A 230,686-nucleotide genomic window follows, 5' to 3' on the forward strand; every position below is an offset into this window, starting at 1 on the left:
CGGTAGTTCAGTTGGTTAGAATGCCTGCCTGTCACGCAGGAGGTCGCGGGTTCGAGTCCCGTCCGGACCGCCATTTTACTTTACTTTATAGTATAGAAAAGAAACATCTGGCTCGGTAGCTCAGTTGGTAGAGCAACGGACTGAAAATCCGTGTGTCGGCGGTTCGATTCCGTCCCGAGCCACTTACCCAAACGCATCTGCAATAGTAGGTGCGTTTTTTCTTTTGTTATAAAAAAGGGAGAGCCGGCTTTTCAGCCGGCCCAGAAGAAGACGTCAAACACTAGACGGCGTTTTTTTTCGTGAGGTTTCAAAAAAATATTATTTTTTAAAAGAAAATAAAAAACATGACAAAAGGATGGCAGTTCAATACGTTTTTGCGCTGTTCTCTTTAATTTTTTTATCTTTTGACCTGAAACCGTTATAATAGACGGGGAACGTTTTTCACGATCCGAATTGTGATCATCATGAAACATCAATAGATGAAATGAAGTCATTCTGGCAGGAGGAAAATCAAGATGATGGATAAGAAAATCCTTGTAGTCGATGATGAAAAACCGATTGCAGATATATTAGAGTTTAATTTAAGAAAAGAAGGCTATGACGTGCATTGTGCGTACGACGGAAACGAAGCCGTGGAAATGGTGGAGGAGCTTCAGCCTGATTTAATTCTTTTAGATATTATGCTTCCGAATAAAGACGGAGTTGAAGTGTGCCGGGAAGTCCGGAAAAAATATGATATGCCGATTATTATGCTGACGGCAAAAGACTCGGAGATTGACAAGGTCATCGGGCTTGAAATCGGAGCGGATGACTATGTCACGAAGCCTTTCAGCACGCGTGAGCTTCTGGCCCGCGTCAAAGCGAACCTGCGCCGCCAGCTTACGGTTGCGCCGGCTGAGGAGGAATCAGCTTCTAATGACATTCATATCGGTTCTCTCGTCATCTTCCCTGACGCTTATGTCGTATCAAAAAGAGAAGAAACGATCGAGCTGACTCATCGTGAGTTTGAATTGCTTCATTACTTAGCCAAACATATCGGACAGGTTATGACGCGTGAGCATCTGCTGCAGACTGTGTGGGGCTATGACTATTTCGGTGATGTGAGAACGGTGGATGTAACAGTGCGCCGTCTCCGTGAGAAAATCGAGGATAATCCGAGCCATCCGAACTGGATCGTCACAAGACGGGGTGTCGGTTATTACTTGAGAAACCCTGAACAGGACTAACCGGCGATGAATAAGGTTGGTTTTTTTCGGTCGATTCAGTTTAAGATCACGCTGATCTATGTGCTTCTCATTATCATCGCCATGCAGATTATCGGCGTGTACTTTGTGAAACAGGTGGAGAATTCTCTTCTCAAGTCCTATGAATTATCGTTAAATCAGCGGATTGACAATCTTTCCTATTATATTGAGCAGGAATATAAAGGAGATAATGACAGCACCGTCATTAAAGATGACGTCAAACGGATTTTGAATGATTTTACGAAGAATAATGAAATACGGGAGATTACATTTGTTGATAAAAGCTATGAGGTCGTCGGTTCCTCGAGGCCTTATGGTGAGGAAATAGCGGGGAAACAGACGACTGACCCGATTTTTAAACGGATTTTCTCAACAAAACAGGCCTATTCAAAAAAATATTATGATCCTAAAAGCAAAAACAGAGTGCTGATTTCAGCAAAACCTGTCGTCACAGAGAATCAGGAAGTTGTCGGCGCGATATATGTCGTGGCCAGTATGGAAGATACCTTTAATCAGATGAAAACCGTCAACTCGATTCTTGCTTCAGGAACAGGCTTAGCCCTTGTTCTGACGGCTCTTCTCGGTATATTTCTCGCCCGCACCATTACCCATCCGCTGTCGGATATGCGTAAGCAGGCGATGGAACTGGCAAAAGGGAATTTCTCCAGAAAGGTGCGGAAATACGGGCATGATGAAATCGGTCAGCTCGCAACGACGTTCAACCATCTGACGAGAGAGCTTGAAGATGCCCAAGCCATGACGGAAGGGGAGAGAAGAAAGCTTTCTTCCGTTATCGCGTATATGACGGACGGTGTCATCGCTACGAATCGCAATGGAGCTATTATTCTTTTAAACAGCCCTGCGCTTGAGCTGCTGAATGTTTCACGTGAAACGGCTTTAGAGATGCCGATTACGTCTTTATTAGGCATAAAAGAGAACTTTACATTTGAGGATTTAGTAGAACAGCAGGATTCCATGCTGCTGGAGATCGAACGTGACGATGAAACGACTGTACTGCGGGTGAATTTTTCCGTTATTCAGAGAGAGCACGGAAAAATCGACGGTTTAATCGCGGTTCTTTATGATGTCACCGAACAGGAAAAACTCGATCGGGAACGCAGAGAGTTCGTTGCCAACGTGTCTCATGAGCTGCGGACACCGCTGACGACCATGCGAAGCTATTTAGAGGCGCTTGCAGAAGGCGCGTGGGAAAACAAAGATATCGCTCCGCGTTTCTTAATGGTGACCCAAAATGAGACTGAGCGCATGATCAGATTGGTGAACGACCTGCTTCAGCTTTCTAAATTCGACAGCAAAGATTATCAGTTTAATCGAGAGTGGATTCATATGATCCGCTTTATGTCACTGATTATCGATCGTTTTGAAATGACAAAAGAACAGCATGTCGAATTTATCCGCGAGCTTCCGGACAGAAATCTGTACGTGGAGATTGATCAGGATAAAGTGACGCAGGTTCTCGATAATATCATTTCTAACGCACTGAAATACTCACCGGAAGGCGGACATGTCACTTTCTCAGTCGATGTGAATGAGAAAGAAGAGCTGCTCTATATCAGCGTAAAAGATGAAGGCATCGGCATTCCGAAAAAAGATGTGGAAAAAGTCTTTGACCGTTTCTACAGAGTGGATAAAGCGCGCACGAGAAAACTCGGCGGCACCGGACTCGGCCTTGCGATTGCAAAAGAGATGGTTCAGGCGCACGGCGGAGACATTTGGGCCGACAGTGTAGAAGGCAAAGGAACGAAGATTACATTTACTCTTCCATATAAAGAAGAGCAAGAGGATGATTGGGATGAGGCGTGAAAATATAAAAACAGTCATACTGTCAGTGCTGGTCGTCATTAGTCTTGTTTTAACATGGGGAATTTGGACATTCCAGCCCAATTTTTCAGAAGGCACGGCCTCAACCAAATCGACTGTCCGGGAAAAGCATAAAATTGATAAAACGAGCCAAAAAGTAGCGCAAACGGTAAAACCCCGGGATATGTTTATTCATACAAACGGCTCTCATTATAAAGTGGATGATGAGACGCTCTTTAATGACCTGTGGGCGGATTTGCCGCAATGGGAAGTAAAAGGGATGAAGGATATTTCCGATCAATACGACAAGCTCGGTTTTAAAAATTGGCTTTACGGCAGAAACGGCAATTCGGCAAAGCTCGATCTGCAATTCAATGACACCATTCCGATTGATTTCTTCCAAACAATGTTTAAATGGTCGAATCCGTCAATGGAATACAGCTCATTTGACCATATTGTCATTCCGTTTAATGAGAATAAGACAAATAAAAAGATTTACATGGTCTCATACAGCAAGCAGCTGATTTTGGAAGTGACTGTGGAATCGGCGAATTACCGCAATCTGATGAATGAGCTGTACAGCAAAAAGTCGAGTATGCCGTTATACCACCTCTATTCGGTCGGAAAAAGCAAAGAATTTCTCATGCCGAATGCGCGATTTAATATGAAGGAAAAAGAATTTATCACTGAAACCATTAAGACGAACCTGTTTAAGCAGACGCTTTTTAATGATCCGAGCACGGTCAGAGAAGACCCGAATTACAATCGGAATGTGCTGACTGACGGAATCAGCCGTCTGGAAATCAATTCGACACAGCGGCAGATTCAATTCCAGCATCGGAACCTGGCACAAAGCGCTTCTTATCAAACAGGGGAGCTGATTAAGAAAAGCTATAAATATTTAGAGGATACGGGAAGCTGGACGGATCATTATCAATTTTTCAATGTGAGTGATAACCAACAGCTGAGTTTCTACATGTTTAAAGACCAAATGCCTGTAATTAACAGCACGTCTAAGCCTTTCGGATCCGGACCCGTTTTGACCCTGCAATGGGCCAATGACGAGGTTCTCAGCTACAAGCGGCCGAACTATGTTCTCGGACCGAATCCGATTAAAACAAAAGACGTAAAAATGATGAACGGCAATGAGGTTGTGGCTCTGCTGGAGCAGCAGGATAAATACGACGTGAATAAAATCGACCAGATCTTCCTGGCCTATCAAATGGTCTCTTCATCAACGAATGATCTCGTTGAACTGGAACCCGTCTGGAGTATGAAAATCAACGGGAAGATCGTTCCGATTACGAAAGATCTGCTGGGGAAGGAGGAGGACGATAATGGAGTGGAATAAGACAAAAACGATCTTCATCATTGCCTTCCTCATCCTTGATATTTTTCTCGGCTATCAGTTTTTTGAAAAACGCTCGAGCAGTGAATACGAAGTGATTAAAAATTCAAATGTGGAAAAAGACATGGAGATGGATCATATCACTTTCGGCAACCTGTCTTCTGATTCCGCGACGGGCTACCGGCTGACGGCGGGCCAAAAGGTATTTACCGCTGAAGATATTGATGCTTTGAAAGATCAAAAGCCTTTAATGGAGATGCCGGAGGATGATCACAAGGTTACCACACTGAAAATGAAATTTACCGATCCGGTTGGTTTATCGAAGCAAAAACCGCAGGAGGATGCGGAATCGCTCGTCAGCTCTAAAATAACCGGCGGTGAAAAATATAAACTGTGGAAAGTCGACAAGGATAAAAAACAGATCATTTTTTACCAGATGTATGACGGCCAGTTGATTTATCAGGATTTTGACTCGTCCACGGATGCGATCGGACAGGTGATTCTGCATTTGAACGATAAAAACGAGGTCGTATCTTACGAGCAGACCATGCTGGAGTCATTCAAGCGAATCCAGACGGAGAGCCTGATTCCTGAGCTTGATGCGGTCGAATTATTGTATTCTCAAAATTACTTAAAAGCGAATTGCGCCGTTAAAAGCGTTAAGTTCGGCTATATTGCCCAATATCCGCTGACAAGTACGCAGGTGCTGGCGCCGGTATGGAGAATTACAATTGAAGATAAGTCAAAAGGGACGAAGAAAAAGACACAGCAAACGTACACTGTGAATGCATTGGAAAGCACAGTCATTGATAACAATCAAAATAAATAATGGAGTGAGACACAATGGGCTTGCAATTTAGCGTGCTTGCGAGCGGGAGTACCGGAAACGCGTTTTATCTGGAGACAGAGGAGCACTCTTTTCTGGTGGATGCCGGCCTGAGCGGTAAAGCGATGGACGGGCTGATGGAGAAAATCGGCCGCAAGATAGACGACGTCGACGGCATCTTTGTCACTCACGAGCACAGCGACCATATTAAAGGGCTCGGCGTCATTGCGAGAAAGTACGGTCTTCCCGTCTACGCCAATGAAAAGACGTGGAAAGCGATGGAGAATCAGATCGGCAAGCTGGATACCGGACAAAAGTTTTTGTTCCCGATGGAAAGCGTAAAATCCTTCGGCGGGCTTGATGTTGAGTCATTCGGCGTCTCTCATGACGCGGCCGAGCCGATGTTTTATGTTTTCCACTACCAAGGCAGAAAGCTCGCACTGATGACGGACACCGGGTATGTGAGCGACAGAATGAAAGGCATTATCCGTTCGGCCAATGTGTTTGTGTTTGAAAGCAACCATGATGTCGGCATGCTGCAAATGGGGAGATACCCATGGAGCATTAAGCGGCGGATTTTAAGCGATGTCGGCCACGTCTCCAATGAAGACGCGGCGCTCGCCATGACTGATGTCATCGGCGACGGCACATCGCGCATCTATTTGGCGCATCTGAGCCAAGACAACAATATGAAGGAACTGGCGAGAATGTCCGTGCAGCAGACATTGGCTGCGAAAGGATTTGTCGCCGGGGAAACGTTTCAGTTATTTGATACCGATCCAAAAATCCCGACGCCGCTGTGCGCCGTGTAATTTTTCCAAATGAATCATGATTATTAATCCGCGATCTGACCCACACTATAAGCAAATCGAGTACTCTTGAAAGGATTTGAGATAGGGTGGATTATAATCGCGATGATGAACAGTACGCCTCCGAACAGCCCCGCCGCAGCAAGAGAGGGTACTTTCTATCAAGTCTGATCGGCGTCATCGTCGGGGCCGCGCTCATGGCTTTCCTGCTGCCGTACTGGACAGGCGGAGACCATGGAGAAAGCAGCAAAAGCACCAGCCAGCGTCTCGGCAGCGAACAGGTGAAAACAGTCAACGTAAATGTCAATGACGCTGTCACGAATATGGTGAGCCGTGTATCAGATTCGGTAGTCGGTGTTCTCAATATCCAAAAGACCGATATTTGGGGAGAGGGCGGCGAAGCGGGAAGCGGGTCGGGTGTCATTTACAAAAAGAACGGAAACACTTCTTATATCGTAACCAATCACCATGTCATTGAAGGTGCGACTGAGATTGAGATCAGCCTGAAGGATGGCTCACGCGTGCCTGCTGAGCTGATCGGGAGCGACCGTCTGATGGATCTCGCCGTGCTGAAGGTGAAGTCTGATAAAATCAAATCGGCCGCCCAGTTCGGCAATTCTGATCAGGTCAAAGTCGGAGAACCGGTCATTGCGATCGGAAATCCGCTCGGGCTTGAATTTGCGGGATCAGTGACACAGGGGATCATTTCAGGCACGGAAAGGGCGGTGCCCGTTGACTCAAACGGCGACGGACAGCCGGATTGGAATGCGGAAGTGCTGCAGACCGATGCCGCGATTAACCCCGGCAACAGCGGCGGCGCTTTGATGGATATATCGGGCAAGGTGGTCGGCATCAACTCAATGAAGATCGCTGAATCCGCCGTTGAAGGCATCGGCCTGTCCATCCCGTCAAAGCTTGTCATTCCCGTTATTCAGGATTTAGAAAAATACGGAGAAGTCAGACGGCCTTTCCTCGGTATTGAGATGAAATCCTTAACGGATATTGCGAGCTACCATTGGAGCCAGACGCTGAAACTTCCGAAAGGCATTAAAACCGGGGCGGTCATTATGGGTGTCGACGCGTTTTCACCGGCCGGAAAAGCGGGTTTGAAAAAGCTCGACGTGATTACCGGGTTCGACGGACATAAGGTCAATGACGTTGTTGATCTCCGTGAGCGCCTGTATCGCAAAAAGATCGGCGACCGTGTGAACATCACGTTCTACCGTTCGGGAAAGAAAAAAACAGCGGAAGTCAAACTGACAGAAGCGGATCGATTACAGAAATAAAAAAACAGCCCGGACATCCGGGCTGTTTTTTATTGATTTATTTGTTAATATTATACTATTATGAAAACGGGAGGTGAAACACATGAAAACGGCTGATGTGATCATCGTATTGAATGAAATTGAAGGTGAATGTGAAGGAAGAATTATTTTAGAATGCAGAATTTAAGAACATGAAACATGTTATATTAAACGTCCTTTTTCAGGGCGCTTTTTTTATGCCGTTTTTCAGAAGCCATAAAAAAGAACTGAACGCGGGTCACAACACGTTCAGTTAAAAAATGGGTATATTTAGAAAAAGGCAGACGTGAACTTAGAACTGGTGCTGCTGAATTGAAGCGGCAGATAATGATTTTATTTGCAGATGGCTCCGTTTTCAGCGTTTACTTTCATCAATTCAGCTTAGATTCCATTTTGTTTCAGATAAAAGCGAATAATAGAAGGGGAAGCGAAAAAAATAAACACAGGCTGATACATCTAAGGAGAGACTGCATCATGGAAAAGTTGAAAGGCATCAAGCTGAGTGCAGACGGCGAGTCTGCACTCATTGATTCTTTAACGATGGGGCTTCATTACGGAACGGTCCTCGGGGAAGACAATATCGTCGAGGTGTACACCCGTTCTTTGCGCGAAAAGCTGAAGGACAAAGAACACAAGGTGATTCGCACGGTTCGGGGCGCCGGGTACAGGGTGGATCTGGCATGAAACGGCTGTACAGAACCCTGCGATTCCAGCTCCTGTTCAGGTCACTGGCGATTTTGGCTTTGCTGTTATGTTTCATCGGCGGCACTCAGTACATGTTTATGACACGGACGATGTATGAAAATCAGGCGATCAGCATTCAGAGTTATATCAATTCAATGGATCAAAGCGTATGGAGGTCCATCAAAACCCTTGCCCGTTCCGAAACACCGGCTCATCCGAATTTGATTTACCCCGGGGTGACGGTTGCTTTTATCAATCAATCATACAAGATGTCTGTTTTATCAGAAGACCCGCACGCGGGGGCCGCTCCTTCTTTCCCGAAAAAAGTGTACCGGGATGCGCTGACAGATACCATGGCGCTTCACTATCAGGTGGCTCACAATAAGGCGGGTGAGGAAATCATCGTCGTGTTTCAGGCGATTTCCGTTGACGGAAGGCAGGCGGGAGTTGTGCAGATGAGCACGCTGACCCAGCCTCTGAATGATTCGCTTTTCCGCCAGATCAGCATTTTCGCGGTGCTTTCCTTTGCGGCTTTGGTCATCGGCCTGTTTGTTTTCTTGCCGGTGATCCGGCTCACACTCAAGCCGCTGTCCCGCATTGTGCGTATGATGGGTGACATTCATGCCGGCAGTCTCGATAAACGGCTGCCGATTGATAAAAGGCAGGCAGAAATTGAGTCGCTGGGCACCTCCATCAATCAGATGCTGGAACGGATTGAAACCTCTTTTCAGGCGGAAAAAGAAGCGAAGGAGCGCATCCGGCAGTTTGTATCAGACGCATCACATGAGCTGAGAACGCCGCTTACCTCCATTCACGGCTGTATCGAAATGTTAATGTGCGGAGCGGCGGAAAAGCCGGAGCAGAAAGAAAAAGCGCTTCAAAGCATGTACGCGGAATCCGCCAAGGCGAATAAGCTGATAGAGGATCTTCTGTTTCTCGCGAAGATTGACCGGGTGCCGAGCTTTGAAATGAAAAAAGGCGCATTGGGAGACGTCATTTTGGAAATGGAGGCTCAGCTGAAGCTGCTCGCGAGAAACCGGAAGCTCGAGTTCTTTGTCGATCAAAAGATAGAAGCCGTTTTTGACAAAGACAAAATGAAGCAGGTCATTCTCAACCTCTTTTACAATGCGGTGCAGCATACGGATGAAGACACGGGTGTCATCACCGTCTCCCTGCAGAAAGACGGAGGAATCATGCTTATGATTGCAGATAACGGAACGGGAATCGCTCCGGAGCATGTGCCTCATTTGTTTGACCGTTTTTACAGGGCGGAAACCTCCCGATCCCGTCAATCCGGCGGCGCGGGGCTGGGTCTTGCCATTACAAAAACCATTATCGACAGCCATAACGGAACAATTGAAGTGAAAAGTGAGCAGGGAAAAGGCTCCGTGTTCATCATCCGGTTGCCGGGATAAACCGGGAAGCAGGAAGAAAAATCACAATTTATATATAAATTCTAAATTTTCAAAAAATAACTTGTCCTTTTCCAATATTGGTGATAATATCTAGTTATTGGTAAAGGGGGTGTGTACTGATGAAGATTGAAGAACTTGATCTTGATACAGAAACAGCAAGCTTGGTGCATCGTTGCTAGTAAAGCCGTGACTCCCCTCATTGGGGAGTTATTATCTTTCAGGGGGTATGTCATGATGTCAACGGACTGTAAGCGCTGGAAGTTTAAAGACAGCGTGCAGGTGCTGACCTACACGGCGCATATTATCATTCAATATCGAAAGGCGATTAAGCTTGCGCATACGAGTGAGATCAAAGAGGCGGTTGAACGGCTGACCATCGGCTGTGAAAAACAAGAGCTTTCTGATCTTCTGGGAGAAGAAGCGGGAAACCAGTTTTTCGATGCGTTAATGAAATTGGATGCTTTAATAGAGCCATGGCAAAACGGCCGTGAAGGCCGCATCACTGAAAAGCAGCTGTACCATTTTGAGAAATTCAACCAAAACCCCAATCTGATCCAAAACAGATTAGACGGCAGCAGGGCAGCGATCGTGGGTCTGGGAGGCGTCGGAACGATCATTCTTCAAAACCTTTTGGCGGCGGGCATGCAGCATTTTATTCTCATTGATTTCGATGCCGTATCAGTACATAACCTGAACAGACAATTCGTCTATAATCAATCTTCTGTAGGCAAATTAAAGATCTCAGAATGCAGAGATTATATTGCGGGTATCAATCCCCATGCGGACGCAGCACTTTACCATCAGGAAATGACACAGCCGCAGGACCTGCGTGTGTTAGATCCGTACGAAATTGATATCGTCATAAATGCCGCTGACAAACCCCATAACATTTCTGAATGGGTTTACCGGTATTGTAAGGAGCGGAATATCGCGTTTATGACCGGGGGGGTCGGCAGCTTCAGCGGCCAATGGGGGCCTCTGCTCACGCCTGAATCCTATCAATCCGGCGTCACCTATGAAAAAAACATGCCGGCCGGACTTCTGAACTGTTACCCCGATGAACCGATCAAAGGTTCCTTAGGAGCGACAAACGGTATTATATCCTCGTTTATGTCTCATGACATTATCACATACCTTGCAGGCGGAAGCCCGAAATCCCTGAATACCCGCATCGGCCTGGACTTTGACGGCCTTCATATTACAGAAACGAAGCTTTCTCAAAAGGAAAGCGCTTTATGAAGACGATGCATCGTACGGCGAGAAAACCGGGCGACCCTCTAAAAATAGAAATCGACACAAGCCCGATACGCTTGAACCCATTAGATACGCAGGATTACACAAGCAAGATAATGTGCAGCATTATGTATGAAAGCCTGCAGGACGGTTATAACTGCCGGATCATCCGCAAAGATCCCCGCACCTGTCAGGTGGACATTCACCCGGACTATTTAGGCGACGCCGAGGGTGTGGTTCAAACGATCATCTATCATCTGACGAAAGAAAATCAAAGCCCCCATCTCGGCAGTTTCCTGAACATAAAACAGGCCGTTCCGTATGTAAAAGGCCTCGTCTCATCCGATCAGCTCGGGGTGAACGTAACAGGCGAAAAACGCTTTGAAGTCACCTTGGACGAGCCGTCTGATGAAATAGAAGCCGTTTTGCAGAGCAGCTTTCTGATTCCGGGGACCGCCGGGGGCGATGTGCCGGAAAACGGCCCGTACCGATTCAAGCGTACGTTTGAGAAGGGGCTGGAATTTGAGCGGAATCCGCAATATAAAATGACGCCCGCGGATCACCGCACGGTTCAGACCATCCAATTTATTTTGAATGATGATCTGGAAAAAAGTATCGGGCTGTACGAAGCGAATCAAACGGACGTGACCTGCCACACCCAATTTCATCATTCAAACATGAGGTATCGGCAGTATGCTGATTTTAAAGAAAATCATTTGCCGATGTTATTTACCTTCAAGGTAAAGGACGACATGCTGAGAACTTTCATTCAGCATTATTTTGATAAACAAAAACTGGCCGGGGATTTGGGGCATATCATCACACCGACTGATTCACTGATCGGTATATGGGAAAGCGGGAGGACACCGCAGAAAGATCCGCCCCTTTTGACAAAAGAAGAACCGATCCGAATCGTTTATGCCGATTATTATCCCAACGGAGAGATCATTGAAAGGCTGGCTGGTCTGTTTCGGCGGGCCGGAGCGGACGTGTCCGTCTCCCGCGTCAGTCATTTCAATGATTATTACCATATGGATAAAAGCGGGTTTGATATTGAGCTCCATTTGTTCCTGCCGGCTTACATGCATGAGCTGAGCTATATCAAATATTTCATCCGCGACATCAGCGATCCAAAGAAGAAAAAAACGATCATTGATGCCATAGGATCTGAAAAAAAGAAGGAACTTTTTGGGTTATTCGAGAATACAACTCATTATTGCCCAATTTGTTTTGGGAAAAGTCTGTATCTGCAAGATCCATGTATAGAGGGTTTTAGTGTAAAGACTGACGGGCTCCTTTCTGTTCATGATGTTAAATGCAGATAGCTGGAAAGGGGTATTCATTTGCGGAATCGAAATTTGCTTTACTTCTCCGGTTTTTTCGGAAACTTCTTTTTCGAACGGGGAATTTGGATTTTATATTTAACAAGTATGAATTATTCATTGTTTCTAGTGGGCATCCTGCAATCGGTCCTGAATTTGGCGATGTTTCTGGCGGAAGTGCCGAGCGGCGTCATCTCGGACAGAATCGGGAGAAAAAAATCGCTCTTGCTCGGCCATTTTATGGTCATTGTCTATTTGGTGATGTTCCTGAGCTTCCATAACTTCATCGCCCTCTTCATCGCCCATATTATATACGGTATCGGGCTGACGTTTATATCAGGAACGGATCATGCCTTTTTGTTTGATTCACTGAAAGAACAAGGGAAAGAAAAGTGGTACGGCAAATCCATCGGAAATTATAACGGACTTGTCATACTCGGTCTTGCGATCGCCATGGGCATCGGCGGCTACTTGCAGGAAATATCATGGTCGTATGTGTTTATCGCCGGGATTGTGACTCAGCTGATTGCAATGGCGGTCATTACACAGCTGACGGAAATCAAATTTGAAAACAGTGAACACGAAACGCAGACGGTCGGTGACATCTTAAAAGAAGTCAAAGATTTCTTCAGGCTGAACAAAGCCTTTAAATATCTGGTGCTGTCACTCTCCGTTTTCTTTGCGATTACATCGGTTTTTTATATGTACGGACAAGATTTGTTAAGTCAGGAAGGGCTGTCCGTGCGCAATATATCCATTATTTTTGCGGGACTGTCCATCTTGCAGGCGCTGTGCTCCATCTTTTCTTCCAAGCCGGCGGAAAAATTCACGCCGAGGCGCGTGCTTCTGCTGACATTCTGTATCATCGGGGCGGCCTATCTGTTTATACCATCGGGCAGTCTGTACGTGACGATTGCAGCTTTTGTCGTCATTAACGCGCTCTATGATGTGATAGAACCCGTATCCAGTCAGGTGGTGAATAATGAGATTCCGTCCAGAACGAGAGCCACGCTGCTGTCCATTATCAGTTTGATGACCTCGCTCTTCATGTTCATTGCCTTTCCGTTTATCGGATTCTTAACGGACTATTTTGATTCAGCTTTGCTGCTGACCGCAATCGGGGTATTATCCATCTTATTGTCGCTGTTTATGATGCTCAGCTTTTACAAACTGAAAGCGAGCGTCGCCATCCAGAATAAAGTCGAGCTTTGAACCAGAATGACAAAGGGATGATGTGAGTTGCTGAATATTCATAATCTTACGGTGAATTTAGCGGGAGATACCATTTTCAAACAAGTTTCTTTTTTCATCAATGAAGGCGAAAAAGTGCTTGTGGCCGGGCCGAACGGTTCCGGCAAAAGCACGCTGTTCAGGGTGCTTTCCGGAGAGCTTGAGGCAGATGAAGGAACGATTGCGATCAACAAAGGGGCGAAGGTCGGTTTGCTGAAGCAGATCGCTGATCCCCATGAGGATCTGACGTTGTATCAATATCTGGAAAAATCGTTTGAAGCTCTCGCGGTGATCCAGAAGGAAATGAAAGCCATTGAGCTGAAGCTTTCGGAACCGATGAGTGATGACGAGCTGACTGCTTTATTGGAAAAGTACAGTCAATACACGGAAACATTTGAGCGGAACAACGGCTACCAGATGCATGCGATGATTGACGAGGTATGCAACGGGCTCAGCCTCAGCGAATTAAAGGATCAGCCGTTTTCAAAGCTGAGCGGCGGCGAAAAAACAAAAGCCGGCCTTGCCGAAATTTTAATCCGCAACGACGACGTTATACTGCTGGACGAGCCGACCAACCATTTGGATGTCCATGCGATTGAGTGGCTTGAAGGGTTTATTAAAAAATCGAACAAAACCATTCTGTTTACGACCCACGATAAAACGTTTGCCGATCAAACGGCGATGAAGGTGCTCGAGATTGACGATACCGAGGTGAAGATTTGGCCTTACGGATTCAGCGAATACCTGAAAAAACGGGAAGAATTCATCATCGCCCAGTTTGAGAAATATGAAGAACAGCAGAGAAAAATACAGAAGATGAAGGAATCCATCGCCCAGCTGAGAGATTGGGCCAACCGCTCAAATCCGCCGTCTGTCGGCCTGCACAGACGCGCGAATAATATGGAAAAGGCGCTGAAAAGGATCGAGCTGATCAATAAGCCGGTCCGGACGGAGCAAAAATTAAAAAACGCATTTCAGGAAGCGGGCGCCGGTTCAAAAGATATTGTGTTCATTGAAAACGGAAAGGTGACCAACGGATCTTCCCTTTTATATCAAAATGTGAATCTGCGCATAAAGCATAAAGACAGAATCGGCATCGTCGGCAGAAACGGCGTCGGCAAAACAACGCTGATCCGCTGTATCATTGGGGAAAGAGAACTGTCGGACGGCACCATTAAAGTGGGAGAAAATCTTAAAATAGGCTACATTGATCAAAAGAGCCATGTAGGAGATTCGAGTCAGACGATTCTGCAATTCTTTAAAGAAAATCTGCTGACTGAAGAGGGCATGGCCCGGAATATGCTGGCCAAGTACGGATTTTACGGGTCGTCTGTCTTTAAAAAACTTTCCGTCCTGTCGGGCGGTGAGAGAATCAGGCTGAAGCTGTCCATCTTAATGGAAAAAAAGCTGAATGTCCTGATCCTGGATGAGCCGACCAACCACTTGGATATTGAATCTCAGGAAATTCTCGAAAACAGCCTGATGCAGTTTCAAGGCACCATCATCTGCGTTTCTCATGACAGAAACCTGCTGGAGAAGTTCAACAAGATTTTCTGGCTTGAGAATCAAAACGTCACCATCTTTTCAGGTCCATACAGTTACGCCAAACAAAAAAAACGGCAGATTGCCGAATAAAAGGGGAATGGATATGACCATTGACAGACTGACAATCAATGAGTTATCGTACGATCTTTTTGTAAGCGAGTATGCTGATAAGAAACCTTTTATTTTGACGGGGGCAATGGATCACTGGGAATGCAGGCCGTGGACGCTTGAATACATTGACGAACACTATGGGGACAGAATGGTCACCATCCGGAAATCAGATATCGAAGGGGTCAAAACCTTTAAACAAGTAAAGCTTTCCAACTATATCGAGTACATTGATCAGAATGATGACAAATGGTACTGTGACTGGAATTTTACGCAGCTGAACCAAAATGACTTAGACCTTGTCTATTCCGCACCCGAGTATTTTACAAAAGACACATTGAGAGCGGATGAAGAAACGGGACGGGATTGGAAGTGGTTCTTTCTCGGTTCTAAGCAGACAGGCACACCGCTGCATCAGGATTTTAACAATACGCACGCGTGGAACGGCGTCATTTTCGGGGAGAAGGAATGGATCTTCTATCATCCGGACGACTCTCCGTATTTGTACGAAGGAAATATCAATGTCTTTGATGAAAAAGACATTGAGCAAAAACCGCTGGTGAAAAAGGCGTCTCCGATCCGCTTCAGACAAAAGGCGGGAGAAATCATTTACGCGCCGCGCCATTGGTGGCATCAAGTCGAGAATACGGAACATACATTGGCAGTGAGTGAGAACTTTTGGTTTACCGGAGAGCGGCTTGCCAATCAGATATAAACGAAAGGCTGAGGAGCATCTCAGCCTTTTTTTGTATGGATTCATTTCATCCGGTCCAGACCGAATTTTTTCAGGCGGTATTGCAGGCTCTGTCTGCTGATTCCGAGCTCATTTGCCGTTTTGGATATGTTATTGCCGTGTTTTCTCAGGATCTTTTCGATCATGTATTTTTCGAAGTTTTCCATTTTGTCTTTTAAATCGGTGCCGGGCTGGGTGCTTGCGGCGGCTTTGGTTTCCGTGTCAGCCGGTTTGATTTTCATCCGGTATTGATAAGGCAGGTGGGCCGCCGTAATCGTCGTTTCATCCGTCATAAAATTCATGGCGCCTTCAATCATATGTTCAAGCTCGCGAATGTTGCCCGGCCAGTCATATTCCAGGAAGAATCGCTGCACATCGTCACTGATCGAATCGACATGCATATGGAACAGGTGATTGTTTTTCTGGATAAAGACTTCGGCCAGAGGCAGAATGTCCTCCTTGCGCTCCCGGAGCGGCGGAATGATCAGCGTGACAACGCTTAAGCGGTAGTATAAATCTTTGCGCAGCCGCTCTTCTGAAATGGCGGTGATCGGGTCTTCATTCATTGTGGCGATGATGCGGACGTCAATCGGTTTGTCCTGCGCTGATCCGATACGCCTGATTTTCTTTTCCTGAAGGGCGCGGAGCAGTTTTGCCTGCAGGCTGAGATTGAGCGAGTTGATCTCATCAAGGAGCAGGGTGCCTCCCTGCGCCTGCTCAAATAAGCCGGGCTGGTCGATGGCTCCGGTAAAGGCGCCTTTTTTCGTGCCGAATAAAATACTTTCGACCAGGCTATCCGGCAGGGCGGCGCAGTTTTGTGAGATGAACGGGGCGCCTGAGCGCTGGCTGCCGTTGTGAATGCTTTGGGCGAACAGTTCCTTGCCCGTTCCCGTCTCGCCGGCCAAAAGCACCGATGATGATGTGCGGGTTGCCCGTTTCGCGTTTTCGATGACTTCCCGAATGACCGGGCTGTTGCCGAGAATACTGTCAAACGTGTAGCTGTTCTGTTCTTTCCTGTGCATGTTCTCCCTGATCAGCCGTTCTAGCTTGGTGACGTCCTTGGCGATTTCCACGGCTCCCTTGATCTCGCCGTTTTGCACAATCGGGAAGGTGTGGTTGATCGTCGTGATTTCCTGGCCTTTGTTATTGAAATAGCTTTGCTTCACGTTTTTAATCGTTTTGCCTTCTTGAAGGGCCTGAACGAGCGTGCTGTCCTGCTGATTGGAAAACATAAATACATCAGTCAGGTTTTTATGCAGGACGTCCCGTTCATCCATATCTTCAATCTGCATCATTTTCTTATTGTAAATGACGGTGCTGCCCTTCTCGTCCACCACATGCAGCCCGACATCAATCTCTTCCAGAATGCTTTGTAACACGAGTGTGTAAAATTCGCTGGTTGTGTGCAGGTCAATTCCCCCTCTCAATCGTCTTAACATTCATTATTTTAAAATAAATCGAACGGGAAACGCAAAAAAATTTTGCGCTTGGACGATGTTTAAAAATAAATGGAAATTGAGGTAATAAAACCATTGACTTTTTTAGGAAAATGGTTGATATTTAGATATATACTTAAATATCTAAATTATGTATGTATGAGAGGGGGAAAGTTTTTGAATAAAGCTTTTAAAGCACTGGCCGATCCTACAAGGAGAAGAATTTTGGATTTATTAAAGAAACAAGACATGACGGCTGGAGAAATTGCGGAACACTTCGACATGTCAAAACCCAGTATTTCTCATCACCTTACCATATTGAAAAATACTGATTTGGTTCACGATGAGAGGAAAGGCCAATTTATTATGTATTCATTAAATACCACTGTATTACAGGATCTTATAGGCTGGTTCTTTTCTCTGACTGATTCAGAACATGATAATAAGAAAGGCGGGGAATCATGAAAAAATATCTCTTTTCAGCAGGAATCATAGTTTTAACTGTTTTCACATGGGTTTGCACATATTCATCTTTACCGGACAATTTGGCGACACACTGGGGATTAAACGGAAGTGCAAATGATTACCAAACGAAAGCTAATGCGATGATGATGCTTATTGGCATCATGATTATTCTATATATTTTAATGGTTATCATCCCTAAGATTGATCCTAAAAATAACTACAAAACATTTATCCGGCCATATATGGCTATATTTAATACAATGTTTGCGGTTCTGTTTGTCATTAATCTGATTACCATCTTGACCGGTCTGGGATATGATCTCCCTATTACTCATTTAGTAACCCTTGCAGTGGGAGCATTATTTATGGTGCTTGGAAACTTCATTCAAATCGTTAAGCCTAATTTCTTTTTAGGGATAAGAACACCTTGGACGCTGAGCAGTGAAAGAGTTTGGAAGGATACACACAGGGTTAGTTCGAAACTTTTTGTCTTAGCGGGCATGCTCATGATGCTTGCAGCTTTTTTGCCGCCGGTGTATAGAGTGTCAGTCATTTTCATGGCTGCAATCGGCTGTATCATATTATCTTTACTATATTCTTACATTGTATATCAGAGACAATTGAATAAATAACTGTTGAGTAGGAGCAATCTAATTGGATTGCTCCTATTTTGTCAGCGGGAAACGCAAAAAAATTTTGCGCTTGGCTGAAGTTTGCACGCAAACTGCCGGAAAATTTTGCGGGAAAAGAAAGAATGCTGGCGAAACATCCCGTTTTTTCGAATTGGCACGGAACTTGCTTTATAAAAAGGGAAAGCAAGATCTAATGTTGAATGATTACAAAACAAGGGGGAATCAGATTATGTCAGCTTTCACAAAATCTCAAGAAATTATCAGCCAAACTTCACATTACGGCGCGAACAACTATCATCCTCTGCCGATTGTTATTTCCGAAGCGCAGGGTGTTTGGGTAAAAGACCCTGAAGGTAATCAATATATGGATATGCTGAGTGCTTATTCTGCGGTGAACCAGGGGCACAGACATCCGAAGATCATTCAGGCGCTGAAGGATCAGGCGGATAAAATCACTCTGACGTCACGCGCGTTCCATAATGATCAGCTCGGTCCGTTTTATGAGAAAACAGCCAAGCTGACCGGAAAAGATATGATTCTGCCGATGAATACGGGGGCGGAAGCCGTTGAATCCGCTGTCAAAGCGGCGAGACGCTGGGCATATGAGGTCAAAGGAGTAGCGGATAATCAGGCGGAAATCATTGCGTGTATCGGCAACTTCCACGGCAGAACGATGCTTGCGGTATCCCTTTCTTCAGAAGATGAGTATAAACGCGGTTTCGGACCTATGCTTCCGGGTATAAAATTAATTCCATACGGAGACGCAGAAGCGCTGCGCCGGGCGATCACGCCGAACACAGCCGCTTTCTTATTCGAACCGATTCAGGGAGAAGCGGGCATCGTCATTCCGCCGGAAGGATTTTTACAAGAAGCGGCCGCCATTTGTAAGGAAGAAAATGTGCTTCTGATCGCTGATGAAATTCAGACGGGACTCGGCCGCACAGGGAAAACATTCGCGGTTGACTGGGAAAATATCGTACCGGATATGTTCATCTTAGGCAAAGCGCTCGGCGGGGGCGTCTTCCCGATTTCGTGCATCGCGGCGAACCGTGACATTCTCGGTGTGTTTAACCCGGGTTCCCACGGCTCGACATTCGGCGGAAACCCGCTCGCTTGCGCGGTATCGCTCGCATCTCTTGAAGTCCTTGAGGAAGAAGGGCTGGCAGAGCGTTCCCTTCAGCTTGGCCGTTATTTTAAAGAAGAGCTTGAGAAAATCGATAACCCGATCATAAAAGACGTGCGCGGACGCGGCCTGTTTATCGGCGTTGAACTGACAGAAGCGGCCCGCCCGTACTGTGAAAAGCTGAAAGGCGAAGGGCTTTTATGCAAAGAAACACATGATACCGTGATCCGTTTTGCACCGCCGTTAATGATTTCCAAGGAAGACTTGGACTGGGCGATCCAAAAGATCACAAACGTGCTTCAAAACGCGTAAAACCTTGATGTGGCAATGCTTTCCCTCGGCTTGTATGGAATTTACAAATAAAAAATTCAGCACACTCTATTTGCGCGGCGACAGTATTTTAGTATAATGTATCTTTATGTACGAAAATGAATTTCATATAACATTCATATACAAATAGAGGCTCTTTGGACAGCAAATCGGTTTCAAAGCACCGGCTTGGTTCCAATACAAGTTGCTGAAGGGGTGCAGAATAGTGAATACAAATCAAAAAGAGAATCAGCTTCAGCGCACAATGAAATCACGCCATTTGTTTATGATTTCTTTGGGCGGAGTGATCGGCACCGGGTTTTTCCTGAGTACCGGATTTACAATTAACCAGGCGGGACCGCTGGGCGCGGTTCTGTCTTATCTGGTCGGCGGTTTTATTATGTTTTTGACAATGCTCTGCTTAGGCGAGCTTGCGGTTGCCCTTCCCGTATCAGGGTCGTTTCAGACGTACGCAACCAAATTCATCAGCCCCGCTTTCGGTTTCGCATTCGGCTGGCTGTACTGGCTCGGCTGGGCGGTGACATGCGCCATTGAGTTTTTATCTGCGGGACAATTGATGCTCCGCTGGTTTCCGCATGTTCCCGTATGGGTGTGGTGCCTCGTGTTTGTCGGACTGATGTTTCTTTTGAACGCCATTACCACAAAAGCGTTCGCTGAGTCGGAATTTTGGTTTTCCGGTATTAAAATTTTAGTCATTCTGCTGTTTATTATTTTGGGCGGCGCCGCCATGTTCGGCCTGATTGACATGAAACACGGCGAGCAGGCTCCTTTCTTCTCTCATTTTTATGAGGATGGATTGTTTCCGAACGGCATTAAGGCTATGCTTATTACGATGATTACCGTAAACTTCGCGTTCCAGGGAACGGAGCTGATCGGGGTTGCCGCGGGAGAAAGTGAAAATCCCGAGAAAACGATTCCGCGCTCTATCCGGCAGACGGTATGGAGAACGCTTGTCTTTTTCGTTCTCTCCATCATCGTCATTGCCGGGATGATTCCGTGGAGGCAGGCGGGAGTGGTCGAAAGCCCGTTTGTCGTGGTGTTTGAACAAATCGGTATTCCATATGCCGCCGATATTATGAACTTTGTTATCTTAATTGCGCTGCTCTCAGTGGCCAACTCAGGCCTGTTTGCATCGACGCGTATCTTATATGCCATGGCGAACGAAGGACAAGCCTTTAAATCGCTCGGCAAAATAAATAAACGCGGCGTGCCGATGAACGCTCTGATCGTGACGCTGGCCGTCGCCTGCCTGTCACTGCTGTCTAAAGTGGCAGCGCCGGAAACCGTTTATATGTTTCTCTTATCATTAGCCGGACTAAGCGCGCAGGTCGGCTGGATTACGATTTCCCTGTCACAGCTGATGTTCAGACGGAAATACATCCGCGAAGGCGGCAAAGTGGAAGACCTGAAGTTTAAAACACCGCTGTACCCGGTGCTGCCTATTATCGGGCTGACGTTAAACACGGTTGTTCTGATCAGCCTCGCATTTGATTCAGAACAGCGGCTCGCCCTTTATTGCGGCATCCCGTTCATGGCGGTGTGCGTTATCGTCTATCATCTGTATGTAAAAAAGCATAAGCAGTCAGAAAAACAGATAGAGCTTTAAATCTTTTCGTGTCCAAGTCATCTTTGAGAAACCCGCACAGGACAACATACAACATGTTGAGGTGGAAAAACGGATGAACAAGAATATCTCAGTTATTGGAATGCCGATGGATTTAGGACAAGCACGACGCGGAGTGGACATGGGCCCGAGCGCCATCCGCTACGCGCATCTCATTGAACGGTTATCTGACATGGGGTATGCGGTGGAAGACTTAGGCGACATCCCCGTCAATCGTGAAAAACTCAAAAATGATGAAGAGCTGAAAAATCTGAACTCTGTGCTCTCGGGGAACGAGCAGCTCGCCCAAAAGGTGGACAGCGTCATTGAGAATGAGCGGTTCCCTCTCGTCTTGGGCGGCGATCACAGCATCGCGATCGGAACGCTGACAGGAACGGCAAAGCACTATAAACAGCTCGGCGTCATCTGGTACGACGCGCACGGCGACTTAAACACGCTGGAAACATCGCCGTCAGGCAATATTCACGGAATGCCGCTGGCCGTCAGCCTCGGCGTCGGGCACGACACGCTGGTGAACCTGGGCGGGTATGCCCCGAAAATCAAGCCGGAGAACGTGGTCATCATCGGCGCGAGATCGCTTGATGAAGGCGAGCGTGAATACATTAAGGAAACAGGCATGAAGGTCTATACGATGCATGAGATTGACCGCCTCGGCATGACAAAGGTCATTGAAGAAACGATTGACTACTTGTCAGACTGTGACGGCGTTCACCTCAGCCTTGACCTCGACGGCCTTGATCCGAGCGACGCACCCGGCGTAGGCACGCCTGTCGTCGGCGGCATCAGCTACCGTGAAAGCCACTTGGCAATGGAGATGCTGTACGATGCCGACATCATCACTTCAGCTGAATTTGTCGAAGTCAACCCGATCCTCGATCACAAAAATAAAACCGGCAAAACAGCGGTCGAGCTGGTGGAATCTCTGTTAGGAAAAAAACTGTTATAAAATAAGCGCCTCCGCACCTGCGGAGGTTTTTTTGTTGCCACGAGGAAACTAGCGGGCTGCCACCCTCTTTTTGAACCTGTAAATATGATATATTTATTACACAAAATGGGAAAGGGAGGTGTCCTGACAGATGGCTGAGGTGATGGCCCACGAAACAGTTGCGAAAAAAATCAGTGACTGGTATGAGGAAATCAAAAAGCACAACACTGAATCGGCTGAGGCGTTAAGAGAACAACTGCTTACGGATCTGCAAAATATGACACAAAATCAAACGGTGCTCCTTTATTTTAATTTAATTGATTCCCGCTATAAGCTTTTGATGGAAGAGTATGAGAAAACAGACGGCATTTTAAAAACGATCCAGCTGAACGCCGATAAAGAAAAAACAGACCAGATGATTCAATACTATTATTATTTCTTTTCCGGAATGCACGAGTTTTACCGTAAACGGTTTATGAACGCCATTAATTTTTACCGGATTGCTGAAAGCAGGCTCCGGCACATACCGAATGAGATTGAAAGAGCCGAGTTTAATTATCAAGTGGCGATTGCCTACTATGAAATCCGCCAAAACTACTTTGCGATGAACCACGCGGAAAAAGCGTTGGAGATCTACAAAGCCAATGAAATGTACGCGGTCAGAGAAGCACAGTGTTTAATGGTGATCGGCTGTAACAGAATGGATTTGTTTCACTATCAGAAAGCCGAAGAGCTCCTGCAGACGGCGGTTCATCAAGCCGCCAAAGCGGGCGATCCGCATATTGAGGCGCTCGCCCACTTTAACGCAGGCATTTGCTATGAAAGACAGGAAAAGCTTGAGGAGGCGCGGGTCGAGTTTGAAACGGCTCTCGATCAAAAGGAGCATTTGCAATCAGCGTATTCGGTGCGGAGTCTGTACATGCTGGCCAGAGTGTTATTGAAACAGGAACAGGCGGATGAGGGCCGGTTTTGGCTGCATAAAGCGCTGAATGCCGCTGAAGAAAAAAACGAGCCCGTATACACCCAAAAGCTGCGCATCTTACAGCATGTCTTTATTGACCGCAATGAAGAAGCGCTTGAATCAGCTTTCGCCGAGTTAAGAAGGAAAGAGCTGTGGAGTGACGTTTCCGACTTGTCGTATCAGGCCGCTGCGCATTTTAAAAAACAGGAGAATTACAAACTGGCGGCGAAGTATTTTCAAGAATCAATTGATGCCAATGACCAAATTTTGAGATTAACGGAGGGGATTCGTAATGAAAACATGTAAATTCATTGTACTCTCAGCAGCCTTGGCAAGTCTCATTTCGATTGGATTATTTGCGCAAACTGGTTCAACGGCACAAGCCGAACAAATCATAAAACCGGCGGAAAACGGAGCCTTCGGATAATACTTCATGATACCGCTCTCAATCCGTGTTTTGTAAGGAGTGATTCAATGGCTATCACGCTGCGGCCGATGACAGGACAAGAATTTCAGTCCTATCTCGCTCATTCAACCAAGCATTACGCTGAAGAAAAGGTAAAAGCGGGAACGTGGCTGCCTGACGAAGCGCCGGAATTAGCGGAGCTGGCGTTTAATGACCTGCTTCCTGACGGCTTGGAGACGGCCGATCACTATTTATGGACGCTGACATTGGACGGAAAGGGAAATGCCGGCTGGCTGTGGCTGCACGCCGATCTGGACCACCCGCAGCAGGACGCGTTTATTTATGATTTCGGCCTTCATCCGCCTTTCCGCGGCAAAGGCTATGCAAAAGAGGCGCTCGCAAGGCTGGAGGACAAAGCCAAAGACCTGGGTGTCCGCAAGATTTCTCTCCATGTGTTCGCTCATAACGAAACGGCGCGGAAGCTGTATGAGAAGACCGGATTTCTGGAGACGGATGTCATCATGAGCAAAAAGCTGTCATGAAAAGAGGCCCGCACGATGGGCCTCTTTTGTTATTCATCTAACAATGTCATCATGTGTTCCGGATAACGCTCGCCGGCCGCCGTGCCGATCGGAAACATCTCATCCAACCGCGCCTTCACATCCTCGGGAAGCACAATGTCGAGAGCGGCGAGGTTCTCTTCCAAGTAGTGTTTCTTTTTTGTGCCCGGGATCGGAATGAGATCATCGCCATTTGCGAGAACCCATGCGAGCGCAAGCTGAGGAGCAGTGATATTCATTTCCCGGGCAATGGCGGTAAGTTTTTGGACGAGCCCTATATTCACCGCCAAATTGTCTCCCTGGAATCTCGGCGTTCTTCTTCTGTAATCATCGGCATCCAGCTGATCGGTCGACGTCATCTTTCCGGAAAGAAAACCTCTGCCGAGCGGACTGTAAGGCACAAATGAAATGCCGAGCTCACGGCAGGCGGGCAGCACATGCTCCTCTGCTTCCCTGCTCCATAAAGAATATTCTGATTGAAGCGCGGCAATCGGGTGAATACGGACGGCGCGTCTGATCGTTTCTGCGGAAGCCTCTGACAATCCGATATATCTCACCTTTCCTTCGTCTATCAGCTCCTTCATGGCGCCGACGGTTTCTTCAATCGGCACCCGCGGATCAACCCGGTGCAGATAGTAAAGGTCGATATAATCCGTCCCAAGGCGTTTCAGACTGGCGTCACACGCTTTTTTTACATAATTGGGCCGTCCGTTAATTTCGATAAACTCACCCTTTTCGCTTCGGACATAACCGAATTTCGTCGCGAGGTAAAGCTCCTTTCTGAATGGGGCGAGTGCTCTGCCGACAAGTTCTTCATTCGCACCCAATCCATATTGATCAGCCGTATCAAACAAATTCACGCCGAGATGAACGGCATGATGCAGTGTGGAAATCGACTCTTCCTCACTCTGGCTGCCATAGTATTCCGACATGCCCATGCACCCTAACCCCATTGCGGAAACCCGCATCGAACCGATCGTTCTGTCCTTCATATGTCCTCCCCCTTTCTTGTATGATAACTGGATTTCCTGATATTTGAAAATGATTTATGCATATGATTTACATATTGTTATAAAATTTTTAAAAATCTGTAAATTATCTATTTTTTTATCGCAATTCCGTCATATAATACAAATGTGGAAAAATTATACTCAAAGAAAAGAGGCGAAGTAATATGTGTAAAAAGCTGTTCAAAGCCATCCTTCCGTTTGCCCTGTCATTCACCATGGTTCTGTCATTCTCCGGTATGAATGTAAAAGCGAAAGAAACAGAAACAGCCCGCTACGCAAAAGAAATCGCAGAGCTTCAGCAGGGCACGACTCCTCAAGACGTTCTCCAATCCGCCAAAGAGCTTGCCAAACAGAAGCACGTTTCAACAGAAGCAATTCTCAAGCAGTTTCATCAAGAAATCACGGCAGACAAGGTGCAGGGAAATGTAATCGCTTCCAAAGAAGGGCTCTCTGCGATGGGCGGATCGTCAGGAACCAAAAAACTTCCGAAAAGCACAAAAGGCAATATTTATTACACGAACTCATACACCGCTTATTACAACCACGGGCATGTCGGCATGTATTCATCCGCTGATAAAATTGTTGAATCCGTGCCGGGAGACGGCGTCCGCCAGATTGCTTATAACGGCAGAGAAGTCGAAGACAATTCAATCGTCCAGACCGTGAAAGTCACCGACGCCCAAAAACAAGCCGCCGCTGACTGGGCTGTATCAAGAGTCGGTGATGAGTACTCCTTCAACTTCGTCAATAACAGAAATACGGGCCATGAAGGCGCCAAAAACTGCTCAAAACTGCTGTGGTCGGCATTCCTCTTAAAAGCCGGGATTGATATCGACTCTAATGGCGGCTTAGGCGTATACCCGCGCGACATCACAAGCTCGTCCTACACAACCACGATTCTGACCATTCACTAAGGAGAACAACGTGAAAAAAATCATCTGGATACCCTTAGTGATCATCGCCGCCGCAGCGGTTTTATGCTTCTTCTATTTCCGCACGGAAGATCCTGCGGAGGTTGCGAGAGACACATTAAATGACCCTGATTTTCTGAAAGATAAAGAGGCGCTGCTGTATTTCTCCACGGCGGCTGATCAAGACACGTTCGGCGGCGGAAAAAGCTACGCCCTCTTCGCCGATGAAAAAGGACGGCTTTCTTCTTATCACATGAAGGGGCTTGAGCTCGGATCGGCCAAAGTGCATGACGAAAGCGTCCTGCTGGAGGACAAAAAAGGAATCTACACCGTTCAAAATGGCCTTCACACATATAAAAGAGCGTACCAGCATACGGGAGACAGCGCGGGATATATCGAACGGGCGAAAGGCTTTTACACGCTGTATAATTCGGGCTACGACAAGAGCGGCGGCAGCTATCGCTCAGAGCTGTACCGCCAGATTGACGGCAGGTGGAAGCAAGACGTCATCCCGCACTACATCCGCGCTTCAGGCTTTTTTAAAGATCATCTTTTCGCACTCACGCCGACAGATGACGAAAAAGGCTATCACGTTCAAGACATTCAGGCTGATAAAGAGAAGCTCCATACAACATCAATCGCGACATGGACGTATAAAGAAGGCACGTCTGTCGAATCCCAGCTCGCCGCCGACGACAGCGCCGTCTGCTTTGTCACCAGAGGGGAAAAAGCAGATCACATCTATCAAATGGTGAAAGTCATGAAAAACAGCGGCGCCATCAAAACGTATGACATCGCCGCTTATAAAAATGACGAACAGACGATCTATGACTCCATGCCGTTCAGCTTCAAAAAAAGCTTTTTCATGGAGCAGCGCAGCTTCTATTTCGTTGACGGCTTCGGAAACGTGTACCGTATCAACCCTGAGACCGGAAAAAGCAAAAAAGCCTTCAAGCTCCCCGCATCACGAATGAAAGCCGACTTTAAAGAGCTGACCCATCAAAACGGAAAGCTGTATCTGTTTACGTACAGCTACAAAAAGCCCGCCAAAATCGAATCCTTCGACCTGAAAACGGGCAAAAAGCTGAACGACCGAACCATCCCAAACTTAAAAAACATCATCACGCCGAAAAGCCATTTCAAGCTGTATGATGTGCAGGTGATGGGTGGGTTTTGAAGAGTATAAACATTTCGGAAGAGCTTGCCGCTTTTGGTAAGCTTTTTATAATGAAACGTTACTGCAAGAAAGAAGGTGGTCATTTGAAATCATTCAGTATCTTCTTATTGTTGTCCGTCATTTGTATAACCATTGTTTTTGTCATAATGAATATGTTGATTGGATACCCTGATGTGAGTAACGGGGCATTGATGATGATTGTATATATCGTTGTGACCCTCATGATAAGACTATATAGCAAGAAAAAAGCCGACCGAACATAGAGATAGAGGAATTTAGGAGGGAGCCGATGAAGAAAAAGCTTGCCGCGGTGACCGTAACCATTCTCCTGGTTTCCGTAATAACCAACTCTTTTTTAAACGGCGGAAAGCCGGACTGGATCGATGTATGCTGTACGCTGCTGGCGTGTCTATTAGGAATTCTGTTCGTCCTTCGCTTAGAAAAAAGAGAAAACACGTAAAGAGCCGGATGCTGCAAACGCCGGCTCTTTTTGCGCGTGATTTGCCGAATTGTGGATAAAACTCAGCCCGAAGCACTACTAACATGTGTATAAATAGGTTATATTGAAAAGAGAACAATTGCTGCGTGCAAAAGAAAATCGGAGGATGTAACAATGAAAACCGCTTATTATTCTTGTGAAGAACATATCGAAACCGTGCTGGACATGTACATAGATGATCATGAGCTTCCGCCCGAAATCAGAAAAATCGAACATACTAACAGTTTATCCACAGCCTGTGAATTATGTGGGGACACTGCAACATATCTAGTAGGGAACGAATGATCCTACACAAAATACAGAAAAGATATCCACAATTGTGGACAATATATATGAATAACTTGTTTCTAAAGTGGGGATGACCTGTGAATATCAATATTGTGACCATCGGAAAACTAAAAGAAAAATACCTCAAGCAAGGCATTGAAGAATACAAAAAACGACTCTCAGCCTACGCAAAAATCGACATCATCGAACTCCCGGACGAAAAAGCCCCGGAAAACCTGAGCGACCAAGACATGAAAATCGTCAAAGACAAAGAAGGCGAACGCATCCTGGCCAAAATCAGCCCGGACACCCACGTCATCGCCCTCGCCATCGAAGGAAAAATGAAAACATCCGAAGAACTGGCCGATACAATAGATAAGCTGGCGACTTATGGAAAAAGCAAAATCACCTTCGTCATCGGCGGCTCACTCGGCCTAAGCAACGCCGTCATGAAACGGGCAGATGACAAGCTGTCATTCTCGAAGATGACGTTTCCTCATCAGTTGATGCGGTTGATTTTAGTGGAGCAGATTTATCGGGCGTTCCGGATTAATCGTGGGGAGCCTTATCATAAGTGAGTGTGTTTCCCCAAAATATCCCGAATGGGATTTAAAGGAGTTATGAAATGAAAATAAGAAAGTTAATGATACGCAATTATAATGCCATTAGGTACATAGAAATGAATGAAATACCTGATTTTGTAGTAATAGCGGGTCCGAATGGGGTTGGTAAATCAACTATTTTTAAAGCAATTAAACAATTTCAAAGGATAACAAAACGAATTTATATAAATGATTTAAAATATGGTTTGCAAAGAAGAATCGACTTTAACAGCCAGCCTCCATTTATAGATGAATTAGAAAAGGGAGAAATAGAAATTACATTTGAGTTATCTGAAAAAGAAAAAGTCTTTATCAAAACAGATAAAGACCTAATTACTGGAAAGATTGATTTTACTGATATTAATAATTGTAGATTCGACAATGAATTAGGAGAATTACTACTCAAAGGAAATAAATTTTCTCAGATTAATCATATTCATGCAAATCGAACCTTAACAGCAAAATCAAATAAGGAAATAAATCTAAGTTCTTTGGCTCGTTTCTACGACGATGAAGATAAAAATAGATTTAGAAGAAGAAATGAGAATGACGCGCTTTTTGAAAGGGTTAAAGATTATTTAGCAGCTATTTACTTCGATGATTTAATTAAGGTTGTTGAAACTGGAGAAATTGGTAATGAACTTAAGGAGTTAGTTCATATAATTAATTCGTATATAAAACCCAAAAAATTCTTAGGAGTCAAAAGAGACACTAGCGGATTAGTCTTCCCAGTTAAATATGAAGAATTAATACATGATATTGACGAACTAAGTTCTGGTGAAAAAGAAATAGTAATGTTATTTGTTAATTTAAAATGGATACAGGCTGAAAGTTATATATTTTTATATGACGAACCGGAATTACACCTTAATGCAAATCTTGAAAAATTATTATCATCACATTTAAAGCAATTACAAGGTAATAACCAAATTTGGTTAGCAACGCATTCTTATGAAATATTAGATTCTGCTAATTATAAAGATGTCTTTCAAATAGTCCATTATACTGGTAAAAATCAAATTTATAGACTTATCAGTGATGAAGACAAGTTTGAAACATTTAAATCTTTAGGAGCGAATGTGGGTTTACAGTTAATATCACAAAAAGTTATTTTTGTTGAGGGAAAAACAGATAAAGAATTTTTTCAACTATTATTTGAGGACTATAAAGATCAATTAAGTTTTGTTCAATCTACTGGTATTAACAACCTAATGAGGGTAAGTAATGCAGTAGTTGACTTGCTAACAGAAGCAAGCAAAGCATCGGATTTTTATTTAGTCAGAGATAAGGATTTTCTAGTAACATCTCAAATCGATGAGCTTAGAGTGAAACTTAACCAGAAAATTCATGTTTTAAGCAAATATCACATTGAAAATTATTTTATAAATGGTGATGCAATTTTCTCAGCAATGGCGACATTAGGTCTTCAGGTTTTTACTAATTCGACTGAGATAGAATACAGATTAAAAGAGATTGCAGATAATCAAAAAGAAGATGTTATTGCTCAATGGATTGCATTTGAATTACATGAGGAAATGAGGAAATTCGACTTTAATGTAGGTGGTAGAAACTTAGAAGGAAGACTTAAGGAGAGAGTTTGTGCGCAACGTGAACGTATAAATGAAATTCTTGATAATGACCGTATAGTCACTATATTAAAAGAAAAAAATGATTACATAAAAGAAAATTGGGATTCTATATGGAAAGATCTCCCGCCGGGGAGGGATATCTTAAAGCAATTTGTTAATGACTTTGTAGAGGGTATAAAATATGAAAGATTTATTCAATTATTAGTTAGAGAAAGTATAAGATTGAATATAGATGAAGTAAACAGCCTGAAGAAAGCAATATTGAGTGAGATTGGTTTTGATTAAAAGTTAATTTATTCAATATATATTCTCTTTAACAACATGTATAAGATGTTTGCGAAGAGCCTTATAATAAAGGTGAAAAATTAAAATAAAAGAACTAATCTAGAAGGAGATGAAAAAATACCCATCTCCTTCTAGATTAACTGAAAAATTCCAATGAAGGAGTTAAACAGAATTTCAGACTATTAGTTTCCTGTAAGCCGAAACGATGGTTAATCATTAAATCAACTAATAGGTTTCCATCTATGAGAATAATCCCACGCTCTTTGCTTTTTATTTTTGCTTTATTGGTATAATTAGATGTAGTGACAAAATAAGCACCATTGCTATGTTTCTGACTCCATGCTCCAATAAAATCTCGTATATCTTGTTCGCCTACTAGATTATTTTCAGAATATCTTTTTATCTGAACTGGTATTTCTCCTTGTTTAAGTAAAGTTCTATATAGTAAACCATCAATACCCCCGTCCCCACTTTTTTTAGTAACTTCACCTAAAGGTGCTTCTTTTGTTGTTACTAAAACGTCAATTACCAATTGTTCAAATTTATAAGGGCTCATACTCAAAAGTAAAGATTTGAGATATTTTCTTAGATTAGTAGAATACTCATCATAAACTTTTATTAACGAATTCAGTGTCTCGAAATGTTTGCTTGCAAATGGGGTTTCTTGTATCTGTAATTTCTCAAAAGCTTCTTTGTAGTTTTGGTTACACCAAAAATCACTAATGTTGGTATCAGTATTAATCACAAATTCTCTTCCGTATTCTGTTAGAAGAAGCAGTCCTCCGTTCAATTCTTTTATAATATTGAGTTCAAAAGTTTTTTCAAGAATTGGATTTACATCATAATCCTCAATATCTTCATCTAAGTCATTTTTGATATTTTTGATAAGTTTTTCCTTGGTACATGATGTCTCACTTACATTCTTTAATATTGTTTTTAAAACTTCAACAACAAAATCATTCATTGTTAACATTTTCTCTTTCCTCAATACTCTGTCTAACTTGATCCATTGTCAATAAACAATAGTTCCAGTGTTCGTTGCTTTTTGCTATTTTATCAACATTTTCATTTCTAGCTTTTGTCACAAGATAACTAACAAGAGGTTCTACCATCTCTTCAAGTTCCTTATGATTATCAGGGTCAAAACCATCTACCCATTTGTAATATCCATTGTCATTCTTTGTAACTAGCATTCGAAATGAACCCACGATAGGGTGCACTAAACCAGCGGGGACATCGAATTTCATTCCGTTTAAGCCGGTTTTTTTACCATCAGAATAGGTGGTAATATTACGAAAATTTTTATAAACTTCTTTTTTGTCTGATTTAGAAAAAGCAATAAGTGCATAATTACCAGAACTGTTTGAGTCTGTAGCACCAACTCTGTTGTATATATCAGGTATATTTTTCTCCAAGAATGTATAGATATCAAAAATTCCCGGAATTATTCCTGCCATTTTTACATATTCAGAATCACGTTCTTCTTCAGCAGCATTCTCTATTTCTTGAGTATATGCCTTTATAATTGGATCAGCACCTGATGCCCATTTTAGTGATGGAACTGAAGGTTTACGACTATATTTAGACTTTGTTGAATATTTTGGGGTTTTTTCTAGGTTAAACAAATCCATTAAACGAATAACATTTTCAACGGGCAACATTTTGGGACCATCTTCTTTTTTCTCAAACTGTTTATACATTATTCTGTTAGCGAAAGGTAGATTTGATAAAAGGTCTTTAAGTATGTCAAATCCACCTTGTAAATTTACAATTGACCGTGTTAGAACTTGTGCAGAGGTATTTCTGGCTTCGGCTAAACGAGGAACATCTGTGAAGTTAACTGTAATTTCAAACCTGACAAAAGCATCAAGTAGCTCTTCGTTCATTTTATAATCCATTACTGTATTTTTAATTATTTTATAAGTATGCCCACCATCGATATTTCCTTCATTTTCTTTATTCATAACAATTTCCAGAATTTCAGGATTGACATCGGTTTCATTTTCAAAAACTATATTACAGAGAATCGTAACTTTGTGAGCAACTAGCACTATTCCTCTATTTAATAGGTAGAAAGCTTGATTGTGAGGACGCCCATCTTTTGCTATTTCTGTATTTTTCAAACTCTGGGCAATTCTTCTTGATGGAGTGGTTTTTATATTTTGTTCTCTTGGATTCTTTTTCATAGGAATGCTTATCTCATTTCCTAATCCAAGATCCATCACATGAACGTATGCAGAATATATAAGAGTGTGTTCCCAATCATTCGATTTAGGCATATGGCCATTATTAGAAAGATATCTTCTTAAATCATGTGGATTGTACATGATTGTTATTTGATCGCTACGAACTCTTAAAATGAAGTTTTTTTCATCTTCCTCAAAGCGTTTTAGAATAATAGGCATATAATTTCTCCCCTAATAATTAATTGTTTAAAATATATTAATTTAGTATATTATACCATACCTTATTAACAAATATCTAATTGATAACTTTGATAGTGGGCAAAGTTAAAATTATTAACACTCAAAAAAGCCCAAGATATTCTTAAGCATTATCAAAAAGGTAATAAGTAACTTTTTGATAATGCTTCGATAACAACCCAACCAGTCAAATAAATACTCCAATCCCTCACCAATAATGCCTCAGATTCTATGTGAAGAGTGCTGGATTTTAATGATCCACTACCTTAGTGGCGGATGTGACAGTATCACGCATTTAACGGTAGACGTAGTACAATTGTATGGAAATGTTCGTATTCAATGTCTAGCCACTAAAGTGATTTGGCGAATTACTCCATTGTTTGTCATTATCAAAGTCTGCGAATTTTCACAACGATAAACTGTTAGACTGTACAATATACTGCGATCGCCTTATAATTATAAAAGATTTTCGAGTAATCAAACGGTGCTCATTATTCACGTACAGTTTAGCTTTCAAAGATCCAAATATTCCTCTTCCTCCCAATGCTTCCCCAACCCCAAAAAGAAGCTGTCATTCAAGAATTCCCCCTTGAATCACAGCTTCTTCCGCTTTTTCCACACGACAGTATAAATCCCTTTGCGTCACGGAAACCTAGTGGAAAAGGTTTCTGAAAGGAGGGGGCGTATGATGAAAAGTGGAAAAATTCAAAACAAAACATCTTTGGTTTGGAAGATGGCGATTGCATCTGCTGTTTCGTGGGAAGCGGCAAAACTGGTCGGCTCTGATCACCCGTATTTAGCGCCTCTGTCTGTTATCTTATGTTTGCAGCCAACGATAGATCAGTCGATTCGCTTTTCTTTTCATCGTATTGCGGGAACTGCGATTGGGATCATGCTAACATCCTATCTTGTCAGTCACTTGCCAATGAATGGCTGGATGCTGGGGCTGTTCCTATTAGGCGGAACTTACATTGCGAAGTGGTTACGAATAGATGTAACGGTTTTACATCAGGTAGCGCTCACCATTTTATTGGTCTTTACGTTTGAACGAAACTCTAAAGATTATGCATTCGACCGAATCATCGATACGGTGATCGGCGTCATCATTGCCATTCTGGTTCACATGTTCCTTTTCCCGCCGGACTACACAAAAAAGGCAGCGGACTCTTTTCAAACATTGGCTCGTCAGCTTTCCGGCACACTTTCAGACCTTTCCAAATGGGTGCAATCAGAGTGGGGACAAGGAAAAGGGAACCTTATGGCGTATAGAATGAACAATCTTCTGCAGGAGCTGCATACGGCAAAAGAGATGTTGCAAACAGCCTCTGACAGCTTAAAATTCAACCCCGTCAGAAAAAAACATAAAAATATCATTTCAAGCTATCAAATTGAGATGCAAAAGTTGAACGCCGGATTTGAGTATTTATCAAATATAGTGAAAACGTTAAAAGAATGGGAAAAAGAGGGGGAGTTATCTTCAAGTGACAAAATAGAGCTGGGGAATGATTTACAAGTGTTAAGTGAATACTTTGCGGGTTTTAAAGGCATACAGCAGGGTGAAACAGACAATTGGAAACAGAAGGAACAGGACATGTTATTGGAATCTCTCCGTTCCGACATGCTGTCGCACCCGCCGCCCGGTCATAAGGTCTATAAAGACTCTTTTTTTTTAGAAACGAAGAAATTGCTGAAGCGTTTGTAATGTTTTCCGGAATTAAAGAATACGGATATACAGATGCAGATATGATCAGGTAAAACGGGGGACATGAAATGGATGATATACACCGGATTTTGGATGTCATCGCCACTTCTAAAAAAGCTAAGGTACTGGCTACCATCATTCAAACTGAGGGGTCCGCTTATAAGAAAGAAGGCGCCTCCATGCTGATTTTAGGGGACAAAACAAGAGTCGGAATGTTATCCGCCGGTTGTCTGGAAGAAGATCTCGTTGAACGGTCAGAACAGGTCTGGACTGCAGGAGAGCCGGTGATTGTCCGCTTTGATATGAGCGCGGAAGACGATTTATCCTGGGGACAGGGCGTTGGCTGTAATGGTGTTTTGACGGTTTTTCTTGAGCCTGTAAAAGGAGAATTGGAAAGACATCTGATGACAGTCAAGACATGCTTAGATGAAAAAAAGTCTGTGACCCGAATGAAACGATTCACTAAAACGTTAGAGCCGAAGGAAGATCTGTACATAGTGGAAGACGGCAGCGTGTTTGGAACCGGGGATGTTATGGAACAAGGCTGCATTCAAAAACTGAGACAGACGGAAAAGGGAATCAAGAGGGATGAACATACCTCTGATTTATTTTTTATTCATCAGATGGTGCCAAAACCTTGTTTATATGTCTTCGGAGCAGGGGAAGATGCGAAGCCGTTAGTTTCTTTGGCAGCTGGCACTGGCTTTCATGTGACGGTGATTGACTGGCGTCCCGCTTTATGTCATCACGGCCATTTTCCTGAAGCCGGCCATTTGATAACAGGAGCACCGGAAGAAGTCATGGAAGGCCTGTGCATGACCCAAAGAGATTTTGTTGTCATTATGACGCACAGCTTTCAAAAAGATCAGATCATTTTACATACATTAAAAAACGAGAATGTGTTTTATAAAGGTGTATTAGGCCCCAGAAGGCGCACCGAGCGGCTATTAGGCGGAGCGGAGATTCCGGAGGATATTCATTCCCCTATTGGGCTTCCCATCGGGGCACAAGGGCCTGAGGAGATTGCTGTAAGCATTGTCGGCGAGATGATTAAAGAAATGCGAAAGCAAAGGTCTGCTTTATGAAAACAGCAGCCATTTACCTGGCAGCCGGTACAAGCAGACGCATGGGGACGGATAAGCGAAGTTTAGTTCTCAATGGAGTTTCCCTTGGAAGTATGGCTCTTAAAAATGCCTTGTTATCTAAATTAGATCATATTTTCGTTATTACGGGAAAGGGAGATCCACTGCATTGGCTTTCGGATTTTTTCTTTTTAGATCCCATATCAAATAAGTGGAGTCAGTCAGAATGTGAGCAAGCGGATAAGGGCCAAGGCCATTCTATACAATGCGGTTTACAAAAAGCGGCAGAGTACGAGGCTGACGCTGTTATCATTCTCCTGGCAGATCAGCCGTTTGTCACCTCAGATATCATCAATACGTTAATTGATTCCTATCAAAAGGAGCCCTGTTATTCATTTATCTCCGCTGAAAATCAACATCTTCCTATGCCCCCCATTTTATTCTCAAATCAATGTTTTCCGGTATTGCATCAGTTAAAGGGAGATCAGGGCGCCCGGCATGTCATCCGTGAAAGTATGATCAATACGGGAAAAATGATCAGCTTTCAAGACCCTTTGCTTTTTTATGACGTCGATACAGTTGAAGATTATACGCTGCTGCTGAATAAATTCGGGGAGTGAATGAGTTGGAGTATATCGGGAAGAGTGTCATTCGGAAAGACGCCCTTGAAAAAGTGACGGGTAAAGCGAAATATACGGATGATTTTCAAGAAACAGGCACATTACACGCAAAAATGCTGGTCAGTCCATATGCTCATGCCGATATTGTGTCTATGGACTTTTCAGAAGCTTGGAAGATTCCCGGCGTGAGAGCGATATTGGGTGATGAACCTTTTCCGCTTGCAGGTGAGGAAATTAAAGACAGATCGCCGATTGCTTATAAAAGGGTCAGATACCATGGTGAGCCGGTTGCTGTTGTTGTTGCGGAAAATCCGATTACAGCTAAAAAGGCAGCGGATGCCATCAAAGTTTCCTATAAACCTCTTCCCGTCGTCAATTCCCCCCGTGAGGCCTTTCAAAAGGATGCGCCGCTCGTCCATGAACATGCGGACCGCTATGAGAAGACAAAAGGTGTATTCCCGGTTCCGAAGACCAATATCGCAAACCTGGATAAGGTTAGAAAAGGAAATACTGAAGACGGGTTTAGGGAAAGTGATGTGACAGCAGAATTCGAGATTTCCTTTAACCCTTCTGATCACGCTGCGATGGAGACAAGATGCTCGATTGTTGAAATTCGGGCGGATGAGGAGATTATCATTACCACATCCTCTCAAGCTCCTTTTGCCATTAAAAAATTAATGCATTGGTATTTTGGAATCGAACCCGGAAAGGTGATCGTCAAAACGCCTTTAGTAGGAGGAGCGTACGGGGGAAAAGCAGCCGTTCAGTTAGAGGTGATTGCCTATTTGGCATCAAAAGCGGTTGGAGGCCGGCCCGTCAAATTGTTTAATACGAGAGAAGAGGATCTGATCACATCTCCCGTTCATATCGGGTTGGATGCCATTGTCAAATTAGGGGCTACAAAGGATGGAATCTTAAAGGCGGCAGACATTCAGCTTTTATTTGATGGCGGAGCGTATTCTGATAAGGAGTGGACATCAGCCGGGCTGCGGTGGTTGATTGTACGGGTCCGTACGCGATCGATCATATACGGTGTGATTCATATTGTATGTATACGAATCATCCATATCCAAGTGCATTCAGGGGCTACAGCCATGCTGAAGTGTTATTTGCCTTTGAGCGGACGATGGATGTATTGGCGGAAAAGCTGAACATGGACCCGTTAGAACTCCGCTATAAAAATGCCATTCGCCCCGGCGACACCACACCGACTCAAGTTCTTCTCAATTCAAGCACGGTCGGAAATGTGCCGAAGTGCATTGAAAGATTAAAGGAATTAATGAATTGGGACGAGGGACAGCGAATTGAAATCGATGGCCGGAAGATACGGGCGAAGGGAATCAGCTGCATTTGGAAAACCTCAACATTTGATACAAATGCAACGTCCGGGGTGATTCTAACCTTTAATCCCGATGGAAGCATTAATTTGATGTCAGGGGTAGTGGAAATTGGAACAGGGACAAAAACAGTGCTAGCCCAAATCCTGGCGGAACGAATGAAAATGGATATAAGCAAAATTCATGTAAAAATGCTTATAGATACACAAACAACACCCGAGCATTGGAAAACCGTGGGGAGCAGAGGGACGTTAATGGCCGGAAATGCCGTACTGAATGCAGCGGAGGAAGCCATTCGAAAGCTGAAGGACGTGGCATCATGTGTGTTGCGGGTTCCTGTCGAGGAATTGGAAGTGGCCGACGGAAAGGTTTATTTTATAGATCATCCTTCTGTACATGTTGAAATAAAAGACATTGCTTACGGATATACGTTTCCGAATGGAAATACCATTGGCGGCCAAATCATTGCGAGCGGCAATTACACATTAACCCGGATGACGAATTTAGACCGGGAAACGGGAAGAGGGAAGCCAGGACCCGAGTGGGCTGTCGGTGCTCAGGGAATTGAAGTTGAGTTGGATAAACGGGATTATACGTATCGAATTACAAAAGCCTATTCTGTTGTGGATATAGGAACTGTACTGAATGAAAAAGCTGCTAGGGGTCAAGTGATGGGGGGGATGAGTATGGGAATCGCATTTGGAGGAAGAGAAACCTTTGTATTTGATTCATATGGCAGAGTATTAAATCCTCAGCTTAGAACATACCGCCCCCTTCACTATGGAGAGCAGCCTGAATATATCATTGAATTTGTTGAAACCCCGCATGTGATTGCCCCTTATGGAGCGCGCGGAGGCGGGGAACACGGACTGTTGGGGATGCCGGCAGCATTGGGAAATTGCCTTTCCGCCGCTTTAGGTGTCCAATTGAATCAACTTCCTCTCATTCCCGAACGATTATGGAGGACGCAAGAGGGGTGGAAAGATGATACCGTTTGATTTTGATTATTTTAAACCGAAGACCATTCAAGAAACAATCAATCTATTTCACTCGCTTGCGGCCGAAAAGAAAACACCAATGTATTATTCCGGCGGCACGGAAATTATCACGTTAGGAAGGCTGAATATCATCTATACGGATGCGGCGATAGATATGAACGCGCTTCCGGAATTTCAAACCATCCGCTTTTATGAAAATGATCTGGTGATCGGAGCGGGCGTGTCATTAACGAAACTGGAGGAAGAAAATCCATTTCCGCTATTAAGTAAAACAGTCAGTGAAATAGCCGATCGGACGACTCGAAATAAGATCAGCCTGGGCGGAAACATTTGCGGGGGCATCTATTACCGTGAGGCCGTGCTGCCGTTGCTGATTTCTGATAGTTTGATAGGGATTGCAGGGAGAGCGGGGATTCATTACCGTCCCATAAATAAAGTATTTAACAAGGAAATACAGTTGCAAAAAGGTGATTTTTTATTTCATGTCGTTGTCGATCGAGCGTACGTTGACCTGCCATTTGTCAGTATCAAAAGAAGACAGCAGTGGAATGTCGGGTATCCATTGGTGACAGTCTGTGCGCTGAAAAAAGATGATGAGATCAGAATGGCCTTCAGCGGCGTATGTCCATTTCCGTTTCGTTCTGCTGAAATGGAGGCTGTGCTTAACGATAAAAGCCGATCAGCAGAAGAAAGAGTGCGCAGGTCTTTACAGTATGTACCCAAACCCGTTCTTGATGATGCAGAAGGCTCAAGTGAATACCGAATATTTGTCTTGCAAAATACAATTTTAGATGCCCTACGGGAATTAGAAGGAGGTCCAAATGTCTGATCCTATTACGTTGAAAGTAAATGGCGAGGAAAGACAGGTTACGGTCAGGCCGACTGATACTTTGTTATTTGCTCTTCGTCTTCGTCTCGGATTAACTGGTGCAAAACCGGGCTGCTTAAATGGGGATTGCGGCGCCTGTACGGTATTAACGGACGGGGTGCCGATGAAATCTTGCTTAATGCTTGCGGCAGAAGGGGAAGGAAAGGACATTACGACAATTGAAGGACTGATCAATACGCCGATTCAAAAGGCTTTTATTGAAAAATTCGCGTTTCAATGCGGTTATTGCACACCGGGTTTTCTCATGAATTGTCATGCTTTAGTGAATACTGAGCCGAATGCAAGTGATGACACGATAAAAAATTGGCTGGAGTCCAATATTTGCAGATGTACGGGTTATAGGGAGATTGAAGAAGCGGTTAAATCCGTTTTACATACAGGGAAACCGTAAAAAAAGAGCCCAGAGAATCATCCCTGAACTCCATATTCTTCACTTCATATACCGATACTCCCGCAGCTTCTCCAAAATCGCCACTTCTTTCATCAGTTCTTCACCGACGTTTGTTTCTTTCACTTTCTTACGCTCCAGCTCTTTGTCGACTAATCGTTTCACTGTTAAGACGTCGGTTCCGGTGCTCAGCACTTCGGCCTTGGAGTTAAAGTGTTTATGGGCGACGAGCTGCATGCCGTAGGAGTTGTATAAGAGCGTGTAGCCGGCGATGCCTGTTGTGGATTGGTAGGCTTTGGAGAAGCCGCCGTCGATGACGATCATTTTTCCGTTTGCCTTGATCGGATCTTCGCCTTCGATTTCTTTTACCGGTGTATGGCCGTTGATGATATGGCCATGATCCGGGTTGAGGCCGAATTCCTTCAGGATGTTTCGGCAGGCTGCTTCGTCTTCACGCAAATAGTAATACGGGTTTTTCTTTTCTTTATGCGTTTCCTTCTCTTTAATGAAATACCGCTCAAAGGTTGTCATGGCGCGTTTTCCGAAGAGGGAAGAGTATTCGCCTGTCCATAAGTACCAAGTCATATCTGTCGCCAGATCATCGGTTTCTTCCGGATGGGCAAACGCTTCCCGTAAGAACCGTTCAAAAACATCTAGCAGCTCTCGGCCCGCATAAGCTTTATCCTCTATCATCATCGTTTCCATGCTGCCGTTTTCATCGACGGGAATACAGCCGTGAATCAGCAGGTTGCCGTTATATTTTAAATAAAGGCTGCCTTTTTTCATCATAAAATTCATATGGCGGCCCAGCTTTTCGGAGTTCTGAACAGAGAACAGCAGCTTGTCCATGACTTCTGCTTCTTCTTCTAACAGCTCATCAGGCTGTTTGGGATTCACCGTCGCAAAGCAGGTGTTTTCCAGTTGATATGTTTTTCCGTTCAGCGTGATTTCATTGCGGTCATAATCGATCTTTTCCAGTAACAGCCGTTCCTCCATATTAAAGTTCGGCCGTCTCTTAATAATCGGGCTCTCAAGCTTGAATTGGATCATCGCGATCGCCTGATGAATTTTTGTGATTTGTTTAATCTCATCTTCCGGTCTGTTTTCGTCCGCTTTCGGGCGGAAAGACGGGTTATCATCGTAATATTTTTCGGCAAGGTTCAATAGCGGTCTCAGATTGATGCCGTAAACGTCTTCAATAATATCCAGATTGTCATAGCGGGCGCAGATGCGGATAATGTTTGCCAGGCATACTTTTGAGCCGGAATAAGCGCCTATCCAGAGAACATCATGATTCCCCCATTGAATATCCACTGAATGATAGTTGATCAGTTCTTCCATGATCTTATCCGGCTGCGGTCCGCGGTCATAAATATCGCCGACAACATGCAGATGGTCGACCACCAAACGCTGCGTGCTGTAGGCAAGGCCGGTGATCAGCTTATCGGCCTGGCCGAGCGCAATGATCTGTTCTATGATTTCGGAGTAGTATTGTTCTTTGTTGGCGGCTTGTTCTGTTTTGTACAGCAGCTCTTCAGAAATATAAGCAAATTGGGCGGGCAGTGCTTTGCGCAATTTGGAGCGGGTGTACTTGGAAGAACAATAAGAAACGAGCTTAATCATCCGGTGAATCGTTTCTTTATACCACTCGTTTAATGCCTCTTTCGTATCAAAGTCATGTTTGATCAGCTTCAGTTTGTCTTCCGGATAATAGACCAAAGCCGCCAGTTCATCAATTTCTCTATCGTAAATGACGCCGCTGAAAATATCGCGGATCTTCTCTTTTACCCTTCCTGAACCGTTCCGCAGCACGTGCTGGAATGCCTGATACTCCCCGTGCAGATCACTGACGAAATGCTCGGTTCCTTTCGGCAGGTTCAGTATCGCTTTCAGATTAATGATTTCCGTGACTACTTTTTCTTCACAATCGTATTTTTGTGCGAGCAGATCTAAATATTTCGTTTCCAATCTCGTCCATCCCCTTTTTATTTACGAGCAATTGTATGATAAAGTGAATTTAAAGTATGACATAATGTTTAAATGATTAGACCTTATATGATAGTACCGCATAACGCCTTTTTGAGACAATGAAAACGGAAAATACGGCGCTTCAGGCATCAAAAATTGGACCGGGATAACGCCGTGCAGCTCATCCCTCTATTGACAATGCATTCAAGTTCCATTAAAATAAAAAGTTAGCTGATAGGTATTTCTATCAGAAACTCAATACGTAGCAGGCTATGATTGCTGTGGGTCGAACTACAGCAGGAGCGGCTTCTGGAGAGACCGCGGGTTTTCCGCGGCGCCGAAGGGTTCACAATCTCAGGCAAAAGGACAGAAGAGTACCGAATATGTATTTGTCATGCTGTTGATTGTCAGCGGCGCAGATATAATTTGATATTCTTATGACCATGAGATTGGAGGGCATCCAATCTCTTTTTTTATTGGCTTTTTTTGCTCGTCGTTCACTAGAGAGGTAAGGAGGAGTCAGATGTGGAGCAGCGAGAGCTAAAGAGGGACTTATCGAATCGGCACGTGCAGCTGATCGCCATTGGCGGCACGATCGGCACCGGATTGTTTTTAGGGTCCGGTAAGGCGATTCAGCTGGCGGGTCCTTCTATCATCTTTGCGTATTTTATTGTAGGTATTGCGCTTTTTTTCGTCATGCGGGCGCTGGGAGAACTGCTGTTATCTAAAGCGGGCTACCAATCATTAACGGATATTGCCGAGGCGTATTTAGGGCCGCGTGCAGCGTTTGTCACCGGCTGGACCTACTGGTTTTGCTGGATTATGACGGCTATGGCGGATGTGATCGCCGTCGGTGTGTATGTGAAATATTGGTTTGATATTCCGCAGTGGATTCCGGCACTTATCTGTTTGCTCATTTTATTAGGGCTTAATCTGTTAACGGTTAAGATTTTTGGAGAATTGGAGTTTTGGTTCGCCTTAATTAAGGTAGTCACGATTCTCGCGTTAATTGTCATCGGGGTGGTTCTGCTGGTGATTGGGTTCAAAACGCATACCGGAACGGTTTCAGCGGCGAATTTGTGGGAGCACGGCGGCTTGTTTCCGAACGGATTTTCAGGCTTTTTGCTTTCGTTCCAGATGGTGATCTTCGCCTATGTCGGTGTGGAATTAGTGGGTGTGTCGGCGGCGGAAACGTCAAATCCGAAAAAAAATATTCCGTCCGCTATCAATAAAATTCCATTGCGGATTTTATTTTTCTACGTCGGAGCATTGCTCATTCTTTTATGTATTAATCCGTGGATGCAGCTGAATGCGGCGGAAAGTCCTTTTGTAAAGACCTTCAGTCTGGTCGGCATCCCGTTAGCCGCGGGAATCATTAATTTTGTCGTATTAACGTCTGCCGCTTCTGCTTGTAACAGCGGGATGTTTTCAACAAGCCGGATTTTGTATAACTTAAGCAAAACGAAACAAGCGCCTGCAAGTTTTTCGAAGCTGAATAAAAATCATGTGCCGAGCCGCGCATTATGGATATCGGTTATTGTGCTGTCAGCTGGCGCTCTTTTAAGCAAATTGATACCGGAAGCAGCCTTTGGCATCGTGACCACCATCAGCGCGATTTGTTTCATTTGGGTGTGGGGCGCGATTCTTGTCTGTCATATCAGATACAGGAAAACCCGTCCGGACTTACATGCAAGCTCGTCTTTCAAGGCGCCGTTTGCGCCGTTTATCAATTACGCCGTGCTGGCGCTGTTTGCCGTCATTCTGGTGATTATGCTGTTTGCGGATGCAACGCGCCCGGCTTTGCTGCTGACGCCGCTGTGGTTTATTGGATTATTTCTTATCTATCGGGCGAGAGGGAGAAAGACAGATTGAATTGCTTCAGACGGTGTACTGCCATGCAGTACGCCGTTTTTTGTTTTGATTGGAAAGCGAGAATATTTGTTAGAAATCAGGCTATAATGATTGTATAATTTAAAAAAAGTGTATAATTTTAAATTAAGCGAGGTGATAATATGAAGTATGAGAAGTTATCTAAGCTTTTTTATAAAATGGATGCTGATTCATATGAAAAAGAATTTAAAAAGAGAACAAGCAGCTATGGCAGTTATTCAACATCATTAAACATACGGGGGTTCCGAAAAGGCCGACCCACGGACGATTCATTTGAGCTATTTTATGTGAATACACATAAACTCATGAAGCTGAATAATGAAGTGTTGTTAAACAGTTCCAAAATTTCATCCCTTATCAGTCAGCTCCCTGAATTTGCTGTCAAACCTTATTTTGATAAATTAATTATTAATGAAGCACAGAGTAATAATGAAATTGAAGGAATCCGCAGTACAAAAAAAGAATTGAAAGAGGCTCTTAAAGCGTTAGAACAATCCGAGCCCTCACATAAGCGGTTTGTCGGATTGATGAAAACATATCAATTTATAGACCGAATTCCGTCGTTTACAAGCATTCATGACTTTAGGGAATTATATGACGAGCTGGTCGCAGATGAAATCGGAACAGAAGATGCGCCGGATGGTGAGCTATTCAGAAAAGGCTATGTTGAAGTGAACGATGGGAACATGACCACCCATATCGGCGTTAATTCTGAACAGAAGATAACAGAAGCGCTTGAGGCTTTAATTGCTTATCTTCACGATGAAACACATCCCCAGCTGTATCGTTACATGACAGCTCATTACTACTATGAATACATTCATCCTTTTTATGACGGCAATGGAAGAACAGGACGCCTTATCGTTGGGAGTTATTTGTCCCGATACTTAGAAAAATATTCAGCCATCACTTTTTCTTACGCAGTTAATAAGAACAAAGATAAGTATTATAAGGCATTAGAGGAAATTCCCGCACCTTTAAACCGGGGAGAGCTGACTTTTTATTTAATGGATATGCTGGAGTTGCTTCTGTCAGGACAAAAAGGAATTATTGAGGATCTTGAATTTAATTTAATGAAACTGAAACGAATTAGGAACTATATTGATAGCGATCAATGGGCTGATTATAAAGATGAACGTGATATTTTTAATATCATTATCACGATTAATGTATTTGTAAATGATCAGGTTACGCTGTCGGTGCAAGATTTAATGGAGCTCTCAAATAAATCGAGACATAAAATTAACAGAGTAATGGATTATTTAGAACAGCAAGGATTTGTTGAGCTGGTAAGCAGAAGGCCAAAATCTTATAAAATCAGCGAGGATTGTTTAGAGGAAATACTGCCTTCTTAATTAGTATATGTAAAAAAGCCGCCATTCATATGGCGGCTTTCACATTAATTCCGGATCAAATAATCAAATGCGCCTAAAGCGGCAGTTGCACCTGACCCCATGGAGATAATGATTTGGTTGTACGGGCCGTCTGTGCAGTCCCCTGCGGCAAATAGGCCGGGAACGCTTGTCGCGCCGCTCTTATCGACGATGATTTCGCCGATGCGGTTGCGTTCGACCGTTTCGTCTAACCATTCTGTATTAGGCACGAGGCCGATTTGGACGAATACACCTTGAAGTTCAACGTGTTTTTCTTCGCCTGTTTCACGGTCAACGAACGTAATGCCGTTTACGTTTTGGTCGCCTGTGATTTCTTTCGTTTGTGCATTTTTGTGCACAGTGACGTTTGGCAGGCTGTAAAGACGTTTTTGCAGGACTTCGTCTGCTTTCAGTTCAGGCGCGAATTCCAGCACAGTCACGTGATTGACGATACCTGCAAGGTCAATCGCCGCTTCGATTCCGGAGTTTCCGCCGCCGATAACCGCTACGTCTTTGCCTTCAAACAATGGTCCGTCACAGTGCGGGCAGTAAGCGACACCTTTGTTTTTGAACTCTTGCTCACCAGGTACGTTGACATTGCGCCAGCGGGCACCTGTTGAAAGGATCACTGTTTTACTTTTCAGTACAGCGCCGTTTTCAAGTTCAAGTTCGAAGAGGTCTTTTTTCTCAAGGCGTTTCGCGCGCTGAAGGTTCATGACGTCAATATCATAATCTTTCACGTGCTCTTCAAGGCTTGCAGCGAGCTTCGGTCCTTCAGTCGCTTTGACGCTGATGAAGTTTTCGATGCTCATGGTGTCGAGTACCTGGCCGCCGAAGCGTTCAGCGACGACACCGGTGCGGATGCCTTTACGCGCCGTGTAGATCGCCGCGCTTGCGCCGGCAGGTCCGCCGCCGACAACAAGAACGTCAAACGGCTCTTTGTCGGCAAACTCAGACGCATCTGCGCCGCTGCCCATTTTTGCGAGAATCTCTTCGATGGTCATACGGCCGCTTCCGAAAGATTCACCGTTTAAGAATACAGTCGGAACAGCCATGATGTTTTTGCTTTCCACTTCTTCTTTGAATGCCGCGCCGTCAATCATTGTATGAGTGATATTCGGGTTGAGCACGCTCATCATGTTTAATGCTTGGACGACATCAGGGCAGTTGTGGCACGTCAGGCTGATATAAGATTCAAAGCGGTATTCTCCGCTGATGTTCTTAATCTGGTCAATGACCTTTTGATCAGCCTTAGGCGCTCTGCCGCTGACTTGAAGCAATGCCAGCACTAATGATGTAAATTCGTGGCCGAGAGGAACACCGGCGAATGTAACGCCTGTGTCTTCTCCGGTACGATTAACGCTGAAGCTCGGTGTTCTGTTTAATTCAGTTTTTTCAACTGAAATTTTAGATGACATGGAAGCCAGCTCGTCAACGAGAGCCAGCATGTCCTTAGAAGTGTCATCGTCACCGGCGCTTATTTTGAGAACAATGTCGTTCTCAATTAGCTGCATGTATTGATTTAATTGTGCTTTGATATTTGCATCAAGTACCAATGGAATGCACTCCTTAGATTTTACCTACCAAATCAAGGCTAGGTGTAAGTGTTTCGCCGCCTTCTTCCCATTTAGCCGGGCAGACTTCACCTGGGTTTTGACGAACGTATTGAGCTGCTTTTACTTTGTTTACAAGGTTGCTTGCGTCACGGCCGATACCGCCTGCATTGATTTCAACTGTTTGGATAACGCCATCAGGATCGATGATGAATGTTCCGCGGTCAGCAAGACCAGTTTCTTCGTCAAGAACGTCGAAGTTGCGGGAGATCGTTTGAGATGGGTCACCGATCATTGCGTAAGTGATTTTGCCGATTTTTTCAGAGCTGTCATGCCAGCCTTTGTGTACGAAGTGAGTATCTGTAGAAACAGAGTATACTTCAACACCTAATTCTTTCAGTGCAGCGTATTGTCCTTGAAGATCTTCAAGTTCAGTCGGGCAAACGAAAGAGAAATCCGCTGGATAGAAGCAGAAAACGCTCCATTGACCTTTCAAATCTTCGTTTGTTACATCGATGAATTCACCGTTTTTGAAAGCTTTTGCTTCGAATGGCAGTACTTCTTTTCCGATTAAAGACATAATATCTTCCTCCTGAAATGTGATTTGAAATATATTAAAAAGACAAAGCATTCACTTTATCTTTCAATAATAATTCTAATTATATATAGATTATTAAATAACATTTATTTTTTGTCAAGCTATATGGGGTATTATTTTCTGTTTTTTTTTGCTTTAGATGTTTAAAAACGCCTGGTATAAGCGGTTTGGTGCTGTTTGTCATGTTTAGTGCTGGGCGAAAGGGGGATTCTCAATTGGTGAATCGAAACAGTAGGAATCACCCCCTCTATATGGCAGTATAAACCAAAGGGGGTATGATCATGCAAATAAATAACATTACTTTGTACAGTTGTGCGTTGGAGGAGACGAAACACTTCTATGAACGGGTGTTAGGTTTTTCTTTAATTGATGAGTCCGGTGATTCGTTTACCATCAAGGCGGGAGAAAGTGAGTTGGAATTCAGGCGCGCCGATTCTCACTCTCATCCGACGTATCATTTCGCGTTTAACATTCCGAATAATCGTTTTGATGAGGCGAAGGCGTGGATAAAGGATAAAGTCGTTTTTCAAACGGAAGATGGGGAGGATGAGGTGTATTTCTCTCATATTCAGGCGCGTTCCTTTTATTTCAAAGATCCGTCCAACAATCTGGCGGAATTCATCGTGAGAGAAACATCGCCGCCAAGCGCGGTACATTTTTCGATTGAGTCCGTTCTGAATATCGGCGAGGTGAATCTGACGGCTGCCGAAGTCGTATCAACCGGGAGGGAGCTGCAGCGTTTCGGCATTCCGGTGAGAAAGCATGCGCCTCTTAGGGAAAATGGGTTTCATTTTATGGGTGATTACAATGATGGGGCGTTTTTGCTTTTAGGGCCGAGCGGCCGCCGCTGGATTTTTTCTGATCAGCATGCGGAGTTCCATCCGCTGTCTGTCATTGTGAACGGGACGATCCGCATTGAGGCTGACGGAAAGGGCGGCATTGACATCAGGCGGGCACAGCCGTCATAAAAAAGCCCGGGCTCAAAAGGCCCGGACTTGAGGTCATTATTTATAGACAACACGGGTGCTGCACATGATATCGTGCAGCGTTTTTTTCTCTCCGAAGGCGCCCATGATGAATCCGATATAAAGAATGAGCTTAGATATGATATATGCGAAAGCGCGTCCGAAGGCCTGGCCGATGGATATCCGTCCGCCATCCTCATTGACGATCTTAAGGCCGAGCAATGCTTTTCCCAGTGTCCCCTGCATCTTTGAGGCCGTGAGCAGGCTGAAATATAAGATACTGATCACAAAAGAGCTCGCAAGAATCGGGATGACGCCGAACACCAGAAAAGAGATGTTAAACTGATTTTCGGTCATGAAGGGGTCAGCCGCCGCAACGCCTGCCGCAAATAAAAAAGAGACCATAAATTGAATGATAAAAATCGGAATTCCTATGATGATTTGATCAATGACGTAAGCCAGAAACCGAATCCAAAATCCTGCCGGTCTTTCCATGTATCTTTTTCTCTCCCTTGCTTTAATCTGGAATATTATACGTAATCATTCCGGATTTTGCAACGGAGCTTAAGCTTCTGCGAGCAGCCTCTTTCCCCATGCCAAGCGTCCCATGATCAGCCCGAAAGCCAGAAGGGCAAACATGATGCCGCACCACATCAGCTGATGGATTCCCAAATGTGAAATAAACCAGCCGCCCGCCGCCGTTCCGATGGTGATGCCGAGGTTGGAAAAAGAGACAAACAGGCTGTTGCCGAATTCGGGCGCCTCCTTTGCTTCCGCAGTAAGCCATGTCTGGCTGACAATGAGACCGCCGGAATGAACGGCGCCCCATACGAAGACGAGAACGGCCATCGGCGCGAAAGACGTCCCAAACCCGTATATGAGCAAGTAGGCGGCTGTATAAAGAAGCGGAAACAGGATGACGGTCTTTTTCATATTTTTATATAACAAAGCGCCGAAGACGAAATTCCCGGCTATCATAATCACTCCGAAGCTCATCAGCATGAAGCTGACCCATGTGCCGTTCATATGGGACACTCGTCCGAGGTACTCCGCAAAATAGCTGTAGACAGAAAACATGGCCGCAAAGAGACAGGTGACGGCAGCGATATTGAGCCACAAAACCGGTTTGCGAAGGATGCCGAGCTGGCTTCTGAAAGACATTTTTTCTGTGACCGGCATGGATGGCAAAAAGAGAAGAATGCCCGTGAATGCGATGAGACTGATGATAGCGCCGAATAAGAAGGCGGCTTCAAGGGAGAGACGCTCCGCCAGATAAGACGTGAAAGGCACGCCGAACGCAAAGCCGGCGGTGATGCCTGAAAAGACTTTCGTTACGGCTTTTCCGGATTGGCCGGCGGGGACAAGCCGGGCCGCGGCCGCAAGCGCTACAGAAAAGAACACCGGGTGGCATAAAGCCGGAATGATCCGAAACGCCAGCATGACACTGAAATGCGCCGTATACGCGTAGACCGCATTTGAAACGGCAAACATCAGCACCGCCAAAAGCAGAATGACTTTCCGGTTTATGCCTGAAGCAAGCAAGGTCAAAAACGGTCCCGACACAGCGACGATGAACGCGAAAATACTGACAAGCCACCCCGCTTTTGAAGCAGAAATATGAAATCTGTCCGCCACCTGCGGAAGAACGCCGATAATGCCCATTTCGGTCGTGATAATTCCGAAAACCCCTAATGCCAAAAACAGAATGAAGATGGAACTGCTTTTTTTCATTGTTATGTATGCCTCCTTTTATAACTACATATACAGAAAAATAGATATATTAGAACAAAAAAAGCCCTCCTTTCATGGTTATAGCTGGTGCTGAACATAGTCAGCAAAGGCTTTAATTTGTTTTTCATTCCTTCTGTAATAGGTCCACTTTCCGATTCGTTCAGATTCCAGCAGGCCGGCTTTTTGCATCGTCAGCAGGTAGCTGGAGATGACGGACTGCGCAAGCCCCGACTTTGCCTGAATATCACCGACGCAAATTCCGGTGCGGAAACTGAGTCCCTGATCAAGATAAGGTCTTTCATCAAAATGGTCTACCGGGTGTTTAAGCCACGTCATAATATCACTTCGTGTTTTGTTAGATAGCGCTTTATGAATCAATATCGGTTCCATAACGTTTATTATATCTATTTTTCTGGATTTGTAAATTCGTTTTTGACAAAACATTCTCAAATTAAGTGAAAATCGTGCTAAAATATAACATATTATCAGATTACCGGTAAAAAAGCCGGGTTATTGTCAGGAGGATATTCACATGAATCAAAAGAAAAAAGGTGCGGTTGCGGTGACCTTGCTTTCCGCTCTGCTGTTTTGTTTATTGCCGGTCCTCGTCTCGCTTTCTCCGCTTGCGGAAACGGGGCCGAACGCGAATCGTTTTAATTCCGCGGGCATGTGGGCCGCCGTCGGCCAGATCTTTGTTATATATGCGGTCCCGCTCATTTTGTATATTCTCGGTATTCGTGTCATGAAAATCATCATGGCCGTTTTTTGCGGAATCGGGCTTATCATTTGCGCGGCTGTCTTGTTGGTGGCGTTATTGACCGCAATTTCCTTAGGGCAGGAGCTGTCTCTTTATTACGGCCTTTTCGTTTGGTCAGGCGCGGCTTTCATCGTCAATGTGGTGTGGTATATTGCCGCGTTTCGATCATCCCCGAAGCATCAGCAGGCTATGTGACATTTGTTCTATAAATCTACCGAAAATACAAATATTTCATAGGTTAATTATGGTATGATCGAAGTGATATAGCAGCTTTTAATAGAAACGGGAGGAACTGACATTGAAAAAAAAGACAGCTTCATTGCGAATGAAAACATTGGCGGCCGGCGCTGCGGTTGCTGCGGCTTTATCTGTGGGAGCGGTTTCTGATCTGCCGGGGGCAAAATGGCTGCATCCGGCGGCTGCTCAAGCTGCGGAAACGGTATTTAAACAAAATCATGCGGCATCCGGTTTCTTGGCGGGACGGTATGACGCGCAGGCGATGTCTCCGACGATGTTCAACTGGTCAAGAGAAAGCCGGTTTACAAGCACTGCCGATGGCGCGTTAAAATGGGAAAAGAATGTCCCGGCCACCCCTCAAAACGGTGCGGGAGCCGCGGTTGACGGGGAAGGCACCGTATTTATTCAATCAAAAGACGGGAAGCTGACGGCGTATCATCCGGACGGTACTGTGAAATGGGTGACGGAAAACCTCGGGACGACCTATACGCTGACTCCGGTACTCGGAACAAACGGTGTCATTTATCTTCCATCTCACGATAAAAAACTGTATTTCATCGACAAAGAAACCGGAACCATTTTAACATCGGTTCCGCTGAGCGGAGCGCCGAGTTCCGATGCGGCTATCGGCTCTGACGGCACGCTGTATGTGTCGACGCTGGATAACTATATCTATGCGATTAAACCGACGTCGCCTTCGACATGGACGCAAAAGTGGAAGTTTAAAACAAACGGCGTGGTCGGCTCCGCTCCCGTGTTAGCGTCAAACGGCACGCTGTATACGGCAACGTACAATAATATCTTTTACGCGATCAATTCCGGAACGGGCCAAGTGAAATGGTCAAAAACGACGTCCAACGGGTTTAAAGGTTATCCGGTTATTGATAGAGACGGCACTGTTTACGCCGGAAACCAGGACGGCAACTTATACGCCTATACATCAACGGGTGCTGTAAAGTGGACGTTCCCGTTAAACGGTTTCTCCAGCTCTTCATTAGCGATCGACCATAACGGCAATGTGTATATCGGTTCCGGAAGCGGCGAGCTGTTTTCCATCAGCAAAACCGGCAATATGAACTGGTCTTTCTATACGGACGGGCCTGTGAGAACGGCGCCGCTGATTGATGCGGACGGCAATGTGTACTTCGGTTCTGACGATAAAAATGTCTATGCGGTTGACGCTGACGGTAATGAAAAATGGCGCTATCAAACAGACAGCAATGTCATTTCCTCCCCGGTTCTGGCTGAAGACGGCACGCTCTATGTCGGCACTTATACGAAACTGCTCGCATTCGGGGCAAAAAAATAATAAAAAAGAATCCGCGTCATCTGCGCGGATTCTTTTTTTATTTAGAGGCTTGAATAAATACGCCTTTTTCATGAGAAAATTCTTTAAAGCCGTACACACCGTGATATGAACCGATCCCGCTCGTATTGACACCGCCGAACGGAAGGTTGACGTCAGTGAAATGAACGACGACATCATTGACAGAAGCATTGCCGGATGTCGTATGCTGCAGCACATAATCGATCAGCTCCTGATTATGGCTGAATACATACAAGGCAAGCGGCTTGTCCCGTTCAGTGATGTAATCAACGGCTTCACTGATATCTTCGTAATTCATAATCGGCAGAATCGGTGCGAAGATTTCTTCCTGCATGATCTTCATATCAGGCGTGACGTTTGTCAGCACGGTCGGAGAAATCGTGCGGTCATGCGCATCGAATACGCCGCCGAAGGCCGTTTTCGCCCCTTTTTCAATGGCATCATCATATAGAGCTTTGACACGGTTAAAGTTGCGCTCATTGACAATCTGCGTGAATTTATTGCGGTCAACCGTATGATCATCCTCCATAAAACCTGCATTGACAATGGTTTGCAGGAGATCTGTAAAGGTGTCCTGTACATCTTCCTTCATAAGGAGATAGTCAGGAGCGATACATGTTTGTCCCGCATTGACAAATTTGCCGACGGCGATTTTTTTCGCCGCGTCCATCAAATCATAGTCGCTGTCGATGATCGTCGGGCTTTTTCCGCCAAGCTCAAGCGTGACGGACGACAAGTGCTTCGCTGCTGCCGTCATGACGATTTTACCGACATTCGTGCTTCCGGTGAAGAAAATGTGGTCAAACGGCTGGTCGAGCAGTTCTGTGGCGACATCGACCTCACCTTCAAAAATGGCGACTTCTTCTTCGTGAAATGCCTCGCGAATAACTGTCGCGGCGATATGGCTCGTCTCCATTGTAAAATCGGACAGCTTCACAATCGCGCTGTTGCCGGCCGCAATGGCAGCTGCAAGCGGAGCCATCGTCAGCATAAACGGATAATTCCACGGGCCGAGAATTAAGGTAAGGCCTTTTGGCTCGTACATTAATACGCCGTCAGCGTCGGGACTGACGGATGAGCCGACGCGTTTCGGCGCCATCCAGGTGTCGAGATTGTTCATATTATCTTTTATCGCCTTGATCGTTCCCTGCGTTTCCGCTCTTTTCACCTCATGATAAGGCTTGCGGACGTCCCGTCTGATTGCCTCGATGATTTCTTCTTCATGTGCGGTGACGGCATCTAAAAAGCGCTGAAGCTTTTCTCTGCGCTGCCCGGCTGTTGAAGCACGCAGCGTTTTTTGATTTTTTTTCTGAAGCTCAAAGACGCGTTTGATGTCTGCTTTTATATGCTGATCCATCGGTCTTCCTCCTCTGGTTGCTTTTTTGTTTCTTCAGGGCCTATTATAATGTGATGTGTTTTTGCGGCAAAGACAGCGTAAACACATCTATACGTTACCGTACAAATTGCGGTGATCTGTCTAATGAAAGGAGTGTCTCTTATGCCGGATTCTGTGACAACTGACATCAAACAAGCGCTTTTGGCCATGCTTGGAGAGCGGGATATCCGCCGTGTGACCATGAAGGACATCGCCGAACGGGCGCATGTGAGCCGGGGGACACTGTACCTTTATTACGAAGATAAATATGCGATTTTAGAGGATATAGAGGAAGAAATGAAAGACGGGCTGAGCGAAGCGCTGTATGATTCACTGAAGAATAAAGATGTGCTTCATTTACATGGCGGATGGCAAAAAGTGCATCCGACCCTGTCTTTTGTTGATCGGCATCGGGTGTTTTTTCAAACGATGATGGACCGCAATAAAATGCCCTATTTTCACTTTCATGCTTTTTTAAAAGATGTGTTCCGGCATGATGTGCTGCTGTCACCGGTCAATGCGGATTTCTCACCGACTGAACAGGATATGTACATTCATTACCGCGCTTTATACACGTATGCCATTGTGTTGTACTGGCTGAATGAGGAGCCCGGGGCATCCCCGGAAGCGATCAGCGGACAGGTGTGGGATTTGATTTCTCAAAAACGGTTTTACTGGCTGTTTGGCCGCCGGGTGCCGGAACAAGAAGAAAAAAAGCCCGCCGACCGCCGGGTGACAAGGACGAGGCAGGCCTTGCAAGAAGCCATGATCGGCTTAATGGCAGAAAAAAAAGAGTACGCGGCGATTACGATTTCCGATATTGCCCGTCAAAGCAACCTCCGCCGTGCCACTTTTTATGACCATTACGCCAACAAAGAAGCATTGCTGAAAACGATCATCCATCAATCATGCCGGGATCTGATCGGATTATTGACGGTAAAAGGAGAGCCTGCCGATTGCTCCATGGAAGAAGCGGAAGCCGCGCTCGTCCGTCTCTTTTCGGCACTGTCGGAAGGCCTGCCGCTCGTCCATTTTCTGAGAGAGGGCTCCGGAGTGCCTGACGTCATTCCGGAAATGTTCAGAGCGCTGCAATCGTTTTATCTTCATCAGCCCCTGCACATTCAGGCGGGCAAAAAACTCTATGCATATTATGTCGCGTCCATGCTCGTCGGTCTGATTCAATATCGTCTTCATGAAGGAAAAGACCACGCGCCGGACATGCTGGCCCGGGAGTTTCTGCAGTTTTTGGATGTAAAGAAGTATCGGGTGATTTTGCTGTGAGGATGATGAAAAAGAACTCAGCCGAAAACAGGCCGGGTTCTTTTTTGCTGTTTTCTTCGAGAAGTGCCGATATGAATTGTCCGGCTTTATCCCTTAAAAAAGATACCTTCCATATGACGCCTGATCAGCATTCTGCCGCCAAACATGACAAATGTCATATTCGGGGCATGATGGCTGCTACTACAAAAGCGTCTGGCGCCCCGTTATACTTGGGATCATAATGAAAAAGAAGGGACATGACATTCATGATCAATCACGCCGCAACTCAAAAACAAGCGTCTTTAAAAAAGCAGGTTGCCGCATTTTCCGGCGCCGATACAAAGCATAGTGTCATTCAGCTTTTCAACACGTTTGTGCCGTTTTTTGCCCTTTGGTTTCTTGCTTACTTCAGCCTCAATGTCTCCTATCTTCTGACCCTCGCCTTTACTGTTATAGCAGCGGGATTTTTGACAAGAATCTTTATTATTTTCCACGACTGCTGCCATCAATCCTTTTTCAAACAAAAGAAGCTGAACCGGCTGTTCGGGTTTATTTCAGGTGTGCTGACACTGTTTCCGTTCCTTCAATGGCAGCGCAGCCACTCCATTCATCATGCGACGAGCAGCAACCTAGATAAACGGGGCACCGGCGATATTTGGATGATGACCGTCAAGGAATACAACGAAGCCTCAGCCTGGACAAAAGTACGCTACAGACTTTATCGCAATCCGTTTATTATGTTTATTCTCGGCCCGATTTACGTATTTCTGATTAAAAACCGTTTCAATGTAAAAGGCGCCCGCCGCAAGGAGCGCTGGAACACCTATTTCACGAACGCGGCGATTGTCTTATTGGCTGCTGCGACGTGCCTGCTTGTCGGCTGGGAAAACTTTTTGCTTGTTCAGGGTCCGATTTTCCTTATTTCGGGGTCAATCGGCGTCTGGCTCTTTTATGTTCAGCACACGTTTGAGGATTCTTATTTTGAAGCCGATGAGCATTGGGACTATGTGCAGGCCGCGGTAGAAGGAAGCTCCTTTTACAAGCTTCCGAAGCTTTTGCAATGGCTGACAGGCAATATCGGCTACCATCATGTCCACCACTTAAGCCCGAAAGTGCCGAACTACAAGCTGGAAGCCGCTCATGAGGGGCACGAGCCTTTAAAAAACGTACCGACCATTACGCTTAAAACAAGTCTTGAATCCATGAAATTCCGTCTGTGGGATGAGGACGAAAAGCAATTTGTCACCTTTCGGGAGGCGCGGAAAAAACCGGCGCCCCATCCGGTGCCGAAAGAACCTTTAAAGAAAAATGCCTGATATGGCGCGCGGCTCTTTCTCTTATCAGAAAGGGCCTTCTCTTCATGCGTGAGGATGCAATGAAGGCGGTGTTTTGATAAAGTGATGGTAGACACAAGCAGCAGAAGGTGGAACAAAGATGAAGAAGTATTTTAAATTTCAAAAACTGAACGGGATTTCTCCTTATATATGGACGATTTTTTTCATCTTGCCTTTTTATTTTATTTTTAAAAGCTCTTCTACCTTTGTTATCGTGGCCGGCATCATTTTCACACTTGTTTTCTTTGGCGCATACCGCTTCGCATTTGTTGCAAAAGGCTGGCCGCTTTACTTATGGGCGCTTCTTCTGATCGGCATTTCGACCGGCTCAGTTATGCTGTTCAGCTATATTTACTTCGCCTTCTTTATCGCCTACTTCATCGGCCATATCCGAGACAAAGTTCCTTTTTACATCTTATATTACATTCATATCATCAGTGCGGCGGTTGCCGTCAACTTCAGCCTTGTTCTGAAAAAAGGGTGGTTTTTGACACAAATTCCGTTTATCGTCATTACACTGATCAGTGCCATCCTGCTCCCGCTCAGCATTCGAAGCAGAAAGGCACGGGAGCGCCTTGAGGAGAAATTAGAATATGCAAATGAGCGAATCGCCGATCTTGTGAAGCTGGAAGAAAGGCAGCGCATCGCCCGGGACCTTCACGATACACTTGGACAAAAGCTCTCCTTAATCGGACTGAAAAGCGACCTCGCCCGAAAGCTGATTTACAAGGACCCTGAACAGGCCCGCACTGAGCTGAAAAGCGTGCAGCAGACGGCCCGCACCTCCTTAAATGAGGTCAGAAAAATCGTCTCATCAATGAAAGGCATCCGCTTGAAGGATGAGCTCGGCAATGTTCGGCAAATTCTTGAAGCGGCAGGAATTGAATTTGTGTATGAAGAAAAAGAAGCGCCTAAACATATCTCTTTGCTGAACGAAAACATCGTCAGCATGTGCATTAAAGAAGCCGTCACCAATGTCGTGAAACACAGCGGCGCCAAAGTATGCCGCATCACCATTCAGCAGCTTTGGAAAGAGGTTGTCATTACGGTAGAAGATGACGGCAGCTTTCAATGCAAAGAAGACCGCTTTTTTTCAAAGGGGCACGGCCTGCTTGGAATGAGGGAACGTCTTGAATTCGCAAACGGCAGTTTAGCCATCGATACAGCCGCCGGAACAAAGCTGACCATGAGAATCCCGAATGATTCAAAATCAAAAGAAAAGGATGGTAGCAGATGATCAACATCTTCATTGCCGAGGATCAGCAAATGCTGCTCGGTGCACTCGGTTCGCTGTTGAATTTAGAAGAGGATATGACGGTTGTCGGTAAAGGCACAAGCGGCCAGGATGCCATCGATTTCGTGGAAAAACATGCGCCCGACATCTGTCTGATGGATATCGAAATGCCCGGGAAATCAGGTCTTGAAGCGGCAGAAGAACTCAAGGACAGCGGTGTGAAAATCATCATTTTGACGACCTTTGCCCGCTCCGGCTATTTTCAGCGGGCGCTAAAAGCAGGCGTCAGCGGGTACATGCTCAAGGACAGCCCGAGCGATGAGCTCGTCAGCGCCATCCGCAGCGTCATGAAAGGGAGACGCGTCTATGCACCTGAATTAATGGAGGACATCTATAGTGAAGAAAACCCGCTGACCGAACGGGAAAAAGAGGTGCTCGAGCTTGTCGCGGACGGAAAAAACACGAAAGAAATCGCAAACGCCCTCAGCATCAAAAGCGGCACAGTCCGCAATTACGTTTCGATGATCCTGGATAAATTAGAAGTGAAAAATCGAATTGAAGCCATTACCCGATCAAAGGAAAAGGGCTGGTTTAAGTAACCCGCCCTCAGCTTGTTCAGCCAGTGTTTTTTTTACACTGGCTTTTTTTATTATCTATCGTCACTCCGTCTCTTCCTTCCATTTCTTATCAATCAGCATTTTCCCCGGCCAAGTGTATGCCATGATGCCGCCGTCTGCGGTGATGTCTTCTCCCGTGACGTAAGAGCTGTCGTCTGAAGCGAGGAAGAGTGCGACGGCTGCCATTTCTTCCGGTTTTCCGAGCCGGCCGAGCGGCGTGATCCATTTGTTGGCTTCACGGAACGCCTCGCCCATTTCGTCTTCTGTCGTGCCTGCCAATTTATCAATGAGCGGCGTTTCAATCGTCCCCGGCGATAAGGAATTGACGCGGATTCCGCTTCTGGCGTAATCAATGGCCATCGCTCTCGTCAGGTTCGTGATTCCGCCTTTTGCGGCGTTATAGCCTGAGCGGTCAAGGTCTGCGGCCCGGCCGGACATGGAGGAGGTGTTGATGATGGAGCCTCCTTTTTCGAGCATGAGCGGAATCAGGTATTTGCTGCAAAGAAATGTGCCGCGCAGATCGACGGCGATGATCCGGTCAAACAGGTCGACCGGGTATTCATGGACTTTTCCGCCCTCTTGGTCAACACCGGCATTGTTGAACAGAATGTCAATTGTTTCGTACTTTTGCTGAATGCCGTCCGCAAAAGACTTTACGTTTTCTTCGTCTGATACATCAAGGTGAAAGGCTTCTGCTTCTCCGCCGTTTTTTCTGATGGCGCTGACGGTTTCATTCAGTTCGCTTTCATTGATATCACCGCAGATCACGCGGGCGCCTTCATCGGCGAAAACCCGTGCCGTCGCTTGTCCGATGCCTGTCGCGGCCCCTGTGATGATTGCGGTTTTGTCTGTTAATCTTCCCATATTGCGATTCCTCCTTTTTTATATCTGTTCCCGCTGAATAGGGGGATAAACATACGGAGGTCTGTTTCTAAATACCTATTAAATATGTTAATATTATGTATATACATCATTGGGAGGTTTACATATTTTGAAGATACAGCATAAGAAGGAGATAGCGTTTTATTGTTATGCCATTGTTCCTATGGGATTTGTGATTTACACCGTTATCTCTATTCTATTTCAGGACATCATATTTCCTCTCACTGTAAGAAATGTTCTGCATGAGTCTTTGCGAAACTTGGGATCTCTTATCTTATTTAGTTTGTTTTTCTACCCGTCATACATATGGATGAAGAAGGAATTCGGCCGCCGGAAAGAAGCAGAGAGGAGAGGATGATCAACATTCTCTCTTTTTTATTGATAAAATGGGTGAAATCAATCCATTAACATGTTAAATTTACAATATATGCATCTGCTAATCCTAGTTGACAATTGTCACTGTATATGATAAATAGATGCTGAAAAGATTTTACATAACATCAAAGCATAATTAAAGGAGAGATCTGAAGTGCGGAAAAAAAAGTTTAAAGCAGAATCCAAGCGATTGCTGGACATGATGATTAACTCCATTTACACGCAGAAGGAAATTTTTCTCCGCGAGTTAATTTCCAACGCGAGCGATGCGATTGACAAAATCTATTACAAGGCGTTAACCGATGATTCATTAACGTTTGATCAAGACAATTACTACATAAAAGTGACGGCGGACAAAGAAGCGAGAACGCTCACCGTCACAGACACCGGTATCGGGATGACAAAAGACGAGCTTGAACAGCATCTCGGCACGATTGCGAAAAGCGGTTCACTCGCTTTCAAGCAAGAAAATGACTCGAAAGACGGCCATGACATTATCGGCCAGTTCGGCGTCGGGTTTTATGCGGCATTTATGGTGGCTGATAAAGTCACGGTGAAAAGTAAGGCGCTCGGCAGTGACGAAGCGCATGTATGGGAGTCGGAAGGGGCTGCCGGCTACACGATCGCGCCGTGTGACAAGGAAACCGTCGGTACGGAAATCACCCTGCAAATAAAAGAAAACACAGAAGATGAAAGCTATGATGAGTTTTTAGAAAACTACCGCATCAAAGCGATCGTGAAAAAGTACTCTGATTTTATCCGCTACCCGATCAAAATGGAAGAGACGGTCAACAAGCCGAAAGAGGGCAGCGAGAACGAATTTGAAGAAGTTCAGGAAGAACAGACGGTCAACAGCATGGTGCCGATCTGGAGAAAAAACAAAAGCGAGCTGACGGATGAGGATTACGAGGCTTTTTACGCCGAGAAGCATTACGGTTTTGATAAACCGCTGACCCATGTGCATATCAGCGTCGATGGAGCGGTGCGCTACAATTCGATTTTGTTTATTCCGGAAAACATGCCGTTTGACTATTATACGAAGGAATTCGAAAAAGGATTGGAGCTGTATTCCAACGGCGTGCTGATCATGAACAAATGTGCCGACCTGCTTCCGGACCATTTCAGCTTTGTAAAAGGCATGGTGGATTCTGAGGATCTGTCGCTGAACATTTCCAGAGAGATGCTGCAGCACGACCGCCAGCTGAAGCTGATTGCGAAAAACATCAATAAAAAAATCAAAGCCGAGCTCAAGAGCCTGCTGAAGAACAAAAGAGAAAAATACGAATCTTTCTATGAATCTTTCGGCAGACAGCTGAAATTCGGCGTCTATAATGATTTCGGCGCGAATAAAGACGTATTAAAAGATCTGCTTCTCTTCTATTCATCTAAGGAGAAAAAGCTCGTCACTCTGGACGAATATGTGTCCAGAATGCCTGAGGATCAAAAGTATATCTATTACGCGTCCGGCGATTCATATGAGCGGATTGAAAAGCTGCCGCAAACTGAAATGGTGGCGGACAAAGGCTACGAAATTTTATATTTCACGGAAGATATCGATGAATTCGCGATCAAAATGCTGACAAGCTATGAGGAAAAAGAGTTCAAATCCGTATCCAGCGCCGACTTAGGCATCGACAGTGATGAGGATGAAAAGCAGACTGAAGCCGAAGAAAACGAATATAAAGACCTGTTTGAAAGCATGAAAGAGATTCTTGCGGATAAAGTAAAGAACGTCAGAGCGTCGAAACGTTTAAAATCTCATCCGGTCTGTTTTGCGACAGACGGCGAAGTGACGATCGAAATGGAAAAAGTATTAAACGCCATGCCTGACAGCCAGCAGGTCAAAGCGGAAAAAGTGCTGGAAATCAACCCGAATCACGAAGTGTTTGAGACGTTAAAGAACGCGCACGGACAAGATCGGGAAAAGCTTGCATTATACACAAATCTTCTCTACAATCAGGCGCTTCTGATTGAAGGGCTGCCGATCCATGATCCGGTCGAATTTACGAATGACATTTGCAAAGTTATGGTATGACGCCAAAAAGGAATCGCCCAGCGGGGGCGATTCCTTTTTTTATTACAGTGTGCGCTGTTTAAGAATTTGATTTTGTTTGCTGCGCTTCTTTAAGGAGAACCGTTTTTTCAAGTGCGTTTCGATTTCTTCTAAACTTCTGCCCTTCGTTTCAGGAACGATGTAAGCGGCGAAGAAGAAGGATGAGAGGCAAATGACTGAGAATATTCCGAATACCCAGCCGATGCCCATAGCGCTCAGCATAAGCGGAAATACCAGTGAAACGATCAGGTTGGTTGCCGACAGGATCAATGTCGTAAATCCGGTTGCGGCTCCGCGTGCGTTTGACGGGAACAGCTCCGGCATCAGAACCCATACGACGGGACCCCATGTCGCCTGGTAGAAGACGATATAGATGCCGAGAAACAGCACGGTCAGCCATGCTGTTGAAGCTGACAGGCCGGCCAGAAGGAGAATGGCTGATAGTGACGCCAGGCTCAAGGTAATGCCGACACTTCCCCACATCAGCAGTTTTTTCCGGCCGATCCGGTCAATTAAGATCATGGCGGTGATACACATGATGACGTTTAAGACACCGATGCCCATCGTGCCGAGAACGGACGCCGAAGTGCCGAGTCCGGCCTTTGTAAAGATGGTCGGCGCATAGTAAATCACCGTGTTGATACCGACCGCCTGCTGGAAGATGGCGAGGCCGATCCCGATCAGCAGCATAGGGCGGATCCATTTGGCTTTCAGCAAGCCGAGCGTAGATTCTTTTTTCTCGGCTTCTCCTTGTTTCATTTCCGCCAATTCAACGGCGATATCCTCTTTGTCGTGGGTCATTTCCATGACTTGTCTGGCTTCCTGCTCACGGCCGCGTTTGACGAGCCATCTCGGAGATTCCGGCATAAACGCGATTCCGATTAATAAAAGCGCCGCCGGTACTGCGGCGAGACCGACCATCCAGCGCCAAGCTTCAAACGGGGTGAATATGTAATTCACGATATATGCGAGTAAAATTCCGGTTACAATCATTAAGTTATTCAATGTGCCGAGCGTTCCGCGTATTTTTGTCGGCGCCATCTCAGATAGATAAACGGGAACCAGCGCCGTTGAGCCCCCGACGGCTAACCCGAGAATGACACGGGAGATAATCAGCATAGTGACGGTTTGCGAAGCCGCACAGGCAAGCGCGCCGATAATAAAAATGAGTGAAAGGACGAAAACCACTTTTCTCCGGCCCCATCGGTCAGAGCATGTCCCGCTTAATGCGGACCCGAAAATCGCACCGAGCAGCAGCATGCTGACGACCAATCCCTCGGTCAGCGTGTTTAAAGGAATATCATTGTTAATAAATAACAAAGCCCCTGAAATCACACCGGTATCATAGCCGTAAAGCAGCCCGCCTAATGCTCCGAAAAAGTAAATCAGGTATTTTTTGGTGTTTTTCTTCACAGATGATCCTCCTCATCTTTTGGAACGCATAATAGTTTATTTAGATAACTATTTCATTCCCCGAAGAGAAAAATATAAACATAAAAAAACACGCCCCTTTTAAAAGGCGTGTTTTTTTCTTAGGAAAACAGCTTGTCGATAAACGCGATTTCTTCAGCAGATAGCGTAATGGAGGCTGCTTTCATGTTGTCTTTTAATTGATCCGCGCGTTTGGCGCCTGGAATCAGGATATCGATTTCAGGTCTCGCCAAGTACCAGGCAAGCACGATATGCGCCGTATCGGCATTGTGCTTTTCGGCAATCGGTTTGAGCTGGTTGACTTTTTTGATGTTTTCTTTAAACTGCTCCCCTTGGAAATGCGCCTGATCATTGCGCAGGTCGCCTTCAGGGAAGGTTGTGTTCTCGTCGTATTTGCCGGCCAGCAGTCCGGATACGAGCGGGAAGTACGGAATGAATGAGATGCCGTGTTCTGTCGTATAAGGGAAGAAAGTCTTTTCCGCCTCACGGTTCAGCAGGTTGTATTCTCCTTGAATCACGTCGACTAAGCCGTCTTTATTGGCTTCTTTCAGCTGTTCCAAAGAGAAATTGGATACGCCGATGGAACGGATTTTTCCTTCTTTTTTCAGCTCATTCAACGCTTGAACGGCTTCGTCCTTCGGCGTGTGCTCATCCGGGAAATGGATGTAGAATAAATCGATGTAATCAGTCTGCAGGCGTTTCAGGCTGTCTTCGACCGATTGTTTCAAAAAGGCCGGTGAATTGTCGAAAACAAAGTCATCGCCTTCTTTTCTGTGAGCGGCTTTTGTGGCGATGAAGACATCCTCGCGGTTGCATTCTTTCAGCACCTCGCCGATTAATTCTTCAGAACGGCCCACACCGTAAATATAGGCGGTATCTAACATGGTAACGCCGCTTTTAATCGCTTCCCGGACCAATTCTTTTCCCGTTTCTTCATTCAGATTCGGATAGAGATTGTGTCCGCCGACCGCATTTGTTCCCAAACCGATCGGAAATACTTTTAGGTCAGTTTTGCCGATTGTTACTTTGCTCATGTTTTCGCCCCCTGAAAAAATTGGATATCATAGCGACTGCCGGAAAAATACGGCAGCGTTCTCTATTAACTATAACGCTATGCCAAGTGAATGTCGATTTGATGCTCTTGGCAATACTTCGTATATTCCTCATCCAGCTGCTGAGAAGTGACGATGCTGTGAAGCCGGTCGAAAGGCGCGTATGTCAAAAGCGTGGATTTGCCGAATTTGGAATGATCCGCGAGCAGATACACTTCGTTCGCCTTTTCGGAAATTCTCTTTTTCACCTCGTATTCCAGTAAGTCGGAATTCGTCAGGCCGTGGGTGATCGTTGTCCCGGTAGCGGACATGAACGCCTTGTTAATGTTGTATTTATTGAGTGTGCTCGGATCATCAATGCCGACAAACGACCTTGTCTTCCGTTTGTAGTTATTGCCGATGATGATCAGGTCGATATTTTTCATGGATGAAGCCGCGTTAATAATATCAAGGCTGTTCGTCAAAACCGTTACATTCTTATCGGGATCAAGCGTCTCCAGCATCGATTTGGTCGTCGTGCCGGAATCAATAAACACAAGATCGTGATCCTCGATAAACCGTGACGCATAGCGGGCGATTTTGATTTTTTCATCCTGATGTTGAATGGTGCGGTTCTCAAAAGGGACGAGCACAGATTTTTCGGCTGATGTCACGCCGCCGTACACCTTTTTGATAACCCCTTTTTCCGCAAGCTTATTAATATCGCGTCTGACCGTGTTTTTAGAGACGTTGAATACCTCGCACAACTCATCCAGCGAAGTGGCTCCGTGTTTGAGAATGTATTCTTCCATCTCCTGAATCCGCATCAGTTTCATAAAAAAACTCCTTCTAGAATTCTTAAAGTAATTAAAATATATAATAAACACCAGAAGTTAATCAATAGTTACTTAACAAATGATAAAAAAGAGGGATCATCCCCTCCAATTCGACACGGTTCTCCAAGTTCCTGTTTTCCCGATCAAAAAAAGTATGATAAAAATAATGAAAAAATTTTGATTTTTTAGATTGACTTGAAGATGTGTTGGGCTTACAATGTAACCAAGAAATGACCAAAATATAACCTGTAAAATCAAAAGTGAAAGATGTAACCGTTTGCTTTTTCCGGTACATGACCAACTTTTACATGGGAAGATTGGGAGTCACCATCATTTTAGCATTTGTAAGCGTTTAATTCATGTCTTTTATATGTAAAAGATGAATATATTCATCCGTTATTACCCAGCTGAACAGGATGTTTACTATTTAAGGAGGCAATGAGAATGGCAGAGATCAGAAAACTGAAAAACTACATCAATGGTGAATGGGTTGAAAGTAAGACAGATCAATATGAAGACGTTGTCAATCCGGCTACAAAAGAAGTGATGTGCCAGGTTCCGATTTCTACGCGGGAGGATGTGGAATACGCCGTCCGCTCAGCGTCAGAGGCGTTTCAAACATGGTCAAAGACGGCAGTGCCGCGCCGTGCGAGAATTCTATTTAACTATCAGCAGCTTCTCCAGCAGAACAAAGAAGAGCTTGCCCGTCTGATTACTTTGGAAAACGGTAAAAACACGACGGAGGCACTCGGTGAAGTGGGACGCGGAATTGAAAACGTCGAATTCGCAGCGGGCGCGCCGTCACTCATGATGGGCGATTCACTTGCCTCCATCGCGACGGATGTAGAGGCGGCGAACTACCGCTATCCGATCGGGGTGGTCGGCGGTATCGCACCGTTCAACTTCCCGATGATGGTCCCGTGCTGGATGTTCCCGATGGCAATTTCGTTAGGAAACACGTTCATTCTGAAGCCGTCTGAGCGCACGCCGCTGTTAACGGAAAAACTGGCAGAGCTGTTTGAACAGGCCGGTCTGCCGAAGGGCGTCTTCAATGTCGTGCACGGCGCGCATGACGTCGTAAACGGCGTTCTTGAACATCCGGATATTAAAGCCATCTCATTCGTCGGTTCAAAACCTGTCGGCGAGTATGTTTTCAAAAAAGGCAGCGAACATTTGAAACGCGTGCAGGCGTTAACGGGCGCGAAAAACCATACGATCGTGTTAAATGACGCCCACCTTGAAGATACGGTGACAAACATTATCGGCGCGGCATTCGGTTCGGCAGGAGAGCGCTGCATGGCATGCGCGGTTGTGACGGTTGAAGAGGGAATCGCCGATGAGTTTATGGCGAAATTACAGGAAAAAGCAGCGGACATCAAGATTGGAAACGGACTGGATGACGGCGTGTTCTTAGGCCCGGTCATCCGCGAGGACAACAAAAAACGCACGCACAGCTATATTGAAAAAGGCATCGAAGAAGGAGCGAGACTTCTTTGTGACGGACGTGAAAACGCAACGGAAGACGGCTATTTCGTCGGACCGACGATTTTTGACAACGTGACGACGGATATGACGATCTGGAAAGATGAAATCTTTGCGCCCGTTCTGTCGGTCATCCGCGTGAAAAACTTAAAAGAAGCGGTGGACATCGCCAACCAGTCTGAATTTGCGAACGGCGCGTGTCTGTTCACTTCAAATGCGAACGCGATCCGCTACTTCCGTGAAAATATTGACGCGGGGATGCTCGGCATCAACCTTGGCGTGCCGGCGCCGATGGCATTCTTCCCGTTCTCTGGCTGGAAGTCTTCTTTCTTCGGCACATTGCACGCAAACGGAAAGGACAGCGTCGACTTCTATACACGTAAAAAAGTCGTGACGGCACGATACCCGTCTCCTGACTTCAATTGATCTGACAGCCGGCCCGGACGGCTTTGTGATTCCGTCCGGGTTTTCTTTTACCATCAATTAAGGAGGAATAAACATGAGTCATTTGCTGCGCAAACCGCAGGCCGATGAGATTTCTCAAGGCGTGAACATCATACATGACGTCACTTCAGCCAATTCAGACCTCAAATACGTCGGATTTAAAGTCGTTGACCTCACTCCCGGTTCCGCATATACAGAAGATTTGAAAAAGAAGGAGTGCTGCATCGTTGCGGTAACGGGAAAAATCACCGTCACTGATTATGATCAGACATTTGAAAGCATCGGCACCCGTGAAAGCGTATTTGAAAGAAAACCGACGGACAGCGTTTATGTGTCCAATGACCGCTCTTTTGAAATCACAGCGGTCAGCGGGGCGAGGGTCGCGCTGTGCTATTCTCCGTCCGAACACCAGCTTCCGACAAAGCTGATTAAAGCGGAAGACAACGGTGTGGAACATCGCGGCAAGCTGGCAAACAAACGAACCGTTCATAATATTCTCCCCGATTCAGATCCATCGGCAAACAGCCTTCTCGTTGTTGAAGTTTACACGGACAGCGGCAACTGGTCGAGCTATCCGCCTCATAAACATGACCAAGACAATCTGCCGGCTGAATCCTTTTTAGAAGAAACCTATTACCATGAAACGGACCCGCCGCAGGGTTTTGTCTTCCAGCGTGTGTACACGGACGACCGCTCGATTGACGAGACGATGACCGCAGAAAATGAAAACGTTGTCATCGTGCCGGCGGGCTATCATCCGGTTGGTGTTCCGGACGGGTATACCTCTTACTACCTGAATGTAATGGCGGGACCGACACGAAAATGGAAGTTTCATAATGATCCGGCCCATGAATGGATCCTGGAACGCTAACAAGTGAGGAGTGGCAGATAACGATGAAATATACATTTAATGAAGAAAAAGAGTTTGATATTGTCGCGATCGGACGCGCGTGTATTGATTTGAACGCTGCGGAATACAACCGGCCGATGGAAGAAACGATGACGTTTTCTAAATATGTCGGCGGCTCCCCGGCAAATATTGCGATCGGCAGCGCCAAGCTCGGATTAAAAGCCGGTTTTATCGGCAAAATCCCGGACGATCAGCACGGCAGATTCATCGTTTCTTATATGCAGGGAAAGGGCGTTGATACGTCACAAATGACCGTTGACAGAGAAGGGCGCAAAGCCGGGCTCGCTTTTACGGAAATTCTCAGTCCTGAAGAGTGCAGCATTCTGATGTACCGGGATGACGTGGCGGATTTGTATCTTGAGCCGTCCGAAGTCAATGAAGGCTACATCGCAAACGCGAAAATGCTGCTCGTATCAGGTACGGCGCTTGCGAAAAGCCCGTCGCGCGAAGCCGTCTTAAAAGCGGTGCATATCGCAAAAAAACATGACGTAAAAGTCGTGTTTGAGCTCGACTACCGTCCGTATACATGGCAATCGGCAGAAGAAACAGCCGTGTACTACACGCTGGTGGCGGAACAATCCGATATCGTCATCGGTACGCGTGACGAATTTGACGTAATGGAAAACCGCAGCGGCGGAGATAACGATGAAACCGTCCGCCATTTGTTTGCGCACTCCGCTGACCTTGTCGTCATTAAGCACGGCGTTGACGGATCATACGCATACAGCAGATCGGGAGAAGTTTTCCGGGCGCATGCCTATAAAACAAAGGTGCTGAAGACCTTCGGAGCGGGTGATTCCTATGCGTCAGCCTTCATCTACGGACTTGTCAGCGGCCGGGATATTGAAACGGCTTTAAAATACGGGAGCGCTTCCGCTTCCATCGTCGTCAGCAAACACAGCTCCTCAGAAGCAATGCCGGCTGCCGGTGAAATCATCGAACTGATTGAAGCGCAGCACAGTCTTAACGGTAAATAGAACGTATAAAAGGTGGGATCGTTTGTGGGTAAGACAATTCGCTTAACGACAGCACAAGCGCTGATTCAATTCTTGAACCGGCAGTACATTCATGTTGACGGAAAAGAAGAGCCGTTCGTTGAGGGCATCTTCACGATTTTCGGCCACGGAAATGTGTTGGGGATCGGGCAGGCGCTTGAGCAGGACGCCGGGCACCTGAAAGTCTATCAAGGCAAAAACGAACAAGGCATGGCGCATGCCGCGATGGCATACAGCAAGCAGATGCTGAGAAGAAAAATTTACGCGGTATCGACATCGGTCGGTCCGGGTGCCGCTAACTTGACGGCTGCCGCGGGTACAGCGCTGGCCAATAATATCCCGGTGCTGCTGCTTCCGGCCGATACCTTTGCGACGAGGCAGCCTGACCCGGTGCTTCAGCAGGTGGAGCAGGAATACAGTGCCGCCGTCACAACAAACGATGCGTTAAAGCCCGTGTCCCGCTATTGGGATCGCATCACCCGCCCCGAGCAGCTGATGAGCAGCTTAATCCGGGCGTTTGAAGTGATGACAGATCCGGCAAAAGCGGGCCCGGCGACCATCTGCATTTCTCAGGATGTAGAGGGAGAAGCATTTGATTTTGATGAAAGCTTCTTTAAAAAACGCGTTCATTACATTGACCGGATGCAGCCGAGCGAGCGTGAACTGAAAGGCGCCGCGGAAAGAATTAAGGAGAGCAGCCGTCCCGTCATTTTAGTGGGCGGCGGCGCGAAGTACTCCGGCGCGCGTGAGGAATTAATCGCGCTTTCTGAAACATACGGCATTCCGCTTGTCGAAACGCAGGCCGGCAAGTCAACGGTTGAAGCCGATTTCGCCAACAATCTGGGCGGCATGGGCATCACGGGCACCCTCGCCGCAAACAAAGCCGCCCGCCAGGCTGATCTGATCATCGGTGTCGGCACACGGTACACGGACTTTGCGACATCCTCGAAAACGGCGTTTGATTTTGACAAAGCAAAATTTTTGAATATCAACGTCAGCCGCATGCAGGCTTACAAGCTTGACGCGTTTCAGGTCGTAGCCGATGCGAAAGTGACGCTCGGCAGGCTGCACGGCTTATTAGACGGATATAAAAGTGCATTCGGCACGGCGATTAAAGACTGGAAAGATGAATGGCTGGCTGAACGGGACCGGCTCGGAAAGGTCACTTTTACACGTGACGCGTTCAAACCGGAAATAAAAAACCATTTCTCACAGGACGTGTTAAACGAGTATGCCGACGCGCTCGAGACTGAGCTGCCGCAGACAACGGCGCTGTTGACCATCAATGACACGATTCCTGAAGACAGCGTCGTCATCAGTTCGGCGGGATCTCTTCCGGGGGATCTGCAGCGGCTGTGGCATTCCAATGTCCCGAATACGTACCACCTCGAGTACGGCTATTCCTGCATGGGGTATGAAGTATCAGGCACGCTCGGCCTCAAGCTGGCCCATCCCGACAAAGAAGTCTATTCACTCGTCGGCGACGGAAGCTTTCTGATGCTGCACTCAGAGCTGATTACCGCGCTTCAATATAACAAAAAAATCAATGTCCTGCTTTTTGACAACTCGGGATTCGGCTGTATCAACAACCTGCAGATGGATCACGGGAGCGGCAGTTATTTTTGCGAGTTCCGCACAGTGGACAATCAGATTTTAAACGTTGATTACGCGAAGGTGGCAGAGGGCTACGGCGCTAAAACATACAGAGCCAATACGGTTGAAGAACTGAAAGCGGCGCTTGAAGATGCGAAAACGCAAGACGTATCCACTTTAATTGAAATGAAGGTTCTGCCGAAAACGATGACGGACGGCTATGACAGCTGGTGGCATGTCGGCGTGGCGGAAGTGTCGGAGCAGAAAAGCGTTCAGCGGGCATACGAAGCGAAAGAGACGAAGCTGAAGTCTGCAAAGCAGTACTAGAGGGGAGGCATCACGATGGGCAAACAAGATATTCTGTGGGGCATCGCTCCCATTGGGTGGCGCAATGACGATATGCCGGAAATCGGAGCCGGGAATACGCTGCAGCATTTGTTAAGCGATATTGTTGTCGCCGGCTTTCAAGGTACGGAAGTGGGAGGGTTTTTCCCTAAACCCTCCGTCCTGAATAAGGAGCTGGCTCTCCGGAACTTGCGGATTGCGGGGAAATGGTTCAGCAGCTTTATCATACATGACGGTATTGAAAAAACGGCTGAACAATTTACAGAACACTGTGATTATTTGCAGAAAGTCGGAGCGGATGTCGCCATCGTTTCTGAACAGACGTACAGCGTTCAGGGCTTGGACATTGATGTGTTTAAGGAAAAACCGCACTTCTCAGATGAAGAATGGGATACGCTGTGCCAAGGCTTGAACCGTCTCGGGAAAATCGCTGGCGAATACGGGCTGGACCTCACGTTTCATCATCATCTCGGCACAGGCGTCCAGACGGCGGAAGAAGTTGACCGGCTGATGGATGGAACGGACCCGCGGTATGTCCATTTACTATATGATACCGGCCATGCCTATATCTCGGACGGAGACTATATGACGATTCTCAACAAGCATATGGATCGGATCAGACACGTTCATTTCAAGGACGCGCGGTTTGACATTATGGAGCGGTGCAGACAGGAAGGCAAGTCATTCAGGCAGTCGTTTTTACAGGGCATTTTTACGGTTCCCGGAGACGGATGCATCGATTTTACCGAAGTATACCGAACGCTCGTCCGTCATGATTATTCAGGCTGGATCGTCATCGAAGCCGAACAAGACCCGGCAGTCGCCAATCCGCTTGAGTACGCGCTGATTGCAAGAAAGTACATCGACAGTGAACTGCTTGATCCTGCAAATTAGAGGGGGACTTATATGAATAGTGCCAAGGCGGAATCAGCTTTCAGCAAAAGGACCATCGCCGCAGCATTAGCAAATTACATTGATGCAGGTTCCATCGTGGCAGGATCAGCGGGTTTATCTATGTGGGTCAGCTACTTGAAGCTGTCCGACAGCCAGATCGGATTGCTCGGCGCCTTCAGCGCAAACGCGATATCAGCGGCCATCGGAGCGCTGCTCGGCGGGTATTTGGCTGATAAGGTCGGCCGAAAAGCTGTATACACAAACAGTATGCTCGTCTACGCCTTAGGAATTTGTTTGGTTTTGTTTGGATTCAACTTTCCCATGCTGTTATGCGGATACATGATTATCGGGATTTCTGTAGGCGCGGATATTACAGCTTCATGGACCATTATCGCGGAAAACGCCCCCGAGAAAAACCGGGCGAGGCATTGCGGAGTGGCGCAGGTGGCGTGGGCCGCAGGAGCCGTTGTGGTTCTGCTGTTATCCGTTTTGGTCGGTGACCTCGGGCTTTTAGGAAATAAAATTGTCTTTGCGCATCTATTGGTGATCGCCCTGATCACATATGTGATAAGAAAGCGTTTACCTGAGTCGGATGCCTGGAAAAACAGTGAAGATCGGCCTGCCGCCGTGAAAAAAACATCTTATTTTGACCTGCTTCAGCCGAAATTTTTCAAGAACATTTTGTTTTTAATGGGTGTGTTTCTCGTATGGAATCTCGCCGCGGGCGTCATGGGATTCTTCATGCCGTACATCTACCAGCAGGTCGGCGGCGTATCCGCAAATACGGCCAACATTCTGCAGATGGCCCTGTTTATCTTCACCGGGCTCGGCGTCGCCTGTATCTTCATGCCTTTCGCAGATAAATATCGGAAAACGGTGTTCGGAATCTGCGCATGTATGGCCGTTGTCGGCTGGTCGCTGTTTTTACTGCCGTTTCAGGGACTCCCGATGCTGCTTTTGTTTGTTTTAGCGATCGGCATCAATAACGGAGCCGGCCAGCAGGCGAACTACCAACTGTGGGCAAGCGAGCTGTTCCCGACAGAACACAGAGCGTCAGCACAAGGGCTCATGTTCTTTCTCGTCCGTATTTCAATCGGAATTTGGAGTTTATTTGTGCCGGTCATCATGTCACAATTCGGCATCGGTTTTATGGCCGGTATTCTGCTCATATGTGTGACGGCCAGTATGATCATCGGGCTTGTCTTCGCTCCGAATACGTCCGGCAAGTCGCTTGAACAGATACAGGAGGAACTGTACGGTGCTCCTCAGGACGGCAGCGAGAAAAGAAAGACGAGAACCATTATTTGATTATCAGAAGGAGTGGCGATCAATGAATTTACGTATAGGTGTTATCGGAACCGGTGCTATCGGAAAAGAGCACATCAACCGCATCACAAATAAGCTGTCCGGAGCGGAAATTACCGCTGTCACAGATGTGAATCAGGAGGCCGCGCAGCAGACCGTTCAGGATTTCAATTTGAACGCCTCCGTTTATCCTGATGACGACAGCCTCCTCGCTGCTGAAAACGTGGATGCCGTCTTAGTGACAAGCTGGGGACCGGCTCACGAGTCCAGCGTTTTGAAAGCGATTCAGCACGGCAAGCACGTGTTTTGTGAAAAGCCGCTTGCGACAACGGCAGAAGGCTGTATGCGCATTGTCGAGGAAGAAATGAAGACGGGAAAACGATTGGTGCAGGTAGGTTTCATGCGCAGGTATGACAGCGGTTACGTTCAGCTGAAAGAAGCGATTGACAACCGCGTGGTCGGCGAGCCGCTGATGATTCACTGTGCGCACCGCAACCCGACAGTCGCATCCAATTATTCAACGGACATGGCCGTCGTCGATACGCTCGTTCATGAAATTGATGTCCTCCACTGGCTCGTCAATGACGACTATGAATCCGTACAGGTGATCTATCCGAAGAAATCAAAAAATGCGCTGCCGCATCTGAAAGATCCGCAGATGGTCATCATCGAAACAAAAGGCGGCATCGTCATCAATGCCGAAATCTACGTGAACTGTAAATACGGCTATGACATTCAATGTGAGATCGTCGGGGAAGACGGCGTTATCAAGCTCCCGGAACCATCAAGCATCAGCTTGAGAAAAGAAGGGAAATTCAGCACCGATATCCTGATGGACTGGCAGCGCCGATTTGTGGCTGCGTATGATGTGGAAATTCAAGACTTCATTGATTCGATCCGTAATAAAGGCGAAGTCAGCGGTCCGACGGCATGGGACGGTTATATTGCCGCGGTGACAACTGATGCGTGCGTAAAAGCTCAGGAATCCGGGCAGAAAGAGCCTGTGGCGCTGCAAGAGAAACCGGCATTCTACCAATCATTTACGACTGTGAACAAATAATAGATCGGGAGTGAAAGAAATGAAACTGGCCTTAGATCCATCCATGTACCGCGATGATTTAACGTTAGAAGAAATGGTCTATAAAACGGCGGAGCTCGGATACGAATATATCGAACTGTCCCCGCGCGAGGATTTTTGTCCTTTCTACAAATATCCGAAAGTCGATTCAGCAAAAATCAAACAATTGAAGCGCCTTTTAAAGGATACAGGTGTGAAGCTGTCCTCTCTTCTTCCGCTTTACCACTGGGCGGGTCCTGATGAAGACCGCCGACAGGCCGCCGTGCGCAACTGGAAACGGGCGATCGAAATTGCGGTTGAACTTGAAGTGGATTTGATGAACAGTGAATTCAGCGGTTCAAAATATGATCCTTTGACAAGTGAAGAAAAATTCATCAAATCCATGGATGAACTGCTGCCCGTCTTTGAAAAAGAAGGCGTTAAACTCAATCTGCAGGCTCATCCATACGATTTTATCGAAACGCACAAAGGTGCGATGGATATGATCCGCGCGCTTGACAAGGATTGGATCAATCTTGTCTACTCGACTGCGCATACGTTCTTCTATGATGACGGAAAAGGCGATATTGCGACCATGTTTGATGAAGCCGGCGACCGCCTCACACATGTTTTATTTGCAGATACTTTTAATCATAAAGCGGCGCATGGCCTGCGCTACATCGTCAACCCGCCTGACGCGAAAGTAACGGTTCACCAGCATTTGGACATCGGGCAAGGCGAGGTTGATTTTGAGACGATTTTCAGAAAGATGAGAGAGATGAAATTCGACGGAATTGCGACGAACGCTGTTTTTGCTTGGGTCGGTGAAAGAGCGGATGAATCAAGCCGAACCACGCTTAAGAAATTAAAGGAAGAATTAGGTATGGCATAAGCTGAGTATGGAGTTCGGCGGAGCGGGGCAAACAAGCCCTCCTGCCGGACTCCCTTCATATCGAAAACGCGGATGGGAGAGGCTGACATGAAACTTTGCTTTAATGAAGCGACTACGCTGGAGAATTCAAACCTGAAACAGGATTTAGAACTGTGCGAAAAGCACGGCTATGATTATATTGAAATCCGCACAATGGATAAGCTGCCGGAATACTTAAAAGACCATTCACTGGCCGATCTGGCGGAATATTTTCGAACCCATCACATTAAACCGCTTGCCCTGAACGCACTGGTTTTCTTCAACAACCGTGATGAGAAGGGCTATAGGGAGATCATTTCGGAATTCAAAAGCATGATGGAAACCTGCAGGACGCTCGGCGTGAAATATGTAGTGGCCGTGCCGCTTGTGACAGAGCGGAAAATCTTGAAAGAAGAGATCAAAAAGAGCAGCATAGAGGTGCTGACTGAGCTTTCGGACATCGCGGAGCCGTACGGCGTAAACATTGCCCTTGAATTTGTCGGCCACCCGCAATGCACGGTCAATACATTTGAACAGGCGTATGACATCGTGAACGCTGTCGGCCGCGATAATGTCGGACTGGTGTTTGACAGCTTCCATTTCCACGCGATGGGCTCCAATATTGAGAGCTTGAAGCAGGCGGACGGAAAGAAAATTTTCATCTATCATATCGACGATACAGAAGACTTTCCGATCGGCTTTTTAACAGATGAAGACCGCGTCTGGCCTGGACAGGGTGCGATTGACTTAGACGCCCATCTGTCAGCGTTAAAAGAAATCGGATTCAATGATGTTGTCTCCGTAGAGCTGTTCAGACCTGAATATTATAAGCTGACTGCGGAGGAAACGATCAAAACGGCAAAGGAAACAACGGAAGCCGTCGTATCAAAATACTTCATGAAGGAGGCGTGAACATGGCTTTTGTCACCATGAAACATCTTCTTGCAGAAGCGAAACGGGAGCATTATGCAGTCGGCCAATTTAATATCAACGGCCTCCAATGGACGAAGGCGATTCTGCAAGCGGCGCAAAAGGAGCAATCGCCGGTCATCGCCGCGGCTTCCGATCGTCTGGTCGACTATTTAGGCGGATTTAAAACGATTTCCGCCATGGTCGGCGCGTTAATGGAAGAAATGGCGATTACCGTTCCCGTCGTGCTCCATCTTGATCACGGAAGCAGTGCGGAACGCTGCAGACAGGCCATTGACGCCGGATTCAGCTCAGTGATGATTGACGGCTCCCATCATCCGATTGATGAGAACATCGCGATGACAAAAGAAGTCGCCGATTATGCCGCTAAGCACGGCGTCTCAGTAGAAGCAGAAGTCGGCACGGTCGGCGGCATGGAAGACGGGCTGGTCGGCGGGGTCCGCTATGCCGATGTCGCTGAATGTGAGCGGATCGTCAAAGAAACCAATATCGACGCGCTGGCCGCCGCCCTCGGCTCCGTCCACGGCAAATATCAAGGTGAACCGAATCTCGGATTTAAAGAAATGGAGGCTATCTCCCGCATGACTGATATTCCTCTCGTTCTTCACGGAGCATCCGGGATTCCGCAGGAACAGATCAAAAAAGCCATCACGCTCGGCCACGCGAAAATCAATATCAACACGGAATGTATGGTCGCCTGGACAGAAGAAACACGCCGCATGTTTCAGGAAAACGGAGATCTGTACGAACCGCGCGGCTACATGACACCCGGCATTGAAGCCGTGGAAGAGACAGTGCGAAGCAAAATGAGAGAGTTCGGATCAGCCGGTAAAGCTGTAAAACAGCAGGTCGGCTGATGAAAAGCACTCACAACATCGTGAGTGCTTTCGTCTTTCCGTTTATGTCCTTCTCGCGTTTCACCAAAGTATCACAATCAAATCAACCTGTTCATCTTTACAGGCTCTTTCAATCCAAGCGATTTGTTACAGCTTGCCCCCCTCGTTTACTATAGTTATGAAAACTAGAATTCGTTATTATCCTTTTCTTTATCGATGACGTCGGTAACTTTCTTTTTTTTTTTTTTTTGTTAAAATAATCCATAAGTCATGTATCTTTGTCTTTCGCAGTGATTTCATTATTACCTTGTCTCGAATTCTCATAAGTACCGCATATACCCTACGTAAGGTCTCGTTTAGTAAAATTTCTTATTCCGTAAACCAGGAGACCGAGACATGTTATTGCCATAATTGAGTAAAATAGGAAGTTTGATTGAATCGGTGATTCATCTTCGGGTGACATTGCTAACATAGGCTGTGTCCATGGATATACTTGACCTAATGGTGTACTGGCAATAATAATGGCCGGTAATGTAAAAACAATGCTAACAGCGAGTGGTATGCCAAATGTTTTAGACCTAATTGAAACAATAAGCTGCAATAAAATTAATGGTAAACAAGCTAAGATCCCTCTAATTCCATAACCTAGAATTGAAAGTAAAGGAAGACTCCCGCTTATGCCTAACATATAACCGAATCCAATAAATAAGAGGATTAAAATGAACATACTAATGAATATCATGCGGACCACTGTTAGAAACTTTCCCAGAAAGATATCTGAGTGTTTGACTGGTAAGGCTAGAAGTTGTTTCCAACCGCCTCCTACATGTTCGCCCCTGCAAACAAGGGCGGCGAAAATTCCCACTACGATAGGCAATACAAAAGGGCCCATAAATAAGGCAACTTGTGTCCAAGCCTCTACCCAGGGATTGTCTCCAGGATTCATAAAAAGGTTATAGTTTTTAATAAAGTTCGTGTATGCCAGGGATACACCTAACAAAGGCCCTAATAAATAGATGATCCATAACTTTGATCGCTTAAGCTTTAAACGTTCTACAAATAAAATGTTTTTCAAGTATTTCGCCTCCTTTTTACAAAGCATCCCGTTTAGCAAAATGAATAGAGCCTAGAAATAATATAATTATCCCTAAGAAAAGGCTAATGCAAAGGTAAGATGAAAGATCTGGGTTATATCCTATACCTTCATACTGCAGAATGACTGTCGAAGATTGACTAGGATAAGCCAGCGGAAACCATCTCGTTGATTGAGCAGCTGCCAAAAACAAACCCATTATAGATGATATTGATCCTACAAGAATTGAGAATGCTTGGTTGCTAAACACCATAGATAACCATATCTGGAATGCCATTATAGGCAGTACTGTAACTAACATGCTGTAACTATCTCCAAACAAAAGTCCCCAAGGTACACTACCTTCGAATCCTACCAGTTTGCCTAGCAGTACCATGCCGAGCAAGAAGATTGTTGACGAAATAAATAAACTGACTACTAAGCAAATAAATTTACTTACATAAATTCGCATTCTAGATACGGGAAAAGAAAGGGTTTGCTTCCATCCGTTTGCTTGATGTTCTATATTTGCTATTATTGACGCAGAAAGTGTTGCGGCTAATGGAAAACCCAGACCAAATAACAAACTGTTATCATACAGTAAATACATCCACATTGATCCAGCATGGAACATTTCAGCTTGTTTTTCCACGTATTCAGATCGATAAGTAAGATTTACCAACTCATATGCTATAATGAGTAAGGGAACCAATAAGACTACAATCAATAACGACGAACGTTTCAGTTTTAATTGATCTGCCCATAATAACTTTTTCATAGACTTCCCTCTGTACCAGTTAATTCTAAAAAAATATCCTCAAGCGATCGTGTCTTTTCTTCAAGTCGAAATACAGACAGCCCTGAATGAATAAGTATGGAATTGATTTCTGAAACAAATTCCGGTTCTGTTTGAGATAGCCACAAATCATTTTTTTGTAAATCAACCTTTAATCCTTTCCTGTTTAGTATTGTTTTTGCTTCGATTACGTCACTAACACCGACTTTTAATAGTGGTTTTCGTTTTTGATGTAAACTTGCAATCGAGTCCTGGAAAATCATCCTTCCATTGTTGATAATCCCCACTTGAGTAGCCATTTGATCTATTTCACTCAATAAGTGGCTGGATACAATAACACTCATTCCCGATTTAGGCAATTCTTTAATTAGCTCTCTTATTTCTTGGATACCGGATGGATCTAAACCGTTTGTCGGTTCATCCAGAATTAATAAATCAGGACTGCTTAACAGGGCAACTGCAATTCCCAAACGCTGTTTCATTCCAAGGGAATACTCCTTAGTCAGTCGATTTGCTACTTTAGATAACCTTACAGTTTCCAATACTTCATTGACCCGTTGTTCCGGAAGTCCTCGTAACCTCCTAACAGCTTCTAAGTTTTCGTAACCTGTTAAATTACCATAATAAGTTGGAGATTCTACCAGTGACCCGATTCTTTGCAATATCTGCAAACGATTCTTGTTTAGGTTTTGGCCAAAGATTTCGATGTTTCCTTTTGTTGGTTTAACTAAACCTAATAACATTCGGATGGTTGTTGTTTTACCAGCACCATTCGGTCCAAGAAAACCATAAATTTCGCCGCGCCTAATCCTTAAGTTTAATCCATCAACTGAAGTATGCTTTTTATACTTTTTAGTTAGATCGTGTGTTACCACTATTTGATCATTCATTTGTCTCTCACCTCACTTTTATCATAAGCGATGTTCTTTAAACACAAACGAAACTCTTCCTAAACATTCACTTAACGACATCCCTGGTTTATTGACTGCATATAGTAAAATTGATTATTTGATAAGAATATTCTGAAATCTAAATAAAAGCTAAATTCTTTCCTTTTCTAACTCTTATGTATTCGATTTCATTTAAAATGAGAAAAAAAGGAGGGTAACTTATGACGTTAGAAGAGAACAAAATCCTCATGGTGGATGATGACGAACATATCTTAAACTTATTAATAACTTGCTTTGAAAAGGAAGGTTTCAGCAATATTTCCACAGCTATGACAGGGAGCGAAACCCTTCTGAAAATCGATCAGGAACTTCCAAATATTATTTTATTAGATGTCATGCTTCCGGACACTGATGGCTTCACCTTATGCAGCAAAATACGCTCGCATACAAATGTGCCGATACTCTTCTTAACGGCAAAAACAACAGATTTAGATAAATTGCAAGGGTTTAGTTTTGGGGGAGATGACTATATTACTAAACCATTTAATCCACTAGAAATTGTAGCTCGTGTAAAAGCCCAATTAAAGAGAATGACTCAACTCTCTTCTTCTTACCCTCTAAAACAGGTATACGATTATGAATATTTTAAAATAGATCCCAATACCGGCAGACTTGTTGTTAACGGGACAAGAATCGATTGCCCTGCTCAGGAAATGAAACTTCTGATTTATTTCTGTGAACATCCCAATCAAATTTTAAGTAAACACCAAATTTATAAAGATGTGTGGGGGGAGTTTTATGGCGGAGATAGTACTGTAATGGTACATGTAAGACGATTACGTGAAAAATTAGAAGAAGACCCGAGCAGACCAAGATGGATTAAAACGGTTCGAGGACAGGGCTATATATTTGAAGCAGAGCCTATAGATGAGGATTTATTTTGAAGCTGAGAAATAGGATAGCATTTTACTTCGTATCGAGACTTTTTTTACTCATGTTTATTTGGGGTCTGCTCATTGTGGGCAGTATCATATTTTTCAGCCTCGTCTTAGGTCAGAATAAAATGGAAACGTCGCACTTATCCTTAAAAAAAATTGTTGACCAAACAGTTGTTGCAGATAAACAATTTTCAATAAATACGAAAGCAAAAGAAGATTTATTAGAGAACCGAATGTGGATTCAAATTTTAGATGAACAAGGAGATGAGGTTTTTTCTTTTAATAAACCTAAAAATATACCTAAGCATTATATTCTTGGAGAGTTAATATCAGATTACATGTATCCTGCCAAAAAAGGTTATCAGTTATCTACGTGGTATGAAACGAAAAACAATCAGGATTTAACATGGGTATGGGGAAAACCGATGGAAAAAAATAACCCTTTTTTCTATTGGGTGAATAACTTGTGGATAGTTTCTATTATGATGGCAGGGATTGTAATTGCAATATTTTACGGAAAAAAACTAGGTGCTCCCCTGCTGTTTATTGTATCTTGGATTGAGAATTTGTCTAAAGAAAAATATGAAGAACCTTATGATTGGAAGTTTCATTCAAGCAAATATAGACATAATAAATCTGGATATAAGACCTATCAAGAATTAATGCAAGCTCTGTCTGAACTTACCTCAACGCTTCAAAGGAATAAGGCTGAGAGAGAGTTGTTGGAAAAAACAAGAGAAGAGTGGATGGCCGGTGTCTCACATGATTTAAAAAACCCTCTTTCGGTTATTAAGGGATATACGGTTCTTTTATCTTCAAATGAATATGAGTGGGAAAATCAGCAAGTGCGTGATTTTTCCTTAATAATGGAAGAACGTGTCGAATATATGGAAAAGCTGATTGAAGATTTCAACTTAACTTTTCAATTGAAAAATGAGTCGCTTCCAATCCATCTTGAAGAAAAAAACGTAGTGAAAGTAATTCATGACACTTTAGAAAAAATGAAGTTGCTACCGGAGTCAGAAAATAAGAGATTCGCTATAGAATCCAGTCACAATAAGATACTTTTTAATATGGATGAAAGGTACCTAAAGCGCGCAGTTGAAAACTTGATTGCTAATTGTATTAAACATAATCCTCCGGGCACTAAAATAAAGGTCATATTATATCATGACGTGTTACATGACAATCAAATACAAATTATAATAGAAGACGATGGGATAGGAATGGACGAAGAGACGGTTGAATGTTTATTTGATCGGTATTTCAGAGGGACAAGCGCTTCGTCAAATAACTCAGGGACTGGATTAGGAATGGCTATTGCTCAACAAATTATCAAGGCACATGGGGGAAATATTGATATATATAGTCAGCCGGGAATTGGCACAAGATTTAAAATTACCTTTCCGAGTCCGCCATCTAAGTATAACAATGTCAATTAGAAATAATCGATCTTACATTGAGAAAGGGAGAAGCGGGTCTTTTACAAAGGCCCGCTTTCTCATGTTGCAGAGAACCGATGAAAGCATTATGATGGGGGCATCAAATAATGAGGGCTCCAAAAAGCCGTATCCTTTTGGAGGATGGTTGCATGAATAAAATCATGATTGTGGAAGACAGTGAAGACATTCGCGGACTATTGCAGAATTACCTTGAAAAATACGGATATCAAACCGTGGCTGCTGCGGATTTCACGGCTGTTCTTGATGTTTTTTTGCGGGAAAAGCCTGATGTGGTGCTGCTTGATATCAATCTGCCGTCTTATGACGGCTATTATTGGTGCCGCCAGATCCGCCAGCATTCTACAAGCCCGATCATTTTCATCTCAGCCAGAAGCGGGGAAATGGATCAGGTAATGGCGATTGAAAACGGCGGAGATGATTATATCGAAAAACCGTTTTCCTACGATATTGTGCTGGCGAAAATCAAAAGCCAGATCCGGAGGGCGTACGGAGAGTACGCCGCCAAGCAGGGAGAGAAAGTGGTTGAATATGCCGGTGTGCAGCTCTTTGTGGAACGGTTTGAACTGCGCTTTCAGGAAGAAAAAAGCGAGCTTTCTAAAAAAGAAAGCAAGCTTTTGGAAGTGCTGCTGGAGCGGGGAGAAAAGGTGACGGGAAGAGACCGGCTCATGGAAAAAACGTGGGACACCGATATTTTCGTCGATGATAATACGCTTAACGTGTATATCACGCGGCTCAGAAAAAAACTGCGGGAGCTCAATGCGCCTGTTTCCATTGAATCGGTGCGGGGCGAAGGCTACCAGCTGAGGGCGCTGTCATGAAGCTGTTTCTCCGGTCTCATGCCGTGCTGATTCTGCTTTTTCTCCTTCAAGGGCTGTTTGTCTTCTTTTATTACTGGTTTGCGGGTCTTCATTCTTTTTCCCACCTGTTTTACATATTGGGCGTGCAGCTTCTTATTTTGGCGGGATATCTTGCCTATCGCTGGTACAAAGACCGCGGTGTGTATCATTGGCTCAGCTCGGAGCAGGAAGGGACGGACATCCCGTATCTCGGTTCTTCAGTGTTTTGTTCAGAGCTGTATGAAAAGCAGATGGAGCTGACCCGGATGCAGCACCAGAAGCTCCATGAGACCGAAGCCAAGCTTGACGCGCGGGTGACGTATATGAACCAATGGGTGCACCAAGTAAAAACGCCGCTGTCAGTCATTAATTTAATCATTCAGGAAGAGGATGAGCCCGTCTTTGAACAAATCAAAAAAGAGGTCCGGCAGATTGAATTCGGGCTGGAGACGCTTCTTTATTCTTCAAGGCTCGACCTGTTTGAGCGGGATTTTAAAGTTGAAGCGGTTTCCTTATCAGAGCTTCTCCAATCGGTCATTCAAAGCTATAAACGATTTTTTATTCAATACCGCGTCTATCCGAAAATGGATATTCGCGATGATCATCAGATTTACACCGATGCGAAATGGCTCAAATTTGCGATCGGCCAAGTGGTCACAAATGCGGTCAAGTATTCGGCAGGCAAGAGTGACAGACTTGAGCTGAATGTCTTCCGCGATGAAGACAGGACGGTGCTTGAAGTCAAAGATTACGGTGTCGGCATTCCCTCGCAAGATATCAAGCGGGTGTTTGACCCTTATTACACCGGCGAAAACGGACGGCGTTTCCAAGAATCTACGGGAATCGGCCTTCATCTCGTCAAAGAAATTACGGGCAAGCTCAATCATACGGTGGACATCAGCTCGTCCCCCGGTGAAGGGACATCGGTCCGATTTTCATTTCTTACAAAAATGTAAGACTGCGTTAAGAAAACAACATAGCTCGTTTTGTTTCCCCTTGATAACATGGATTTATGTCAAGGGGATTTTTATGTTAAATGCCCCGGCACTACATGAAAGCAGCCCAGACCAACAAGAATAAAACCATAAGGAGGATTTTCATGGCGAATATGCTTGAAGTCAAACATATAAATAAAACCTATAAAGGACAAGTGTCCTATCAAGCTTTAAAACAAATTTCGTTTTCAATAGAAGAAGGCGGGTTCACGGCGGTGATGGGACCGTCCGGCTCCGGAAAAACAACGCTTTTGAATATCATTTCAACGATCGACCGGCCGGATTCAGGCGATATCCTGATTCACGGAGAAAACCCGCACCGGCTGAAGCGGACAAAGCTCGCTCATTTCCGCCGCAAGCAGCTCGGATTTGTGTTTCAGGATTTCAACCTTCTGGACACACTGACGATCGGTGAAAATATCATGCTGCCGTTAACGCTTGAAAAAGAAGCGCCGTCTGTCATGGAAGAAAAACTGCACGGCATCGCGGCAAAGCTCGGAATCGAAGACCTGCTCAACAAACGGACGTTTGAAGTATCCGGCGGACAGCGCCAGCGGGCCGCCATCGCAAGAGCGGTCATTCATAAGCCGTCACTCATTCTGGCCGATGAACCGACGGGAAACCTTGATTCCAAAGCGTCAAAAGACGTCATGGAAACGATGCAGAGCCTGAACCAGGATGATCATGTCACGGCTTTGATGGTGACCCATGATCCGGTTGCGGCAAGCTACTGCCGCCGCGTCATCTTTATAAAAGACGGCGAACTGTTTAATGAGATTTACCGCGGGGAAAACCGCCAAGTCTTTTATGAGCAGATTCTTGATGTGCTGTCTATGCTGGGGGGAAACGCAAATGACCTTTCTTCAGTTCGCTTATAAAAACGTCACGAGAAACAAAAGGGCCTATCTTGCTTTCTTTTTAAGCAGCGCTTTTTCCGTTTTGATTTTCTTTACCTTTGCGATGTTCCTGTTTCATCCGGCACTAAAGGAAGGCTACCTGAATAACATCGCCAGAAAAGGCTTAACCGCCGCGGAATGGATGATCTTTGTTTTTTCTTTCTTATTTGTTCTGTATTCGGTTAACGCATTTTTGAAATCGAGAAATAAAGAATTCGGCATCCTGCTGATGCAGGGCATTACGCCGGTGCAGCTGAGAAAGCTCATTACGGCGGAAAACATGATCATCGGCGTCATGTCGATCGCAGCGGGGATTATCGGAGGCTTCATTTTTTCGAAAACGTTCTTTACGGTCGGCGCTTATATTTTAGAAATGGACGCGCTGCCTCTGTACATGCCTTGGAAAGCGCTCGGCATTACGGCCGGGGGATTTCTGCTCTTATTTTTCCTTTTATCGCAGTTCACGATCCTTTTTGTCAGATCAAATACGGTGATCAAATTAATAAAGGGCACTGACAAGATCAAGCCGGAGCCGAAGCCGTCCGTGCTTCTGTCTATATTCGGCATCGCCTGCCTGTGCGGCGGGTACGGCATGGTTTTAAAAGGCAATGTCCATGGGACTCAACCGTTTATCATTTTACTGCTTACCGTCATCGGCACGTATTTCTTTTTCAGCCAAAGCAGCATCTGGATTCTGCGCGCGCTGAAGAAGTGGAAAACCTTTTATCTGCGCGGGAAAAATGTCATTTGGGTTTCTGACCTTGTCTATCGATTAAAAGACAACGCCCGCCTGTTCTTTATCGTCAGCATTATTTCCGCGGTAGCGTTTACGGCGACGGGCGTGCTCGCGATGTACAAATCGACTGTCGGGGCGGAAGAGTCCGCTTATGAGATGGAGTATTTATCTTACAGCGGCAACCCAAAAGAACAGACTCATTTGAAAAAAATTGACCATGAACTGAAAACACACGGCTTTACGTATAAGAAAGACAAAATAAATGTTTCCTATGTCCGCTATCAGGAAGGAGAAACTGTTCCCCCTGTTTACATGATCAGCAAATCGGATGTGTCAACATACTTCCATGTCAAGCTGAACGGCCTGAAACATGATGAGGCTGTCTATTTCCCGGGCACGTATGACCGCAATTTCAAAAACGAAGCGCCGGATCAGCTGAAGCTGCTGAACCAAAAAGGCAAGCCGTCTGACCAAAAACTGACGGTAAAAGAAGTCGAAAAACCGCTGATTTCATTAAATGCCGTCATTGCGGTGAACGATCAAACCTTTGATCAGCTTAAATCACTCGGTGAAAAAGCGTCATTATACGGCTACAGCTATGATCATTGGAAAGACAGTCTTGGGATCAGCCAATCCTTGAAAAATGAGATTTACGGCAACTATATCGACGTGCATTCTGATTTTATGGCAAAAGCCGGGACGTACTATGATACGGTGCAGCTGCAGAGCCTGAGTTTATTTATCGGCCTGTTTATCGCAATTGTATTCTTTGTCGCGGCAGCAAGTTTCTTATATTTCAGGCTGTTCACTGATTTAGATGAGGACCGGGAGCGCTACCGTTCACTGGCTAAAATCGGCCTGAGTGAGCGTGAAATGGCACAAAGCGTGACGATACAATTGGCGATTCTCTTTTTCTTTCCTTTCGTCATTGCCGTCATGCATACGCTGTTTGCCTTGAGAACATTGGCCGTGGAAGGCTATTCCGATGTAGCGGGGCCGCTCAGTCTGACCATCGGAGGGTTTTTCATTTTTCAGCTTCTGTTCTTCCTCACAGTGCGGTCAAGCTATATGAAAAAAATGAACAAGTAAGGGGAGTGCACAGATGAAAAAAGCATTGGCAATCCTGGCCGTCTTGGCGGCCGCTGCCGTCATATTCGGACTTCTCTTTTTTCATAACGATGTTACAGACAGATTTAATCCGTTTATTCACCAGCAAGATGTCTATGTGCAGATTGATCGAGATGGCAAACATCTTAGCCCGGGCGGTACTGAGTATACATTAGACGGATACAACGCATCCGGGAAAAAAGAAGAAGTGACCTTTTACGCCGCGAAAGACCTTCGGAAGAACGCGTATTTGAAGGTGAAGGCGAAAGGAAAGTATGTCGAGACCTGGGAAGAAGTCAGGTTTGAAGATATGCCGGGCTCCGTACAGTCAAAATTAAAGTGAACAGGAAAAACGGCACAGTGTCATGACTGTGCCGTTTTTTTTATTTTTTATTTTCTTCAGCCCGTTTGATCAGCATGTCGGTGATGATATCCATCTGTTTGCTGACGGCAATCGGGTCATACGGATAGAAGGTGTTGAAATCGTTGATAAAGACACGATTGTTTTTTACGGCATCGAGATTTTTCCAAACGGATGAATCTTTCAGACGCTCAAATGTTTTGCTTTCTCCATTCGGATTGTAATCGGTAATGAACATATAATCAGCCGCATATTGAGGGATGACCTCTTGGGAAACCTGTTTCATGGCGCCCGTTTTCATGATGTCTGTTTCAATTTTGGCCGGCGCTTTCAATCCGAGCGCGTTATAAACGGCTTGGCCGCCACGGCCGGAATTGTCATTGAAAATCCAGATTTCGCCTTTATCCGTCGTTTCATAAAGGCCGACTGTCTCGTCTTTGCCGATCACGTTTTTGAGGCGCTTTTGATTCGCTTCGGCTTTTTTGTTGAAGTCTGCCATAAAGCTTTTGGCTTTATCCTTCGCCCCGGCAATGTCGCCGAATAGGCTGACCGTATCTTTCGTATTCTTTGCGGTGTTAAAAGGAATGACAATCGTCGGTGCGATTTTCGATAGTTTCTCGTATTGGTCATCCTTCATCAGCACAATTAAATCAGGCTTCAGCTGCATCACTTTCTCCACATTGACGGGATTGCCGATGTCTGTGATGTTTTTTAGCTGTTTTTTGATAAACGGATTTTTGAAAGCCCATGAGCCCGCCCCCACGACATTTGCGTCAACGGACAGCAGCTCACCTGCATAAAAGTCAGTGACGATCCGTTTCGGATGTGCGGGTATGTCAATATTTCCTTTTGTTGATTCATATGTACGCATGTCTGTCTTTCCTTTGCCTGATGCCGATCCGTTGTTTTCCTTCGCGCCGCTGCAAGCGCTTAATGCGAAAACAAGCAGAAGTGCCAGGCCGATCAGCCATGATTGTTTCTTCATAATGATCCCCCTATTTCGGTGATAATGATTATCATTATTAATATAGCAGGAAGACGTCATTCCGTCTATGTTTTTTATAGAAAACCTTCCTTGATTATCCATGTTATAGTAGTAAAGGAGGAATGAATGTTGATTACGAAAAGAGGGACTTGGTGGGAAGTGCTGCACAGCTGGTGGCTGCTGCTGACTTTTGCTCCGTTTGCGCTGACCGCTTTCTTGGCCTTTTTCTATATCGGCTACCGGGCTAAGAACAAAAAATGGCTGAAATACGGACTTATCTATTTTATTATTTTAGCAATTGCTTTTGTGCTGCCGAGCACGCCGGGCGTGTATATCGTGCTGCCTTTATGGGTCATCTCCATCATCCACGGGCTGAAAGTGCGGGCGGCTTATTTGATACAGCTTGATGTGTTTAAACAAAACGTCGAAGCAAGAGCGTTTGAAGCGGTAAGGCATGAGGCGGAAGCAAAATTCGGCGGAAAACCCGCTCATCGCATTGATCTGACAAAACAGAGATAAAAACAAATGACAAAGCCGGTATCTCGCGCTTTGTCATTTGCATGACCGGCCTATTGCTGGTATGAATGCTGCTGAAACGGTGTGTGATGCTGTGTTTGCGGGAATGAAGAAACATTAGCGTTTGCCATCGGTGCAGGCATGTGTCCGCTTACTTCCTGCTGAAGCTGATTGCACACATTCACGATTTGCTGGCATTTTTGAATGGCCGCTTCATGCCCCTGCAGCGCTTGCTGAATGGTATGAACGGCATGCTGTTCATGGTTAAGCATCTGCTGAAGCATTTGAATGTTTTGCTGTTCCTGCTGGAGCATTTGCTTGTACTGCTGACTGCTTTGCTGTGTCTGCTGAATAAGCTGCTGTGCTGTTTGGCGGCATTGCTGCAGCTGATTTCCGCTGTATTGGTTTTGATACATCATGAAAACCTCCTAGAGTGATTGATTTTACACATTTATCATGTGAAAGAATAGGAGAGGCATTCATGCAAGAAAAGGATTCAAATATTTACCTGTTATGTACAGAGCGGAATACAAGGCTCGGGATGGCCTGTCGAGCTTTGTATTCCGGCCCTTTTTCTCAGAAGCCGCCTTCTGTAGCGTGAAAAGGAATATTGAGTCTGTTTTCGACTGCGCGCAGGCGCTGATTCAAACGGTTTAAGCGGCGGGTATGGATTTCAATGGACTGGCTCAGCCGTCTGATCTGCTCATTCATACGCGTGATTTCCCGGTTTTGGCGCTGGTCTTCTTGTGAGAGGCGGGTGAGCTCTCTCGTTTGCTCGGCGTTTTGTCTTTCAAGCTGGGCGACTCTCCGTTCTAAACCTGTCGGCTGCCGCTCTTCGGACTGAGGGGGCGCATAATAATAGCTTTCCTGCTGCTGATACGGCTCATACTCAACGCGGTTCACTTCGTATTCCTGCTGCTGAGGGAAATAGGCAGGCGGGGTGTAGTACTGATATGGGTTCATTCATCATTCTCCTTATCTAGTGAAGTCTTTATACACTATGTAGTCAATTGCACAGTGCCACGGCATCCGCCTAAGTTACAGGCGTAAAAAAGCTTCAAAGGAAGGTGATCATGTTGCGGAACATACGGATTTTCATCATGACGGTTCTTGTTTTCGGATGCGTCATGATAACAGGCTGCTCGCAAAAGAAAGCAGACGATACCCCTTTTTATTACGGGACATGGGATGCAGGGCTGAAGCCGGGCCCGATGGACGGGGTCAGATCTGAAACCGTCACGTTTACGAAAGACAGCGTGCTGACAAAGCAGGTCATTCAAGGCCGCGGTGAGGTTGCCATGCCCTCAGATGTGTACAAGGTGATCTCTCAGAACACGGACGGGACGATCGAGATTGAATACCTCGGACATCCGCACCCCGTCAAAAGCACGTTGAAAAGAGGAAAAAACGATACGCTCATTTGGAAGATATACGGAGAAACAAAAACAATGACAAGAATAAAAACCGGCGGGGAGGATGCACATGAGAAATAAGGCTGCCGACAGACTCGTTTTGACGGGTGTCATCGTACATATCATTCAATGGTTTTCACTGTTATGGTTATTTTTTATGCTTTTTGATCAGTTCGGGCGTTTTACCATTTACAATCCCAATGTCGTAAACGGAAGCATGCAGTCTTTTTCATTCTTTGATATGATGCGCGCTCTTCTGTTTTCCGGCACGCTGCGGAATACGCTCCTGCTGTTTCTGTTTGCGGCGCTGCTCATTTACTTGTGGGTGAACGCTCTGTTTATCCTGCTGGAAATCGTTTCTTATATCATGATCAGGCGGAACAGCCGTTCATTATGGGCATACTTTCCCGCAGCGATGGGAATAAAGCTTGCCCTTCTGGACATAGCGGCCATCCCTTTCTTTGCGGCGGGGCTGATGCTCTTGAAGCAGAAAACAGATGACGGCGGCGAACAAGCTGACAAGGGGAAAAGACGGCCCCGCATCCGGAGGCAGGCCCGGTTTACGAAGAGAAGGCGGAGAAACTTGTCCGTTTGATTTTTCATTGAAACGAAAAAACGATATGATGAAAGCATAAGAAGAAAAGGATACAAAGGAGATGCAGGATGTACAAGTTAATCGCAATAGATATGGACGGAACACTACTAAACGATCATCATGAAGTGACGGCTGAAGTCCGCGGGGCGCTTGATGCCGCCAAAGCGGAAGGGGTCAATATCGTCCTGTGCACGGGCCGGCCGATCGGCGGCGTGCGTCGGTATTTGGAAGAGCTGAACTTACAGGAAGAAGGCGACTTTGTGATTGCCTATAACGGCGCACTCGTCCAAAATACGTATACAAACGGTGTCGTGGCCGAGCAGTCATTAGGTTATGAGGATTTGAAGTCGCTTTACGAGCTGAGCTTACAGCTGGATACTCCGATGCATTACTTTGACACAGCCAATCTGTACACGCCGAACCGGGATATCAGTGAATACACGGTATACGAATCATACATTACGAAAGTGCCGCTTCATTTCCGCACGATCGATGAAGTGCCGAAGGATATTCTGATTCCGAAAGTCATGTTCATTGACGATCCGGACAAGCTGGAGAAAGCGATCGCTTCCATTCCGGAATCATTCAAGGAAACATACACAATGGTCAAAAGCGCGCCATTCTTCCATGAGATTCTTCACCCGAAAGTCAGTAAAGGAAACGCAGTCAAGCTGCTGGCCGAAAAACTCGGCATTGAACAGAAAGACGTCATGGCAATCGGCGATAACGGCAACGACATGTCCATGATTCAGTGGGCCGGCTGCGGTGTGGCAATGGCCAATGCCATCCCGGAGGTAAGGGAGATTGCTGATTTTGAAACGAAATCAAATAACGAACACGGCGTGGCACATGCGATTCAGGAGCTTGTGCTGAAAAAATAGGCACCCCATCAGAGGGTGCTTTTTTACCGCGTGTTTTGGTGATATGATAAGCGGAGAGGGGAGGCGCGACATGGATCGTGAAAAACAGCAGCTCAGCATAGAAGCGGCAAAACTATATTATCAATCAGATTACAGCCAGCAGCAGATCGCCGAACGGCTTGATCTGTCACGCCCCACCGTTTCAAGGCTGCTTCAGTACGCAAAGGAAAAAGGGTATGTTCAAATTCGCGTCATGGACCCGTTTGAGGACCTGGACGAACTCGGCGCGAAGCTGGAAGAAAAATACGGGCTGCTTGAGGCGCACGTCGTCTTTTCTCCAAGCGACGATTACCAGGCCATTACACATTACTTAAGCCGCTATGGCGCAGACTATATGCATAAAACCGTAAAGGACGGCGATATACTCGGCGTAAGCTGGGGGACGACGATGTACCAGATCGCAAGCCGCATGGAGCCGAAGCAGGTAAAGAGCGTTGAAGTCGTGCAGCTGAAAGGCGGCATCAGTCATTCCAATGTCAATACGTACTCGTCAGAAACGATTCAGCTGTTCGCCGAAGCATTTCAGACCATGCCGAGGTATTTGCCGCTGCCGGTTATATTTGACAGCGCCGATGTGAAACAGATGGTCGAGCGGGACAGACATATTAAGCGGATCATTGAAATGGGCAGACAAGCCAATATCGCCCTGTTTACGGTCGGAACCGTCCGGGATGAGGCGCTGCTTTTCAGACTCGGCTATTTCCGGGAAGAAGAGAAACAATTGCTGAAAGCACGCGGAGTCGGCGATATTTGTTCGCGCTTTTTTGACGAGGAAGGCAGGATTTGCAGCAGCAGCATTAACGGCAGGACGATCGGAGTCGAGCTCAGCGACTTGAAAATGAAAGAACGTTCGATTCTGGTGGCGGGCGGCAGCAGAAAATGCAAGGCCATTCACGGTGCCCTGAAAGGAAAGTACGCCAACGTTTTGATTACCGATCAGCATACGGCCAAAAAACTCATTCAAGAATTGTGACAATTCATGAACATAATTTCAATTACCAATTTACATATGTTCAAAATTCGGTTATTCTAAACGTATCCTAGGAAAAAGGAAGTGCATACAATGTCAATTGCAAGTCAAATAGACCATACTGCTTTGAAACCGCATACACAAAAAGCGGATATTTTACAACTGATAAAAGAAGCAAAAGAATATAAATTCGCTTCCGTTTGTGTAAACCCGACTTGGGTCAAACTCGCAGCGGAGGAACTGAAAGGCACTGGAGTTGACGTTTGCACCGTTATCGGATTTCCTCTCGGCGCAACGACATCGGAAACAAAAGCATTTGAAACGAAGGATGCCATCTCAAAAGGGGCAACTGAGGTTGACATGGTCATCAATATCGGCGCATTAAAAGACGGCGATGATGAAGCGGTTGAAGCTGATATCCGCGCGGTAGTTGAAGCAGCTGATAAAAAAGCGCTCGTCAAAGTGATCATCGAAACATGCCTTTTAACAGATGAAGAAAAAGAGCGCGCGTGCCGCTTGGCGGTATCCGCAGGCGCAGATTTCGTCAAAACGTCTACCGGTTTTTCTACAGGCGGGGCAACGGCTGAAGATATCGCTCTCATGAGAAAAACAGTCGGACCGGACATCGGGGTCAAAGCATCAGGCGGCATCAGAACAAAAGCTGATGTTGACAGCATGATCGCTGCGGGCGCGAGCCGGATCGGCGCAAGTGCGGGCGTCTCTATCGTGAGCGGCGGGGACAGCGGCAGCAGCGACTATTAATCAGCAGTGCGGAAGCTGAAAGCTTCCGCCATCCTCTTTCTTTGTTGATGCATAAAAAATTGTAAGCGAATACAAATAAAAGGAGAACACATATGAAGTATCTCATCGGAATTATCGGAATCATTGTGTTTTTAGGTCTTGCCTGGCTTGCCAGCAACGGCAAAAAAAGAATCAGAATCCGGCCGATCGCCGTCATGCTCGTGCTGCAGCTGATTCTCGGTTATATTCTCCTCAACACCGGTATCGGGAATTTTCTTGTCGGCGGTTTTGCAAAAGGATTTAACTACTTGCTGGAATATGCATCAGAAGGGATTAACTTTGTATTCGGCGGGCTTGTGAATGCGAAACAGACGACGTTCTTCATGAGCGTGCTTCTGCCGATCGTCTTTATATCCGCTTTAATCGGAATTCTGCAGCATTGGAAGGTCCTTCCCTTCATCACGAAGTATATCGGTCTTGCGTTAAGCAAGGTGAACGAAATGGGGAAAATCGAATCTTACAACGCTGTTGCATCCGCGATTTTAGGGCAATCAGAAGTCTTTATCAGTTTGAAAAAACAGCTCGGTTATCTTACTGAACAGCGCTTATATACGCTTTGCGCGTCCGCAATGTCGACGGTCTCAATGTCGATCGTCGGTTCTTACATGATGATGCTGAAGCCTGAATACGTCGTGACGGCGCTTGTGCTGAACTTATTCGGCGGATTTATCATCGCTTCTATCATTAACCCGTACACCGTCAGCAAAGAAGAGGATTTGATCGTCGTTCCTGAAGAAGAAAAGCAATCCTTTTTTGAAGTGCTCGGTGAGTATATAATGGATGGATTCAGAGTCGCCGTCGTCGTAGCGGCGATGCTGATCGGATTTGTCGCACTCATTGCCCTGGTCAACGGCGTTTTTAACGCGGTCTTCGGCATTACATTTCAGGCGCTGCTCGGATATGTATTCGCGCCGTTTGCGTTTTTAACCGGTATTCCGTGGAATGAAGCGGTGAGCGCCGGAAGCATTATGGCGACGAAAATGGTATCGAATGAATTTGTGGCGATGCAGACACTCTCATCCGGCGATTTCCATTTCAGTGCGCATACACAGGCAGTGGTATCTGTATTCCTTGTCTCATTCGCGAATTTCTCCTCTATCGGAATCATTACCGGTGCGGTGAAAGGGCTGCATGAAAAACAAGGAAACGTCGTCGCGCGGTTCGGGCTGAAGCTGCTGTACGGCGCAACACTCGTCAGCTTCTTGACAGCGGCGATCGTCGGATTGATTCACTGAACATAAATGAAGGACAGGTGATAGATCATGAGAATGGTAGATCTTATTGTAAAAAAACAAAATGGAAAAGAACTGACAACAGAAGAAATTGAATTTTTCGTAAAAGGATACACGGACGGAAGCATCCCTGATTATCAGGCAAGCGCACTGGCTATGGCGATTTACTTTCAGGATATGACAGATCAGGAGCGCGCAGATCTGACAATGGCGATGGTGAATTCAGGGGAAACGATTGATCTCTCCGCCATTGAAGGCATTAAGGTCGACAAGCACTCTACGGGCGGGGTCGGCGACACGACAACTCTCGTACTCGCACCGCTTGTCGCGGCGCTCGGCGTTCCCGTCGCTAAAATGTCCGGCCGCGGTCTTGGCCATACGGGGGGAACCATTGATAAGCTGGAAGCGATCGAAGGCTTCCACGTGGAATTATCAAAAGATGAATTCATCAAGCTTGTGAATCGCGACAAGGTAGCCGTCATCGGACAAAGCGGCAATTTGACGCCTGCCGATAAAAAGCTGTATGCGCTGCGTGATGTAACGGGTACGGTGAACTCCATCCCGCTGATCGCAAGCTCAATTATGAGTAAAAAAATCGCCGCCGGAGCAGATGCCATCGTGCTTGACGTCAAAACGGGAGCCGGTGCGTTTATGAAAACGGATGAAGACGCCGTGAACCTCGCCAAAGCAATGGTCCGCATCGGAAACAACGTCGGCCGCCAGACGATGGCCGTGATTTCTGACATGTCGCAGCCGCTCGGTTTTGCGATCGGGAATGCCCTGGAAGTACAAGAAGCCATTGATACGTTAAGAGGGGAAGGGCCTGAAGACTTAAACGAACTCGTCCTCACGCTCGGCAGCCAAATGGTCGTATTGGCGAAAAAAGCTGAGACATTGGAAGAAGCGAGAACGAAGCTTCAGGAAGTCATGAAAAACGGCAAAGCGCTTGAAAAGTTCAAAGAGTTCCTGAGCAATCAGGGAGGAGACGCTTCTGTTGTTGACGATCCGTCCAAACTTCCGCAGGCGGCGTACAAAATTGACGTTCCGGCGAAAGAAGCGGGTGTCGTTTCAGAAATCGTCGCCGACGAAATCGGCGTCGCAGCGATGCTGTTGGGCGCGGGACGTGCGACAAAAGAGGACGAAATCGACCTTGCTGTCGGCATTATGCTCCGCAAAAAAGTCGGTGACAACGTCGAAAAAGGCGAGCCGCTCGTCACCCTTTACGCCAACCGCGAAAATGTTGAAGACGTGACCGCCAAAGTCTATGACAACATCCGCATCTCAGAAAAAGCGGAAGCGCCGAAACTGATTCATACGCTGATTACGGAATAAGAGAAGAAAGGCACATACCTCATCAGTATGTGCCTTTTTTTATGGCATGGTTTTATCCAAATGAATGTCACGGACGGATTGTTTCGGCTGTTTCTTTCTCAAAAAACGAATGAGATAGCACAGGATCATACAAGGAATTCCGCAGAAGAGGGCGATTCTTTGATTGGGATCAAATGCAAGGCCTACGCATGAAGCGAAACATAAGATCACAGCGGCGATCGGAACGAGAGGGTATAACGGTGTGCGGAAGGTCAGATCCGAGACGCGTCCGCCGTTTTTCACATAATGTTTTCGAAATAACAGCTGAGACAGGGCGATGCTCATCCATACCACGACGCCGGCAAATCCGGCTATTGCCACAAGCACCACGTAGACCGTGCCCGGGGCGGCGATGCTTGAGATCAAGGATATGCAGGAAACGGCCATGCTGGCGAGCAGGGCATTCAGCGGAATGCCTTTCGGCGTGACTTTTTTGAACCGGGCGCTGATCATGTTTTCATTCGCAAGGGACCACAGCATCCGGGTGGAAGCATACAGTCCGGAGTTGGCGACCGAAAGCAAAGCCGTTAAAATCACGAAGTTCATGATATCTGCGGCGTATGGGATACCGATTTGGGAAAAGACCGCGACAAACGGACTTTCAATCACACCGGCTTCCTTCCAGGAGATCAGTCCGGACAGCACAAAAATGGCGCCGATAAAAAAGATGACCGTTCTCCAGGCGACATTTCGGATCGAACGTGGAATATCTTTTGCCGGATTGGCGGTTTCACCCGCGGTGATTCCGATCAGCTCCGTCCCTGAAAAGGCGAAGCTTACGGAAATCATCGCGATGAAAACCGCAAGAAAGCCGTTCGGAAACAGCCCGCCGTGTGAGGTGAAATTCGACAGCATCGGAGCTTCACCCGAACCGTGCAATGAAATCAAACCGAACATCGCGGCGCCGCCTAAGATGATAAATAAAAGGATGGTGACGATTTTGACGCTGGAAAACCAAAACTCTGTTTCTGCAAACAATTTAACGGAGAATGCATTGGCGGCAAAAAGGAGAGCCGCGAAAATCGCGCTCCACATCCAGACGCTGCTGTGGGGAAACCAGCGCTGCATGAGGATACCGGAAGCTGTAAACTCCGATCCTACCGTCACCACCCAATTCACCCAATACATGATACCGACCATAAAACCCGTGGACGGCCCGATAAACGTTGTCGCATACGTTTGAAATGAACCGGTCACAGGCATGGCTACTGACAATTCTCCGAGACACTGCATGACAAGATACATCATCAAGCCCCCGATCAGGTAAGCGGCGATCGTCCCGCCCGGCCCGGCCTGGCTCAATGTATACCCTGTGCTCAAAAACAGCCCCGTGCCGATGACCCCTCCCAATGAAATCATAAATAAGTGCCTGCTTTTCATCGTGCGCTTGAGTTGATTGCCGCCTTGATCAACATCCATCGTGATCTCCCCCTTTTTGCGTGGCGTGAGAATCTTCCGGCAGCCGAGAGCACGCGTGCCGGATTTGACTTTAACGTGACAATTTAAATCCCTTTAATGCATGTAAAATGACGTGTGCGGCTGCCCGGCTTGTCATATCGCGAAAATCAAGTGTCGGATCAACCTCAACGATCTCAATACCCGAGATGTCAGCCTCACTGGCTAAAAACCGGACCGCCTGAAGCAGTTCTTCGGTATACAGGCCTCCGGGGCCGATCGCGGGGCAGCCGGGCGCATGAGCTTGATCCAGCACATCCATATCAACCGAAATAAAGATGGCGTCGGCTCTTTTTTGAACGGCCGGCAAGACATCTTGTATCGTTCGGAGGAGCCCTTTCTCCCGGATCATCTCCATTGTATGCACGTCTGCCTGCCGCTCTTTTACATATTGTTCATATGCCAAGCTGTTGCTGAACTCCCTGATTCCAAGCTGAATCAGGTTTTGTCCGCTTATGATATTTTCATCTAACAGCCGGCGGAATGGCGTGCCGTTTGTCGGTCCTCCGTCTTCTGTGTTGCGGACGTCGTGGTGGGCGTCGAATTGAAAGACGGCTGTTGTTCCTTTCGTTTCCGCAATGGCTTTAATGGTGGAATAACTAATGGAGTTGTCGCCGCCGAGAATGACGGGCACCCAGTCAGGTTGGTCCGTCAGAATGTCATGAATGGTCCGATAAATGTGTTCGTGAGATGTGACGACATCCGTGACGTGAATCTGAATATCGCCGATATCGTACAGATGGTCAATGACATGCTCCCGCAGCTCCGCGGAATAAGCGGAAATCCCGCCGAGCGCCTGGCGGATCGCACCGGGTGCAAAGCAGGCGCCGGAATGGCTGATTGACGACTTAGAAAGCGGAACGCCGATCAAAGCCGGCCCTTTGATCGGTTGTCCCGCCCACGCTTCCGTCACATCGCCGATCCTTGTCACATGGCGGTCGTTGAAGAGGGAGCCGGCTTTTTGCAGAAACGGATACTTATCCAAGAGCGGCTCCCTCCCTTGAAACGACCGTCTTTCCGTTCTTGATGACACGGCGGACATGATTGACGCCGTAATGATACGGGATATACATGTAATTCGGCGCTTCCCAAATGACAATGTCAGCCGCCCGTCCGGCTTTAATTTGTCCGGCCTCTTCGCCTTTTCCGATCGCATACGCGGCATTAACGGTGACAGCGTGCCAGATTTCTTCCGCGGTCATTTTTAAATGAAGCGCGGCAATCGACATAATGAGCTGGAGATTTTCCGTCGGTGAGCTGCCCGGGTTGAAGTCAGTCGCCAAACTGACCCGTACGCCCGCATCAATCATCTCCCGGGCTCTCGCATAAGTGTGTTTGCCGAGATAGAAAGTCGTGCCCGGCAGCAGGACGGCGATCGTTCCGGACGCCGCTAGCTTTTCGATGCCTTCGTTAGACGCCCCCACCAAATGATCGGCAGAAACAGCATGCAGTTCTGCCGCCAATTCCGCGCCGCCGAGCGGGTCAATCTCATCAGCATGGATTTTCAGGCCGAAACCAGCTTCAGACGCCTTTTTCAGGTAGTTCCGTGACTGGCTGACCGTAAAAACGCCTGTTTCTGTGAAAATATCGGCAAATTGCGCGAGGCCTTTTTCTTTTATTTCAGGCAAAAGCTGCAGCATGCGATTCAGAAATTCGTCAGGGCTGTTCCGGTACTCAGGCGGAATGGCGTGTGCCCCCATAAAAGTTGTGACAAGGTCGACCGGCTGGCGTTCGCCCAGTTTTTTGGCCGCAGTCAGCTGTTTCAGCTCCGTGTCTTTGTCGAGTCCGTACCCGCTTTTTACTTCCGCGGTCGTGATGCCGTATGACAGCATGCGTCCGAGGTGAAAAAGCCCTTTTTCAATCAGTTCTTCTTCGGAAGCGGCTTTCGTGTCTTTGACCGTTGACAAAATACCGCCGCCTTGCGCCAGAATATCCAAATAGGACATGCCCTGAATTTTTAAATTCAGTTCTTTTTCCCGGGACCCTCCGAATACAAGATGGGTATGGGGATCGACGAGGCCGGGGGTGACGAGCCGTCCCCCGCAGTCGATGATGTCTCTTGCCTCGTATCCTTCCTCCGCTCCTTGATGTCCGGCAAAAACAATGCGCCCGTCGTGAATGCCGATGACGGCATCTTCCGTGACACGAAGATCCTGCATGCTTCCGCCTGATCGGGGGCCGCCGGATTCCATCGTCAGCAGCTGGCCGATGTTGGTGAGTATGGTATCTATTTGTTTCGGCATGTTACCGCTCCTTTTTCATCGGTATCATAATGTCTTGTTCCTCGGCGACTTGAGCCGCTTTTTCATAACCTGCGTCCGCATGGCGGATGATGCCCATTCCCGGATCGCTTGTCAGAACGCGGGAAAGCCGTTGTTCCGCAAGGATGCTGCCGTCAGCGACCGCGACCATTCCCGCGTGAAGGGAATACCCCATGCCGACGCCCCCGCCGTGGTGAAAAGAAACCCAGCTTGCGCCTGAGGCCGTGTTGATCAGCGCGTTCAGCACCGCCCAATCGCCGACCGCGTCGCTTCCGTCTTTCATCGCTTCTGTTTCCCGATTCGGAGAGGCGACAGATCCGCAGTCTAAATGGTCTCTTCCGATGACAATCGGGGCTTTCAGCTCGCCGTTTCTGACCAATTCATTGATGGCGAGCCCCATCTTTTCCCGTTCACCGTAGCCGAGCCAGCAAATACGGGACGGCAGGCCTTGGAACGTGACTTTTTTCTGCGCCATGTCAATCCAGCGGTGAAGGGCTTGATTTTCTGGAAACAGCTCTTTTAATAAAGCGTCCGTGCGGTATATATCTTCAGGGTCACCGGACAGCGCAGCCCAGCGGAACGGCCCTTTTCCTTCACAAAATAAAGGCCGGATGTAGGCGGGAACGAATCCCGGAAAATCAAAAGCATCGGCGAGACCCTCATCTTTGGCAGCCTGGCGGATGTTGTTGCCGTAATCAAAGACGACGGCACCTTTTTTCTTGAAGGCGAGCATGGCTTCCACATGCTTTTTCATACTCTGCTTGGAAAGCCTTACGTATAAATCAGGCTGATCCCGGCGCAGGCGGTCGGCCTCCTCAAGTGAGTATCCTGCCGGAATATAGCCGATCAGCGGGTCGTGAGCGGAAGTCTGATCGGTCACGATGTCAATATGGACACCGCGGTTCAAAAGCTCATGATGCACCTCTGCCGCATTGCCGAGAAGGCCGATCGATAAAGGTTCTCCGGCTTGTCTGGCTGTTTCGGCCCAGCGCAGCGCTTCGTCAATTGATGCGGTTTTCCGGTCGCAATAGTTTGTTTCTATCCGTTTATCAATCCGTGTTTCATCCGCTTCAACGGCGATGACGACGCCATCATTCATCGTGACGGACAGCGGCTGGGCGCCTCCCATTCCGCCAAGTCCGGCCGTCAGCGTAAGGGTTCCTTTCAGACTGCCGCCGAAATGCTGTCTCGCAAGCTCCGCAAAGGTTTCATAGGTGCCTTGCAAAATACCTTGTGAACCGATATAAATCCAGCTGCCGGCGGTCATTTGCCCGTACATCATCAGTCCTTTTTTCTCAAGGTCATGGAAATGCTCCCAATCCGCCCATTTCGGCACGAGGACCGAATTAGCCAGCAGGACGCGGGGCGCGCGGCTGTGCGTGCGGAACAGTCCGACCGGTTTTCCGGATTGGATCAGCAGTGTTTCATCATCTTTTAACGTTTTGAGGGAGCGCTCAATTGTGTGAAAAGCTTCCCAGTTTCGCGCGGCCTTGCCTATGCCGCCGTATACGATCAGATCCTCCGGCTTTTCGGCAACCTCCGGGTCAAGGTTGTTTCGGAGCATGCGGAGCACGGCTTCCTGCTCCCATCCTAAGCATTCAAGTTCGGTGCCGCGGCCGGCGCGGATTGATTTCTTTACATCAGTCATCTTGTAAGTCCCCCTTCATTGGTCATCAGTTTTTGGTGATGCTCATTCGGCAGAAAAGACTCCTTCTTCAGCCAGTCACTCAGATGCTCGATGTCATAAGAAAACACGCGGTCTTCTTGTATGGACGGCACGATGTTTCTCATTTCGTGATAGAGCTGTTTTGTGTACGAGGCGCAATGTTCCGCACCCCGGTACTCCACGGCCTGCAGCGCGCAAATGGCTTCAACGGCAAGCACCCGTCTCGTATTCGCAATGATCTGGTAGGCGTGCCTTGAGGCGATGGTTCCCATGCTGACGTGATCCTCCTGGTTTGCCGATGAAGGAATGGAATCGACACTGGCGGGATGGGCCAGGGTTTTATTTTCTGACACGAGGGAGGCCGCCGCATATTGCATGATCATTGCTCCGGATTGTAAGCCGGGCTGAGGGCTCAGAAAGGGCGGCAGGTCATTCAGCTGCGGATTCACAAGCCGTTCGATCCGGCGCTCAGAAATATTCGCAAGCTCGGCCGCCGCCACTTTGAGAAAATCCATGGCAAAGGCGATCGGCTGTCCGTGAAAGTTTCCGCCTGAGATGATTTTGGCGCCGTCTTCGAAAATGAGCGGGTTATCTGTCGCGGCATTCATCTCAATTTCTAATTTTTCTTTTACATACGCTAATGTCTGCCATGATGCGCCGTGGACTTGAGGAATACAGCGGATCGAATAGGCGTCCTGGACACGCAGCTCCCCTTGGACGGTCGTCAGCTTGCTGTCTGACAAGTAATAGCGGATTCGCTCTGCGACATCCATCTGTTCCTGATAACCGCGGGCGGCATGAATGTCCTCGTCAAACGCATCGATAATGCCCTGAAGGCCTTCGATCGTTAAGCTCGCAATCCGTTCCGACTGATAGGCCAGCTTTTCGGCCTCGAGGTAAGCGATCAGTCCCATCGCGGTCATGGCCTGCGTTCCGTTGATCAGCGCGAGTCCTTCCTTAGAGGTCAGGACGGCCGGCTGAAGGTTTGTCTGTTCTAAAGCATGAGCTGTCGGCATCCGGGCCCCTTCGTAAAAGACTTCGCCTTGACCGATAAGCGCCAGTGCGAGATGAGAAAGCGGCGCCAAATCCCCGCTCGCCCCCAGTGACCCTTGCTGCGGGATGACCGGGTGAATTCGTTGATTGAGATACGCGAGCAGTTGATCAATCAGCTCAGTCCGCACGCCGGAAAAGCCTTTCAGCAGGGCATTGGCGCGCAAAAGCAGCATGGCCCGCGATACAGATTCCGGAAATGGATCACCGACGCCGCACGCGTGAGAAAGAATCAGATTCAGCTGCAGATCCGCAGCGTCTTCTTTTTGAATCAGCACATCGCTGAACTTGCCGAATCCCGTCGTAATCCCGTAAATGGTCTTCTCTTCTTGAACGATCCGTTCAACCGCCGCCCTGCTTTTTTTCACACGTTCCATGCTTTCGGCAGATGCTTGAACCTCTTCAAAATCAAACAGCACACGCTGGGCATCTGCGGTTGTCAGTGAGGAACCGTCTAACGTTACCATCATTTCAACCCCTTTTTCTTTACTTTGGTAAAGCGCCCATACAAAAAGGAGCTATGCCATGAAAATGATGTTTCATGCATAGCCCCCTATCATCTGAAATCTATGGGCTGATTCATATGTGATTAATTCCGACTCCGAATGTTTCGTGCTCAAGCCCCTTAATCGGAGCTCCGATCGTACCGTAAAGGGAAACGGCGATCCAATCGCCTTCCGCCTCGCTTTCATACGGATTTCCCCGCAAGACGGCAAACTTCAGGCCCACGGTACGAAGCAGCGAGCCAAGCAGCATTTCGCCCCGCGTCACTCCGTGCAAAGCTTCCATTGTGGCATGATACAGCGCATGTGATTCGCGATAACCCTCAGATTGAATGACGCCGCTCTTTTTGGAAGCGGTTTCAATTGCAGCTACCACCTTATGCGCATCCATTGAACCCACCCTGCCGAGACAGACTTTCCAGCCGTCCCGTTCCAGCCGTCTGATCTGCTGGTTTTCTTCAGTCTCATGAAGCAGAAGAAGGACGGACAATCGCCCGATGCGGCGGTCTTTGTGTAAGGTCATATATGCTTCACTCAATTCTTAAATATTCTGATAACTAGTAACTGTTTTTTATATTAAGTGTTTGCGAATCAGAAGTCAAAACTTTTTTTCCAGTCTTTCACAAATCAGATTGCTATCGAAGTAAAGCGGTACATCGTGAAGCCGGCGCTGTTGATCACATATTTCCGCCATCCGCATCATAAAATGGAGCGTTGTCTTGAAAGCGTTTTAAGAAAAGAAGAGAGCGAGGAGATTTCAGAAAATGAAAACCAGTTTCTTTCGTGTGTGCCTGGTCTCAGCAGCGGTCATCGGGTTCACTCTGCCGCAGGCAAAAGCCCAGCACCCGGTTTTTTCAGAGGTCAGCGTGCATGATCCGTCCGTCATTAAAACAGGCGATACATACTATGTATTCGGCTCGCATTTGGCTTCCGCCAAGTCGAAAAACCTGATGCAGTGGCAGCAGATATCTTCAAGCGTCAATCCCAATAATCCCCTGATCCCGAATGTCTACACCGAATTAAAAGAGACATTCGACTGGGCCCAGTCTGATACGCTGTGGGCGCCGGATGTGGCTCAGCTGGCTGACGGGAAATATTACATGTACTATAACGCCTGTAAAGGAGACTCGCCGCGATCCGCTCTCGGTGTCGCCGTGAGTGACAAAATCGAAGGACCCTACAAAAACAAAGGCATCTTTTTGAAATCAGGCATGGAAGGAAAAAGCGAAGACGGCACGACGTATCATGCAAACGTTCACCCGAACGTCGTAGATCCGCAAACGTTTTTTGACCATAAAGGCAAGCTCTGGATGGTGTACGGCTCTTACTCCGGCGGAATTTTCATACTGGAAATGAATCCGAAAACCGGTTTCCCGCTCCCGAACCAAGGATACGGAAAAAAACTGCTCGGCGGAAATCACAGCAGAATCGAAGGCCCGTACATCAGCTACAATCCGGAAACGAAATATTACTATCTGTATCTGTCATTCGGCGGACTTGACACAGCCGGCGGTTACAATATGCGTGTGGCGCGCTCCAAAAATCCGGACGGTCCGTACTATGACGCCGCAGGTCATAACATGCTTGATGCTAAAGGAAAAGACGGCAGTTTCTTCGATGACAGAGCAATTGAACCGTACGGGGTTAAACTCATGGGCGGCTATAGCTTCGCCTCACAATCTGAAAAAGGCACGGGCTACGTCTCACCGGGACACAACTCCGTGTTTTACGACGGGAAAACGAAACGATCATACCTCATTTTCCACACCCGTTTCCCGAACAGAGGAGAAGAGCACGAAGTCAGAGTGCATCGGCTGTACATGAACAAAGACGGATGGCCCGTTGCAGCGCCGTACCGCTATGCGGGAGAACCGGATACACAGATATCGGCATCCGCCGCATCCGGAGCCTACAAACTCATCCAGCACGGAAAAGACATCACAGCTACGATCAAAACCCCAAAAAACATCCGGCTTAACAACGACGGCACCATTTCCGGGGAAATGACCGGAACCTGGACAATAACCGACAGCAGCAAAGCCCGAATCAACCTGAACGGCACAAATTATGACGGTGTCTTCCTGAAAGAATGGGACTCAGCGAGAGAGAAAGAAGTTGTGACGTTTAGTGTGCTGAGCGGTGATGGGGAGGCTGTTTGGGGAGTGAAGTGATAATCAGAAAAACGCCCCTTTCTTTTGTGAGAAGGGCGTTTTGTCTTTAATATGCTTGATCTTTAATCGGCACAAGAGGAAGTAATTTGTTCATTTCAATAGCTTGAATCATCTTTTGAGCAATTTGTTCAACAACTGGGACAGCTACACTGTTACCAAACTGCTTATAGGCAGCCGTATCCGAGACAACTATTTTAAAATGTTCAGGAAATCCTTGGAGACGAGCGCACTCTTTGGGGGTTAATCTCCTAGGGTTTTTATTTTCTTGCTCAATAAGGATCTCACTACCATCTTTATAGTATCTCGCAGATAGAGTTCTACTCGCAGAGTTCAGATCAGCTAAACTATAACCAAAACCATTCCCTTTTTTAGTATGTTTTTCTTTGTATGATTGTAGATAACCCCAAAGTTTATCACTTAGCGTATACTTTTCATGGACATCTTTCTCCAATATAGAAGAAAGAGTCGGCCCTTCCTTGGGCATATTAGGAAATTTAAATTCAATAGGCTTTTTAAAACCGACAATGTAAATGCGCTCTCTTTTCTGAGGTACTAATCCTTTTGCATTTATAACTTCATCATAGACTGTATATCCTAGCTCATTCTCTAAAACATTCTTTATTACTTTGTATGTTTGTCCTTTATTATGGCTTTTGAGGTTTTTAACGTTTTCTAACAAGAAAGCTTGCGGTCGTTTTTCCTTCAAAATTCTGGCTATATCAAAGAATAAAGTTCCCTGAGTTTCATCAAGAAATCCATGCTCTCTCCCAAGAGATTTCTTTTTAGATACTCCAGCAATACTGAACGGTTGGCAAGGAAATCCTGCTAGCAATATATCATGATCTGGTACGTCCTTTTCATCTACTAATCGAATATCTCCCAGCGGCTTGTCCCCAAAATTTGCTTTATAAGTCTCTTGTGCTTTTAAGTCCCACTCGCAACTGAAAACACAGGTACCATACGGTTCAAAGGCTAATCGAAGGCCTCCAATACCTGCAAATAGATCAATAAAACGGTACAACATATTAACACCTCCCGAACTTTTGTTCTTATTGGTATTATATCAAATATATTTGAAATATGGTTAATATTCATGTTAAGATATTTTGATACTTTATCATAATACTTCCTGCAAAGGAGAGTAATCAAGTGGAAATTGCAATATTATATTATAGACAAAATGAGAATGAAAGTGAAGATGAGGCTATAAATAATATTAATATTCTATTAAAAAAATATATTCAAAAAAATTATAACCTTAAGGCTGTCTTTTTTGATTATATAGATTCGCGTAATGAATTCTATAATCTTTTAAATATTTCATTAGATGATGTGGATGTAATAATCTTGCCCAATGAACTAAATGATGACTTTGACAATAAGTTACTTTCAGAGTTATCAAAATCTAGAGAAATTGAAATTAAAGTTTTATAACAAAATTTTATCGTAGAAAGTATAAAATATATAAGTCTACGAGTTTAGGGCTATTCTCCGAAAAATTCCTCACTACATATTCTACATTTTTATATTTTTGATTGTTTACCATATTTCAATGATTTGAAGGTGGAGATTTAATGAAAAGAGGTTATTTATCACAATACTTTGAAGGTGTAGCAATTAAAAAACTGCGCGCTGTAGAAGCGGACTTTTCCAGATCTAACCAGCATGAACTTAATGGAGTTAGCATGCTCCGTAATTTACTTGGATCTTGTAGACTAAATGATTATCCTGTTCGACTTATTTGGTTAGGGGGAGAAAGTGATATAAAAACAGTACATAGTACTGTAACTTGGTATAATTCAAGAGAGAATCAAACTCACCGATCTGCGGAATACAGACTTTATTTTAAGAAAAATGATGTTATGGATTTAGCCCATGAAGGGGATTTATTAATTGCAGCTAAGAGGCCAAACGGCGATTTCTTTATGATTGTGGTTCCATCCGGCAGTACTTTTGAAAGTCAATTGCTTTGGTTATTTGGTTTTTCAGAGGATTACAATTTGAACACATTTAAATTCCGAAATATAGAAGAAAATAATCTTCAAATAAACTTTGCTGTTCGTTTTATTCTTGAAGAATTAGGTATAGAAATTGAAGAACCAGAACCGGATTATTTGGATTCTTTTTTAGAACCATATTATAATGTAGGTTTTCCAACAACAGCAGAATTTTCAGAACTCTCGCGTCAAATTTCGAAAAATGTTTCTCCTTTAGAAGAGCCCGATAATACATTGTTGCAATGGATAGAACAAGAAGAGCGACTGTTTAAACGGTTGGAAAGGCATATTGTTTCGAAACGGTTAGACCAAGGATTCTCAGGCGATGTAGATGGTTTTATAGCCTTTTCATTAAGTGTGCAAAATCGAAGAAAGGCGCGTGTAGGATATGCTCTTGAGAATCATCTTGAGGAAATTTTTAATAAGCACAATCTAACTCTATCTCGGGGAAAAGAAACTGAAAATAAAGCAAAACCCGATTTTATTTTTCCGGAAATTCACTCCTATAGAGATCCGGAGTTCCCCAGTTCTAAACTTACGATGTTAGGTGTTAAATCTACCTGTAAAGATCGCTGGAGACAAATATTAAGTGAGGCTCAACGTATTCAGACTAAACATCTGTTTACTTTGGAACCAAGTATTAGTATAAATCAAACAAATGAAATGCAAGCAAAAAAGGTGAATTTAGTCTTACCACAAACCTTACATAATACATATAAAGAACAACAAAAAAAATTTCTAATGAATTTAAAGGATTTTATTAAGCTAGTAAAGAATCGACAAGGACAGCTTGGATAGCCGAACCATCTTTATGCTAAAGTCGATAGGTAACTCAAGGGTCAAAAAGTCTATACTAAATTCCAATATTAAAAGATATGATGCAGAAAGCAATTGGTGTTTGTGATATAGGGATTTTGCCTTATTTAAGTGCCTTATTCAAAGTGACTCCATTTTTTTAAAAGCTGAAGGTGCAAAGGTGTGAATTTAAACATACTTGAATTATAAGAATGTCTACTGTCAAACTACAGTATCAGAGCAAAAGCTTGTATGAAACAATTACGACATACAAAAAGCTTTGCTCTTCTATATATAGACAGTTTGTAGAAATAGATAACAAAAGAATGGCAGTTTGATGCCATTCTTTTGTTGTGTATATATTTAATTAACTTACATCTGGCTTTGTTGGTATCCCGCTTAGTGTAATATTCCTGATGTAAGCGTTGACACCCAATAAATCCAGTGCTAAAGTATACATATCAACCCAATATCATTCACCTAGGATTGTTACTGCAAACCGCAGGCAAAACCTAAATTGCGTCAGACAGGGGGAGACTCCCGTGTTCTGTGCAGTTTGGGTTTTTTTTATACCCTTTTTTCGGAGGTGATGCTGATTTCATAACAAAAAAAGCCGGAGAAAGGCGGGCACCTTTCGTCCGGCGGTTCCCCCATTTTTAAGGAGGTATACTCATGGACTATCATAAAATATCAAAAGAGATTTTACAACTTGTCGGCGGGGAGGAGAATGTTCAGAGTGTCATCCATTGCATGACGCGGCTTCGTTTTAATCTGTATGACAATGCGAAAGCAGATCGGGACGGGCTGGAACAGACGGAAGGCGTGATGGGGACAAATATCAGCGGCGGGCAATTTCAGATCATTGTCGGCAATGATGTGCCGAAGGTGTATCAGGCTTTGATGGAGAGCAGCGGGCTCAGTGATGAAAGCGCAAACAAAACTTCGAAGCAGAAGAAAAATGTGCTGAGTGCCGTATTTGACGTGATTTCCGGTGTGTTTACACCGATTCTGCCGGCCATTGCCGGAGCCGGCATGATAAAAGGGCTTGTCGCGCTAGCGGTGACATTCGGCTGGATGTCGGAGAAGAGCCAGACTCACAGCATTCTCACGGCTGTCGGTGACGGTGCGTTTTATTTTCTGCCGCTTTTGCTTGCGGTAAGCGCGGCGAGAAAATTCGGATGTAATCCGTACGTGGCGGCCGCTGTGGCGGGTGCGATCCTGCATCCGGATTTAACGGCCCTGCTTGGGGCAGGGAAAAGCATCTCCTTTATCGGTCTTCCTGTAACCGCTGCCACGTATTCATCGACAGTGATCCCGATTTTGCTGGCGATATGGCTGATGTCCTATGTAGAGAAAGGAATTGACCGAATCACGCCTTCTTCTTTGAAATTGATTGCCGTTCCGATGCTTACGCTTGTGATCGTCGTGCCTGTCACCTTGATCACAGTCGGCCCGCTCGGCGCGATTCTTGGGAATTACCTGTCTGTCGGCGTCAATGATTTGTTCAATCATGCGGGTATTGCCGCGATGATTCTGCTTGCCGGCACATTTTCCCTCATTATTATGACCGGGATGCATTATGCGCTTGTGCCGATCATGATCAATAACATTGCCCAAAACGGACATGATTACATTCTGCCTGCGATGTTTTTGGCGAATATGGGGCAGGCCGGCGCGTCATTTGCGGTTTTCTTAAAATCAAAAAACAAAACCTTCAAATCGCTGGCGTTTACGACGGGCATTACGGCATTGATGGGCATTACCGAACCCGCGATGTACGGCGTCAACATGAGATTGAAAAAACCGTTCGCGGCTGCTTTAATCGGCGGCGCGGCAGGCGGAGCTTTTTACGGTGTAACGGGTGTCGCTTCTTACATTGTCGGCGGAAACGCCGGTCTGCCGAGCATTCCGGTCTTTATCGGGCCGACATTTCTTTACGCGCTGATCGGGCTTTTTATCTCATTTGCGGCCGGTATTGCGGCGGCACTGCTGATCGGGTTTGAGGATGTACAGTCCGAACGGGACAAAGCGTCTGAAACGCCGGGGGTGACGGCAGGCGGAGAAATCATTCACAGCCCGATTAAAGGCGAAGTGAAAGCATTAAGCGAAGTGAACGACAGCGTCTTTTCCGGCGGAATGATGGGAAAAGGTTTTGCGATTCTGCCTGAAGAGGGCGCGGCGGTTTCTCCCGTAGAAGGGAGGGTGACAGCCGTATTTAAAACAAAGCACGCCATCGGCATTACGAGCGCCCGGGGAGCCGAGGTTCTCATTCATATCGGGCTTGATACCGTCCGGCTGGATGGCAGGCATTTTGAGATGCACGTCAAAGAAGGCGATACTGTCGCGCCGGGAGATCTGTTGATTACTTTTGATATCGACGAGATAAAGGCTGCCGGTTTTGACGTGATCACGCCGGTCATCATTACGAATACGGATCAATATTCATTTACAGACGTGAAAAAAAGCGGAATGGTCAAACCGAACGAAGCGCTTCTGGCGTTATCCTGAAAAAGAGGTGGAGAAAACATGAAGAGATTTCCGGAAGGTTTTTTATGGGGCGGCGCAACGGCTGCCAATCAGATTGAAGGAGCTTATAAAGAAGGAGGCAAAGGACTTTCTACGGCGGATGTCTCCCCGGACGGCATTATGTCTCCGTTTCATGAGACAGACGATGCGCTGAATCTGTATCACGACGCGATTGATTTTTATCACCGCTATCAAGAGGATATCGCCCTGTTTGCGGAGATGGGCTTTAAAGCGTTCCGCACCTCCATTGCGTGGACGAGAATCTTTCCGAACGGTGATGAAACAGAACCGAACGAAGAAGGGCTGCAATTTTACGACCGTTTGTTTGACGAATTGAGAAAACATCAGATCGAACCGGTTGTCACGATTTCTCACTATGAGATGCCGCTCGGTCTTGTGAAAAACTACGGCGGCTGGAGAAACCGCCGGACGGTCGATTTCTATGAGCGGTACGCCCGCACGGTTTTCACCCGTTATAAAGACAAGGTGAAATATTGGATGACCTTCAATGAGATCAACGTCGTTCTTCACGCTCCGTTTACAGGCGGCGGTCTTATATTCCGGGAAGGCGAAAATAAACAAAACACGATGTACCAAGCGGCCCACCATCAATTTGTGGCAAGCGCGCTGGCGGTAAAAGCAGGCCATGAGATCATTCCGGATTCACAGATCGGCTGCATGATCGCCGCGACGACGACGTATCCGATGACGCCGAAGCCGGAGGATGTATATGCGGCTTTGCAAAAAGAGCGGAGCACGCTGTTCTTTTCTGATGTACAGGCGAGGGGCAGCTATCCGGGCTATATGAAACGCTTCTTTAAAGAAAACGGAATTACGATCGAGATGAAGGAAGGAGACGAGGCGCTCCTGAAAGAACATACGGTGGATTACATCGGCTTCAGCTACTACATGTCGATGACGGCCAGCACGGCGCCTGAGGATCTGGCGCAATCTAAGGGAAATCTTCTCGGCGGCGTGAAAAACCCGTACCTGAAATCTTCCGAATGGGGCTGGCAGATTGATCCGAAGGGCTTGCGCATCACCTTAAACACGCTGTACGACCGTTATCAGAAACCGCTCTTCATCGTCGAAAACGGACTCGGCGCGGTTGATCAGCCGGAGGAGGACGGAAGCATTCAGGATGACTACCGCATCAATTATCTGCGTGATCATTTAATAGAGGCAAGAGAGGCGATTGAAGACGGCGTCGACCTGATCGGCTACACGTCGTGGGGGCCGATTGACCTCGTCAGCGCCTCAACGGCAGAAATGAAAAAACGCTACGGCTATATCTATGCCGACCGCGGCAATGACGGAAAAGGCACGTTTGAAAGAAAGAAAAAGAAAAGTTTTTATTGGTATAAAGACGTCATCGCCACAAACGGAGAAAGTCTGTAAGCGCAATGTTCCGGAGAAAGCCGGCAAAATTGACATTCAGCAAAGAGAGGAGGACAATAAAAGCAGAAAGGCGGGATTCATATGTTTAAAAAAATTCTTGCAGCAGTAGACGGTTCAGACATGAGCAATAAAGCCCTGGACGCAGCCATCCATCTGGCGAAAGAACAGCAGGCTGAACTCACCATTCTCTATGCGGGACGTGAAGCCGTTGTCTCCACATCAGCTTTAACCGGGATTGTCTATGTTCCGGAAAACTTCATTGAAGACATCAAACATGAAGTCGAGCAAAAAGGAGCAGCCATTCTGGAAGATGCCAAGCAGAAAGCGGCAGAAAGCGGAGTAAATGCGGAAAGCCTGTACGTCCAAGGCGAACCTGCGCATCAAATTTTAAACATAGCAAAAGAACAGCATTTCAATCTGATTGTCGTCGGAAGCCGCGGAATCAGCGGATTTAAAGAAATGATGCTCGGAAGCGTGAGCCATAAGGTCTCACAATTGTCTCCTTGTCCTGTACTGATCGTTCATTAAACAGAAGACCCTGCTGATGCGGGGTTTTTTTCATGAGAAAAGACCGCCGGCTTTCGAAAAATAGGGTGATTTCTTCCTCTGAATCAAGTAAAATGGCTGTTAGTATTTGTCTGAATAAACAGTCAATGGTATGGGGGAAGCAATCAATGCAAGCTGAACAAACATCAAATGCCGTCATCAAAATAGTCATTTCCATGATCATTTTCGGATCAATCGGCTTTTTCTCAGAACATACGAATGTGCCTTCAATTGAACTGGTCTTTGTGAGATGTCTGTGCGCCTCATTGTTTCTGGGCGTTTGCTGGTTTGGTTCCGGACGGTACCGCACCGAACAATGGAACCGGCGGGAGGTGCTGCAGACACTGGCCTGCGGATTTTTTCTCGTGTTAAACTGGGTGTTTTTATTTAAATCGTTTGAGGAGACATCAGTGACGATAGCGATTTCCGTTTATCATTTGGCTCCGGTTCTCGTCCTTCTTCTAGGGAGCCTTATATACCGGGAGAAACTGCATATTGTGTCCGTCACTTCCATCGTGATTTGTTTTCTGGGCACCGCCCTGATTTCCGGCATCAACGGAAATACATCATTTTCTCAGCTGATGGGATCGGGTATTATTTGGGCCGTGCTGGCCGCCCTTTTTTATGCTTTTACGACACTGGCCGGGAAAGGCATCAACAGCCTCAGCCCATACGCCGTCACCTGTTTGCAGACCGGGTTGGGCGTTATCATTCTTCTCCCGTTCGTCCGTTTCGGCGCTTTTTCTGATTTGTCGCATGTGAACTGGATCATGATTGTGTCGACCGGTATCATTCATACGGGAATTGTGTATTTGCTCTTTTTTGACAGCTTGCGGTTTTTATCCACCCGGTTTATTTCAATCATCGTATTTCTTGATCCGGCGGTGGCGATTGTGCTTGACACCGTATTTACGGGATTTCGCCCCGACCTTTATCAATCTTTGGGGATTGTATTGATTTTTGCGGGAATGGCGCTGTCCCTGATTCGAAAGCAAAAAGCCGTGCCGGCGGAAACTCAGGCAGACAGCACCCGTATATAGGCGGCCGTACCGGCTGTTTTTTTTGTTTTGGGGCTTTTCAGCTATAACGAAAAAGCAGACAAACAGATCATGGAAAAAGAGGATAGTAATTGTATAATACTTCTTGTGTTTACAATTTAAGAAATTAAAGGAGTGAAGGGCATGATAAAGAAGACGCGTCATCTCGCTTTCTTGGCTGCACTCGGCTTTGCGCTTTGTCTGGCCATCGTATGTTCCGTATCAAAGCAGGCAGAAGCGGCAGCGGCTTATCCGGATGTGATGCAGGGACTTACCGGATTCGCGGGAAATGCGAAGGATCATAACGGAAAAGCAAAATCCGCCGTAACGGGAGGCCAGGGCGGCCCCGTCGTCTACGTCAGCAATCTCAATGATTTGAAAAACAATGCGGGCGGAACGGATCGCAAAACCATCGTCATCACAAGTGATATTTCTTCCCCGGGTAAAGCCGTCGTGACAGTCGGCGCCAATAAAACCATCGTCGGCTCTTATACCAGCCACAGGCTGACCAACATCTATCTGACCACCGGCTCCGGCTCAAACAATGTGATTTTCAAAAATCTCATTATCAGCCATAGTGCCGCCATTACAGGCAACAACGACATTCCGATGTACATAGCGAACGGACAGAATTACTGGATTGACCACGTGTGGTTTGAAGGACACAGCTACAATCCGAACAGCCACAGTGATTTGGGAAAGCTTCTGTATGTCGGCGCCAAAGCGGATTTTGTGACGCTGTCTAACTCTAAATTTACAGACCATCTGTACGGCCTGATTCTCGGTTATCCGAATGATGATAACGAAGGACGCAATTATATCGGCTATCCGCATATGACGATCACCAACAACTATTTTAATAACGTCTATGTGCGTTCACCGGGCCTGATGAGATACGGCTATTTTCACGCGAAAAACAACTATGTGACCAATTTCAATTTAGGATTCACCATTCATACAAACGCGACTGTCTTCTCAGAAGCCAACTATTTCGGTAACGGAAATGAAAAAGGCGGAATGATAGACGACTACGGGACGGCCCAATTCACCGACACCGGTTCATTCCCGTCGCTCAAGGCCCCGAAATCACCGCGCACCGGCTGGAATCCGAGATCAAATTACAGCTACGGCACCCTTTCAGCCCAGGACGCCAAAAACTTCGCCCAATCTTACGCGGGAGCGCAAAATACAAATCTCCGCTATCCATAATACGAAAAACCGCCGGCTGCCGGCGGTTTTTTTTTATATGAATAAAAGGTTCAAAATCCCTATAATCCTTAAAATAACCTTAAATACCTAGGAAAATATTGATAAACAATTTCAATAATATTACTATTGTTAAGCCTATATTACAAAAGAAGGAGGAGAACCTATGAAAATAGGAAAAAAGAACAAGTGGAAAAAATGGCTGGCCGGCACTCTTGCGGCAACGCTGATAATTTCCATTGCGCCTGCCGATGTGTTTGCGGCAGAAACGCGTGAAAAAGAAGATCAAGCGAAAACCGCCGCCATTCCGGCCGCAGACCCGGAAAAAGATCTTCCGGCGGAAAAAGCATCTGAGCAGATGCCTTTTGATCAAAAAGATATTAATCAAGACGGTGAGATCACGTCTGAAAGAACTGAGAATTCAAAGCTTTACTATGAAGGCGAGGGTGTGTACAAACAGGAAATCTACACAGACCCCATTCATACGAAAGAAACCGCCAATGCGGACTGGGAAGACGTTTCTCCTGAATTGAAAACCGGCTCAAAGGAAGTCGGAACGGAAAATACAGTGCTGAATTCCGATTTTCTGAAGCAAATGAAAAACGGATTATACGCTACATTTGAACACAATGATCATAAGCTCACATACTCATTAACCGGCGCAAAAGGCCCCGATCAGGCTGCAATTACTCCGACAGATGCCTCAGCAAAAGTAAGGGAAGACAGCAACGAGCTTACGTATCAGCAAGTGTTTCCTGCTATTGATTTACAAACCTACACATTTAACGAAAACATAAAAGAAGACCTTGTGCTTCACAAATATGAAGGCTACAATTCCTTCACCTTTCAAATCAAAACCGACCTTCAGGCTAAAGAACAGGAAGACGGCTCGATCGCGTTTTCTGATGATAAAGACAATGTCGTCTACACCGTGCCGAAGCCCTTTATGACCGACTCAGATCTCGACGAAAAGTCAGGTGAAGTCAACAGGTCAGAAGATGTCAGCTTCAAGCTTGAAAGAAACAGCGAAGGCTACTTGCTTCATGTAACGGCCGATGAAAAATGGCTGAAAGATCCCAAGCGGGTTTATCCGGTATCTATTGACCCTTCAACATCAGTATCTGTGTCATCCGATACCTTTGTCATGAGCGCGTACCCGACGACAAACTACTCTGCAGCATCGCAGAAATGGGATGCCGGATTGAAAGCGTACGTGCTGAAAACTGGATATTATGACGGCACAACCGGAACGAACTACGCTTTTATGAAGTTTGATAATCTAAAGCCGATCAAAAACATGACGGTGACGAAAGCGACGCTCAAAGCGTACACAGCCCACTCCTATTACGGATCAAAAGCGACGGGGCTTTGGCTCGACACCGTTAACAGCAATTACGACAATGCCAAGATTACGTGGAAGAACAAGCCGGGCTCCAAAAACATCGGCAAAGCCGAGGTCTATAAAGGCCAATGGGCAAGCTTCGATGTCACCTCCGCAGTCAAGTCGTGGAACAGCGGCGGCGCCAATTACGGCTTTAAGCTTCACACAAACGGAAACGGAAAAGAGTATTGGAAGAAGCTGATGTCATCAGCAAACTCTGCTAAAAAACCATACATTGAAGTGACATACACGATTCCGAAGGCGGACACGCCGTCTGTCAAAGCGTATCATAACGGAGATTCGACAGGATTTTTCAATATCAGCTGGAAAAAAGCTGAAGGCGCCAAAAGCTATAAAGTCTGGCTTTATAACGGGAAAGAATATCAGGCCATTCCGGTCGGCAATGCAACCTCTTGGAGCACAAAAGGAAAAAACATCTGGCCGACAAAAGCGGAAATCGACTCCGGCAAATATAAGCTGCATACAGACGGAAAAGGCGGAAGTGAATTAGCGCTTAATCCTTCGCCGGTCTATAAAAACGCCGGCGGCAGCTATCCGGCAAGTAAAAATTACTGGGTCGCGGTCAGCGCGGTGTTTGACCAGGGAGAAGGCGCCATGTCTGCGGCCGCCAAGCCCGTCATTCCGAATATCGGAAGAGTTCAGAAACCAAGCACGAAAGGCTTTAATAACAACAACGCCACAGGCTGGTTTGATCTTTCCTGGAAAGCCGTATCAGGCGCAGCCGGGTATAAAATGCAAGTCTTTAACGGCAAAGGCTTTGAAACGCTTGACCTCGGAAATAAAACATCCTGGTCCACAAAAGATCAAAACATCTGGCCGACAAAGGCGGAAATCAGCGCCGGAAAATATGCGCTTCACCTGAAAGACAAAAAAGGCGCGGAATTGCCGATCAACCCGGGCCCCGTTTATAAAAACGCCGGCGGAGATGCGAACCGGAAAACCTACGGATTTAAAGTCATTGCTTATAACAAAGACGGAGAAGCGATCGCCTCACCGGAAGCGAGTCCGGCGCTGCCTGATATCGCAAAGCCGAAAAACCTGACAGGCTATGTCTATACGAACACGAAATCGAGCCAAACGGGTTATGTCAATCTCATATGGGATAAAGTCAAAAACGCCAAAGGCTACAAAATCAACATCTACAACGGAAAAGACTATCAATCATTCGATGTCGGGGATACCGATCATTGGACGACCCAAAACAAACGCATCTGGCCGTCAGCTGATGAAGTGAAAGCGGGAAGATTCCAGCTTCACACGGACGGAAAGGGCGGCGAACTGGCGCTTGACCCTTCACCTGTTTACGATAACGCAAACGGCAATTACAAAGGGAAGAAGAACTATTCCTTTACGCTGACCGCCTATGACGCAAACGGTGACAGCATACCGACGGCACCTTTTAACCCTGTTTTCCATGAAGGGGCGGAATTCCTCGGAACGGAAGAATTCTGGTCTATTATCGACATTCCGGACGGACAGCTGAACGGCGCGACGGGAAATGTCATCGTCAATGAGGAAGATATGTCAATCGACGGACGCGGGCCGGGGCTCGGGCTCTCCCGGACCTTCAACAGCCTTGACAGCTCTGACCATATGTTCGGCCAAGGCTGGTATGCCGATGCGGAAACGTCGATCCTTTCTGAAGACGGCAGAGCCGTTTATATTGATGAGGACGCGACAACACATGTCTTCACGAAAAAATCTGACGGCACGTATCAGCCGCCGACGGGCGTTTATCTCGAACTGACGGAAACAAGCGATCAATTTGTATTAAAAACAAAAGATCAGACGAACGCTTATTTCAGCAAAAAAGGCGGCAAGCTCCAAAAAATCGTTGACGGACACAACAACACAACCGTATACGAATATAACGACAGCAATCAGCTGACCGCCATAACAGACGCATCAGGGCGCAAGCTGACATTTACCTATGATGAAAACGGCCATGTCACATCTCTTACAGGGCCGAAAAACAAAAAGATTTCATATTCATATGACAAAGACCTTCTCAAAAAGGTGACGGATACTGACGGCAGCGTCACAAGCTACGACTATGATGCCGAAGGGCGCCTCGTCAAGCAGTATTCCGCAAACAGCACGGATGACAAACCGCTGTTCACTGAATACCAATACAGCGGCCACCGTCTGACCAAAGCCGTCAATGCGAAAAAAGAAACGTACGACTACAGCTATGACGCGGACAAAAAAACGCTGCTCATGACGCAGCCGAACGGCCGCAAAGTACAGTACGGCTATAATGAGGCGGGCAATCCGATTCAGATGATCGATGATGCCGAAGGGCTGAAAATCACGACCAACACTGTATACGAAGGCAACAACGTCATTCAGGACACCGATCCGAACGACGCGGATGCGGGCAAAGCGACAGAAAGCTATCAATATGATAAAGACGGCAACGTCACAGCCGTAAAAGACAACTACGGCACCGAAACGTATCAGTACAACAAAAACAATGACGTAACGAAAATGAAGGACACCGAGGGGAACGTCACTGACATTGCGTACGACGGACTTGATGCCGTTTCTGAAACGGATCAAAGCGGAAAATCCTCATCCGCCGCCGTGTATGACAAGTACGGAAATCTCATTCAATCAAGCAAAGAGCTGGCAGCTTCGGCAAGTCTGCTGAAAGACGGCAGCTTTGAAGGAACAAAGCTGGGCTGGAATCTCACCGCTACGAGAGACAGCGGAAGCATCGCGTCTGTCAAAGGAAGAAGCGGCGCGCTGTCCGGACAAAAAGCATTGGAGATCACCTCACAATCCGCTTCAGCCGGAACAGAGCACGGCCATGCGTCCGCAACGCAGGAAGTGCAGCTAGAGCCGAATACGACGTATACACTCAGCGGCCAGATCAAAACGGATCTGACAAAGGCAAGAGCGTATTTCAACATTGATCTGCGTGACAAAGACCAAAAACGCATTCAATGGATTCACAATGAATCAGGCGCATTAGCCGGAAAGAATGACTGGACGAAACGGCAGATCACCTTTACAACACCGGCCAATGCAGGAAAAGCCATCGTCTATATGGAAGTGGATCATAACGACAAGGATGGCAAAGGAAAAGCGTGGTTTGATCAGGTTCAGCTGGAAAAAGGCGAAGTCTCTTCAAGCTATAACCCGGTGCAAAACAGCAGTTTCACGGCCAAAACAGATGGCTGGAGCACAAGCGGAGCCGCCGCTGACCTTGATGAAGGCTTCGATGATGACAGCTCATTAAAAGCGTCCCGCACAAATGCATCACAAGCCAATGCGGCCGCAAAACAAACCGTTACATTAGGCCAAAGCGCGGACGATAAGCCGGTATATATCACGCTGACGGGGATGTCCAAGGCTGACGGCGTAAAATTAACGAACGACAATGATTACGCTCTTCAGGCTGACGTCACTTATGCGGACGGCACGACGGGCGTCTACACCGCCAAATTCCCGCAGGGGACACAGGAATGGAACCGGGCAGCGGCAGTCATTCCGAAAACAAAGCCGATCAATAAAATCGAACTCAGCATTCTGTTCCAAAAAAGCGCCACAGGAACGGCGTGGTTTGATGATATCCGTTTAATCGAAGGAAGCATCCTGACGAAAAATACCTATGACGAAAAAGGAAACTACGTCACAAAAGAAGAAGACGAACTAGGGTATGCAAGCACTGCTTCATATGACGAGACTGGAAAGAAAATGTCTGAAACCGACGCGAAAGGCGAAACAACCGCCTACGAATACGATCAGGCCGACCAGCTGACAAAGCTGACCCTGTCAAACGGCACATCCATCCTTCACAGCTATGACAAGGAAGGAAATGAGCTGACAAAAACGATTCGGGCCGGTGCGGACCAGACCTATCAATATGAATATGACGTCATGGGCAAGCTCGTCAAAACAACCGACCCGCTCGGCAATGTACTGAAGAGTGAATATGACGCCAACAGCAACTTGACGAAAACCGTTTCCGCCAACGGCAATGAAGTGTCGCTGACCTATGACGGCACCGACCGGGTTAAGTCAAAAGCGTATAACGGCACTGAAAAATACAACTTTACCTATGACAAAAACGGCAATGAAACATCGGTCACAAACAAAGAACAAAATACAACGAAAAAACGCACCTTTGACAACAAAAACCGCCTGACCGAATTAACCGACCACGGCGGCAGCCAAAGCTGGACGTATCCGGCTGATTCGGATAAGCTGAAAACTTTCTCATGGAGCCACGGCGGCCAAAAAGGAACAAACAGCTTTACGTACAACAAACTTGATCAAATGATTGAAATGAAAGACGGCACTTCAGCCTATACATTTGATTACGATGAAAACGGCAATGTCCAGACATTCATCAGCGGAAATGAAGTCGGCACGAGCTTCTCATATGATGAGCGGAATCTTGTCAGCTCTCTTCATATCGGAGCGAAAAACGGCGGCAGCATCTTCCGGGAAAGCTATGAATACGACGCCAACGGCAACCGCACGGTCATCGACAGCTCAGCGGGCGGAAAGGTGCAGTACGAATACGGCAAGCTCAACCAGCTCGTCAAAGAAACTCATGAAGACGGCACCGTCATTCAATATACGTACGACGGCTTCGGCAACCGGACAAACGTCACCACCACAAAGGACGGCGCAAGCAAATCAGTCAACGCTTCCTTCAACATCATGAACCAGCTGACGAAGGTGAATGACGAAGACCTGTCCTACGATAAAAACGGCAACCGCACATCCGACGGCAAATACACATATACGTGGGACGCGGAAGACAACCTGACCGCCGTCACGAAAAAAGGCGAAGACAAGCCGTTCGCAACATACAAATACGATGAAAAAGGAAACAGAATCCAAAAAACCGTCAACGGAAACGTCACGAACTACTTCTACGACGGAGACAGCTTGAATGTCCTGTATGAAACAGACGCCGACAACAACGTCACTAAATCATACACGTACGGTGACAGCGGCCAGCTGTTATCCTATACAAAGAACGGCAAGAAATATTTCTATCACTACAACGCACACGGCGACGTCATCGCCATCTCAGACAGCACCGGAAAAACCGTTGCCGAATATCAATACGATGCATGGGGAAATCCGACAAAAACCGAAGCGAGCGACGAAGTAAAAGACAACCGCTACCGCTACGCAGGCTACCAATACGACGAAGAAACCGGCCTGTACTATCTCATGGCCCGCTACTACGAACCAAGAAACGGCGTATTCTTATCACTAGACCCAGACCCGGGCAGTGACGGCGATTCGCTGGATCAGAATGGGTATGCATACGGAAACAACAACCCAGTCATGAACGTCGATCCGGATGGGCATTGGGTGTGGCTTGTGGTAAATGCCGGATTTGCAGCCTATGATGGATATAAAGCATATAAATCAGGTAAAGGATGGAGAGGTGCAGCCTGGGCTGCGGCTTCGAACTTTGGTCCTGGGAAAATATTTAAGGGTGCTAGTCGGATTTATAAAGCTGCTAAAACATATAAACTATCTAGAAAAAGTGTACGGGCTAGAAGAGGCGCGTATTCTAGATATAGTAATTCTTCGGGGAAAAAAGCGATAACTAAAAATAGAACAACTAATATAGGCGCTCGTACTTTTGAAAAAAATTTGAGGAGGCAAGGATGGCGAAAGTCTATAGCTAGAAAAGGAAATGAAATAAAAGGTATAAGTATGCATAAAAATGGGAGGCGATATTTTATTAGACGTCACTCTAAAGAAGGTTCTCCTACGGCAGATTATTATCCGTACGGAGCAAAAAGAGCAAAATTAAAAATTAGATTAAGGAGATAAAGGAGGCAAATTCACGATGCACAAAAATTTCTTTATAGAAGATAAACATCAATTAAAAAAGTTCAAGGAATGGGTAAATCAAACCTTTAAAACAAGTGAAATGTTTCCTGATCAAGTCTTTCATGAGCAATATAAATATTTTTGGTTTCAGGAATTTTCTGCATTGTGGGGCGACGAAATTTGGGACACGTTAAAGTTACTGGCAAACTATTATTCTGATGCTCAAATTCTTACAGCAGTTCTTGATACGCCCCCGGAAACGTACCGTAACTTTTCAGACTACTACAATTGGATATGGACTCCCTCTTCCTTAACGAAAGAAGAGTATTCTGAATTATTATGGGCTGAACCTAATGGCGTTCGTCCTGGAGAAATAGGTTCCATTCAATTTACGACAACGACGGTTGTATGGTTATCCCCTTCTCGAAAGTGGGCGATATGGGGGAATATAGATAAAGAAATATGTATTCTTGGACTTGTAGATAGGCAAACAGAGCTATTGGAAAAGACAAATTGGAGAATCGTGGATCATGAGGTTTTTGAATTACAAGAGCAAATTTATGAAGATGGTATTATACCGAGTGAAGTTGAGTGCAAGATTATCCGAAACTATCAAACAAATTAGTGTTTTTAGGTAACAGAAAAGTGAGATAAAGGCAACTTTTTAACCTCTGCGCGTACAGAATTCAAACACGCTATTATTCAGGGTATGAGCGGTATGAAATAGAAAAGAAAGAAGGCCGTTCTATTGGGATATTGGGAAGAAGAATATAAAAACAAGAAAGTTTTACTTAGTGATGAAGGCTTAGATATATGTTTTGATGCTGTAGAAAAATTTTGTGAACGATATAAGAGAGATCTGGGCAGAGAACCGATATTAGAAGAATTCTTAGCAACTTTAGTTACCGTAATGAATACAAATGGAGATTCTTCTTTCACGGAGTTAGTTGATAAGCGAATAGTAGAAATAAAGCCAACGACCAGGAAAGTGAAACCAATAGCTAAAGTAACACCGGGAGCTGTTATTCAAATACCTTTGGATAAGATCGGGAAGTATACTTATGCTTGGGTCATTGAAGGTGATCTATCAAAAAATAAAGACGATGACATTCTTATTCAGTATTATAATATTTTCACTGAAAATACACTTAGCAGAGAAGAAATCATTCGTCTAATGAAAGAAGAAAATAAGAAAATATTTGCGGCTAATACCGGGCACACAGGTTTTCTGCAAGGAGATTGGAAAGTAATATCCAAGATGCCTCAAGAGATAATAGAGAAAAACAGTCATTCTCAATTAAAATTTGTTTTATATGAAGACGGTAAATATCTCATAAGTGAAGGCGATTCATTTGCATCAGAAGATGAATTAGCAGAGGCAGATGAGAAAACAGGCAAGGACATTCCTAACCCATTAGGTATATTTGGACATTCATCTGTAGAATCTATTCTCTATAAATATTTTGAAGGAATGTCAATGGAAGAAATCATAAAGAATGAATTGTAAATGGCTGATTCCGTACATTCTTGCAATTAATATTAGAGGATAATCGCTGTAAAGATACTGACAGTAGTAAATGTTTTGAATGCTGAACGAGACATAATATGAAAAAAATCAACCTGAATTCTATTGCACAGAAAGAGATCTTACAAATAGAAAAACAATTTGAACGAATCGCATTAAACAAAATAAGAAACAATCAAGAAAAGTTTAGAAAAATGGGATTGAAAATTGAAGCTGCTTTTGGAAGAGTCGGAGATGAAAAAGAATTAGGAAACGAAGTACAGCCCTCAGATTGTTTTGAGAATAGTTATAACTCATTAATATTTTTTTTCTGTAGCTTATTTGGATGGTACCGACTTTCATGATAATGAAGATGGCTATTGTATAGACCATTTAGATATATGGATTTGTGAAAGAAGGTTGTTTTCGGGGAAAGTGGGATATTTAACAGATTTAGAAAGTGAAGAGGAAATAGCAAAAGAAATCCAAGATAAGATAAATCAATTGTTTTTAGAAGCTACAGATATAATAAAAATATTAAAAGAGTAATTTATGGCTTCTTTTAGTTATTTTTAGAGAAGAGATTTAGAGAGGTTACCAACCTCTCTTATCTTATATGATAAAAACCAAACTACACACGGAACACGTGGAAATAACATATCGCTGAGACGAAGTAAAAGACAAGCGCTACCGCTAACAGGCTACCAATACGACGAAGGAACTTATTCTATCTCATACGATTTACAGTGTATAAAAGATAGAAGGAGAGAATTAAATGTACTATTTTTATGAAATATCAACTCTCAATGACTATGATTCGGTTGAAAAAGAGTATAAAACAATAGAGGATTTAATATTTGTTATATTAAAAAATATGGAAAATAAACAATACGCAATGTATTCTTACTCTGTTTCAAATAAAGATAGTGATACTTGTATATTCTCAGCGAGCTTAAAAACAAATACTTTGTTTAATAAAAAAATCTCATTTATAAAAACCTCAGCAGAAGAGTACAAAAATACAATGATTGCGCATGAAAATATAATCTTATTGGAAAAAGATGTTGAGTTAAAAGATATATTAAATGGAGCCCCTTTAGCAGAGAAAACAATTATTAAAGATTTACTGGATTATGTTCTTTATCATATAGAAATAACAGATTCCGAGACAATCAGAATAGGATCTAGACATAAGGAAAATATTATAAATATTATTAAATAATGGCATTAAATAAAAAATAGATGAGCCTGTTGATCATCTTTTGGTTAACAGGCTTTTTAAAAAAAATTATAGATAATAAGTGGGTAGGTGATTAGAACTGAGACAGTAAAAGGTGACAATCGATTTAAACTTAGCTTGAATTCCAGAGCGTCATTCAAATCATTTACTACTAAATTAAAGCTATTAAGTAGAGAACGAGGAGACAGCATGGCCAAAATCGGAGACGGTTGTCTGGAACTTGAAATAACACCGAGAAGGTATCATGAGGCGAAGGATGATCCATTTATCTCAACAACGTTTGAACTGTTGGAACATAATAAAGCAATCGCCCGCGATTACTCTGCCGTTTTATTAGAAAGTGAATATAAAATGCTGATATCAGATATTGAAGCATTATCAGCAGGCAATCAAGACAGGATACGTTTAGAAACAATTGAACCATTTTTTATCCTAAGTATTGATAAAGAAAACGAACATTACAGATTTATCATTAGATTTATGGAGAATCATTCAAATACAACCTTCTATAAATTGAACTGTAATGAAGAAAAGCTAGAAATTTTCGTGAAGACTTTAAAATCAGATCTCAAAGACTCCAAAACTTTATTAGGGAGATAAACGGTGTACAAGACAATTAATGAATGGGTAGATTATATAGACGGAGGGTGCGCTGTCCTTCATTTAGACTTTCATGTGTTTAAAAAAGAGCTTTCACTTAAGATTCAGGTCGTTGAAAATAAAGCCGAATGTACGCATAACATTCTTTTTCAAAATGCAGCATCTGTTTATTTTAGTGCAGATATTGGTGATATGAGATTAGAAAAAATAGATCCGGAAGAATACAATTGGCAAGTATTTGAGATGAGTTACCACCCGGAAGGAATCGGTAATCTATCAAATGCTGTAATTCCGGAGTATCAATCAAATGCTAATTTTCTTATAAATATGAACAGCATGCTGATTGCTGTAGAAGCTGAAACAGTTCGCTTTGACGACCAATCATTTTATGCGTATCATCCGAAATCATAAATAAACAAATAAGAGAGGTTCCCAGCCTCTCTTTTCTTACATAACGAAACCGTTTACGGAGGTAAACATGAACACTCCTTTAAATTTACAAAAAGAATCATTGAGGGCTATAGGGAATCTGAATGTGATTAATCCGCTTAAATACAATTCGATTTATTCATGTGATCTAGTGAGTAAAGATACTTTTTCTCAATTAATGAATGACTTAGAATTCGAAACAGTTCTTATAGAAGTAATGGCATTTCCTTCTTTTATTGAAGAGCGGAAGAAGAAGGTTGAAAAGAAAATGATAAATATGAATACTGTATCGAAAAAGTTCATTCATATTGAATGTGCCCTAACCAAAGAACAATTGATGGCAGATCACTTATTAGATGAATTATATTTTTTATCATCGATCAATGATTTTGTTGTTATAATAGCAAACCCTGCCAAAAATAAGTCCTACATGAACCTGAACACTCAAAAGGTTGATGTAACTACTGAAAATAATGAAAAAATCATTTGGTTTGAATACGATGCAGCAAATTTATATATCATTGATTAATTTAATATAAATTCCAGATTCTTAATCTATGGAGTGTTGCTGATGTTAGAACTTATCGCGGAGCGGGTTGGGTCATATAAAAGAGAGCACATCATTTATTTCAATGCGGGTCGGGATGATCAAGTATTTATTGTGTCGGTGCACGATCACAAAGTAATATTGGAGGTTATGAAAGGCAGCTCTCTTTTAATCAAAAAAGAGTTACACGGATTTTCTGAAGATGCCCAATTCTATCTCGTTGATTCGTATGATAACACAATCGTGATCGTTTATCTGGAAAATCATACGTGTCAATTGGCAACATACTGCATAAACAGTAATAAAATCAATCCGATTTGTTCTTTTCTATTAAGCGCCAATGTATTTCATCTGGGTGAGGATGGATTATTATGGATCGGATTAACGGACGAGGGTATGTATGATGAGAGAAACCCTCAAGGGAAAGCGATATTTGCTTTTCATGCAGAAGACAGAACGTTTTATTTTGAAGACGATTTTAAAGAAATGATGCATGAATGCTATGCCGTACAATCGATCAAATCTGATTTGTATGTATGTTTCGAGGGAGAGGATTGCTGTGTCATCGGGCATTATCAGATTGGACAGGACAGAATTCGTACTGTTGCAGAATATGTGCTAAACGGCGATCAATACTCCTATTGTGACCAGCTGTCCGTTTCGAAAAATAGGGTGCTGCTGATTCAGAGTCACGAGGATACCCTATTTGCATTTCATGAAGAGAACAAAGGCTTATCAGAGACTGACGTCATGATACACGGTATTGATAGAAAAGGAGAAACAACGTACAGAGCCGTACAGGACCGCATGTTTATCTTTCATGATAACGATTTATATCTGGTGAAGTATTGATTAATCCTATGCAGATGGCTTTTTTCAGCCATCTGCATATCATTTTACAGAGTGAACGATCGATATAAATAAAATACCATCCAAGACTCAAGGGGTAATTACATGAAAATAAAAATGAATAAGATAGTCGAAGAATCAGTAAAAGGATGTTTTTGTCATTTTGATAACTGCGGGCATCTGTATCTCGGACGGCATCAGAATGACGGGCTTTCGTTTACGATCATCGATGAATTAGGTGATATTCGAGTGATTCTGAGATGTTAAGATCCAACAGATATTCTTTAAATGATGACGTCATCCGAAACCTGAAATTATACAAAAAAGAATTAGAGGGTCCGCTGCCTTCAGATACAGGGAGATTCGAAGAAGACTTTGAGGGGGTTGCCTGCGCGGGGGATTTTTATGAGTATTTCGCGCTTGTCTGCGGCAGCTTAGATTTTGTTTTGGCGAATAAACAAATGCCTGCGCGGCAGCGTAAAGCTTTATATAAATCCTTTTTTGAGCTGTATCCGCAATATGCGCAGCTGAAAAATGCTTTAACGGATTATCCGGAGCTCAGCCGGGAAATCGGGCGGCACGAACGGGTGAGAAGGCTGTTGGTAAGCATTTTAAACAAGAAATGAAAGGCAGGATTCTGACGTGACAGAACCCACAAGAGCAGAATGTGAAGAAGGCTGGTCTGATCCTGAACGGTCAAGCGGCGAGGGGAGAAGTGCCGGATTGGGCGTCTGAGTATGTGAGTGCAGATGATCCGGCGGTTGAGGACGAAAACGTTTGGGAGATGCTCGTGTAATTGAGCGGGTTTGATCTGAAAGATTCGCCTGATGCGTATCTGAAGAATTAAAAGATTGGATGCAGTCATATAAAGAAATTCATGGGGGTTTGTAAGAAAAATTCATTTGAGTCAGACATGCCAATTCAGCTTAAAAAAAGGAGACACAAAATGGAATGGCACAAACATGAGAAAGCAGTTCTGCTGGGGCCGGATTCGCCGGGTTGTTTTGAATTGACGGAGTTTACGTTCTATACCGGGTATAACGAGTATTATGATAAAATCCCGGTGTTTGAGCTGAAGCTGACTGATGGACAGTATGATGCCGTGCTGCGTTTTGAAGGTGTGAGGGCTGCCCGGCTGGATGATCTTGAAAGCATCACCGACATCCATCTGGATATCAGCCCGGTCGACGGCGGCTGGGAATCGATCCGCTATTATGTCGATGACGGGGAAGGAAGCATGAGCTTTTATTGCGCCAAATGGGTCGTGCTTGACATGAAGAAAAAGCAGTCCCCCGAATGGCCCGGCAAAACGTCAGGGTAAAACGGCGGCATTTCGCGTATAATGAGGGGAGCCGGACAGAGAAGGAGTTTAGTCATGAATGAGTTTAATGAATATGCGATCAGCCCCGAAATCCGACGGGCGCTGAATGGCTTGCAATACACCGAGCCGACTGAAGTGCAGCGGCGCGTCATCCCCGCCGCGCTGCAAAAAAAAGACCTCGTTGTCAAATCGCAGACGGGCAGCGGCAAAACCGCAGCTTTCGGCATTCCGATCTGCGAGCTTGCGGAATGGGAGGAAAACAAACCGCAGGCGCTGATTTTAACGCCGACCCGCGAGCTTGCGGCGCAGATTAAAGAAGATATCACGAATATCGGCCGTTTTAAACGGATAAAAGCCACGGCGGTTTTCGGAAAAGCTTCTTTTGACAAACAGAAAACCGAACTGAAGCAAAAAAGCCACGTCGTTGCCGGAACGCCGGGGCGTGTGCTTGATCATATAGAAAAAGGGACGCTGCCGCTCGAACGGCTGGCGTATGTGGTGATTGACGAAGCGGATGAAATGCTGAATATGGGATTTATTGAACAGGTGGAAGCCATCATTCAGCATCTGCCGAAAAACAGAGTCACCATGCTGTTTTCAGCGACGCTGCCGGATGACGTCGAGAAGCTGAGCCGCACATATATGAAAGACCCTGAATTGATTGAAGTAAAAGCGGAAGGCCTGACGACAAAAGACATTGAGCATTTTGTCACCAGAACAGAAGAAGAGGACAAAACATCTTTGCTGAGTGATGTCCTGATCACCGAAAACCCGGACAGCTGCATCATATTCTGCCGGACAAAAGAAAGGGTCATCCAGTTAACCGATGAGCTGGACAGGCTGGGCTACCCTTGCGATAAAATTCACGGCGGCATGGTGCAGGAAGACCGCTTTGACGTCATGAATGAATTCAAGCGCGGCGAGTTCCGCTATCTCATTGCGACCGATGTTGCCGCCAGAGGAATTGATATTGAAAACATCAGCCTCGTCATCAATTATGATATTCCGCTTGAAAAAGAAAGCTATGTGCACCGCACCGGCCGAACGGGGCGCGCCGGACACCGCGGACGGGCCGTTACGTTTGTGACGCCGTCTGAATCGCGTTTTCTGAATGACATTGAGACATATATCGGTTTCCGCATCCAAAAGCGGGAGGCGCCGTCTGAGAAAGAAACAGCGGAACGGAAAGCGGCTTTTGCGGAAAAACTGAACGCCCGCCCAGACGTCAAAACAGACAAAAGCGAACAGTTAAGCAAAGACATCATGAAACTGTACTTTAACGGCGGGAAAAAGAAAAAACTCAGAGCGGTCGATTTTGTCGGAACGATTGCGAAAATCGACGGCGTTTCAGCCGATGATATCGGGATTATCACGATTTTGGACAACGCATCGTACGTCGAGATTCTGAACGGCAAAGGCCCGCACGTTCTTGACATCATGAAAAATACGACGGTCAAAGGCAAAAAACTGAAAGTCCATAAAGCCAAGAAATAAAAAAGAAAGCCTGCCGCGCGCAGGCTTTTTTTTACGCCGTCTCCTCGGGGACGAACGCAAGAATGCCAATCCCGATTACAAACAAAATGATCAGGCTGAACACGGCGGCTGACGAATTTCCGGTCAGCTGGGCGGTCACGGCAATCAAAAGCGGGCCGATAATCGAAGCGAACTTGCCGAAGATATTATAAAAGCCGAAAAACTCATTGGCGTTCTGTTTGGGGACAAGCTTTGCAAAGTAAGAGCGGCTCAGCGCCTGAATACCTCCTTGGGAAGTGGCGACAAGCATAGCCAAAACCCAGAAATCAAAAGCGGAATCCATAAAATAAGCATACGTGCAGACAATCATATACACGCCGATTCCGGCATAAAGCATCGTTTTTCCCTTAAACCGTTCGGCCAGCCGTCCGTACAAAATCGAAAAAGGCGCGGCGACGACCTGAGTGACAAATAAAACAATCAGCAGATTTGCCGCGCTGATGCCGAGGTCAGCCCCGTATGACGTGGACATTGTAATGATGGTGCCGACCCCGTCGATATAGAAGAAATAGGCGAGCAGAAACAAAAACAGCGCCCGGTGCTTCCTGATCTGCTTCAGCGTGCCGGCCAGCCGTTTAAAACTGCTGATTACAAGCCGCGGCTCCCTCTCGATATAATAGCGCTGGCGGACGCGGAGAAAGAGCGGGATCGAAAACAGCCCCCACCATGCCGCCGTAATCAAAAAGGCAATGCGGCCGGCGGCCTGGGCGGACAGCGGAATCACCTCCGCTTGAGCTGAAAGAATCACGGCAATGCTGAGGAGAAAAGGGATCGTACTGCCGATATAGCCCAGCCCAAACCCCCTGGCGGACACCATATTCATCCGCTCCTTTGCGGCCACATCAACGAGAAACGCATCATAAAACACATTAGACCCGGCAAAGCCGATCGTGGAAATTGTATAACAAATTAATAACAGCATCCAAGATTCACCGGGAATCAAAGCCAGCGCGGCGGTGCCCGCCACACCGATCAGAAAAAAGAAGGCAAAAAACCGTTTCTTGCATCCTTTGTAGTCGGCAATCGTTCCTAAGACGGGGCCGAGCATCGCCAAAATAAAAGTCGCGGCGGCAATCGTATAGCCCAAATAAGCGGTAGAATCAGCCGCGCTGACACCGTTTTCCGCCGCCGCGGCTTTAAAAAACAAGGGGAATACCGCCGTCATAATAATGACCGAATAAGCTGAATTGGCCCAATCATACAGCATCCAGCTGCTTTCTTCTTTCGAAAACCGTTTCATCACACACGCTCCTTCCCAAAAACCGGTTCTCTGCATTATATGCGTCGCTGCCTCATCGTTGGACAATGATTTCTGAACGGCGTTTTCTGATTGACCTGGAGATATTGACCTAGTTCAAAAAGGAGGTAAAATCAAGGTGTAGCAGGTAAATGGTCAGGCGGGAGGGAGACAGAATTGAAGATTGCGAAAGTCATTAATAATAATGTCGTCAGTGTGCTCAAAGAAGGCAATCAGGAATTGGTTATCATGGGCCGGGGCATTGCTTTTCAAAAGAAAACGGGAGACCCGGTAGATGAAGCCCGCATTGAGAAAGTGTTCACGCTCGATAACAAAGATGTATCCGAAAAGTTCAAAACCCTTTTGTATGATATCCCGATCGAATGTATGGAAGTATCCGAAGAGATTATCAGCTATGCGAAATTACAGCTCGGCAAAAAGCTCAATGACAGCATCTATGTGTCGCTGACCGACCATATTAACTTTGCGATCCAGCGCAATAAGAAAGGGCTGGATATCAAAAATGCCTTACTGTGGGAAACGAAACGGCTGTACAAAGACGAATTTGCAATCGGCAAACAAGCGTTGGCCATGGTAAAAAACAAGACTGGCGTGTCTCTGCCGGAGGATGAAGCAGGCTTTATTGCGCTGCATATTGTCAATGCCGAGCTGAATGAAGAGATGCCCAATATCATCAACATTACAAAAGTCATGCAAGAGATCTTGAGTATCGTAAAATACCATTTTAAGATTGACTTCAACGAGGAATCACTTCACTATTATCGGTTTGTCACCCACTTAAAGTTTTTCGCGCAGCGTCTTTTTAACGGCACACATATGGAAAGCCAGGACGATTTTTTGCTGAAGACAGTGAAAGAAAAGTACCATCGGGCGTATGAATGCACGAAGAAAATCCAAACATGCATTGAGAGGGCGTATAAGCACAAGCTCACCAGTGACGAGCTGCTGTATTTAACGATTCACATAGAAAGGGTAGTCAAATAAGCATAATGAAAGCGTTGGCATTTTTTTCTTCATTCACATATGATCTTGCTAGGATTGTTACTGATAAGCAGGCAAAACCTAAATTACAATGAGCGCTGATCATTTCTGTTTGTGCTGATGGTAATTTAGGTTTTTTTAAGATTCATTATTATCATTATTCTGACCGATGTCCCCTTTTAACAGAATCATGTATGATCGATAAAGAAATCGTTTTCAAAGAAAGGGGAATGCCGACATGTTTTATCGTATGAAACGAGTGCTGCTGCTTCTTGTCACTGGATTGTTTTTGAGTTTGTGTGCGATCACTTCTACTGCATCAGCTCAAACAGGCGGATCGTTTTTTGAACCTTTTAACAGCTATAACTCCGGATTATGGCAAAAAGCAAATGGTTATTCCAATGGAGATATGTTCAACTGCACGTGGCGTGCAAATAATGTATCAATGACGTCATCAGGTGAAATGCGTTTGGCGCTGACAAGCCCGTCTTATAACAAGTTTGACTGCGGGGAGAACCGCTCCGTTCAAACCTATGGCTACGGACTTTATGAAGTCAGAATGAAACCGGCTAAAAACACAGAGATCGTTTCATCGTTCTTCACTTATACAGGTCCAACGGATGGCACTCCTTGGGATGAGATTGATATCGAATTTTTAGGAAAAGACACGACAAAGGTTCAATTTAACTATTATACAAATGGCGCGGGAAACCATGAGAAGGTTGCGGATCTCGGATTTGACGCGGCCAATGCCTATCATACGTATGCGTTCGATTGGCAGCCAAACTCTATTAAATGGTATGTCGATGGGCAATTAAAACATACTGCGACAAGCCAAATCCCGACAAACCCGGGAAAGATCATGATGAACTTGTGGAATGGGGTAGGTGTCGATGACTGGCTCGGTTCCTACAATGGTGTAAATCCGCTATACGCTCATTATGACTGGGTGCGCTATACAAAAAAATAATGTACAGAAAAGGATTTCCGCTGGCGGAAATCCTTTTTTAATTAAAACGAAATAATCCCAATCAAAAGCGCCGCAATCGTCATCACAATCGTTGTCCCCACGGCCCATTTAATAGTGAATTTTTGATGATCGCCAAAGCTGACGCCCGCCATTCCGACCAATAGATAGGTGGATGGCACAAGCGGGCTGAGCAGATGCACCGGCTGGCCCAGCAAGGAGGCTCTTCCGATTTCAGCGGCGTCTATTCCGTAAGCGGAAGCGGCTTCGGCGATGATGGGAAGCACACCGAAGTAAAAGGCGTCATTTGACATGAAAAAGGTGAAAGGCATGCTGGCAATCGCAGTGATCAACGGCAGATGCGAGCCCATGGCATCAGGGATGAGGGAAACGAGAGAATGCGCCATCGCATCCACCATTTTTGTGCCGGAGAGAATGCCTGTGAATATGCCTGCCGCAAACACCATTGAGACAACGTTTAACGCATTACCCGCATGCGCTGAAATCCGTTTCTGCTGCTCTTTGACATTTGGATAGTTGATCATCAAGGCGATGGCGAACGCGATCATAAAAAGAACAGGGATGGGAAGCAGGCTGGTGATCAGCGCGGCCATCAGAGCGACAGTCAGCAACAGGTTGAACCACTGGAGAGCGGGGCGCTTCAGCGGCGCCGCCTCCGGATCAGAAGACGGCGCATGTTCAATCGAAATGATGCCGAGCCGCTTCCGTTCTTTTTTTCCGAGGAGATAAGCAACGGCGATCACCCAGAGAACGCCGGCAATCATAGCGGGAATCAGCGGCGTAAAGACTTCCGACGTGTCCAATTTCAAGGAAGCCAAAACCCTCGCCGTCGGCCCGCCCCACGGAATAATATTCATGACTCCCGAACCGAGCATCGCAATCCCCGCCAGCACCAAACGGTTCATGCCGAGCCGTTTGTAAAGGGGCAGCATTGCCGCAATCGTAATCATATACGTTGTTGTCCCATCTCCGTCCAGCGAAATGGTCATCGTCAGAACCGCTGTGCCGAGGGCGATTTTTAACGGGTCCCCTTTGACAAGCGATAGAATTTTGGCAATGAGGGGATCAAACAAACCTGAGTCAATCATAATGCCGAAATACAGGATGGCGAATAACAGCATGATCCCGGTAGGAGCGAGGTCTGTAACACCTTGAATCATCATCTCGCCGAGATCTTTGCCAAATCCGCTGATCAGGGCAAACACAACAGGAACGACAATCAAAGCAATAAGAGCGGAAAGCCGGTTAGACATAATAAGATACATAAAGACAATCATCATCACAAAACCGAGTATGGCAAGCACGATATGACCTCCCCTGTTCAACAGCTGTATTAGTAAGCGCTTTCACAACTTATTTCTGTGAAAATGGCTTATTTCAAAATGTGTATGACCGCATATGTAAATACAGACCTAAAATCCTAATGAGCGGATCAGCAGTTTATATGAAGAACGCCGCGGGTAAATGTGCTGTAGAATGTTTCGTTTTAAAAGGGGGAACTGACATGAGTGATGATCAAAACAAACGAGTAAATGAACACTCAAAGGACGAACAGCTGGAGCAGTACCGGTCTGATAACAGCGGCAAAAAAATGACGACCAATCAGGGGCTTCGCGTGTCTGAGGATGAGCATTCTTTAAAAGCGGGCGTCCGCGGCCCCACGCTGATGGAGGATTTTCATTTTCGTGAAAAAATGACGCACTTTGACCACGAGCGGATTCCGGAACGGGTCGTTCATGCGCGCGGGTACGGCGTTCATGGGCATTTTCAGGTGTACGAACCGATGACGGAATATACACGGGCGAAATTTTTGCAGGACCCGTCCGTCAAAACGCCTGTTTTCGTCCGTTTCTCAACAGTGGCGGGCTCCAAGGGGTCAGCCGACACTGTCCGTGACGCCAGGGGATTTGCGACGAAGTTTTATACTGAAGAAGGGAACTATGACCTCGTCGGAAACAATATTCCGGTGTTCTTCATTCAGGACGCAATCAAATTCCCGGATCTCGTTCACGCCATAAAACCGGAACCGCACAATGAAATGCCGCAGGCTGCGACGGCTCATGATACGTTCTGGGATTTTGTCGCAAACAATCCTGAATCCGCGCACATGGTCATGTGGACGATGTCTGACCGCGGCATCCCGCGAAGCTATCGGATGATGGAGGGCTTCGGCGTGCATACGTTCCGTTTCGTCAACGAGAAAGGAAAAGCGCGCTTTGTCAAATTCCACTGGAAACCCGTGCTCGGCGTTCATTCCCTCGTATGGGATGAAGCGCAGAAAATTGCCGGGAAAGATCCCGATTTCAACCGCCGAGACCTGTGGGAAACGATTGAAAACGGCGGCAAAGTCGAGTATGAGCTCGGTGTTCAGATGATTGACGAAGAAGATGAATTTAAGTTTGATTTCGATATCCTTGATCCGACGAAGCTGTGGCCGGAGGAGTTGGTTCCCGTCAAGCTGATCGGAAAAATGACCCTTGACCGCAATCAGGACAATGTCTTTGCGGAAACGGAACAGGTCGCCTTTCACCCGGGAAATGTCGTGCCGGGCATTGATTTCACCAATGATCCGCTTCTTCAAGGCCGGCTTTTCTCTTATACAGATACACAGCTCATCCGTCTTGGCGGGCCGAATTTTCACGAGATTCCGATCAACCGGCCGGTCTGCCCGTTCCATAACAACCAATACGACGGCTACCACCGGATGACGATTAATAAGGGCCCTGTCGCCTATCATAAAAATTCCCTGCAGAACAATGATCCGTCGCCGGCCTCAGAAGAAGAAGGCGGATACGTTCATTACCAGGAAAAAGTAGAAGGCAGAAAAATCCGCCAGCGCAGTGAGAGCTTCAATGACTATTTTTCTCAGGCCAAGATGTTCTGGAACAGCATGTCTCCCGCTGAGAAAGAACATATCATCTCCGCGTTCTGTTTTGAAGTCGGAAAAGTGAACAGCAAGGATGTGCAGCAGCAGGTGGTTGATGTCTTCAGTCACGTCGACGCCGGGCTTGCCGAGCGTGTTGCGAAAGGAATCGGCGTGAACCCCCCGCCGAAGGACCGTGAATCTGATGAAACGTTCACTTCCCCTGCCTTAAGCCAGGAAAACACGGTGAAGACGGCAGCGACAAGGCAGGTTGCGGTTTTAACCGACCACGGGTTTTCTGATGAGAAAGTCAAACAAGTGCTTGATGCATGCAAACAGGCGGGAGTCAGAGCCGATATCATCAGCCCCGCGCTTGGGACCGTGAAGGGAGAAAACGGTACGGAGCTGGAAGCGTCAGCCACTTTCCTGACAGCGGATTCCGTCCTGTACGACGCTGTTTTCATTCCGGGCGGAAAACAAAGCACAGACAGCCTCAAAGCCCAAAAATCGGCCAGAGACTTCGTTAACGAAGCCTTCAGCCATTACAAAGCGATCGGCGCCTCCGGTGAAGGAAAAGAACTTCTCGCCCTCGCCGCCGGAACCGAAAACGGCCCCGGCCTTGTTCCGGACGGAAACTGCGAACAATTTCTGAAAGCCGTGGCTGAGCATCGGCATTGGGATAGAAACATATAAGAATGAAAAAGCGCCTTTTATGAGGGGGGCGCTTTTTTCTTGTGAAAGTGAAATATCTGAACGAAGCATTAATATTTGGAGAAAACGAAAATGGCTTCCGTGCAAATCCGTACCTTCCGCTGTCCGGGACATTCAGACAACAGTTTTAGAGAGTCAGGGCATTGCATTATTTAAAGGGTTCTGACTGCTGGTGAAATGATCTTTGGTTTACTTCCGCTCTTTGTTTGTGTATCTTAGGGGTAGATTTTCTGGAGGAGCGAATAATAGTGAAGCCGTTTACCGAAAAACAACTCGAAGAATATTACCGGCGTGACGAAAACATGATGATTTTGGTGTTTGCCCAATGGTGCGTCAATCATGACCTTGATCCGATGGCCATTTACAGCAAGGCTTACCCCGGACAGCCTTTAAACGAAGAGCTGCGAAAAACGGCTGAAGAACTTGTCGTGCCGAAGGAGGAATCAGAACGGATTCCTGATCAAACCGTTATCGGCGTTTTGGAGATGTTCGGCAACTCCGATTTGGCGGAAGCCGTTTATGAAGCCATTGCGCAAAGACCTTCACGGTAAAAGAGGCGTGGATTTTCCATGTCTCTTTTTTTATGGAGAAAATGTGAAAGAAGGCCCAGAAACAATTTGCTGATCTGCGCTGTCTATAGAGTGTAATCCGTTTTCAAAAAGGGAACGGTAATGAAAAGGAGGAGTTGTGATGAAAAAGGCATTCAAAATGATGGCGGCTGTGCTCTTAACCGTGCTGACAGCCGCGCCGTTCGGAGGTTTCGCGCCTTCAGCCGAAGCCGCGCAAACCGCAAAGCCCGTTGTCAAAAGCCATACGTATAAGCATGTAAAGCAGCTGACATACCCCGAGGTCACAAATACGGGAAACGCATCTTTTGAAAAGAAAATCAATCAGGACTTTAAACGTTATATTGAACAATCGTACAAAGAATATGTGAAAAACAAAAAAGACGGTGAGAAACAAGGCTACAAAGCGGAATACCAGGCAGATTTCAAGGTGAAGTATAATCAAGACGGCAAGCTCAGCATTCAGACGGAAGACTATAGTTACACAGGCGGCGCACACGGGCTGACATCCGTTCAGACCTTTAATTACGACCTGGCCGCAAAAAAACGGGTCACACTCGATAATGTGCTGAATACAAAAACGAAAGCTAACAAAACGAGAGACTATCTTTACGGCTACATCAAGAAACATGACGATCTGTTTGACCAGGACGTTAAAAAACAGGAGATCATCCTGAATAACGAAAGACCTTTCTTCTTTACGAAAAACGGCATTGCCGTTGTGTTCGGACAATATGATCTCGGACCGTACGCGGCAGGAATCCGGGACGTTTTCGTACCTGCATCCGTCTATCAATAAAAAAAAGCGATATCACTCCAAAACGGAGCGGTATCGCTTTTTTTCTATTACCAGACAAACAATCCGACAATCGCCGCGCTCAATAAGGAAACGGCAATTCCGCTGACAAGCAGCTTCCAGACGTTTTTTCCGATGATGGCTGATTTTTCACCATCAAGCAGAGATTGATAAGATCCGTAGATCATACCGATGGTGCTGAAGTTTGCGAATGATGTCAGGAATGTCGTAGCCACGGCAATCGTGTGCGGCGGAAGTGAATTCAGCTGCCCTTTCAGATCGGCCATTGCCACAAATTCATTCGTCGCGAGCTTGATGCCCATCAGCTGTGCGACATACATCGCGTCATGTACGCCTAATCCGAGAAGGAAGGCAAACGGACTGAAGATGTATGAGAAAATCTTTTGAATGGTCAACCCGTGCATGAACAGTCCGAGTACGCCGTTTAACGCGGCCGTTAACGCCACATAGCCGATTACCATCGCTAAAATGACAATGACCATGTTCATGCCGACAAGCATACTGTTAGAAATCGTGGAGAAGAAGTCTTTTTTCTCCGCTTTTGAAGGAACGTAAATAATATCATCCTCTTTAGAAACGTCCACGGGATTCAGCATATTGGCGATTAAAAGCGCGTTTAAGCAATTCAGCGGGATGGCTGTAAACACATAAGTGGACGGAACCATCGTCAAGTATGATCCGATGATCGAGCCGCTGATGCTGCTCATGCTCATCAGCCCGAATGTCAAAAGCCGATTGTTGCTGACGGCGGCAAGCTGCTGGCGGATGACGGCTAAAGCTTCCGTATTTCCTAAAAACATCATCTGGATGGAGAAAAAGCTCTCCAGCTTCGGCAGACGGGATATTTTAGAAATCAGCCAGCCGATTTTATCAATGAGCCACGGCAGAATACCGAAATACGACAGCATATCAAAGAAGGTCACGACGAAGATAATCGGCAGCAATGCGCTGAAGAAAAAATCAACCGTCGGATTGGCCATGACAGACGGAAAAGCGAACGCAATCCCTTGACTGGCGCAGGAAATCAGCCATGTAAAGAACGCGCCGATCTTCCCGATGACAAAGCCGCCGACTTTTGTCCCTAACATAAACCAAGTAATCAGAAACTCAAAGACGAGGAGCATGACAATCGGACGCCATTTAATCTTCTTCTTGTTGGGAGAGCATAAGAAAACAACAGCCATGACAACAATGAGACCGACAATGTTCAATAAAAAGTACATGTGAGCAACTCCTATAAGGGTATTATGGAAATAAAAAAAGCTCTTATTCGTCACAAATTCCTGAAAGTCAGAAAGTGTGATAAATAAGAGCCAAAAGAAAAGAATAGACAGCGTCATATGCTTTTCACTCGTTCAAATTTATGCAAACTTTCTTGTAGTCTAGTCTTTTACGGCACTAGGTAGAAACAATCAGACCATATTACTGATCATATACAAGAATAACGATATTACATGAGATAGCAGTATTTTATCGTTTCAATTTTTGAAAATCAACCTTTTTAGATATTTTCAAAATAATAAATTTATATTATAAATAAAGAAAATAAAGGATGTCCATAAGTAATTGGATAATAAAGGTATAAAAAACCTGAAAACCGTTCCGATTCATTGTAAAGACGGGATCCAGCTGATAAAATGGATCTGAGGGCACAGCCTTCAAAAGACGGCAGAAAAGGGGTCATTTTCGTGATCATCCAGTTCATTCGTTACAGATAATGAGAGGTATAGATGAATAGGTTAAACCTTCCAATTTGGCGAGGTTTATTTGTCTATGCCTTTTTCATTTCATCGGAATAACGAATGAATGAGGTGTTTTTTTGACGTCTATAAAAAGAAAACGCGCGGAATTACTGCAATCATGCCAGTCCGTGTTCAGGTGTCCGCTATGCCGGTCGGCCATGGCGGTCTCACAATACCGAAGCTTGATTTGCGGACAGGGGCATACATTTGATATATCAAAACAAGGATATGTGAATTTCCTCAATAAATCGGTCAAAACCCGCTATGACAGGCAGCTGTTCGAAGCGAGACGCGAGCTTTTTGACAGCCGGGAATTTTTTGGGCCGGTTCAAAAGGAGATCGCCGCCATCATCACCCATATTCAATCTCCGCAAACATCAGCGGCGATATTGGATGCGGGGTGCGGAGAAGGGTCTCATTTAGCCGCCGTATGCAAATGGCTTCAGCCTGCTTTTTCCATGACGGGAATCGGCATTGATCTCTCGAAAGAAGGTGTGCTGCATGCCGCAAAGGCCTTCGGGAATCATATGGTTTTTGCCGTCGCTGATGTGGCGGATGCGCCGTTTGCCGACAGCCGTTTTGATGTCGTAATGTCTGTTTTATCACCTTGGAATTACAAGGAATGCAGCAGGCTTTTACGAAAGGGCGGCACAGTCATTAAAGCGGTGCCGCGGCGTGATTATTTGAAGGAAGTAAGGGAATTCTTCTTCGGAGACAGCCCTCGGCGGAATGACACCGCCGATTCTGCGGCCGGACGATTCCAAGCGGGCTTCCAAACCTTTGAGCGTAAACGGCTGTGTTACACAAAGACCTTATCGCAGCCTGACCTCGAGCGGCTTGTGAAAATGACGCCCTTAACATGGAAATGTACTGATGACAGCATCCGGCGGTTTATCAGCCGGAAAGAGGCTGCTGTCACGATAGATATCGATATTTTAATCGGAACCGATCCGCTGTAAAACGGAAAAGACACGCTAATCGCGTGTCTTTTTTTTATTTCCAGACTTCACCGGCAATGTTGACGACATGGCGCAGTTTCGCCCATTGCTGTTCTTCTGTGATCAGGTTTCCTTCCTCAGTGGAGGCGAATCCGCATTGCGGGCTGAGGCAAAGCTGGTCCAGGCTGACATATTGTGAAGCTTCTTCAATCCGGCGTTTAATCGCGTCCTTGTCTTCAAGTTCGCCATGTTTTGACGTAATCAAGCCAAGCACAAGCTGAAGATCAGAGCGTTTGACATAACGGAGCGGTTCAAAGCCGCCGGAGCGGGAATCATCATATTCCAGGAACAATCCGTCAAGGTCAAGCCCGTCAAAAATCGTTTCAGCCGCTGCATCATAGCCGCCTTCAGCCGTCCATGTGGATTGGAAGTTGCCGCGGCAGATATGCATCGTAACCTTCAGATCGTCAGGGCGATCCTTGATGGCGTCATTAATGGAAGCGGCAAACAGCTTGCGCAGCTCATCCGGCGTCGTGCCGAAAGCTTCAATCTGACGAAGCCCCGCTTCTGATAAGAAAACGGCCCATGCGGTGTCATCGAGCTGAAGGTAGCGGCACCCGGCGTCATAGAAAGCTTGAATCGCTTTTTTATACGCTTTTGACACATCGTGCTGAAATTGTTTGTAATCATTCTGGTAGGACGCTTTTTCCAATTTTCCGCGGAAAAACAGCATATTCGGACTTGGGATGGTCATTTTCGGAACAGCATCGCCGGCAATGCTGTGCAGGAATTTATAATCTTCGAGCATCGGATGCTGAGAAAAATCAATATCTCCCGTTACTTTAATGCCGCGCGCTTTCGTCTGTACGTTGTGAAACTGAATGCCGCTTTCAGGCGTAAACGCTTCGACGCCGTCTAAATTTTCGAGAAAATCAAAATGCCACCAGGCACGGCGGAATTCGCCGTCAGTCACGACATTGAGGCCGGTTTCTTTCTGCTTTTTCACACTGCGGATGATTTCTCTGTTTTCGATTTCGCGCAGCTGTTCTGCCGAAATCTCACCCGCCGCTCTTTGCAGGCGGGCTTGCTTCACAGCCGCCGGCCGCAGCAGGCTTCCGACCTGATCCGCGCGAAACGGCGGGTTTTTTCTTAGAAGCGTATGCAATGGTTGTTCTGTGTTTTGCTGTGACATGAACGATTCCTTCTTTCCTGATGAAATATAAAAAAACTCTTCCCTCGGATAGGGAAGAGCTTGCGTCCGCAAATCTCAACCTTATCTTCAGGATTTAGCACCATTCTGCTGAACAGCGGTTGCCGGGTATCATAGGGCCAGTCCCTCCACCTCTCTTGATAAGGAAATATGCTATTTTTCAGAATAAACTGTAATACTCTTAATCTTAGTATATTATCTTATATTGTCAATATATTTCGATAAATATTTTTATTTATCACCCTCAAATAGAATCATATCTATCACAATGGCGATCGCGAGACAAAGAACGATATCCTCTTCCTTTTCAATCTGCAAATGATAGGAATCGCCCCAGCTCATCCATGATTTGGTAACGGTCATCCGGTTTGATTTTCCGTCTGTCACTTGAAAATTCCGGCCCCACACATCGCCGGTAAGATCCCAGCCGAGTCCGGAAATTTCAAATTTCGGTTTGAAAAGCGTGACTTTCTTGATGACTTGGCAGACGGGTTTGCCGCTGACGGAAATCTCGTAACGGGGAACGAACGACATCAGTTTCTGATTGACGCTGGCGAGTATGCGGCCGTCCAAATCAGTCAGCTTCAGTTCATCACCGAATGAAAACAGCTTTCCTTCAACATTGTAGACTTCTTTTCCGCTTTCAAGAAACACTTGAAAACGATTCTTAAACGTAAACATTCGCTCTTTGATGTAAAAATGGTACATAAAAAAACTCCTTTTTTATGTTGTACGAAAAAAGGAGGCGGTTGGTTTCATATCGGGCGGGTACATAAAAAAAAGGCTGCCGATTTTGCGGCAGCTGTCGTTTTTATGATAGCGGCATCCGGCGTTTTTGACGGATCGCATTTAAATCAATGATGTTATTCGTGTCGGCAGCTGTCACCAGCGGGCTTGTCTTTGGCGTTTTCCGGCGGTTGTCCTTACTGAAAGAGAAAACAAGATACCCTGTCAAAGCAGCAAAAATAAGTAGCATCATTTTACATACCTCCCAAAAAAAGTTTTGGTATTATTATTGTACGAAAAAACAAACGAAAAGTATTCAAACAATTGTCACTTTTTTAAAAAATAACGTCATTTTCCGTAAAAATGACTATGGGTTGAAGAAATTTTGCTCTTGTTGTGGTTCTATAGATTGTATCGGCTGATGAATGATGATCGTTTATATAACTTTTTCACTATTTTTTGTAAGTGTCTAATTAACTACTTCAGTGTTTTCGTTTGCCTTGTGTTATTCAGTACCCTAAAAAACCTTATCATATGCAAAATAACTGCTTCTAACAGATGACTGCGGGATGACAGCGCTTTCTTTATTTTTTTAAAGAAAACGAGATGTTATCTTAAAAAAATCGTTTGAACATTTTCCGCAGCTTTTTAAACGGGTTTGATTTCGTCTCCAGAACACGCGGGTCTTTTAAGGTTTTTTTCAATTCTTTCGCTACAGTCCCTCTTGCCATAGTCTTCACTCCTTCTTTCCAATTCATACCTTATATACGGAAAGAAAGAAGGAAAGGTTTCATGTGAAAGAAAAAAACCAAAGCAGGGGGCTTTGGTTTTAAGCGCGCTCTTCAAAGAGCCTGGCGATTTCAACAATGACGTTTACCGCCTTTTCCATATGATCGACGGAAATGTATTCATATTTTCCGTGGAAGTTTTGGCCGCCCGTGAAAATGTTCGGTGTCGGCAGCCCCATGTAAGAGAGCTGTGATCCGTCGGTTCCGCCCCGGATCGGTTCGATAATCGGTTCGATGTCGAGGTTTTTCATGGCTTGATAGGCGACATCGACTATCTCTTTGACCGGTTCGATTTTTTCTCTCATGTTGTAATATTGATCACGCAGTTCAAGCTTGATGCTTTCCTTGCCGTATTTGGCCGCCAGCGCATCGGCGGTTTTCTGCATATATTCTTTTCGTTCTGCAAAGCGGTCTCTGTCAAAGTCTCTGATGATGTACGACAGGGCGGCTTCAGAAACGTCTCCGTTCATGGAAAGTAAATGATAGAAGCCTTCATACCCTTCCGTATATTCCGGCGCTTCTTCTTTCGGCAGCGCGTGATGAAATTCCATCGCGATTTTTGAAGCGTTGACCATTTTGTTTTTCGCCGTTCCCGGGTGGACGCTTTTTCCGTAACAAGTAAGCTTTGCGGCGGCTGCGTTAAAGCTTTCATATTGCAGTTCGCCGAGGGGGCCTCCGTCTATCGTGTAGGCGAATGCGGCGTTGAAGCGGCCGACATCGAATTTGTGAGGGCCTCTGCCGATTTCTTCATCGGGCGTAAACGCGACCCGGATCGTTCCGTGTTTGATGTCCGGATGTTTGATCAAGTACGCCATTGCCGTCATGATTTCGGCAATGCCCGCTTTGTTGTCGGCTCCGAGCAGCGTCGTGCCGTCTGTTGTGATCAGCGTCTGGCCTTTATAGCGGGAGAGCTCCGGGAATTGCTCAGGCGACAGGACGACATTGAGTTTGTCATTTAAAACGATATCATGTCCGTCGTAGCTCTCAATAATCTGAGGATTCACATTTTTCCCGGTAAAATCAGTCGCGGTGTCCACGTGGGCCAGAAAACCGACAGTCGGCACGTCTTTATCCGTATTCGCCGGCAGAGTCGCCATGACGTACCCATTGTCATCGACTGTGATTTCTGTCATGCCGATCGACTTTAATTCATCTGCCAGCATGTTGGCCAATGTCAGCTGGCCGGGGGTTGAAGGGCAGTTTTCATTGTTTTCGTCAGACTGTGTATCGACTTTTACGTAAGAGGTAAAGCGTTCAATGATTTCATTTTTCATACCGTCATCTCCTTTGTCTTATCTTACCATGCGCGGGGGAGGGATTTCTATTTCGCAACCCGTTTGAATCGAGGGCTCTGTGTATTACGCGAATGAAAATAAATTATGAAGAAACGATGACTAAACGATTAAACTTTTTGGAAATGGATGATTGAGGAAGAAAAAACCGATATAATATGGTCAATTCATTCAATAGGGGAGGCTTTCTTCATGGCGATTTTAGTGACAGGCGGAGCGGGTTATATCGGAAGCCACACATGTGTCGAGCTGTTAAACGGCGGCTATGACATCGTGGTTCTGGATAATCTGTCAAATAGTTCACCGGAAGCATTGGAGCGTGTGAAAGACATTACCGGAAAAGGGCTTGTATTTTATGAAGCGGATCTCCTTGACCGTGATGCCGTTCACCGGGTGTTTGCTGAAAATGAGATTGAAGCCGTCATTCATTTTGCGGGATTAAAAGCCGTCGGTGAGTCTGTGGCTGTTCCGCTCCGTTATTATCATAATAATCTGACGGGGACGTTTATTTTATGTGAAGCCATGCAGGCACACGGTGTGAAAAAAATCGTCTTCAGTTCTTCAGCGACGGTTTACGGCGTTCCGGAAACAACGCCGATCACTGAGGATTTTCCATTAAGCGCGACCAATCCTTACGGGCAGACAAAGCTGATGCTGGAACAGATTTTACGCGATCTGCATAAAGCGGACTCTGAATGGAGCATTGCGCTGCTCCGCTACTTTAATCCGTTCGGCGCGCACCCGAGCGGGCGGATCGGAGAAGACCCGAACGGCATCCCGAATAATTTAATGCCGTACGTCGCCCAAGTCGCTGTCGGCAAGCTTGAGCAATTGCAGGTGTTCGGCAATGATTATCCGACAAAGGACGGCACCGGCGTGCGGGATTACATCCATGTCGTTGACCTTGCCGAGGGTCACGTCAGAGCGCTTGAGAAGGTGCTGAACACAACAGGCGCGGATGCCTATAATCTCGGCACGGGAAGAGGCTACAGCGTTCTTGAGATGGTCAAGGCGTTTGAAAAAGTATCGGGAAAAGAAGTGCCGTACCGTTTTGCCGCCCGGCGCCCGGGAGACATCGCCGCATGCTTCGCAGACCCGGCAAAAGCAAAGGCTGAATTAGGCTGGGAAGCAAAGCGCGGGCTTGAAGAAATGTGCGCCGACTCTTGGAAGTGGCAGTCCTCCAATGTGAACGGGTACCAGGTGTAAAAAGAAAGAGACCTTCAAATGGTGAAGGTCTCTTTTATTACGGTCATTATTTAATTTTCACTTCAACATCGTTGCTGAACTTTAATTTCCAAGTGCCTTTAGAGTATGCGTTTTTATCAACTTCAAAAGCTTTTACGTCAGTAACTTTAATGTTCGGGTTCAAGTCACTTAAAATTTTACTGTTGTCTACTTTTGTTTCTGTTGCATAGCTTGAAGAAGCATCAATATCTGAATCATAGGATGTTCCTTTAGAATCTACTAATTTCGCTCTTGGAATGGAGAAAGAGCTTAACGGCTTGTTTGAAACATTTTTAACTGTGTATTGAACAGCTACGATAACGCCGCCGTCAGATGCTTTTTTCTCGACAAATTGAGAGCCTACTGAATCTCTTTTTTCCACTTTCGTAACAGTAACTTCTGTTTTTTCAGTCTTAACAGTGTCACCGATGTTATACAGTTTTTCCTTGGATTCCGCAGCTTTTGAAGACGCGGTTTTAGATGATGAAGATCCGCCTCCGCCGCCGATGTTTACGAGAATGATAATAACCACTACTGCCAGAAGCAATGTGATAATTTTATGTCTCATAAAAAAGTTTCTCTGATCTTTACCGCAGTTTGGGCATTTTTTAACGCCTTTAGCGATTTCTTTGCCGCATGCCTTACAAGACACCAGGTTGCCTGCCATAATATTTCCTCCTATGTAAACTATTTCTTGAAAACTACATACTATAATGCCTGTAAAATAACCTATAGTCAATAATATTTTGAGAAAAAAAGTATTTTAATGATTTTTTAGTCATGTATTTTAAGGACCTTTTTTAGTATCGGCAGTTCGTTCGAATTTTTTATACGTTTATGGAAAAAAGAGTGGTTGAACATGTTCGTGATTTCCCGTATAATCTTGAAAGATATACAAAAACTGAACATAAAAAACAGTGGTTTTCTAGGGTTCCGCAATGCTGAATTGGTCTGGACCGAGAGAAAACACACAGCAGGTTCCTGCTGTGACACGTTGGGATAAAAGCCCGGGAGTTTCTGCTCTTTTAATGAAGAGTGCTCTCCCGGGCTTTTTTGATTTTATATAAAGGGAGTGTCTGGGATGAAAAAGAGATTGCTGGATGTGCTGATGCTGATTATTGGGGCTTTTATCTTTGCTTTGGCCGTTAATTTATTCGCCATTCCGAATGATCTTGGAGAGGGCGGGGTAACGGGAATCACCCTGATTTTGTACTATGTGTTTGAATGGTCGCCCGGGGTGACGAATATCATTTTGAACGGAATCTTATTGATTATCGGATACAAATTTTTAGACGGAAAAACAACGCTTTATACGATCATTACCGTTGTCGCCAACTCACTGTTTCTGCATCTGACGCATGATTGGCACTCGCCTTCACATGAACTCATTATTAATACTATTTTTGCGGGTGTGTTTGCCGGTGTCGGAATCGGGATCATTATTCGAGTCGGAGGCACGACTGCGGGTTCTGCCATTTTGGCGAGGATTGCGAACAAATATCTCGATTGGAATATCAGCTATGCGCTTTTGTTCTTTGATCTGATTGTCGTCTTCAGTTCTTATTTCATCATCGGTGCGGAAAAAATGATGTTTACCATTGTCATGCTGTACATCGGAACGAAGGTGATGGACTTTATCATTGAAGGCCTGAATACGAAAAAAGCGGTGACGATTATATCTGAGCATAAGCACGAAATCGCCGAACAGGTCAACACGCTTATGGACAGAGGGGTTACGCTGCTGTCGGGTAAAGGAAATTACACGGGGCAGTCGAAGGAAATTTTATATATCGTCATCCAGAAACAAGAGCTTTCCATGCTCAAAAAAATTATTAAAAGCTGTGATACAAAAGCGTTTGTCATTGTTCATGATGTGCGTGACGTCTTTGGTGAAGGCTTCGTCGATATCTCTAAATAAAAAGGATCCCTCTGCCGGCGCGGAGGGTTTTTTTCTTATGCCGGCAGAAGCTGTTATGATCCGTTTCCCGGGAAATAGCCTGAAAGCTGTTTCTTAAAACGAAGTGGATACAATCGGCCGGACGTTTTATACTGAAAATATGATAGAGCGATAGAAAGGAGCGCATATGAACCCGTTATTGGCAATTTACCCGAGGGCTGTGTTGTCTGATACGTGCTGTACGGCGGAGGATGTCTTTTGCTTTTATGATGAGAAAAGGCGGGTCTATGTCGCCATTCCGAAGGAGGATATTACCCCGAAGGAGAAACTGCTTCTGGAATCATTTTTGGCGCCTGCTGAAGAAAAAGGCGTTTTTTTTCCGGAGACGGCGGCAGCAAAGAGGTGGCGGCGGTTTCTGCTGGAAGAAGGTCCGGTGCCTGATGTCAAGGAGCCTCGTGTCCGTTTTATCCATTATGACTTATTGGGAGAACGCGACTGGGGGGCATTTACGGAAGCGCTGCGCCATTTCTGGCCGGTTTCATATACAGTTGTCCGGACGGGAAGGGATCAAGGCGTGATTGTGGAGGAAGAAAAGCTGGAAGCGCCAGATTCGGATGACATCGCATCTTTTGTGAAGATTCTCGAAGGCGATTTTTATTTCAGTGTCCGTTTTTTCATCGGAAGGTATTATGGCGCGGGAGAACGTCTGCGTCTTCATTATCGGAGAGAACAGCAATATTGTCAGATTGGCCGGCGTTATCTCCCGCAGCTGAGCACGCTGACCGCGGAAACGGTATTTCCGGCCATGCTCACGGAAGAAAGCAGAGAAAAGCTCTCAGCCTTGCTTCACGAAGAAGCGGCGCTGCTGTTTCAGAAAGAACCGGAGCTGAAGCATACGATTCAGACTTTTATTGAACATAACTCGAACATGTCGCTCACATCGAAAAAACTGCATTTGCACCGCAACAGTCTTCAATATCGGATTGATAAATTTGCGGAACGCTCGGGTATTGATATTAAGACATATCAGGGCGCCCTGCTGGCTTATTTCATTTGTCTGCAGTATGAAAAATCACATTAAATGGGAAATGTGCACGAAGGCAGCGGACTTTTTTTATGAACATTGCCTATATCCGCCGCCGTCTGCCACTGTTACAATCCTATTTAAGAAAGCGTTTACAAAAAAAGGGGGAGATGACATGGCGGAACTTCGGCTGGAGCATATTTATAAGTATTACGATCAAAAAGAGGCGGCTGTCGATGATTTTAACCTTCATATTAAAGATAAAGAGTTTATCGTGTTTGTCGGTCCGTCGGGGTGCGGCAAGTCGACAACATTGAGGATGGTTGCCGGGCTGGAAGACATTACAAAGGGCGATTTCTATATCGGTGACACGAGAGTGAATGACATCGCTCCTAAAGACAGGGATATCGCCATGGTGTTTCAAAACTATGCGTTATATCCGCACATGACGGTCTATGATAATATCGCTTTCGGTCTGAAGCTGAGGAAGATGCCGAAACCGGAGATTAAAAAACGGGTCGAAGAAGCGGCAAAAATGCTGGGGCTCACAGAGTATCTGCACCGCAAACCGAAGGCGCTCTCCGGCGGGCAGCGGCAGCGGGTTGCATTAGGACGGGCGATTGTCAGGGACGCCAAAGTGTTTTTAATGGATGAGCCGCTGTCAAATCTGGACGCAAAGCTTCGGGTGCAGATGCGGGCAGAAATTATTAAGCTGCATCAAAGGCTGCAAACAACCACAATCTATGTGACGCACGACCAAACAGAAGCACTGACGATGGCGACACGCATCGTAGTCATGAAGGACGGAAAAATTCAGCAGATCGGCACCCCGAAAGACGTGTATGAACATCCCGAAAACGTATTTGTCGGCGGGTTTATCGGCTCCCCGGCGATGAACTTTTTCAAAGGAAAGCTGACGGACGGCGCCATTCAGATCGGTTCGGCCGCTCTCGGCGTGCCGGAAGGGAAAATGAAAATGCTCCGGGAAAAAGGGTATGCCGGCAAAGATGTTATCTTCGGCATCCGCCCGGAAGACATACATGACGAGCTGATTGTGGTAGAATCCTATAAGAATTCATCCATCACAGCTAAAATCAATGTCGCGGAATTGCTCGGGTCAGAAATTATGGTTTATTCCCGGATCGGGGATCAGGATTTTATCGCCCGGATTGACGCCCGCCATGACATTCATGCCGGTGAGGAATTGACCGTCGCTTTCGACATGAATAAGGCTCACTTTTTTGACAGTGAAACAGAAATCAGAATCCGCTCATAACGCAAAGCCGGACAGCTGGATGTCCGGCTTTTTTGATGTAACAATTTATGACGCATAACCGATATAAAAAGTAAATAGAAGACAGAAAGCAGGAAAACGATGAAACGCATAATCATGTGCATGTGCCTTTTGGCTGCCGTGTTTACGCTTGCCGCCTGCTCGGGCCATGAGGCAAGCGCCGAACAAAGCATTCCGAAGGCAGAAGCGCACCACGATAAAAAGTCTGTAAAGCGCCAAATCAAAAAGGAGCCGGATACGTCCGCCTGGGTTAAAACGAAAGGAACGGCAAGACTGCCGATTCTGATGTACCACAGCATTTCTGAGGGAAACAGCCTGCGTGTGCCGAAGGAAGAATTCCGGCAGCATATGAAGTGGCTTCATGATCACGGCTATTATACGATGACTCCTGAAGAGGCCTATCTGATGCTGACGGAGGATAAGGAGCCGCGTGAAAAATGTGTTCTGATCACATTTGATGACGGCTATACCGACAATGTGAAAGCGGCCTATCCCATTTTAAAGAAATACAAGATGAAAGCGACAATTTTTATGATCGGAAACTTTATCGGGCATAAGAATCATCTGACTGAGAAGCAGATGAAGGAGATGGCCGCCCACGGCATTTCCATTCAGAGCCATACGATGAACCATCTCGAATTGAACGGGCTCACACCGCAGCAGCAGCGACGTGAAATGAAGGACTCTAAGCGTTTATTTGATCAAATGTTCGGACAGCGGACGTCTATGATCAGCTACCCTGTCGGACGATATAATAAGGAAACATTAAAAGCCGCCGCCGCGTCAGGCTACCGTATGGCGGTCACGACGGAGCCGGGAGCGGCGTCAAGAGATCAGGGGCTTTACGGGCTTCACCGCGTCCGTGTGTCGCCGGGCATGTCCGGCGCGGCATTCGGCTCTTATATTCAAAATGTGATGAAATAACAGAGCCTCCGCATCATGCGGAGGCTTTTTTCAGTTTAATAGAATTGATGAAGCAGCAGAAGGGTGACGCTCACGGTAATCGCTCCGCCGATCCTGGTCGACACTTGGGCGAACGGCATAAGCTCAAGCCGTTCAGCGGCGCTCAAGATCGCGACGTCGCCGGTGCCGCCCTGGCCGGAATGGCAGGCATTAATAATCGCCGTCTCAATCGGGTACAGATTCAGCCATTTTCCGGTCAGAAAACCGACGGCCATCATCGTGACGACGATTGATAAAATGGTAATGATGTTGCTGATCGTAAACGCCGCAATCAGCTTGTCCCACGGTGTCATTGAAACGCCGATCGCAAATAAGAGCGGATAGGTCACGGCTGTCGAGAAAAAGCGCGAGACGCCGAAGGCTCCGTTTTCAATCGAAGCCGGCGCCAGCCTGAACAGCTTAATGAGAACGGCAAGGACGAGCATCACGACAGGAGCCGGAAGCTGAAAGAAATCATGCGCCAGCATGCCGACCAAATAGAGGGAAACCGCTAAAATACCGCCCGAAGCGAAAAAGGACAAATCAAATGTTTTATCATTGGCCGGCTGTTCCAATGCGGGAGCGGAATGATCAGACTTATCAACCTTCCCGTTGCCCGTCCATTTCGGTTTGCGTTTCCCGATGACATTCAGCAAACCCGATAACATAATGGCGCACAGGCTGCCGAGCATGATGGACGGCAGCACAAGCGCAAAGGCGTCTCCCTGGGACATCGGCATAATATCGGAGTAGCCGATGGATAAAGGAATCGCGCCTTCACCGACACCCCCCGCCATAATCGGAACGACAATATAAAGCAGCGTGTGCTGAAAGCCGAGCCCGAGCAGCGTCCCGACGCATAAGCCGACGATGGCGGCCGCGATCGAGCCGGCGATCAGCGGAATAAAAATCTTGACGAAAGCTTTGACGAGCGTCTCTCTTTTCATTCCGAGAATACTGCCGACGACGATACCGGCAATAAATAGATAGAGAAAGTTGGAGCTTTCCGTGAATTCTGTTGTTGAAGTAATAATGTCTTTCGGAAGCAGGTGGTAGTAGACGACAGCGGATGGAATAAAGGTTGCGAGAATCGCAGGGCCGCCGATGGACCGCACGATCGGAATGGATTTTCCGATCTGGCCGAAGGTAAATCCGAAAAAACTCATGACGGCAATTGATGTCAGAATGTCGCTTTTTACATCACGGCTCATGACAAACACCGTAATAAGCAAGAAAAGCAGGATATAGATAGGAAGAGGAATAATGCCGATTCTTATATTCATTGCTCTGGCAAACCAGTTATCAGTCCGTTCCTGTTTTTGGATTGAATCCGTTTGCAATTTTGGTTGAAGTTCTCCCATGCTTGTTCCCCCAGTCGTTATGTAGTGAAAAAATATCCCCATTTAAAGTATACTAAAAAATTTAAATTGTTCATATATTATGAATTTACTAGAGGACATGCTTTCTTCACATTTTCTTTCTCAAAATGGCGATTTGGCGGGCTTTTTCGCCGAGAAAAGCATTTTGTTCGCCACACGAATAAAAAAGAGGTACGATATCAAAGGGACAAATATCCTAGGCGCTGACATAAAATCTCTACAAATCCGACAATAATCGGTCACAATTTCAGCCTTATTTTAGGTATATTGATCTTTTTTTTTAGGCTGAATCGTTGTAAAGTAATGATATTGAATCATTTTTATGACAGCCGCTGTCCCCCAGGGTGTACAGGCTGATATTTCAATAGTTTTGACGAATTTGTGAAACATTGAGCAAATATATCATTTTTTGTGAAATACCGAGCAATGATCTCGTTATGTTTGTGAAATGTTGAGCAATTTACCAGATTGGAGGAAAAACATCATGAGTGAGTTGGTATTAGCCCGCATTCAATTTGCATCTACAACATTGTTTCACTTCTTGTTTGTGCCTTTGTCTATCGGGCTTGTGTTTATGGTTGCTTTGATGGAGACGCTTTATGTTGTCAAAAAACAAGAGACCTATCTCAAAATGGCTAAATTTTGGGGGCATCTCTTTTTAATTAACTTTGCTGTCGGCGTCGTCACAGGGATTCTTCAGGAATTCCAGTTCGGTCTGAACTGGTCTGATTATTCCCGTTTTGTCGGAGACGTATTTGGAGCTCCGCTTGCGGTTGAAGCGCTTTTGGCGTTTTTTATGGAGTCTATTTTTATCGGATTATGGATTTTCGGCTGGGACCGTTTATCTAAAAAAGTGCATTTGCTTTGCATTTGGCTTGTGTCCTTCGGAACGATTATGTCATCTTTCTGGATTTTGACGGCGAACTCATTCATGCAGGAGCCGGTCGGCTTTGCGATTAAAAACGGCCGCGCGGAAATGAATGATTTCGGGGCGCTTTTGACAAACCCTCAGCTTTGGGTTGAATTCCCTCACGTCATTTTCGGGGCGCTTGCGACGGGTGCTTTCTTTATCGCCGGTGTCAGCGCATTTAAATTATTGAAGAAAAAAGAAGTGCCTTTCTTCCATAAATCTTTCAAGCTTTCGATGATTGTCGGTCTGATCGCCGGTATCGGCGTTGCGTTCAGTGGACATATGCAGGCTGAGCATTTAATGGAATCGCAGCCGATGAAAATGGCTGCCAGTGAAGCGCTTTGGGATGACAGCGGTGATCCTGCCGCGTGGACGGCTTTTGCGAATATTGATACGAATAAAGAAAAAAACACATCAGAAATTTCAATTCCTTACGCACTCAGCTACTTGGCTTACCAGAAGTTCAGCGGCAGTGTGAAAGGGATGAAAACACTTCAAAAAGAATACGAAAAAACGTACGGAAAAGGCGACTATATCCCGCCTGTTAAAACGACGTTCTGGAGTTTCCGCATTATGGCGGGCGCGGGCGCGCTTATGATTTTTGCCGCGATTGCCGGCTTTATTCTGAACCGCCGCAAAAAGCTTCATACGAGCAAGTGGTATTTACGGGGCATGATCGCACTGATCGCATTCCCATTCATTGCGAACTCTGCCGGTTGGATTATGACTGAAATCGGCCGCCAGCCGTGGACGGTCATGGGACAATTGACGACCGCACAATCCGTTTCTCCTAACGTAACGACGGGATCTCTGCTGTTTTCAATTATCAGCTTCGGCGTCATGTACTTGATTTTAGGCGCTCTGCTTGTTTTCCTATTCGTTCGTGAAATTAAAAAAGGTGCGGACCATGATGATCATAAGGATGTTCCTGTATCAACGGATCCGTTCAGTCAGGAGGTCTACCATGGGGTCACTTCATGATCTTTGGTTTATACTCGTTTCAGTTTTGTTTGTCGGATTTTTCTTTTTAGAGGGTTTTGATTTCGGTGTCGGCATTTCGACCCGATTTCTTGGCCATAATGAATTAGAACGCAGAGTGCTGGTTAACACCATCGGCCCGTTCTGGGATGCGAATGAGGTGTGGCTTATCACAGGTACGGGAGCGATCTTCGCGGCATTCCCGAACTGGTATGCGACGATGCTGAGCGGATATTACATTCCGTTTATCATCATTCTTCTTGCTTTGATGGGGCGCGGCGTGGCATTTGAATTCCGCGGCCAAGTGAATAATCTGAAATGGGTCAAAACATGGGACTGGGTGATTTTCTTCGGCAGCCTTATCCCGCCATTTGTATTCGGACTTATTTTCACAAGCTTGTTCCGCGGTGTGCCGATTGACGGACATATGAACATTCACGCAGGTTTTTCAGATATTGTGAACGTGTATTCCGTTCTCGGCGGAGCAGCCGTCACCCTTCTTTCATTCCTGCACGGTTTAATGTTTATCACCCTGCGCACGATCGGTGATTTACAAGAGCGTGCGAGAAAAATGGCGAAACGCGTAATCGGTGTTATCTTTCTTGTTGTACTTGCTTTCTTTGCGATGTCTGCATACGATACGGATATGTTTACACGCCGGGCAAACATCACGATTCCGGTATTCGTGCTGATTGTCATCTGCAACGTTCTTGCCGTTGTGTTCATGAGCAAGAAAAAAGACGGCTGGGCATTCGGTATGACCGGCGCGGGTCTTGCTTTGACAGTTGCGATGATTTTTATCTCTCTGTTCCCGCGCGTCATGGTCAGCTCGCTGAAAAGCGCGTATGACTTAACAGTAGCTAACGCGTCTTCCGGTGATTATTCACTTAAGGTCATGACAATTGTCGCACTGACTCTGCTGCCGTTTGTCATCGGCAGTCAGATCTGGAGCTATTATGTCTTCCGGAAACGCGTCAGCCATAAGGAGCCTATGACTTATTAATGGGAAAAGACCTGTTTCTTTATAAAGGAATGAAGCGGATTCTTGCGATCATTACGGGATTAACGATTATACAAACGGCCGCCATCATCTTGCAGGCGGAATGGCTGAGCCAGGCGGTAACCGGATTATTTAACGGGAAGCGGATTGCTTCTCTTTATCCGGTTATCGGCTTTTTCCTGCTTGCGTTTTTGGTCCGGCATGCGGTGACAACGGTCCGGCAGAAAATCGTGTACCAATATGCCGCGCAAACCGGCGCAGACTTAAGAAAAAGATTTCTTGAGCAATTGTTCCGTCTCGGCCCCCGCTTTGCGAAAAAAGAGGGGACAGGCCGGATGGTGACGCTGGCGATGGAAGGCATCAGCCAGTTCCGCCGTTATTTAGAGCTGTTTCTGCCGAAAATGGTCAGCATGGCGATTGTGCCGGCGGCCGTTGTTATTTACGTGTTTTTTCAGGATAAGACATCGGCATTGATTCTGATTCTTGCGCTTCCGATTTTGATTGTATTTATGATTCTGCTCGGACTTGTCGCACAGAAAAAAGCTGATCGCCAATGGAAGTCCTATCAGACGCTTTCCAATCATTTCGTGGATTCGCTCCGCGGACTGGAGACATTGCGGTTTTTAGGATTAAGCAAATCACACAGCAAAAATATCTTTCATGTCAGTGAGAGATACCGCAAGGCGACGATGAGCACGCTCCGGGTCGCGTTTTTATCATCATTCGCCCTGGATTTCTTTACGATGCTGTCGGTGGCGACAGTGGCGGTGTTTCTCGGCTTGCGGCTGATAGACGGACAAATTCTGCTCGGACCGGCATTGACCGCGCTCATTCTCGCGCCTGAATATTTTCTCCCGGTCCGCGAAGTGGGGAATGATTACCACGCGACGTTAAACGGGCAGGAGGCGGGGAAAACCATTCAAGCGATTTTGGCGCAGCCCGGTTTTAAAGAAGAAAAGCCGCTCGAACTTGATACGTGGACTGACGGGGATGAACTACAGCTTGCGCGTTTGTCCGTCCGAGAATCGATGTCTGAATTTCATCTGTCCTTCAAAGGGAAGAAGAAAATCGGGATTATCGGGGAAAGCGGTGCGGGAAAATCGACACTCATTGATGTGCTGGGCGGCTTTTTAGAGCCTGCGTCCGGTGAGATCAAGGTAAACGGTGAATCCCGCTCGCATCTGCAGTCGGACGGCTGGCAGAAGCAGCTGCTTTATATTCCGCAGCACCCGTATATTTTTGATGACACGCTTTTGAATAATATCCGGTTTTATCATCCTGATGCTTCGCGTGAGGAAACGGCGCAGGCCGCTAGATCGGCGGGTCTTTCCGAACTGATCCGTGATCTGCCCGGCGGTCTTGACGGCCGGATCGGCGAGGGCGGACGGGCGCTCAGCGGAGGACAGGCTCAGCGTGTCGCGCTGGCCAGAGCCTTCTTAGGAAACCGGCCGATTCTCCTTTTGGATGAGCCGACCGCTCACCTTGATATTGAAACAGAATATGAAATAAAAGAAACAATGAAAGACCTGTTTGAAAACAAGCTTGTTTTTCTGGCCACTCACCGTCTTCACTGGATGCTTGAGATGGACGAAATTATCGTGCTTGATGACGGCGCAGTGGCGGAAATCGGCACCCACGACGAATTGATGGCGAAACAAGGCGTATACGCCAAACTTGTAAAGGCGCAACTGGGGGAAAGAACATGAGAAAAGAAGAATGGATTCTGCCGTATATGAAGCAAAATGCCCGTTTGTTTGTTCTTGTGATTTTTTTAGGCGCGGTGACGATTTTTTCGGCGGCCTTTCTCATGTTCACTTCCGGTTTTTTGATCTCTAAGTCGGCGACTAGGCCTGAGAATATCCTGCTGGTGTACGTTCCGATTGTAGCCGTGCGGACCTTCGGGATTGCCCGTTCAGTCTCACGGTACGCCGAGCGTCTGACGGGGCACCATATCATTTTGAAAATCGTGTCCGACATGAGGGTGCGGCTTTACAATATGCTGGAGCCGGCCTCGCTCATGCTTTCATCCCGCTTTCGGACGGGCGACATGCTCGGCATTTTGGCTGAGGATATTGAGCATTTGCAGGATGCGTTTTTAAAAACGATTTTCCCTGCGGTTTCCGCTTTGCTGCTGTATGCGGCATCCGTTATCGGACTCGGCTTTTTTTCCTGGCCGTTTGCCGCTTTTGCGGCGATTTACCTGTTTATATTGGTTGTATTGTTTCCGGTTGTGTCGCTTCTTGTGACGAGAGCGAAAAACATGAGGCTGAAAAGCGGCCGGAATACGCTCTACAGCCGGCTGACAGATGCCGTGCTCGGCGTGAGCGACTGGATGTTCTCGGGACGCCAGGCGGCCTTTATTTCCTCTTATGAAGAGAAAGAGAAGGCATGGTTTGATCTTGAAAGCAAACGTCAGCGGTTTACGAGATGGCGTGATCTCGCCGCGCAATGTCTTGTCGGCGGCTTCATATTGATCATGCTGTTCTGGACGGCGGGTCAGTATGCGGACGGCAGCATTGCCAACACGATGATCGCGGCCTTTGTGCTTGTCGTATTTCCATTGACGGAGGCGTTTCTGCCCCTTTCGGATGCGCTGACGGAAGTGCCTTCTTATCAGGATTCCATCAAAAGAATGAGTCAGGCGGCTCCGGAGCTGCGAAGTCGTGAGGTGAAGCAGACGGATGAGAAACTGGATGTATCTGATGTGACACTTACATTTGATAACGTGACGTTTTCTTATGATCAGCACAGTCATGTGCTTGACCGTTTTTCCTTCACTCTCCGCCAAGGTGAAAAAATGGCGCTGCTCGGCAGGAGCGGCTCCGGTAAGTCGACCTCTCTCGCTTTAATTGAAGGCGCCTTAGTTCCCGATTCGGGCAAAGTGATGCTGAACGGGCTGGAAACTGCGGCCGTGCAGGAGCAGATTTCCTCAGCGGTGGCCGTTTTAAATCAGAAACCTCATCTCTTTAACACGAGCATTATGAACAATATCCGGCTCGGAAACGGCAAGGCGAGTGATGAAGATGTTAAGCGTGCGGCTCGGCAAGTGAAGCTGCATGATTATATTGAATCACTGCCTGACGGATATGAAACGTCCGTGCAGGAGACGGGGATTCGTTTCTCAGGCGGGGAACGGCAGCGGATCGCGCTTGCCCGTATTCTTCTCCAAGACACGCCGGTCATTATCCTTGATGAACCGACGGTCGGCCTTGATGCGGTCACTGAACGCGAATTGCTTGATACGATTTTTGATGTCTTTAAAGAGAAAACGATCCTCTGGATTACACACCATTTAGCTGGTGTGGAAACAGCTGATAAAATCGTCTTTTTAGAAAATGGAAAAGCAGAAATGGAAGGGTCCCATCAAGAGCTGCTTGCAGAAAACGAACGGTACCGGAAGCTTTACCGTCTTGATGTTCCGATCAGAACATAAACAGCCGCAAACGAGCGGCTGTTTTTTTTGTGCGGTTTAAAATCTCTTCTTGTTTGGAATATAAATAGGAGACAGAAGAGGAGGTACAGAGATGAATATAATGGATTGGACGGAACAGGATGTGAAAGATACGCTGCCGAAGCGGGAGGCAGACAGCCATAAGGGGACGTTCGGGACGGCGTTATTGCTGGCCGGCAGCGAAGACATGCCGGGAGCCGCCCTTCTGGCCGGATTGGGCGCGATGAGAAGCGGTGTCGGCAAGCTCGTCATCGGTACATCGGCAGGCGTCATCCCGCTTATCGTCCCGGTGCTGTCGGAAGCGACGTACTGGCGTGACGGCTGGAAAAAAGCCGCGGCGGGCCAGCCCGGGGAAACCATCCGGGCCGCTGCCATCGGGCCGGGCCTTCCTCAAACAGACGAAGTGCAGCAGGCGGCTGATCAGCTGCTTTCTGCCGATTATCCCGTCATACTGGACGCGGGCGCCATTACGAAAAGAACCTATCCAAAGAGGAAAGCCCCCGTGATCTTGACGCCTCATCCCGGCGAATTTTCCAGAATGACAGGCCTTCCGATTCAAGAGATTCAGCAGAACAGAGCGGGATTTGCCTCGGAATGGGCGGAGCGGCTTCATGCCACGATTATCCTGAAAGGAAACGAAACCATTATCGCTTTTCCCGACGGGGAATGCCGCAGGAATACAACCGGAAACGGCGCGCTTGCAAAAGGCGGGACCGGCGACACGCTGACGGGAATGATTCTCGGCATGCTGTGCTGTCATCAAGACCCGAAGCATGCTGTATTGAACGCCGTCCGCCTTCACGGTGAATGTGCGGAGTTATGGACGAAAGAGCGCTCCGCCCATACCTTATTGGCGCACGAACTTTCTGAACTGCTGCCGCGTGTATGGAAGGAATATGAATAAAGAAAAGGCGTCTTCATAGAGAAGGCGCCTCTTGTTGTTTTACCCTTGATTTCATCAGGACATAATACAGCAGCGACGGAACGGCCAGGCCGATGACCCAGGCAATGTCGCCTCCGCCGAATATTTCAGCGAGCGGCCCGATGTAAAAGGATGTATTGATGAATGGGATTTCTAATATTATCGACAAAACGAAGGCGGCCGCTGTAATCCAATTGACCCTGCCGTATTGTCCGTTGACGTCAAACATCGATTTGACGTGGTATTTTCCGCGGCGGATAAAATAGTAATCCACGAGGTTGATCGCCGTCCATGGAATTAAGAAATAACTGATGAAAAAGATGAAATTTAAAAACAGTTCCATGAAATTGCTTTGGCCCAAGAGACTTAATACAGTACCCGCTGCCGTCACACAAAGGATCATTACCACTCTCGTTTTCGGCGTCACCTTCAGTTTTAAAAACGGCTCCAAAGTAGTCGTCGTTGACATAAAGGCTCCGTATAAATTAAAGACGTTGATCGCCATTTGCCCGAACAGGACAATGATCAGCATAATAAAGGAAAACGGACCGAACAATCGGACAATCTCATTTCCCGCATTAGCGGTAAATTCCGGGAGCGCCGTCGTCAAAATGGCGCCGAGAAGCATCATCCAGATGGAACTGACTGACGTACCTGCGTAGCTGTACCAAAAAGTATGCGATGCCGGTGTTTTGACCGGCAGATAACGGGAATAATCTGCGACATATGGCGCATATGCCAGCTGCCATGTGGCCACCGCGCTGACCGCCACTAGGAAAACAGGCAGGTCTAATGAGCCGGGCACCCAGCTTCCTGAAGGAATCGGCAGTTGAAAAATAAGAATCGTTGCAGCAAAAAAAACGGCAAAGGAGGTCCAAGAGAGGATTTTCTGCATTTTATGAATCAGATCATGACCGTAGATCGTGAGTAAAAAACAGATGGCGCTTAAGCCGATAATACACCATGAAGCCGGAATCGGTACAAAGCTGCTCAGTGTACCGGCTGCGAGAATTGTACTGCTCGCAAAGAAGCCCAGGTAGATAAACATGACCAAAAAGAGGGGCAGAATCGCTCCGATCACGCCGAATTGCGCGCGGCTTTGAATCATTTGCGGAATTCCGAGCTGAGGTCCTTGTGCGGAATGAGACGCCATAAAGATTGCGCCGATAAAGGTCCCGATAATAATGGCGGCGATACTCCAAAAGAGATCGAGTCCCATTGTAACGGGCAGTGTGCCTGTGACTAACGTCGTAATATGCATATTAGCCCCGAACCAGACGGGGAATAAATCTTTAGCCTTTCCGTGTCTTTCGTCATGCGGAATATGTTCAATCGTTCGCCTTTCTACTTTCAATAGATAATCTCCTCCGTATGTTCTTCTTTAACATAAAGACATAGCTTAACAGATTGACCTGCCGTTTACAAATTCCAGCATGCAGGAAAAACATTGTAAAGCCTCGTTGACAGCCGTTCAAAAGTTTTTTTGAAAAACGGAACAAACACTGCCGCCAAAACGATTTGCCGGGGTTTAAAAGGCATGGATATGCTTACGGACTAATATGTATTAAGGAGAAATGTGTCAATCTTTTGACGAATGGAGCCATTATTCGTTAAGCTGAAAGAATAGTTTACTTTGTGTAAATTTCATTAATGAAAAGGGGATTGATAATATGTGTACAAGTCTTACATTGAAAACGACAGACGGTAATCACCTATTGGCGCGAACGATGGATTTTGCATTTCAGCTCGGTACGGACGTCGTGCTTTACCCTCGTCAGTACAGCTGGAAAAGCGAAGCTGACGGCAGGATGCATAAGACGAAATACGCATTTATCGGCATGGGGAGAAATCTCGGCAATTTTCTGTTTGCCGACGGCGTAAATGAAAAGGGGCTGTCGTGTGCGACGCTGTATTTTCCGGGCTTTGCGGGATACGAGAAAGCGGAACGGGAGGGCACCTGTCACATCGCTCCTCATGAGTTTGTCACCTGGGCCTTATCAAACTGTGAATCTCTTGAAGACATAAAGGAAAAGCTCTCAATGCTGACGATTGTAGAGAAGAAGTTAATGTTATTGGATACGGTGCTGCCTCTTCATTGGATTTTATCAGACCGCACGGGCGGCTGCATTGTCATCGAGCCGACACCGGAGGGAATGAAAGTATATGACAACAAACCCGGAGTGATGACCAACAGCCCGGAATTTCCTTGGCATGTGACCAATCTGCGCCATTATATCGGAATCAGGCCGCAGCAGTCAGAAAGCAAAACATTGGGCGGAATGACATTAACCGCTTTCGGCCAAGGATCTGGAACGATCGGGCTTCCCGGTGATTACACGCCGCCATCCCGATTCATCAGAGCCGCTTATCTGAAAGAGTATTTAGAGCCTGCCGCTCATGAAACGGATGGCGTTACGGCCGCTTTTCACGTGCTGTCCAATGTGAATATTCCAAAAGGCGCGGTGATCACAGAGGAGAATGAAATTGATTATACGCAGTATACGTCGGTCATGTGCTGTGACAGCGGGAACTACTACTTTCATCTGTACGACAACCGGCAGATTCACAAAGTAAGTTTATTCCATGAAGATCTTGAACGTCCGGAGCCGAAAGTATTTGCGGCCGCGGCGGAGCAGAATATACAGGAGCTGAATTAGCCCATAAAAAAACAGGACGCGATTGTCCTGTTTTTTTATTTAATACGGATCAGACGGATGGCTTTCCTGTTCAGCCTGCTTTGCAGCCTGTTCCGTATCAGTAGTGCCGATCGGCCCGTTGCTGTTGTTTTCGGAAACCTTTTTCAGCCCTTCCGCAACACGTTTTCCGTAGTCCGGATCAGCTTTTGTGAAATTCTCAATCATTTGATCCTGAATGTCTTTCCGGCAGGAAGAAAGCGTATTGACCAAGTTTGTGATCAATTCGTTCCGTTCAAATTCCGAAAATCTGCGGTATGTTTCTCCGGCTTGGCCGAAATTATTCGACCGGTCGATCGCTTCCCGCTTCACATCGCCTTCGACATGAGGTGTATGGTCTTTCCCATCCTGCTTTGCTTCGTTGAGTCCTCCCATAATGGACGGCTCATAGTTGACATGCGGGTTTTGTCCTTCTGCCCGATCGACCCGATACTGCATTTGCCCGCCTTCCTGGTTGGTGGCGACATGCTTTTTCGGCGAGTTGATCGGAAGCTGCAGGTAATTTGCGCCGACCCGGTACCGCTGGGTATCTGAATAGGCGAATGTCCGCCCCTGAAGTAATTTGTCATCTGAAAAATCAAGGCCGTCCACAAGCACGCCCGTTCCGAATGAGGCCTGTTCCACCTCGGCATGGTAGTTTTCCGGGTTTTTGTTCAGAACCAATTTACCGATCGGCTTCCAAGGGAAATCGTCTTTATACCACAGCTTGGTCGGATCAAGCGGATCAAAATCCAGCTCGGGGTGTTCGTCATCAGTCATGATTTGCGCATACACTTCCCATTCAGGGTAATCGCCTTTTTCAATCGCTTCATACAAATCCTGTGTCGCATGGTTAAAGTTTTTCCCCTGAATCTCTTCCGCTTCCTTCTGTGTCAGGTTGCGGATGCCTTGTTTCGGTTCAAAGTGATATTTGACGAGCACGGCTTTTCCTTCTTCATTGACCCATTTGTAGGCATGGACGCCTGAGCCCTGCATCTGCCGGTAGTTGGCCGGGATGCCCCACGGCGAAAACAAGAAAGTGATCATATGAGTCGCTTCAGGTGATTGGGAAATGAAGTCGAAAATACGCTCGCCGTCCTGAATGTTCGTAACGGGATCAGGCTGAAATGCGTGCACAAGATCCGGGAACTTCAGCGGATCACGGATAAAAAAGATTTTCAGGTTGTTGCCGACCAGATCCCAGTTGCCGTCTTCGGTATAAAGCTTAACGGCAAAACCCCGGGGATCACGCAATGTTTCCGGGGAATGCTTTCCGTGGTTGACGGTAGAAAACCGCACAAACGCCGGAGTTTTCGTTCCTTTCTTTTGAAACACTTTCGCTCTTGTGTATTTAGAAATCTCCTCGTCTCCAAAACTTCCGTAGGCCTCAAAGTATCCGTGTGCGCCGGCGCCGCGCGCGTGAACGACGCGCTCGGGAATCCGTTCGCGGTCAAAGTGGCTGATTTTCTCCAAAAAATCATAATTCTCCAATGTCGTCGGTCCTCTATTGCCGACTGTCCTGACATTCTGGTTGTCAGTGACCGGATGGCCCTGCCGGTTTGTCAGCGTGTCTTCTGACTCGCCTTTACCGGTCGTCTTACTGGAAAGCGTTTCTTCGCTGTTTTTGTTATTTTCCATTGTTGAACCCTCCTTTTTGAACGGTAACAATATGCCCAGCAGAGCCGTTTTTTAAAACCGATTTTCAAAAGAAGCGGTTATTCCGCGATCGGCGTCAAAGATCCGCCGTTCCATATTTCGCCCTTGTTCAGTGTCCAGCTGTTTTGATAAAGGCTTTGCGCGCCTTGATTGGCCGCCGGACTTAATTGTTCATCCCATGTCAAAAAGTACGTGGTCTCGGGATACTTTTGCCTGATCGCATTGATAAAAGCAGCATAATCAAAGCTTCCGATATTGCCGGACGGACCGGTTTCGGCAAAGGCAAACGGTTTTTTCAGAGACAGCATTTCATCATAGCCTGATATCGCATACGGATCAGTGAAGTAAGCGTCCAGACCGGTAATATCCACATAAGATGAGCCTGGGTAGAAGTCTGTTTTAAAGTCTCTGTTGGCATCCGGCGAATACACCCACAAAAGGTTATCCAATCCTCTTGTCTCTGTCATATAGCGGTATATCTTCTTGTAAAGCTCTTTGTACAGCGAGATTCTTTCCGTGTCTTTTTGGTTGTAGCCTGTCAGCCCCCACCAGAACCACTCGCCGTTCATTTCGTGAAGCGGCCTGAACAGAACGGTGACGCCTTGATTTTTCAGCTGAGTAAGGCCGTCGGCGATTTTGCTGAGCAGCGCCTCAAGCCGTTTTCCTTCAACAGTTGAAGGGTCCAGGATGTTTTTGTACTGGCTGTTTGAGATGGCCGTTTTATAGTTTCCGGATGGAAAAGCCGGATTTGCGAGATGCAGGCTGACCTGAGGGAGGCCGCCGCTTTTCCAGTATGAGATCAAGCTGCTGTTGCAGCTGTAATCGATAGTATCGGTGATATCCGCTGTTTCCAGCCATCCTCTCCCATAGTCACAGCCGTAGATGGCGGGAGACTGTCCCGTCGCGTTTTTCAAGCGGTTTTCCTCTGTCATTGAAAAAGTGACATCGCTGTACCCGCCGAACGCACCGGACATGACCCTGTTTTCTGAACGGTTGGGCAGGTGCGCCAGCCAGTTCATGATATCTTTTGTCGTCTGCTGGGCATTTGGGTTGACGGGATAAACGGTGTGAGCCGATATCGGACTGGCGGCTCCTAAGAGTAATAAAACGATAGACAGGCAGACTGCTAACTTTTTGAGCATATAAAAGACCTCCTGATTTTTAAGATGATGAAGGATGTGAAACGATAACCTCACAATCTCCTTCTATAACAAAATCTCCGGAATCCGCCGGCACGATAAAGTGATCGCCTTTGTGAATGGGGCATCCATCCAGTTCTCCGCGTCCTTTAATGACGCTTGCGAGTAAATACCGGCCGGGTGCGGGGAATGATGCTTTCCCGCTCACATCCCATTGATAAACTGAAAAGAAAGGTGTTTCGGCAAGTGTTGTAATAAGAGCATTTCCGATCCGATGCTTTGTGCTTTTTACATTTTCATCGGTATGCGGAATGCCTGTTACGTCAATTGCTTTCTGAAGATGAAGCTCGCGTTTATTCCCGTTCCCATCCGTCCGGTCATAGTCGTAAAGCCGGTAGGTGGCATCAGAGCTTTGCTGGATTTCAAGAACGAGCGTACCTTCACATAAAGCGTGCAGTGTGCCGCTCGGGACATAGAAAAAGTCGCCGGGTTTAATGGGGATGCGGCGGAGCAGGTGTTCCCACTCGTTTCGTTCAATGTGCCGAACGAAGTCTTCTCTCGTTTGGGCGCGGTGCCCTAAAATGAGCTCCGCGTCTTTTTTGCAGTCCAATATGTACCAGCATTCCGTTTTTCCGAGTTCTCCGTTTTCATGCCGATGTGCATATGCGTCATCGGGATGAACCTGTACGGATAAGTCCATATTTGCGTCGAGAATTTTTGTGAGCAGGGGAAAGGCGTCTCCTTTCGGATGTCCGAACAGGTCAGGGTGTTCATTCCAGAGACGATGTAATGATGTTCCGGAAAAAGGCCCGTTCCGCACGATGGATGTGCCGTGCGGATGAGCTGAAATCGCCCAGCACTCTCCCGTCCGCTCAGAAGGAATCTCATACCCGAATGTATCGCGCAGCTTCGTCCCGCCCCATAATCTTTCTTTAAAAACCGGTTCCAAAAATAAGAGTTTCGTCATTTTCCCGCCTCCCGGTTTGCCGCTTCTAAGGCCTGCTCCGCCAATACGAGCGAACCGGCCGCTCCGGAGTGAATGCCTAATTGAGGGGGAACGATGCGGTTTTCAATGTCGGGCAGATCAATATATTGATTCAGCCGCTTTTTCACGTGCTGACGGATAGAAGAGAACAGCTGCCGCTGCTTCATGACGCCCCCGCCGAGGATGATCTTTTCCGGCGAAAGAATGAGAATATACTGCACAAGCGCTTCGGCAATATAATAGCCCTCAAGCTCCCACACTTCCTGCTGATCCGTGAGCAGAACTGCTTTTTTCCCCCAGCGTTTCTCAATGGCGGGGCCTGCCGCGAGGCCTTCCAGACAATCTGTATGGTACGGGCAATTGCCTTTGTAGCCGTCGTCCGGATGTCTTCTGACATAAATGTGGCCCATTTCAGGATGAGACAGCCCTTGAACAAATCTGCCGTTCATAATGCCGCCCGCGCCGATACCTGTGCCGACCGTCAAATAGAGGCAGCTGTCCGCGTTTTTGGCCGCGCCGAAAGAAGCTTCTCCGAGCGCCGCCGCATTAACGTCGGTGGTGAAGCCTGCGGGAATATCCAGAGCGCTTTTGATCGTTTGAAGAATAGGGCAGTTCCGCCAGGCTGTCTTCGGAGTCGCGGTGATGCGCCCGTATGTTTGACTGTCGGGACGGATATCAATCGGCCCGAACGACCCGATGCCGATGGCGTCTATCGGGAAATCTTTAAAGTAACGGATGACCTGTCTGAGTGTGTCATCCGGTTCTCCCGTCGGAAACTCTGCTCTGTCCAGAATGGTGCCGTCTCTTTGTCCGGCGGCACAGACAAATTTCGTGCCGCCGGCTTCAATACCTCCAAGCATGGCCGTCCCTCCTCATCTGTTAAAATCCGTTTTGATCGGAAACGGCTTTGAACCAGCGGCCGCTTTTTTTGACGGTCCGTTCGCCCCCGTTTTCCAGATTGACAGATACAAAGCCGTAGCGGTTTTTATAAGCATTTGTCCAAGACCAGTTGTCCATGAAAGTCCACAGGTGATAGCCTTTTACATTTGAACCTTCTCCGATGGCCCGATGCACCCATTTCAGATGTTCCTGGATAAATTCAATCCTGTAATCATCCTGAATGATGCCGTTTTCATCGCGGAAGCGTTCCTCGCCTTCTACTCCCATGCCGTTCTCAGAAATAAAACACTCGATATTTCCGTAATGTTCTCTGAGATTTGTGAGAATGTCGTAGATTCCTTTTTCGTAAATTTCCCACCCGCGGTGAGGGTTCATTTTACGGCCGGGCATGACATACGGATCGAAGAAACGCTCGGGCAGGAAAGGGGCATGCGGATTCGGAACATGTTCTTTTGCCTTGACGCGCCTCGGCTGGTAGTAGTTCACGCCTAAGAGGTTAACCGTATGCTCCTGAATGAGGCGGAGATCTTCTTTCTCATAATGCGGCAGAAAGCCTTCCGCCTTGAGAATCTCGACAAGCTCCTCAGGAAATTCGCCCTTTACGGCGGGATCTAAAAATGAGCGGTTGAAAAAGGCGTCGGCAATCCGGGACGCTTTCAGATCTTCAGGATGTGAGCTTCTCGGATAAGAAGGCGTCAGATTCAGAATGATTCCGATTTGTCCGTCCTGTTTCAATTCTCTGTAGGCTTTGACAGCCCTTGCATTCGACAGCAGGGTATGGAAGCCGGCCTGCACCGCTTCTTGAAAATTAACGTGATTCGGGTAGTGAAAGTCGTATAAGTAGCCGCCTTCAATCGGCACAATCGGCTCGTTGTGAGTGAACCATTTTTTCACCTTGTCACCGAATAGCGAAAAGCATGTTTTGGCGTAATGTTCAAACGCGTCAACGGTGTTCCGGCTGACCCAGCCCCCCTTACGCTGAAGGGCGAGCGGCATGTCAAAGTGAAACAAATTGACAAACGGCTCAATGTGATGGGCAAGCATTTCATCGATGACGTCCTGATAAAACGCGACCGCTTTCTGATTGACCTCGCCAGTTCCGTCCGGAATCAATCTTGACCAGGAAATAGACAGCCGGAAGGAGTTATGGCCGATTTCTTTCATCAGCCGGATATCCTCCTTGTATTGATCGTAAAAACGTGACGTGTCGCCGGGGCCGACGCCGTTAAAAAAACGGCTCGGCTCTTTTTCATACCAGTAATCCCATATGTTTTGGCTTTTTCCGTCTCTGTCAGCGGCGCCTTCTGTCTGGGTGGCGGAGGCGGAAGACCCCCACCAAAATCCTTCCGGAAAACGATATTGAATATTTGATTCAGTCAATTGATTTCTCTCCCTTACTGCGATTTTGATTACATACTCATGCTGTCATCCCGGGCATGCTGCTCGGTCTCAGCTTCTTTTTCCTTTGCCATGTTTAATTTGTCCAGCGCTTTAAGAAACGGGAACCAGATGACAAACACAATACAGAGGTTGACCAGCTGCATAATGCCGCCCATGACGGAATTGGTCGCCATAATCCCGTTAATGAAAAGGGGGACGGTCCAAGGCACGGTCACGCCGGTAGGAGGGGGCACGATCCCCGCCGACATGGCCAGGTAGGTGACAAGGGTGACAACCATCGGTGCGATGACCCACGGAATGATAATGATCGGGTTCATCACGATCGGCAAACCGAAAATAACCGGCTCATTGACGTTGAAAATGCCCGGCGCGAGACCGAGTTTGGATATCTGTTTCATCTGTTTGCTTTTCATAAAAAGCAAGATGGCGATCACTATGGCCAATGTCATTCCGGTTCCGCCCATTCCGACGGTGTAAATCTCCATAAACGGCTTAGAAATAATATGGGGAATCTCTTTTCCCGCTGTATACGCAGCCAAATTTTCGACCTGTAATGTATTCCAAATCGGGTCCATCACGGAATTGATAATGATTTGTCCGTGAAGTCCGAAAAACCATAAAATCTGAATAAAGAAAACAGCGATTAATGTAGGAATGATGCCGCTTCCAAGTCCGACAAGCGGGGCTTGAACCGTATGATAAATGACATCATGCAGATTGGTGTGAAAGATCTGGGTGACAGCCGCATTGATCAAGAGGAACACCGGCAGGCATCTTAATCGTTAAGTTTCTCTGGACGATTCTTCTGTAGATTTCACCTGACAAAAACGCGGTAATCATGCCGAGAAACATTCCTTTTGCTCCAAGCCGGTCAACCGGAATGACGCCTGCGACCGCTTTGCCCGTTTCCGGCTCTAAGACGAACGGGGTGAGCAGCAGAAAAGAAACCAATGCGATCGCTCCGCCGAATACGGCCTCCACTTCGTAGCTTTTGGAAAGGTAATAGCCGATCCCGAAGACGACAAAAATGGACATAATCCCCATCGTCGCCGTCGAAGCGCCGCCAAATCCGGATTGAAAGACAGACAGTGCGGAGCTGCTCATGATTTTGTTTAAAAACGGCAGGTTCGTCAGCACGACGAACACCGAACCGAAAATGGTCAGCGGAAACGCCAGCATAAAAGCATCCCGTAAGACTTGCAAGTAGCGGTTATTGTTTAATTTGCCCGCGATCGGAACAAGGAATTGGCTGATTTTCTCAAACACGTCTTCACCCCCGGCTTTTTATAAATTCTTTGATTGAAATAAGTCGAGCATTTCTTTAACCAGCTCTTTCATTGAGAGCGCTGACATTAAGTGGTCTTCAGCATGCATAAAAAGCAGGGAGACATCCGTCTTGGCGCCGCCGGCTTCTTTTTGAATCATCTGAAAATGGATGTCGTGCGCTTTCCCCAGTTCTTCTTCAGCCTTTGTCAGAAAGGTGTCTGACTCATCTGGCCGGCCGTCTTTATAAGCGCGTATCGATTGAATAATACAGCTGCGGGCATTACCGCTGTGAAGAATCAGCTGAAAACTGATCTGTTCATCCGTGTACGTTTCCATGCTTATCGCCTCCTTTATTTGTTCTCAATCAAGGCAACGGCCTGTTCGTATGCTTTTTTGCCGTCTCCCATGCCGTAAGCCATCATGTCAATCACATCAACGGTGATGTGAAGCGGGTCCGCCTCTTTCTGAAGCTCACCTTTTAAAAAACTCATCTGCGGGCCGATCAGTACGACGTCTGCATCTTTCATCGCTTCTTTTGCTTTATCCTGTCCGACTGCCCAAATCTCGGCTTCCTCACCGATGGAGCGGGCGTAATTCTGCATTTTCGTAACAAGAAGGCTGGTGGACATGCCTGAGCTGCAGGCTAATAAAATTCTTTTCATGAGAATCCCTTCTTTCATAAAGTTAAAACGTTTTCATGAATATTATAATCTTTTGAATTTAAATGTCTATACTTTTAAAATATAAAAGTTTTACTTTTCGGATTTTTGACACAAAAAAACCTTTTAAGATTCAACTTAAAAGGTTTTTCATCTCAAGCGAGCCATAACAGCCATAAATAAAGTCCGATCAGGGTGATGAATAACGTCGGAATGGTTAATATCAGACCTGTCTTGAAATACATTCCCCAGGAAATTTTCACGTTTTTCCGGCTCAGCACGTGGAGCCATAACAATGTCGCCAGCGATCCGATCGGCGTGATTTTCGGCCCAAGGTCCGAACCGATAACATTCGCGTAAATCAATGCTTCTCTCATCAGCCCGTGAGTGTCCGTTCCGCTGATGGCTATGGCGTCAATCATCACCGTCGGCAGGTTATTCATAACGGAGGACAGGATCGCAGCGATAAACCCCATCCCGAGTGTGCCCGCAAACAATCCGTGATCCGCCGCTTTCTGAATAAGCTGAGAAAGAAGATCCGTCAGTCCGGCATTCCGTAAGCCGTACACGACAACATACATGCCGACAGAAAAAAACACGATGGCCCACGGGGCGTCCTTGATGACTTGTTTCGCAGGGACGGCGGGGCTTCGCTGCGCCAGAATGAGAAAAATGACCGCGATGGAGCCAGCAACGAAGGAAACGGGTATCGACAGCAGTTCGCTGACGAAATATCCGATCAATAAAACGGCCAGCACAGCCCACGATAACCGGAAAAGGCGTTCATCCTTAATCGCGGATGCCGGATGTTTCACAAGACCGGTGTCATACCGTTTCGGAATGTTTTTTCTGAAATAGAGATACAGCACCAAAATGCTTGCCGCCAGAGAAAAAAGGTTGGGCACCAGCATGCGTGATGCATATTCAATGTATCCGATATGAAAGTAATCCGCGGATACAATATTGACCAAATTGCTTACAACGAGCGGAAGCGAGGTGGTGTCGGCGATGAATCCTCCGGCGATAATAAACGGAAAAACCAGCTTTTCAGGTAAATCCAAAGCCCGCACCATCGCCAGTACGATCGGGGTCAAAATGAGCGCCGCTCCGTCATTGGCAAACAGGGCGGAGACAACAGCCCCTAAGACCGACACATAGAGAAACATCCGCAGCCCGCTGCCTTTGGCCGCCATGGCCATATGCAGCGCGGCCCATTCAAAAAAACCGATGCTGTCAAGAATTAATGAAATGATAATAATGGCGATAAAGGCAAGTGTCGCATTCCAGACGATTCCCGTCACTTCCGCGATATCATGCAGGCTGACTGCTCCGGCGATCAAAGCGAGGACCGCCCCGCCGCAGGCAGACCAGCCGATTGATACATGTTTCGGCTGCCATATGACAAACACAAGTGTCAGCACAAAAATCAGCGCTGATAAAACCGCAACTCCCAAGATATATCCCCCTTACCGGCATGTAACAGTGACTTCTTTTTGCCGCAATGTCTGTAAAACTTCGTCATTTTCATCTATCTGCTGCAGAATCGAGCAAACCAGCGCGTATTCCGGACCGGACGGATGAATGGCATAGTACCGCCACTGACCCTCGCGTCTTTCCCGCACAAGGCCGGCGTTCTTTAATTTCCGCAAGTGCTGGCTGATGCCGGGCTGACTTATATGAAAAATAGCTGTCAGCTCGCAGACACAATATTCCTTATCCTTCAGAAGCTTCAGCATCAAAAGCCTCGTCGGGTCGCTTAGAAGTTTGAGGCACTGGCTGATCCCTTCGGAACTTAAAGCATGATGCCTCCGTTCCATGCGCTCACTCCTTTTTTACACTATTATATAAGCAGATGTTTATATAAGTAAACGACAATATAAAAAAGCCGGCCTTGCACTTTTTGCAAAACCGGCTCATGTTTATTTTTGGAACAGTTTTTTCGCTTCATCCATTGCTAATTTATTTCCCAGTGCTGAATAATCAAGCCAAGGCTGATCGGCAATTTTATAGACGTGGTTTGCTTTCACGGCCTTCAGCCCTTTCCATACAGCGCTTTTTTGCAATTCTTTATAGGCTTGCTGTGACTTGTCGTCTCTGTTAACGACGACGAAAATCGCATCTGCGTTGTAATCAGGCAGCACTTCTTGAGAAATGACTTCATAAGGGCGGGAGGTGTTCATTTCTTTAATGCCGTCAGCCGGTTTCAGCTTCAGATCGTCAAACAGAATTGGTCCCATCGGGCGGCGTGTGCTGAAGACGCGAAGCTCTTTTGCGTTCACGCGGATCGCCATGACTTTGGCGTTTTTCCCTAATTCCTTATTCATCATGGATCTGACTTGTTTTGTTTCATCTTCGTAATCTTGAATAAATGTTTTCGCTTCTTTTTCACGGTTGACGATTTTTCCGATGTCTTTTAAATGATCGCGCCATGTGCCTTTATCAAGGTCGAAAACGTGTGTGTTTCCGATTTTCTTGTATTTTGACACATCTTTTCCCGCAAATTCTTTATCAAGATAAATGTTGTCTGGATTCAGCTCAAGTAAAGCTTCCATATCCGGGTCTGAGGCAGGTCCGAGTTTTTTCGTGTCTTTCAGCTGATTTTTCACATGAGGGAGAAAATCTTTTAATTCTCCGCCCACTACGGAACCGGCAGGTGTAACGCCGAGAGCCAGCAGATCATTTGTCAGGTGAATGGACATCGAAGCGATTTTATGATCGCCGGATTTCTTTTTTGGCTCCGGCTGTGTTGAATCGGATTGGCAGGCAGCCAATAAGAAAATACACATGAAACTGATGAGCGCAATTATTTTTTTCATGGGAATACTCCTTGTTTTATGATTTGATTTTCATGACGAGATAGAGAAAATACGGCGCGCCGATGGCTGCCGCAACCACGCCGGCCGGAATGGCGTTCGGCTGAAACAAAGACCGGCCGATGGTGTCTGCCGCGACAAGAATCACGAGTCCGATTAATCCCGCAATCGGGATAATATGCTGATGCATGGTGCCGACGAGCCGTCTTGCCAAGTGAGGGGCGGCAAAGCCGATAAAGCCGATTCCCCCGGCCATCGCGACGCTCGCGCAGGACAAGCCGACCGCTATGGCGATCAGCATGATCCTTTTTCTCTGCACGTGTGCGCCGAGCCCCGCGGCTGCCTGGTCACCGAGCATTAAAATATTCAAAGAGCGGGCGTTAAGCCATGCAAGCGGTGCGAGAATGCCGATCCAGGGCAATAGCGACCACACGTGAATCCAATCCCTGCCCCAAACGTTTCCCACCAGCCAGCGGGAAGCGAATGTATAAGTTTCTTCATTCAGTCGCAGCGACATAAACAATGTAACGGCGCTGAAGCCCGCGGAAACGGCGATCCCGACTAACAGCATGCGGATCGTTAAAAAACCGTTCAGCCTGTCGTACGTAAGCACTACGATCAGCAGGGCGGCGAGTGTTCCGCCCGCAAACGTAAACAGCGGGATGAACATCGATGCCTGCGCCTCCAGGGAATGAAAGAACGTGATATACATCATCAAACCGAAGGAAGCGCCGGCATGCAGTCCGAGAATGCCCGGATCGGCAAGCGGATTTCGGGATACACCCTGCAAAATAGCGCCCGACACTCCTAAACCGATGCCGGCCAGCATCGTCACCAGAATCCGGGGAAGCCGGTAATCGAATAAAACGGTTGTGCTTTGAAACGTGCCGTATCCGAACAGCGTTTTTCCCACCGTGAGAGGAGAAAGCCGGAATGAGCCCGTATGCAGCCCGATCAGAATAATGCAAACGGCGATGACCAGCAGAATGAGTCCTGCCGCCGCTGCTTTTTTTGTTTCTTTCTGCACTTTCATTTATAAGTCTCTCCCTTCCTTGCGGGCAATATAAAGAAAGAAAGGGACACCGACAAGTGCGACCATAATGCCTATCGCCAATTCCCTCGGGGGACTGACCGTGCGCGAGGCCAGGTCAGCCAAAATCAATAGAATCGCGCCGAGTAACGCGGACATCGGAATAATCAGCCTGTACGTAACGCCGACGATCTTTCGCGCGATATGGGGAATAACCAGCCCGACAAAGCCGATCGCGCCGGCAGCAGAAACAGACACACCGGCAAGAACGACGGCGATCATTAATCCGGCGGCACGCGTCAGCGCCGTGTTCACCCCTAAATTCGCCGCCACGTCATTTCCCATTGAGAGAAGGGTGACGGACCGGCCCATGAATGTCGCGAGAATGATGAAGATTGCAATCACGGGAACAAGGACTTGTAAATGAGCCCACTTGATCCCTGACACCCCGCCGGCGTACCAGAAGGCCAAATCCTGGCTTAAATCGTAATAAATCGCCACACCGGTACTGAGTGAATGTAAAAGAGCGGCCACGACCGCCCCGGCAAGCGTTACTTTTAAAGGTGTCATGCTGCCTTTTCCCGCCGCACTGATAAAGAAAATCAAGCCGGTGCTTGCCAGTGCTCCCAAAAATGACATCACCATCAGCAGGGCGTATGACAAATGAGGGAAAAAAGCAAAACTGAGCGCAACAACAAACATGGCGCCCGCGTTTACGCCTAAGACACCCGAATCGGCAAGCGGGTTTCTCGTGACACCCTGCATAAGGGCGCCGGCTGCGGCAAAAGCGGCTCCTGTAACGGCCGCCCCGAGCACCCTCGGAAGACGCAATTCATGAATGATCTGCTGGCCCGTTATATTCGGATTGTAATCAGCAACAGCCGACCAAACCGTATGTAAAGTAATGTCTTTCGCACCGAATGAGACGGCGAAAAAAATAGATACAAGCAGCCCGATCACCGCGATCAGGAAGAAAACCCCGTTTTTTAAGATGCTGATCAGACGGTTTGCGGACCTGACAGAATCGCTCAAAAATCAATTCACCTACTTTTATGATCATTGTCCGGTATTTATTGAACATGAGAATCATTTTCATTTGAACCATCATATTATACCGAGCCGATTTTCAAAACGCAATAGAGCGTTCAACAATAATGTCCTTTTTTTCTCTCATGTTTATATTGTAAAAAAGAAGTGAAAAACGTGAAAGAGGAAATCGCTATATTAGAAAGGAGGGAGGCAAATGGCGGGAGAACGAAAGCCTTTGCCGATTGAATTTTACCAGAAACCGTCAGTGGAGCTTGCCCCTTTATTGCTCGGCTGTCTCTTGGTGAAGGAGACGGATGAGGGAACGGCTTCAGGTTTTATCGTGGAAACGGAAGCTTATATGGGAGCGGAAGACCGGGCGGCGCACAGCTTCGGCAACCGGCGCACGAAACGGACGGAAATTATGTTCCATGAGGCGGGCCGCATTTATACATACGTCATGCACACTCATACATTAATGAACGTCGTCGCCGCGGACATCGGCATTCCGCAGGCCGTGTTAATCAGGGCGGCGGAGCCTCATGAAGGACAGTTCCTGATGGAGAGCAGGAGACCGGGCAGACCCCCGAGAGAGTGGACAAACGGCCCGGGAAAACTGACGAAGGCGATGGGCATTTCAATGAACGACTACGGCGGCATGATCACGGAACCGCCGCTGTATATTACGGAGGGCTTTACGCCTGAGCATATATCAACAGGCCCGAGAATCGGGATTGACAACAGCGGAGAAGCCCGGGATTATCCGTGGCGCTATTGGGTGACGGGGAACCGGTATGTCTCACGCTGACCATGTTTATAAACGCTGATAACAGGGGAAAGACAAGGTAAAAGAAAGGGGATTCAGAAATTGAAAAAATTTTTCAAAACGATTATCAAATGGGCGCCCGTCATCTATCCGATCATCAGAAAAATCATAAAAGAACGGAAGGCATCTAAGCGGAACCGCATGTCCGCATCCCGAACAGCCGGCTGATCCGGCTGTTTTTTTACGGGCTTGGCATCGGATTGCCGCATTGACTTGAAATCCTCCCCATTATAGAATTTACATACATTTACCCCTTCCTCATTCTTTTTGCCCATTTTTCACGTCTGCATCTGATCTGATAGGAGGTTTTTCTCATGCTTCATGGGCGGCTTCGTGAACTTTTGCGCTTGCTTTTAGCTGCTGAAACACCGGTTACAAGCTCAGTCATCGCTGCAAATGTAAAGGTAACGACGCGGACGGTCCGCAATGACATAAAGGAACTGCAAACCATTGTAGAAAAACACGGCGCATCCATTCAATCTGTCAGAGGGAGCGGCTATAAGCTGCTGATCCGGAATGAGCAGCCGTTTAAAAACTGGCTTCAGGACAATTTCCAGCAGAACAGCACCGTGCCGATTTTTCCCGATGAACGGATAGATTACCTTATGAAAAGAATGCTTCTGGCCGACGGCTACCTCAAGCTGGATGACTTGGCGGAAGAACTGTTCATCAGTAAATCCACACTTCAATCTGATTTAAAAGAAGTCAAAAAACGGCTCCGCCCCTATGACATCATTTTGGAAACAAGGCCGAACTACGGCTTTAAGCTGCGCGGCGAAGAGCTCCGCCTCCGTTATTGTATGGCGGAATACTTAGTGGACGACCGCGAGCCCGAGCCTGATCTCCTGAGTGAAAAGGCCGGTATTCTGCCGAAAGACGACATTCATGTGATCCGCACAGCCATTATGCAGCAGGTTCGAAACCATAAGATCCCGCTTTCTTTCTTCGGCCTGAACAATCTCATCATCCATATCGCCATTGCCTGCAAACGAATCCGGACAGAAAACTATGTATCTCTCATTCCGGAAGATCTTCATGATATTAAGCTCGAAACAGAATATCAGTCAGCGGAAGCCATCGTAAAAGAGCTTGAATCTGCGCTTTCGGTCACCTTTCCCGAACAGGAAACCGCCTATATCGCCATTCACCTGCTCGGGACAAAGCGCATGACCCAGTCACAACTGGAAGGAAAAGAGCTTACAAGGCTGATAGACGGGGAAACCAGCCGTTTGACGGAGGCCATGATCGAAGCCATTGAGCGGGAGCTGAAGCTCGGAATCACGGACGACAATGAGCTGAAAGCGGGTCTTGCGCTCCACATCAAGCCGGCGATTAACCGAAACCGGTACGGAATGAACCTGAGAAACCCGATGCTCTCCGCCATAAAGGAAAATTATCCGCTCGCATTTGAAGCGGGAGTGATTGCGGGAATCGTGATCAAGGAGCAAACCGGCATTGATATTCATGAGAATGAGATCGGATATTTGGCGCTTCATTTCGGAGCCGCCATTGAAAGGAGAAAGACGGAACGGCCGCCTAAGCGCTGTCTGATTGTCTGTGCGTCCGGCGCCGGCAGCGCACAGCTTCTAAGAGAAAAGCTCCGTTCCCGGTTCGCAAAGCGTCTTGAAATCGTCGGAACGGCTGATTACTGCAGCCTTGACCAGCTTTCCTTTGAGTCGATTGATTTTGTGGTCAGCACAGTGCCGATCAAAAAAGACCTGCCCGTTCCCGTATTAAAGGTTCATACGCTGTTGGGCGGCGGGGATTTTACAAAAATCGACGCCATGCTGGAAGAAAAGCGGGAACAATTGAACTTTCTGAAACCGGAGCTGGTATTTTTGCAGCAGGATCTGGAGACGAAGGAGGACGTCATCCGTTTTCTCGGACAGCAGGTTGCAGAAGCCGGCCTCGCTTCTGATTCTCTGACCGATTCTATTTTTGAAAGGGAAGCGATTTCTCCTACGAGTTTCGGCAATCTTACGGCGATTCCGCACCCGCTCGTTCCGCAGACAGACACGACGTTTTGGGCGGTATGCACGCTGAAGAAGCCGATTGACTGGGCGGATAAGCGTGTCCAATTTGTCTGCCTGCTCTGCGTCGAGAAAGAAAGCAAAGCCGACCTCCAGCATATGTACAAATGGCTCGGCGGGATGTTAGATGATCCAGCCGCGGTAAGCCGTCTCTTAAAATGCACAACCTATCAGGAGGTTTTACGAGTATTCAGAGACAAACGATCAGAGAAAGACCGGGATACACCTTTTTTCCGTTAACAGCGGAAAAAGCCTGAGTAGTTATGAAAACGATTTCATAATATGATGGTACTAACATCGAGACATACAAAATATCAAACTTTCAGGAGGTCTTTTACATGAATATATTACTCGTTTGTGCAGCAGGGATGTCAACAAGCTTACTCGTCACCAAGATGGAAAAAAGCGCGCAGGAACAAGGAAAAGAATATAAAATCTGGGCGGTGTCAGGCGATTCAGTCAACCAGCATATTGATAAAGCGGACGTATTGCTGCTTGGGCCTCAAGTCCGTTATTTGCTTCCGCAGCTGAAAAAATTGGGTGAATCAAAAGGAGTGCCGGTTGAAGTCATCAATACCGTCCATTACGGCACATGCAACGGAGCGGAGGTTCTGAAATCAGCGGAACAGCTCGGAAACGCATCGTAGAAAGGGGCGGGCCGTGTGAATAAGGTGAACCAGTTTTTAGAAGAGAAAGTCATGCCCATTGCCGGAAAAATTGCCTCCCAGCGGCATCTGCAAGCATTGCGTGACGGGATCATCCTCACCATGCCGCTTATTATCATCGGTTCATTTTTTCTGATCATCGGCAACCTGCCGATTCCGGGATATGCGGATTTCATGGCAAAGACGTTCGGAAGCGCCTGGTCTCAAAAACTGCAATATCCGGTTGATGCGACCTTTGAAATCATGGGCCTTGTCGCCGCTTTCGGAATCGCCTACCGCCTGGCCGAAAAATACGGGGTGGATGCATTATCGGCCGGTGCGATATCTTTGGCGGCGTTTCTCTTGGCAACGCCGTACAAAGTTCCGTTTCTGCCTTCCGGCGCCAAAGAGGAAATCATGGTCGGCGGCGGCATCCCGCTGTCTCTCATGGGAAGCAAAGGGCTGTTTGTCGCGATGATCATCGCCATGCTGTCGACGGAAATTTACCGCCTGATCATCCAGCGGAATTTCGTCTTCAAAATGCCGGACGGCGTGCCTCCTGCGGTCAGCAAATCGTTTATCGCTTTAATTCCCGGTTTTGCCGTCATCTTTCTGATCTGGGGCGCGCGTTTAATTGTCGAAGCGACACCGTTTGAAAGCCTTCATAACATTGTAAGCGTTGTACTGGGGACACCGCTCTCGATTCTTGGGGGAAGTCTCGGCGGAAGCCTGATAGCCGAAGCGGTTCAAATGCTCTTGTGGGCGTGCGGATTACACGGGGCGAACATAGTCGGCGGCGTCATGGCGCCGATCTGGTTCGGAGCGATGGATACCAACCGGATTGCGTTTCAGGCGGGCGATGCGCTTCCGAATATTTTCACCCAGCAGTTTTTTGAAATCTGGATCAACATCGGCGGAAGCGGCGCGACACTGGCGCTCGTGGTCACCATGTTTCTCCGTTCGCGAAGCAAGCAGATGAAGCAGCTTGGGAAACTCGCCATCGGGCCGGCCGTCTTTAATATTAATGAGCCGATTATTTTCGGAATGCCGATCGTCATGAACCCGATGCTTCTCATTCCGTTCATTATCACACCGCTTGTCACACTGGTCCTTACCTATATCGGCATGAGCACTGGCCTCGTCGCCAAACCTGCCGGCATTGCCGTCCCATGGACGATGCCGCCGATTTTCTCCGGCTATCTTGCCACGGGCGGAAAAATATCAGGGGCTGTCATGCAGGCGATTAATATCATCACAGCCTTTATCGTGTACTATCCGTTCTTCAGAATGTGGGATTCGCAAAAGCTGAAAGAAGAAAACGAACTTGAACAATCGCAGGCGCCAGCCGTACAGGGAGACGAAAAAGCCGTGCTGTAGAGAAAGGGAGTGAAACACATGAATGAAAAAATGGAACAGACCATTTTTCAGATCATCCTGCATGGCGGCAACGGCAGAAGCGCATCAATGGAAGCCATTGCCGCCGCAAAGCGGGGGGACAGAGCCATGGCGGAGGAAAAGCTTCAGGAAGCCGCAAGGGAACTGACGGAAGCCCATCATTATCAGACAGAATTGATCCAAAATGAAGCCGGCGGAGAAAAAACAGACATGACGCTTTTGATGGTGCATGCGCAAGATCATTTAATGAATGCCATGACCGTGAAAGACTTGGCCGCTGAGTTAGTCGAGATTTACGAAAAAGTGAGTCTGCAAGGGGGAGCAAAAATATGACAAAAGGAATTAAAATTGTAACGATCGGCGGAGGTTCAAGCTATACACCGGAGCTTGTGGAAGGCATCATTAAACGCTATGAGGAACTGCCTGTCAGAGAATTATGGCTCGTCGACATTCCCGAAGGCGAGAAAAAACTCAATATCGTCGGCACGCTTGCAAAACGCATGGTCGAAAAAGCGGGTGTTCCGATAGAGATTCACCTGACGCTTGACCGGAGAGAAGCCTTGAAGGATGCGGATTTCGTAACGACTCAATTCCGCGTCGGCCTTCTTGAGGCCCGCGCCAAAGACGAACGGATTCCGCTAAAATACGGTGTAATCGGCCAGGAGACAAACGGTCCGGGCGGTTTATTCAAAGGGCTGCGCACCATCCCGGTTATTCTGGAAATCGCGAAAGACATCGAAGAGCTTTGTCCGAATGCTTGGCTCGTGAATTTCACAAACCCTGCCGGCATGGTTACCGAGGCCTTGCTCCGCTACTCGAATCTCACAAAAGTCGTCGGTCTCTGCAATGTGCCGATCGGCATTAAAATGGGCGTCGCAAAAGCATTGGACGTGGATGTCAGCCGGATCGAAGTGCAATTTGCCGGGCTGAATCACATGGTCTTCGGATTAGATGTTTTCTTAGACGGCGTCAGCGTGAAAGATCAAGTCATTGAAGCCATGGGAGACCCGAAAAACGCCATGACGATGAAAAATATTTCAGGGGCGGAATGGGAGCCTGAATTCCTGAAGGCGCTCGATCTGATTCCTTGCGGCTACCACCGCTATTATTTCAAAACGAAAGAAATGCTCGAGCATGAAATAGAAGCGTCACAGACGGAGGGCACACGCGCCGAGGTCGTACAGAAGGTTGAGAAAGAACTGTTCGAACTGTACAAAGATCCGAATCTCGCCATTAAACCGCCGCAGCTTGAAAAACGGGGCGGAGCGTACTACAGTGACGCGGCTTGCAACCTGATCAGCTCCATCTATAACGACAAACATGATATCCAGCCCGTCAATACGATCAACAACGGCGCGATCGCCAGCATTCCGAATGACTCAGCGGTCGAAGTGAACTGTGTTATGACGAAAGACGGTCCGAAACCGATCGCCGTCGGTGATCTGCCGGTGTCTGTCCGCGGACTCGTCCAGCAAATCAAATCATTTGAGCGTGTCGCCGCTGAAGCAGCCGTCACGGGAGATTATCAAACGGCGCTACTTGCGATGACGATCAATCCTCTCGTCCCGTCAGACTCCGTGGCAAAGGCCATTCTGGATGAAATGCTTGAGGCCCACAAAGAACATCTGCCTCATTTCTTTAAGTCGATTGAAGCATAAGAGCAGTAAAAAACCCGGATTCGCTTCCGGGTTTTTTGCTTATTTTGATTCGCTTAGTGAGGCGACTTCCGTCGTCCAGCCGAACACGTCGGCTTCCGCGCCTTTTTGAATGCCTGTAATGGTATCGTACAATTTCTTCGAGATCTCTCCGGTTTCACCGCTGCCGATGACAAGACTTTCATCATTCCAGATCAGTTCGCCGACCGGAGAAATGACCGCCGCCGTACCGGTTCCGAATGTTTCTTCCAATCGGCCGTCACGATGCGCCTGGATGATTTCATCGATCGAAATCTTCCGCTCAGACACAGTCAGTCCCCAATGTTTGAGAAGGGTGATGACGGAATTTCTCGTAATTCCTTCAAGAATGCTTCCGTTCAGCTCCGGCGTCACGATCTCGCCGCTGATCTTGAAGAAGATGTTCATGCTGCCGACTTCTTCGATGTATTTTTTCTCAATGCCGTCAAGCCATAAAACCTGGGAAAATCCCTTCTCTTCCGCAACCTGCTGCGCTTTCAGGCTAGATGCGTAGTTGCCGGCGGTTTTCGCGTTTCCGGTGCCGCCTTTGACGGCGCGCACGAATTCGTTTTCCACGGCGATTTTTACCGGTTTAATGCCTTCTTTGTAATAAGAGCCGACCGGGGAAAGAATGATAAACAGCTTGTACGTATGGGATGCCGCTACACCGAGGAAAGGCTCAGTCGCAATGATAAACGGACGGATATAAAGGGAAGTGCCTTCCGCTTTCGGAATCCAGTCTTTGTCGATGGCTACGAGCTGTTTCAGGCCTTCAAGAACAAGCTCTTCATCAATGAGCGGGATGCAAAGGCGGTCATTTGACTGGTTCAGGCGCTCCATATTTTTCTCCGGTCTGAACAGAAGCACTTCCTGATCCTTCGTTACATACGCTTTAAGCCCTTCAAAAACGGTTTGGCCGTAATGATAAACCATGGCTGCAGGATCCATTGAGATGGACTGATAAGGGATAATTCTCGGATCATACCAGCCTTGATCGGCGTCGTAATCCATAACAAACATATGGTCGGTGAAAATTCTGCCGAACGCAAGGTCATGGGGGTCCGGTTTCGGTTTTTTGGCTGAAGTCAATTCAACACGAATGTCTTGTTTCATAATGTTCTGTCTCCCTATTGGTGTTATTGTCAAACTTATTTGAAAATAATTTATATTCTATTGTATACCTTCAACAAATATTCGCAATAGTTTTCCTCAAATTTGTGAAAAAATCAAATCACATAAAAAGCAGGGGAGAGAATGCCCCCTGCGTGTTCGTTTTTACGTATTCTGTCATCACCGTGCTCAGTGAACCGTCACCTTGCCGGTTTTGTAAAACTGCTCCATTGCTTTATCGACGTACACCCAGCCCTTCCAGGCGATATGGATGGTGTCTTTCATAAAGTACGGATCATATTCGTGCCCGGATAAGTCGGCAACCTGAAAGTCCTTCGCTTTAATTTGCTTAGTGACTTTTTTGTAGTAATCAGTCCGGCCTTTTTTCGGGAAGCCGGTGTAGTCATACCATTTTCCGTTGACCGGAATAACCACGAACATCGGTTCAGCGCCGGCATCTTTCAGAATGTCCAGCATATCCTCAAAGTCGTGATATTCGACTGATTTGGCGTATGTTCTTCCTTTGTTGATTCCTTTCACTCTCTTTACTTTCTTCTTAATCTTTTTATAAGAAGCGTCATCGATATAGAAAGGATTGGACTTGGAGCTCCGTTCTCCTAATTGAGCGGCGGCTGTTTTTAACTCTGACCACGATTTCCCTTTCAGGTTTTCAGAGATCGTCCGTTCAGGGCCCTTGTTTTCTCCCATTGAATAATAAAGATCTTTTTTCTCAAGCAGAGAATAATAAGCTTTGGCAGCCGGCATGACCGCTTTCACTTTCCATGATTGTCCGTTGACCATTCCCTTGTACAATTCAGAAAGGACGGCATCATGCTGAACGACTTTGAAACGGAGCATGCGCTTCATCATGTTCTTTTTGACCGCGGGATCAATCTGATTATTAAATGCTAAATCCAATGCCTGAAGTGATGAAAAATTCGGCGCAAAGTGCTGTTCATCAGAACCTTTTTTGATAAACCACTGCGGAGAAACAATGAATACCAGTTTTTTGCCCTTCAGCTGCTGATAATGCGCCGCAAAGTTCACGGCGTGTATCAAGGATTGGTCCCCGCCTTTTCCGACAAGATAAGGCGTAAAGCCTTGGTTGTTCACTTGGAAATAGTTGGACGGGTGAAACTCATCCAGTCTTGAAAGCTCGGAAGAACCGAAAATCGGCAGATACTTCGAGTCTTCGAACATTTTGTTTTGAAGATAGAGTCCCTGGAACATATTCGGATTTAAGGCTGCCGCCGACTCTTCGACACGTTTTTCAGGAATGAAGCGCGTAAGCCATGAAGCCGGAACTGCGATAGCTCCGACAAACAGGACGAACGCTAAAATAATTGGTCCAAAGAAACGCTTTTTCATTTACTTCAACTCAGTCAGTTTGTTTACAATGTTGTTTGGCGTATTCCACTCGTCACGGTCAAATTCAGTGATCGGCACTGTAATGCCGAAGCGGTTTTCGATGGCGACCAGCAGCTCTACAGTTCCGAAAGAATCAAGCAGTCCTTCTTCAAAGATTTCAATATCAGGATTTTCTTTCACAGCGTCCTCCTGACAAACTTCAGCTAATACGTCTAATACTTCCTGTTTAAATTCCATGTGTTTTCAATCTCCTTTAGTGATGAAATGGTTTTCCTGAGAAAATATAAAATCCGAAACATACGAAATGGAATGTGATGACGATGGCTAAAAAGGCCGTAAAACGATTGGCGGGCAGCCACTTGTATTTCTTATTCCATTTCTCAAAAAAGTTATACCCGGTCATTAATACGGCGTGGTACAGGCCGTATACAATATATTGCAGAGCGAGTCCGTGCCAGACGCCCATCAGCATGAACAGCAGGAAATACCCGATGTTCGAGACGGCCATCCGGTTCTTTATCCATTTTTTCTTTGTCATCCAGAAAACAAAGCGCATAAATACGTAGTCTCTGAACCAGAAGGATAAGGACATGTGCCAGCGGTTCCAGAAGTCTTTAATGTTTTTGCTGATAAACGGCTTATTAAAGTTTTCCGGAGATTTGATACCCATGATATAGCTTACACCGACGGCAAACATCGTGTAACCCGCAAAATCAAAAAACAGGTACAAGCTGTATCCGTACATGTACAGCACATTACCCCACAGTTTGCTGTGGGTGATATGAGACAGATTCATAATGAAATACGTGTTAATCGCATATCCGATAATGAATTTGTATAAGAAACCGATAAAAATTTTATGAATGCCGGTATACAGTAAATCAGCGTATTCTCCCTTTGTCCATACTTTCTGTTCGTCCTTGGCAAATCTGCGGTATCTGTCGATCGGACCGGAAGAAATGGTCGGGAAAAACATAATAAAGTACAAAAGGCGGTGAAGCGGCATTTTTTCTTTAATCAGTCCGTCTCTCGTTTCCATGATCAGCTGGACGCCTTTAAATGTCAAATAAGAAATTCCTAAGAAACTGATCAGGTTATGAACCGGGTGATGAGGCGCCGGCGGAAAGAAAAACGGCCATAATTTAGATAAAAACAGGGGTAAAATGGACGCGATCACGGCCATACTGAAGACAAAGCCGCTGTTGGCTTTCAGTCTGTAAGCGAGATAACCCCTGATTAAAAGCACCTGCCACAGCGTAAAGATACATAGTGCGATCACGCCGTGCAGATCATGCGCGAAAATCAAAGCCAATACGATGATGGATATAAACATGTTGTATCCTTGGAATCTCTTGCCGTTCAGCCCTAAAATAATCGTCGGCAAAAGAAGGATTCCAAGTAAGATAAAGAAGAAAAACGAGCTGTAAGGCGTCATACAAGAACCTCTTCGCCAATGCGTTTACGGTCGATTTTTCCGTTCGCAGTCATTTGAATGTGATCCTGATAAATGAATTTTCTCGGAATCATGTAGGCCGGAAGCGAAGCGGCCAGTTCTTTCTTAATGGCGCTTGTCAGCTGGAATTCTTTTTCAAAATCATGTTTTTCAGGCACGATGGCGGCAATTAAATATTCGACAGGTCCGTTAGGCTGATACGGGATGACAACCGCCGTGCGCACATATTGAGACTGCCTTACATGTACTTCGATTTCCTCCAGCTCCATGCGGTAGCCGTGAAGCTTAATCTGGAAATCAAGGCGTCCTTGGCAGAAAATCTGACCATCCTGAACATAACCGGCATCACCCGTGTGATATGCCCACTGGCCGTCGATCGGGAAAAACGCTTTTTCCGTCAGAGAAGGTTCTCCGAGATAGCCTTTGCTCACGCTCGGGCCCGCGATGATGATTTCCCCTTTTTCTCCGTCCGGAAGCTTATTCCCGTTTTCATCCATGATGAAGATATCCATATCGGGTTTTGCAAAACCGACAGGCAGAGATTCATTTTCATCAATGATCTGCTGCGTAATTTCAACGGAGGTGACGGCAACCGTTGTTTCAGTCGGACCGTATGTATTGAATACACGGGCCTTCGGAAAACGGTTTAACAGCTCCTGTGCCACGGCAGCCGGAAGCGCTTCTCCGCAAAACATAAATACTTCTGCCTCAGGCAGGAGCTCCTGCGTAAATCCGGGGTCCATCAGACACATTTGGACGAAAGACGGCGTCGATGTCCAGACGTTCAGTTTGGATTTCTCCAGTTCTTCAAATAGTACTTTCGGTTTATTGATTTTGTCTTTCGTTACGCAGTGCAGCGTACCTCCCGTTTGAAGCGAAGGGAAAATGTCCATGACAGATAAATCAAAAGAAAACGGAGCTTGGTTTAAGAATGTCTTACCCTCGCCCACAGGAAAATCCCTGCAGATCCAGTCAGTAAAGCTTTGCAGGTTATCAGCCGATATCTGCACGCCCTTCGGATTTCCCGTGCTGCCGGACGTGTAAATAATGTAAAACGTGTCCAGCTCTTTTACCCAGTTCTCACGGCTGAGGTCTGCATCTTCGTCAGCTGCAAGCTCTTCGGGCGTAACGGTTTTAATCAGATTGCTTCCCGTATCGACTGCATCGCCCGATACGCTGATAAGCAGCTCTGCCCCTGAGCTTTCAATGATTTTGACGATCCGCTCCGCCGGGATGGAAACATCGACAGGGATGTAAGGACGGCCCGCTTTGACGCTTCCTAAGAAAGAAACGATCATATTCGGCTCCATATGTCCATAAACCAGGACAGGCGCTTTCGAACCGTCAGCTGTATGTTTTTGAATGCCGGACGCAACCCGCTCCGACAAATCCCATAATTCCCCGTAAGTGAGGGAATGATCTAAGGAACGAAACGCTTCGGCCTGCGGCTTGGCGTCTGCGTATGTTTTTATAGCATCAAGTAGTTTCATAGTTATCCTCCCCGATTAGAAATCGTTGTAAATATAAGTGCCGGTATTCGCTGTATGAAATCCATACATCCAAAAGAGCAATACTAATATCAGAAAATAAAAGCCCGTATGAAACGTCCATTTGATCAATGTATTTTCATAAGCACGTTTTAATTTTTGCATCATATTCAAAATTCCTTCCCCGCGTATTCAATAATTACACCAGTATATGACGATTAGATTAACAAAAAGTTTCAAAATATGTCTAATATCCTAAGCTTAAAATTTCCTTAAAAATGAATGAGAAACAAAAGGATGGAAAACACGCATGTATAAATTGGCAAATGATCATACTAAAAAGGCGCTGTTCAGGCGGGATTTTTAACTTATCGTAAATATAAACGAGGTAAAAAAATTTTGGCGGCTTTTTCTTAAGCAGGCTTGTGCCGAACCCCAATGGAGAAGGGCGAAAAGCCGTTTCCGGCAGGATAGCCGATAAAGCGCCGCATCTTGTGAAATGAGGAAGAAATTATTATGATAGATAAGGTAGCAGAAAACGTGAAAACCCCAATTCAACACTACTGTTATCGGCTGACTGTGAAAGCCTTTTAATAGAAAGGAAGAGGAAAATGAATCAAAACAATATGGGGGGCAGCCAAAAGACGCCCGAGAAAGAAAGCATGGGCCGCATTTTGTGGCAGCTAACCCGCCCTCATACATTGACGGCATCGTTTGTGCCCGTACTTCTCGGCACCGTATTGGCGATGTTTTACGTAAAGGTTGATTTCCTGCTGTTTTTGGCCATGCTGTTTTCCTGTCTTTGGATTCAGATCGCCACGAACTTATTCAATGAATATTACGATTTTAAACGCGGTTTAGATACGGAGGATTCCGTCGGTATCGGCGGAGCGATCGTCCGCCACGGCATGAAGCCGAAAACAATTCTGCAGCTGGCGCTTGGCTCTTATGCGATTGCCCTCGTGCTCGGTGTTTATATCTGCATGAGCAGCAGCTGGTGGCTTGCGGCTATCGGCCTTGCCGGCATGCTGATCGGCTATCTGTATACGGGCGGCCCGCTGCCGATTGCGTATACACCGTTCGGGGAACTGTTCTCCGGCATTTGCATGGGCTCTGTATTTGTCCTTATTTCTTTCTTCATTCAGACAGGCAGAATTAATGAACAGAGCATTTTGATTTCCATCCCGATCGCCATCTTGGTCGGAGCCATTAATCTGTCCAACAATATACGTGATATTGAGGAAGATAAAAAGGGCGGACGTAAAACCCTGGCCATTTTGATGGGGCATAGAGGGGCCGTCATGATACTGGCCGCATCTTTTGCCATCGCTTACATCTGGATCGTCGGTCTTGTCATCATGGGTTATACAAGCCCGTGGCTGTTCCTGGTCTTCCTGAGCGTGCCGAAACCCGTTCAGGCCGTGAAAGGCTTTGTGAAAAACGAAATGCCGATGAACATGATTATTGCGATGAAATCAACGGCGCAAACCAATACATTTTTCGGATTCCTGCTTTCCATCGGACTCCTGATCAGTTATTTCCGCTGATCAAATGAAAGGGCAAATGCCATAACCGGCATTTGCTTTTTTTTATGACATAATCTTCACGATTTTGTAAAGAACCTGACTGAGGACTGACCCGTCTTATATACGGACAGCAAAGCAAGGAGATGAAAAAAATGGACTTGTCAACAGCCCATATGGATGATTTGAAAACGGTCATGGAAGATTGGAAAAATGAATTATTAGTTTATAAATTCGCTTTAGATGAGCTGGATACGAAGTTTTCTATCATCAGCCAGGAATATAATCTGATTCACGGGCATAACCCGATCGAGCATACAAAATCACGCGTGAAAAGTTTTGAGAGTATCGTCAATAAACTGATGCGCAAAGGCTGTGATGTGACGACGCAGGAAATGAAAGAGCATATTCATGATATTGCGGGTGTCAGGATTATCTGTTCCTTTATTTCCGATATTTATAATGTCGCTGAGGTTTTGAAGCAGCATAAGGACCTGAAGATCATAAAGGTGAAGGATTATATCAAACAACCGAAGCCGAACGGCTACCGCAGCCTGCATTTGATTATTGAAATTCCCGTTTATTTGACGAATCGTGTGGAATATGTGAAGGCGGAAATTCAAATCCGCACCATCGCCATGGATTTTTGGGCGAGTCTTGAACATAAAATTTATTACAAATTAAATAACGAAGTCCCAAAGCATCTGACCGACGAGCTGAAGGAAGCAGCGGACATCGCCCATTATTTAGACGAAAAGATGCTTGGGATTAAGAAAGAAGTCGATTAAACGATTGACCCATCACAACCAGCCGGACCGCTTTTATGTGCAGTCCGGCTGGTTGTTTTTATGTTTACGTGTTTTCGCTTTCCTTCGCGATATATTCTGACGATGATTCAGGCTGAAATCCTGATTGAATTTGAACAGGGAATGCAAAAGATATCAAATCGCAAACAGCACATTCCCGCAGAAAAAATGTGTAAGATCGAGGTTTACTTTTTAAAAAAAGGGAAAGACATTTGTACAACAAAAAGGGAGATGAATATCAGTGGGAAAGAATGAAACAATGCATATCGTATCATGTGCCGATGATCATTATGCTCGTCATTTGGGTGGGATGTTCGCTTCTTTATTGATGAATATGGATAAAACAAGGGATGCGAAATTATATGTAATCGACGGCGGAATTACTGCCGAAAACAAGGACAAGCTTGAACAGACCGCGATGTCATTCGGGACGCCGCTTGAATTTTTAGAAGTAGACGCTGATCAATACAAGCATGCAGTCGAAAGCAGCCACATTACAAAAGCGGCTTATTACCGCATTTCCATCCCTGATTTAATTAAGGATGAGTCCGTAAAGCGGATGATTTACATCGATTGCGATGCAATTGTGATGGAAGATATTTCGGTTTTATGGGACTTGGATATTTCCCCGGCAATAGTTGCGGCGGTAGAAGACGCCGGACAGCATGAAAGGCTGAAAAAAATGAATATCAGCGACACTGCCAAGTACTTTAATTCCGGTATTATGATTATAGATTTCGAACCTTGGAGAAAACAAAATATTTCCGAAAAGGTGATTGATTTTATTAACGAAAACAGCTCGGAGGATTTTCTCGTGTTTCATGATCAGGACGCGCTTAACGCGATCTTATATGATCAATGGCATGAACTGCATCCGCGCTGGAACGCGCAGACGCATATTATCATGAATGAGAAAACGCCTCCTGAACTGATCGACCGTATACGTTACAGAGAAACACGTGCCGAACCGGCCATCGTCCATTTCTGCGGCAGTGACAAGCCTTGGAATACAGGCACCTCGCACCCGTATCGTGATCATTATTTCCGATATATGTCCTATACGAAATGGAACACGATCGACCGCCCGGCCATGAACCAATAGGCAGGTGTGATGAAACGCTTGTGAAGCCGTTATCCGGCTCATAAGCGTTTTTTTGCTATTTCACCCGAATCGCACGCACTCGTTTTTGCAGGCTGGTCTTTTCGGCAGACGGCTTCAATCGGCTGACTGCCGTTTGCGCCGCTGATTTTGCTTTTTTCGTCTTGGTTTTTTCAGCCGTTTTTACTTTGTCTCTAGCCTGCTGCCGGTTGAGTTTATCTTTTATCCGGTCAAGCCGTTTTTCCAGAGCGTTTTTTTCTTTTCCCGGCTGGATTTCGCTGACTGCTTTTTGGGCTTTTACGGTGCTGGCCTCAGAGGTCTTTTTTTCCGCCTGCTTGACGCTGGCCTCAGCTGTTTTCAAAAGGCTTGAGTTGACAGCGTTCAGCCGCTTTTGCAGCCCTTTTTTTTCTGAACCGGCCGGTAATTTGCGAATGGCGCTTTGTGCGGCATTGACGGCGGTTTTTTTCTTTTGTTTTTCGGCAGTCCGGACTTTGTCTCTTGCGTCCGTCACATTTCTTGCCGTCTGAACTTTATTGATCCGGGACTCGAGAGCGGTTTTTCCCTTTGACTTGGACAGCTTGCTGACGGCCGTTTTTGCTTGATTGATATCTGCCTGTTTTTTCGTCTTTTCCGCTTTTATTACGGCCCGTTCGGCATAGCTCTTTTGCTTTACATGATATTGCACCAGGCCGTACCCGAATCGGCTGTCACGTCCGGGAGCGCCCAGATCTTTGACGTTTTGCTGCATCTGCTGCCGGAGCTGTGTATTTGTTTCCTCGGGATATTTCTGCCTGAGCAGCGCGAACATGCCGGTGACGTGGGGCGCGGCTTGAGATGTGCCGTCAGCCGTGGCGTACATTTGATTCAGATACGTGCTCGTAATATTGGTGCCGGGTGCGGCAAACTCAATTTGTTTTCCGGTCGTGGAAAAAGCCGCGAGCCCGTTTTTTTCAGTTGACGCTGAGACTGCCGTTACGCTGCTGTAGGCACCCGGATAATTGACGGGTTTTTTGTTGCCGTCGTTTCCTGCGGCGGCTACGATCACGATTCCTTTTTTGTATGCTTTGTCTACGGCGTCGTGAAGAATTTTGCTGTCTGCGTTAGTTCCGAGGCTCATATTGATGATGTCCATTTTATTGGCGATCGACCAGTCGATCGCTTTAAGAAGGCTTTTAAGATCCCCTGCACCCTTTCTGTCTAATGCCTTAACCGCATATAACCGGACATCCGGCGCGATGCCGTCAATGCCGTATCCGTCATGTTTGGCCGCAATGATTCCGGCGACATGCGTCCCGTGTCCGTTGTCATCTTTGTATGAAGAAGTATAGCTGACTGCGGAATAGCCTCCGGCAATGGAAAGGTCATCATGAGGGTAAATGCCGCTGTCAATGACAGCCACTTTCACCTTTTTTCCCGTCAAGCCTTCTTTCCACGCCTGCTTGACCTGAGTCGGTTCTATATCCCATTGCGGCAGCGCGTAACTGCTGCTTTGGGCCGCTGATAACGGGCGGATATCAGAACCGCCTGCTGCCTGAAAGGATACATTGTCTTCTACATATAAGATGTCAGGGTCCTGTTTCAGGTCTTTCACCGTTTGTGAATCGGCTGACACGGCGACTGCCGGGAGATGCTGATAGGTCTGTTCCACATCCGCTCCGCTGTCTATGGCGGATTCCTTGCCGTTTTGATTTTTATACACCACGATAACGTCCCGGTCGTGCGTCTCGGCGTGCGCGGGCGCCGCGGCGGAGAACAGGCCGGCGCACAAGGCCGCGGCCATTATCGGTTTCAGGGTGTGATACATTGCAATTCCCCCTTTTTCTTTATATATCGGCAGTGCGGAATTCTTTTTTTCCTGAGGGATAAGGAAAATTTCTGTATGCAAATGTAAGCGTTTCCAAAATATGATGGAGAAAATGCTTTAAGACATCTGCGCAATGAACTCAAAAAGGGGGTTTTTGATAAATGAGTACGTTCAATCGGGTCATGGAAGAAAAAATCATGCCTGTCGCCGGAAAAGTCGCCGGCCAAAGGCACTTAAGAGCTTTGCGGGACGGCATTATTTTGACTATGCCGCTTATCATCATCGGATCGGTTTTTCTGATTCTGACGAGTCTTCCGATTCCCGGTTATGCCGATTTTATGGCTGGTCTTTTCGGTGAAAATTGGGTTGAAAAGCTCGGGTATCCCGTGAATGCGTCCTTTGACATTATGGCGCTTGTCGCCGCCTTTGGGATTGCCTACCGGCTTGCGGAAAGCTATGAGGTGGATGCCCTGTCGTCGGGAGCCATTGCCCTTGCCGCCTTTTTATTGGCGACGCCGTATCAGATTCCGTTTATTCCTGACGGCTCGGCAACAGAGATTATGGTGGGAGGCGGCATTCCGATTTCGCTGCTCGGAAGCAAAGGTCTGTTTGTCGCGATGATCATTGCAATGCTGTCTACGGAAGTGTACCGGTTTATCATACAAAGAAATATCGTCATTAAAATGCCTGACGGAGTGCCGCCTGCGGTCAGCAAATCGTTTGTTGCGCTCATCCCCGGTTTCATTATTATTACGCTTGTATGGCTGGCCCGTCTGTTTATTGAAATAACTCCTTTTAAAAGCCTCCACAATGTGGTAGGCGATCTGCTGGGCACCCCGCTGTCTATTTTGGGCGGGAGTCTCGGCGGAAGTCTTATCGCCGAATTCGTGCAAATGCTGCTTTGGTCGTGCGGCATACACGGCGCGTCCATTATCGGCGGCGTCATGTCGCCGATCTGGTACGGGGCGATGGATGCCAACCGTTTGGCTTTTCAGGCGGGAGAAGCGTTGCCGAGCATTTTTACGACACAGTTCTTTCAAATATGGATTAATGTCGGCGGAAGCGGAGCGACGCTTGCCCTTGTGCTGACCATGCTTGTGCGCTCCAGAAGCAAACAGATGAAACAGCTCGGCCGTCTCGGCATCGGGCCCGCGATTTTTAACATTAACGAACCGATTATTTTCGGGATGCCGCTCGTCATGAATCCGCTGTTAATCGTGCCCTTTATCATTGCGCCGCTCTTGACCATTACGGCGACGTATATCGGGATGAGCACGGGGATGGTGGCAAAACCGGCGGGAATCGCCGTGCCGTGGACGATGCCGCCGCTGATTTCCGGTTATTTGGCGACGGGCGGGAAAATCTCCGGTTCGGTCATGCAGCTGATCAATCTCCTGATTACATTTATCATCTATTATCCGTTTTTCCGAATTTGGGATCTTCAAAAATGGAGAGAGGAACGGGCGGCGGAACAAAACGTCACTGAAGAAACATAAAAAAACGGGCGCTTTCGCCCGTTTTTTTAACGCTGGAAAAATTCGATCCATTCGCCGTCAGGTCCTTCAATGTAAAAGTAGCGGTACCCGTTCGGAAGCGTCGTGATTTCTTCATCGATAAATACGGCGCCCTGACGCTTCGCATGCGTGAACTCCGCCGCGATATCTTCAGTTAATAAAGCGACATGATGGACTTTTCCTTCTGCGGGAAGCTCGCTGCTGTAGCCCTGGATCAGCTCAATTTCTGTCTCCGGCCCTTCCTGAAAGCCGAGAAAGGCAAGTTCAATAATGCCGTTCGTATGAGTGATACGATCCTTTAACTGCATACCGAGAACGTCTTGATAAAAGGCGATGGATGTTTCAATATCTTTGACCATAATGCCTGTATGGTCGATTCTTTTGGCTGTCATGGTTTTCCCCCTGTTTTGAATTTTTCGGGACAATGCGGTGTTGATCATGTTTTATGGTACGATAAGAGAAAGCAAAACGAAAGAGGAATGCACAATGAAGCTACTTACAGTGAAAGATACATTTGCCGGAAAGCTGAAAAAAGGATTCCCCCTGATTGAAAAAGACGCTCTGTCCGGAAGCTCGGCTCATTTAACAGAGGGCGATCTTTTTGATGTGACATCCGAGAAGGGTGAGTTTATCGGAAAAGGCTATTACGGTTTGCAGAATAAAGGAGTCGGCTGGGTGCTGTCCCGCGCGAGAGATGAACGGATCGACGGACGTTTCTTTCTGGACAAGCTGAAAAAAGCGGCTGAAGCGAGAGCTCATCTGTTTAAGGCGCCCGACACGACGGCGTTCCGGCTTTTCAACGGTGAGGGCGACGGCATCGGCGGCGTCACGATTGACTTTTATGACGGTTATCTGCTGATTCAATGGTACAGTAAAGGCATTTACGCTTATAAGGACAGCATGATTGAGGCGATTGACGGACTGGAGCTTTCTTATAAAGCGATCTACGAAAAGAAACGATTCGATACGGCCGGGCAATACGTGGAAGACGACGATTTTGTCAAAGGCGAAAGAGGAGATTTTTCGGTCATTGTTCAAGAAAACGCTATACGGTACGCGGTGGATTTAAACGACGGGGCGATGACGGGCATTTTCTTAGACCAGCGTCGTGTACGCAAAGCGATTCGGGACAAGTATGCAAACGGCAGACGGGTGCTGAATACGTTCTCTTATACGGGGGCATTTTCCGTTGCGGCGGCGCTTGGCGGAGCTGAGAAAACGACCAGCGTCGATGTCGCCAACCGCAGTCTCGCAAAAACGATTGAACAGTTCAGCGCCAACGGAATTGATTATGAGGCGCATGACATTAAAGTCATGGATGTTTTCAAATACTTCGGCTATGCGGAGAAAAAAGGGCTGGAGTTTGACCTCATCATCCTTGATCCGCCTTCTTTCGCCCGCACAAAAAAACGGACGTTCAGCGCGGCGAAAGATTATAAAAACTTGCTGAAGGAAACGATCGCCATCACTGCAAAAAACGGCATCATCGTCGCTTCGACAAACAGCAGCGCCTTCAATATGAAGAAGTTTAAAGGCTTTATAGAGACCGCCTTTAAAGAAACAAATGAGCGTTACGACATTTTGGAAGAATACACGCTTCCGGAAGATTTCAAAACGATTCCCGCGTTTAAAGAAGGGAACTATTTGAAGGTTGTTTTCTTGCGGAAAAAATAGAATGACCATTTATAGCGATGAAAGAGGGGAAAAGAAAACCCTCTTTCATCGCGTTAATACGGGATAAAATAATCTTCATATCTTAAAGAAACAACCCGCTATTACTTAGTATCTCATCTGTGCTAAGTAAAGTGGCCTCACTAATCCCCACATTGTTGGCTTTCATGAAGGATTGCACCGCTTGGTAGCCAACCGCATAACCTGCAAACGGTGATAAGCCGACAGGCTGATAACCTTGTTCGGCTGCAAAGGTGTCACCAAACATGTAACTGCTGACCTCAGCAAATCCTTTCATATTTAACGAGTCTTTGATGATTTCTTTTGAGTATTCTAAGTCTTCTTTTTCAAAAGAAGTAACCCAAGGACCTAACAGAGCTTCTCCGTAAAGTTCTTTGGCAAACGATTCTGCCAACCCCTCTATAATTAAGTAATCACCAACCGTTACGTTCCCATAATCCCAATTGAAATACGAAAAACGAATATTATGATGAAATTCATGTGCGATTACAGCAGGCAGTCTAGGTATGTTATATGAATTGGGGAATATTGAAACTTGAATAAATCCCGGAATTCCTCCGAATCCACAATACCCTCTATGTAACTCAAGCTTTTTTTGATTGGCCAAATACATCCCAAACCTTATTTCATCAGCATTTATTTTTAAGCGGTTTTGTTTGATAAATTCTACACAATGAGTTAAAGTGCCATATGCAATTTGAAGAGCTTGAATTTCTTTTAGATTCTCTAATGCTTTTCTTCCGGTTTCCGTATCAAATATGCTCAGATAGCCCAGCATATTTGCAGCCATGATTACATCATATCCGTTAGGTTGCTTTGCCTTTAAGGGAACATTCATCTTTTTCCACATATCTTCAAAAGGTTTCATCATTGAATACCGATAATAATCTTCTCTATTTTCAATCATTGAAAATAACGTTTCGTATTGCCCAATTGTATCCTCGATAATGATTTTAATGGGTACCACCCTTTTTTTGATGATCTATATAAATTGTAATGGCATCGCTCATGAGCTTCGCCAACCCTTCACCATACTGATCGATGTTCTTAGTGAAGCGTTTATCTTCAATATAGAGTTGACCTAATCCGTAAAAGGCATCAAAAGAATATTCACCAAAATTTTCATTGAGAAAATCAAACCACTCTTTGATAGCTGTTTGTACGCTTGGGGACTTGGGAGATTGGTTAATAAGGAGTGCAAATTTATTGAACATTGCAGTCCACTTATCAGATAAATCTTTTTGCTCACCATCAGTCATACTTTTCAATCTAATATTTACCTTATCGACAGGTTGATCACCCCACCGTTTGCGAGCTTCTTGTTCATAAAGATTATGATTGAAGTTCATTCCCTCAAACCGCTCTTTGTTCGTCATGCAAATCTCTCCCATCAAATGTTTGATGGATTTATCGATGGTTTCAATCATTTTATCGACTCTATTCCGTTTCTCAATCAACATTTTCTTTTGTAAAATTAATGCCTCCCTTCGGTTAAATGAAGGACTATTAATGATTTCTTTAATCTCTTTTAAGGAGAAATCGAGCTCCTTGAAAAATAGTATCTGCTGCAGCTGTTCAAGATTCTCTTCAGAATAAAGCCGATAACCGGAATCGGTCGTTTCCTGAGGAGTCAATAATCCGATTTGATCGTAATGATGGAGAGTACGTATGCTTACTCCAATCAGTTCAGCTACTTCTTTTACTTTCATACCCATCACGTTTGCCGCCTCCTTAATGGCTACTCTAAAGTATTACGCAACGTAAGAGTCAATAGTTGGTTAAAGATTTTTTGTATATAAAGAAAGAACATATGAGGATTTCATTGCTGAAATTAAAGAAAAAAAGCCGGGCGTGAAGCTCCGGCCTTTTTCTATTCAATAATGTGCTGCACCCGGCCGATTCGTCCGTCTTCAAGGCGGACCTTAATGCCGCGCGGGTGGAAGCTTGAGTTCGTCAAAATATCCTTCACGATTCCTCTTGTCAGCTTTCCTGAACGCTGATCGGCTTTCAGGACGATATCGACTTCAAGTCCTTTTCTGATGCTGCTTCGCTGCTGGCCGTTCATATGACACATCCGTTCTTCAGTCTTTTCACTTCATATCTTATCATATCGTGTTTTCGTCATTTTATGAAGGACAGACAAATCAATCTGCGTGGCAAATAAAAAAAGACCGCTCTGTAAGGAGCAGTCTTTTATGACATAAACGAAAGCAAAATCGGGGCCGCGCACAGCGTCATAATTGCGGCGAGAATCATGGACACGCTTGAGATCGTTCCTGATACGGAGCTGAGCTCAAATGCTTTAGATGTTCCCGCTCCGTGCGCGCTAGTTCCGAGCAGCACGCCCCGGGCAATTTCGTTATCAATGCGGAAATAGCGGATGACCATCGGCCCGATGATCGTTCCCAATAAAGCCGTTAAAATGACGAAAACCGCTGTAACGGCCGGCATCCCGCCGATCATTTCTGAAACGTTCATGGCAATCGGCGTCGTCACGGATCGCGGCACGAGACTGTCGACTAAGCTGCTGCCGAGATGGAACCATTTCGCGATAAAGGCCGTTGACAGAATGGCGATACATGAACCGACCGCTACGTTCAAAATAATTTCCACGGCGTATTTCTTTAAAATCGGGAAATATTTATAAAGCGGGATAGCGAACGCCACAGTTGCCGGCTGAAGCATATCGGTCAGCAGTCCGCCGCCGAGATTGTATGTCTGATACGGGACATTGACAAGAAGCAGCAGTACGACCAAAACAGCGGGCGTAATCAGAAGCGGCGACGTATACACCCGCGGAAAACGAATGTAGAGTTTTTTCGCGCCCAAATATACTAAGACAGTTAAGAATAAACTTATGATTCCGATGAACACGTTTGTTTTTTCTCCTTTCTTTTTGCTATCAGCTGTGTAAGCGTACCTGTTGAAACCATCACGACAAATGTGCTGATGACGACGACAAGTAAAATGCTTACGCCGAATTTAGACATAATATCTCCGTATTCAATCACTCCGACGGCAGACGGGATGAAAAACAGCAGCAGCTCACCGAGGAGCCATGCTGCGCCAAGCTCAATCCATTCAAGTTTGATAATCTTGAAATGCAATAATGTGAAAAGAATCACAATCCCGATTATACTGCCGGGAATATTTATATGAAGAGCCGCCGTGACCCAATTGATCAGACGCGCAAATATAAACAGCAGAGCGATTTGAATAACGGTAAGCAGCAATTTTTTCATAATGATGCCTCCCTTATATTTATATTGTACAGAAGGTTTTGCTATAGGTAAAATACATATAAAGAATAATGTGTATTCCTTTTGTCTATAGAAAGGATGAAATGTAATGGATATCCGGCACTTAACGTATTTTTTGGAAGTGGCCCGTTTGAAAAGCTTTACGAAGGCTTCACAGTCGCTGTATGTTTCACAGCCGACAATCTCAAAAATGATTAAAAACCTGGAGACGGAGCTCGGCATTAAGCTGTTTTACCGCAATGGCCGGCAAGTTGAACTGACTGACGCCGGGCAGAGCATGTATGTGCAGGCGCAGGAAATCACAAAGTCATTCCAAAACCTGACGTCAGAGCTGAATGATATTATGGAAGTGAAGAAAGGGCACGTCCGCATCGGTCTTCCGCCGATGATCGGGTCCGGCTTTTTCCCGAGAGTGCTCGGTGACTTCCGCGTCACATATCCCGATGTGACGTTTCAGCTTGTTGAGGACGGCTCTATTAAAGTGCAGCAAGGGGTGGAGGACGGCTCGCTTGATATCGGGGTCGTCGTGCTTCCCGCAAATGAAGAGATTTTTCATACGTTCACAATCGTCAAGGAAACCCTTATGCTCGTCGTCCATCCGTCACATCGGCTCGCTGACGAGAAAGAATGCAGTCTTCACGAATTGAAAGAAGAGCCGTTCATATTTTTCAGGGAGGATTTTGTCCTTCATAATCGAATTATGACGGAATGCGTGAAAGCCGGATTCAGGCCGCACGTCATTTATGAAACGTCACAGTGGGACTTTATCAGCGAAATGGTATCCGCCAATCTCGGTATCGGCCTCTTGCCGGAAAGAATCTGCCGCGGTCTTGATCCTGACAAAGTCAGAACCATTCCGCTCGTTCATCCGGTCATTCCGTGGCATTTAGCCATCATTTGGCGGAAAGACCGCTATATGTCCTTTGCCGCCAGAGCCTGGCTGGAGCATACGAAATCGTATTTATGGAATCCGAAAAAGAGAAAAAAGGATGATTAAGCATGGACGCACAAACCGCAGCTCAACACTTGAGTAAAGTGCGGGATCAAAACCCGCTCGTTCACAGTATCACCAATAATGTCGTCACGAACTTCACCGCTAACGGACTGCTCGCGCTCGGCGCATCGCCCGTTATGGCTTATGCAATTGAGGAGGCAGCCGACATGGCGAAAATCGCAGGAGCGCTCGTCCTGAATATAGGCACCCTCAGTTCGGCGTCGGTTGAAGCTATGATCGCAGCCGGAAAATCGGCCAATGAAAACGGCGTTCCGGTCATTTTTGATCCGGTAGGCGCCGGCGCCACGCCGTTTCGGACGGCATCAGCCCGCAAGATCATACAGGAGGTCCGCTTGTCCGTCATTCGCGGAAATGCCGCGGAAATCGCCAATATTGCCGGCGCCCCTGATTGGAAGATAAAAGGCGTGGATGCGGGGGAAGCCGGAGGAGATGTGGTTCAGCTCGCTAAGACGGCTGCAAGCGGGCTGAAGACGGTCATTGCGATTACCGGAAAAACCGACGTCATCTCCGACGGCACCGACACATACGCCGTACATAACGGTGATAAACTGCTGACGAAGGTGACGGGGGCGGGATGCCTGCTGACGTCTGTAATCGGAGCCTTCTGCGCAGCGGGGCAGGACGTTCTGCAAGCGGCCGTTTCAGCCGTTTCTGTATACGGAAGCGCTGCTCAGCTTGCCGCTTTGGACACCTCCCATAAGGGGCCGGGCAGCTTCCAGATTGAGCTTTTAAACAAGCTGGCAAGCATCTCAGAACAAGAAGCGGCCGAGCTTGCCGCAATTGAAAGGGTGACAGAAAAATGACGCGTATTTCTCGGGAAATGATGAAGGATATGTTATCGGTTTATTTTATTATGGGATCAAACAATACAAGCGCAGACCCCGTTTCCGTGGTGAAAAAAGCCATTGAGGGCGGCGCTACGCTTTTTCAATTTCGGGAAAAGGGGAGCGGTTCTTTAACAGGGGATGAACGTGTCCTGTTCGCGAAGCAGGTGCAGGATGTCTGCAGGCAGGCCGGGATTCCTTTCATCATTAATGATGATGTCGAATTGGCCTTGCGCCTTGAGGCGGACGGAGTGCATATCGGACAGGATGACGCAGACGCCGAAAAAACGAGAGCGGCAATCGGCGATATGATTCTCGGTGTGTCAGCACATAACGTCTCCGAGGTGAAGCGGGCGGAAGCCGCCGGAGCCGATTACGTCGGAATGGGCCCGGTCTATCCGACCGAAACAAAAAAAGATGCTGAAGCTGTGCAGGGCGTTACATTGATTGAAGAGGTGCGGCGTCAAGGCATCACCATTCCGGTTGTAGGAATCGGCGGCATTACGGCTGAAAACGCGGCGCCCGTCATTGAAGCGGGTGCAGACGGCGTCAGCATGATCAGCGCCATCAGCCAAGCCGAAGATCCAAAAGCGGCGGCGCGGAAGTTTTCAGAGGAAATTCGGCGCTCCAAAGCAGGGCTGTCCCGATAGGGCGGCCCTTTTTCTGTGGCGCAAAAAGGCAGTGACGGACTTGGAGAATATAAGCCGTATGTCAAGAACAGGGCAATCAGCTTGCAATATCGACCGAAGCGTTTGACGCTCTATCGCTTCGCTCAAAGTGATGCCTGAACCAATCACCGCCGGCGCCGAATGCTTAAAAGCCCTCTACGAAACAGTGAAAAGCTCGCAGGGAGAGATCATTTCGAGATCACGGAAAAACTTGATGCGGAATTCAGCGGATTTGAAGTTTTGATGTCGAAATACAAAACGTGCGATCAATCGTATATGTCTTGTGATACATTAAGTACAGATCAAATCAGAGAGATAAGCACGAAGCTGACGGCTCTTTCTGAAACCATGTCGAAGATTGCCGATGTGCTTTAAAAGGAGTTAAGACGCAGCATGAGCGATGAACATAACAAGGAAAAACAGATCCACAGACGGGATGTCCTGAAGTGGGGCGCCGTCGCGGGCGCCGCCGTCGCTGTCGGAGCGAGCGGCCTCGGAGGACTCGCCCAGCTCTTCAAACCGGCGGCCACCGCTTCAAAGAAGAATGATGAAAAACGTGATCGTGATCAAATCGTTCCTTTTTACGGGAAGCACCAAGCAGGAATCACAACGGCGCATCAGACGTATGTGTATTTTGCGGCGCTTGATGTCATGTCAAGCGACAAAGCCGATGTCATCTCCCTTTTCAAACAATGGACAAGCCTGACGCAGCTGCTGACTTCAGGCGCCGTCCCGTCGGGCGAACAGAAAAATAAATATATGCCTCCGCAGGATACCGGGGAGTCGCAGGATCTGGCCCCGGCGAATTTGACCGTTACCTTCGGCTTCGGCCCCGGGTTTTTCGAGAAAGACGGGAAGGACCGCTTCGGACTGAAAGATAAAAAACCGAAGCACCTCGCCGATATTCCGCCGATGCCTAACGACAAGCTCGATAAGAAACAAGGCGGCGGTGATATCGTCATACAAGTCTGCGCGGATAATGAACAAACGGCGTTTCACGCGGTGCGCAACCTGATGAAACAGGCAGCAGGCGTGTGCGAAGTCCGTTTTCTCAATAAAGGTTTCTTAAGCGGCGGGAAAAACGGGGAAACACCGCGCAACCTCTTCGGATTCAAAGACGGCACCGGCAACCAAAGCACGAAGGATGAAAACCTGATGAATTCGATCGTTTGGGTTCAATCAGGAGAGCCGGACTGGATGACGGGCGGCACGTACATGGCGTTTAGGAAAATTAAGATGTTTTTAGATATATGGGACCGTTCATCCTTGAAGGAACAAGAGGACACGTTCGGGCGGGTGAAAAGCTCGGGCGCGCCTTTCGGACAAAAAAAGGAAACCGATCCCGTGAAGCTGAATCAAATTCCCGCCGACTCGCATGTCAGCGTGGCAAAATCAACCGGCAGACAGATTCTGCGCCGGGCATTTTCCTATACGGACGGGATTGATCCAAAGACGGGCTATGTTGACGCAGGCCTGCTGTTTATCTGCTTTCAAAAAGACCCGGACCGCCAATTTGTCCCGATGCTGAAGGCTTTGGCGGCAAAGGATGCGCTGAATGAATACACACAAACGATCGGCTCTTCCTTATTCGCCTGTCCCGGCGGCTGTAAAAAAGGAGAATATATCGCCCAAAGGCTGCTGGAATCGTGACACCTTCCATATGGAGGGTGTTTTTAAAAAAACACTTGTAACTATATGTGTTACAACTTAAAATGAAAAGGAAAGGAGACTTACAATGACACTGCAGATTAAAGTATATTCTGATTATGTATGTCCGTTTTGCTTTGTCGGCAAAGCGGCGTTTGAAGAAGCAATCAAGGACAAGGACGTACAGGTGGAATGGATGCCGTTTGAATTGCGTCCGAGCCCCTCGCCGAAACTTGATCCGGTGAATGATCCCGCCAAGCGGCAGATGTGGAAAAACTCCATTGAGCCGATGGCGCAGTCTTTAGGCGTTGAAATTACGTTCCCCCGCGTGTCACCGCATCCTTACACGGATTTGGCATTTGAAGGCTTTCATTTCGCAAAGGAACATGGGAAAGGAAGCGAATACCATACACGCGTTTTTCAGGCGTTCTTTCAGGAAGAACAAAATATCGGTGACGTTGGCGTGCTGACAAAGCTTGCGGAAGAAGCCGGACTTGACGCCGCTGCCTTTAAAGAGGCGCTTGAGACAAGAGCGTACAGACACGTACAGCAGGAAGCGCTCCGGCATGCTTATGAAGAAGCCGGCATTACGGCAGTGCCGACGTTTATCATCGGCGATGAGAGAATCCCTGGCGCGGCGGGAAAGGAAACCTTTGAACAAATCATTGAGCGGGAACTGAATAAACGTTAACCCGAAAAAAGCCCTCTCGATCAGCGAGAGGGCTTTGCCATATAGTGTTTGACAAATGTTTGTCTGTCCGCTTCATATGCCGCGGCGTCAAATGAGTCGCCGCAAAAATGAAGGCACCAAGGGTCTTTCTGGCAGGCGACGCCGACTTGATAGCCGTGTTTTTGAAATTCAAGCGACTGTGATGTGTCGTAAAAATGAAAGCCGCGAAACAAATCCTCCCGCCACTCCACGTCATATTGAGCCGCCATTAACAAGCCGTCAATGGCGTCAGCGGGCGTAAACAGGCCGTCTTCATCGCCGTGCTCAAAGTCCAGCGGGTGATAAGCATTCCCCCGGTATTCAATCACTTTTCCCATCCGCTCTCCGCTTTCCCACCAAATGCCGTTCGGCGGCAGGGTTTTGCAGCCGGCGACACCGAGAAGGCCAAGCTCCTGATGAGATTGAAAGATATGAAGCATGTCATGAAGGAAATGCTGATGAATGATAAAGGTATCCTGATGCAGATAAATTTTATATTTGGAGGGGTGTCTCAGCGCTTTGTTGTAGGACGAGGCCATGCTTGCTGAATCGTATATCGGCATGATATCAACGGAGTATGAAGGGGGGACGGTAAGCTGCATGATATGGCTCTTGCACCGGGAGTAGAGCGGCTCGTCATTCACACAGACGACAAACAGAAATGAATGTGAATCCATTACATGCTCCTCTCGGCCTCAATCACATATTGATACGCCGATGCTTCTGCCATAAAGTCATGCCTTATGCCAAGCTGTACGCATACTTCGTGCAATGATGCGATGGCTTTGTGATAAGAGGGGTGATCAACGCGGATCGCCTCAATGCGTTTCACCTCATAACCGGCGGCTTTAAATAATGAAAGCGTCTCTTCACGGGTAAAAAAACGCAGGTGGGTCTGATCCATTAATCCGGCGTCACTGTAAGTCCATTTGCCGGCTAAAAGCTCCAGCACCACTGAGATGTGGCCGACATTCGGTATGCATGCAAGCACCGTGCCGTCTTTTTTTACATAAGGACGAAGCTTTTTCAGCACGGACCACGGGTCGATAAGATGCTCAAGAACGTCTCCGAACAGCATGCAGTCGAATTGTTCTGATTCGTACGGAAGAATGGCGGATTCAATGTCGCCGCAAAGCACGTGGCTCAATTTGCTTTCCGCCTTTTTTGCGGCTTCGGGATACGCTTCAATGCCGTAAACCGTTATTCCGCGGTCTTCGATCGCCGCTCCTAAATTGCCTGTGCCGCAGCCGACATCAAGCACTGTCCGCCAGTTTTCGTCTATTTTGTTCAATAAATAAGGATTCAGGCCTTCGTAGTAGTTCTGTTGTTTTTCATCATAATAGGGATTCGTATCCATCTGTGTATCACCTCATAAATGGGCATATACACAAGATATGCAGCGGGGGGATCTCATATCACCATGTTTGGCTGTTCAATTGCGGAATGCGGACGGGAATGGTTGTCCGGTATACGGTTTGTTCTCTGATTCCCCTCTTATTGCGGCTGTTCCTTTGAAAACTCGGGTGCGGGCGGACTGTGGCAGGTCATATAGTAAAAGGATCCGCCTGTAATCTTACCGCTGGCGGATGGTGTTTTTCATTGGTGTTTTTTTCTTCACCGCTTTTTCAGTATTTAAGAAGCGCCTCACATCGTCAATGTGCAAACCCATGATTCTAGCCTCTTGAATTAACAATTGCCAATCTTGATCTATATCTTTCATTACATGAGTTTTCATAAGAACCTCCAATTGAAAAATTGATTTGCCCAGCTACAGCAGCCAATGTATAACAAATATCACACATAGTTGGCCGGTAATCCCAAATTGAAGATGAATTCACCTACCTATTCCCTAAGAAAATGACTGAAATAACCAAAATCCTTCAAGAATTCTTACGTATAATAATAAACAAATAAATACTGACTGGATAGTATGCAAATAAAAATAAATCATATGACCTATTAACATTTACCCTCAAAGCGTCGACTAGCATATTCTTTTTGCATAAAAAATACCGCAAAAGAATGATTCGGTGTAAGATAAAGTGAATGATCAAACAGCTGGGGTAAAAAATGAAAAAAAACAAATTTCAAATTAAGAGAGAAGAAACATTTGAAAGTTTTATTGACGCAGGCCTTCATCTCCTGATTGAAAGAGCTTACGATTCAGTCTCAATCGATGACATCAGTAAAGCGGCGGGTTTCAGCAAAGGCGCGTTTTACGTTCATTTTGAAAGCAAGGAAGATTTTCTGAAGCATTTATTAGACAGGCGTCAGATTAAAAAAAGGATCATCACCGGCTATCTCGACGAATTAGAAAAGCAAACAGCGCGGCCGTTGACGCTTTGTGAAGCTGCGGCAAGCGCGGCCAGCCTGCTGATGCGGTTTGTAAACAGCAAGCCTGCCTGGAATGTTGTGTCTTTTGCCGTTCATATGCCTACTTACAAAGTCGTCAGTGAATATGAAGCTTATATCCGTCTTTATAAGTTATGGATAGAAGAAAGCACCATGTACATAAATTGGCTCAAATCGAGAAATTTAATAGAAGACCATATAGATACCGAGCATACCGCTAACATGATGTGCGCGCTCATCGACGGGATGATTAAGCAATCCAATGTGCTGGGAAGGCCGGTTACTTTCCGCAGCATGTTTGACGCGCTCTATGTTTTTGTCAGCGGCAGAAAATCAGGGTAACGTTCTTCTTGATTTGACAAAAGGTTTAGAAAAGTCTTTCAGAAAGCGAGGAACTGCCATGCGCTACAGAGAAATTATGATGTATATCATTATGGGGATATTCACGACCATCGTGAATATCGCCAGTTTTTACTTTCTGACGTCGGCATTTGAGATGGATTACAAGGCGGCGACTGTCGCTGCTTGGGTTCTGTCCGTTCTATTTGCATATGTCACGAATAAACTGTATGTATTTCAGCAAAAGACCGCGGGGATGCGGAGTCTGATGAAAGAATTGACGGCCTTTTTCAGCGTGCGGGTATTGTCTCTAGCCATCGATCTCGCCATGATGATTCTTCTGGTCAGTCAATTTCATATGAACGAAACGTTGGCGAAAATCGCCGATAACGTCATTATCGTAGTCGTCAACTATGCGGCCAGCAAGTGGATTGTCTTCAGAAAAGCGAAAGAAGAGGGCGTGTCATAACGGTTTCTTTCCGCGCCCCGGGGGAAAGTGTAATGGTGAAAGGGGATGCGTATGAAGCACAAAATAAAGAAAGCGTTTGCTGATGTATTCGGGGAATCGGAGGACCTGCGCATTTTCTTTGCGCCCGGCAGAGTGAATCTCATCGGAGAGCATACGGATTATAACGGGGGCCACGTCTTTCCGTGCGCGCTGACGATCGGTACATATGCAGCCGTCCGGGAGAGAGAGGACAGGCTCGTCAGAATGTACTCTCATCATTTTAAGGAAGCGGGCATAAAGGAATGCAGTCTCGATGATATCCGCTATCAAAAAGAGGACGGGTGGGCCAACTATCCGAAAGGGGTCATGGCGGAATGTCTCGGCAGCGGTTTTTCCCTTCCGCACGGCTTCGATATTGTGTTCTGGGGAAACATCCCGAACGGCGCGGGGCTGTCATCTTCGGCTTCCATTGAACTTGTTACGGCGGTCATTCTCAAGGAATGCCATGAGCTTGAGGCGGATATGCTCGACTTGGTGAAGCTCGCTCAGTCGGCGGAAAATTCCTTTATCGGCGTCAGCTGCGGAATGATGGATCAATTCGCCATCGGAATGGGAAAGAAACATCATGCGATTCTGCTGAATTGCGGGACGCTCAGCTTTGAATATACAAAACTCGGGCTGTCGGGGCTGTCGATCGTTATTGCAAATACCAATAAAAAACGAACGCTTGCAGACTCAGGCTATAACACGAGGCTCAAGGAGTGCGGGGAAGCGCTTTGTGATCTTCAGAAGCATCTTTCCGTTCAATCACTGGGAGAGCTGACCCCTTCCGCTTTTGACGCCCATGCGGAGCTGATTCAGAATGAAGTGAACAGACGCCGGGCGAAACACGCCGTCTATGAAAATCACCGCACAATAGAGGCCGCCGACATGTTCAGTAACAATCAGCTTCATCATATCGGTGAATTAATGAGGGATTCGCATCTCTCTTTACGCGATGACTACGAGGTGACGAGTCATGAGCTGGATACACTGGCTGAAGCGGCCTGGCGCCACGGCGGGGTGATCGGATCAAGGATGACGGGAGCCGGTTTCGGCGGCTGTACAGTCAGTATCGTCAAGGACGATGCGGTTTCGGATTTTATTGAAACGGCAGGGGCCCGCCATGAGGAGAAGACAGGGAGAAAAGCTGACTTTTACACGGCGGATGTCGGAGCCGGAGCGAGAGAACTAAAGGGGGATGACGATGGCAATTGAGCGGCACGTAGAACGTTTAATCCAGTACGGATTGCAAAAAGAGCTGATTTCCTATCTTGATATTGAATATACAAGAAACCGTTTATATGAAGCTTTGCATATCACCCATCCGGAGGTTTCAGAACAGAAAGAAAATGAATCGGGGGCATCATTGCCGGACATATTGTCCCCGATTTATGAATGGGCGGCAGAAACGGGCCGGATTGCAGCCGATACAGACACCTATCGCGACCTGCTGAGCGCGAAGATCATGGGCTGCTTTGCCCCGCAGCCGTCCGAGATTGTCCGTCGTTTTGAAGAAACAAAGGCGGTGCACGGGCCGGAGCAGGCGACAAAGGCGTTTTACCGATTTTCAGAGGATATGTATTATATCCGTTCGGACAGAATACAGCGGAATGTCGGGTGGACGGCTGAGACGGCTTACGGAAAGCTGGACATCACGATCAACCTTTCAAAACCGGAAAAAGATCCGAAAGCAATTGCCGCTGCCAAAGAGCAGCCTCAATCCGATTATCCGAGATGTGTTCTTTGTAAAGAAAATGTCGGGTACGAGGGGAGACCGGATCACCCGGCGCGTCAAAACCTTCGTGTCATTCCGGTAATTCTCGGCGATGAGCAGTGGTTTCTGCAATTTTCTCCGTATGTGTATTACCGGGAGCATTGCATCGTTTTGAAAGACCGGCACGAACCGATGAAGATCAGCAAAAAAACGTTTGACCGGCTGCTGTCATTCGTCAGCCAGTATCCTCATTATTTTCTGGGTTCCAATGCTGACCTGCCGATTGTCGGCGGCAGTATTTTAAGCCACGACCATTTTCAGGGGGGCAATTATGAATTCCCGATGGCGCGGGCGGAGACAGAAAGCCGGTACAGGCTGCCTGACTATCCGAAAACGGTGTTGGGAATTGTGAAGTGGCCGATGTCGGTCATCCGCCTGCAAAGCGGGAGCGCGTCTGAGCTTTCCGGCGCGGCGGATGCCATCCTGCGGGCGTGGCGCGGTTATTCCGATGAAGCGGCTGATCTCCTCGCCTTTTCAGGAGAAACACCGCACAATACAATTACGCCGATTGCCCGGCGGAGAAACGGTTTATTCGAATTAGATCTCGTCCTCAGAAATAACCGCACCTCTGATGAGCATCCCCTGGGAATTTTTCATCCCCATCAGGAAGTTCATCACCTGAAAAAAGAAAATATCGGACTGATTGAGGTAATGGGGCTTGCGATTCTGCCGGGCCGCCTTGAACAAGAAATGAAATACACGGCTGAAGCGCTGTGCTCACCGGACCCGGAAGCGGTCTTAACGGCAGACCCTTCTGCGGCAAAGCATAAAGATTGGGCGCTCAGTGTGCTGCATAAGCGGAAGGTAACGAAAGAAAACGCGGAACAGATTCTGAAAGAGGAAATCGGCCATGCCTTTGCGCGGATACTGGAGCATGCCGGTGTCTTTAAACAGACAGAAGAAGGCAGAGCGGCTTTCCGGCGGTTTATCCGCCATTTGGGCGCTCTACCGGAAAAAAGCCTCATCCCATAAGGGACGAGGCTTTTTTTTATCCTCTGCTTCTGGCGATCAGGCTGAATAAGAATACCACGATCGCAGCTCCGATGATTGCCGGAATGATGGCAAAGCCGGCAAGGTGAGGACCCCATATGCCGAGCAGTCCGTGCCCGATCCATGCGCCGATCAGACCGGCGATCATTGACCCGATGATTCCCCCGGGCATACTGCCTTTTACAAATAAACTTCCGATCCAGCCGATAATAATAGCGACAATCAGAGATACGATAAAACTCATAAATATCACTTCCTATTTTTTATTATTTATGCCTATATGTTTCCTTCGTTTTGTCCATATTAAACATATGAATGCGTTTTTTATAATGAACATACTCAAGGCGCGTTCCGGTCTTTTTTTTCACAATGCGTTGCGTTAAAATGGAAACCGTGTGAAAAGGTGTGAGCAAAGGAAAAAATATTTCTTTTGTAGAATGTTTAACAAAATGAAACTTTTTGTTGACCAGCGATTTTTATTATGGTAAACCTTTATTTGGTATTATTCGTTCTCACTATCTTTTTTCTCTATATATGCTAAATGATCTAAAACTTTTTATGTTTGATTTGCGCAAGTGGAAAAAGTTCATGCATTTTTTGACGATTTTGTGACATTAGGTCGAAAAAAAGATGAACTTTAGAAAAAAATAAAGCTAATAAGGGCAGATTTTGATAGCATAACAAGGTAGATAGAGAAAAGATTTTGAGAAAGTACATTTCAGATTCACTACATCAATAGGAAGGATGGTGATCTTCTTGTTCAGAGCATTTAAACCGTTACTTTTATTAGCGATGTTGGCTGTTGTTTTCGTACTGGGCGGATGCAGCGACATTTCCGTTTTAGATCCGAAAGGACCTGTAGCAGACCAGCAGAAAGATCTGATTCTCTTGTCAATCGGATTTATGCTGTTCATTGTCGGCGTCGTATTCGTACTATTTACAATCATTTTAGTGAAATACCGCGACCGCAAAGGCAAAGACAGCGGAAATTACAAGCCCGAGATGCACGGCAACACGTTCTTAGAAGTAGTCTGGACAGTGATCCCAATTTTAATTGTTATTGCACTTTCTGTGCCTACCGTACAGACGATATATTCGTTAGAAAAAGCGCCTGAAGCGACAAAGGATAAAGAGCCTCTTGTTGTTTATGCTACTTCGGTAGACTGGAAATGGGTATTCAGCTACCCAGAGCAGGATATTGAGACGGTTAACTACCTGAACATTCCTGTAGACCGTCCGGTTTTATTTAAAATTTCTTCAGCCGATTCAATGGCATCGCTATGGATTCCTCAGCTTGGGGGACAAAAATACGCGATGGCGGGAATGCTGATGGATCAATACTTACAGGCTGACAAAGTGGGAACATATGAAGGCCGCAACGCGAACTTCACCGGCGAACACTTTGCCGACCAGAAATTCAACGTAAAAGCTGTTACGCAAAAAGACTTTAACAGCTGGGTGAAAAAAGCCCAAAGCGATTCTCCAAAGCTGACGAAAGAGAAGTATGACGAACTGATGCTTCCGGAGAATGTCGGAAAATTAACGTTCTCTTCTACACACTTAAAATACGTTGACCACGGCCAAGATGCCGAATATGCGATGGAGGCGCGCAAACGCCTTGGCTACAAAGCCGTATCACCGCACTCTAAAACAGATCCGTGGGAAAATGTAAAGAAAAACGAATTTAAAGTATCCGACGATAAACAAGATTGAAATTGAACAAGAAAGGAGGAAGCCCGAATGAAATTGAGATGGGATGAATTTTTTGTAACAGGTGACCCATTAATTCTGGGCGCACAAGTTTCCATTGCGCTTTCCACTATCGCTATCATCGTTGTACTCACATACTTCAAAAAGTGGAAGTGGCTCTGGTCTGAATGGCTTACGTCTGTAGACCATAAGAAACTTGGAATCATGTACATTATCTCTGCTGTTATCATGCTGTTCCGCGGCGGGGTCGACGGCTTGATGATGCGCGCCCAGTTAGCGCTTCCTAATAACAGTTTTTTAGACTCAAACCACTATAATGAGATCTTTACGACTCACGGTACGATCATGATTATCTTCATGGCGATGCCGTTTTTAATCGGTCTGATCAACGTTGTCGTACCTTTGCAGATCGGTGCGCGCGACGTAGCATTCCCTTACTTGAACAACCTGAGTTTCTGGACGTTCTTCGTAGGTGCGATGCTTTTCAATATTTCTTTCGTTATCGGAGGTTCTCCGAACGCAGGCTGGACGAGTTACATGCCGCTGGCAAGCAACGACATGAGTCCCGGGCCTGGTGAGAACTTCTACCTGCTCGGTCTTCAGATTGCCGGTATCGGTACGCTGATGACGGGTATCAACTTTATGGTGACGATCCTGAAAATGCGTACGAAAGGCATGACGCTGATGCGTATGCCGATGTTCACATGGACGACGCTGATTACAATGGTTATTATCGTATTCGCCTTCCCTGTTTTGACAGTGGCATTGGCGCTGTTATCATTTGACCGTTTGTTCGGCGCTCACTTTTTCACGCTGGAAGCCGGCGGTATGCCGATGCTTTGGGCTAACTTGTTCTGGATTTGGGGACACCCTGAAGTATATATCGTTATCTTACCGGCATTCGGTATTTTCTCTGAAATTATTTCAGCGTTTGCAAGAAAGCAGTTATTCGGTTACAAAGCGATGGTCGGCTCAATTATCGCCATTTCCGTCCTGAGTTTCCTTGTATGGACTCACCACTTCTTCACAATGGGGAACAGTGCGTCTGTTAACTCTTTCTTCTCGATTACAACGATGGCGATTTCGGTTCCGACCGGGGTTAAAATCTTTAACTGGCTCTTTACGATGTATAAAGGCCGAATCAGTTTTACAACACCGATGCTGTGGGCGCTTGCGTTCATCCCGAACTTCGTTATCGGCGGGGTAACAGGGGTTATGCTTGCGATGGCTGCAGCGGATTATCAATACCATAATACGTACTTCCTCGTATCTCACTTCCACTATGTGCTGATCGCGGGTACGGTATTTGCATGTTTCGCAGGTTTTATTTTCTGGTATCCGAAAATGTTCGGCCACAAGCTGAACGAAAGAATCGGAAAATGGTTCTTCTGGATCTTTATGATCGGATTTAATGTATGTTTCTTCCCTCAATACTTCTTGGGGCTGCAAGGTATGCCTCGCCGTATTTACACTTACGGACCGAATGACGGATGGACTGCATTGAACTTTATTTCAACTGTCGGAGCCTTCATGATGGGTGTCGGATTCTTAATCCTTTGCTACAACATCTACTACAGCTTCCGCTACTCTACTCGCGAGATCAGCGGAGATTCATGGGGCGTGGGACGTACGCTTGAGTGGGCGACTTCATCTGCGATTCCGCCGCATTACAACTTTGCAGTGCTTCCTGAAGTGAAATCTCAAGATGCGTACCTGCAATTGAAAGAAGACAAAACGGATATTCATCCGGAAAGCAAGTTCAAGAAAATCCATATGCCGCACAACTCCGGAAGACCGCTTATTATGTCAGTGGCGTTCGGTATTGCAGGCTTCGGACTTGTATTTGAATGGTTCTGGATGGGCATTGTCGGCTTGATCGGCATTCTGCTTTGCATGGTGCTTCGTTCATTTGAATATGACAATGGCTACTATATACCTGTTGAAGAAATAAAAGAGACGGAAAGAAAGATTTCCGAATAAAGGAGGCGTGATTTATGGAACATGCAGAACACGGCAATTCTAACGCGCCTATGGAATATCAATCTGAAACCGGCAGACTCAATATTCTCGGGTTTTGGATCTTTTTAGGGGCAGAGATTGTGTTGTTCTCAACACTATTTGCAACCTTCTTCGTTCTTCAAAGAAGAACAGCAGGAGGAGTCTTACCGGCTGAATTATTTGAAGTGAAGCTTGTCATGATCATGACATTCCTGCTTCTGATCAGCAGTTTCACCTGCGGGATCGCTGTTCATGAAATGCGTCGCGGAAGTTTAAAAGGCGTCGTCATTTGGACGATCATTACGCTTCTTCTTGGCGCGGGCTTCGTCGGATGTGAGCTTAACGAGTTCATCCACTATGTACATGAAGGAGCATCTCTCGGTACAAGTGCTTTCTGGTCTGGATTCTTCGTCCTTCTGGGAACGCACGGAACGCACGTAACGATCGGTATCTTCTGGATTGCCGGCATCTTACTGCAATTGAAGAAACGCGGATTAACGCCGCAGACGTCTTCAAAAATCTTTATCTCAAGTTTATACTGGCACTTCTTAGACGTTGTTTGGATCTTCATCTTTACAGGCGTCTATCTCATCGGATTGGGGGGACTATAATATGGCAAACAAATCTGCTGAACACAGCCACTTTCCGTGGAAGCATATCGTAGGTTTTGCGTTGTCTATTATTCTGACCCTGCTGGCCCTTTGGGTTGCAGTATATACGGAATTAAGCCCATCAGCAAAACTCTGGATCATTTTCGGATTCGCATTTATCCAAGCCGGTCTTCAGCTTCTCATGTTCATGCACATGACAGAAAGCGAAAACGGCGGAATTCAAGTCGGAAACACGCTCTTCGGATTTTTCGGAGCGATTGTTATCATCCTTGGTTCCATCTGGATCTTTGCGGCGCACTACCATCACGGTGACCATATGGATGGAAACCCTCCTGGCGGTGCGAAGCATCATTCCGAACATCAGGAATAAAAAGAAACCCTCTTCGTTCAGGCGAAGAGGGTTTTTTGTGCCTTTATTGGCTTCTTCTCCGGCGCAGGCGCGGAAGGCCGTAAATGATAAAGGCGGCGATATGGGCAACGATGACGTTGACGGCAAACAGGATGATCATAAGTGTGTGGCCGAGAGGGGATAGGCTGCTGGTTGCGTAAAAGTAGAAGAAAACCCACATGAGAATAATAGGCGGTATGGCCGAAAGAGCGACTTTTTTGTTATCCAGCCAGATAAAGAGGGGTGTTGCGCTTGCGACCAGTAAATAAGCAAAAAACATGTCCATCTTACATGTCTCCTTTCATTTTATGGGAGCGTTTCCAAAATGAAATACAGAGAATAAAATGTGTCTGTTTTGTGGTCGTTTTTTGAACATTTTGTTACAATTATTATACCATGTTTTCCAATTTTTGATACCGCTTTTTCGAGAAATGTATTGCAACTATTGCCTCATTTTTGGATAGGTACAAGAAACCGGAAAGGCCAAATACCCTGTCACATTTCCGGACAATGGAATGGCGCAGGCTGTGAACCTTTGCTATGGTCAAAGAAAATATGCACAGCAAGGGTGGTTTGAAGTGGACGTAAGGAAAGAAGATGTCACAGCGCCGGATGTCTTTGCGCTTTTGCAGGATCATCTGAAGAGCATGACCATGCATTCTCCTCCGGAAAGTATACATGCGCTCAATGCGGACCGGCTGCGTCAGCCTGACGTTACGTTTTGGAGTGCGAGGGAAAACGGCATCCTGCTCGGCTGCGGTGCCTTAAAGGAGCTAAACAGCCGGCACGGTGAGATCAAATCAATGAAAACCTCTCCGCATCATGTCAGAAAAGGCGTTGCCAACCGGATCCTCCGCCATATGCTTGAAGAAGCAAAGCGGCGGGGCTATCAGCGGATCAGCTTGGAAACCGGTTCTATGGAGGCTTTTCTCCCCGCCAGACGCCTGTATGAAAAAGCCGGGTTTCAATATTGTGATCCGTTTGCACATTATAAAGAGGACCCGAACAGCTTGTTTATGACGTTAAACATAAGCTGAAACCCCTTTTCTGACGAGAAGGGGTTTTTTATCGGAAAAGTTTCATCATGACCGAAACATTTCCTTTTCTGACACGTCATATGTCGTGTAGTCCCCAAACCGTAAAAAATAAAAAGGAAGCAACCTCAACATGTTTTCTTGAACGGTGTTCATGTATAATAAACAATAGTGACTTCCGATGAAAATGTAAGGCGGGATAGAATGAGTCGATATAAGAAACAGCAAAATCCCTATTATCAGGGGGATTTGATTTTTATATTTGGTGTGTTTTTAATAATTAGTGTTGCCGCGATTTATGCGGCCGGACAGTTCGGGCAGTACGGAGGCAGTGCCTGGATGAGACAGATCGTCTTTTATGTCATCGGAGCCGGTCTCATGGTCAGTATCATGTATTTTGATTTAGAGCAGCTTGAAAAACTGAGTCTGTACGTGTTAATTGCCGGCGTGCTGTCGCTGCTCCTTTTACGTGTGGCGCCGGAATCCATCGCGCCGATTAAAAACGGAGCGAAGAGCTGGTTTAAAATCGGCAGCTTTACCCTCCAGCCCTCTGAGTTTACGAAAATAGGAATTATGATGATGGTCGCGTCCATTATATCGAAGGCGGGCCCGAAGGATCAAAGGTCACTTAGGGAAGATGTGAATCTGCTTTTGAAAATTGCGGCATGGACGGTTATTCCGATCGGGATGATCGTTTTGCAGGATGCCGGAACGGGTGCGATCTGTCTGTTTATCGTTATGGTGATGGTGTTTATGTCGGGTGTAAACTGGAAGCTGATCACCATCATCGGCGGTTCGGCAGCACTTGTGCTTGGCCTTTTCTTAGTTCTCGTGATTGAATTTCCCCATGTGGCGAATTCAATCGGCATTGCGGATTATCAAATTAACCGGATTACATCGTGGATGTCTGACTCCAGTGCGGCAACGACTCAGGCAGAGAGCGATAAAAGCTGGCAGGTGGATCAGGCCGTTATGGCGATCGGATCGGGCGGCATTACCGGAAACGGCGTTCATAATCTGAAGGTGTACGTACCTGAGGGACAGACCGACTTTATCTTTGCGATTTTGGGTGAAAGTTTTGGATTTTTAGGCTGCGCCATTGCAGTCGTCATGTTTTTCTTTTTAATTTACAGGCTTGTGGTGCTGATTGACCGCTTGCATGCGTTTAACCGATTTGGCGCGTTTTTTTGCGTAGGATTTACTGCACTTATCGTGATTCACACCTTCCAGAACATCGGGATGAATATCGGCATTATGCCGGTTACCGGTATTCCGCTGCTGTTTGTCAGCTATGGGGGGAGCTCGGTGCTTTCTACATTAATCAGCTTCGGGATCGTATATAACGCAAGTGTGCAGCTGACGAAATATAAAAGCTACTTGTTTAATTCTTAATGTGAGACGGCTCGTTTTTCGGGCTGTCTTTTTTTGTTTAGAGCATTTCGCTTTTGACATGATTCCCTTTCGGATATGATATAGAGAGAAGGAGGCTTTTATATGAACAATACCATCGAAACCATACTTAATCATCGGTCGATCCGATCATTTACTGACGAGCTTCTGACAGCAGAAGAGATAGATACATTAGTGAAAAGCGCCCAGGCGGCGTCAACGTCCAGTTACGTGCAGGCTTACTCCATCATCGGCGTAACTGATAAGGAGAAAAAGCGGAAGCTGGCGGCACTGGCCGGAAACCAGCCTTACGTCGAAAATAACGGGCACTTGTTTGTGTTTTGCGCTGATTTGTACCGCCATAAAAAACTTGCTGAGGAAAAAGGCGAAAACATTACCGAGCTTCTTGAGAATACGGAAATGTTTATGGTCAGCGTCATTGATGCCGCACTTGCCGCACAAAACGTAAGTGTTGCCGCGGAATCAATGGGACTTGGCATTTGTTATATCGGAGGCATTCGAAATGAACTTGATCAGGTGACGGAAGTGCTTGGTACACCTGACCATGTGCTGCCGCTGTTCGGCTTGGTAGTCGGTCATCCCGCTCATCCGTCCGGTCAAAAGCCGCGCCTGCCGAAACAAGCCGTATATCATGAAAACACGTACGATACGAATGAAGAACACTTCCGCAGTTATATGAAGGAATATGATGAAACCATTTCCGCTTATTATGATAAACGGACAAACGGCAAGCGGGTTGAAACGTGGTCTGATCAAATCCTGCAGTTCATGAAACAAAAACCGAGAACCTATTTAAATCAATATGTAAAAGATAAAGGTTTTCAAAAGAATTAAGAAAAAACCTCTCCTGACCGGGAGAGGTTTTTATGTTTCACGTGTAACATATTTCGACAAAATGGAACAAGGTATATAAATGTTTATCATCAGGGATGCTTATAAGCATACAGAAAGAAAAAACGGCTTAGCAGTGGTACGATGTTGATGAGGTGACAGTGATGATTTCATTAAGCATATTAGATCAATCTCCTGTATCAGAAGGGAGTTCCGCGGAAAGTGCTCTGGGGAATACAGTAAGACTGGCGCAGGAGGCGGAAAAGCTCGGATATAAGAGGTTTTGGGTGTCGGAGCATCATTTTTCAGAGCGGTTGGCGGGTTCAAGCCCTGAAGTGCTGATCAGCCATATTGCGGCGAAAACGAATGAGATTCGTGTAGGCTCGGGCGGTGTCATGCTTCCGCATTACAGCGCATATAAGGTGGCGGAGAATTTCCGCGTGCTTGAAGGGTTGACGCCGGGCAGAATCGATCTCGGATTAGGGAGAGCGCCGGGCGGAATGCCGATCGCATCATGGGCGCTGAATGACGGCGGGAAGCGTAACGCTGATCAATATCCGCAGCAGCTTCGTGAGCTGGCGATGTATTTGCATGATGCAGCCGACGACAATCACCGTTTTCCGAATCTGACCGCATCACCCCTTATTAAGACGGCGCCGGAAGTCTGGCTTCTCGGTTCTTCGGGGGAAAGCGCGCTTCTGAGCGCAGAAATGGGAGCAGGCTATATGTTTGCTCACTTTATTAATGGAGAAGGCGGAGAAAGCACGACAGCACAATATAAGCGCAGATTTAAACCTTCCGCATTAGGAAAAGAACCAAAAACGGCCGTGGCTGTGTTTGTGCTGTGCGCGGACACGGAGGAGAAAGCGGAGGAACTCGCGGCCGTCATGGATTATACGCTGCTTGCGGGTGAACAGGGGATTCCGCTTCACGGCGTACCGTCTTACGAAACCGTCCTCGGAAATACGTATACACCGTATGAACAAAGACGAATTGCCGATAATCGGAATCGAATGATCATCGGAACGAAGCCGCAGGTGAAAGAACAGATTCTGGCTCTCAGTAAAGCATACGGAACGGAAGAAGTAATGGCTGTGACCATTACTCATCACTTTGAAGATAAACTTCAGTCATACCGGCTGCTTCGTGAAGTTTTTGCCGAATGATCAGAAAGAAACCCTGCTGATGCTCCAGCAGGGTTGTTCGGTTATTCAATGATAAAAGGTTTTTCAGTCAGCACCTGGCTTGATTTCCCTTTGTTCGCGGCATAGGCCAGCATATAATATTCTCCTGCCGGCAGTGCGGTGTCACCATTGACTTTGCCGTTCCAGTCGAAATATTGATAGCCTTTATCCTGCTTTTTGTAGATGCCGGCTTGGCCGACAAAGTCAAGATTGCTGTCATATACAAGGAAGGCGAGCTCTTCGGCTCCCGCCGGAAGATAGGTTTCAATTTGGTAGGTTCCCTGCGTTGTGCCGTCCTGCACGTCGATTGACGTCACGCGCGGATAGTCCGGCTCTTTTACAATCAGCAGCGTCGGCACTTTTGCGACTGTTTTTCCGCCTTCACGCACTGTGACGGTTCCCTCATAGGTGCCTGCCTTTACTTTTTTGGCATTGACCTTTACTTTCGCATTGACCTTTCCGGTTTGATGAGCGGGGATCACGACCCGGTCTGTGCCCGAAACGGTAATGCCCGTGCCGTTGAAAGAGTACTCGAGCTGATATGATTTTCTGATGGACGATTGATTTTCAATCGTAAAGGTTTCTTTTTTCGTTTCATTGCCTTTGTCTTTCATAAACGTTCCGTAAGAATAACTTCCCGGGGCGACAAGGGAGTCTGCTTTGATCGCCTTCATGATTCTGATGCTTCCGGCGCCTTGCGCATTATGCGGGTATACGTCACCGTCCGCGTCCGTTAAGGTTTCCGCCGTGTTCATGAGAGCGGCTTTTATTTGTTCCGGGCTCCATTTCGGTTTGGCCTGCTTGATAACGGCAGCTGCGCCGGCTACATGCGGGGAAGCCATGCTCGTTCCCTGCTTCGATCCGTAGCCGTACGGGTCGGCCGGATTATGGGTCGGAATGGTGCTGACGATGTTTACGCCGGGAGCGGAGACGTCAGGTTTAATCATCCACGTGTCCATAACCGGGCCGCGTGACGAAAAGTCTGCCATTTGTTCAGTGAGCGATTTAGCCACGGATAAATTGAAAGTCGCTTTTGTGCCGCCCGCTTTTAATTGGCTGACGAGTTTTTCGCCGTCTTCTGATGAAAGCTTAATCGTCGGCACGGACATGCCCGGTACGTTGGCTTCAATTTCTCCCGGGGCATTGTTATACACAACCATACCGATCGCGCCCGCTTTTTTGGCGTTGTCTGCTTTATCCACAAAGGCGATGCTGCCCCGTTTGACGACCGCTACTTTTCCTTTCAGATCTTTGCCTTCAAAATCCTTTTGCTCGCCGATACCCGCCTCTATGAGCTCTGTTTCTTTTTTATTCAGTGCTTTTATGTCATCTTCTTTGTTGTAGCCCATTACTTTCGCTGAGGAATAGGAACCGAAGGAGACGGCGTACTCGTTCAGCGGCAGCTGGGTCGCTCCGACGGAGATGGCTTCTCTGGACGTTCCCGGAGAGCCGACGGTCCAATTGTTCGGCCCGCTGTTTCCGTTTGATGTAACGGCCGTGATGCCTTCTGACATCGCCCAGTCAAGCGCCGTGCTTGTCGCCCAGTCTGGGTTATTCACAGAATTACCGAGAGAAAGGTTCATGACATCTGCTCCGTCCTGTACGGCGCGTTCGATGCCGGCGATGACGTTCTCCGTTGTTCCGCTTCCGCCCGGACCGAGCACACGATAGGCAAGGAGTGTAGCATCCGGCGCGACGCCTTTAATCGTTCCGTTTGCCGCTACCGTGCCCGCGACATGGGTTCCGTGGTCAGTCGACGCGCCTCTCGGATCACCGGACGGCGTTTCTTCAGGATCGTAGTCGTTATCCACAAAATCGTATCCTTTATATTGTCCGAAATTTTTCTTTAAGTCAGGGTGTTTATATTCGACACCGGTGTCAATAATGGCAACCTTGACCCCTTTACCCGTATAGCCGAGCTTCCACGCGTCATTTGCCCCTATATAAGGCGCGCTGTCATCCATCTGCGGAGACACGGCATCCTTAGATAGGGTGATGTCTTTATCTTTGAGCTGATCGGTATGATAGGTGACATTCGGATAAACCGCTTTGACATCCTGATCACTCAGCAGTTTGGGGATTTCATTTGCCGGGAGTTTCATGGAGAAGCCGGAAAACACTTGCTCATATTCCCTGTTAATTTTTCCGTGTTTAATGGTTTTGAGCGCTTTCTTTTTCACTTTTGCGCGTTCGCTTTTCAGCTTGCTTTTTGTCTGTGCTTTGCCGAGTTCCTTTGCTTCCGCCAGTGACTTTTCCTTGAGCTCCACGATGACTGTCGTTTGTTTGCCGGTGGTCATATCAATGTCACCGAACACCTCAGCCTTCTCAAGATCAGGAGTTTGCGGTTTTGAAGCCGGCGCAGCCTGTGAACTTGTGGATAAGGTAAAGGATAAGACAAAAGCCGGAAGCAGATAACGGATGATTCCTTTTTTCAATCGTGTTTCCCCCTTTTTCTTTATCTAAATTAGAAATCTAGTATATATTTCTTGAAAATTCAAAATAATCCTTGTGACATATGACTCATTTATGGAAATTGGTCTGTGAATAAGGAGGGAGTTATGCACAGAATCCTGTGTATAACTGAATAAATTTGTGTATATATATTGTTGGGAACAAGTGTTCCTATACAAAATATAGATCGAGTTTGTGGATATGTGGATATACCCTGTGTTTAAGCTGTGCTTAACCAAGGGATAAGGTGTGTATAACTTTTTTTATCGGCTTTTCCATTTTTCAGGTCATTTCCATCAGCTTTCAACAAAACTTCTGAAAACTAGTTTGTTTTTTCACTCATATTGTGACAAACAATTCGCCCGGCCGCGTCTATCATAGAGTCATAGGGTTGCTAGACCCGCTAGTTTTTAGCGGAGAAGGATCGGCCGCCTTTTCCGTTAAAGCGGAGAGAAAAACAGGCCTGCGAACAAGCTGTCTGTCAAAAAGAAGCGGAGGGATGATTTGCAATGAAACGTTTGCTAGTATCTTTACGGGTGTGGATGGTCTTTCTGATGAACTGGATGGCGCCGGGTAACGGAAGATATCCATTAGCCGCCGTGTACGGAAACCAAGCGGCTTATCATAAGAAAGCGAAGCGGACGGCTGGGGCTTTTTCGTTTGTGAGCCGTGTCCGATCGGCGGATTTGACCGATGAAACGAAATCGGCCCGCGGCAGGCTGGATAAAAACCGATGGATGCCTGTCCGCAAAGAATTGCCGAAACGGGAGCGCGCGGGTCCGGCACCTTTACATCATATGAAAAAGAGGGTACAATCCCACTAAACATATGAACGGGAGCGAACCTCTTGAGAATAGACAAAGTATTAAACAACAATGCGGCGTTAATAAAAGAAGACGGACGGGAAAAGATCGTAATGGGTCCCGGAATCGCTTTTCAAAAGAGAAAAAATGATGTGATTCAAAAACATAAAATTGAAAAAATATTTGTCGTGCACGACGAAAATGAAAAGTTCAAACAAGTGTTAGAAACGCTTCCCGAAGAGCATATAGAGGCGGCTGAAGATATCATCAGCCATGCGGAGGGAGAGCTTGCGGCACCTTTGAGCGATCACATCCACATTGCGCTGGCGGACCATTTATCCTTTGCGATCGAAAGGATTCAAAACGGCCTTCAGGTGCATAACCGATTGCTTCATGAAATTAAGGCGCTCTATAAAAAAGAATATGAGATCGGCCGCTGGGCGGTTGAACACGTGAAACAAACCCTCGGTATATCATTGCCTGATGATGAGGCGGGGTATATCGCGCTTCATATCCACACTGCCAAGGCGGATGCCAAAAGCATGTATTCGGCGATGAAGCATACAACCATGATCAAAGAAATGATCGAAAAGATCGAATCCTTTTTCGAACAGAAGGTGGATGAAGACAGTATTTCCTATCAGCGCCTCGTCACGCACTTACGGTATGCGGTCAGCCGGTTGGACTCAAATGAAGCACTCCATTCCATGGACGAAGAGATGCTTTATTTCATCCAAAAAAAGTATCCGTTTGCTTATCGGTGTGCGCTTGAACTGGCGGCGTTTTTAAAAACTGAATATGATTTGGAACTGCCGGAATCCGAGGCCGGCTATATCACGCTGCATGTCCAGCGTCTGCAAAAAAACCCGGAATAACGCGTCTGTTTCGAGAAACAGACTTTTTTTTTGAAAACATATTGACGAAAGCGCTATCATGAAATAGAATGAAAGCGCATTAAAAAACTGAATCCGGCGGGATTGTGACTGGTAATGCAGGCAAGACCTAAAATTTGCGTACATGAAAAAGGGATTATGCTGACCTTTTTCGTTGGCGAATTTTAGGTCTTTTTTGATTTTAGAAAGGGGGATACATCATGAATTATCAAGAAACGGCAAAACAGCTTATCAAGCATATCGGAGGGGAATCAAATATTATCAGCGCGACACATTGCGCGACGCGGCTCAGGCTCGTCATTCAAGATGAACAGAAGATCAGCCAGGCCGGCATTGAAGAAATAGAAGGCGTAAAAGGGGCTTTCAGCAGCTCGGGGCAATATCAGATTATATTCGGCACCGGCCTCGTGAATAAAGTGTATGACGCTTTTTCAAAAGAAGCCGATTTGGGGCGGGAGGATCGTGAGACACATCAGGACGCAGCGAAAAAAAAGCTGAATCCGGCCGCAAGATTTGCGAAGACACTGTCTAACATATTCGTTCCCATCATTCCGGCTATCGTGGCAAGCGGACTTTTAATGGGGCTGCTTGGCATGATGAAGGCTTTTCATTGGGTGTCTGAACAATCATCGCTGTTTAAGCTTTTAGACATGTTTTCAAGCGCGGCGTTTATCTTTCTGCCCGTATTCATCGGGTTCAGCGCGGCGAAGGAATTTGGCGGTAATGCCTATCTCGGTGCCGTGCTCGGGGGAATTATGATCCATCCGGCGCTTTTGAATCCGTGGGGGCTTGCGGATGCATCACCTGATTTTATGCAGCTCTTCGGCTTCGACATTGCGCTGCTTGGCTACCAAGGGACGGTCATCCCCGTACTGTTAGCCGTTTACATTATGAGCAAAGTGGAAAAGGGCACGAGAAAAATTGTGCCTCACGCATTCGATTTATTGGTCACGCCCTTTGTCACGGTGATTGTCACAGGATTTATCACCTTTATCGCAATCGGTCCGCTTGGCAGGGCGATCGGATCAGGCATTACCGTCTCGCTGACATATGTGTATGATCATGCGGGCATTGTTGCCGGACTGCTTTTCGGCGGTCTTTATCCGCTTATTGTGCTTACCGGTGTGCATCACAGCTTTCATGCGATTGAGGCCGGCCTCATCGCTGATTTGGGCAGAAACTATATCCTTCCTATCTGGTCGATGGCGAATGTCGCTCAGGGTGCGGCGGGACTGGCTGTATTTTTCCTGACGAAAAAAGCGAAAATGAAAGAAATCGCTCTGCCGGCCGCATTTTCCGCTTTTCTCGGTGTAACCGAACCAGTCATTTTCGGTGTGAACCTAAGGTACCGTAAGCCGTTTATCGCGGGAATGATTGGCGGAGCGCTGGGAGGAGCCTATGTCGTGGTGACCGGCGTCGCCGCCAATGCCTACGGTCTGACCGGAATTCCGATGATTGCCATCACGGCTCCGCTCGGTTTAGGAAATCTTATAAACTATCTGATCGGAATGGGCATCGCCTCTGTCTCGGCGTTTATTGCCGCTTACATTATGGGAGCTAAAGAAAAGGAGGCCGTCAAATGAGGACACCGGATCAAGAGCTGCGCCTGCAGGCTGAGGAAGCGAAAAAGAAGCGGGGAGAAACAGCCGCGTCAGATCCATACCGCCAGAACTATCATATTATGGCGCCGGTCGGGCTTTTAAATGATCCGAACGGCGTGATCCAATGGAACGGCGTATATCACTTGTTTTTTCAATGGCAGCCATTTCATACGGGGCATGGCGCGAAATTTTGGGCGCATGTGACGACGAAGGATTTCGTTGAGTGGAAAGAGGAAGAAATCGCGCTTGCGCCGGGTGAGTGGTATGACAAAAACGGCTGTTATTCCGGAAGCGCCATCGAAAAAGACGGGCGGCTCTGCCTGATGTACACAGGCAATGTCCGTGACGGAGAAGGCAATCGGGAAACGTATCAATGCCTCGCCGAATCTGAAGACGGGATCGTATTTGAAAAAAAAGGAGTCGTCGCGCGTCTCCCGGAAGGCTATACCGCTCATTTCCGTGATCCGAAGGTTTGGAAGAAAGACGGAGCGTATTACATGGTGCTCGGCGCGCAGACAGAAAAGCTCACCGGAAGCGCTGTGTTGTTCACATCAGAGAACTTGACGGATTGGACGTTTCTCGGTGCGATTGCGGGGGCGGACTCCGGCGGTCTCGGGTCATTCGGTTATATGTGGGAATGTCCCGACTTGTTTTCCCTTGACGGAACCGACGTGCTGCTCGTATGTCCGCAGGGGCTTGAAGCCGAAGGGATAGAATATCATAACAGCCACCAGGCGGGCTATTTCCTCGGCAGGCTGCATACAGAGCCGCCAGAATTTAAGCACGGTGAATTTACGGAGCTTGACAGAGGATTTGACTTTTACGCGGCGCAGACGCTGGAAGATGATAAGGGACGGAGGATTCTGTTCGCGTGGATGGGCGTTCCGGATCAGCATGAGGACAAACACCCGACCCATGCGTATCACTGGATTCACTGCTTAACGATGCCGAGACAGCTGTCACTGTCCAACGGCAGAATCATACAGCGCCCGCTTTCGGAAATGAAATCACGCCGCACGGATGAACAAAAGCACCGTCTTCAATTGAATTGCTCGTCTGTAAGCCTGCCGGTGAAAGATGCGTCCCGGGCTGAAGTGCTGCTGGAGGACATCACTTGCGAATCCGGTTTTGAAATCTCAATTCGGGGGGCGGCCCGGTTTATATTTCATCAGGAAGAGGGGCTGGCTGTGCTGGAGCGCACCGCTTTCAGCGGAGAAGAAAAAGAAAAGAGAAGCTGCGCCATCAGCGAGGTGCATTCCGTGCAGCTCTTTCTGGATGCATCCTCGATTGAATTGTTTTTGAATGATGGAGAAGAGGTATTCAGCGCCAGATATTTTCCTTTCCCGGGAAATGATGACGTAACCGTCACTTCGGCAGGAAAAACGGAAATAAATGGCTCAATTTGGACACTTTTGTAGAAAATCGTTCTTTTTTCTTATGTGAAACCTATGCCATCTGTGCTATTCTTCAAACGAAAGCCTATGATTCCAGGAATAAAAGGAGTTGTTTTCTCAGTTTTGAAAAATCAGAAGATGACGCCGAAATGTTTACTTGTCAAAGCCGCAGAGCAAGTGGAAGATAAGCGGGAAGAATATAAAGAAGTATTGCTTCAGCTGAATCGCATGCTCAAGAGAGCTGAGCCGCACAATGAATGGAGTGATCGGCTGATGCATACATATGAACAGATGAAGGAATATGCGCTGTTTGTGCAGTCTATTGAGATGTTTTTGCGGTCATCCGCGAAAAAAATGAAATAATCCCCCTCGGGTAATGAGGGGGATATTTATTTTATTTTCCGCTAAGACGCATCGCCGAATGTTTAGTCGGTCCGATGTATTGGTTCAGCGGGAAGGATTCTTTGATTGCCGCGGTGATAAATTCTTTTGCCGCGTAGATGGCTTCCTTCACTTCAGCGCCTTTGGCCAGTTCTGCCGTAACGGCGGCGGAGAATGTACATCCGGCTCCGTGCGTATAAGGTGTATCAATCATTTCGCTTTCTAATACTTCCGCGGTTTCTCCGTCATACAGCACGTCGATCGCTTTTTCATGTTTCAATTTGCCTCCGCCTGTAATCAATACATATTTCGAGCCGAGTTCGTGAATTTTCTTGGCCGCTTCTTTCATGTCTTCCACCGTTTTTAATTCATCCATACCGCTCAGCTGGCTTGCTTCAAACAGGTTTGGCGTGATGACGGTTGCCAGAGGCGCCAATTGGGTGCGAAGCGCTTCGGCATGCTCCGGATACAGCACTTCGTTCGCTCCTTTGCAGACCATGACAGGATCGATAACGACATTCTTCAGCTGTTTTTCTTTAATCGTTTTCGCCGCAAGCTCTATGATCTCCACGGTAGGGAGCATTCCCGTTTTCATGGCGTCTACGCCGATTCCGTCAACAATCGTCGCCAGCTGTGCGCGAATCGTATCGGCATCGATCGGAAATACTTGATGATCCCAGCTGTTCTCCGGGTCCATCGCTACGATCACGGTCAAAGCCGTCATTCCGTATACGTTTTTTTCTTGAAATGTTTTTAAATCGGCCTGAATTCCCGCGCCGCCGCTGGAATCAGAACCGGCAATAGTAAGTGCTTTGTGCATTGACATATCAATGGCCTCCATCAGTGTTTTATATCTCATTATAGTTAGATTTTCTTCCGATCACAATACGGAAGGCTTAGAGGAATGATTTGACAGCCGCGGGGGATGTGCGTACAATACCTACATAAGATTACTAGGTAAGGGTGAGAAAATAAATGCTCAACAGGGAGCTTGTAAAGGGAAGCACGGTCATTCTGGTGCTGACGCTGCTGAATGAACGGCCCATGTACGGGTATGAACTAGTGAAAGAAATGGAGAAAAGAAGCGGGAATGAACTGCAAATGAAGGAAGGCACGCTGTACCCATCGCTTCATAAGCTTGAACGCCAAAGCTATATTTCTTCTTACTGGGAAAAGCAGACCAAAGGGCCGGACCGAAAATATTACCGGATCACCGATGAAGGAAAAAACATTCTAGCCGAACGGACGAAGGAATGGAATCTGTTCTCTGCTCTGATGGACCGGATGCTGAAGCGGGGCGGGCAGAATGGATAAAGACCTTTATGTGCAGGAAATCAGAAAAGGGCTGGAAGGCAAGTCCGGAAGCCGTGAATTATTAAAAGAAATCGAAAGCCATATTCATCATGCCATTTGTGATCATCTGGAAAAAGGCAAAACCGAAAGCGAAGCGATGGCGCTTATTCTGCGGGAAGTGGGGACTCCGTCTGAGATTATCTCTGCTTTTCAAAAAGCTTCGGCGGTGCCCGCGCGGACTTTTATGCTCTTTTATCTGTTCTGCAACTGCGGTCTTTTTGTGATGGGGGCGATGATTACGATGATGCACGCGTGGAGGATTCATCCCGCTGTTGACGCGCTGTGGAAAGGGATTTCCGTGTCAGTATGGCTGATTATGATCGGTTATGTGCTGTATTGGTTCCAAATCGGCTATCAAGCTGGCAAAGAGTTCGGGGCTGGCGGCAAAAAGCTTGCTGAGCGGACGGTATGGGCTTCAATGGCGCCGAATCTATGTTTTATGTTTGTCTTTTTGTTCAATCTGGTTCCGGCTGGGCTGTTTCCTTCGGCGGTCACACCGAGTTTTGCGGCAGTATGCGCCGTTGTGACGGTATGTTTTCCGTTTTGCGGCAAAATAGGTTTTTACGCAGGCAGGCAGAGGCTTGCCTGATCTTTTTCACTATGTACATAGGGAATCTATATAGGGGTGTTAAAATGAGATTAGGTTCGTGGATGTACGGCGCGTGCGCCCAAATAGCCGTTACCGTATTTACCGTCTGCGGCTTGGTTCTTGCATTGCCCGTTGTAAGTCTTTTTATTATGGTTCTGAATGGGATGCAAGACGCTATTTTTGTTGTTTTCAGTATTTTGCTTCTTCTATTGTTTTATGCGCTGGGATGGATTTGGGCCGTTTCGTTTGCGCGTGAGTGGAAGGTGGAACTTTTCGAGCTGCAGATCAGTTCGCTCATTCCGCTGGCGGGTATATTATACTTGTACATTGACAGCGGGGTGAGTATACCGGAACTTATTCATGATTGGAATGAGGATGGATGTGCGCTTGTCCCGCCGGCTTTTGTCTGCTTGTGCACATGCTATGCGATGGTGTTGGTGCCTGTTTATCAATCAAAACTTTGGAACGCCATGGAGGCGGGCAGACTTAATGCCAAGGCGGTCTGCACTGTTTGGGGAGACCTTCTGATCATTCTCGTTTTGCTGGCGGGCATGACCTGGATTTGTTTCTGAATGGGCCGAAATCAAAAATCCCCCCTGATCTCTCCGCCGCTTTATGTTTTAATAGAACATGAGAAAAAGCAGAAGGAGCGGATCATGAATATATCAATTGTCATAGTCACGTATAATCGGATTCCGGCTTTGTGTGAGCTGCTGGAGTCGATTTCCATGCAGACCATAAAGCCTTATGAAGTGATCATTGTAAATGATGCCGGAGAATCGGTCGAACAAGCGAAGCAGCTGTACAGCGATCTGCCGATTCAGATTATTGATTTAGAACAGAATGCCGGACATGTGGAAGCTCGGAACGCAGGTGTGAAAAAAGCGTCGGGTGATTGTATCATGCTGTGCGATGATGATGATTTCATTACGCCGGGCCATTTGGAAAGAATGGCGGCTGCACTTGCTGATGCGGATTTTGTCCATTCTGACGCGGAAATTGTGTCATTTGAAGAACGGGGCGGCACGAGATACCCGGTGTCACGAAAGCCGTTCGCCTATACGGCGGATTATGCGGATATGCGGGTATTTTCCACGTACGTTCCGTCAGGCAGCATGTACAGGCGTTCTCTGCATGACACGTTAGGATATTTTGATCCGGATGTCCATAATTATTGGGACTGGGACTTTTATTTGCGCGCCGCGAAACAGCACCGTGTGAAGCGTGTTCCTTGCGCGAGCGTCATATATGCGTTTTTTGAGGGAGGCGGCAATCAGTCCGCGGATCTCGGCGGCAAACGGAAGCGGTACTTAGACCGGTTAAGCGAAAAGCACGGGCTTGGGGAGCTCCCGACGAAAAACTTCGCGGTTCTTCTTGAAGAGCCGGACATGAAGAGGCGGGAGGCGCCGACTGACATTGTGTGGGACGGAAAGCCCGTCCATTCGAGACTGCACAGTTCATAAGGGGGACGGACAGTTTGAAACAGCTTTTAAAAGACAGCTGGTGGAATCAGCTGAAAGATGAATTTGACAAACCGTATTATCAAGAGCTGAGAGAGATGCTGAAACAAGAATACAGCAGCCAAACGATTTATCCTGACAGCCATGATATTTTTAACGCCTTGCATTATACGCCCTATGAGGATGTAAAAGCGGTCATTCTCGGACAGGACCCGTATCACGGGCCAGGACAGGCGCACGGGCTTAGTTTTTCCGTTCAGCCCGGGGTCAGGCAGCCGCCGTCTTTGAAAAATATTTTCATAGAGCTTCAGGACGATATCGGCTGCTCCGTACCGAACCACGGATCGCTCGTCAGCTGGGCGAAGCAGGGAGTGCTTTTGTTAAACACAGTGCTTACGGTTCGCCGCGGTCAGGCCAATTCCCACAAAGGCAAGGGATGGGAGCGGCTCACTGACCGCATCATTGATGTGGTGAATGAAAGAGAGAAGCCGATTGTCTTTATCCTATGGGGGCGTCACGCGCAGATGAAAAAAGAGCGGATTGACACATCGAAACACATTATTATTGAATCGACTCATCCGAGCCCGTTTTCGGCAAGGAACGGTTTTTTCGGGAGCAGACCGTTTTCCCGTACAAACGCTGCCCTTGAAAAAATGGGGGAGCAGCCGATCGATTGGTGCATCCCCGACCTGCCGCAATAAACGGTTTTTTTGAGGCGCTTCCGCCCGGCGGTAAGCGCCTTTTTTGGCGTTCAGGGCGGTATGCCGTCAGAAAAAATAACAAACTCAATTCTGCGATTCGCTCAGAAATTTGATAAAATGCAGGAAGAAGACAAATTACTGCTGGAGGATTTACTCATGAACATACATATCTCTGCTTTGATTCAGAAGATGGAAGAAGAACTGAGGCAGGCGAAAACAGCGACCCGCACCGAGGAGGTCAAAATGCACGCGGCTGCCATCCGCTCTCTGTGTGATGTCGTGCTCGGCACTCAGACGCACGCCGCTCCGGCGCCTGTGCAGAATCCGATTCCGAAAGCGGCGCCGAAACCTTCCGCGTCTCCTTCGACAGACCCGCTGCTGCTTGAAAAAATGATGGGCAGCGCCGGGCTGAACCAATATCAGAAAAAAGCGAAAGACGAACGTGAGGAAGACGGAAACGGGGATTCCATTTTCGATTTTTAACAGGAGAGGTTGATTGACTTGAAACTGATACTCGGGGGTTTGCAATGGACGGCATTTATGATTGCGGCTGCGATTGTAGTTCCTGTCGCCATCGCACAATCATTTCACTTGAACCATGCCGATTCTGCCGCATTGATTCAGAGCACATTTTTTGTGCTTGGCGTCGCCGCGGCCATCCAATGTCTCCAGGGACATCGTCTGCCGATTAATGAAAGCCCGGCAGGCTTATGGTGGGGCGTATACACGATTTACGGCGGACTGACTGGCACGGTGTTCGCGACATTCGGCGAGACGCTGCGGGCGCTGCAGGGGGCGCTGTTATTAAGCGCTGTCTTTTTCTTTTT

Annotated in this window: 217 protein-coding genes, 1 tRNA gene, 4 pseudogenes and 4 riboswitches (1 of these 226 cut by a window edge); of the genes and pseudogenes, 151 read left to right on the forward strand and 71 right to left on the reverse strand. The window is 46.5% G+C overall.

All coding sequences use genetic code 11. From position 1 onward, the window contains the following. The first annotated feature begins 109 nt into the window (after positions 1-109). The 14 genes from G9F50_RS00005 to G9F50_RS00070 all read left to right on the forward strand — a co-directional run bounded on the left by G9F50_RS00005 (position 110) and on the right by G9F50_RS00070 (position 15,604). A tRNA-Phe gene (locus tag G9F50_RS00005) sits at positions 110-182 on the forward strand. A 336-nt stretch (positions 183-518) separates the two neighbouring features. Continuing rightward, entirely contained in the window at positions 519-1,226 is a 708-nt protein-coding gene (walR, locus tag G9F50_RS00010) for a cell wall metabolism DNA-binding response regulator WalR (protein WP_004393104.1), read from the forward strand. 6 nt (positions 1,227-1,232) lie between these two features. Further along, positions 1,233-3,068: a cell wall metabolism sensor histidine kinase WalK gene (gene walK / locus G9F50_RS00015; RefSeq protein ID WP_004393106.1), complete on the forward strand. Its 1,836-nt coding sequence runs from the start codon at positions 1,233-1,235 to the stop codon at positions 3,066-3,068. Beyond that, positions 3,058-4,416 (forward strand): two-component system activity regulator YycH, encoded by a 1,359-nt coding sequence (gene yycH / locus G9F50_RS00020; RefSeq protein ID WP_060562288.1) that lies wholly within the window; start codon positions 3,058-3,060, stop codon positions 4,414-4,416. The genes walK and yycH overlap by 11 nt, the downstream gene beginning before the upstream one ends. Continuing rightward, positions 4,403-5,242 (forward strand): two-component system regulatory protein YycI, encoded by an 840-nt coding sequence (locus G9F50_RS00025; RefSeq protein ID WP_060562289.1) that lies wholly within the window; start codon positions 4,403-4,405, stop codon positions 5,240-5,242. Before yycH ends, G9F50_RS00025 begins: the two co-directional genes overlap by 14 nt. A 14-nt stretch (positions 5,243-5,256) precedes the next feature. Further along, a complete protein-coding gene (locus tag G9F50_RS00030; RefSeq protein WP_007407895.1) occupies positions 5,257-6,051 on the forward strand; it encodes an MBL fold metallo-hydrolase in 795 nt (264 codons plus the stop codon). Between the two features lie 86 nt (positions 6,052-6,137). Then, the gene (locus tag G9F50_RS00035) at positions 6,138-7,334 is read left to right on the forward strand and encodes a S1C family serine protease (protein ID WP_007407894.1); all 1,197 of its coding nucleotides are present in this window, start codon (positions 6,138-6,140) and stop codon (positions 7,332-7,334) included. A gap of 492 nt (positions 7,335-7,826) precedes the next feature. Further along, on the forward strand, positions 7,827-8,036 hold the full coding sequence (locus G9F50_RS00040) for a winged helix-turn-helix domain-containing protein (protein WP_015418611.1): 210 nt from the start codon (positions 7,827-7,829) through the stop codon (positions 8,034-8,036). Continuing rightward, positions 8,033-9,451, forward strand: a complete 1,419-nt coding sequence (locus tag G9F50_RS00045) for a sensor histidine kinase (RefSeq protein ID WP_060562290.1) — start codon at positions 8,033-8,035, stop codon at positions 9,449-9,451. Before G9F50_RS00040 ends, G9F50_RS00045 begins: the two co-directional genes overlap by 4 nt. A 231-nt stretch (positions 9,452-9,682) precedes the next feature. Then, positions 9,683-10,690: a ThiF family adenylyltransferase gene (locus G9F50_RS00050; RefSeq protein ID WP_060562291.1), complete on the forward strand. Its 1,008-nt coding sequence runs from the start codon at positions 9,683-9,685 to the stop codon at positions 10,688-10,690. Continuing rightward, positions 10,687-12,009, forward strand: coding sequence for a periplasmic substrate-binding domain-containing protein (locus tag G9F50_RS00055; protein ID WP_060562292.1), 1,323 nt, complete (start codon positions 10,687-10,689; stop codon positions 12,007-12,009). The genes G9F50_RS00050 and G9F50_RS00055 overlap by 4 nt, the downstream gene beginning before the upstream one ends. 18 nt (positions 12,010-12,027) lie before the next feature. Then, positions 12,028-13,218, forward strand: a complete 1,191-nt coding sequence (locus G9F50_RS00060) for an MFS transporter (RefSeq protein WP_014306161.1) — start codon at positions 12,028-12,030, stop codon at positions 13,216-13,218. A 27-nt stretch (positions 13,219-13,245) separates the two neighbouring features. Further along, positions 13,246-14,871: an ABC-F family ATP-binding cassette domain-containing protein gene (locus tag G9F50_RS00065; protein ID WP_060562293.1), complete on the forward strand. Its 1,626-nt coding sequence runs from the start codon at positions 13,246-13,248 to the stop codon at positions 14,869-14,871. A 13-nt stretch (positions 14,872-14,884) separates the two neighbouring features. Continuing rightward, a complete protein-coding gene (locus tag G9F50_RS00070; protein WP_025285562.1) occupies positions 14,885-15,604 on the forward strand; it encodes a cupin-like domain-containing protein in 720 nt (239 codons plus the stop codon). A 41-nt stretch (positions 15,605-15,645) separates the two neighbouring features. Here G9F50_RS00070 and G9F50_RS00075 read toward each other — a convergent pair whose 3' ends face one another. Further along, on the reverse strand, positions 15,646-17,061 hold the full coding sequence (locus G9F50_RS00075) for a sigma-54 interaction domain-containing protein (RefSeq protein ID WP_060562294.1): 1,416 nt from the start codon (positions 17,059-17,061) through the stop codon (positions 15,646-15,648). A gap of 174 nt (positions 17,062-17,235) precedes the next feature. Between G9F50_RS00075 and G9F50_RS00080 the strand changes: the two genes are divergently transcribed. The 8 genes from G9F50_RS00080 to G9F50_RS00110 all read left to right on the forward strand — a co-directional run bounded on the left by G9F50_RS00080 (position 17,236) and on the right by G9F50_RS00110 (position 24,066). Beyond that, positions 17,236-17,523 (forward strand): autorepressor SdpR family transcription factor, encoded by a 288-nt coding sequence (locus G9F50_RS00080; protein WP_015240946.1) that lies wholly within the window; start codon positions 17,236-17,238, stop codon positions 17,521-17,523. Then, complete coding sequence (locus G9F50_RS00085; protein ID WP_060562295.1) at positions 17,520-18,155, forward strand: SdpI family protein; 636 nt, start codon at positions 17,520-17,522, stop codon at positions 18,153-18,155. Before G9F50_RS00080 ends, G9F50_RS00085 begins: the two co-directional genes overlap by 4 nt. A gap of 229 nt (positions 18,156-18,384) precedes the next feature. Further along, positions 18,385-19,590 (forward strand): ornithine--oxo-acid transaminase, encoded by a 1,206-nt coding sequence (locus tag G9F50_RS00090; protein ID WP_004393130.1) that lies wholly within the window; start codon positions 18,385-18,387, stop codon positions 19,588-19,590. 223 nt (positions 19,591-19,813) lie between these two features. Beyond that, on the forward strand, positions 19,814-21,214 hold the full coding sequence (locus G9F50_RS00095; protein WP_020958097.1) for an amino acid permease: 1,401 nt from the start codon (positions 19,814-19,816) through the stop codon (positions 21,212-21,214). A 73-nt stretch (positions 21,215-21,287) separates the two neighbouring features. Beyond that, positions 21,288-22,178, forward strand: coding sequence for an arginase (gene rocF, locus G9F50_RS00100; RefSeq protein ID WP_007407883.1), 891 nt, complete (start codon positions 21,288-21,290; stop codon positions 22,176-22,178). A 130-nt stretch (positions 22,179-22,308) separates the two neighbouring features. Further along, positions 22,309-23,424, forward strand: a complete 1,116-nt coding sequence (locus G9F50_RS00105; protein WP_060562296.1) for a response regulator aspartate phosphatase — start codon at positions 22,309-22,311, stop codon at positions 23,422-23,424. Next, on the forward strand, positions 23,411-23,545 hold the full coding sequence (locus G9F50_RS20490; RefSeq protein ID WP_007407881.1) for a hypothetical protein: 135 nt from the start codon (positions 23,411-23,413) through the stop codon (positions 23,543-23,545). The genes G9F50_RS00105 and G9F50_RS20490 overlap by 14 nt, the downstream gene beginning before the upstream one ends. Positions 23,546-23,592: 47 nt before the next feature. Beyond that, on the forward strand, positions 23,593-24,066 hold the full coding sequence (locus tag G9F50_RS00110; RefSeq protein ID WP_060562297.1) for a GNAT family N-acetyltransferase: 474 nt from the start codon (positions 23,593-23,595) through the stop codon (positions 24,064-24,066). A 29-nt stretch (positions 24,067-24,095) separates the two neighbouring features. Here G9F50_RS00110 and G9F50_RS00115 read toward each other — a convergent pair whose 3' ends face one another. Further along, positions 24,096-25,076 carry an aldo/keto reductase gene (locus G9F50_RS00115; RefSeq protein ID WP_060562298.1) on the reverse strand — a complete coding sequence of 327 codons (981 nt, stop codon included), beginning with the start codon at positions 25,074-25,076 and terminating at the stop codon, positions 24,096-24,098. A gap of 182 nt (positions 25,077-25,258) precedes the next feature. Here G9F50_RS00115 and G9F50_RS00120 point away from each other — a divergent pair, with 182 nt between their 5' ends. The 6 genes from G9F50_RS00120 (at position 25,259) to G9F50_RS00145 (ending at position 30,424) form a co-directional block, all read left to right on the forward strand. After that, positions 25,259-26,008: a YiiX/YebB-like N1pC/P60 family cysteine hydrolase gene (locus tag G9F50_RS00120; protein ID WP_060562299.1), complete on the forward strand. Its 750-nt coding sequence runs from the start codon at positions 25,259-25,261 to the stop codon at positions 26,006-26,008. A gap of 10 nt (positions 26,009-26,018) precedes the next feature. Continuing rightward, positions 26,019-27,182 carry a hypothetical protein gene (locus tag G9F50_RS00125; RefSeq protein ID WP_060562300.1) on the forward strand — a complete coding sequence of 388 codons (1,164 nt, stop codon included), beginning with the start codon at positions 26,019-26,021 and terminating at the stop codon, positions 27,180-27,182. Positions 27,183-27,471: 289 nt separating this feature from the next. Further along, entirely contained in the window at positions 27,472-27,642 is a 171-nt protein-coding gene (locus G9F50_RS00130; RefSeq protein ID WP_004393146.1) for a hypothetical protein, read from the forward strand. Positions 27,643-27,795: 153 nt separating this feature from the next. Further along, a complete protein-coding gene (locus G9F50_RS00135) occupies positions 27,796-27,966 on the forward strand; it encodes a CxxH/CxxC protein (RefSeq protein ID WP_004393147.1) in 171 nt (56 codons plus the stop codon). Between the two features lie 80 nt (positions 27,967-28,046). Further along, on the forward strand, positions 28,047-28,526 hold the full coding sequence (rlmH, locus tag G9F50_RS00140; RefSeq protein ID WP_060562301.1) for a 23S rRNA (pseudouridine(1915)-N(3))-methyltransferase RlmH: 480 nt from the start codon (positions 28,047-28,049) through the stop codon (positions 28,524-28,526). Positions 28,527-28,573: 47 nt separating this feature from the next. Next, positions 28,574-30,424 (forward strand): ATP-dependent nuclease, encoded by a 1,851-nt coding sequence (locus G9F50_RS00145; RefSeq protein WP_060562302.1) that lies wholly within the window; start codon positions 28,574-28,576, stop codon positions 30,422-30,424. Positions 30,425-30,560: 136 nt separating this feature from the next. Here the strand turns inward: G9F50_RS00145 and G9F50_RS00150 are convergent, their stop codons facing one another. Both G9F50_RS00150 and G9F50_RS00155 read right to left on the reverse strand, forming a co-directional pair. Continuing rightward, entirely contained in the window at positions 30,561-31,397 is an 837-nt protein-coding gene (locus G9F50_RS00150; protein ID WP_060562303.1) for a restriction endonuclease, read from the reverse strand. Beyond that, positions 31,381-32,829 (reverse strand): AIPR family protein, encoded by a 1,449-nt coding sequence (locus tag G9F50_RS00155; protein WP_042635653.1) that lies wholly within the window; start codon positions 32,827-32,829, stop codon positions 31,381-31,383. The genes G9F50_RS00150 and G9F50_RS00155 overlap by 17 nt, the downstream gene beginning before the upstream one ends. Before the next feature lie 703 nt (positions 32,830-33,532). On the opposite strand from G9F50_RS00155, the gene G9F50_RS00160 reads away from it, so the two are divergent. The 6 genes and pseudogenes from G9F50_RS00160 (at position 33,533) to G9F50_RS00185 (ending at position 39,866) form a co-directional block, all read left to right on the forward strand. After that, complete coding sequence (locus G9F50_RS00160) at positions 33,533-34,549, forward strand: FUSC family protein (RefSeq protein ID WP_060562304.1); 1,017 nt, start codon at positions 33,533-33,535, stop codon at positions 34,547-34,549. 68 nt (positions 34,550-34,617) lie between these two features. After that, positions 34,618-35,634: an XdhC family protein gene (locus G9F50_RS00165; RefSeq protein WP_060562305.1), complete on the forward strand. Its 1,017-nt coding sequence runs from the start codon at positions 34,618-34,620 to the stop codon at positions 35,632-35,634. Continuing rightward, the gene (locus tag G9F50_RS00170; RefSeq protein WP_060562306.1) at positions 35,631-36,251 is read left to right on the forward strand and encodes an NTP transferase domain-containing protein; all 621 of its coding nucleotides are present in this window, start codon (positions 35,631-35,633) and stop codon (positions 36,249-36,251) included. The genes G9F50_RS00165 and G9F50_RS00170 overlap by 4 nt, the downstream gene beginning before the upstream one ends. A gap of 5 nt (positions 36,252-36,256) precedes the next feature. Further along, a pseudogene (locus G9F50_RS00175) lies at positions 36,257-38,586 on the forward strand (xanthine dehydrogenase family protein molybdopterin-binding subunit). Continuing rightward, a complete protein-coding gene (locus tag G9F50_RS00180; RefSeq protein WP_060562308.1) occupies positions 38,573-39,415 on the forward strand; it encodes an FAD binding domain-containing protein in 843 nt (280 codons plus the stop codon). Before G9F50_RS00175 ends, G9F50_RS00180 begins: the two are co-directional and overlap by 14 nt. Further along, positions 39,408-39,866 (forward strand): (2Fe-2S)-binding protein, encoded by a 459-nt coding sequence (locus G9F50_RS00185; RefSeq protein ID WP_060562309.1) that lies wholly within the window; start codon positions 39,408-39,410, stop codon positions 39,864-39,866. Before G9F50_RS00180 ends, G9F50_RS00185 begins: the two co-directional genes overlap by 8 nt. Positions 39,867-39,905: 39 nt before the next feature. Here the strand turns inward: G9F50_RS00185 and fbp are convergent, their stop codons facing one another. After that, positions 39,906-41,831: a fructose-1,6-bisphosphatase gene (gene fbp, locus G9F50_RS00190; protein WP_014419314.1), complete on the reverse strand. Its 1,926-nt coding sequence runs from the start codon at positions 41,829-41,831 to the stop codon at positions 39,906-39,908. A gap of 299 nt (positions 41,832-42,130) precedes the next feature. Then, a riboswitch (glycine riboswitch) is annotated at positions 42,131-42,211 on the forward strand. Between the two features lie 145 nt (positions 42,212-42,356). On the opposite strand from fbp, the gene G9F50_RS00195 reads away from it, so the two are divergent. Beyond that, the gene (locus tag G9F50_RS00195; RefSeq protein ID WP_060562310.1) at positions 42,357-43,703 is read left to right on the forward strand and encodes an amino acid permease; all 1,347 of its coding nucleotides are present in this window, start codon (positions 42,357-42,359) and stop codon (positions 43,701-43,703) included. Positions 43,704-43,843: 140 nt separating this feature from the next. Further along, a complete protein-coding gene (locus G9F50_RS00200; protein ID WP_020958080.1) occupies positions 43,844-45,076 on the forward strand; it encodes a Fic family protein in 1,233 nt (410 codons plus the stop codon). A 44-nt stretch (positions 45,077-45,120) separates the two neighbouring features. On the opposite strand, the gene ahpF is transcribed toward G9F50_RS00200, so the two are convergent. Further along, positions 45,121-46,650 (reverse strand): alkyl hydroperoxide reductase subunit F, encoded by a 1,530-nt coding sequence (gene ahpF, locus G9F50_RS00205; protein ID WP_060562311.1) that lies wholly within the window; start codon positions 46,648-46,650, stop codon positions 45,121-45,123. Between the two features lie 13 nt (positions 46,651-46,663). Next, positions 46,664-47,227, reverse strand: a complete 564-nt coding sequence (gene ahpC / locus G9F50_RS00210; protein WP_004393188.1) for an alkyl hydroperoxide reductase subunit C — start codon at positions 47,225-47,227, stop codon at positions 46,664-46,666. Positions 47,228-47,526: 299 nt separating this feature from the next. Here ahpC and G9F50_RS00215 point away from each other — a divergent pair, with 299 nt between their 5' ends. Continuing rightward, entirely contained in the window at positions 47,527-48,213 is a 687-nt protein-coding gene (locus tag G9F50_RS00215; protein ID WP_060562312.1) for a VOC family protein, read from the forward strand. A 36-nt stretch (positions 48,214-48,249) separates the two neighbouring features. Here the strand turns inward: G9F50_RS00215 and G9F50_RS00220 are convergent, their stop codons facing one another. The 3 genes from G9F50_RS00220 to G9F50_RS00230 all read right to left on the reverse strand — a co-directional run bounded on the left by G9F50_RS00220 (position 48,250) and on the right by G9F50_RS00230 (position 50,331). After that, on the reverse strand, positions 48,250-48,705 hold the full coding sequence (locus G9F50_RS00220) for an RDD family protein (RefSeq protein WP_060562313.1): 456 nt from the start codon (positions 48,703-48,705) through the stop codon (positions 48,250-48,252). 69 nt (positions 48,706-48,774) lie between these two features. Beyond that, positions 48,775-49,941, reverse strand: a complete 1,167-nt coding sequence (locus G9F50_RS00225; RefSeq protein WP_060562314.1) for an MFS transporter — start codon at positions 49,939-49,941, stop codon at positions 48,775-48,777. 78 nt (positions 49,942-50,019) lie between these two features. After that, positions 50,020-50,331: an ArsR/SmtB family transcription factor gene (locus G9F50_RS00230; protein ID WP_060562315.1), complete on the reverse strand. Its 312-nt coding sequence runs from the start codon at positions 50,329-50,331 to the stop codon at positions 50,020-50,022. Between the two features lie 142 nt (positions 50,332-50,473). Between G9F50_RS00230 and G9F50_RS00235 the strand changes: the two genes are divergently transcribed. Together G9F50_RS00235 and G9F50_RS00240 are read left to right on the forward strand one after the other, a co-directional pair. Further along, on the forward strand, positions 50,474-50,893 hold the full coding sequence (locus G9F50_RS00235; RefSeq protein WP_060562316.1) for a DUF5391 family protein: 420 nt from the start codon (positions 50,474-50,476) through the stop codon (positions 50,891-50,893). Between the two features lie 130 nt (positions 50,894-51,023). After that, complete coding sequence (locus G9F50_RS00240; RefSeq protein WP_101536297.1) at positions 51,024-52,244, forward strand: outer membrane protein assembly factor BamB family protein; 1,221 nt, start codon at positions 51,024-51,026, stop codon at positions 52,242-52,244. 37 nt (positions 52,245-52,281) lie between these two features. Here the strand turns inward: G9F50_RS00240 and G9F50_RS00245 are convergent, their stop codons facing one another. After that, on the reverse strand, positions 52,282-53,619 hold the full coding sequence (locus tag G9F50_RS00245) for an aldehyde dehydrogenase family protein (RefSeq protein ID WP_060562318.1): 1,338 nt from the start codon (positions 53,617-53,619) through the stop codon (positions 52,282-52,284). 141 nt (positions 53,620-53,760) lie between these two features. On the opposite strand from G9F50_RS00245, the gene G9F50_RS00250 reads away from it, so the two are divergent. From G9F50_RS00250 to G9F50_RS00265, 4 genes are all read left to right on the forward strand, one after another. Next, a complete protein-coding gene (locus G9F50_RS00250) occupies positions 53,761-54,918 on the forward strand; it encodes a TetR/AcrR family transcriptional regulator (protein WP_060562319.1) in 1,158 nt (385 codons plus the stop codon). A 245-nt stretch (positions 54,919-55,163) separates the two neighbouring features. Then, positions 55,164-56,213: a Delta(5) desaturase DesA gene (gene desA / locus G9F50_RS00255; protein WP_033574427.1), complete on the forward strand. Its 1,050-nt coding sequence runs from the start codon at positions 55,164-55,166 to the stop codon at positions 56,211-56,213. A gap of 118 nt (positions 56,214-56,331) precedes the next feature. After that, complete coding sequence (locus tag G9F50_RS00260; protein WP_060562320.1) at positions 56,332-57,468, forward strand: sensor histidine kinase; 1,137 nt, start codon at positions 56,332-56,334, stop codon at positions 57,466-57,468. Further along, complete coding sequence (locus tag G9F50_RS00265) at positions 57,465-58,064, forward strand: response regulator transcription factor (protein ID WP_007407848.1); 600 nt, start codon at positions 57,465-57,467, stop codon at positions 58,062-58,064. Before G9F50_RS00260 ends, G9F50_RS00265 begins: the two co-directional genes overlap by 4 nt. Before the next feature lie 60 nt (positions 58,065-58,124). Here the strand turns inward: G9F50_RS00265 and G9F50_RS00270 are convergent, their stop codons facing one another. Beyond that, positions 58,125-58,946, reverse strand: a complete 822-nt coding sequence (locus G9F50_RS00270) for an SDR family oxidoreductase (RefSeq protein WP_060562321.1) — start codon at positions 58,944-58,946, stop codon at positions 58,125-58,127. A gap of 127 nt (positions 58,947-59,073) precedes the next feature. Between G9F50_RS00270 and G9F50_RS20495 the strand changes: the two genes are divergently transcribed. Then, complete coding sequence (locus G9F50_RS20495) at positions 59,074-59,322, forward strand: hypothetical protein (protein WP_007614882.1); 249 nt, start codon at positions 59,074-59,076, stop codon at positions 59,320-59,322. Positions 59,323-59,493: 171 nt separating this feature from the next. Next, positions 59,494-61,374 (forward strand): molecular chaperone HtpG, encoded by a 1,881-nt coding sequence (gene htpG, locus G9F50_RS00280; RefSeq protein ID WP_053573885.1) that lies wholly within the window; start codon positions 59,494-59,496, stop codon positions 61,372-61,374. Positions 61,375-61,416: 42 nt separating this feature from the next. Here htpG and G9F50_RS00285 read toward each other — a convergent pair whose 3' ends face one another. The 3 genes from G9F50_RS00285 to G9F50_RS00295 all read right to left on the reverse strand — a co-directional run bounded on the left by G9F50_RS00285 (position 61,417) and on the right by G9F50_RS00295 (position 64,690). After that, a complete protein-coding gene (locus tag G9F50_RS00285) occupies positions 61,417-62,805 on the reverse strand; it encodes a sugar porter family MFS transporter (RefSeq protein ID WP_007407844.1) in 1,389 nt (462 codons plus the stop codon). 119 nt (positions 62,806-62,924) lie between these two features. Next, positions 62,925-63,857 carry an aldo/keto reductase gene (locus G9F50_RS00290; protein WP_007407843.1) on the reverse strand — a complete coding sequence of 311 codons (933 nt, stop codon included), beginning with the start codon at positions 63,855-63,857 and terminating at the stop codon, positions 62,925-62,927. Between the two features lie 77 nt (positions 63,858-63,934). Then, positions 63,935-64,690, reverse strand: coding sequence for a DeoR/GlpR family DNA-binding transcription regulator (locus G9F50_RS00295; RefSeq protein ID WP_007614879.1), 756 nt, complete (start codon positions 64,688-64,690; stop codon positions 63,935-63,937). A 444-nt stretch (positions 64,691-65,134) separates the two neighbouring features. On the opposite strand from G9F50_RS00295, the gene iolA reads away from it, so the two are divergent. The 10 genes from iolA (at position 65,135) to fba (ending at position 76,412) form a co-directional block, all read left to right on the forward strand. Continuing rightward, the gene (gene iolA / locus G9F50_RS00300) at positions 65,135-66,598 is read left to right on the forward strand and encodes a methylmalonate-semialdehyde dehydrogenase (RefSeq protein ID WP_014419295.1); all 1,464 of its coding nucleotides are present in this window, start codon (positions 65,135-65,137) and stop codon (positions 66,596-66,598) included. 73 nt (positions 66,599-66,671) lie between these two features. Further along, positions 66,672-67,487, forward strand: a complete 816-nt coding sequence (iolB, locus tag G9F50_RS00305) for a 5-deoxy-glucuronate isomerase (RefSeq protein ID WP_060562322.1) — start codon at positions 66,672-66,674, stop codon at positions 67,485-67,487. Positions 67,488-67,510: 23 nt separating this feature from the next. Next, positions 67,511-68,503 (forward strand): 5-dehydro-2-deoxygluconokinase, encoded by a 993-nt coding sequence (gene iolC / locus G9F50_RS00310; RefSeq protein ID WP_017418539.1) that lies wholly within the window; start codon positions 67,511-67,513, stop codon positions 68,501-68,503. Between the two features lie 24 nt (positions 68,504-68,527). Next, positions 68,528-70,441, forward strand: a complete 1,914-nt coding sequence (gene iolD, locus G9F50_RS00315) for a 3D-(3,5/4)-trihydroxycyclohexane-1,2-dione acylhydrolase (decyclizing) (RefSeq protein WP_060562323.1) — start codon at positions 68,528-68,530, stop codon at positions 70,439-70,441. A 15-nt stretch (positions 70,442-70,456) separates the two neighbouring features. Then, complete coding sequence (iolE, locus tag G9F50_RS00320) at positions 70,457-71,353, forward strand: myo-inosose-2 dehydratase (RefSeq protein ID WP_060562324.1); 897 nt, start codon at positions 70,457-70,459, stop codon at positions 71,351-71,353. 12 nt (positions 71,354-71,365) lie between these two features. Then, on the forward strand, positions 71,366-72,661 hold the full coding sequence (locus G9F50_RS00325) for an MFS transporter (RefSeq protein WP_060562325.1): 1,296 nt from the start codon (positions 71,366-71,368) through the stop codon (positions 72,659-72,661). 22 nt (positions 72,662-72,683) lie between these two features. Beyond that, entirely contained in the window at positions 72,684-73,718 is a 1,035-nt protein-coding gene (gene iolG, locus G9F50_RS00330; RefSeq protein WP_020958069.1) for a bifunctional inositol 2-dehydrogenase/D-chiro-inositol 1-dehydrogenase, read from the forward strand. 19 nt (positions 73,719-73,737) lie between these two features. Beyond that, positions 73,738-74,607: a sugar phosphate isomerase/epimerase family protein gene (locus tag G9F50_RS00335; RefSeq protein ID WP_007407833.1), complete on the forward strand. Its 870-nt coding sequence runs from the start codon at positions 73,738-73,740 to the stop codon at positions 74,605-74,607. A gap of 87 nt (positions 74,608-74,694) precedes the next feature. Beyond that, a complete protein-coding gene (iolI, locus tag G9F50_RS00340) occupies positions 74,695-75,537 on the forward strand; it encodes a 2-keto-myo-inositol isomerase (protein WP_007407832.1) in 843 nt (280 codons plus the stop codon). Between the two features lie 2 nt (positions 75,538-75,539). Continuing rightward, the gene (fba, locus tag G9F50_RS00345; RefSeq protein WP_047936327.1) at positions 75,540-76,412 is read left to right on the forward strand and encodes a class II fructose-1,6-bisphosphate aldolase; all 873 of its coding nucleotides are present in this window, start codon (positions 75,540-75,542) and stop codon (positions 76,410-76,412) included. Positions 76,413-76,731: 319 nt separating this feature from the next. Here fba and G9F50_RS00350 read toward each other — a convergent pair whose 3' ends face one another. The 3 genes from G9F50_RS00350 to G9F50_RS00360 are packed head-to-tail and all read right to left on the reverse strand — an operon-like array spanning position 76,732 to position 79,149. Continuing rightward, the gene (locus G9F50_RS00350) at positions 76,732-77,466 is read right to left on the reverse strand and encodes an ABC transporter permease (protein ID WP_232515847.1); all 735 of its coding nucleotides are present in this window, start codon (positions 77,464-77,466) and stop codon (positions 76,732-76,734) included. Positions 77,467-77,482: 16 nt separating this feature from the next. Next, complete coding sequence (locus tag G9F50_RS00355; protein ID WP_012118838.1) at positions 77,483-78,241, reverse strand: ABC transporter permease; 759 nt, start codon at positions 78,239-78,241, stop codon at positions 77,483-77,485. Next, positions 78,238-79,149: an ABC transporter ATP-binding protein gene (locus tag G9F50_RS00360; protein ID WP_053573892.1), complete on the reverse strand. Its 912-nt coding sequence runs from the start codon at positions 79,147-79,149 to the stop codon at positions 78,238-78,240. Before G9F50_RS00360 ends, G9F50_RS00355 begins: the two co-directional genes overlap by 4 nt. A 221-nt stretch (positions 79,150-79,370) precedes the next feature. On the opposite strand from G9F50_RS00360, the gene G9F50_RS00365 reads away from it, so the two are divergent. From G9F50_RS00365 to G9F50_RS00395, 7 genes are all read left to right on the forward strand, one after another. Next, positions 79,371-80,093, forward strand: coding sequence for a response regulator transcription factor (locus G9F50_RS00365; protein ID WP_012118836.1), 723 nt, complete (start codon positions 79,371-79,373; stop codon positions 80,091-80,093). Next, the gene (locus G9F50_RS00370; RefSeq protein WP_165406475.1) at positions 80,090-81,529 is read left to right on the forward strand and encodes a sensor histidine kinase; all 1,440 of its coding nucleotides are present in this window, start codon (positions 80,090-80,092) and stop codon (positions 81,527-81,529) included. Before G9F50_RS00365 ends, G9F50_RS00370 begins: the two co-directional genes overlap by 4 nt. 149 nt (positions 81,530-81,678) lie before the next feature. Then, on the forward strand, positions 81,679-82,368 hold the full coding sequence (gene yxdJ, locus G9F50_RS00375) for a two-component system response regulator YxdJ (protein ID WP_043020878.1): 690 nt from the start codon (positions 81,679-81,681) through the stop codon (positions 82,366-82,368). Then, positions 82,365-83,342: a two-component system sensor histidine kinase YxdK gene (yxdK, locus tag G9F50_RS00380; RefSeq protein WP_015418563.1), complete on the forward strand. Its 978-nt coding sequence runs from the start codon at positions 82,365-82,367 to the stop codon at positions 83,340-83,342. Before yxdJ ends, yxdK begins: the two co-directional genes overlap by 4 nt. Before the next feature lie 143 nt (positions 83,343-83,485). Further along, positions 83,486-84,259 (forward strand): ABC transporter ATP-binding protein YxdL, encoded by a 774-nt coding sequence (gene yxdL / locus G9F50_RS00385; protein WP_015240899.1) that lies wholly within the window; start codon positions 83,486-83,488, stop codon positions 84,257-84,259. Continuing rightward, a complete protein-coding gene (gene yxdM, locus G9F50_RS00390; RefSeq protein ID WP_165417685.1) occupies positions 84,234-86,102 on the forward strand; it encodes an ABC transporter permease YxdM in 1,869 nt (622 codons plus the stop codon). Before yxdL ends, yxdM begins: the two co-directional genes overlap by 26 nt. A 13-nt stretch (positions 86,103-86,115) precedes the next feature. Further along, complete coding sequence (locus G9F50_RS00395; RefSeq protein WP_060562329.1) at positions 86,116-86,463, forward strand: YxeA family protein; 348 nt, start codon at positions 86,116-86,118, stop codon at positions 86,461-86,463. Between the two features lie 40 nt (positions 86,464-86,503). On the opposite strand, the gene G9F50_RS00400 is transcribed toward G9F50_RS00395, so the two are convergent. After that, a complete protein-coding gene (locus tag G9F50_RS00400) occupies positions 86,504-87,466 on the reverse strand; it encodes an iron-hydroxamate ABC transporter substrate-binding protein (RefSeq protein ID WP_060562330.1) in 963 nt (320 codons plus the stop codon). Positions 87,467-87,592: 126 nt separating this feature from the next. On the opposite strand from G9F50_RS00400, the gene G9F50_RS00405 reads away from it, so the two are divergent. Then, positions 87,593-87,985, forward strand: coding sequence for a hypothetical protein (locus G9F50_RS00405; protein WP_007407824.1), 393 nt, complete (start codon positions 87,593-87,595; stop codon positions 87,983-87,985). A 50-nt stretch (positions 87,986-88,035) separates the two neighbouring features. Here the strand turns inward: G9F50_RS00405 and G9F50_RS00410 are convergent, their stop codons facing one another. Continuing rightward, on the reverse strand, positions 88,036-88,398 hold the full coding sequence (locus G9F50_RS00410) for a hypothetical protein (RefSeq protein WP_007407823.1): 363 nt from the start codon (positions 88,396-88,398) through the stop codon (positions 88,036-88,038). A gap of 160 nt (positions 88,399-88,558) precedes the next feature. Further along, the gene (locus tag G9F50_RS00415) at positions 88,559-88,945 is read right to left on the reverse strand and encodes a hypothetical protein (protein ID WP_007407822.1); all 387 of its coding nucleotides are present in this window, start codon (positions 88,943-88,945) and stop codon (positions 88,559-88,561) included. A gap of 110 nt (positions 88,946-89,055) precedes the next feature. Here G9F50_RS00415 and G9F50_RS00420 point away from each other — a divergent pair, with 110 nt between their 5' ends. From G9F50_RS00420 to G9F50_RS00450, 7 genes are all read left to right on the forward strand, one after another. Further along, positions 89,056-89,475 (forward strand): lipocalin family protein, encoded by a 420-nt coding sequence (locus G9F50_RS00420; protein WP_053573898.1) that lies wholly within the window; start codon positions 89,056-89,058, stop codon positions 89,473-89,475. Next, complete coding sequence (locus tag G9F50_RS00425; protein ID WP_043020881.1) at positions 89,465-89,989, forward strand: hypothetical protein; 525 nt, start codon at positions 89,465-89,467, stop codon at positions 89,987-89,989. The genes G9F50_RS00420 and G9F50_RS00425 overlap by 11 nt, the downstream gene beginning before the upstream one ends. Before the next feature lie 68 nt (positions 89,990-90,057). After that, positions 90,058-90,870 carry a sugar-phosphatase gene (yidA, locus tag G9F50_RS00430; RefSeq protein ID WP_015240895.1) on the forward strand — a complete coding sequence of 271 codons (813 nt, stop codon included), beginning with the start codon at positions 90,058-90,060 and terminating at the stop codon, positions 90,868-90,870. A 70-nt stretch (positions 90,871-90,940) separates the two neighbouring features. Continuing rightward, the gene (locus G9F50_RS00435; RefSeq protein ID WP_007407818.1) at positions 90,941-91,882 is read left to right on the forward strand and encodes a DNA-binding transcriptional repressor DeoR; all 942 of its coding nucleotides are present in this window, start codon (positions 90,941-90,943) and stop codon (positions 91,880-91,882) included. Positions 91,883-91,972: 90 nt separating this feature from the next. After that, the gene (gene deoC / locus G9F50_RS00440) at positions 91,973-92,641 is read left to right on the forward strand and encodes a deoxyribose-phosphate aldolase (RefSeq protein ID WP_004393277.1); all 669 of its coding nucleotides are present in this window, start codon (positions 91,973-91,975) and stop codon (positions 92,639-92,641) included. A gap of 92 nt (positions 92,642-92,733) precedes the next feature. Further along, positions 92,734-93,915: a NupC/NupG family nucleoside CNT transporter gene (locus G9F50_RS00445; RefSeq protein ID WP_165406476.1), complete on the forward strand. Its 1,182-nt coding sequence runs from the start codon at positions 92,734-92,736 to the stop codon at positions 93,913-93,915. Between the two features lie 27 nt (positions 93,916-93,942). Next, positions 93,943-95,244: a pyrimidine-nucleoside phosphorylase gene (locus tag G9F50_RS00450; RefSeq protein WP_060562331.1), complete on the forward strand. Its 1,302-nt coding sequence runs from the start codon at positions 93,943-93,945 to the stop codon at positions 95,242-95,244. Positions 95,245-95,283: 39 nt separating this feature from the next. Here G9F50_RS00450 and G9F50_RS00455 read toward each other — a convergent pair whose 3' ends face one another. The 6 genes from G9F50_RS00455 to hutP all read right to left on the reverse strand — a co-directional run bounded on the left by G9F50_RS00455 (position 95,284) and on the right by hutP (position 102,741). Further along, positions 95,284-96,702, reverse strand: a complete 1,419-nt coding sequence (locus tag G9F50_RS00455) for an amino acid permease (RefSeq protein WP_007407815.1) — start codon at positions 96,700-96,702, stop codon at positions 95,284-95,286. A 70-nt stretch (positions 96,703-96,772) separates the two neighbouring features. Then, a complete protein-coding gene (gene hutG, locus G9F50_RS00460) occupies positions 96,773-97,723 on the reverse strand; it encodes a formimidoylglutamase (RefSeq protein ID WP_060562332.1) in 951 nt (316 codons plus the stop codon). Further along, entirely contained in the window at positions 97,716-98,981 is a 1,266-nt protein-coding gene (hutI, locus tag G9F50_RS00465) for an imidazolonepropionase (RefSeq protein WP_060562333.1), read from the reverse strand. Before hutI ends, hutG begins: the two co-directional genes overlap by 8 nt. A gap of 1 nt (position 98,982) precedes the next feature. Then, on the reverse strand, positions 98,983-100,647 hold the full coding sequence (gene hutU / locus G9F50_RS00470) for a urocanate hydratase (protein WP_060562334.1): 1,665 nt from the start codon (positions 100,645-100,647) through the stop codon (positions 98,983-98,985). Continuing rightward, positions 100,644-102,182, reverse strand: a complete 1,539-nt coding sequence (gene hutH, locus G9F50_RS00475) for a histidine ammonia-lyase (RefSeq protein WP_060562335.1) — start codon at positions 102,180-102,182, stop codon at positions 100,644-100,646. The genes hutU and hutH overlap by 4 nt, the downstream gene beginning before the upstream one ends. A 112-nt stretch (positions 102,183-102,294) precedes the next feature. After that, positions 102,295-102,741, reverse strand: a complete 447-nt coding sequence (gene hutP, locus G9F50_RS00480; RefSeq protein ID WP_007407810.1) for a histidine utilization transcription antiterminator HutP — start codon at positions 102,739-102,741, stop codon at positions 102,295-102,297. Positions 102,742-102,982: 241 nt separating this feature from the next. On the opposite strand from hutP, the gene abnB reads away from it, so the two are divergent. Continuing rightward, on the forward strand, positions 102,983-104,389 hold the full coding sequence (gene abnB / locus G9F50_RS00485) for an arabinan endo-1,5-alpha-L-arabinosidase AbnB (RefSeq protein WP_060562336.1): 1,407 nt from the start codon (positions 102,983-102,985) through the stop codon (positions 104,387-104,389). Between the two features lie 46 nt (positions 104,390-104,435). On the opposite strand, the gene dcm is transcribed toward abnB, so the two are convergent. After that, on the reverse strand, positions 104,436-105,413 hold the full coding sequence (gene dcm, locus G9F50_RS00490; RefSeq protein WP_172587005.1) for a DNA (cytosine-5-)-methyltransferase: 978 nt from the start codon (positions 105,411-105,413) through the stop codon (positions 104,436-104,438). 125 nt (positions 105,414-105,538) lie between these two features. Here dcm and G9F50_RS00495 point away from each other — a divergent pair, with 125 nt between their 5' ends. The 21 genes and pseudogenes from G9F50_RS00495 to G9F50_RS00595 all read left to right on the forward strand — a co-directional run bounded on the left by G9F50_RS00495 (position 105,539) and on the right by G9F50_RS00595 (position 129,088). Continuing rightward, positions 105,539-105,823, forward strand: a complete 285-nt coding sequence (locus tag G9F50_RS00495; protein WP_060562337.1) for a hypothetical protein — start codon at positions 105,539-105,541, stop codon at positions 105,821-105,823. Between the two features lie 140 nt (positions 105,824-105,963). Then, positions 105,964-107,184, forward strand: coding sequence for a type II restriction endonuclease (locus G9F50_RS00500; RefSeq protein ID WP_060562338.1), 1,221 nt, complete (start codon positions 105,964-105,966; stop codon positions 107,182-107,184). A gap of 669 nt (positions 107,185-107,853) precedes the next feature. Continuing rightward, positions 107,854-109,689 carry a beta-glucoside-specific PTS transporter subunit IIABC gene (locus G9F50_RS00505; protein WP_060562339.1) on the forward strand — a complete coding sequence of 612 codons (1,836 nt, stop codon included), beginning with the start codon at positions 107,854-107,856 and terminating at the stop codon, positions 109,687-109,689. An 18-nt stretch (positions 109,690-109,707) separates the two neighbouring features. Continuing rightward, a complete protein-coding gene (bglH, locus tag G9F50_RS00510) occupies positions 109,708-111,105 on the forward strand; it encodes an aryl-phospho-beta-d-glucosidase (RefSeq protein ID WP_060562340.1) in 1,398 nt (465 codons plus the stop codon). 81 nt (positions 111,106-111,186) lie between these two features. Further along, positions 111,187-111,633, forward strand: coding sequence for a universal stress protein (locus G9F50_RS00515; protein WP_007407802.1), 447 nt, complete (start codon positions 111,187-111,189; stop codon positions 111,631-111,633). Positions 111,634-111,779: 146 nt separating this feature from the next. Further along, positions 111,780-112,691 carry a DMT family transporter gene (locus G9F50_RS00520; RefSeq protein ID WP_060562341.1) on the forward strand — a complete coding sequence of 304 codons (912 nt, stop codon included), beginning with the start codon at positions 111,780-111,782 and terminating at the stop codon, positions 112,689-112,691. A 141-nt stretch (positions 112,692-112,832) separates the two neighbouring features. Further along, positions 112,833-113,897 (forward strand): polysaccharide lyase family 1 protein, encoded by a 1,065-nt coding sequence (locus G9F50_RS00525; protein WP_032869329.1) that lies wholly within the window; start codon positions 112,833-112,835, stop codon positions 113,895-113,897. A 163-nt stretch (positions 113,898-114,060) separates the two neighbouring features. Beyond that, positions 114,061-121,104: a DNRLRE domain-containing protein gene (locus G9F50_RS00530; RefSeq protein ID WP_060562342.1), complete on the forward strand. Its 7,044-nt coding sequence runs from the start codon at positions 114,061-114,063 to the stop codon at positions 121,102-121,104. 16 nt (positions 121,105-121,120) lie between these two features. Beyond that, the gene (locus G9F50_RS00535) at positions 121,121-121,729 is read left to right on the forward strand and encodes a hypothetical protein (RefSeq protein WP_224988556.1); all 609 of its coding nucleotides are present in this window, start codon (positions 121,121-121,123) and stop codon (positions 121,727-121,729) included. A gap of 123 nt (positions 121,730-121,852) precedes the next feature. Then, a complete protein-coding gene (locus G9F50_RS00540; protein WP_060562343.1) occupies positions 121,853-122,611 on the forward strand; it encodes an Imm26 family immunity protein in 759 nt (252 codons plus the stop codon). Between the two features lie 98 nt (positions 122,612-122,709). Further along, entirely contained in the window at positions 122,710-122,973 is a 264-nt protein-coding gene (locus G9F50_RS00545; protein ID WP_060562344.1) for a hypothetical protein, read from the forward strand. Positions 122,974-123,383: 410 nt separating this feature from the next. Continuing rightward, a complete protein-coding gene (locus tag G9F50_RS00550; RefSeq protein WP_060562345.1) occupies positions 123,384-123,830 on the forward strand; it encodes a hypothetical protein in 447 nt (148 codons plus the stop codon). A gap of 207 nt (positions 123,831-124,037) precedes the next feature. Continuing rightward, positions 124,038-124,448: a WapI family immunity protein gene (locus tag G9F50_RS00555; RefSeq protein WP_032869335.1), complete on the forward strand. Its 411-nt coding sequence runs from the start codon at positions 124,038-124,040 to the stop codon at positions 124,446-124,448. A 3-nt stretch (positions 124,449-124,451) separates the two neighbouring features. Beyond that, entirely contained in the window at positions 124,452-124,859 is a 408-nt protein-coding gene (locus G9F50_RS00560) for a YxiG family protein (RefSeq protein WP_060562346.1), read from the forward strand. 67 nt (positions 124,860-124,926) lie between these two features. Then, on the forward strand, positions 124,927-125,406 hold the full coding sequence (locus G9F50_RS00565) for a hypothetical protein (protein WP_060562347.1): 480 nt from the start codon (positions 124,927-124,929) through the stop codon (positions 125,404-125,406). A 42-nt stretch (positions 125,407-125,448) separates the two neighbouring features. Then, positions 125,449-126,276, forward strand: a complete 828-nt coding sequence (locus G9F50_RS00570) for a hypothetical protein (protein WP_060562348.1) — start codon at positions 125,449-125,451, stop codon at positions 126,274-126,276. A gap of 102 nt (positions 126,277-126,378) precedes the next feature. Continuing rightward, positions 126,379-126,540, forward strand: a complete 162-nt coding sequence (locus G9F50_RS00575) for a hypothetical protein (protein WP_007407793.1) — start codon at positions 126,379-126,381, stop codon at positions 126,538-126,540. Continuing rightward, positions 126,534-126,899, forward strand: coding sequence for a YxiJ family protein (locus G9F50_RS00580; RefSeq protein ID WP_060562349.1), 366 nt, complete (start codon positions 126,534-126,536; stop codon positions 126,897-126,899). Before G9F50_RS00575 ends, G9F50_RS00580 begins: the two co-directional genes overlap by 7 nt. Positions 126,900-126,915: 16 nt before the next feature. Then, positions 126,916-127,164, forward strand: a pseudogene (locus tag G9F50_RS00585) (DNA-binding protein). A gap of 55 nt (positions 127,165-127,219) precedes the next feature. Beyond that, the gene (locus tag G9F50_RS00590) at positions 127,220-127,594 is read left to right on the forward strand and encodes a hypothetical protein (RefSeq protein WP_007407786.1); all 375 of its coding nucleotides are present in this window, start codon (positions 127,220-127,222) and stop codon (positions 127,592-127,594) included. Between the two features lie 54 nt (positions 127,595-127,648). Beyond that, complete coding sequence (locus tag G9F50_RS00595; protein ID WP_060562350.1) at positions 127,649-129,088, forward strand: DEAD/DEAH box helicase; 1,440 nt, start codon at positions 127,649-127,651, stop codon at positions 129,086-129,088. A 31-nt stretch (positions 129,089-129,119) separates the two neighbouring features. Here G9F50_RS00595 and G9F50_RS00600 read toward each other — a convergent pair whose 3' ends face one another. Next, on the reverse strand, positions 129,120-130,370 hold the full coding sequence (locus G9F50_RS00600; protein ID WP_165406477.1) for an MFS transporter: 1,251 nt from the start codon (positions 130,368-130,370) through the stop codon (positions 129,120-129,122). Positions 130,371-130,541: 171 nt separating this feature from the next. Here G9F50_RS00600 and licT point away from each other — a divergent pair, with 171 nt between their 5' ends. After that, entirely contained in the window at positions 130,542-131,369 is an 828-nt protein-coding gene (gene licT, locus G9F50_RS00605; protein WP_127069837.1) for a BglG family transcription antiterminator LicT, read from the forward strand. Between the two features lie 235 nt (positions 131,370-131,604). After that, on the forward strand, positions 131,605-132,336 hold the full coding sequence (gene bglS, locus G9F50_RS00610; RefSeq protein WP_165406478.1) for a beta-glucanase: 732 nt from the start codon (positions 131,605-131,607) through the stop codon (positions 132,334-132,336). Between the two features lie 41 nt (positions 132,337-132,377). Here the strand turns inward: bglS and citH are convergent, their stop codons facing one another. Then, a complete protein-coding gene (gene citH, locus G9F50_RS00615; protein ID WP_165406479.1) occupies positions 132,378-133,658 on the reverse strand; it encodes a citrate transporter CitH in 1,281 nt (426 codons plus the stop codon). A gap of 200 nt (positions 133,659-133,858) precedes the next feature. Between citH and G9F50_RS00620 the strand changes: the two genes are divergently transcribed. The 3 genes from G9F50_RS00620 to G9F50_RS00630 all read left to right on the forward strand — a co-directional run bounded on the left by G9F50_RS00620 (position 133,859) and on the right by G9F50_RS00630 (position 137,293). Next, complete coding sequence (locus G9F50_RS00620) at positions 133,859-135,910, forward strand: catalase (protein WP_022553982.1); 2,052 nt, start codon at positions 133,859-133,861, stop codon at positions 135,908-135,910. A gap of 320 nt (positions 135,911-136,230) precedes the next feature. Next, a complete protein-coding gene (locus G9F50_RS00625; protein ID WP_051363661.1) occupies positions 136,231-136,479 on the forward strand; it encodes a hypothetical protein in 249 nt (82 codons plus the stop codon). A 139-nt stretch (positions 136,480-136,618) separates the two neighbouring features. After that, complete coding sequence (locus G9F50_RS00630; RefSeq protein ID WP_021494710.1) at positions 136,619-137,293, forward strand: DUF3298 and DUF4163 domain-containing protein; 675 nt, start codon at positions 136,619-136,621, stop codon at positions 137,291-137,293. A 47-nt stretch (positions 137,294-137,340) separates the two neighbouring features. Here G9F50_RS00630 and G9F50_RS00635 read toward each other — a convergent pair whose 3' ends face one another. Next, on the reverse strand, positions 137,341-138,534 hold the full coding sequence (locus G9F50_RS00635; RefSeq protein WP_007407776.1) for a NupC/NupG family nucleoside CNT transporter: 1,194 nt from the start codon (positions 138,532-138,534) through the stop codon (positions 137,341-137,343). 135 nt (positions 138,535-138,669) lie between these two features. Next, a riboswitch (purine riboswitch) is annotated at positions 138,670-138,770 on the reverse strand. Positions 138,771-139,130: 360 nt separating this feature from the next. On the opposite strand from G9F50_RS00635, the gene G9F50_RS00640 reads away from it, so the two are divergent. Then, positions 139,131-140,012 (forward strand): methyltransferase domain-containing protein, encoded by an 882-nt coding sequence (locus G9F50_RS00640; protein WP_060562355.1) that lies wholly within the window; start codon positions 139,131-139,133, stop codon positions 140,010-140,012. A 34-nt stretch (positions 140,013-140,046) separates the two neighbouring features. Here the strand turns inward: G9F50_RS00640 and G9F50_RS00645 are convergent, their stop codons facing one another. From G9F50_RS00645 to pepT, 4 genes are all read right to left on the reverse strand, one after another. Beyond that, on the reverse strand, positions 140,047-141,183 hold the full coding sequence (locus G9F50_RS00645; protein ID WP_044802395.1) for a 5-methyltetrahydropteroyltriglutamate--homocysteine S-methyltransferase: 1,137 nt from the start codon (positions 141,181-141,183) through the stop codon (positions 140,047-140,049). Positions 141,184-141,261: 78 nt separating this feature from the next. After that, positions 141,262-141,348: riboswitch (SAM riboswitch) on the reverse strand. A gap of 84 nt (positions 141,349-141,432) precedes the next feature. After that, positions 141,433-141,909, reverse strand: coding sequence for an LURP-one-related/scramblase family protein (locus tag G9F50_RS00650; RefSeq protein WP_060562356.1), 477 nt, complete (start codon positions 141,907-141,909; stop codon positions 141,433-141,435). 103 nt (positions 141,910-142,012) lie between these two features. Continuing rightward, positions 142,013-142,180 carry a hypothetical protein gene (locus tag G9F50_RS00655; protein WP_003150808.1) on the reverse strand — a complete coding sequence of 56 codons (168 nt, stop codon included), beginning with the start codon at positions 142,178-142,180 and terminating at the stop codon, positions 142,013-142,015. Positions 142,181-142,756: 576 nt separating this feature from the next. Continuing rightward, a complete protein-coding gene (gene pepT, locus G9F50_RS00660; protein ID WP_014419238.1) occupies positions 142,757-143,989 on the reverse strand; it encodes a peptidase T in 1,233 nt (410 codons plus the stop codon). A gap of 210 nt (positions 143,990-144,199) precedes the next feature. Here pepT and galE point away from each other — a divergent pair, with 210 nt between their 5' ends. After that, entirely contained in the window at positions 144,200-145,213 is a 1,014-nt protein-coding gene (gene galE / locus G9F50_RS00665; protein WP_060562357.1) for a UDP-glucose 4-epimerase GalE, read from the forward strand. A 46-nt stretch (positions 145,214-145,259) separates the two neighbouring features. Here galE and G9F50_RS00670 read toward each other — a convergent pair whose 3' ends face one another. Next, positions 145,260-145,799: a DUF4352 domain-containing protein gene (locus G9F50_RS00670; RefSeq protein ID WP_119834765.1), complete on the reverse strand. Its 540-nt coding sequence runs from the start codon at positions 145,797-145,799 to the stop codon at positions 145,260-145,262. A gap of 346 nt (positions 145,800-146,145) precedes the next feature. After that, positions 146,146-146,247: riboswitch (guanidine-I (ykkC/yxkD leader) on the forward strand. A 65-nt stretch (positions 146,248-146,312) separates the two neighbouring features. Here G9F50_RS00670 and G9F50_RS00675 point away from each other — a divergent pair. From G9F50_RS00675 to G9F50_RS00690, 4 genes are all read left to right on the forward strand, one after another. Beyond that, the gene (locus G9F50_RS00675; RefSeq protein WP_003150818.1) at positions 146,313-147,149 is read left to right on the forward strand and encodes a YitT family protein; all 837 of its coding nucleotides are present in this window, start codon (positions 146,313-146,315) and stop codon (positions 147,147-147,149) included. A gap of 166 nt (positions 147,150-147,315) precedes the next feature. Next, positions 147,316-148,209 (forward strand): PucR family transcriptional regulator, encoded by an 894-nt coding sequence (locus G9F50_RS00680; protein WP_165406480.1) that lies wholly within the window; start codon positions 147,316-147,318, stop codon positions 148,207-148,209. 118 nt (positions 148,210-148,327) lie between these two features. After that, entirely contained in the window at positions 148,328-149,428 is a 1,101-nt protein-coding gene (locus G9F50_RS00685) for an ABC transporter ATP-binding protein (protein ID WP_014419235.1), read from the forward strand. A gap of 99 nt (positions 149,429-149,527) precedes the next feature. Then, positions 149,528-150,370 (forward strand): polysaccharide deacetylase family protein, encoded by an 843-nt coding sequence (locus G9F50_RS00690; protein WP_060562359.1) that lies wholly within the window; start codon positions 149,528-149,530, stop codon positions 150,368-150,370. 35 nt (positions 150,371-150,405) lie between these two features. Here the strand turns inward: G9F50_RS00690 and cimH are convergent, their stop codons facing one another. Then, complete coding sequence (cimH, locus tag G9F50_RS00695; protein WP_053285310.1) at positions 150,406-151,749, reverse strand: citrate/malate transporter CimH; 1,344 nt, start codon at positions 151,747-151,749, stop codon at positions 150,406-150,408. 502 nt (positions 151,750-152,251) lie between these two features. Here cimH and G9F50_RS00700 point away from each other — a divergent pair. The 5 genes from G9F50_RS00700 (at position 152,252) to G9F50_RS00720 (ending at position 159,010) form a co-directional block, all read left to right on the forward strand. Continuing rightward, positions 152,252-153,658, forward strand: a complete 1,407-nt coding sequence (locus G9F50_RS00700; RefSeq protein WP_007614697.1) for a cytochrome ubiquinol oxidase subunit I — start codon at positions 152,252-152,254, stop codon at positions 153,656-153,658. Next, entirely contained in the window at positions 153,642-154,658 is a 1,017-nt protein-coding gene (gene cydB / locus G9F50_RS00705; RefSeq protein WP_014722010.1) for a cytochrome d ubiquinol oxidase subunit II, read from the forward strand. The genes G9F50_RS00700 and cydB overlap by 17 nt, the downstream gene beginning before the upstream one ends. Beyond that, positions 154,658-156,361: a thiol reductant ABC exporter subunit CydD gene (cydD, locus tag G9F50_RS00710; RefSeq protein ID WP_060562360.1), complete on the forward strand. Its 1,704-nt coding sequence runs from the start codon at positions 154,658-154,660 to the stop codon at positions 156,359-156,361. The genes cydB and cydD overlap by 1 nt, the downstream gene beginning before the upstream one ends. Beyond that, the gene (gene cydC / locus G9F50_RS00715; protein WP_165406481.1) at positions 156,358-158,088 is read left to right on the forward strand and encodes a thiol reductant ABC exporter subunit CydC; all 1,731 of its coding nucleotides are present in this window, start codon (positions 156,358-156,360) and stop codon (positions 158,086-158,088) included. The genes cydD and cydC overlap by 4 nt, the downstream gene beginning before the upstream one ends. Positions 158,089-158,179: 91 nt before the next feature. Continuing rightward, positions 158,180-159,010, forward strand: a complete 831-nt coding sequence (locus G9F50_RS00720; protein WP_060562362.1) for an NAD(P)H-hydrate dehydratase — start codon at positions 158,180-158,182, stop codon at positions 159,008-159,010. A gap of 13 nt (positions 159,011-159,023) precedes the next feature. Here G9F50_RS00720 and G9F50_RS00725 read toward each other — a convergent pair whose 3' ends face one another. Beyond that, positions 159,024-160,382: a purine-cytosine permease family protein gene (locus tag G9F50_RS00725; protein ID WP_015240847.1), complete on the reverse strand. Its 1,359-nt coding sequence runs from the start codon at positions 160,380-160,382 to the stop codon at positions 159,024-159,026. Between the two features lie 316 nt (positions 160,383-160,698). Here G9F50_RS00725 and G9F50_RS00730 point away from each other — a divergent pair, with 316 nt between their 5' ends. Beyond that, complete coding sequence (locus G9F50_RS00730; protein ID WP_165406482.1) at positions 160,699-161,685, forward strand: choloylglycine hydrolase family protein; 987 nt, start codon at positions 160,699-160,701, stop codon at positions 161,683-161,685. A 39-nt stretch (positions 161,686-161,724) separates the two neighbouring features. On the opposite strand, the gene katX is transcribed toward G9F50_RS00730, so the two are convergent. The 13 genes and pseudogenes from katX to G9F50_RS00795 form a co-directional block, all read right to left on the reverse strand. Beyond that, positions 161,725-163,338: a catalase KatX gene (gene katX, locus G9F50_RS00735; protein WP_022553975.1), complete on the reverse strand. Its 1,614-nt coding sequence runs from the start codon at positions 163,336-163,338 to the stop codon at positions 161,725-161,727. Positions 163,339-163,415: 77 nt separating this feature from the next. Continuing rightward, a complete protein-coding gene (locus G9F50_RS00740) occupies positions 163,416-164,498 on the reverse strand; it encodes a glycosyl hydrolase (protein ID WP_017418617.1) in 1,083 nt (360 codons plus the stop codon). Positions 164,499-164,517: 19 nt separating this feature from the next. Continuing rightward, on the reverse strand, positions 164,518-165,462 hold the full coding sequence (manA, locus tag G9F50_RS00745; RefSeq protein WP_060562364.1) for a mannose-6-phosphate isomerase, class I: 945 nt from the start codon (positions 165,460-165,462) through the stop codon (positions 164,518-164,520). Next, positions 165,459-166,340: an ROK family protein gene (locus G9F50_RS00750; protein WP_060562365.1), complete on the reverse strand. Its 882-nt coding sequence runs from the start codon at positions 166,338-166,340 to the stop codon at positions 165,459-165,461. The genes manA and G9F50_RS00750 overlap by 4 nt, the downstream gene beginning before the upstream one ends. A gap of 19 nt (positions 166,341-166,359) precedes the next feature. Then, on the reverse strand, positions 166,360-167,760 hold the full coding sequence (locus G9F50_RS00755) for a glycoside hydrolase family 1 protein (protein WP_060562366.1): 1,401 nt from the start codon (positions 167,758-167,760) through the stop codon (positions 166,360-166,362). 29 nt (positions 167,761-167,789) lie between these two features. After that, positions 167,790-169,047, reverse strand: a pseudogene (locus tag G9F50_RS00760) (PTS transporter subunit EIIC). A gap of 18 nt (positions 169,048-169,065) precedes the next feature. Further along, positions 169,066-169,383 (reverse strand): PTS lactose/cellobiose transporter subunit IIA, encoded by a 318-nt coding sequence (locus G9F50_RS00765; protein ID WP_003150849.1) that lies wholly within the window; start codon positions 169,381-169,383, stop codon positions 169,066-169,068. A 14-nt stretch (positions 169,384-169,397) separates the two neighbouring features. After that, entirely contained in the window at positions 169,398-169,709 is a 312-nt protein-coding gene (locus G9F50_RS00770; protein ID WP_007614670.1) for a PTS sugar transporter subunit IIB, read from the reverse strand. Positions 169,710-169,861: 152 nt separating this feature from the next. Further along, positions 169,862-171,160 carry an arsenical efflux pump membrane protein ArsB gene (locus G9F50_RS00775; RefSeq protein WP_060562367.1) on the reverse strand — a complete coding sequence of 433 codons (1,299 nt, stop codon included), beginning with the start codon at positions 171,158-171,160 and terminating at the stop codon, positions 169,862-169,864. Between the two features lie 12 nt (positions 171,161-171,172). After that, positions 171,173-171,523: an ArsR/SmtB family transcription factor gene (locus tag G9F50_RS00780; protein WP_060562368.1), complete on the reverse strand. Its 351-nt coding sequence runs from the start codon at positions 171,521-171,523 to the stop codon at positions 171,173-171,175. Between the two features lie 102 nt (positions 171,524-171,625). Beyond that, entirely contained in the window at positions 171,626-172,522 is an 897-nt protein-coding gene (locus tag G9F50_RS00785) for an ABC transporter substrate-binding protein (RefSeq protein WP_165406483.1), read from the reverse strand. Positions 172,523-172,538: 16 nt separating this feature from the next. Beyond that, a complete protein-coding gene (locus G9F50_RS00790) occupies positions 172,539-173,552 on the reverse strand; it encodes a FecCD family ABC transporter permease (RefSeq protein WP_007407745.1) in 1,014 nt (337 codons plus the stop codon). Beyond that, a complete protein-coding gene (locus G9F50_RS00795) occupies positions 173,553-174,551 on the reverse strand; it encodes a FecCD family ABC transporter permease (RefSeq protein ID WP_060562574.1) in 999 nt (332 codons plus the stop codon). 241 nt (positions 174,552-174,792) lie between these two features. Here G9F50_RS00795 and G9F50_RS00800 point away from each other — a divergent pair, with 241 nt between their 5' ends. The 7 genes from G9F50_RS00800 to licH all read left to right on the forward strand — a co-directional run bounded on the left by G9F50_RS00800 (position 174,793) and on the right by licH (position 181,128). Next, positions 174,793-175,383, forward strand: a complete 591-nt coding sequence (locus G9F50_RS00800; RefSeq protein ID WP_060562370.1) for a DNA-3-methyladenine glycosylase — start codon at positions 174,793-174,795, stop codon at positions 175,381-175,383. Between the two features lie 51 nt (positions 175,384-175,434). Beyond that, positions 175,435-175,569 carry a hypothetical protein gene (locus tag G9F50_RS20500; protein WP_373859656.1) on the forward strand — a complete coding sequence of 45 codons (135 nt, stop codon included), beginning with the start codon at positions 175,435-175,437 and terminating at the stop codon, positions 175,567-175,569. 146 nt (positions 175,570-175,715) lie between these two features. Beyond that, a complete protein-coding gene (licR, locus tag G9F50_RS00805) occupies positions 175,716-177,671 on the forward strand; it encodes a transcriptional regulator LicR (RefSeq protein ID WP_060562371.1) in 1,956 nt (651 codons plus the stop codon). A 98-nt stretch (positions 177,672-177,769) separates the two neighbouring features. Continuing rightward, positions 177,770-178,078 (forward strand): PTS lichenan transporter subunit IIB, encoded by a 309-nt coding sequence (gene licB / locus G9F50_RS00810; protein ID WP_003150863.1) that lies wholly within the window; start codon positions 177,770-177,772, stop codon positions 178,076-178,078. 15 nt (positions 178,079-178,093) lie between these two features. Continuing rightward, entirely contained in the window at positions 178,094-179,452 is a 1,359-nt protein-coding gene (celB, locus tag G9F50_RS00815) for a PTS cellobiose transporter subunit IIC (RefSeq protein WP_060562372.1), read from the forward strand. An 18-nt stretch (positions 179,453-179,470) separates the two neighbouring features. Continuing rightward, positions 179,471-179,803: a PTS lichenan transporter subunit IIA gene (gene licA / locus G9F50_RS00820; RefSeq protein ID WP_003150867.1), complete on the forward strand. Its 333-nt coding sequence runs from the start codon at positions 179,471-179,473 to the stop codon at positions 179,801-179,803. Beyond that, positions 179,800-181,128, forward strand: a complete 1,329-nt coding sequence (gene licH, locus G9F50_RS00825; protein WP_014419213.1) for a 6-phospho-beta-glucosidase LicH — start codon at positions 179,800-179,802, stop codon at positions 181,126-181,128. Before licA ends, licH begins: the two co-directional genes overlap by 4 nt. Positions 181,129-181,167: 39 nt before the next feature. Here the strand turns inward: licH and G9F50_RS00830 are convergent, their stop codons facing one another. The 6 genes from G9F50_RS00830 to G9F50_RS00855 all read right to left on the reverse strand — a co-directional run bounded on the left by G9F50_RS00830 (position 181,168) and on the right by G9F50_RS00855 (position 186,729). Continuing rightward, the gene (locus G9F50_RS00830; protein ID WP_025650062.1) at positions 181,168-182,259 is read right to left on the reverse strand and encodes a branched-chain amino acid aminotransferase; all 1,092 of its coding nucleotides are present in this window, start codon (positions 182,257-182,259) and stop codon (positions 181,168-181,170) included. 183 nt (positions 182,260-182,442) lie between these two features. After that, entirely contained in the window at positions 182,443-183,621 is a 1,179-nt protein-coding gene (gene dltD / locus G9F50_RS00835; protein WP_060562373.1) for a D-alanyl-lipoteichoic acid biosynthesis protein DltD, read from the reverse strand. Then, positions 183,622-183,858 carry a D-alanine--poly(phosphoribitol) ligase subunit 2 gene (gene dltC, locus G9F50_RS00840; RefSeq protein WP_003150875.1) on the reverse strand — a complete coding sequence of 79 codons (237 nt, stop codon included), beginning with the start codon at positions 183,856-183,858 and terminating at the stop codon, positions 183,622-183,624. 16 nt (positions 183,859-183,874) lie between these two features. Beyond that, on the reverse strand, positions 183,875-185,056 hold the full coding sequence (gene dltB, locus G9F50_RS00845; protein WP_012118762.1) for a D-alanyl-lipoteichoic acid biosynthesis protein DltB: 1,182 nt from the start codon (positions 185,054-185,056) through the stop codon (positions 183,875-183,877). Then, complete coding sequence (gene dltA, locus G9F50_RS00850) at positions 185,053-186,564, reverse strand: D-alanine--poly(phosphoribitol) ligase subunit DltA (protein ID WP_015240829.1); 1,512 nt, start codon at positions 186,562-186,564, stop codon at positions 185,053-185,055. Before dltA ends, dltB begins: the two co-directional genes overlap by 4 nt. Before the next feature lie 15 nt (positions 186,565-186,579). Then, positions 186,580-186,729 carry a teichoic acid D-Ala incorporation-associated protein DltX gene (locus G9F50_RS00855; protein ID WP_003150882.1) on the reverse strand — a complete coding sequence of 50 codons (150 nt, stop codon included), beginning with the start codon at positions 186,727-186,729 and terminating at the stop codon, positions 186,580-186,582. Positions 186,730-187,172: 443 nt separating this feature from the next. Between G9F50_RS00855 and G9F50_RS00860 the strand changes: the two genes are divergently transcribed. The 3 genes from G9F50_RS00860 (at position 187,173) to G9F50_RS00870 (ending at position 189,992) form a co-directional block, all read left to right on the forward strand. Continuing rightward, on the forward strand, positions 187,173-188,108 hold the full coding sequence (locus tag G9F50_RS00860) for a 1,4-dihydroxy-2-naphthoate polyprenyltransferase (RefSeq protein WP_003150884.1): 936 nt from the start codon (positions 187,173-187,175) through the stop codon (positions 188,106-188,108). A gap of 131 nt (positions 188,109-188,239) precedes the next feature. Then, positions 188,240-188,872: a GTP pyrophosphokinase YwaC gene (gene ywaC, locus G9F50_RS00865; RefSeq protein WP_060562374.1), complete on the forward strand. Its 633-nt coding sequence runs from the start codon at positions 188,240-188,242 to the stop codon at positions 188,870-188,872. A 259-nt stretch (positions 188,873-189,131) separates the two neighbouring features. Next, complete coding sequence (locus G9F50_RS00870; protein ID WP_041482227.1) at positions 189,132-189,992, forward strand: glycosyltransferase family 8 protein; 861 nt, start codon at positions 189,132-189,134, stop codon at positions 189,990-189,992. Between the two features lie 55 nt (positions 189,993-190,047). Here G9F50_RS00870 and G9F50_RS00875 read toward each other — a convergent pair whose 3' ends face one another. Beyond that, positions 190,048-191,793, reverse strand: a complete 1,746-nt coding sequence (locus G9F50_RS00875) for a S8 family peptidase (protein WP_060562575.1) — start codon at positions 191,791-191,793, stop codon at positions 190,048-190,050. 161 nt (positions 191,794-191,954) lie between these two features. Here G9F50_RS00875 and celB (G9F50_RS00880) point away from each other — a divergent pair, with 161 nt between their 5' ends. Further along, on the forward strand, positions 191,955-193,289 hold the full coding sequence (gene celB / locus G9F50_RS00880) for a PTS cellobiose transporter subunit IIC (protein ID WP_007407728.1): 1,335 nt from the start codon (positions 191,955-191,957) through the stop codon (positions 193,287-193,289). 26 nt (positions 193,290-193,315) lie between these two features. Here celB (G9F50_RS00880) and G9F50_RS00885 read toward each other — a convergent pair whose 3' ends face one another. Continuing rightward, complete coding sequence (locus G9F50_RS00885; protein WP_003150894.1) at positions 193,316-193,699, reverse strand: glyoxalase GlxA; 384 nt, start codon at positions 193,697-193,699, stop codon at positions 193,316-193,318. Positions 193,700-193,793: 94 nt separating this feature from the next. On the opposite strand from G9F50_RS00885, the gene G9F50_RS00890 reads away from it, so the two are divergent. After that, positions 193,794-194,981, forward strand: coding sequence for a class I SAM-dependent rRNA methyltransferase (locus G9F50_RS00890; protein WP_060562376.1), 1,188 nt, complete (start codon positions 193,794-193,796; stop codon positions 194,979-194,981). A gap of 82 nt (positions 194,982-195,063) precedes the next feature. Here G9F50_RS00890 and G9F50_RS00895 read toward each other — a convergent pair whose 3' ends face one another. The 5 genes from G9F50_RS00895 to G9F50_RS00915 all read right to left on the reverse strand — a co-directional run bounded on the left by G9F50_RS00895 (position 195,064) and on the right by G9F50_RS00915 (position 198,241). Continuing rightward, a complete protein-coding gene (locus tag G9F50_RS00895) occupies positions 195,064-195,966 on the reverse strand; it encodes a DUF2268 domain-containing putative Zn-dependent protease (RefSeq protein ID WP_101536294.1) in 903 nt (300 codons plus the stop codon). Then, entirely contained in the window at positions 195,953-196,714 is a 762-nt protein-coding gene (locus G9F50_RS00900; RefSeq protein WP_060562576.1) for a MerR family transcriptional regulator, read from the reverse strand. Before G9F50_RS00900 ends, G9F50_RS00895 begins: the two co-directional genes overlap by 14 nt. A gap of 155 nt (positions 196,715-196,869) precedes the next feature. Continuing rightward, positions 196,870-197,064: a YwbE family protein gene (locus G9F50_RS00905; protein ID WP_003150901.1), complete on the reverse strand. Its 195-nt coding sequence runs from the start codon at positions 197,062-197,064 to the stop codon at positions 196,870-196,872. A 128-nt stretch (positions 197,065-197,192) separates the two neighbouring features. After that, positions 197,193-197,873, reverse strand: a complete 681-nt coding sequence (locus G9F50_RS00910; RefSeq protein WP_012118753.1) for a CidB/LrgB family autolysis modulator — start codon at positions 197,871-197,873, stop codon at positions 197,193-197,195. After that, entirely contained in the window at positions 197,855-198,241 is a 387-nt protein-coding gene (locus G9F50_RS00915; protein ID WP_007407725.1) for a CidA/LrgA family holin-like protein, read from the reverse strand. The genes G9F50_RS00910 and G9F50_RS00915 overlap by 19 nt, the downstream gene beginning before the upstream one ends. A gap of 106 nt (positions 198,242-198,347) precedes the next feature. Here G9F50_RS00915 and cidR point away from each other — a divergent pair, with 106 nt between their 5' ends. The 6 genes and pseudogenes from cidR (at position 198,348) to G9F50_RS00945 (ending at position 203,104) form a co-directional block, all read left to right on the forward strand. Then, positions 198,348-199,256: a cidABC operon transcriptional activator CidR gene (cidR, locus tag G9F50_RS00920; protein WP_003150908.1), complete on the forward strand. Its 909-nt coding sequence runs from the start codon at positions 198,348-198,350 to the stop codon at positions 199,254-199,256. 2 nt (positions 199,257-199,258) lie between these two features. Next, positions 199,259-200,077, forward strand: a complete 819-nt coding sequence (thiM, locus tag G9F50_RS00925; RefSeq protein WP_003150909.1) for a hydroxyethylthiazole kinase — start codon at positions 199,259-199,261, stop codon at positions 200,075-200,077. Then, positions 200,074-200,748: a thiamine phosphate synthase gene (gene thiE, locus G9F50_RS00930; protein ID WP_060562377.1), complete on the forward strand. Its 675-nt coding sequence runs from the start codon at positions 200,074-200,076 to the stop codon at positions 200,746-200,748. Before thiM ends, thiE begins: the two co-directional genes overlap by 4 nt. 169 nt (positions 200,749-200,917) lie before the next feature. Next, positions 200,918-201,141, forward strand: a pseudogene (locus G9F50_RS00935) (Efem/EfeO family lipoprotein); the annotation flags it as partial. A gap of 18 nt (positions 201,142-201,159) precedes the next feature. After that, the gene (gene efeB / locus G9F50_RS00940; RefSeq protein ID WP_060562379.1) at positions 201,160-202,416 is read left to right on the forward strand and encodes an iron uptake transporter deferrochelatase/peroxidase subunit; all 1,257 of its coding nucleotides are present in this window, start codon (positions 201,160-201,162) and stop codon (positions 202,414-202,416) included. 85 nt (positions 202,417-202,501) lie between these two features. After that, positions 202,502-203,104, forward strand: coding sequence for a DsbA family oxidoreductase (locus tag G9F50_RS00945; protein ID WP_060562380.1), 603 nt, complete (start codon positions 202,502-202,504; stop codon positions 203,102-203,104). A gap of 20 nt (positions 203,105-203,124) precedes the next feature. Here the strand turns inward: G9F50_RS00945 and G9F50_RS00950 are convergent, their stop codons facing one another. The 3 genes from G9F50_RS00950 to G9F50_RS00960 form a co-directional block, all read right to left on the reverse strand. Beyond that, positions 203,125-203,799 (reverse strand): glycosyltransferase family protein, encoded by a 675-nt coding sequence (locus G9F50_RS00950; RefSeq protein WP_020958014.1) that lies wholly within the window; start codon positions 203,797-203,799, stop codon positions 203,125-203,127. Further along, on the reverse strand, positions 203,799-204,479 hold the full coding sequence (locus tag G9F50_RS00955; RefSeq protein ID WP_060562381.1) for a class I SAM-dependent methyltransferase: 681 nt from the start codon (positions 204,477-204,479) through the stop codon (positions 203,799-203,801). Before G9F50_RS00955 ends, G9F50_RS00950 begins: the two co-directional genes overlap by 1 nt. A gap of 216 nt (positions 204,480-204,695) precedes the next feature. After that, positions 204,696-204,857, reverse strand: a complete 162-nt coding sequence (locus G9F50_RS00960; RefSeq protein ID WP_003150917.1) for an anti-repressor SinI family protein — start codon at positions 204,855-204,857, stop codon at positions 204,696-204,698. A 335-nt stretch (positions 204,858-205,192) separates the two neighbouring features. Between G9F50_RS00960 and G9F50_RS00965 the strand changes: the two genes are divergently transcribed. The 4 genes from G9F50_RS00965 to galT all read left to right on the forward strand — a co-directional run bounded on the left by G9F50_RS00965 (position 205,193) and on the right by galT (position 209,049). Next, a complete protein-coding gene (locus G9F50_RS00965; protein ID WP_007614590.1) occupies positions 205,193-205,816 on the forward strand; it encodes a TetR/AcrR family transcriptional regulator in 624 nt (207 codons plus the stop codon). Between the two features lie 79 nt (positions 205,817-205,895). After that, positions 205,896-206,282, forward strand: a complete 387-nt coding sequence (locus G9F50_RS00970; protein ID WP_032869853.1) for a GtrA family protein — start codon at positions 205,896-205,898, stop codon at positions 206,280-206,282. Positions 206,283-206,333: 51 nt separating this feature from the next. Beyond that, positions 206,334-207,518 (forward strand): galactokinase, encoded by a 1,185-nt coding sequence (locus G9F50_RS00975; RefSeq protein WP_060562382.1) that lies wholly within the window; start codon positions 206,334-206,336, stop codon positions 207,516-207,518. Continuing rightward, on the forward strand, positions 207,508-209,049 hold the full coding sequence (galT, locus tag G9F50_RS00980; RefSeq protein WP_060562383.1) for a UDP-glucose--hexose-1-phosphate uridylyltransferase: 1,542 nt from the start codon (positions 207,508-207,510) through the stop codon (positions 209,047-209,049). Before G9F50_RS00975 ends, galT begins: the two co-directional genes overlap by 11 nt. A gap of 16 nt (positions 209,050-209,065) precedes the next feature. Here the strand turns inward: galT and G9F50_RS00985 are convergent, their stop codons facing one another. Next, on the reverse strand, positions 209,066-209,311 hold the full coding sequence (locus tag G9F50_RS00985) for a GlsB/YeaQ/YmgE family stress response membrane protein (RefSeq protein WP_060562384.1): 246 nt from the start codon (positions 209,309-209,311) through the stop codon (positions 209,066-209,068). 503 nt (positions 209,312-209,814) lie between these two features. Between G9F50_RS00985 and qoxA the strand changes: the two genes are divergently transcribed. Genes qoxA through qoxD form a run of 4 tightly spaced genes read left to right on the forward strand, consistent with a single transcriptional unit; the run spans position 209,815 to position 213,756 of the window. Continuing rightward, a complete protein-coding gene (gene qoxA / locus G9F50_RS00990) occupies positions 209,815-210,780 on the forward strand; it encodes a cytochrome aa3 quinol oxidase subunit II (protein ID WP_012118744.1) in 966 nt (321 codons plus the stop codon). A gap of 27 nt (positions 210,781-210,807) precedes the next feature. Beyond that, positions 210,808-212,757 carry a cytochrome aa3 quinol oxidase subunit I gene (gene qoxB / locus G9F50_RS00995; protein ID WP_014419186.1) on the forward strand — a complete coding sequence of 650 codons (1,950 nt, stop codon included), beginning with the start codon at positions 210,808-210,810 and terminating at the stop codon, positions 212,755-212,757. Positions 212,758-212,771: 14 nt separating this feature from the next. Further along, positions 212,772-213,386, forward strand: coding sequence for a cytochrome aa3 quinol oxidase subunit III (qoxC, locus tag G9F50_RS01000; RefSeq protein ID WP_003150930.1), 615 nt, complete (start codon positions 212,772-212,774; stop codon positions 213,384-213,386). A 1-nt stretch (position 213,387) separates the two neighbouring features. Next, entirely contained in the window at positions 213,388-213,756 is a 369-nt protein-coding gene (gene qoxD / locus G9F50_RS01005; RefSeq protein WP_007407711.1) for a cytochrome aa3 quinol oxidase subunit IV, read from the forward strand. Between the two features lie 43 nt (positions 213,757-213,799). Here the strand turns inward: qoxD and ywcE are convergent, their stop codons facing one another. Further along, on the reverse strand, positions 213,800-214,060 hold the full coding sequence (ywcE, locus tag G9F50_RS01010; RefSeq protein ID WP_003150937.1) for a spore morphogenesis/germination protein YwcE: 261 nt from the start codon (positions 214,058-214,060) through the stop codon (positions 213,800-213,802). A 292-nt stretch (positions 214,061-214,352) separates the two neighbouring features. Here ywcE and G9F50_RS01015 point away from each other — a divergent pair, with 292 nt between their 5' ends. From G9F50_RS01015 to G9F50_RS01030, 4 genes are all read left to right on the forward strand, one after another. Then, positions 214,353-214,811, forward strand: coding sequence for a GNAT family N-acetyltransferase (locus G9F50_RS01015; RefSeq protein WP_060562385.1), 459 nt, complete (start codon positions 214,353-214,355; stop codon positions 214,809-214,811). Between the two features lie 201 nt (positions 214,812-215,012). After that, a complete protein-coding gene (locus G9F50_RS01020; RefSeq protein WP_060562386.1) occupies positions 215,013-216,200 on the forward strand; it encodes an FtsW/RodA/SpoVE family cell cycle protein in 1,188 nt (395 codons plus the stop codon). A 102-nt stretch (positions 216,201-216,302) separates the two neighbouring features. Further along, positions 216,303-217,052 carry an oxygen-insensitive NADPH nitroreductase gene (nfsA, locus tag G9F50_RS01025; RefSeq protein ID WP_007407708.1) on the forward strand — a complete coding sequence of 250 codons (750 nt, stop codon included), beginning with the start codon at positions 216,303-216,305 and terminating at the stop codon, positions 217,050-217,052. Between the two features lie 161 nt (positions 217,053-217,213). Beyond that, complete coding sequence (locus G9F50_RS01030; RefSeq protein WP_060562387.1) at positions 217,214-218,215, forward strand: LLM class flavin-dependent oxidoreductase; 1,002 nt, start codon at positions 217,214-217,216, stop codon at positions 218,213-218,215. A 41-nt stretch (positions 218,216-218,256) separates the two neighbouring features. Here G9F50_RS01030 and G9F50_RS01035 read toward each other — a convergent pair whose 3' ends face one another. Beyond that, positions 218,257-220,668, reverse strand: coding sequence for a S8 family peptidase (locus G9F50_RS01035; RefSeq protein WP_060562388.1), 2,412 nt, complete (start codon positions 220,666-220,668; stop codon positions 218,257-218,259). 525 nt (positions 220,669-221,193) lie between these two features. On the opposite strand from G9F50_RS01035, the gene G9F50_RS01040 reads away from it, so the two are divergent. From G9F50_RS01040 to G9F50_RS01060, 5 genes are all read left to right on the forward strand, one after another. Beyond that, positions 221,194-221,508, forward strand: a complete 315-nt coding sequence (locus tag G9F50_RS01040; protein WP_003150952.1) for a hypothetical protein — start codon at positions 221,194-221,196, stop codon at positions 221,506-221,508. Positions 221,509-221,531: 23 nt separating this feature from the next. Next, on the forward strand, positions 221,532-222,362 hold the full coding sequence (locus G9F50_RS01045; protein ID WP_007407705.1) for a PRD domain-containing protein: 831 nt from the start codon (positions 221,532-221,534) through the stop codon (positions 222,360-222,362). 218 nt (positions 222,363-222,580) lie between these two features. Beyond that, entirely contained in the window at positions 222,581-223,963 is a 1,383-nt protein-coding gene (locus tag G9F50_RS01050; RefSeq protein ID WP_007614557.1) for a sucrose-specific PTS transporter subunit IIBC, read from the forward strand. Beyond that, positions 223,960-225,399, forward strand: a complete 1,440-nt coding sequence (locus tag G9F50_RS01055; protein WP_060562390.1) for a sucrose-6-phosphate hydrolase — start codon at positions 223,960-223,962, stop codon at positions 225,397-225,399. Before G9F50_RS01050 ends, G9F50_RS01055 begins: the two co-directional genes overlap by 4 nt. 63 nt (positions 225,400-225,462) lie before the next feature. After that, positions 225,463-225,738 (forward strand): hypothetical protein, encoded by a 276-nt coding sequence (locus G9F50_RS01060; RefSeq protein ID WP_042635591.1) that lies wholly within the window; start codon positions 225,463-225,465, stop codon positions 225,736-225,738. A 31-nt stretch (positions 225,739-225,769) separates the two neighbouring features. Here G9F50_RS01060 and G9F50_RS01065 read toward each other — a convergent pair whose 3' ends face one another. Continuing rightward, positions 225,770-226,582 carry a bifunctional hydroxymethylpyrimidine kinase/phosphomethylpyrimidine kinase gene (locus G9F50_RS01065; protein WP_060562391.1) on the reverse strand — a complete coding sequence of 271 codons (813 nt, stop codon included), beginning with the start codon at positions 226,580-226,582 and terminating at the stop codon, positions 225,770-225,772. A gap of 149 nt (positions 226,583-226,731) precedes the next feature. On the opposite strand from G9F50_RS01065, the gene G9F50_RS01070 reads away from it, so the two are divergent. From G9F50_RS01070 to G9F50_RS01100, 7 genes are all read left to right on the forward strand, one after another. Further along, complete coding sequence (locus G9F50_RS01070) at positions 226,732-227,070, forward strand: PadR family transcriptional regulator (RefSeq protein WP_003150960.1); 339 nt, start codon at positions 226,732-226,734, stop codon at positions 227,068-227,070. Beyond that, on the forward strand, positions 227,063-227,698 hold the full coding sequence (locus G9F50_RS01075) for a permease prefix domain 1-containing protein (protein ID WP_060562392.1): 636 nt from the start codon (positions 227,063-227,065) through the stop codon (positions 227,696-227,698). The genes G9F50_RS01070 and G9F50_RS01075 overlap by 8 nt, the downstream gene beginning before the upstream one ends. A gap of 44 nt (positions 227,699-227,742) precedes the next feature. Next, the gene (locus G9F50_RS01080; protein WP_060562393.1) at positions 227,743-228,270 is read left to right on the forward strand and encodes a hypothetical protein; all 528 of its coding nucleotides are present in this window, start codon (positions 227,743-227,745) and stop codon (positions 228,268-228,270) included. A gap of 84 nt (positions 228,271-228,354) precedes the next feature. Next, positions 228,355-229,161 (forward strand): glycosyltransferase family 2 protein, encoded by an 807-nt coding sequence (locus G9F50_RS01085; protein ID WP_007407698.1) that lies wholly within the window; start codon positions 228,355-228,357, stop codon positions 229,159-229,161. A 14-nt stretch (positions 229,162-229,175) separates the two neighbouring features. Next, complete coding sequence (locus tag G9F50_RS01090) at positions 229,176-229,859, forward strand: uracil-DNA glycosylase (protein ID WP_012118732.1); 684 nt, start codon at positions 229,176-229,178, stop codon at positions 229,857-229,859. A 60-nt stretch (positions 229,860-229,919) separates the two neighbouring features. Then, positions 229,920-230,342, forward strand: a complete 423-nt coding sequence (locus tag G9F50_RS01095; RefSeq protein WP_052828075.1) for a YwdI family protein — start codon at positions 229,920-229,922, stop codon at positions 230,340-230,342. A gap of 18 nt (positions 230,343-230,360) precedes the next feature. Next, a protein-coding gene (locus G9F50_RS01100) for a purine/pyrimidine permease (RefSeq protein WP_098081873.1) crosses the window boundary here: on the forward strand, positions 230,361-230,686 show its beginning. It continues 994 nt past the right edge of the window; the window shows 326 of its 1,320 coding nt (coding positions 1-326); it begins with the start codon at positions 230,361-230,363; the stop codon falls past the right edge of the window.

The organism is Bacillus sp. EKM206B (assembly GCF_011066015.1).
GTDB classification, from domain to species: domain Bacteria; phylum Bacillota; class Bacilli; order Bacillales; family Bacillaceae; genus Bacillus; species Bacillus velezensis.

Excerpts from the sequence above, each read along its gene's own strand:
- G9F50_RS00555 (WP_032869335.1), top strand. The coding sequence starts at position 124,038 with ATGGCCAAAATCGGAGACGGTTGTCTGGAACTTGAAATAACACCGAGA.
- G9F50_RS00070 (WP_025285562.1), top strand. The coding sequence starts at position 14,885 with ATGACCATTGACAGACTGACAATCAATGAGTTATCGTACGATCTTTTT.
- G9F50_RS00740 (WP_017418617.1), bottom strand. The coding sequence starts at position 164,498 with ATGCTCAAAAAGTTAGCAGTCTGCCTGTCTATCGTTTTATTACTCTTA.
- bglH (WP_060562340.1), top strand. The coding sequence starts at position 109,708 with ATGAAGAGATTTCCGGAAGGTTTTTTATGGGGCGGCGCAACGGCTGCC.
- walK (WP_004393106.1), top strand. The coding sequence starts at position 1,233 with ATGAATAAGGTTGGTTTTTTTCGGTCGATTCAGTTTAAGATCACGCTG.
- G9F50_RS00685 (WP_014419235.1), top strand. The coding sequence starts at position 148,328 with ATGGCGGAACTTCGGCTGGAGCATATTTATAAGTATTACGATCAAAAA.
- cydD (WP_060562360.1), top strand. The coding sequence starts at position 154,658 with ATGGGAAAAGACCTGTTTCTTTATAAAGGAATGAAGCGGATTCTTGCG.
- galT (WP_060562383.1), top strand. The coding sequence starts at position 207,508 with ATGGCAATTGAGCGGCACGTAGAACGTTTAATCCAGTACGGATTGCAA.
- G9F50_RS00120 (WP_060562299.1), top strand. The coding sequence starts at position 25,259 with ATGTGTAAAAAGCTGTTCAAAGCCATCCTTCCGTTTGCCCTGTCATTC.
- iolC (WP_017418539.1), top strand. The coding sequence starts at position 67,511 with ATGAAATATACATTTAATGAAGAAAAAGAGTTTGATATTGTCGCGATC.
- G9F50_RS00250 (WP_060562319.1), top strand. The coding sequence starts at position 53,761 with ATGCCGGATTCTGTGACAACTGACATCAAACAAGCGCTTTTGGCCATG.
- G9F50_RS00535 (WP_224988556.1), top strand. The coding sequence starts at position 121,121 with ATGCACAAAAATTTCTTTATAGAAGATAAACATCAATTAAAAAAGTTC.
- G9F50_RS00785 (WP_165406483.1), bottom strand. The coding sequence starts at position 172,522 with ATGAAAAAAATAATTGCGCTCATCAGTTTCATGTGTATTTTCTTATTG.
- G9F50_RS01055 (WP_060562390.1), top strand. The coding sequence starts at position 223,960 with ATGAGGACACCGGATCAAGAGCTGCGCCTGCAGGCTGAGGAAGCGAAA.
- G9F50_RS00025 (WP_060562289.1), top strand. The coding sequence starts at position 4,403 with ATGGAGTGGAATAAGACAAAAACGATCTTCATCATTGCCTTCCTCATC.
- G9F50_RS00400 (WP_060562330.1), bottom strand. The coding sequence starts at position 87,466 with ATGAAGAAACAATCATGGCTGATCGGCCTGGCACTTCTGCTTGTTTTC.
- G9F50_RS01095 (WP_052828075.1), top strand. The coding sequence starts at position 229,920 with ATGCCGTCAGAAAAAATAACAAACTCAATTCTGCGATTCGCTCAGAAA.
- G9F50_RS00105 (WP_060562296.1), top strand. The coding sequence starts at position 22,309 with ATGGCTGAGGTGATGGCCCACGAAACAGTTGCGAAAAAAATCAGTGAC.
- G9F50_RS00680 (WP_165406480.1), top strand. The coding sequence starts at position 147,316 with ATGAACCCGTTATTGGCAATTTACCCGAGGGCTGTGTTGTCTGATACG.
- thiE (WP_060562377.1), top strand. The coding sequence starts at position 200,074 with ATGACGCGTATTTCTCGGGAAATGATGAAGGATATGTTATCGGTTTAT.
- G9F50_RS00160 (WP_060562304.1), top strand. The coding sequence starts at position 33,533 with ATGATGAAAAGTGGAAAAATTCAAAACAAAACATCTTTGGTTTGGAAG.
- G9F50_RS00395 (WP_060562329.1), top strand. The coding sequence starts at position 86,116 with ATGAAAAAAGCATTGGCAATCCTGGCCGTCTTGGCGGCCGCTGCCGTC.
- dltC (WP_003150875.1), bottom strand. The coding sequence starts at position 183,858 with ATGGAATTTAAACAGGAAGTATTAGACGTATTAGCTGAAGTTTGTCAG.
- katX (WP_022553975.1), bottom strand. The coding sequence starts at position 163,338 with ATGGAAAATAACAAAAACAGCGAAGAAACGCTTTCCAGTAAGACGACC.
- G9F50_RS00890 (WP_060562376.1), top strand. The coding sequence starts at position 193,794 with ATGAAGCTACTTACAGTGAAAGATACATTTGCCGGAAAGCTGAAAAAA.
- ywcE (WP_003150937.1), bottom strand. The coding sequence starts at position 214,060 with ATGGACATGTTTTTTGCTTATTTACTGGTCGCAAGCGCAACACCCCTC.
- G9F50_RS00975 (WP_060562382.1), top strand. The coding sequence starts at position 206,334 with ATGAAGCACAAAATAAAGAAAGCGTTTGCTGATGTATTCGGGGAATCG.
- bglS (WP_165406478.1), top strand. The coding sequence starts at position 131,605 with ATGTTTTATCGTATGAAACGAGTGCTGCTGCTTCTTGTCACTGGATTG.
- G9F50_RS00855 (WP_003150882.1), bottom strand. The coding sequence starts at position 186,729 with ATGATGCAAAAATTAAAACGTGCTTATGAAAATACATTGATCAAATGG.
- G9F50_RS00720 (WP_060562362.1), top strand. The coding sequence starts at position 158,180 with ATGAATATAATGGATTGGACGGAACAGGATGTGAAAGATACGCTGCCG.
- yxdM (WP_165417685.1), top strand. The coding sequence starts at position 84,234 with ATGACCTTTCTTCAGTTCGCTTATAAAAACGTCACGAGAAACAAAAGG.
- G9F50_RS00545 (WP_060562344.1), top strand. The coding sequence starts at position 122,710 with ATGAAAAAAATCAACCTGAATTCTATTGCACAGAAAGAGATCTTACAA.
- hutH (WP_060562335.1), bottom strand. The coding sequence starts at position 102,182 with ATGGTAACGTTAGACGGTTCCTCACTGACAACCGCAGATGCCCAGCGT.
- G9F50_RS00165 (WP_060562305.1), top strand. The coding sequence starts at position 34,618 with ATGGATGATATACACCGGATTTTGGATGTCATCGCCACTTCTAAAAAA.
- G9F50_RS01065 (WP_060562391.1), bottom strand. The coding sequence starts at position 226,582 with ATGTCAATGCACAAAGCACTTACTATTGCCGGTTCTGATTCCAGCGGC.
- celB (WP_007407728.1), top strand. The coding sequence starts at position 191,955 with ATGAGTACGTTCAATCGGGTCATGGAAGAAAAAATCATGCCTGTCGCC.
- G9F50_RS00790 (WP_007407745.1), bottom strand. The coding sequence starts at position 173,552 with ATGAAAGTGCAGAAAGAAACAAAAAAAGCAGCGGCGGCAGGACTCATT.
- G9F50_RS00985 (WP_060562384.1), bottom strand. The coding sequence starts at position 209,311 with ATGAGTTTTATCGTATCTCTGATTGTCGCTATTATTATCGGCTGGATC.
- licB (WP_003150863.1), top strand. The coding sequence starts at position 177,770 with ATGAATATATTACTCGTTTGTGCAGCAGGGATGTCAACAAGCTTACTC.
- G9F50_RS00230 (WP_060562315.1), bottom strand. The coding sequence starts at position 50,331 with ATGGAACCGATATTGATTCATAAAGCGCTATCTAACAAAACACGAAGT.
- G9F50_RS01050 (WP_007614557.1), top strand. The coding sequence starts at position 222,581 with ATGAATTATCAAGAAACGGCAAAACAGCTTATCAAGCATATCGGAGGG.
- G9F50_RS00110 (WP_060562297.1), top strand. The coding sequence starts at position 23,593 with ATGGCTATCACGCTGCGGCCGATGACAGGACAAGAATTTCAGTCCTAT.
- G9F50_RS00630 (WP_021494710.1), top strand. The coding sequence starts at position 136,619 with ATGAAAAAGGCATTCAAAATGATGGCGGCTGTGCTCTTAACCGTGCTG.
- G9F50_RS00730 (WP_165406482.1), top strand. The coding sequence starts at position 160,699 with ATGTGTACAAGTCTTACATTGAAAACGACAGACGGTAATCACCTATTG.
- G9F50_RS00245 (WP_060562318.1), bottom strand. The coding sequence starts at position 53,619 with ATGGATCAGCATATAAAAGCAGACATCAAACGCGTCTTTGAGCTTCAG.
- G9F50_RS00200 (WP_020958080.1), top strand. The coding sequence starts at position 43,844 with ATGAAGTATGAGAAGTTATCTAAGCTTTTTTATAAAATGGATGCTGAT.
- G9F50_RS00530 (WP_060562342.1), top strand. The coding sequence starts at position 114,061 with ATGAAAATAGGAAAAAAGAACAAGTGGAAAAAATGGCTGGCCGGCACT.
- licA (WP_003150867.1), top strand. The coding sequence starts at position 179,471 with ATGAATGAAAAAATGGAACAGACCATTTTTCAGATCATCCTGCATGGC.
- G9F50_RS01020 (WP_060562386.1), top strand. The coding sequence starts at position 215,013 with ATGAGTCGATATAAGAAACAGCAAAATCCCTATTATCAGGGGGATTTG.
- cidR (WP_003150908.1), top strand. The coding sequence starts at position 198,348 with ATGGATATCCGGCACTTAACGTATTTTTTGGAAGTGGCCCGTTTGAAA.
- G9F50_RS00780 (WP_060562368.1), bottom strand. The coding sequence starts at position 171,523 with ATGGAACGGAGGCATCATGCTTTAAGTTCCGAAGGGATCAGCCAGTGC.
- G9F50_RS00445 (WP_165406476.1), top strand. The coding sequence starts at position 92,734 with ATGAAGTATCTCATCGGAATTATCGGAATCATTGTGTTTTTAGGTCTT.
- G9F50_RS00670 (WP_119834765.1), bottom strand. The coding sequence starts at position 145,799 with ATGAGACATAAAATTATCACATTGCTTCTGGCAGTAGTGGTTATTATC.
- G9F50_RS00420 (WP_053573898.1), top strand. The coding sequence starts at position 89,056 with ATGTTGCGGAACATACGGATTTTCATCATGACGGTTCTTGTTTTCGGA.
- qoxD (WP_007407711.1), top strand. The coding sequence starts at position 213,388 with ATGGCAAACAAATCTGCTGAACACAGCCACTTTCCGTGGAAGCATATC.
- ywaC (WP_060562374.1), top strand. The coding sequence starts at position 188,240 with ATGGACTTGTCAACAGCCCATATGGATGATTTGAAAACGGTCATGGAA.
- G9F50_RS00045 (WP_060562290.1), top strand. The coding sequence starts at position 8,033 with ATGAAACGGCTGTACAGAACCCTGCGATTCCAGCTCCTGTTCAGGTCA.
- G9F50_RS00075 (WP_060562294.1), bottom strand. The coding sequence starts at position 17,061 with ATGTTAAGACGATTGAGAGGGGGAATTGACCTGCACACAACCAGCGAA.
- G9F50_RS00145 (WP_060562302.1), top strand. The coding sequence starts at position 28,574 with ATGAAAATAAGAAAGTTAATGATACGCAATTATAATGCCATTAGGTAC.
- yxdJ (WP_043020878.1), top strand. The coding sequence starts at position 81,679 with ATGAATAAAATCATGATTGTGGAAGACAGTGAAGACATTCGCGGACTA.
- abnB (WP_060562336.1), top strand. The coding sequence starts at position 102,983 with ATGAAAACCAGTTTCTTTCGTGTGTGCCTGGTCTCAGCAGCGGTCATC.
- G9F50_RS00675 (WP_003150818.1), top strand. The coding sequence starts at position 146,313 with ATGAAAAAGAGATTGCTGGATGTGCTGATGCTGATTATTGGGGCTTTT.
- cydB (WP_014722010.1), top strand. The coding sequence starts at position 153,642 with ATGGGGTCACTTCATGATCTTTGGTTTATACTCGTTTCAGTTTTGTTT.
- G9F50_RS00135 (WP_004393147.1), top strand. The coding sequence starts at position 27,796 with ATGAAAACCGCTTATTATTCTTGTGAAGAACATATCGAAACCGTGCTG.
- G9F50_RS00155 (WP_042635653.1), bottom strand. The coding sequence starts at position 32,829 with ATGCCTATTATTCTAAAACGCTTTGAGGAAGATGAAAAAAACTTCATT.
- cimH (WP_053285310.1), bottom strand. The coding sequence starts at position 151,749 with ATGGGAGAACTTCAACCAAAATTGCAAACGGATTCAATCCAAAAACAG.
- G9F50_RS00970 (WP_032869853.1), top strand. The coding sequence starts at position 205,896 with ATGTATATCATTATGGGGATATTCACGACCATCGTGAATATCGCCAGT.
- hutP (WP_007407810.1), bottom strand. The coding sequence starts at position 102,741 with ATGACCTTACACAAAGACCGCCGCATCGGGCGATTGTCCGTCCTTCTT.
- G9F50_RS00355 (WP_012118838.1), bottom strand. The coding sequence starts at position 78,241 with ATGAAAAAGTTATTATGGGCAGATCAATTAAAACTGAAACGTTCGTCG.
- G9F50_RS00550 (WP_060562345.1), top strand. The coding sequence starts at position 123,384 with ATGTACTATTTTTATGAAATATCAACTCTCAATGACTATGATTCGGTT.
- G9F50_RS01060 (WP_042635591.1), top strand. The coding sequence starts at position 225,463 with ATGATTCCAGGAATAAAAGGAGTTGTTTTCTCAGTTTTGAAAAATCAG.
- nfsA (WP_007407708.1), top strand. The coding sequence starts at position 216,303 with ATGAACAATACCATCGAAACCATACTTAATCATCGGTCGATCCGATCA.
- G9F50_RS00770 (WP_007614670.1), bottom strand. The coding sequence starts at position 169,709 with ATGAAAAGAATTTTATTAGCCTGCAGCTCAGGCATGTCCACCAGCCTT.
- G9F50_RS00215 (WP_060562312.1), top strand. The coding sequence starts at position 47,527 with ATGCAAATAAATAACATTACTTTGTACAGTTGTGCGTTGGAGGAGACG.
- yxdL (WP_015240899.1), top strand. The coding sequence starts at position 83,486 with ATGGCGAATATGCTTGAAGTCAAACATATAAATAAAACCTATAAAGGA.
- hutI (WP_060562333.1), bottom strand. The coding sequence starts at position 98,981 with ATGCCGAAACAAATAGATACCATACTCACCAACATCGGCCAGCTGCTG.
- G9F50_RS00085 (WP_060562295.1), top strand. The coding sequence starts at position 17,520 with ATGAAAAAATATCTCTTTTCAGCAGGAATCATAGTTTTAACTGTTTTC.
- G9F50_RS00260 (WP_060562320.1), top strand. The coding sequence starts at position 56,332 with ATGAAGAAGTATTTTAAATTTCAAAAACTGAACGGGATTTCTCCTTAT.
- G9F50_RS00860 (WP_003150884.1), top strand. The coding sequence starts at position 187,173 with ATGAATCAAAACAATATGGGGGGCAGCCAAAAGACGCCCGAGAAAGAA.
- G9F50_RS20490 (WP_007407881.1), top strand. The coding sequence starts at position 23,411 with ATGAAAACATGTAAATTCATTGTACTCTCAGCAGCCTTGGCAAGTCTC.
- G9F50_RS00360 (WP_053573892.1), bottom strand. The coding sequence starts at position 79,149 with ATGAATGATCAAATAGTGGTAACACACGATCTAACTAAAAAGTATAAA.
- G9F50_RS00235 (WP_060562316.1), top strand. The coding sequence starts at position 50,474 with ATGAATCAAAAGAAAAAAGGTGCGGTTGCGGTGACCTTGCTTTCCGCT.
- G9F50_RS00590 (WP_007407786.1), top strand. The coding sequence starts at position 127,220 with ATGGAATGGCACAAACATGAGAAAGCAGTTCTGCTGGGGCCGGATTCG.
- iolI (WP_007407832.1), top strand. The coding sequence starts at position 74,695 with ATGAAACTTTGCTTTAATGAAGCGACTACGCTGGAGAATTCAAACCTG.
- G9F50_RS00455 (WP_007407815.1), bottom strand. The coding sequence starts at position 96,702 with ATGGATGTTGATCAAGGCGGCAATCAACTCAAGCGCACGATGAAAAGC.
- G9F50_RS00450 (WP_060562331.1), top strand. The coding sequence starts at position 93,943 with ATGAGAATGGTAGATCTTATTGTAAAAAAACAAAATGGAAAAGAACTG.
- G9F50_RS01070 (WP_003150960.1), top strand. The coding sequence starts at position 226,732 with ATGCTCAACAGGGAGCTTGTAAAGGGAAGCACGGTCATTCTGGTGCTG.
- yidA (WP_015240895.1), top strand. The coding sequence starts at position 90,058 with ATGTACAAGTTAATCGCAATAGATATGGACGGAACACTACTAAACGAT.
- G9F50_RS00580 (WP_060562349.1), top strand. The coding sequence starts at position 126,534 with ATGTTAAGATCCAACAGATATTCTTTAAATGATGACGTCATCCGAAAC.
- G9F50_RS00565 (WP_060562347.1), top strand. The coding sequence starts at position 124,927 with ATGAACACTCCTTTAAATTTACAAAAAGAATCATTGAGGGCTATAGGG.
- G9F50_RS01030 (WP_060562387.1), top strand. The coding sequence starts at position 217,214 with ATGATTTCATTAAGCATATTAGATCAATCTCCTGTATCAGAAGGGAGT.
- G9F50_RS00905 (WP_003150901.1), bottom strand. The coding sequence starts at position 197,064 with ATGAACGGCCAGCAGCGAAGCAGCATCAGAAAAGGACTTGAAGTCGAT.
- qoxB (WP_014419186.1), top strand. The coding sequence starts at position 210,808 with ATGAAATTGAGATGGGATGAATTTTTTGTAACAGGTGACCCATTAATT.
- thiM (WP_003150909.1), top strand. The coding sequence starts at position 199,259 with ATGGACGCACAAACCGCAGCTCAACACTTGAGTAAAGTGCGGGATCAA.
- G9F50_RS00225 (WP_060562314.1), bottom strand. The coding sequence starts at position 49,941 with ATGAAAAAAAGCAGTTCCATCTTCATTCTGTTTTTGGCATTAGGGGTT.
- G9F50_RS00240 (WP_101536297.1), top strand. The coding sequence starts at position 51,024 with ATGAAAACATTGGCGGCCGGCGCTGCGGTTGCTGCGGCTTTATCTGTG.
- G9F50_RS00425 (WP_043020881.1), top strand. The coding sequence starts at position 89,465 with ATGAGAAATAAGGCTGCCGACAGACTCGTTTTGACGGGTGTCATCGTA.
- manA (WP_060562364.1), bottom strand. The coding sequence starts at position 165,462 with ATGACGAAACTCTTATTTTTGGAACCGGTTTTTAAAGAAAGATTATGG.
- G9F50_RS00220 (WP_060562313.1), bottom strand. The coding sequence starts at position 48,705 with ATGGAAAGACCGGCAGGATTTTGGATTCGGTTTCTGGCTTACGTCATT.
- G9F50_RS00915 (WP_007407725.1), bottom strand. The coding sequence starts at position 198,241 with ATGAAAAAATTGCTGCTTACCGTTATTCAAATCGCTCTGCTGTTTATA.
- yxdK (WP_015418563.1), top strand. The coding sequence starts at position 82,365 with ATGAAGCTGTTTCTCCGGTCTCATGCCGTGCTGATTCTGCTTTTTCTC.
- qoxC (WP_003150930.1), top strand. The coding sequence starts at position 212,772 with ATGGAACATGCAGAACACGGCAATTCTAACGCGCCTATGGAATATCAA.
- iolA (WP_014419295.1), top strand. The coding sequence starts at position 65,135 with ATGGCAGAGATCAGAAAACTGAAAAACTACATCAATGGTGAATGGGTT.
- G9F50_RS00570 (WP_060562348.1), top strand. The coding sequence starts at position 125,449 with ATGTTAGAACTTATCGCGGAGCGGGTTGGGTCATATAAAAGAGAGCAC.
- G9F50_RS00415 (WP_007407822.1), bottom strand. The coding sequence starts at position 88,945 with ATGAACCCATATCAGTACTACACCCCGCCTGCCTATTTCCCTCAGCAG.
- G9F50_RS00955 (WP_060562381.1), bottom strand. The coding sequence starts at position 204,479 with ATGGATACGAATCCCTATTATGATGAAAAACAACAGAACTACTACGAA.
- yycH (WP_060562288.1), top strand. The coding sequence starts at position 3,058 with ATGAGGCGTGAAAATATAAAAACAGTCATACTGTCAGTGCTGGTCGTC.
- G9F50_RS00800 (WP_060562370.1), top strand. The coding sequence starts at position 174,793 with ATGGCGGGAGAACGAAAGCCTTTGCCGATTGAATTTTACCAGAAACCG.
- G9F50_RS00635 (WP_007407776.1), bottom strand. The coding sequence starts at position 138,534 with ATGTACTTTTTATTGAACATTGTCGGTCTCATTGTTGTCATGGCTGTT.
- G9F50_RS00575 (WP_007407793.1), top strand. The coding sequence starts at position 126,379 with ATGAAAATAAAAATGAATAAGATAGTCGAAGAATCAGTAAAAGGATGT.
- G9F50_RS00410 (WP_007407823.1), bottom strand. The coding sequence starts at position 88,398 with ATGTATCAAAACCAATACAGCGGAAATCAGCTGCAGCAATGCCGCCAA.
- G9F50_RS00525 (WP_032869329.1), top strand. The coding sequence starts at position 112,833 with ATGATAAAGAAGACGCGTCATCTCGCTTTCTTGGCTGCACTCGGCTTT.
- deoC (WP_004393277.1), top strand. The coding sequence starts at position 91,973 with ATGTCAATTGCAAGTCAAATAGACCATACTGCTTTGAAACCGCATACA.
- G9F50_RS00960 (WP_003150917.1), bottom strand. The coding sequence starts at position 204,857 with ATGAAAACTCATGTAATGAAAGATATAGATCAAGATTGGCAATTGTTA.
- G9F50_RS00030 (WP_007407895.1), top strand. The coding sequence starts at position 5,257 with ATGGGCTTGCAATTTAGCGTGCTTGCGAGCGGGAGTACCGGAAACGCG.
- G9F50_RS00950 (WP_020958014.1), bottom strand. The coding sequence starts at position 203,799 with ATGGATTCACATTCATTTCTGTTTGTCGTCTGTGTGAATGACGAGCCG.
- efeB (WP_060562379.1), top strand. The coding sequence starts at position 201,160 with ATGAGCGATGAACATAACAAGGAAAAACAGATCCACAGACGGGATGTC.
- G9F50_RS00270 (WP_060562321.1), bottom strand. The coding sequence starts at position 58,946 with ATGGGAAGATTAACAGACAAAACCGCAATCATCACAGGGGCCGCGACA.
- G9F50_RS00290 (WP_007407843.1), bottom strand. The coding sequence starts at position 63,857 with ATGAGCAAAGTAACAATCGGCAAAACTGACCTAAAAGTATTTCCGATC.
- G9F50_RS00040 (WP_015418611.1), top strand. The coding sequence starts at position 7,827 with ATGGAAAAGTTGAAAGGCATCAAGCTGAGTGCAGACGGCGAGTCTGCA.
- galE (WP_060562357.1), top strand. The coding sequence starts at position 144,200 with ATGGCGATTTTAGTGACAGGCGGAGCGGGTTATATCGGAAGCCACACA.
- G9F50_RS00435 (WP_007407818.1), top strand. The coding sequence starts at position 90,941 with ATGGATCGTGAAAAACAGCAGCTCAGCATAGAAGCGGCAAAACTATAT.
- G9F50_RS00515 (WP_007407802.1), top strand. The coding sequence starts at position 111,187 with ATGTTTAAAAAAATTCTTGCAGCAGTAGACGGTTCAGACATGAGCAAT.
- G9F50_RS00150 (WP_060562303.1), bottom strand. The coding sequence starts at position 31,397 with ATGTTAACAATGAATGATTTTGTTGTTGAAGTTTTAAAAACAATATTA.
- iolE (WP_060562324.1), top strand. The coding sequence starts at position 70,457 with ATGGGCAAACAAGATATTCTGTGGGGCATCGCTCCCATTGGGTGGCGC.
- G9F50_RS00500 (WP_060562338.1), top strand. The coding sequence starts at position 105,964 with ATGAAAAGAGGTTATTTATCACAATACTTTGAAGGTGTAGCAATTAAA.
- G9F50_RS00875 (WP_060562575.1), bottom strand. The coding sequence starts at position 191,793 with ATGTATCACACCCTGAAACCGATAATGGCCGCGGCCTTGTGCGCCGGC.
- G9F50_RS00180 (WP_060562308.1), top strand. The coding sequence starts at position 38,573 with ATGATACCGTTTGATTTTGATTATTTTAAACCGAAGACCATTCAAGAA.
- G9F50_RS00505 (WP_060562339.1), top strand. The coding sequence starts at position 107,854 with ATGGACTATCATAAAATATCAAAAGAGATTTTACAACTTGTCGGCGGG.
- G9F50_RS00620 (WP_022553982.1), top strand. The coding sequence starts at position 133,859 with ATGAGTGATGATCAAAACAAACGAGTAAATGAACACTCAAAGGACGAA.
- G9F50_RS01075 (WP_060562392.1), top strand. The coding sequence starts at position 227,063 with ATGGATAAAGACCTTTATGTGCAGGAAATCAGAAAAGGGCTGGAAGGC.
- G9F50_RS00365 (WP_012118836.1), top strand. The coding sequence starts at position 79,371 with ATGACGTTAGAAGAGAACAAAATCCTCATGGTGGATGATGACGAACAT.
- rocF (WP_007407883.1), top strand. The coding sequence starts at position 21,288 with ATGAACAAGAATATCTCAGTTATTGGAATGCCGATGGATTTAGGACAA.
- G9F50_RS01080 (WP_060562393.1), top strand. The coding sequence starts at position 227,743 with ATGAGATTAGGTTCGTGGATGTACGGCGCGTGCGCCCAAATAGCCGTT.
- G9F50_RS00115 (WP_060562298.1), bottom strand. The coding sequence starts at position 25,076 with ATGAAGGACAGAACGATCGGTTCGATGCGGGTTTCCGCAATGGGGTTA.
- G9F50_RS01040 (WP_003150952.1), top strand. The coding sequence starts at position 221,194 with ATGAAACGTTTGCTAGTATCTTTACGGGTGTGGATGGTCTTTCTGATG.
- G9F50_RS00130 (WP_004393146.1), top strand. The coding sequence starts at position 27,472 with ATGAAGAAAAAGCTTGCCGCGGTGACCGTAACCATTCTCCTGGTTTCC.
- G9F50_RS00295 (WP_007614879.1), bottom strand. The coding sequence starts at position 64,690 with ATGAAACTGATGCGGATTCAGGAGATGGAAGAATACATTCTCAAACAC.
- dcm (WP_172587005.1), bottom strand. The coding sequence starts at position 105,413 with ATGTTGTACCGTTTTATTGATCTATTTGCAGGTATTGGAGGCCTTCGA.
- desA (WP_033574427.1), top strand. The coding sequence starts at position 55,164 with ATGATCAATCACGCCGCAACTCAAAAACAAGCGTCTTTAAAAAAGCAG.
- licH (WP_014419213.1), top strand. The coding sequence starts at position 179,800 with ATGACAAAAGGAATTAAAATTGTAACGATCGGCGGAGGTTCAAGCTAT.
- G9F50_RS00405 (WP_007407824.1), top strand. The coding sequence starts at position 87,593 with ATGTTGATTACGAAAAGAGGGACTTGGTGGGAAGTGCTGCACAGCTGG.
- G9F50_RS00625 (WP_051363661.1), top strand. The coding sequence starts at position 136,231 with ATGATGATTTTGGTGTTTGCCCAATGGTGCGTCAATCATGACCTTGAT.
- G9F50_RS00520 (WP_060562341.1), top strand. The coding sequence starts at position 111,780 with ATGCAAGCTGAACAAACATCAAATGCCGTCATCAAAATAGTCATTTCC.
- G9F50_RS00090 (WP_004393130.1), top strand. The coding sequence starts at position 18,385 with ATGTCAGCTTTCACAAAATCTCAAGAAATTATCAGCCAAACTTCACAT.
- walR (WP_004393104.1), top strand. The coding sequence starts at position 519 with ATGGATAAGAAAATCCTTGTAGTCGATGATGAAAAACCGATTGCAGAT.
- G9F50_RS00945 (WP_060562380.1), top strand. The coding sequence starts at position 202,502 with ATGACACTGCAGATTAAAGTATATTCTGATTATGTATGTCCGTTTTGC.
- G9F50_RS00900 (WP_060562576.1), bottom strand. The coding sequence starts at position 196,714 with ATGGGTATGAAAGTAAAAGAAGTAGCTGAACTGATTGGAGTAAGCATA.
- dltB (WP_012118762.1), bottom strand. The coding sequence starts at position 185,056 with ATGACGCCTTACAGCTCGTTTTTCTTCTTTATCTTACTTGGAATCCTT.
- G9F50_RS00655 (WP_003150808.1), bottom strand. The coding sequence starts at position 142,180 with ATGATGCTACTTATTTTTGCTGCTTTGACAGGGTATCTTGTTTTCTCT.
- G9F50_RS00700 (WP_007614697.1), top strand. The coding sequence starts at position 152,252 with ATGAGTGAGTTGGTATTAGCCCGCATTCAATTTGCATCTACAACATTG.
- G9F50_RS00750 (WP_060562365.1), bottom strand. The coding sequence starts at position 166,340 with ATGCTTGGAGGTATTGAAGCCGGCGGCACGAAATTTGTCTGTGCCGCC.
- pepT (WP_014419238.1), bottom strand. The coding sequence starts at position 143,989 with ATGAAAAATGAAATCATTGAACGCTTTACCTCTTACGTAAAAGTCGAT.
- G9F50_RS00885 (WP_003150894.1), bottom strand. The coding sequence starts at position 193,699 with ATGACAGCCAAAAGAATCGACCATACAGGCATTATGGTCAAAGATATT.
- G9F50_RS00650 (WP_060562356.1), bottom strand. The coding sequence starts at position 141,909 with ATGTACCATTTTTACATCAAAGAGCGAATGTTTACGTTTAAGAATCGT.
- ahpC (WP_004393188.1), bottom strand. The coding sequence starts at position 47,227 with ATGTCTTTAATCGGAAAAGAAGTACTGCCATTCGAAGCAAAAGCTTTC.
- G9F50_RS00170 (WP_060562306.1), top strand. The coding sequence starts at position 35,631 with ATGAAAACAGCAGCCATTTACCTGGCAGCCGGTACAAGCAGACGCATG.
- G9F50_RS00265 (WP_007407848.1), top strand. The coding sequence starts at position 57,465 with ATGATCAACATCTTCATTGCCGAGGATCAGCAAATGCTGCTCGGTGCA.
- licR (WP_060562371.1), top strand. The coding sequence starts at position 175,716 with ATGCTTCATGGGCGGCTTCGTGAACTTTTGCGCTTGCTTTTAGCTGCT.
- G9F50_RS01085 (WP_007407698.1), top strand. The coding sequence starts at position 228,355 with ATGAATATATCAATTGTCATAGTCACGTATAATCGGATTCCGGCTTTG.
- G9F50_RS00595 (WP_060562350.1), top strand. The coding sequence starts at position 127,649 with ATGAATGAGTTTAATGAATATGCGATCAGCCCCGAAATCCGACGGGCG.
- G9F50_RS00765 (WP_003150849.1), bottom strand. The coding sequence starts at position 169,383 with ATGGAAACGTACACGGATGAACAGATCAGTTTTCAGCTGATTCTTCAC.
- dltD (WP_060562373.1), bottom strand. The coding sequence starts at position 183,621 with ATGAAAAAGCGTTTCTTTGGACCAATTATTTTAGCGTTCGTCCTGTTT.
- G9F50_RS00055 (WP_060562292.1), top strand. The coding sequence starts at position 10,687 with ATGAAGACGATGCATCGTACGGCGAGAAAACCGGGCGACCCTCTAAAA.
- G9F50_RS00185 (WP_060562309.1), top strand. The coding sequence starts at position 39,408 with ATGTCTGATCCTATTACGTTGAAAGTAAATGGCGAGGAAAGACAGGTT.
- iolB (WP_060562322.1), top strand. The coding sequence starts at position 66,672 with ATGAGTCATTTGCTGCGCAAACCGCAGGCCGATGAGATTTCTCAAGGC.
- G9F50_RS00050 (WP_060562291.1), top strand. The coding sequence starts at position 9,683 with ATGATGTCAACGGACTGTAAGCGCTGGAAGTTTAAAGACAGCGTGCAG.
- iolG (WP_020958069.1), top strand. The coding sequence starts at position 72,684 with ATGAATTTACGTATAGGTGTTATCGGAACCGGTGCTATCGGAAAAGAG.
- hutU (WP_060562334.1), bottom strand. The coding sequence starts at position 100,647 with ATGACTGATGTAAAGAAATCAATCCGCGCCGGCCGCGGCACCGAACTT.
- G9F50_RS00965 (WP_007614590.1), top strand. The coding sequence starts at position 205,193 with ATGAAAAAAAACAAATTTCAAATTAAGAGAGAAGAAACATTTGAAAGT.
- cydC (WP_165406481.1), top strand. The coding sequence starts at position 156,358 with ATGAGAAAAGAAGAATGGATTCTGCCGTATATGAAGCAAAATGCCCGT.
- G9F50_RS00335 (WP_007407833.1), top strand. The coding sequence starts at position 73,738 with ATGAAACTGGCCTTAGATCCATCCATGTACCGCGATGATTTAACGTTA.
- fba (WP_047936327.1), top strand. The coding sequence starts at position 75,540 with ATGGCTTTTGTCACCATGAAACATCTTCTTGCAGAAGCGAAACGGGAG.
- G9F50_RS00325 (WP_060562325.1), top strand. The coding sequence starts at position 71,366 with ATGAATAGTGCCAAGGCGGAATCAGCTTTCAGCAAAAGGACCATCGCC.
- G9F50_RS00690 (WP_060562359.1), top strand. The coding sequence starts at position 149,528 with ATGAAACGCATAATCATGTGCATGTGCCTTTTGGCTGCCGTGTTTACG.
- dltA (WP_015240829.1), bottom strand. The coding sequence starts at position 186,564 with ATGAAACTACTTGATGCTATAAAAACATACGCAGACGCCAAGCCGCAG.
- G9F50_RS00645 (WP_044802395.1), bottom strand. The coding sequence starts at position 141,183 with ATGTCACAGCAAAACACAGAACAACCATTGCATACGCTTCTAAGAAAA.